This window comes from Candidatus Sphingomonas phytovorans, assembly GCA_029202385.1.
GTDB lineage: Bacteria > Pseudomonadota > Alphaproteobacteria > Sphingomonadales > Sphingomonadaceae > Sphingomonas > Sphingomonas phytovorans.
In genome coordinates this window covers 2174717-2405402 of the sequence record CP119314.1, presented here as the reverse complement: position 1 = coordinate 2405402, position 230686 = coordinate 2174717, and the positions used below count along the sequence as shown (strand labels likewise).

General features: G+C 64.2%; 198 protein-coding genes, 2 tRNA genes and 2 pseudogenes (2 of these 202 cut by a window edge). 84 read left to right on the top strand and 118 right to left on the bottom strand.

Annotated elements, in window-relative coordinates; genetic code table 11:
• Positions 1-503: the 5' portion of a LuxR family transcriptional regulator gene (locus P0Y59_11040; GenBank protein ID WEK02182.1), read on the bottom strand. 235 nt of this gene lie to the left of the window's left edge; 503 of the gene's 738 nt are visible here — the first part of the coding sequence; the start codon lies at positions 501-503; its stop codon lies off the left edge, out of view.
• Positions 504-876: 373 nt separating this feature from the next.
• Between P0Y59_11040 and P0Y59_11035 the strand changes: the two genes are divergently transcribed.
• Positions 877-1512, top strand: coding sequence for a DUF2285 domain-containing protein (locus tag P0Y59_11035; protein ID WEK02181.1), 636 nt, complete (start codon positions 877-879; stop codon positions 1510-1512).
• Positions 1513-1572: 60 nt separating this feature from the next.
• On the opposite strand, the gene P0Y59_11030 is transcribed toward P0Y59_11035, so the two are convergent.
• Positions 1573-2073 carry a MucR family transcriptional regulator gene (locus tag P0Y59_11030; GenBank protein ID WEK02180.1) on the bottom strand — a complete coding sequence of 167 codons (501 nt, stop codon included), beginning with the start codon at positions 2071-2073 and terminating at the stop codon, positions 1573-1575.
• Between the two features lie 336 nt (positions 2074-2409).
• Here P0Y59_11030 and P0Y59_11025 point away from each other — a divergent pair, with 336 nt between their 5' ends.
• Both P0Y59_11025 and P0Y59_11020 read left to right on the top strand, forming a co-directional pair.
• Complete coding sequence (locus P0Y59_11025) at positions 2410-2685, top strand: HU family DNA-binding protein (GenBank protein ID WEK02179.1); 276 nt, start codon at positions 2410-2412, stop codon at positions 2683-2685.
• A complete protein-coding gene (locus tag P0Y59_11020) occupies positions 2685-3176 on the top strand; it encodes a YbaK/EbsC family protein (GenBank protein WEK02178.1) in 492 nt (163 codons plus the stop codon). Before P0Y59_11025 ends, P0Y59_11020 begins: the two co-directional genes overlap by 1 nt.
• Before the next feature lie 34 nt (positions 3177-3210).
• Here P0Y59_11020 and P0Y59_11015 read toward each other — a convergent pair whose 3' ends face one another.
• The 3 genes from P0Y59_11015 to P0Y59_11005 form a co-directional block, all read right to left on the bottom strand.
• Positions 3211-3498, bottom strand: coding sequence for an I78 family peptidase inhibitor (locus tag P0Y59_11015; GenBank protein ID WEK02177.1), 288 nt, complete (start codon positions 3496-3498; stop codon positions 3211-3213).
• Positions 3499-4256: 758 nt separating this feature from the next.
• Positions 4257-4661, bottom strand: coding sequence for a helix-turn-helix domain-containing protein (locus P0Y59_11010; protein WEK02176.1), 405 nt, complete (start codon positions 4659-4661; stop codon positions 4257-4259).
• A 13-nt stretch (positions 4662-4674) separates the two neighbouring features.
• Positions 4675-6636 (bottom strand): TonB-dependent receptor, encoded by a 1962-nt coding sequence (locus P0Y59_11005; GenBank protein WEK02175.1) that lies wholly within the window; start codon positions 6634-6636, stop codon positions 4675-4677.
• A gap of 638 nt (positions 6637-7274) precedes the next feature.
• Here P0Y59_11005 and P0Y59_11000 point away from each other — a divergent pair.
• The 4 genes from P0Y59_11000 to P0Y59_10985 all read left to right on the top strand — a co-directional run bounded on the left by P0Y59_11000 (position 7275) and on the right by P0Y59_10985 (position 11470).
• On the top strand, positions 7275-8246 hold the full coding sequence (locus tag P0Y59_11000) for a zincin-like metallopeptidase domain-containing protein (GenBank protein WEK02174.1): 972 nt from the start codon (positions 7275-7277) through the stop codon (positions 8244-8246).
• A gap of 2 nt (positions 8247-8248) precedes the next feature.
• On the top strand, positions 8249-8728 hold the full coding sequence (locus P0Y59_10995) for a DUF2958 domain-containing protein (protein WEK02173.1): 480 nt from the start codon (positions 8249-8251) through the stop codon (positions 8726-8728).
• 86 nt (positions 8729-8814) lie between these two features.
• Entirely contained in the window at positions 8815-10632 is a 1818-nt protein-coding gene (locus tag P0Y59_10990) for a ParB N-terminal domain-containing protein (protein WEK02172.1), read from the top strand.
• Between the two features lie 250 nt (positions 10633-10882).
• Positions 10883-11470, top strand: a complete 588-nt coding sequence (locus P0Y59_10985; GenBank protein WEK02171.1) for a histidine phosphatase family protein — start codon at positions 10883-10885, stop codon at positions 11468-11470.
• 75 nt (positions 11471-11545) lie between these two features.
• Here P0Y59_10985 and P0Y59_10980 read toward each other — a convergent pair whose 3' ends face one another.
• From P0Y59_10980 to P0Y59_10935, 10 genes are all read right to left on the bottom strand, one after another.
• A complete protein-coding gene (locus P0Y59_10980; protein WEK02170.1) occupies positions 11546-11914 on the bottom strand; it encodes a copper-binding protein in 369 nt (122 codons plus the stop codon).
• Positions 11911-15057, bottom strand: coding sequence for an efflux RND transporter permease subunit (locus P0Y59_10975; protein WEK02169.1), 3147 nt, complete (start codon positions 15055-15057; stop codon positions 11911-11913). Before P0Y59_10975 ends, P0Y59_10980 begins: the two co-directional genes overlap by 4 nt.
• Positions 15054-16292, bottom strand: coding sequence for an efflux RND transporter periplasmic adaptor subunit (locus tag P0Y59_10970; GenBank protein WEK02168.1), 1239 nt, complete (start codon positions 16290-16292; stop codon positions 15054-15056). Before P0Y59_10970 ends, P0Y59_10975 begins: the two co-directional genes overlap by 4 nt.
• Positions 16289-17473, bottom strand: coding sequence for a TolC family protein (locus P0Y59_10965; GenBank protein ID WEK02550.1), 1185 nt, complete (start codon positions 17471-17473; stop codon positions 16289-16291). Before P0Y59_10965 ends, P0Y59_10970 begins: the two co-directional genes overlap by 4 nt.
• 133 nt (positions 17474-17606) lie before the next feature.
• Complete coding sequence (locus tag P0Y59_10960) at positions 17607-17855, bottom strand: hypothetical protein (protein ID WEK02167.1); 249 nt, start codon at positions 17853-17855, stop codon at positions 17607-17609.
• 101 nt (positions 17856-17956) lie between these two features.
• A complete protein-coding gene (locus P0Y59_10955) occupies positions 17957-18334 on the bottom strand; it encodes a hypothetical protein (protein ID WEK02166.1) in 378 nt (125 codons plus the stop codon).
• A 275-nt stretch (positions 18335-18609) separates the two neighbouring features.
• The gene (arsH, locus tag P0Y59_10950) at positions 18610-19353 is read right to left on the bottom strand and encodes an arsenical resistance protein ArsH (GenBank protein WEK02165.1); all 744 of its coding nucleotides are present in this window, start codon (positions 19351-19353) and stop codon (positions 18610-18612) included.
• Positions 19350-20381, bottom strand: a complete 1032-nt coding sequence (gene arsB, locus P0Y59_10945) for an ACR3 family arsenite efflux transporter (GenBank protein WEK02164.1) — start codon at positions 20379-20381, stop codon at positions 19350-19352. The genes arsH and arsB overlap by 4 nt, the downstream gene beginning before the upstream one ends.
• Complete coding sequence (arsC, locus tag P0Y59_10940; GenBank protein ID WEK02163.1) at positions 20381-20806, bottom strand: arsenate reductase (glutaredoxin); 426 nt, start codon at positions 20804-20806, stop codon at positions 20381-20383. The genes arsB and arsC overlap by 1 nt, the downstream gene beginning before the upstream one ends.
• A 10-nt stretch (positions 20807-20816) precedes the next feature.
• Complete coding sequence (locus P0Y59_10935) at positions 20817-21146, bottom strand: metalloregulator ArsR/SmtB family transcription factor (protein ID WEK02162.1); 330 nt, start codon at positions 21144-21146, stop codon at positions 20817-20819.
• Between the two features lie 643 nt (positions 21147-21789).
• Here P0Y59_10935 and P0Y59_10930 point away from each other — a divergent pair.
• Positions 21790-22110, top strand: coding sequence for a DUF736 domain-containing protein (locus P0Y59_10930; protein WEK02161.1), 321 nt, complete (start codon positions 21790-21792; stop codon positions 22108-22110).
• Positions 22111-22195: 85 nt separating this feature from the next.
• Positions 22196-23095 (top strand): HEPN domain-containing protein, encoded by a 900-nt coding sequence (locus P0Y59_10925; GenBank protein ID WEK02160.1) that lies wholly within the window; start codon positions 22196-22198, stop codon positions 23093-23095.
• Between the two features lie 97 nt (positions 23096-23192).
• On the opposite strand, the gene P0Y59_10920 is transcribed toward P0Y59_10925, so the two are convergent.
• From P0Y59_10920 to P0Y59_10900, 5 genes are all read right to left on the bottom strand, one after another.
• The gene (locus P0Y59_10920; protein WEK02159.1) at positions 23193-23504 is read right to left on the bottom strand and encodes a hypothetical protein; all 312 of its coding nucleotides are present in this window, start codon (positions 23502-23504) and stop codon (positions 23193-23195) included.
• A 22-nt stretch (positions 23505-23526) separates the two neighbouring features.
• Positions 23527-24669 (bottom strand): ATP-binding protein, encoded by a 1143-nt coding sequence (locus P0Y59_10915; GenBank protein ID WEK02158.1) that lies wholly within the window; start codon positions 24667-24669, stop codon positions 23527-23529.
• 24 nt (positions 24670-24693) lie between these two features.
• The gene (locus P0Y59_10910) at positions 24694-25581 is read right to left on the bottom strand and encodes a hypothetical protein (GenBank protein ID WEK02157.1); all 888 of its coding nucleotides are present in this window, start codon (positions 25579-25581) and stop codon (positions 24694-24696) included.
• Positions 25582-25762: 181 nt separating this feature from the next.
• Positions 25763-26341 (bottom strand): hypothetical protein, encoded by a 579-nt coding sequence (locus P0Y59_10905; GenBank protein WEK02156.1) that lies wholly within the window; start codon positions 26339-26341, stop codon positions 25763-25765.
• Between the two features lie 464 nt (positions 26342-26805).
• Positions 26806-27009, bottom strand: coding sequence for a hypothetical protein (locus P0Y59_10900; GenBank protein ID WEK02155.1), 204 nt, complete (start codon positions 27007-27009; stop codon positions 26806-26808).
• A gap of 197 nt (positions 27010-27206) precedes the next feature.
• On the opposite strand from P0Y59_10900, the gene P0Y59_10895 reads away from it, so the two are divergent.
• The 3 genes from P0Y59_10895 to P0Y59_10885 are packed head-to-tail and all read left to right on the top strand — an operon-like array spanning position 27207 to position 28586.
• Positions 27207-27446, top strand: coding sequence for a helix-turn-helix domain-containing protein (locus P0Y59_10895; protein WEK02154.1), 240 nt, complete (start codon positions 27207-27209; stop codon positions 27444-27446).
• The gene (locus P0Y59_10890) at positions 27439-27999 is read left to right on the top strand and encodes a S26 family signal peptidase (protein ID WEK02153.1); all 561 of its coding nucleotides are present in this window, start codon (positions 27439-27441) and stop codon (positions 27997-27999) included. Before P0Y59_10895 ends, P0Y59_10890 begins: the two co-directional genes overlap by 8 nt.
• Positions 27987-28586 carry a lytic transglycosylase domain-containing protein gene (locus P0Y59_10885; GenBank protein ID WEK02152.1) on the top strand — a complete coding sequence of 200 codons (600 nt, stop codon included), beginning with the start codon at positions 27987-27989 and terminating at the stop codon, positions 28584-28586. Before P0Y59_10890 ends, P0Y59_10885 begins: the two co-directional genes overlap by 13 nt.
• Before the next feature lie 12 nt (positions 28587-28598).
• Here the strand turns inward: P0Y59_10885 and P0Y59_10880 are convergent, their stop codons facing one another.
• Positions 28599-28733: a hypothetical protein gene (locus tag P0Y59_10880; protein ID WEK02151.1), complete on the bottom strand. Its 135-nt coding sequence runs from the start codon at positions 28731-28733 to the stop codon at positions 28599-28601.
• Between the two features lie 163 nt (positions 28734-28896).
• Here P0Y59_10880 and P0Y59_10875 point away from each other — a divergent pair, with 163 nt between their 5' ends.
• The 17 genes and pseudogenes from P0Y59_10875 to P0Y59_10795 all read left to right on the top strand — a co-directional run bounded on the left by P0Y59_10875 (position 28897) and on the right by P0Y59_10795 (position 54714).
• Positions 28897-29598, top strand: coding sequence for an STN domain-containing protein (locus P0Y59_10875; protein ID WEK02150.1), 702 nt, complete (start codon positions 28897-28899; stop codon positions 29596-29598).
• A 201-nt stretch (positions 29599-29799) separates the two neighbouring features.
• Positions 29800-30420 carry a TonB family protein gene (locus P0Y59_10870; protein ID WEK02149.1) on the top strand — a complete coding sequence of 207 codons (621 nt, stop codon included), beginning with the start codon at positions 29800-29802 and terminating at the stop codon, positions 30418-30420.
• Complete coding sequence (locus P0Y59_10865; GenBank protein WEK02148.1) at positions 30420-30977, top strand: sigma-70 family RNA polymerase sigma factor; 558 nt, start codon at positions 30420-30422, stop codon at positions 30975-30977. The genes P0Y59_10870 and P0Y59_10865 overlap by 1 nt, the downstream gene beginning before the upstream one ends.
• Complete coding sequence (locus P0Y59_10860) at positions 30961-32004, top strand: FecR domain-containing protein (GenBank protein ID WEK02147.1); 1044 nt, start codon at positions 30961-30963, stop codon at positions 32002-32004. The genes P0Y59_10865 and P0Y59_10860 overlap by 17 nt, the downstream gene beginning before the upstream one ends.
• 809 nt (positions 32005-32813) lie before the next feature.
• Positions 32814-34502, top strand: a complete 1689-nt coding sequence (locus P0Y59_10855; GenBank protein ID WEK02146.1) for a ShlB/FhaC/HecB family hemolysin secretion/activation protein — start codon at positions 32814-32816, stop codon at positions 34500-34502.
• Between the two features lie 72 nt (positions 34503-34574).
• Positions 34575-36332, top strand: a complete 1758-nt coding sequence (locus P0Y59_10850; protein WEK02145.1) for a DUF2341 domain-containing protein — start codon at positions 34575-34577, stop codon at positions 36330-36332.
• Between the two features lie 13 nt (positions 36333-36345).
• Positions 36346-36747 carry a biopolymer transporter ExbD gene (locus P0Y59_10845; protein ID WEK02144.1) on the top strand — a complete coding sequence of 134 codons (402 nt, stop codon included), beginning with the start codon at positions 36346-36348 and terminating at the stop codon, positions 36745-36747.
• 4 nt (positions 36748-36751) lie between these two features.
• Positions 36752-37444, top strand: coding sequence for a hypothetical protein (locus P0Y59_10840; protein ID WEK02143.1), 693 nt, complete (start codon positions 36752-36754; stop codon positions 37442-37444).
• An 86-nt stretch (positions 37445-37530) separates the two neighbouring features.
• The gene (locus P0Y59_10835) at positions 37531-39339 is read left to right on the top strand and encodes a putative porin (GenBank protein ID WEK02142.1); all 1809 of its coding nucleotides are present in this window, start codon (positions 37531-37533) and stop codon (positions 39337-39339) included.
• A 20-nt stretch (positions 39340-39359) separates the two neighbouring features.
• Complete coding sequence (locus tag P0Y59_10830) at positions 39360-39974, top strand: hypothetical protein (GenBank protein WEK02141.1); 615 nt, start codon at positions 39360-39362, stop codon at positions 39972-39974.
• A 57-nt stretch (positions 39975-40031) separates the two neighbouring features.
• Positions 40032-51962 carry a filamentous hemagglutinin family protein gene (locus P0Y59_10825; protein ID WEK02140.1) on the top strand — a complete coding sequence of 3977 codons (11931 nt, stop codon included), beginning with the start codon at positions 40032-40034 and terminating at the stop codon, positions 51960-51962.
• 44 nt (positions 51963-52006) lie between these two features.
• Positions 52007-52786: a SapC family protein gene (locus P0Y59_10820; protein WEK02139.1), complete on the top strand. Its 780-nt coding sequence runs from the start codon at positions 52007-52009 to the stop codon at positions 52784-52786.
• Between the two features lie 19 nt (positions 52787-52805).
• Complete coding sequence (locus P0Y59_10815; protein ID WEK02138.1) at positions 52806-53414, top strand: OmpH family outer membrane protein; 609 nt, start codon at positions 52806-52808, stop codon at positions 53412-53414.
• A gap of 21 nt (positions 53415-53435) precedes the next feature.
• Complete coding sequence (locus P0Y59_10810) at positions 53436-53630, top strand: hypothetical protein (GenBank protein ID WEK02137.1); 195 nt, start codon at positions 53436-53438, stop codon at positions 53628-53630.
• A 76-nt stretch (positions 53631-53706) separates the two neighbouring features.
• A complete protein-coding gene (locus tag P0Y59_10805; GenBank protein WEK02136.1) occupies positions 53707-54228 on the top strand; it encodes a hypothetical protein in 522 nt (173 codons plus the stop codon).
• Between the two features lie 18 nt (positions 54229-54246).
• Positions 54247-54405, top strand: a pseudogene (locus P0Y59_10800) (HU family DNA-binding protein).
• Positions 54406-54570: 165 nt separating this feature from the next.
• On the top strand, positions 54571-54714 hold the full coding sequence (locus P0Y59_10795) for a hypothetical protein (protein WEK02135.1): 144 nt from the start codon (positions 54571-54573) through the stop codon (positions 54712-54714).
• Here the strand turns inward: P0Y59_10795 and P0Y59_10790 are convergent.
• The 4 genes from P0Y59_10790 to P0Y59_10775 form a co-directional block, all read right to left on the bottom strand.
• The gene (locus tag P0Y59_10790) at positions 54711-55043 is read right to left on the bottom strand and encodes a hypothetical protein (GenBank protein ID WEK02134.1); all 333 of its coding nucleotides are present in this window, start codon (positions 55041-55043) and stop codon (positions 54711-54713) included. The two genes, P0Y59_10795 and P0Y59_10790, sit on opposite strands and share 4 nt — an antisense overlap.
• On the bottom strand, positions 55040-56149 hold the full coding sequence (locus P0Y59_10785; GenBank protein WEK02133.1) for an IS5 family transposase: 1110 nt from the start codon (positions 56147-56149) through the stop codon (positions 55040-55042). The genes P0Y59_10790 and P0Y59_10785 overlap by 4 nt, the downstream gene beginning before the upstream one ends.
• Before the next feature lie 86 nt (positions 56150-56235).
• The gene (locus tag P0Y59_10780) at positions 56236-57195 is read right to left on the bottom strand and encodes a PAS domain-containing protein (protein ID WEK02132.1); all 960 of its coding nucleotides are present in this window, start codon (positions 57193-57195) and stop codon (positions 56236-56238) included.
• A 69-nt stretch (positions 57196-57264) separates the two neighbouring features.
• The gene (locus P0Y59_10775) at positions 57265-57513 is read right to left on the bottom strand and encodes a hypothetical protein (GenBank protein ID WEK02131.1); all 249 of its coding nucleotides are present in this window, start codon (positions 57511-57513) and stop codon (positions 57265-57267) included.
• Positions 57514-57601: 88 nt separating this feature from the next.
• On the opposite strand from P0Y59_10775, the gene P0Y59_10770 reads away from it, so the two are divergent.
• Together P0Y59_10770 and P0Y59_10765 are read left to right on the top strand one after the other, a co-directional pair.
• Positions 57602-59878 carry an AAA family ATPase gene (locus P0Y59_10770; GenBank protein ID WEK02130.1) on the top strand — a complete coding sequence of 759 codons (2277 nt, stop codon included), beginning with the start codon at positions 57602-57604 and terminating at the stop codon, positions 59876-59878.
• Positions 59878-60864: a hypothetical protein gene (locus tag P0Y59_10765; GenBank protein WEK02129.1), complete on the top strand. Its 987-nt coding sequence runs from the start codon at positions 59878-59880 to the stop codon at positions 60862-60864. Before P0Y59_10770 ends, P0Y59_10765 begins: the two co-directional genes overlap by 1 nt.
• A gap of 44 nt (positions 60865-60908) precedes the next feature.
• Here the strand turns inward: P0Y59_10765 and P0Y59_10760 are convergent, their stop codons facing one another.
• From P0Y59_10760 to P0Y59_10695, 14 genes are all read right to left on the bottom strand, one after another.
• Positions 60909-62045, bottom strand: a complete 1137-nt coding sequence (locus P0Y59_10760; GenBank protein WEK02128.1) for a DNA methyltransferase — start codon at positions 62043-62045, stop codon at positions 60909-60911.
• Positions 62046-63371 (bottom strand): DNA double-strand break repair nuclease NurA, encoded by a 1326-nt coding sequence (locus P0Y59_10755; protein WEK02127.1) that lies wholly within the window; start codon positions 63369-63371, stop codon positions 62046-62048.
• Positions 63371-65335, bottom strand: coding sequence for a DUF87 domain-containing protein (locus P0Y59_10750; protein ID WEK02126.1), 1965 nt, complete (start codon positions 65333-65335; stop codon positions 63371-63373). Before P0Y59_10750 ends, P0Y59_10755 begins: the two co-directional genes overlap by 1 nt.
• A 479-nt stretch (positions 65336-65814) precedes the next feature.
• Positions 65815-67668 carry an endonuclease NucS gene (locus P0Y59_10745; protein ID WEK02125.1) on the bottom strand — a complete coding sequence of 618 codons (1854 nt, stop codon included), beginning with the start codon at positions 67666-67668 and terminating at the stop codon, positions 65815-65817.
• Positions 67665-69068, bottom strand: a complete 1404-nt coding sequence (locus P0Y59_10740; GenBank protein ID WEK02124.1) for an RES family NAD+ phosphorylase — start codon at positions 69066-69068, stop codon at positions 67665-67667. The genes P0Y59_10745 and P0Y59_10740 overlap by 4 nt, the downstream gene beginning before the upstream one ends.
• A complete protein-coding gene (locus P0Y59_10735; protein ID WEK02123.1) occupies positions 69065-69724 on the bottom strand; it encodes a hypothetical protein in 660 nt (219 codons plus the stop codon). Before P0Y59_10735 ends, P0Y59_10740 begins: the two co-directional genes overlap by 4 nt.
• Positions 69724-70017, bottom strand: a complete 294-nt coding sequence (locus tag P0Y59_10730) for a hypothetical protein (GenBank protein WEK02122.1) — start codon at positions 70015-70017, stop codon at positions 69724-69726. Before P0Y59_10730 ends, P0Y59_10735 begins: the two co-directional genes overlap by 1 nt.
• Before the next feature lie 682 nt (positions 70018-70699).
• A complete protein-coding gene (locus P0Y59_10725) occupies positions 70700-71659 on the bottom strand; it encodes an alpha/beta hydrolase (protein WEK02121.1) in 960 nt (319 codons plus the stop codon).
• Positions 71660-71951: 292 nt separating this feature from the next.
• A tRNA-Glu gene (locus P0Y59_10720) sits at positions 71952-72026 on the bottom strand.
• A 72-nt stretch (positions 72027-72098) separates the two neighbouring features.
• Complete coding sequence (locus tag P0Y59_10715; protein ID WEK02120.1) at positions 72099-73241, bottom strand: L-lactate dehydrogenase; 1143 nt, start codon at positions 73239-73241, stop codon at positions 72099-72101.
• Between the two features lie 70 nt (positions 73242-73311).
• On the bottom strand, positions 73312-74475 hold the full coding sequence (locus tag P0Y59_10710) for a hypothetical protein (GenBank protein ID WEK02119.1): 1164 nt from the start codon (positions 74473-74475) through the stop codon (positions 73312-73314).
• A 74-nt stretch (positions 74476-74549) separates the two neighbouring features.
• Positions 74550-75569, bottom strand: coding sequence for a hypothetical protein (locus P0Y59_10705; GenBank protein ID WEK02118.1), 1020 nt, complete (start codon positions 75567-75569; stop codon positions 74550-74552).
• Between the two features lie 199 nt (positions 75570-75768).
• Positions 75769-77142, bottom strand: a complete 1374-nt coding sequence (locus tag P0Y59_10700) for a 3-deoxy-7-phosphoheptulonate synthase class II (protein ID WEK02549.1) — start codon at positions 77140-77142, stop codon at positions 75769-75771.
• 113 nt (positions 77143-77255) lie between these two features.
• On the bottom strand, positions 77256-78689 hold the full coding sequence (locus tag P0Y59_10695) for a carotenoid oxygenase family protein (protein ID WEK02117.1): 1434 nt from the start codon (positions 78687-78689) through the stop codon (positions 77256-77258).
• 55 nt (positions 78690-78744) lie between these two features.
• On the opposite strand from P0Y59_10695, the gene P0Y59_10690 reads away from it, so the two are divergent.
• The gene (locus P0Y59_10690; protein ID WEK02116.1) at positions 78745-79341 is read left to right on the top strand and encodes a TetR/AcrR family transcriptional regulator; all 597 of its coding nucleotides are present in this window, start codon (positions 78745-78747) and stop codon (positions 79339-79341) included.
• Between the two features lie 395 nt (positions 79342-79736).
• Here P0Y59_10690 and P0Y59_10685 read toward each other — a convergent pair whose 3' ends face one another.
• The gene (locus P0Y59_10685) at positions 79737-80033 is read right to left on the bottom strand and encodes a TonB family protein (GenBank protein WEK02548.1); all 297 of its coding nucleotides are present in this window, start codon (positions 80031-80033) and stop codon (positions 79737-79739) included.
• Between the two features lie 247 nt (positions 80034-80280).
• Entirely contained in the window at positions 80281-80559 is a 279-nt protein-coding gene (locus P0Y59_10680) for a metal/formaldehyde-sensitive transcriptional repressor (protein WEK02115.1), read from the bottom strand.
• 293 nt (positions 80560-80852) lie between these two features.
• Here P0Y59_10680 and P0Y59_10675 point away from each other — a divergent pair, with 293 nt between their 5' ends.
• The 5 genes from P0Y59_10675 to P0Y59_10655 all read left to right on the top strand — a co-directional run bounded on the left by P0Y59_10675 (position 80853) and on the right by P0Y59_10655 (position 85331).
• Positions 80853-81053 carry a hypothetical protein gene (locus P0Y59_10675; GenBank protein ID WEK02114.1) on the top strand — a complete coding sequence of 67 codons (201 nt, stop codon included), beginning with the start codon at positions 80853-80855 and terminating at the stop codon, positions 81051-81053.
• Positions 81053-82684, top strand: coding sequence for a divalent metal cation transporter (locus tag P0Y59_10670; GenBank protein ID WEK02113.1), 1632 nt, complete (start codon positions 81053-81055; stop codon positions 82682-82684). Before P0Y59_10675 ends, P0Y59_10670 begins: the two co-directional genes overlap by 1 nt.
• Before the next feature lie 296 nt (positions 82685-82980).
• Positions 82981-84378 carry a carbohydrate porin gene (locus P0Y59_10665; protein ID WEK02112.1) on the top strand — a complete coding sequence of 466 codons (1398 nt, stop codon included), beginning with the start codon at positions 82981-82983 and terminating at the stop codon, positions 84376-84378.
• A gap of 24 nt (positions 84379-84402) precedes the next feature.
• On the top strand, positions 84403-84618 hold the full coding sequence (locus P0Y59_10660) for a hypothetical protein (GenBank protein ID WEK02111.1): 216 nt from the start codon (positions 84403-84405) through the stop codon (positions 84616-84618).
• A complete protein-coding gene (locus P0Y59_10655) occupies positions 84618-85331 on the top strand; it encodes an MgtC/SapB family protein (protein WEK02110.1) in 714 nt (237 codons plus the stop codon). The genes P0Y59_10660 and P0Y59_10655 overlap by 1 nt, the downstream gene beginning before the upstream one ends.
• A gap of 96 nt (positions 85332-85427) precedes the next feature.
• Here P0Y59_10655 and P0Y59_10650 read toward each other — a convergent pair whose 3' ends face one another.
• The 3 genes from P0Y59_10650 to P0Y59_10640 all read right to left on the bottom strand — a co-directional run bounded on the left by P0Y59_10650 (position 85428) and on the right by P0Y59_10640 (position 90253).
• Positions 85428-87818: a TonB-dependent receptor gene (locus P0Y59_10650; GenBank protein WEK02109.1), complete on the bottom strand. Its 2391-nt coding sequence runs from the start codon at positions 87816-87818 to the stop codon at positions 85428-85430.
• A gap of 274 nt (positions 87819-88092) precedes the next feature.
• Positions 88093-89544, bottom strand: coding sequence for an ATP-binding protein (locus P0Y59_10645; protein WEK02108.1), 1452 nt, complete (start codon positions 89542-89544; stop codon positions 88093-88095).
• Entirely contained in the window at positions 89513-90253 is a 741-nt protein-coding gene (locus P0Y59_10640; GenBank protein ID WEK02107.1) for a response regulator, read from the bottom strand. Before P0Y59_10640 ends, P0Y59_10645 begins: the two co-directional genes overlap by 32 nt.
• Positions 90254-90389: 136 nt before the next feature.
• Between P0Y59_10640 and P0Y59_10635 the strand changes: the two genes are divergently transcribed.
• Positions 90390-91268 carry a MipA/OmpV family protein gene (locus tag P0Y59_10635; protein ID WEK02106.1) on the top strand — a complete coding sequence of 293 codons (879 nt, stop codon included), beginning with the start codon at positions 90390-90392 and terminating at the stop codon, positions 91266-91268.
• Between the two features lie 267 nt (positions 91269-91535).
• Here the strand turns inward: P0Y59_10635 and P0Y59_10630 are convergent, their stop codons facing one another.
• On the bottom strand, positions 91536-93131 hold the full coding sequence (locus P0Y59_10630) for a hypothetical protein (GenBank protein ID WEK02105.1): 1596 nt from the start codon (positions 93129-93131) through the stop codon (positions 91536-91538).
• 639 nt (positions 93132-93770) lie between these two features.
• Here P0Y59_10630 and P0Y59_10625 point away from each other — a divergent pair.
• Positions 93771-96749: a TonB-dependent receptor gene (locus P0Y59_10625; GenBank protein ID WEK02104.1), complete on the top strand. Its 2979-nt coding sequence runs from the start codon at positions 93771-93773 to the stop codon at positions 96747-96749.
• A gap of 166 nt (positions 96750-96915) precedes the next feature.
• Here P0Y59_10625 and P0Y59_10620 read toward each other — a convergent pair whose 3' ends face one another.
• The 4 genes from P0Y59_10620 to cysS form a co-directional block, all read right to left on the bottom strand.
• Positions 96916-98742, bottom strand: a complete 1827-nt coding sequence (locus P0Y59_10620; protein ID WEK02103.1) for a DUF885 family protein — start codon at positions 98740-98742, stop codon at positions 96916-96918.
• 227 nt (positions 98743-98969) lie between these two features.
• A complete protein-coding gene (locus P0Y59_10615) occupies positions 98970-99593 on the bottom strand; it encodes a hypothetical protein (protein WEK02102.1) in 624 nt (207 codons plus the stop codon).
• A gap of 53 nt (positions 99594-99646) precedes the next feature.
• Positions 99647-100582, bottom strand: a complete 936-nt coding sequence (locus P0Y59_10610; protein WEK02101.1) for an NAD(P)-dependent oxidoreductase — start codon at positions 100580-100582, stop codon at positions 99647-99649.
• A gap of 392 nt (positions 100583-100974) precedes the next feature.
• Positions 100975-102408, bottom strand: a complete 1434-nt coding sequence (gene cysS / locus P0Y59_10605; GenBank protein WEK02100.1) for a cysteine--tRNA ligase — start codon at positions 102406-102408, stop codon at positions 100975-100977.
• A gap of 158 nt (positions 102409-102566) precedes the next feature.
• On the opposite strand from cysS, the gene rpsU reads away from it, so the two are divergent.
• From rpsU to P0Y59_10565, 8 genes are all read left to right on the top strand, one after another.
• A complete protein-coding gene (gene rpsU / locus P0Y59_10600; protein WEK02099.1) occupies positions 102567-102773 on the top strand; it encodes a 30S ribosomal protein S21 in 207 nt (68 codons plus the stop codon).
• 87 nt (positions 102774-102860) lie between these two features.
• Positions 102861-103457, top strand: a complete 597-nt coding sequence (locus P0Y59_10595; GenBank protein ID WEK02098.1) for an FKBP-type peptidyl-prolyl cis-trans isomerase — start codon at positions 102861-102863, stop codon at positions 103455-103457.
• Between the two features lie 64 nt (positions 103458-103521).
• Positions 103522-104145, top strand: a complete 624-nt coding sequence (locus P0Y59_10590; GenBank protein WEK02097.1) for an FKBP-type peptidyl-prolyl cis-trans isomerase — start codon at positions 103522-103524, stop codon at positions 104143-104145.
• Between the two features lie 119 nt (positions 104146-104264).
• A complete protein-coding gene (locus P0Y59_10585; protein ID WEK02096.1) occupies positions 104265-105674 on the top strand; it encodes a cytochrome ubiquinol oxidase subunit I in 1410 nt (469 codons plus the stop codon).
• Positions 105671-106678 carry a cytochrome d ubiquinol oxidase subunit II gene (cydB, locus tag P0Y59_10580; protein ID WEK02095.1) on the top strand — a complete coding sequence of 336 codons (1008 nt, stop codon included), beginning with the start codon at positions 105671-105673 and terminating at the stop codon, positions 106676-106678. Before P0Y59_10585 ends, cydB begins: the two co-directional genes overlap by 4 nt.
• Positions 106678-106797, top strand: a complete 120-nt coding sequence (locus P0Y59_10575) for a DUF2474 domain-containing protein (protein WEK02094.1) — start codon at positions 106678-106680, stop codon at positions 106795-106797. Before cydB ends, P0Y59_10575 begins: the two co-directional genes overlap by 1 nt.
• 43 nt (positions 106798-106840) lie before the next feature.
• Positions 106841-107926, top strand: coding sequence for an acyltransferase (locus P0Y59_10570; GenBank protein ID WEK02093.1), 1086 nt, complete (start codon positions 106841-106843; stop codon positions 107924-107926).
• Positions 107927-108044: 118 nt separating this feature from the next.
• Positions 108045-108914: a UTP--glucose-1-phosphate uridylyltransferase gene (locus tag P0Y59_10565; GenBank protein ID WEK02092.1), complete on the top strand. Its 870-nt coding sequence runs from the start codon at positions 108045-108047 to the stop codon at positions 108912-108914.
• Between the two features lie 19 nt (positions 108915-108933).
• Here P0Y59_10565 and P0Y59_10560 read toward each other — a convergent pair whose 3' ends face one another.
• Positions 108934-109932 carry a GDP-mannose 4,6-dehydratase gene (locus tag P0Y59_10560; protein WEK02091.1) on the bottom strand — a complete coding sequence of 333 codons (999 nt, stop codon included), beginning with the start codon at positions 109930-109932 and terminating at the stop codon, positions 108934-108936.
• Positions 109933-110062: 130 nt separating this feature from the next.
• Here P0Y59_10560 and rfbA point away from each other — a divergent pair, with 130 nt between their 5' ends.
• Together rfbA and rfbB are read left to right on the top strand one after the other, a co-directional pair.
• On the top strand, positions 110063-110941 hold the full coding sequence (gene rfbA, locus P0Y59_10555) for a glucose-1-phosphate thymidylyltransferase RfbA (protein WEK02090.1): 879 nt from the start codon (positions 110063-110065) through the stop codon (positions 110939-110941).
• Entirely contained in the window at positions 110938-112020 is a 1083-nt protein-coding gene (gene rfbB / locus P0Y59_10550; protein ID WEK02089.1) for a dTDP-glucose 4,6-dehydratase, read from the top strand. The genes rfbA and rfbB overlap by 4 nt, the downstream gene beginning before the upstream one ends.
• A gap of 250 nt (positions 112021-112270) precedes the next feature.
• On the opposite strand, the gene P0Y59_10545 is transcribed toward rfbB, so the two are convergent.
• Positions 112271-112708, bottom strand: coding sequence for a hypothetical protein (locus P0Y59_10545; protein ID WEK02088.1), 438 nt, complete (start codon positions 112706-112708; stop codon positions 112271-112273).
• Positions 112709-113309: 601 nt separating this feature from the next.
• Between P0Y59_10545 and P0Y59_10540 the strand changes: the two genes are divergently transcribed.
• The 7 genes from P0Y59_10540 (at position 113310) to P0Y59_10510 (ending at position 121406) form a co-directional block, all read left to right on the top strand.
• Positions 113310-114602: a sugar transferase gene (locus tag P0Y59_10540; protein WEK02087.1), complete on the top strand. Its 1293-nt coding sequence runs from the start codon at positions 113310-113312 to the stop codon at positions 114600-114602.
• A gap of 88 nt (positions 114603-114690) precedes the next feature.
• Positions 114691-115899 carry a glycosyltransferase family 4 protein gene (locus P0Y59_10535; protein ID WEK02086.1) on the top strand — a complete coding sequence of 403 codons (1209 nt, stop codon included), beginning with the start codon at positions 114691-114693 and terminating at the stop codon, positions 115897-115899.
• A 31-nt stretch (positions 115900-115930) separates the two neighbouring features.
• Complete coding sequence (locus P0Y59_10530; GenBank protein ID WEK02085.1) at positions 115931-116707, top strand: metallophosphoesterase family protein; 777 nt, start codon at positions 115931-115933, stop codon at positions 116705-116707.
• 202 nt (positions 116708-116909) lie between these two features.
• Complete coding sequence (locus tag P0Y59_10525; protein ID WEK02084.1) at positions 116910-117836, top strand: SDR family oxidoreductase; 927 nt, start codon at positions 116910-116912, stop codon at positions 117834-117836.
• Positions 117837-117855: 19 nt separating this feature from the next.
• Entirely contained in the window at positions 117856-119337 is a 1482-nt protein-coding gene (locus P0Y59_10520; GenBank protein ID WEK02083.1) for an oligosaccharide flippase family protein, read from the top strand.
• A complete protein-coding gene (locus tag P0Y59_10515; protein ID WEK02082.1) occupies positions 119330-120409 on the top strand; it encodes a glycosyltransferase family 4 protein in 1080 nt (359 codons plus the stop codon). Before P0Y59_10520 ends, P0Y59_10515 begins: the two co-directional genes overlap by 8 nt.
• An 82-nt stretch (positions 120410-120491) precedes the next feature.
• Entirely contained in the window at positions 120492-121406 is a 915-nt protein-coding gene (locus P0Y59_10510) for an SDR family oxidoreductase (GenBank protein WEK02081.1), read from the top strand.
• A 3-nt stretch (positions 121407-121409) separates the two neighbouring features.
• Here P0Y59_10510 and P0Y59_10505 read toward each other — a convergent pair whose 3' ends face one another.
• From P0Y59_10505 to P0Y59_10370, 28 genes and pseudogenes are all read right to left on the bottom strand, one after another.
• Entirely contained in the window at positions 121410-122249 is an 840-nt protein-coding gene (locus P0Y59_10505; GenBank protein WEK02080.1) for a glycosyltransferase family 2 protein, read from the bottom strand.
• Positions 122246-122827, bottom strand: a complete 582-nt coding sequence (locus P0Y59_10500) for a putative colanic acid biosynthesis acetyltransferase (protein ID WEK02547.1) — start codon at positions 122825-122827, stop codon at positions 122246-122248. The genes P0Y59_10505 and P0Y59_10500 overlap by 4 nt, the downstream gene beginning before the upstream one ends.
• Positions 122828-122829: 2 nt before the next feature.
• Positions 122830-124002 carry a glycosyltransferase gene (locus P0Y59_10495; protein ID WEK02079.1) on the bottom strand — a complete coding sequence of 391 codons (1173 nt, stop codon included), beginning with the start codon at positions 124000-124002 and terminating at the stop codon, positions 122830-122832.
• On the bottom strand, positions 124002-124940 hold the full coding sequence (locus tag P0Y59_10490; GenBank protein ID WEK02078.1) for a glycosyltransferase: 939 nt from the start codon (positions 124938-124940) through the stop codon (positions 124002-124004). The genes P0Y59_10495 and P0Y59_10490 overlap by 1 nt, the downstream gene beginning before the upstream one ends.
• A 356-nt stretch (positions 124941-125296) precedes the next feature.
• Positions 125297-126424, bottom strand: coding sequence for a glycosyltransferase family 1 protein (locus P0Y59_10485; protein ID WEK02077.1), 1128 nt, complete (start codon positions 126422-126424; stop codon positions 125297-125299).
• Positions 126421-127194: an FkbM family methyltransferase gene (locus P0Y59_10480; protein ID WEK02076.1), complete on the bottom strand. Its 774-nt coding sequence runs from the start codon at positions 127192-127194 to the stop codon at positions 126421-126423. Before P0Y59_10480 ends, P0Y59_10485 begins: the two co-directional genes overlap by 4 nt.
• Before the next feature lie 212 nt (positions 127195-127406).
• Complete coding sequence (locus tag P0Y59_10475; protein ID WEK02075.1) at positions 127407-128579, bottom strand: glycosyltransferase family 4 protein; 1173 nt, start codon at positions 128577-128579, stop codon at positions 127407-127409.
• A gap of 59 nt (positions 128580-128638) precedes the next feature.
• Complete coding sequence (locus tag P0Y59_10470; protein ID WEK02074.1) at positions 128639-129946, bottom strand: hypothetical protein; 1308 nt, start codon at positions 129944-129946, stop codon at positions 128639-128641.
• Between the two features lie 27 nt (positions 129947-129973).
• Positions 129974-130792: an FkbM family methyltransferase gene (locus P0Y59_10465; GenBank protein ID WEK02073.1), complete on the bottom strand. Its 819-nt coding sequence runs from the start codon at positions 130790-130792 to the stop codon at positions 129974-129976.
• A gap of 10 nt (positions 130793-130802) precedes the next feature.
• Positions 130803-131849 carry a glycosyltransferase gene (locus tag P0Y59_10460; protein WEK02072.1) on the bottom strand — a complete coding sequence of 349 codons (1047 nt, stop codon included), beginning with the start codon at positions 131847-131849 and terminating at the stop codon, positions 130803-130805.
• A 79-nt stretch (positions 131850-131928) separates the two neighbouring features.
• Positions 131929-133257: an O-antigen ligase family protein gene (locus tag P0Y59_10455; protein WEK02071.1), complete on the bottom strand. Its 1329-nt coding sequence runs from the start codon at positions 133255-133257 to the stop codon at positions 131929-131931.
• A 76-nt stretch (positions 133258-133333) separates the two neighbouring features.
• Positions 133334-134479: a hypothetical protein gene (locus P0Y59_10450; protein WEK02070.1), complete on the bottom strand. Its 1146-nt coding sequence runs from the start codon at positions 134477-134479 to the stop codon at positions 133334-133336.
• Between the two features lie 71 nt (positions 134480-134550).
• Positions 134551-136695, bottom strand: coding sequence for a polysaccharide biosynthesis tyrosine autokinase (locus tag P0Y59_10445; GenBank protein ID WEK02069.1), 2145 nt, complete (start codon positions 136693-136695; stop codon positions 134551-134553).
• Positions 136696-136819: 124 nt separating this feature from the next.
• Positions 136820-137521: a polysaccharide export protein gene (locus tag P0Y59_10440; GenBank protein WEK02068.1), complete on the bottom strand. Its 702-nt coding sequence runs from the start codon at positions 137519-137521 to the stop codon at positions 136820-136822.
• Positions 137522-137684: 163 nt separating this feature from the next.
• Entirely contained in the window at positions 137685-138794 is a 1110-nt protein-coding gene (locus tag P0Y59_10435; protein ID WEK02067.1) for a GDP-L-fucose synthase, read from the bottom strand.
• Complete coding sequence (locus tag P0Y59_10430) at positions 138695-139657, bottom strand: glycosyltransferase (protein WEK02066.1); 963 nt, start codon at positions 139655-139657, stop codon at positions 138695-138697. The genes P0Y59_10435 and P0Y59_10430 overlap by 100 nt, the downstream gene beginning before the upstream one ends.
• A gap of 130 nt (positions 139658-139787) precedes the next feature.
• Positions 139788-140426, bottom strand: a complete 639-nt coding sequence (locus P0Y59_10425) for a class I SAM-dependent methyltransferase (GenBank protein WEK02065.1) — start codon at positions 140424-140426, stop codon at positions 139788-139790.
• 59 nt (positions 140427-140485) lie between these two features.
• Positions 140486-141586 carry a GDP-mannose 4,6-dehydratase gene (gmd, locus tag P0Y59_10420; protein WEK02064.1) on the bottom strand — a complete coding sequence of 367 codons (1101 nt, stop codon included), beginning with the start codon at positions 141584-141586 and terminating at the stop codon, positions 140486-140488.
• Between the two features lie 42 nt (positions 141587-141628).
• Positions 141629-142753, bottom strand: coding sequence for an acyltransferase (locus P0Y59_10415; protein WEK02063.1), 1125 nt, complete (start codon positions 142751-142753; stop codon positions 141629-141631).
• A gap of 79 nt (positions 142754-142832) precedes the next feature.
• Positions 142833-144131 (bottom strand): UDP-N-acetyl-D-mannosamine dehydrogenase, encoded by a 1299-nt coding sequence (wecC, locus tag P0Y59_10410; GenBank protein WEK02062.1) that lies wholly within the window; start codon positions 144129-144131, stop codon positions 142833-142835.
• A gap of 497 nt (positions 144132-144628) precedes the next feature.
• Positions 144629-145777 (bottom strand): UDP-N-acetylglucosamine 2-epimerase (non-hydrolyzing), encoded by a 1149-nt coding sequence (wecB, locus tag P0Y59_10405; protein WEK02061.1) that lies wholly within the window; start codon positions 145775-145777, stop codon positions 144629-144631.
• Between the two features lie 34 nt (positions 145778-145811).
• Positions 145812-146561 carry a molybdopterin-synthase adenylyltransferase MoeB gene (gene moeB, locus P0Y59_10400; protein ID WEK02060.1) on the bottom strand — a complete coding sequence of 250 codons (750 nt, stop codon included), beginning with the start codon at positions 146559-146561 and terminating at the stop codon, positions 145812-145814.
• On the bottom strand, positions 146558-146935 hold the full coding sequence (locus P0Y59_10395; GenBank protein ID WEK02059.1) for a hypothetical protein: 378 nt from the start codon (positions 146933-146935) through the stop codon (positions 146558-146560). Before P0Y59_10395 ends, moeB begins: the two co-directional genes overlap by 4 nt.
• Positions 146935-147381, bottom strand: coding sequence for a dUTP diphosphatase (gene dut, locus P0Y59_10390; protein ID WEK02058.1), 447 nt, complete (start codon positions 147379-147381; stop codon positions 146935-146937). The genes P0Y59_10395 and dut overlap by 1 nt, the downstream gene beginning before the upstream one ends.
• Before the next feature lie 83 nt (positions 147382-147464).
• Positions 147465-148649 (bottom strand): annotated as a pseudogene (gene coaBC, locus P0Y59_10385) (bifunctional phosphopantothenoylcysteine decarboxylase/phosphopantothenate--cysteine ligase CoaBC).
• Positions 148650-148660: 11 nt separating this feature from the next.
• Complete coding sequence (locus P0Y59_10380) at positions 148661-149779, bottom strand: hypothetical protein (protein WEK02057.1); 1119 nt, start codon at positions 149777-149779, stop codon at positions 148661-148663.
• A gap of 382 nt (positions 149780-150161) precedes the next feature.
• Positions 150162-151694: a 2-polyprenylphenol 6-hydroxylase gene (ubiB, locus tag P0Y59_10375; protein WEK02056.1), complete on the bottom strand. Its 1533-nt coding sequence runs from the start codon at positions 151692-151694 to the stop codon at positions 150162-150164.
• Positions 151695-151815: 121 nt separating this feature from the next.
• Positions 151816-152547: a class I SAM-dependent methyltransferase gene (locus tag P0Y59_10370; protein ID WEK02055.1), complete on the bottom strand. Its 732-nt coding sequence runs from the start codon at positions 152545-152547 to the stop codon at positions 151816-151818.
• A 59-nt stretch (positions 152548-152606) separates the two neighbouring features.
• Here P0Y59_10370 and mutM point away from each other — a divergent pair, with 59 nt between their 5' ends.
• From mutM to dnaA, 3 genes are all read left to right on the top strand, one after another.
• The gene (gene mutM, locus P0Y59_10365) at positions 152607-153416 is read left to right on the top strand and encodes a bifunctional DNA-formamidopyrimidine glycosylase/DNA-(apurinic or apyrimidinic site) lyase (GenBank protein ID WEK02054.1); all 810 of its coding nucleotides are present in this window, start codon (positions 152607-152609) and stop codon (positions 153414-153416) included.
• Between the two features lie 270 nt (positions 153417-153686).
• The gene (gene rpsT, locus P0Y59_10360) at positions 153687-153950 is read left to right on the top strand and encodes a 30S ribosomal protein S20 (protein ID WEK02053.1); all 264 of its coding nucleotides are present in this window, start codon (positions 153687-153689) and stop codon (positions 153948-153950) included.
• A gap of 494 nt (positions 153951-154444) precedes the next feature.
• Entirely contained in the window at positions 154445-155809 is a 1365-nt protein-coding gene (gene dnaA / locus P0Y59_10355; GenBank protein WEK02052.1) for a chromosomal replication initiator protein DnaA, read from the top strand.
• Positions 155810-156385: 576 nt separating this feature from the next.
• Here the strand turns inward: dnaA and P0Y59_10350 are convergent.
• The 4 genes from P0Y59_10350 to secB all read right to left on the bottom strand — a co-directional run bounded on the left by P0Y59_10350 (position 156386) and on the right by secB (position 160313).
• Entirely contained in the window at positions 156386-157030 is a 645-nt protein-coding gene (locus P0Y59_10350; protein WEK02051.1) for a DUF4136 domain-containing protein, read from the bottom strand.
• A gap of 162 nt (positions 157031-157192) precedes the next feature.
• The gene (gene trpS / locus P0Y59_10345; GenBank protein WEK02050.1) at positions 157193-158197 is read right to left on the bottom strand and encodes a tryptophan--tRNA ligase; all 1005 of its coding nucleotides are present in this window, start codon (positions 158195-158197) and stop codon (positions 157193-157195) included.
• 14 nt (positions 158198-158211) lie between these two features.
• Positions 158212-159780, bottom strand: coding sequence for a murein biosynthesis integral membrane protein MurJ (murJ, locus tag P0Y59_10340; GenBank protein WEK02049.1), 1569 nt, complete (start codon positions 159778-159780; stop codon positions 158212-158214).
• Between the two features lie 26 nt (positions 159781-159806).
• Positions 159807-160313 (bottom strand): protein-export chaperone SecB, encoded by a 507-nt coding sequence (gene secB, locus P0Y59_10335; GenBank protein ID WEK02048.1) that lies wholly within the window; start codon positions 160311-160313, stop codon positions 159807-159809.
• 177 nt (positions 160314-160490) lie between these two features.
• On the opposite strand from secB, the gene P0Y59_10330 reads away from it, so the two are divergent.
• The 4 genes from P0Y59_10330 (at position 160491) to P0Y59_10315 (ending at position 164723) form a co-directional block, all read left to right on the top strand.
• Positions 160491-161135, top strand: coding sequence for a Tim44/TimA family putative adaptor protein (locus P0Y59_10330; protein WEK02047.1), 645 nt, complete (start codon positions 160491-160493; stop codon positions 161133-161135).
• A gap of 38 nt (positions 161136-161173) precedes the next feature.
• Positions 161174-162397, top strand: a complete 1224-nt coding sequence (locus P0Y59_10325; protein ID WEK02546.1) for a murein transglycosylase A — start codon at positions 161174-161176, stop codon at positions 162395-162397.
• Positions 162397-162972 carry a Smr/MutS family protein gene (locus P0Y59_10320; GenBank protein WEK02046.1) on the top strand — a complete coding sequence of 192 codons (576 nt, stop codon included), beginning with the start codon at positions 162397-162399 and terminating at the stop codon, positions 162970-162972. The genes P0Y59_10325 and P0Y59_10320 overlap by 1 nt, the downstream gene beginning before the upstream one ends.
• A 74-nt stretch (positions 162973-163046) precedes the next feature.
• Positions 163047-164723, top strand: coding sequence for an EAL domain-containing protein (locus tag P0Y59_10315; protein WEK02045.1), 1677 nt, complete (start codon positions 163047-163049; stop codon positions 164721-164723).
• 92 nt (positions 164724-164815) lie between these two features.
• On the opposite strand, the gene P0Y59_10310 is transcribed toward P0Y59_10315, so the two are convergent.
• From P0Y59_10310 to P0Y59_10285, 6 genes are all read right to left on the bottom strand, one after another.
• Positions 164816-165247 (bottom strand): hypothetical protein, encoded by a 432-nt coding sequence (locus P0Y59_10310; GenBank protein ID WEK02044.1) that lies wholly within the window; start codon positions 165245-165247, stop codon positions 164816-164818.
• A 98-nt stretch (positions 165248-165345) separates the two neighbouring features.
• Complete coding sequence (locus tag P0Y59_10305; protein ID WEK02043.1) at positions 165346-168780, bottom strand: autotransporter domain-containing protein; 3435 nt, start codon at positions 168778-168780, stop codon at positions 165346-165348.
• Positions 168781-169365: 585 nt separating this feature from the next.
• Positions 169366-169442 (bottom strand) — tRNA-Pro (locus P0Y59_10300).
• Positions 169443-169547: 105 nt separating this feature from the next.
• Positions 169548-170843, bottom strand: a complete 1296-nt coding sequence (locus P0Y59_10295; GenBank protein ID WEK02042.1) for an FAD-dependent oxidoreductase — start codon at positions 170841-170843, stop codon at positions 169548-169550.
• 171 nt (positions 170844-171014) lie between these two features.
• Positions 171015-171551, bottom strand: coding sequence for a peroxiredoxin (locus tag P0Y59_10290; protein WEK02041.1), 537 nt, complete (start codon positions 171549-171551; stop codon positions 171015-171017).
• Between the two features lie 114 nt (positions 171552-171665).
• Positions 171666-172670 carry a CsgG/HfaB family protein gene (locus tag P0Y59_10285; protein ID WEK02040.1) on the bottom strand — a complete coding sequence of 335 codons (1005 nt, stop codon included), beginning with the start codon at positions 172668-172670 and terminating at the stop codon, positions 171666-171668.
• 314 nt (positions 172671-172984) lie between these two features.
• Between P0Y59_10285 and lepA the strand changes: the two genes are divergently transcribed.
• The 4 genes from lepA (at position 172985) to P0Y59_10265 (ending at position 180185) form a co-directional block, all read left to right on the top strand.
• The gene (gene lepA, locus P0Y59_10280; protein WEK02039.1) at positions 172985-174796 is read left to right on the top strand and encodes a translation elongation factor 4; all 1812 of its coding nucleotides are present in this window, start codon (positions 172985-172987) and stop codon (positions 174794-174796) included.
• Between the two features lie 539 nt (positions 174797-175335).
• Positions 175336-176766, top strand: a complete 1431-nt coding sequence (cls, locus tag P0Y59_10275; GenBank protein ID WEK02038.1) for a cardiolipin synthase — start codon at positions 175336-175338, stop codon at positions 176764-176766.
• A 373-nt stretch (positions 176767-177139) separates the two neighbouring features.
• Positions 177140-178015 carry a hypothetical protein gene (locus tag P0Y59_10270; protein ID WEK02037.1) on the top strand — a complete coding sequence of 292 codons (876 nt, stop codon included), beginning with the start codon at positions 177140-177142 and terminating at the stop codon, positions 178013-178015.
• A gap of 352 nt (positions 178016-178367) precedes the next feature.
• Entirely contained in the window at positions 178368-180185 is a 1818-nt protein-coding gene (locus P0Y59_10265; protein WEK02036.1) for a DUF885 domain-containing protein, read from the top strand.
• A 41-nt stretch (positions 180186-180226) separates the two neighbouring features.
• On the opposite strand, the gene P0Y59_10260 is transcribed toward P0Y59_10265, so the two are convergent.
• The 6 genes from P0Y59_10260 to P0Y59_10235 form a co-directional block, all read right to left on the bottom strand.
• Complete coding sequence (locus P0Y59_10260; GenBank protein ID WEK02035.1) at positions 180227-180679, bottom strand: DUF411 domain-containing protein; 453 nt, start codon at positions 180677-180679, stop codon at positions 180227-180229.
• Between the two features lie 39 nt (positions 180680-180718).
• Positions 180719-181978, bottom strand: a complete 1260-nt coding sequence (locus tag P0Y59_10255; GenBank protein ID WEK02034.1) for a copper resistance protein B — start codon at positions 181976-181978, stop codon at positions 180719-180721.
• Positions 181975-183840, bottom strand: a complete 1866-nt coding sequence (locus P0Y59_10250) for a copper resistance system multicopper oxidase (protein WEK02033.1) — start codon at positions 183838-183840, stop codon at positions 181975-181977. The genes P0Y59_10255 and P0Y59_10250 overlap by 4 nt, the downstream gene beginning before the upstream one ends.
• Positions 183841-183926: 86 nt before the next feature.
• A complete protein-coding gene (locus tag P0Y59_10245) occupies positions 183927-184496 on the bottom strand; it encodes an RNA polymerase sigma factor (protein WEK02032.1) in 570 nt (189 codons plus the stop codon).
• Positions 184493-184930 carry a periplasmic heavy metal sensor gene (locus P0Y59_10240; protein WEK02031.1) on the bottom strand — a complete coding sequence of 146 codons (438 nt, stop codon included), beginning with the start codon at positions 184928-184930 and terminating at the stop codon, positions 184493-184495. The genes P0Y59_10245 and P0Y59_10240 overlap by 4 nt, the downstream gene beginning before the upstream one ends.
• The gene (locus tag P0Y59_10235; GenBank protein WEK02030.1) at positions 184927-185205 is read right to left on the bottom strand and encodes a hypothetical protein; all 279 of its coding nucleotides are present in this window, start codon (positions 185203-185205) and stop codon (positions 184927-184929) included. Before P0Y59_10235 ends, P0Y59_10240 begins: the two co-directional genes overlap by 4 nt.
• A 114-nt stretch (positions 185206-185319) precedes the next feature.
• On the opposite strand from P0Y59_10235, the gene copC reads away from it, so the two are divergent.
• The 3 genes from copC (at position 185320) to P0Y59_10220 (ending at position 187437) form a co-directional block, all read left to right on the top strand.
• The gene (gene copC, locus P0Y59_10230; GenBank protein WEK02029.1) at positions 185320-185706 is read left to right on the top strand and encodes a copper homeostasis periplasmic binding protein CopC; all 387 of its coding nucleotides are present in this window, start codon (positions 185320-185322) and stop codon (positions 185704-185706) included.
• A 3-nt stretch (positions 185707-185709) separates the two neighbouring features.
• Positions 185710-186615 carry a copper homeostasis membrane protein CopD gene (gene copD / locus P0Y59_10225; protein WEK02028.1) on the top strand — a complete coding sequence of 302 codons (906 nt, stop codon included), beginning with the start codon at positions 185710-185712 and terminating at the stop codon, positions 186613-186615.
• A gap of 207 nt (positions 186616-186822) precedes the next feature.
• Positions 186823-187437 carry a porin family protein gene (locus P0Y59_10220; GenBank protein ID WEK02027.1) on the top strand — a complete coding sequence of 205 codons (615 nt, stop codon included), beginning with the start codon at positions 186823-186825 and terminating at the stop codon, positions 187435-187437.
• 151 nt (positions 187438-187588) lie between these two features.
• Here the strand turns inward: P0Y59_10220 and P0Y59_10215 are convergent, their stop codons facing one another.
• A complete protein-coding gene (locus tag P0Y59_10215; GenBank protein ID WEK02026.1) occupies positions 187589-188098 on the bottom strand; it encodes a helix-turn-helix domain-containing protein in 510 nt (169 codons plus the stop codon).
• 10 nt (positions 188099-188108) lie between these two features.
• Entirely contained in the window at positions 188109-188555 is a 447-nt protein-coding gene (locus P0Y59_10210; GenBank protein WEK02025.1) for a DJ-1/PfpI family protein, read from the bottom strand.
• Between the two features lie 280 nt (positions 188556-188835).
• Between P0Y59_10210 and P0Y59_10205 the strand changes: the two genes are divergently transcribed.
• From P0Y59_10205 to P0Y59_10195, 3 genes are all read left to right on the top strand, one after another.
• Positions 188836-190296 carry a catalase gene (locus P0Y59_10205; GenBank protein WEK02024.1) on the top strand — a complete coding sequence of 487 codons (1461 nt, stop codon included), beginning with the start codon at positions 188836-188838 and terminating at the stop codon, positions 190294-190296.
• Between the two features lie 25 nt (positions 190297-190321).
• Positions 190322-190960, top strand: a complete 639-nt coding sequence (locus P0Y59_10200) for an HD domain-containing protein (protein ID WEK02023.1) — start codon at positions 190322-190324, stop codon at positions 190958-190960.
• 198 nt (positions 190961-191158) lie between these two features.
• Positions 191159-192124: a phosphatase PAP2 family protein gene (locus P0Y59_10195; protein WEK02022.1), complete on the top strand. Its 966-nt coding sequence runs from the start codon at positions 191159-191161 to the stop codon at positions 192122-192124.
• Here P0Y59_10195 and P0Y59_10190 read toward each other — a convergent pair.
• From P0Y59_10190 to P0Y59_10175, 4 genes are all read right to left on the bottom strand, one after another.
• On the bottom strand, positions 192121-193248 hold the full coding sequence (locus P0Y59_10190; GenBank protein WEK02021.1) for an alpha/beta fold hydrolase: 1128 nt from the start codon (positions 193246-193248) through the stop codon (positions 192121-192123). The two genes, P0Y59_10195 and P0Y59_10190, sit on opposite strands and share 4 nt — an antisense overlap.
• Positions 193249-193354: 106 nt before the next feature.
• Positions 193355-195163, bottom strand: a complete 1809-nt coding sequence (locus tag P0Y59_10185) for a DUF885 family protein (protein ID WEK02020.1) — start codon at positions 195161-195163, stop codon at positions 193355-193357.
• 68 nt (positions 195164-195231) lie between these two features.
• Entirely contained in the window at positions 195232-196899 is a 1668-nt protein-coding gene (locus P0Y59_10180; GenBank protein ID WEK02019.1) for a M28 family metallopeptidase, read from the bottom strand.
• Between the two features lie 95 nt (positions 196900-196994).
• Positions 196995-197585 carry a TetR/AcrR family transcriptional regulator gene (locus P0Y59_10175; protein ID WEK02018.1) on the bottom strand — a complete coding sequence of 197 codons (591 nt, stop codon included), beginning with the start codon at positions 197583-197585 and terminating at the stop codon, positions 196995-196997.
• A gap of 127 nt (positions 197586-197712) precedes the next feature.
• On the opposite strand from P0Y59_10175, the gene P0Y59_10170 reads away from it, so the two are divergent.
• On the top strand, positions 197713-198903 hold the full coding sequence (locus P0Y59_10170) for an MFS transporter (protein WEK02017.1): 1191 nt from the start codon (positions 197713-197715) through the stop codon (positions 198901-198903).
• Positions 198904-198983: 80 nt separating this feature from the next.
• Positions 198984-201605 (top strand): glycoside hydrolase family 3 C-terminal domain-containing protein, encoded by a 2622-nt coding sequence (locus tag P0Y59_10165; protein ID WEK02016.1) that lies wholly within the window; start codon positions 198984-198986, stop codon positions 201603-201605.
• 42 nt (positions 201606-201647) lie between these two features.
• On the opposite strand, the gene P0Y59_10160 is transcribed toward P0Y59_10165, so the two are convergent.
• The 8 genes from P0Y59_10160 to P0Y59_10125 all read right to left on the bottom strand — a co-directional run bounded on the left by P0Y59_10160 (position 201648) and on the right by P0Y59_10125 (position 210896).
• On the bottom strand, positions 201648-202625 hold the full coding sequence (locus P0Y59_10160; GenBank protein WEK02545.1) for an MBL fold metallo-hydrolase: 978 nt from the start codon (positions 202623-202625) through the stop codon (positions 201648-201650).
• Between the two features lie 70 nt (positions 202626-202695).
• The gene (locus tag P0Y59_10155) at positions 202696-203403 is read right to left on the bottom strand and encodes an NTP transferase domain-containing protein (GenBank protein ID WEK02015.1); all 708 of its coding nucleotides are present in this window, start codon (positions 203401-203403) and stop codon (positions 202696-202698) included.
• Complete coding sequence (locus tag P0Y59_10150) at positions 203400-204488, bottom strand: inositol-3-phosphate synthase (GenBank protein WEK02014.1); 1089 nt, start codon at positions 204486-204488, stop codon at positions 203400-203402. The genes P0Y59_10155 and P0Y59_10150 overlap by 4 nt, the downstream gene beginning before the upstream one ends.
• Entirely contained in the window at positions 204485-205369 is an 885-nt protein-coding gene (locus tag P0Y59_10145) for a CDP-alcohol phosphatidyltransferase family protein (GenBank protein WEK02013.1), read from the bottom strand. Before P0Y59_10145 ends, P0Y59_10150 begins: the two co-directional genes overlap by 4 nt.
• 414 nt (positions 205370-205783) lie before the next feature.
• A complete protein-coding gene (locus tag P0Y59_10140) occupies positions 205784-206431 on the bottom strand; it encodes a DsbA family oxidoreductase (GenBank protein ID WEK02012.1) in 648 nt (215 codons plus the stop codon).
• 88 nt (positions 206432-206519) lie between these two features.
• The gene (locus tag P0Y59_10135; GenBank protein ID WEK02011.1) at positions 206520-208295 is read right to left on the bottom strand and encodes a hypothetical protein; all 1776 of its coding nucleotides are present in this window, start codon (positions 208293-208295) and stop codon (positions 206520-206522) included.
• On the bottom strand, positions 208292-209998 hold the full coding sequence (locus tag P0Y59_10130; GenBank protein ID WEK02010.1) for a molecular chaperone HscC: 1707 nt from the start codon (positions 209996-209998) through the stop codon (positions 208292-208294). The genes P0Y59_10135 and P0Y59_10130 overlap by 4 nt, the downstream gene beginning before the upstream one ends.
• A gap of 79 nt (positions 209999-210077) precedes the next feature.
• A complete protein-coding gene (locus P0Y59_10125; GenBank protein WEK02009.1) occupies positions 210078-210896 on the bottom strand; it encodes a hypothetical protein in 819 nt (272 codons plus the stop codon).
• 360 nt (positions 210897-211256) lie between these two features.
• Between P0Y59_10125 and P0Y59_10120 the strand changes: the two genes are divergently transcribed.
• The gene (locus tag P0Y59_10120) at positions 211257-211928 is read left to right on the top strand and encodes a response regulator transcription factor (GenBank protein WEK02008.1); all 672 of its coding nucleotides are present in this window, start codon (positions 211257-211259) and stop codon (positions 211926-211928) included.
• Positions 211929-211936: 8 nt separating this feature from the next.
• Entirely contained in the window at positions 211937-213286 is a 1350-nt protein-coding gene (locus P0Y59_10115) for a HAMP domain-containing sensor histidine kinase (protein WEK02007.1), read from the top strand.
• A gap of 84 nt (positions 213287-213370) precedes the next feature.
• On the opposite strand, the gene P0Y59_10110 is transcribed toward P0Y59_10115, so the two are convergent.
• The 7 genes from P0Y59_10110 to P0Y59_10080 all read right to left on the bottom strand — a co-directional run bounded on the left by P0Y59_10110 (position 213371) and on the right by P0Y59_10080 (position 220734).
• Complete coding sequence (locus P0Y59_10110) at positions 213371-214042, bottom strand: hypothetical protein (protein ID WEK02006.1); 672 nt, start codon at positions 214040-214042, stop codon at positions 213371-213373.
• Between the two features lie 57 nt (positions 214043-214099).
• Positions 214100-214678 carry a hypothetical protein gene (locus tag P0Y59_10105; GenBank protein ID WEK02005.1) on the bottom strand — a complete coding sequence of 193 codons (579 nt, stop codon included), beginning with the start codon at positions 214676-214678 and terminating at the stop codon, positions 214100-214102.
• Positions 214679-215013: 335 nt separating this feature from the next.
• Entirely contained in the window at positions 215014-216111 is a 1098-nt protein-coding gene (locus P0Y59_10100) for a sensor histidine kinase (GenBank protein ID WEK02004.1), read from the bottom strand.
• 24 nt (positions 216112-216135) lie between these two features.
• Positions 216136-216441 carry a helix-turn-helix transcriptional regulator gene (locus P0Y59_10095; GenBank protein WEK02003.1) on the bottom strand — a complete coding sequence of 102 codons (306 nt, stop codon included), beginning with the start codon at positions 216439-216441 and terminating at the stop codon, positions 216136-216138.
• Positions 216442-216705: 264 nt separating this feature from the next.
• The gene (locus P0Y59_10090) at positions 216706-218046 is read right to left on the bottom strand and encodes a c-type cytochrome (protein ID WEK02002.1); all 1341 of its coding nucleotides are present in this window, start codon (positions 218044-218046) and stop codon (positions 216706-216708) included.
• Complete coding sequence (locus P0Y59_10085; protein ID WEK02001.1) at positions 218043-220229, bottom strand: molybdopterin-dependent oxidoreductase; 2187 nt, start codon at positions 220227-220229, stop codon at positions 218043-218045. The genes P0Y59_10090 and P0Y59_10085 overlap by 4 nt, the downstream gene beginning before the upstream one ends.
• Positions 220230-220278: 49 nt before the next feature.
• Entirely contained in the window at positions 220279-220734 is a 456-nt protein-coding gene (locus tag P0Y59_10080) for a (2Fe-2S)-binding protein (GenBank protein ID WEK02000.1), read from the bottom strand.
• Positions 220735-221005: 271 nt separating this feature from the next.
• Between P0Y59_10080 and P0Y59_10075 the strand changes: the two genes are divergently transcribed.
• A complete protein-coding gene (locus tag P0Y59_10075) occupies positions 221006-224353 on the top strand; it encodes a glycosyltransferase (GenBank protein ID WEK01999.1) in 3348 nt (1115 codons plus the stop codon).
• Positions 224354-224383: 30 nt separating this feature from the next.
• On the opposite strand, the gene P0Y59_10070 is transcribed toward P0Y59_10075, so the two are convergent.
• Complete coding sequence (locus tag P0Y59_10070) at positions 224384-225709, bottom strand: alginate export family protein (GenBank protein ID WEK01998.1); 1326 nt, start codon at positions 225707-225709, stop codon at positions 224384-224386.
• Positions 225710-225785: 76 nt separating this feature from the next.
• On the opposite strand from P0Y59_10070, the gene modA reads away from it, so the two are divergent.
• The 6 genes from modA to P0Y59_10040 all read left to right on the top strand — a co-directional run bounded on the left by modA (position 225786) and on the right by P0Y59_10040 (position 229772).
• A complete protein-coding gene (gene modA / locus P0Y59_10065) occupies positions 225786-226556 on the top strand; it encodes a molybdate ABC transporter substrate-binding protein (protein ID WEK01997.1) in 771 nt (256 codons plus the stop codon).
• Between the two features lie 46 nt (positions 226557-226602).
• Positions 226603-227292 (top strand): molybdate ABC transporter permease subunit, encoded by a 690-nt coding sequence (modB, locus tag P0Y59_10060; protein ID WEK01996.1) that lies wholly within the window; start codon positions 226603-226605, stop codon positions 227290-227292.
• A complete protein-coding gene (locus P0Y59_10055; protein WEK01995.1) occupies positions 227282-227884 on the top strand; it encodes an ATP-binding cassette domain-containing protein in 603 nt (200 codons plus the stop codon). Before modB ends, P0Y59_10055 begins: the two co-directional genes overlap by 11 nt.
• Positions 227885-227991: 107 nt before the next feature.
• Positions 227992-228693, top strand: coding sequence for a hypothetical protein (locus P0Y59_10050; GenBank protein ID WEK01994.1), 702 nt, complete (start codon positions 227992-227994; stop codon positions 228691-228693).
• 11 nt (positions 228694-228704) lie between these two features.
• Positions 228705-229163, top strand: a complete 459-nt coding sequence (locus tag P0Y59_10045) for a DUF2846 domain-containing protein (protein ID WEK01993.1) — start codon at positions 228705-228707, stop codon at positions 229161-229163.
• 336 nt (positions 229164-229499) lie between these two features.
• Entirely contained in the window at positions 229500-229772 is a 273-nt protein-coding gene (locus tag P0Y59_10040) for a hypothetical protein (GenBank protein ID WEK01992.1), read from the top strand.
• Positions 229773-229978: 206 nt separating this feature from the next.
• Here the strand turns inward: P0Y59_10040 and rpoC are convergent, their stop codons facing one another.
• Positions 229979-230686 carry the end of a DNA-directed RNA polymerase subunit beta' gene (gene rpoC, locus P0Y59_10035; GenBank protein WEK01991.1) on the bottom strand. The gene runs 3561 nt beyond the window's last position, so the window shows 708 of its 4269 coding nt (coding positions 3562-4269); its start codon lies beyond the right edge, outside the window — the gene reads right to left on this strand; the stop codon is at positions 229979-229981.

Genomic DNA, 230686 nt, shown 5'->3' with positions numbered 1-230686 from the left:
GTCCGCCTAGCCTGGATGCGGCGGGCGCCTTCGAACGCGACGATACCGACGAGTTGGGCGAGCGGCAGCACGTCATGGGCGATCGTCCGGCCGCGGCCGACGGCGAAGCTGCACGAGCCATGCGCCTCGCCGATAATGGTGAAGGGAACGGTGAAGCCGTCGGCCAGATCGTGGCGCCGGGCGAGCGCGAAGACCTGCTCGTCCGCGGCCGTCAGGTCGATGAACTCGGAAATCCGGTTCCAGCGAAAGCCCGCGCCGGTGCGATAGCTCGCCCGGTGGATCGGGTCCGACAGGCCGAACCGATGGCGGTCGAAATAGGCGATCCAGTCGTCGGGATAGGTGGACAGGCGGATCGCCGGCGCCTGATTATGATGCGTCAGGGCGAACCGGGTAAAGCCCATCCGCCGTGTCATCTCCTGGAGCAGGCCGGAAAGGTCCTGGTGGTCGTTGGCGGCAGCGACGGACCGGGTGAAGTCCTCGATAGCGATACGCGTACGCAACATGCGTCGTACCGATCGAAGGTGGCGCCTCAAGCCGCCCGATCCCCCTCGATCGTCCTTTCCTGTTCATCCAGGCCCCGTGTCGGATCCTCGTGTCCGTCGCAGCCGGATAGCAAAAGGGATGCGCTCCATAGCAGATTGGCGGCATTGGACAAATCGGCGATGGGTCAACGTCGCGTTCATCGTCCCGCACGTCCCGGTGCGGCATAATTGGCAGGGCCGCCCCCTTTTCACGACTGGCGCGATCCGGCGCCCTATGTCGGCCTGAAGGGCATCGATCGCGCCGGCCTGATGTGGGAATGGCTGCGCCGCGACCCCGACTATATCGCCTGGTATATCTCGGCGAGCCGCTCGACCCGCGGGGGTGCCGACGACCATGACCCGCTCTCCTGGGGGCTTCATTTTCGCCGAGGATCCACAGCGCGCCGCGCCCGACGCCTGCCTGATCTGGCAGGCCGCGCTCGATCCGGGCACGTTACAGATGGTCGCGTCGCCGGTCGATAGCGACCATGCCGATCGTTTCGATCCCGCGCGTTTCCGCTGCTGGTTCGCCATCGTCACCGATCCGGCTGGCCGCGAGCATGCCGTGCTGTCCGACGGCTATCATCACATCCGGATCGATATCGAGGAGGGGAGCCTGGCGGCGGGCCGTCCCGTCCTTCTTCGCTACGCGCTCCAGGGCGTAGTCGGGGCGGGCGCCGAGGCGCGGCTGGCCCCGCTGCGCCGCCTGGTCGGGCTCTATCGGACCGGCCGCTTCCTGCCCGCATTGTTCCCGCCGGATCGCCGGGTCGAACGCGCGCTCGCCGCGCTTCGTGTCCATGATGCCTTGAGCGCCGGCGCCTCGCAGCGCGACATCGCGATGGTGCTGTTTGGGACCGAGCGAATCCCCGCCGACTGGCGGACGGCGTCGGACTCGCTGCGATCCCGTGTCAGGCGTCTCGTTGCGGAAGCCCGGCGAATGGCGGGCGGTGGATATCGGTGGCTGCTGCGCCGCGACGGGGAGGGGGCGTAGCGCTCCGTGGCAACGCGCTTGCGCCACGCTACGTCGTCGCGGCGCAAGCTGCTCTCTTTGTCAGGCGCTTTTCGCTTTGCGCGGTGCCCGCTTGGCCGGCGCGCGCGCAGCGGCGGGCACCACCGCGCGGGCGGCACGGCCCTTCTGGCCGAGACCAATCTTGTGCGCCATCGCGCGTCGCGTCTCGGAATAGGCCTCCGACACCATCGGATAATCGGCCTTGAGATTATAGCGCTCGCGATACTGTTCCGGCGTCAGGCCGTGGCCTGACAGATGGCGCTTCAATGTCTTGTAGGGCTTGCCGTCGATCAGCGAGATGATGTGATTCTTCGACGCCAGCGACTTGCGCACGGTCACCGCCGGCACAAAGTCTTCTGGCGCCTCCTCGACACTGGCGGGTACTTCCGGCGCGACGGTTGAAAGCTCGGTTAGTGTTGCGTGCATCGTGCGCAGGAAGGCCGGCACGTCGTCGGCGGCAATCCGGTTGTTCTGGTTGCCGAGCCAGGCGATGGTGAGTTCGGTCGCAAGTTCTACGGGATTGAGTGTTGTGTCGTCCGTCATGTCGGTGTCCTGATCGTTGTTCAATGCTGGGGAGGATGTTGCAGCATTCCTGCTGTGAAATGCGCCTGTGGCAAGTGGCGTACGAAAGTATTGCCTGCAACCGATTACATGGTCCTTACACTTGAGGATCTGTGCCAGGATCGCACCACAAGACAAGGCGGCGCTCACAATCGCTGCCACCTGATATCGCGACGGCATCATTCAATATCATCTTCGGGTGCAGCAGAGCTGCCGCTTCCGACAAAGCCATTGCCTGCGGCAAAATGCCGGCATCGACCCGCTGGACGCGGTCCATCGCCGCTCATAAAGCGCCGCCTCTCTACAAGGAGTATGCGGATGAACACGACCGGCCTGGCTGACCACATCGCGGACGCGCACGGCGTTTCGAAAGCCGACGCGCGCAAGATCGTCGACGGCGTGATCGCGGCGATTTCCGACGCAGCCGCGAAGGGCGATGAGGTGGCGCTGAACGGGTTCGGCAAGTTCAAGGTCAAGGACACGCCGGGGCGCCAGGGGCGCAACCCGGCGACGGGCGCGGCCATCACGATCGCGGCGGCCAGGAAGCTGACCTTCACGCCCGCCAAGGCGCTCAAGGACAAGCTGAACGGCTGATGGGGATCGATGCGGTCCGGGCCTTTTTGAAGGCCCGGGCGCCCGACATCGCCGTGATCGACCAGGCATCGAGCACCGCGACAGTGCTCGAAGCGGCGGCTGCGCTCGGCGTGGCACCCGGCCAGATCGCCAAGACACTATCGCTGCGGGTCGGCGATCGCGTGGTGCTGGTCGTGGCCGCGGGCGATGCGCGGCTCGACAATCGCAAGGTCAAGGCCGCGCTCGGCGCCCGGCCGCGCATGCTCGCGGCGGACGAGGTCGAGCAACTGACCGGGCATCCGGTCGGCGGGGTTTGCCCGTTCGGTCTGGCGGCGCCGCTCCCGATCTATTGTGACCTGTCGCTCCGGCATTTCGAGCAGGTCTATCCCGCCGCAGGCTCGCGCACCGCGTCGGTGCGGTTGAGCCCCGACCGTCTCGCCGGGCTGGTCGATGCGCAATGGGCCGACCTCTGCACGTCGCCCACCCCTGATTTGAACCCGGACCCCGGCTGATCCTTGCGCCCATGAGCTGGACGTTAGCCTGAGCTTAGTAGCAGCCTACACCTTTGATCGTGCCGCTTTCGTCCAACAATACGTTGATTCTTCCGGTGTTGAGGTCTGCTAATATATCCTCTCCAGGCACAATCCATCGAAGCTGCCGCGCGTTCGTCACATGCTGTTCTATGGTATCACGTGTAGCTTGGTCGGCTTTGCGGCCAACGAAATAGCGCAACTGCTTTGCGCCGCATGTATCGTTGCGCGCAGCCTGCGCTATCAGGCGCTCGCCAGTGCTTTGACAACCGGCAAGCAGGGAGGCAGCACCGAGCAGCGCCATCGGGCGCTTAGCGATCGCATACATTGTGAATCCGCTCATACATTGAGGGTAACCTAAGACGGGTAAACGACGGCTTGCCACGAAATTTAGACCGCGTGTCAGATTGGGCTTGACCAAGACCGCTGTTAACGAACGATCGCTGGTGCTCTGGCCAGCCGGGGCTGGCCTTTGATGGAGCGGGGCTCGGACGCACACTGCCGGCGCAGGCTTCGGCAGGGTGCGGCGCCTGATCGCGGCCCCGCGGGCGCTCGCGTTACACGGCCGGGCGGCGCGCCCGGTTTCGCTGGCCGGCGACAGGCCCCGCCGGCTGGCGCGAAGCCCGGTTCGACGCCGCTGATCCGGCCGCTCCACGCGGGAGCCCGTTCCTCGTAAGGGCCGGCGGTGCCCGCCGACGGTTCGGATCGTCGCCGCGTGCGCGGCGGCGTGTTTGTGGCCTTTCCCGGAGGCGCGGGAGCGGGCGGCGCTCCCTGCTAGGCCCGTCCGCGTCCCCGGCAAGCCTTGCTGCGCTGCGGCTCCTCCACTCCCGTTCCGGCCCTGCGCCACCCCGCCGCCCTGGCGGCGGGGACCCCGGACTTGGGTGCCGTGTCCGCTTCAGCCGGGCCTTTCCGGTCGCTGCTGCCGCCCACCCCCGCCTCACATGGGAGAGGTGTGGGTCAAGGCCCATTATGTCGCCATCGCGAGATGTCTCCGGAACAGCGTGGGGCTGTCTTGCCGGTTCGCCGGCCCCCTCAATCTCAGGCCGGCATGGCGAATAGCATTCAATGCGGCGCGACTGGACCAAGCGCATCGATAATCCGGCATTCGCCAATCGTGCCGCCCTCGCAGGCGTCGAGCAGGGACTTCAACTCGCGTCGCAACGCGGACAGGTCGGCCAGCTTCCGATCAACCTCGCGCAGATGTTCGGTCGCGATCCGATCCACATCCGCACAATGCTGGCTACGATCATCCGAGAGGGCAAGCAGCGCTCGAATCTGATCGAGCGAAAAGCCCAGATCTCGCGAGCGACGAACAAACGAGAGCCGGCTCAGTTCGGCGTGACCATAAGCGCGATAGTTGCCAGCGGTGCGCGACGGCTTGGGTAAGAGGCCGATCCGCTCATAGTAGCGGATCGTCTCGACCTTGGTGGCGGTCGCCTTGCCCAGTTCGCCAATCGTCAGCGCCATGACATTCTCGATCTCATCTCGATCCGCCGAAATGGAGGCGGACGCCTCCGTTCACAACACGTCCTTCAAGCGGCGCCCAGGCATCCGCCGTCCACGCGCCGCTTGGCAATCGCTGTGGCAGGAGCAGCGGATCATATCTGGTCTGTCGGATGTCGAGCAGGTCTTCGGCGTTGATGAACAGGCTGACCTTGCCGAGGATGATCTCGGCCATCGCACCGAGCTGGAAATAGGGTTTGCCTTTGCTCCGATAGGGGTTGTCCTCCAGCTCCTGTCGGCCGGTATAATAGGCTTCCAGCCCGATTTTGCCCTTGCCTTCCTTCTCCCAGCTCCCGACCAGCCCGCCCGAGTGGCGCGGTGTAAGCGGGACGGCCCGCCTGCCCAGACCACCAGGGTTCGGTTCGCTCGCGTCGACATAGACGTAGCTGCCGGTGACATTGAAGTCGCCCAGCCGGTAGCGCAGCAGCAACTCGGCACCGCGCGTGCGGGTAAGGCCATCGGCGTTGATCAGCCTGACATGATCGGGGCCGTCATCGGCGAGTTGAACCGCGTGGCTGATATTCGAGCCGAACAAGGTCAGGCCGGCCTGCAAAGGTCCGGCCCGATAGCCGATGTCCACCGATGCCGTATCAGCCGTCTCTGCCTTCAGTCGGCCCAACGGCTCAAGCCGCGACAGGCCCGGCTCCTCCAGTTCCTCGACGAACGGCGTCGGCGCGTAGAAGCCGCGCCCAACCGACGCGCGTATCGTCCATCGGCCGGGACGGTAGAGCAGCGATAGGCGCGGGCTGATCCTCGAACCATATTCGCTGTGGGCATCCCATCGGGCACTGCCGGCGAGTGTGACCCGGTCCGCCACTACTTGTTCCACCTGCCCGAATAATGCCGGGACGGTGTAGGTATATTCCAGATCGCGAAGTTGGAGAGAACGGAACAGGTCGGCCTGGAAGGCAGTGCCCACCAGCCAGGAGGTGCCACCAGATTTGGCGGTGAAGGATGCCTCGCCGAAGAAGCTGCGGCGGCGATCATCCTCAATGGTGTCGCCATAGCGGTGGTCATCCCTCTGCGTCATGCCGGAGGCGCGGAGGTGAAGCTCGCCCGGCGCTAGCGGAAGGTCGGCGACGATGCCGGCGTCGAGGCGCTTGCTGTCGAGGGTCTGGCGAAAAGGCAAACCGTCGGGCGCGACCTGGCCCGGCAATGTGCCGCCGTCGCGTTGCTCGGTCATGCCGCCAACGGTGATCAACAGCTTGGCGCCGCTCGATCCCCTCCAGAAAAGACGCGGTCGGAGCGTCCAGCGATTATAGCCCGGTACGTCCGCCCAGCCATCGCGGTTCAGGTCCTGAACGCTCTGGCGATCATAGCCGCCGGTGACGGAGGCGCTCCAGCCGCCCGCCAGGGGCGTTGATGCATAAGCGGTCGCATCCTGCCCGCCGAGGCTGGTCGTGTTGAGCAGGATGTCGGCCTCGGGCTCGGGCGCGGGACGGCGCGAGACGAGATTGATGACGCCGCCCAAGGCCGAAGGGCCATAGAATGCGGAGGCCGCCCCCTTGATGATCTCGACCTGTCCCAGGTCGGTCGGCGGGATTTGCAGCAAGCCGATGGCGGGAAGCTGTCCGCCGTAGAGCGGCAGGCCGTCCGAGAGGAGCTGGGTGTAGCGACCCTTCAGCCCCTGGATGCGGATGTTGGCTGCGCCAAGGGAGGGTGAGGTGATCTGTGTCCTGATGCCGGGCGTTTCACTGACGAGCATGGCAATGTTGCCAGGCGTCATCATCAGTTTCTCGTCGATCTCGTCGCGATCGAGCACCTCGACGCGGATCGGCTCCTTGTCCGCGCTGCGCCCGGAGCGCGTCGCTTGAACGACGATATCCTCACCGTCGCTTTCAGTGATGGCCGGCTTTTGATCCTGGGCCAGCAGCGGGGCACCGAACGAAGCGGCGATGATGAAAGCAGCGACTGATGCTGATCTACGAACGCGAACCATATATGGTGACAGCCCCTGCATCTCGCGACGCCGCAATGCCACGGCCGCGTTGAGGCAGGTCCATAAAGGCTGTAGCTACTACAGGGTCAATAGCTCGTTGCACGGTTGAATCCAGACCCCGTCGAGCCCGGCCTCCTGGGTCGACACGAACGGGAACACCCGTCCAGTTTTCGCCTCCGCTTTCGATCTGATCGCATCGAGAAGAAGGTCGCTGAGATCGTCGTCTGAATTGGCGCGTCGCTCACTGCATCGATCATGTCCATGTCGGCCTCGAATATAGTCGCCGATGTCCGAGACGGACGTCGGCTCGATATCATCATGGTCAAGCATCTGCGGTCATCGCGTGCCGCGATGGCGTTGTTTGAGTCCTGGCCTTTGGTCGGGGGTGGGCGGTGCTTCCTGCTAGGCCCGCTTCGGCGTGCCGCAACATTCGCTTCGCTCATGTCCTCCACTCCGTTTCGGCCCTTCGGGTGCGGCCCGCCGCGCGCAGCGGGCCTTTTCGGTAGCACCTGCCGCCCACCCCCGACCGGGGCCAGGAACGCGCGATGTGGTGTCGTGTGTGGCCCGGTCTGGACCCCTCCCATGGGGTCTTCCGGGGAAGGCCATGGGGTTTTTGCGGGCGGCGTTGGAGGCTTGCGATGGCACACGGCAACAAGCGCGGCGCGCGCGGCAAGCGGGGGAGCCAGACGGCACCCGCTCCCGCGACCAGCCATGCCAATATCTATGACGAGGTGACGCAGCGGATCATCGCCGAACTGGAGGTGTGCCGCTTTCCTTGGGTCCAGCCTTGGGGCCGCGCCGGGGGCAGCGGTCCCGACCTGCCGCGCAACGCGCTCACCGCCCGCAATTATTCAGGGGTGAATGTCCTGATCCTGTGGGGCGCGGTCATCGAACAGGGCTGGCCCTCGCAAAGCTGGCTGACCTTCCGACAGACCCTTGAGGCTGGCGGATGCGTCCGCAAGGGCGAGCATGGCGTGACCGTGGTCTATGCCGACCGCTTCACCCCCGAGGCCGAGAAGGAACGGGCGCGGGAGAGCGGCGAGGACGCGCGGAGCGTGCCCTTCCTCAAACGCTTCACGGTGTTCAACATCGCGCAGTGCGAAGGGTTGCGCCCCGGCCTCGCCGCCGACCCGGCACCGTTGCCCGAACGCGAGATCGTGCCCGTCGCGGAGCAAGTTATCGCGGCATCGGGCGTCGATTTCTTCATTCGCGGCGACCGGGCTTTCTACGCCCCCGCGCTGGACGCGATTGTCGTCCCGCCACAGCCCGCTTTCTTCGACCAGATCAACTATTATCGGACCGCGTTGCATGAACTGACCCATGCGACCGGCCATCCCTCGCGGCTGAACCGCGAGCTGACCGCCAGCTTCGGCAGCAAGGACTATGCCCGCGAGGAACTGGTCGCCGAAATGGGCTCGGCCTTTCTGTGCGCCGCGCTCGGCATCGTGCCGACCGTGCGCCATGCCGATTATCTCGGCAGCTGGCTCGCCGTGCTGCGCGAGGACAGCCGCGCGATCTTCCGCGCCGCGTCCGCCGCGAGCAAGGCCGCCGACTGGCTGCTCGCGCGCCACCGCGAAGGCGCGGCCCCCCTGCTCGCTGGGGAGTGCTGACCATGGAACTGCTCACCCCGGAACTGCGCGCCGCGCTCCGCGCCAATGCGGACGCGCAGCTTGAGGCGCAACGCACCGACCGCCGCGAACCGGACCCCGTGCCGGTCGTCAAATTCTTCTCGCCCCTGAGCGCGGCGACATGGCTCGCGACCGAACTCGATGCCGATGGCGACACCTTGTTCGGCCTCGCCGATCTGGGGTTCGGCTGTCCCGAACTCGGCTCTTTCAGCCTGTCCGAGATCGCGGCGGTACGCCTGCCGTTCGGCCTCGGGATCGAGCGTGATCGCGGTTTTGCCAGTGCCGTGCCGCTCTCCGTCTGGGCCGACACCGCGCGCCACGCGGGCTCGATCCTGTCGGCGGCGCAGTTGCTCGGCCCGGTCGAGGCGCACCACCGCGCACAGGCCTCGGCACCCCCGATGCTGGACGACGCGCCCGCGTCGCTTCCCGACCCGCTTCCGCCCCCGGACCCCGAGGACGGCTGACGCGCGGGCGCGTCTCGCCCGCTTCAAGCCGATCCCGTCTCGCAACCCCTGTTCGACGGGACCGGCACTCGCGAAGGAGCAATATCATGAAACTCGACTTCATCGATCTTGGCAAGCTGTCGGTCAGCAAGGCCAATATGCGCTATGCCAGAAAGGCACCCGACGTGACCGACATCCTGCCGACCGTGCGCAAGCGCGGCGTCGTCGTGCCGGTGCTGGTCTGCGCCCATCCCGTCGCGGACCCGGTCGAGGGGGAGCGTCCCGACACGTTCGAAATCGTCGCTGGCGCGCGACGCTATCATGCCGCGCTGATCGTCGCAGACGAACGCCGCGCGGCGGGGAGCGACGTCGAGCCGATGCCCTGCGCGATCCTCGACGCGGGCGACGACGCCGACGCCATCGAGGCGTCGCTGATCGAGAATATCGCCCGGCTCGATCCCGATGAGGTGACTCAGTGGGAAAGCTTCACCCGGCTGGTGAAAGAGGGCCGCAGCACCGACGAGATCGCCGCGACCTTCGGCCTGCCCGACCTCGCCGTGAAGCGCGTGCTGGCGCTCGGCAACCTCCTGCCGCGCATCCGCGATCTTTATCGCCGGGAGGAGATCGACACGACGACTGTCCGGCACCTGACCCTCGCCAGCAAAAGCCAGCAGAAATCCTGGCTGGCGCTGGCCGGTGACCCGAAAGCCTATTGCCCGGTCGGACGCCAGCTGAAGGCATGGCTGTTCGGCGGTCAGTCGATCGCCGTCAGGCACGCCTTGTTCGACGTGGCGGCGAGCGGCCTTGCGACCGTCACCGACCTGTTCGGCGACGATGCCTATTTCGCCGATGGCGACGCCTTCTGGGCAGCGCAGAACGCGGCGGTCGAGGAGCGCGCCGAGGCGGTGCGCGCGGCGGGCTGGGCCGATGCGGTGATCGTGCCGGTGACCGGGCAATTCGCGGCATGGGACTATGAGAAAGCGGCCAAGCGCAAGGGCGGGCGGGTCTATTTCGACGTGCGCGGTTCGGGCGAGGTCGTCATCCATGAAGGCTATGTCTCGCGCAAGGAAGCGCGGCGCCTCGCCGAAGGCGGCGAGAAGGAGACCGCGACCGCCAAGGCCGTCAGGCCCGAGGTGACCGCCGCGATGCAGGACTATATCGCGCTCCACCGTCACGCTGCCGTCCGCGCGGCGCTGATCGGGCATAATGGGATCGCGCTGCGCGTCATGGTCGCTCAGGCTGTCGCCGGGTCGCCACTCTGGACGGTCAGGGTCGAACCGCAAGCGTCGCGCAACGACGCGGTGCGCGAAAGCATCGAGAATGTCCCCGCCGAAACCCGGTTCGACGAGCAGCGCCGTGCCGTGCTGGCCCTGCTTGGCTTCGATCCCGACACCCCGACCGTCACGCACGGCGATGTCGGGATGTACGGCGCGACCGGGGTATTCCTGCGGCTTCTGGAGTTGCCGGACATCGCGGTGATGGATGCCCTCGCCATTGTCGTCGGCGAGACCCTCGACGCGCGCAGCCCGCTGGTCGACGCGCTCGGCACCGAACTCAAGGTCGACATGGCGCCGGTGTGGCAGGCGGACGACGTGTTTTTTGAGCTGGTCCGCGACAAGGAGGTGCTGCGCGCGATGATGGCCGAGGTGGCGGGCGCCACCATCGCCGGGGCCAATGCCAATGAGAAGGGCAAGACGATGACGCGCATCATCCGCGCGCATCTCGACGGCAGCGAGGGCCGCGCCAGGGTCGAGAATTGGGTGCCGCGCTGGCTGGCCTTTCCGCCCGCTCACTACACGCCGCGTGGCGGGGTCGCGTCGGTCGCGGCGCACGCGGAGGCCGAGGACGCACGTAACGACAACCAGCCCGAGCCGCCCGACACGCCGGCCCCGGCGGCGGTCGAGCCGCTGCCGCTTGCGGCGTGATTCTCGCCGGGCGGGCGGTTCCTGCCGCCCGCCCGGGCCTTTTTAGGGGGAGGGGGCTGACATCCGGCCGCGCGCCCTCGCGCCTTGCAGGTGCTCGGGCGCGCGGGATTTTTTTGTCAGATCGCGGATCGGTCGGTGGGGGTGACCGCGTCCGCCCCATTTGTGGTCATTGAACCAGCTTGTAGGGTGGCCCCGCAACGGTCGTCCGTTGTCTGTCGTAGAATGTTAGAACCGACATCGGAGATGTTACTTGGCAGTTTCACGGCAAACCGAAATCTATCTTGTCCGTCACGGCGAAACTGAATGGAACGCTGCTGGCCGCTTCCAGGGCAAGCTCGACTCTCGGCTGACCGACAAGGGTGTAGCGCAGGCAGGGGCGTGCGGCAGGCGGCTCTCGGCGATGGGCACTGAATTTGAGACCCTGTTCGCCAGCCCGCTGGGACGGGCGCGTGAAACCGCCGCAATCATAAAGAGCTTCGGCATTTCTCCGGAAGTGCAGTGCGATGATCGCATCGCGGAGGTTTCAATAGGATCGTGGGATGGCCTGACGCATGTTGACATCGACGCTCAATGGCCGGGCTTATTGGACGACACCACGCCGTTCGACTGGTTCTTTCGATCGCCGGACGGAGAAAGCTACGATGCCGCCAACGCCCGCGTCACTCAATGGCTGAATGATTTGCAGGGTGTGACCCTTGCCGTATCCCATGGACTGATAGGGCGCCTCATTCGAGGCACGTACCTCGGCATGACCAGGGACGATGCTCTTGGTTTGCCGGTCCCGCAGGACGTGATCTGGCAATTGTCGAAGGGGCGGATTGAGTCCATCCCTACCTGACGAGCGTCGTGGAATAATGCGCCGGGCAGGGCGCACGCCTCTATCGCGCTTGCACCCTGACGATATGATCCTGCGCTATTGTTTATGAACGGCCGTCACTTCGCCGACATTGTCCTTGATCGTGACGTCGAACGCGATCTTGTCGCCAACCGCAACGCCGTTGAGGATTTCGAGCTTGGTGCCGAACGTCATCGTCATCGGCGGCCAGTTCACCTCCGGGATTGCCGCATGGGCAAGCGTGATCTTGCCTGCTGCCGTGTCGATCGCTGTGACCGTACCGGTGCTCCTGGCCATCTTCGCGTCGGCGGGCATCGCCATATCGCGCATCGCGGCGGTGTCATTGGTCGCCGTCGATTGTCCGGTGGTCGTTGTCTCGGTTGTCGGGCCACAAGCAGGCAGCAGCATGGCGGTGGCAATCACGGCAATCAAATAGACGGGTTTCATGGGACTTTTCCTTCCGGGCTGGGAACGGGTGCGGGCCGCCGCCGCATGAGCAGGTAAGCGGCAGGGATGACGAACATCGAGAGCAGTGGCGCGGTCAGCATGCCGCCGACCATCGGGGCGGCGATTCGACTCATCACTTCGGAACCCGTGCCAGAGCCGAGCAGGATCGGCAGCAGGCCGACAAGGATCACCGCCACCGTCATTGCCTTGGGACGGACACGTAGCAGCGCACCCTCGCGCACCGCGCTCTCGACCTGCACGGTATCGGGCGCATCACCGCCCTCGGCGAGCGCGTGCTTCAGATAGATCAGCATCACCACGCCGAACTCGGCGGCAACGCCTGCCAGCGCGATGAACCCGACGCCGGTTGCGACCGACTGGTTGTAACCCATCAGCCAGAGCAGCCAGACGCCGCCGGTAAGCGCGAAGGGCAGCGTTGCCATGATCAGTGCGGCCTCGTCGAGCCGACGGAAGGTCAGGTAGAGCAACAGGAAGATGATCGCGAGCGTGGCTGGCACCACGATCTTCAACCGCTCCATCGCGCGCTCAAGGAACTCGAACTGGCCGGTATAGGTGACGCTGATGCCGGGCGGCAGCGGCACCTTCGCCGTGATGCTGCGCTGCAGGTCGCCAACAATATCGGTCAGTGCTCGCCCGCGTGCGTCGACATAGATCCAGGTCGCCGGCCGGCCATTCTCGCTGCGCAGCATCGGTGGACCGCTGGCAACCCGAACGTCCGCGAGCGTGCCCAGGGTGATCTGCTGCCTTGATGGCGTCAGGATCGGGAGGTTGACGAGTTTTTCGGGGCTGTCGCGCACCTCACGCGGGTAGCGGACGCTGATCGGATAGCGTGCCAACCCCTCGACGGCCTCGCCGATCGTGGCACCGCCGATTGCGCCCGACACCACATCCTGCACGTCGGCGACGTTCATGCCGTAGCGTGCTGCGGCAGCGCGATTGATCCGCACGTCGATATAGCGGCCGCCGCTCGGTCGTTCAGCCAGCGCGGAACTCACACCCGGCACAGTCCTGGCGACCGCCTGTATTCTTTGTGCGACCCGATCGATCTGGTCGAGATCGCCGCCCGACACCTTGATCCCGATCGGGCTCTTGATGCCCGTAGCCAGCATGTCGATCCGGTTGCGGATCGGCGGGATCCAGAAATTGGCGAGGCCGGGCACCTTCACGCGTGCATCGAGCTCGTCGATCAGTTTTGCCTGGGTCATGCCCGGCCGCCACTGTTCCTTCGGCTTGAACCGGATCGTCGTCTCGAACATCTCCAGCGGCGCCGGATCGGTCGCGGTCTCGGCGCGGCCCGCCTTGCCGAACACGCTATCCACTTCGGGCACGGTCTTGATCAGCCGGTCGGTCTGCTGGAGCAATTGCGCCGCCTTGGCGGTTGAAATGCCGGGTAGCGCCGAGGGCATGTAGAGCAGATCGCCTTCGTTCATCGCCGGCATGAACTCGCCGCCAGTCTGGCTGATCGGGATGACGCTCGACGCGAACACCAAGCCCGCAATCAACAGTGTCGCTTTCGGCCGGCGGAGTATCCAGTCAAGCGCCGGACGATAGGCCCGCCCCAGCCAGCGATTGATCGGGTTGGTTTCCTCACCTGGAATCCGCCCTCGGATCAGCCATCCCATCAGCACCGGCACCAGGGTCACCGACAGGATCGCGGCCGCTGCCATCGCATAGGTCTTGGTAAATGCGAGTGGGGCGAACAGCCGGCCCTCCTGCCCCTGCAGCGAAAAGATCGGAATGAACGAGAAGGTGATGATGAGGAGGCTCAGGAACAGTGCCGGCCCGACCTCGGCAGCGGCCCCGGTGATCACCCGCCAGCGTTCGTCACCCCGTATTTCTTCACCCGGATGATCATGCGACCAGCGTTCGAGATGCTTATGGGCATTCTCGATCATCACGACGGCGGCATCGACCATCGCGCCGATCGCGATCGCGATTCCGCTCAGCGACATGATGTTCGCGTTGACACCCTGGACGCGCATTACGACGAACGCGGCGAGAATGCCGAGCGGTAGGGTCAGGATCGCGACCAGCGCCGAGCGGACGTGCCACAGGAACAGCGCACAGACCAGGGCGACGACAAGGAACTCCTCGAGCAGCTTGCCGGTGAGGTTGTCGACGGCACGATCGATCAGCCCCGAGCGATCATAGGTGGTGACCAATTCGACGCCGGGCGGCAGGCTCGCGCGCAACTCGACGAGCTTGGCCTTGACCCCGTCGATTACCTCGCGCGCATTCTTGCCCTGGCGCATGACGATGACACCGCCGGCGACTTCGCCTTCGCCGTTCAGCTCGGCGATACCGCGCCGCATTTCGGGGCCGACTTGCACCGTCGCGACATCGCCGAGCGTCACCGGCACCCCGCCTGTGGTCGTGCGGATCGGCACGCTCCGGAAATCGTCCAGCGAGGCGAGATAGCCGGTCGCGCGCACGACATATTCGGCCTCGGCCATTTCGACGACCGAGCCGCCGGTTTCCGAGTTGGCGCGTTTGAGTGCCGCGGTTAGCTCCGCCTGAGTGACGCCATAGGAAATCAGTTTCTGCGGATCGACCAGCACCTGATATTGTTTGACCATGCCGCCGATGCTGGCGACCTCGGCGACGCCGGGGACCGCCTTGAGTTCGTAGCGCAGGAACCAGTCCTGCAAGCTTCGCAATTGTTGGAGATCGAGGCGACCGGTCCTGTCGACCAGCGCATATTCGTAGATCCAGCCCACCCCGGTTGCGTCGGGGCCGAGCGCCGCGGTCGCGCCCGGCGGCAGGCGGCCCTGTACCTGGCTCAGATATTCGAGCACGCGGCTGCGTGCCCAATAGAGGTCGGTCCCGTCGTCGAACAGCACATAGACGAAGCTGTCGCCAACGAACGAATAACCGCGGACCACGCGCGCGCCAGGCACCGAGAGCATTGTCGTCGCGAGCGGATATGTGACCTGATTCTCGACGATCTGCGGCGCCTGGCCCGGATAGGACGTGCGGATAATGACCTGCACGTCCGAAAGATCGGGCAACGCATCAACAGGGGTGGTCCGGACCGCAAAGATGCCGATCACGACCAGCACCAGCGCGGCCAGCACAACGAAGCCGCGCGCCTTGACCGAGGCGCGGATGATCCGTTCGATCATGGCCTGCCTCCGATCGGCCGCACCGCGATGCCGGTCAAACTCGCCTCGGAATCGAGCAGGAACTGGCCCGAGGCGACCACCTTCTCGCCCTCGGCAAGCCCGGCGATGATCTCAGTCTGTCCGCCCGCGTCGCGGCCGATCCGGACTTCGGCCGGATGATAGCGGCCATCGCCGGTCGCCAGCATCACCAGCGCGCGTGCGCCGGTCCTGATCACGGCTTCGCTTGGTACCAGCAGCGCCGGTTTGGCGTCGCCGCCGACAGCCACGGTCGCGAACATGCCGGGTCGTAAACGCCCGCCGCGGTTCGACAGCTCGATGCGGACGGTCAGCGTGCGGCTGTCGGCCTGTGCGGTCGGCAGGATCGCGATCACGCGGCCGCCAAAGGTTTCGCCGGGGAAGCTGGTCAGCGTCGCGAAGGCATCCTGGCCGATGCGGACGTCGCCAGCGCGCGCTTCGGGCACAGCGGCGTTCAGCCAGATCGTGCCGAGACCATTCACCTGCGCCAGCGTCTGGCCCATGGCGAGTGTCATCCCGGCGCGCGCGCCGAGCGTCTGGATCACACCCGCGATCGGTGTGCTGATGGTGACGATCCCGTTGGGCCGACCGGTTCGCTCGACGCTGGTGATCAGTCCGTCGGACATGCCCAGCAGCCGGAGCCGCTGACGTGCCGCCGCGATGAGATCAGGCTTGCCGAGCCTCCTGACGCTCAGATATTCGGTCTGCGCGCCGCCCCAGTCCGGCAGTTGCAGATCGGCGATCGGCGCGCCCGCGCGGACAATATCGCCAGGTGCACGGGCATAGACCCGGCTGACGAATCCGCCGGAGCGCGCCTGGATGATCGCGACGTCACGCTGGTTGAAGTCGATCGCACCGGTAACGTCGAGCGTCGCGGCCAGCGAGCCCGTCTTCGCCGTGACCACGCGGATTCCGAGGCTCTGTCGTGTCGCCGGATCGACCGTCACGCCCGCCGCGCCGCCCGCGCCGCCGCCGTCCGCATATTTGGGGACAAGCTGCATATCCATGAAGGGCGATTTGCCCGGCTTGTCGAACTTCTGGTTCGGGAACATCGGGTCGTAATAATAGAGCGGCTGTTTGCCATCGGTCGCGCTGGTGGCAGCGGTTGGTGCGGGTCCGTCGTTTCGATGCCCCAGCCAATAACCGGCACCGCCGGCGACGAGGGCCATCGCGAGCAGTGATCCACCCCGGCGGAATGCCTGATTCCTGTCGAGCGTCATGGCCGCTCCTCCCCATAAGTGATGGTGATACGCACGGCGTCGCGCGCGACGTCGGCCTCGCGGTTGAGTTTTTCGACCTCGGCTTCGGCGAGCGCCAAGGTCGACAGCAACGCGGTGCCGAGATCCAGCTTGCCTGCCGCATAGCTGTCGCGGTCGAGCTCGGCGCGGCGCTTCGCCAGCGGTACCAACGTGTCGCTGGCGTTGCGCCACCGTTCGTGATGCATGACATGGTCGGCGAGATCGGCGTCGAGTGCCGCTACCAGCTCGCGCCGCAGCGCCTCGCGGTCGAGCCGGCTCCTGCGCGCCATGCTCGCGCTCGCATCGATCTTCGGATTCTGGCGCTTGCCGGCAAACAGCGGCAGATCGATCGACACGCCAATCGACGCCATGTCACCGAACCGTGGATCGCGCCGGCCATAGGATGCGCCGACCCGCCAGTCCGGCCGTTTGTCGGCATGGGCGAGCCGTACATCGGCATCGGCGGCGGCAATCCGCGCATCCTGCGTGCGCAACGCCGGGAGCGCGTCGATCCCGGCGCGGAGCCGGATCGGGTCGAGGTCGAGCATCGGTGGATCGCCCGCAATCTCGGGGTTCGGGTCGCCGGTGTAGCGCGCCAGCCGGGCGCGTGCCTGGGCGATCACCGCGATCATCTCGGCGCGGCGATCAGCGACCGCGGCGCGAAGCTGTTCGGGTTCGAGCGCCTGGCTCGGCCGCGCGCTTCCCGAGGCGAGCCGCGCCGTAACCGTCTTCTGGAGATCTTCAAGGCTTGCGGTCAGCAGATCGAGTTGTTTGAGCCGCCGCTCACCATAATAGAGGTCGACCCAGGCGAGCGCGGTCTCGAGCCGCACGATGCGTCCCTCGACCAGCTCGCCGCCCTCGGCGATCCCGATCTCGGCGCGCGCCCGTTCGGCGCGCGCGTGGCGCTTGGCGAGATTGGGAAATTGCTGGCTGAACCCGATCGTCGCGGTGGTGAAATCATCGCGCGTAAAGCTGCCGGCGTTGGGGCCGGTCACCGGAAAACCCGAGACGCCGAGATCGAGCGTCGGATCGGGCAGCCGGTCCGCCGCGATCGCCGACGATCGCGCGGCGTCGGTCGATGCGGCGCGCGCCTTGAGGCTGGGTGCCTCGGCGGCCGAACGCGCCAGCGCATCGGCATAGGTCAGGGGGGCGGCCAACGCCATTGACGGCAGCGCGATCACCGCGCTCCCGAGCAGGGCCGAATACAGGGAGAGTCTCATGCTGGCCTCCTCGCGGACGGATTCGGATCGACCGCCCGCAGCCAGCGCCGAGACGCGGGCTGCGGGCGGAAGACCGTCAGCCCTTGTTGGAGGGAGCGGCGGGCATCATCCGCCCGTCGCTGCATCCGGGCATCGCCATGCACGCCACCGTGTGCCGCTTGGCGTGCCGCTGGGTGCGTGCCGCCCACCAGGCCTGCTGCGCCTGACGCTCCCGCGCCGAGATCGTCGGGATGCCCTTGCCTGAGAGAATGGCGGACTGGGCATGGGCGGCCGGTGCGGCCAGCATCGTCGCTGCCAGCACGGCAGCCATGATCGTCTTGGTCATTGAGATTATCCTTGGGTAAATCGCCGTCGATGCACGCGGGAACCGATCGCGGCGGCCGTCCGAAGACGGGCACAGCCGATCAGCCGCGCGAGCGCGAAGGTTCAGCCAAGGAGTGTGGGTGGTTCCGGTTCAGGCGCGACGTTGCGCCCGGCCAGCGTCGACGCCGCCGGCCAGAAGGCAAGCGCGGTTGCCTGGTGCCCGACCGCAGCCGTCGAAGCCGGCTCCTTCATCGCCAGCATCGCAGCGCAAGCCGTCATTGCCATGCAGCCAGGCGCCTTGCCCGCGCCGGACTTGTGACTGGCATCGCCTTTCGCCCCGCAGTCCGCGCAGGGCTGCGTCATCTGGCAATCAGGCATGTCCGGCATCGCTGCCGTCGGCTGCCCTTGCGCCATCAGGATGCACGGCGCCGCCACGGCCACGCCGTTCCCGGCAAGGCCGAAAAGCAGCCCGAGGCACAGCAAATGGCGCAGCAGCTTCAACACTATCTCTTGATGCGTTGCGGGATCATGTGAGTCAATTCGTCACCGGACCAACCAAGGTTACAGGATGTTGCGATAAATGGAGTGTCGGAACCGGTTTGGGCGTGCTCCCTCCTCGGCCGAGTGATCGGCTTGTCAGAATGGCGGGCGAACGGATCATCTCTTTCCACGCGCCTCGCCTGGTTCGGTGACGTGATCCGATTGCCGCCGCGAGCTGAGTTGGGAAAGCGCGGGGACCATTCGCATTCTCCTGACGGTCGCCCATGCACGAGCGATCAACTACGACCGATCGCCACGGCGGAGTGGTCCTCCGCGATCATACGCACGCCAGCGGCTTTGCGCTCCGAATATCGATCGACCAATTGTGTGGCGTGCGGGCGCATCAGTACCGTGATGCGTAGCAGCTCTTCCATCACGTCGACGATGCGGTCGTAATAGCTTGATGGCTTCATCCGGCCCGCCGCGTCGAACTCCTTGTACGCCGTGGCGACGCTGGACTGGTTGGGGATCGTGAACATCCGCATCCAGCGTCCGAGGAGGCGGAGCGCGTTGACGGCGTTGAACGACTGCGAGCCTCCCGAGACCTGCATGACGGCGAGCGTACGGCCCTGGGTCGGGCGCATGCCTTTCATTTCCAGTGGCAGGTGGTCGATCTGGGCCTTCATGACGCTGCTGATCTGGCCGTGCCGCTCGGGGCTGCACCAGACCTGACCCTCCGACCATATGGACAGATCGCGCAGCTGGTGGACGGCGGGATGGTCGTCACCCGCCAGCTGGTCCGGAAGCGGCAGGTCCGAGGGATCGAAAATGCGCGTCTCGGCGCCGAAGAACTGGAGCAGGCGCGCAGCCTCCTCGACGGCGAGCCGTGAAAAGGAGCGTTCGCGCAGCGAGCCATAGAGCAGCAAGATGCGTGGCGGCGGCTGATCATCGCCGATGTCGAGTGCGGGTCGGGCGATCGCGAAGGTGCGATCGAGCGCGGGCAGATGGTCGGGGTCGGGGAGGGGGCGAACACGGGTCACGAAGCAGGTTTCCTTTGGTACCAGTCACGACTGCGCTTCACGATCGCGACGACGGAAAGCATCACCGGCACCTCGACCAGGACGCCGATGACGGTGGCGAGCGCAGCCCCGGATTTGAGGCCGAAGAGCGAGATCGCCGCGGCGACGGCGAGCTCGAAGAAGTTGGAGGCGCCGATCAGCGCGGCCGGCCCCGCGACGCACCAGGCGATACCGAGACGCCGTGACAGCCAATAGGCGATGCCGGCGTTGAGATAGACCTGAACGAGGATCGGCACCGCGATCAGGGCGATGACCAGCGGCTGCGCGACGATCTGCCCGCCCTGGAAGCCGAACAGCAGCACCAATGTCGCCAGCAGCGCCGCGAGCGAGACCGGACCCAGCGCGGCGAGCAGCCGGTTCAGTGCCGTCGGGTCGCCCGACCTGAGCAGTGATCGACGGATGACCTGCGCCGATATCACCGGGACGACGATGTAGAGACCCACCGCCAACAGCAACGTGTCCCAGGGAACGGTCACCGAGGCGACGCCGAGGAGCAGCGCGACCAGCGGCGCGAACAGGAAAACCATCAGCAGGTCGTTCAGCGCGACCTGGCTGAGCGTGAAGGTCGGCTCGCCGTCACACAGATTAGACCAGACGAACACCATGGCGGTGCACGGTGCCGCCGCGAGCAGGATCAAACCGGCAATGTACGACGGGATTTCCCGGGCTGGCAGCAGTGGCGCGAACAGCCAGCCGAGGAGGATGGCTCCAAGCGCGGCCATCGAGAATGGCTTCACCGCCCAGTTCACGAACAGCGTGACGCCGACGCCCTTCCAATGCTGGCGGACTGACCCGAGCGCGCCGAAATCGATCTTCAGCAGCATGGGCACGATCATCAGCCAGATAAGAGCGGCAACCACCAGGTTCACCCGCGCGACCTCGGCGGATGCGATCGCGGCGAAGAGGCCGGGTAGGGCCTGCCCAAGCGCGATCCCGGTGACGATGCACAGCGCCACCCAGAGCGTGAGGTAGCGCTCGAACCTCCCCATCAGCGCACCCGCTGTCCGGCGCCGTCGACAACCTGCTCGCCATCCTCCTTGGTAAAGGCGCCCAGCTGAGCCTCGGGCAGGATGTCCAGCACCGCCTCGGACGGGCGGCACAGCCGCACGCCGAGCGGCGTCACCACCAACGGGCGATTGATCAGGATCGGCTGTTCCATCATTGCATCGACAAGTGCGTCGTCATCCAGCCGCTCGTCGCCGAGACCCATGGCGGCATGGGGCGTGCCCTTCTCGCGCAGGAGCTGGCGCGGCGTCATGCCTGCTCGCGCGATCAGCAGGAGCAGCATGGCGCGCGATGGCGGCGTCTTGAGATAGTCGATGACGTGCGGCTCGATGCCGGCGTTGCGGATCATCGCCAGGGTGTTGCGGGACGTCCCGCAGGCAGGATTATGGTAGATGATGATGTCGGTCACGGATGCCCCTTCAGCAGCAAGTGAGTTCGGCGAGCAGCGGCTCGCACAGGTCGGCGCGGCCCTCGCAACAGTCCTTGGCCAGGAAGGTCATCAGCGCGACCAGCGCGGAAACGCTGGCGCGCTGGATCTGCTGACGACCCCGCTTCTCGGTCATGACGAGCCCCGCCTTCGCCATGACCGCGAGATGGGTCGAGAAAGTGCTCTGGCTGAGTCCGCTCGCCTCGACGAGCGCGCCCGTCGACAACCCGTCAGGCTCATGGCGGATCAGCTGCCGGAAGGCTTCAAGCCTCGTCGGATGCGCGAGTGCCGCCAGCGCGGCGAGGGCCGAGTCAGTATCCATTCATCGGAAAATACCGATGTTTTAAGGCGAGTCAATTCCCATCGGATATTCCCGATACGATAGCTATGCTTCGTGTTGCCGCAGCTGTTCCGTTATAAGCTGGCGCAGCGTCAAACCTAAGTCGGTGCCGTTTTGCGGGAGGCGGAGGTTGCTTCTCCGTGTCGCCGAACGAGCGCGCCTGGCCGAGCTGGGTGGCCATCCTGCCCGACGGCCGCTGGGACAATTGCCAACCCCGCCTGTCACCGCGCCGGACTCCTCCCTGACCAAGGAGAGCTGCTGTCCCATGCACGCTGTCGGATGTATCCCGGCGGTGCGGGCAGGGGGCGCAGCCAGCCTTGGTGATGACGTCTGCGGGATGGAAATCCGAGCGCCTAGTGCATCATCTATGCATCTGCCCGGAGCGTTGCGGCTCATCGGCGCTTGACCTGGACCGGCATCCGGTCGCGCGAAACCATCGCGGCAAAGCTATTTCCCCGCCCGTGTACCACGCAGGCTCCTCGCGGCCGCTGCGCTGCAAATAGCCTCGCCGCTCCGGTCCTCCGCTTCGCTCAAGGCCCTGACGGGTTCGCGCGCCCGGCTTCTGCCGGCCTTTTGGTCACGCCTGTCGCCCGAACGGTTCGGGCGCGTTTCAAGGAGACGAACAATGCCCGCAATCGGTTATGTCACCCGCAACGGCGAAGGCTTCAAGGGCCAGATCCGCACCCTCTCGATCCGCACCGACGTCGAGATCGTGCCCAACAGCCGCAAGGCCAGCGACGCCCATCCCGACTATCGGGTGCTGGCGAGCGGCGCGGAGATCGGGGCAGGGTGGCTCCGCCGCAGCGAGATGTCCGGCAACGACTATGTGTCGCTCAGCCTCGCCGCCCCGGAGTTCGGCCCGCGCCGACTCTACGCCAATCTCGGCCGCGCCGCCGGCCAGGACGATGACGATGCCTTCGCCATCATCTGGAACCCGGCCGACTGAGCCGCCGGTCCCGTACCCGCTCCGGCGGGTGCGGGATCACGCTTTTCATTGTCACCGCGCACCAATCGGCTAGGATTCCCGTCAGATGAAAACCGACCTCGACCATCTTCCGTCGCTGAAGCAACGCGACCTCAAGCGCATCGTCGAAATCATCTTCGCCGAGTTCGAGGAGGCGACCAAGCTGTCCACCCAGAAATGGAAAAAGCAGGGCCGCATCCTCAAGGTCATCCTCTACGGATCGCATGCGCGCGGCGACTGGGTGGCTGACAACGCCAGCGGTTATTATTCCGATTTCGACATTCTCGTCGTGGTCAATGACGAGCGGCTGCTCGAGCCGGGCGAAATCTGGAGCCATGTCGATGATCGCCTGATGCGCGACTATGCGATCCTCAAACGCCTCTCCGCCGAGACCAGCGTGATCGTCCACACCATGCAGGACGTGAACTTCCAGCTCTCGCGCGGCCGGCCGTTCTTTATCGACATCGTCCGCGACGGCATCGCGCTCTACGAGATGGACGACCGTGCGTTCGACAAGCCGCAGCCGCTGTCACCTGAGGTTGCGCGCGAGGAAGCGCGGACGCATTTCGATCAGTGGTTCAAGAGCGCGACCGAAGCTCTCACCCTTGCGAAGGGTGCGATAGCACAAGGCACAAATAACTGGGCGGCTTTTCTCCTGCATCAGGCCGCCGAGCATTTCTATCACACCACGCTGCTGGTGCTGACGCTCTACTCGCCCAAGTCGCACAACCTCAAATTCCTGCGCGAACAGGCCGAAAACGTCGCCCGCGACCTCATTCCGATCTGGCCGCGCAGCACCAGGTTCGGCAATCGCTGTTGGGAGCTATTGCGCCAAGCCTATGTCAAGGCGCGCTACTCGCCGCACTACAAGATCACCGGCCCCGAACTCGAATGGCTGGTCGAGCGGGTCGATCTGCTCCAGGCCGAGGTCAAGGCGATTGCCGAGGCTAGGCTGACGGCGGACTAAGCGTCGAGCAGGGGCACGGGCAAATGGTCCTGTTCTAGCCGGTGGTTTGGAACAACACAGCCGGCCCCCGTGGCGCACGCAACGTTCTGAACCGGAGCTACCGCGGGTCGCTGCGGGCGATCCATTCGACTTGGGTTCGCGCCTGCGCGATCTCGATGCCCGTTCGTGTAGCTTTGATTACACGGTGCTGGTCGACCTGTTCGGTCTCGATAAACCCTTCCGCTTCTAACTGGTCGAGCAGGTCGGACAGATCGCGATGCGAAGGACCGAGGCCAATCCTGCCGAGCCAGTGATAGAAAATCTCGTCATTTCCAACACCGTGCCGCTCCAGCGCGACAAGCATCTCGCGGGCCTGCAGTGATCGGCGAAGGGCAGCAAAGGCGTCGAGTGCGTTCTTTTGCTTGGTCATCGTCGTGCCTATGTCCTTTGGGCTATCGCTCGGCGCCCAGCGCTCGGCCGTTCAAGCGATGAACGCCGAACAGTAGCCAGAAGGCTTCGGCGATCGGCATCAATACGGCATCGTCGATCCGTTCGACTATATGTTGGCCGAGCAGTATCGTGTCGCGAAACGCTACATTGGTCGGATAGCCGTCGCCTAGGATCATGCGGAAGCCTTTCACACCATAGACGCTGGTCAGGATCACCCAAGGTCCTTCGATGCCGTGTTGGCGAAGCTGCATCTGGGTCGCCCCCGCCATCGCCTGCAGGCCTTGCTCGAAGATAGCTGGCCAGACCGTGCGATGCTCTGCCCCCTCATACCGCCGCACGCCCCCGATGACGAAAGCAGAGTCGGTGCGACCGGTACGGTGGGTCAGCGCATAGGACCCAACGCGTCCCGTATCGCTGATCGGCGGGTGAACCAGTACGCCCTCGATCGTGTCGAGCGCGGAAAAGGCGCCAACTCGCACCGGTACGACCGCATTGTCGCGCGAGACCGGGATCCGACGATCTTCGCGAAACAGACCGAGCGGAGCCACCGACACTACCGCCGTCGGCACCGCCTCGATCGCAAACGGCATGTCAGCGCCTTGTGCCGCGGCGACCGCCTCCGCGTGCAGATGGCGAAACTGCTGTGGAAGCTGGGCCGACTGAGTGAATGCGTGGCGTAAATCATGGACGTCGAGCTCATATTTCCCGCGACTGTTGCGGCCCCAGAAGCGCGCTCCACCTCTGTAGGTCACACGATGCGGTGCACTCAGGCTGCCAGGAATGCGCAAGATCAGCGCGCCTCGGCCATTGCCGAGCGGCACCCAGCGAGTGCGTACTCCGATCACGCGCGGCTCGACGCCTGTCTGCAGCTTGGTTTCCAGCCGCAAAATGGCGGTATCCGGGTCATCGACCGCCACGCCAGGCAGGTTGGCCGCTACGCCATTCACCTCGCCCATGCCGAATAGGATGTGGCCGCCCTGTGCGTTGGCGAAGGCGGTCACATCCGCCAGGAACTCGCGGGTCTCCTCGTCCTTCCCGCCTGGCAGGTCCCGTTTGAAATCGAGATCGCGGCCTTCGGAGACTTGGTTCTCGATCAGGCGCATCAGCGCGGCTTCGTCGATTGTCTCAATGGGCTGTTCGAACATTGGGCTTCTTATCCTGCTCTTGGCTCAGATATGGACCGGCAGTGCGCCGCCGGGGAGCGGTGTCTGCACCCATTTCGGCCCGCCGGTTATGGTGTCGAATGTCAGTCGATAGCGCGCGGCGGTGGCGACATGCTCGCGATCTATCCGCAGCGGTTGCAAAAGCTCCATCAGGTCGGTGAGGTACACGACGAGCATCCGCATCCGTATCAGCCGGAAGTCCTTCTCCCGCTTCAGGCATTCGTAGAATTGCGCGGCCTGGACGAACCAGCGCGTCGTAGCCTTGCCATCAGGGTTGCCTTCCAGTGCCGAGGTGAATGTGCCGAAGTCGAGGACGCACAGGCCATCCCCGGGCACTGCCATCGCATGGCCGATGGCGCGTTGTTCCTCGCGAAAGACCAGGCAGTCGCGCCAGTCGCGCCAATCCTGGTGCTGGTTGATCCAGCCATCGGCGAGCACGCTCTGGATGTTGTGCAGGCAGGCATCGAGCGCGCGATTGCGGTCGAGGGCCTCGACATTAAGCGTACCGATGTCGCGCCGGTAAAGCTCGACCCAGCCCAGAAAGCTGCACAGCCGGTAGACGTTGCTGACGAACCGATAGCGAATATAGTGATCGCTTGCCGTGGCATTCGGCTCCCGGCGGACGGGCCCCTGCAACACTGCGAGCCCGACATCGCGCTCGTCGCGATCATTGCCCTCACGTGACAGGCCGTAGAGGCGACCGGAGAGCTCTTCGGCAGCCAAGAAGATCGGCAATTGGTAACGACGATAGATGCCTAGCAAGGTTTGCTCGGCTTTCCAGCGCTCCAGCCATCGCGTGGCTACGAACTCCTTGATATACATCGCCAGCAAACTGCCCGCGGTTGTAACGACCGATCCAAGGGCGGCTAGACCCAATATTTCCTTCCAAGCCATGATGATTCTCCCCGCTCACCCTTCGCCGTAATCGAAAGCCTTCCTTGGCGGCTCGTCGCTTTAGTGCTTGCGCACAGATGCAGACGCATAGTCTAAACAGTAACCACCCGTTAGAAGACGCATTCGGATTTTGGGAAGCGCGGGACAATTTTACACCGGCTCATTCGCAATCGCTGTCGAATCAAACCAACAAGCCTCCCCATGGCTTTACATGAAACCACCATTCCCGCGGTGTGAGTATCCGAAGGGGCAACTTTGGAAGTAAGTCACGCTTCCGCACGATTGTGCGATGGTCGCGGGTGCAAAAGACATCGCAACCAAATGCGATCGCATTGCCCAGCAATTCTCGATCGTTCCTATCGGGCAGCGCCGCGATCAGGGGGCTATCGGCGACGCGGCGACCCAGATCGGCCGCATAGGCCGTATCTTCTGGGTCGCTGTGCACGACTTCAAAGGCATAATCGAGGAGATCCTCACGAACGACGTCATCAACCGTCTGTGAAATCTCCTCAATGGTTTTAGCAGACACCACCATGGCCCAGCCTCCACGGAACGCCATGCTCGTGATATGCATAAGCGCCTCGGTGTCGATCGCAGCCTCCCGCTCCAGAGTGTCGGGGATCGGCTCCTGCTCGAAAACACTGGCGCGCTGCTTGACCATCAGGTTCACAACATTTGTGTCGAGGAAGATCCGCTGCGGCACCGCTTCGATCGGATACTTCGCGCAGTCGGCGCTATGTTCTTCCCGCGTGCGGTACATAATCCATTTGCGTCTGAGTGGATCCCATTGTTCCAAGAGCATTTGATGCCTTCAATTCCATTGAAAAATAATGTTTCTTAGTGGATTAAATTACAAATAATGAAAACCATCTACGGAATAATGCGAATTCTGAAGGGGAATGCTATCATAATTTATCAGCTCGCACTCAGGTGTAAGATATCCAGATTTTCGCTCTTGTTGGCTGTAAGACCTCTTGCGACAAAACTTGCTCATTCTTAGGTGTGGTGGCAACAGTATGAACGTCTGATTTTTCCCAAAAAATCTTCGTTCAACAAATAGATGGGAAATCGCACCAAAAGCTCAGGCTGAGCTGTGGAGCATGCCAAGGTGGCGACATTGATGGATGGTCGCCAACCCTGCCGCGACCAAATAGAAACATGATCCATCATCGCGACATTGGAAATCACGTGCCTGACTTGCCATGAGGTGTGGGGTGCCCCCCGCTAACGCATCACCGCAAACAGTTCTGGCTGAAGCGGCGCCGCGAATGCTGCTCGCGCTTCGAGCGCGGCGCTGACTGCCTGCCGGTAATGGATCGTGCCGTGGCGCTCGGCTTCGTCAAAGTTGACCGGCGCCCAATCCTCGTCCGGATAGCAGCTATCATAGATCGCGCGCGCGGCGGCGCGCAGCCGCACATCGTGCTGCAATGTTCGTCTCCATCGATGTCGAATCGCCGTCATGGCCGGCGAACGATGGAAATTAGAACATAAAGAGAACATTGATGCAAGCGGGCGGGGGTCGATTTCGCCATACGGCAAATCCGACCCTGCCCGACGTGGCCGCTCGGGGCCATCGATCGCGCACCACGCGGCGCATGGAGGCGCCGCACAGCAAGGTGCCGCTCATGACCGATCCGACCGACGAGGCCGCCATCGCCCGCGCCGCCCGCGCGCGCAACGGCACGCCCTTCGTCAGCCCTGAACAGGCCGCCTTTTATCTCGGCATGTCAGTCCGCACGCTGCAAGAGTATCGCAGCGCCGGGACCGGACCACGTTATCGCCGCCACAGCCGGCATGTTCGCTACCATATCGACGATCTGGACGCCTGGTCGCAGCGGCAGGGAGAGGCGGGCGACCATGAATGATATTGCCCTCCGGGGCGTCGGCGATGCGTTGCGCGCCGATCGCACCCGCCGCCGCAAACGGCTTCGCCTTGCCGGCGCTACAATGATCCTGGCCGCGGCGCTCGGCGTCACCATCGGCTTGTCGCCGTCGCCGCGCCTCTTGTGGAACGCGAGCGCCAGCGCGCCGATCGGCCTGTGGCGCGTCGCCCCCAACGTGCCCGTCGAGCGCGGCGATATGGTGGTCGCCCGTCTTGTTGAACCGTGGCGGAGCCTCGCCGCGCGGCGGCGCTACCTCCCGGCCAATGTGCCGCTGATCAAGCGCATCGCGGCCGAACCGGGCGACCGAGTCTGCGCGATCGGCCTTGTCGTCACCGTCAACGGCGCGCCTGTGGCGTCGCGCCTGCGGCACGACAGCGCCGGCCGGCCGATGCCGCAATGGCAGGGTTGTCGGCTGCTGCGCGACGGCGCGATGCTGCTGCTCATGGACGATCCGGGGTCGTTCGACGGGCGCTATTTCGGGCCGACCGCGCGCCGTGACATCATCGGCAAGGCCTATCCATTATGGCTCCCTTGACGCGGGCCATCGCCGCGGTCGCGCTCATCGCGAGCGGGCCGGCCCATGCCGATCCGCTGGCGCGCTGGCGGTCCTATGTCGCCGAGGCATCGGTCCGGTTCGGGGTGCCCGCCGTCTGGATCGAACGCGTCATGAGCGCCGAAAGCGCCGGACAGACGATGTTTCATGGGCGCCCGATCACCAGCCGGGCAGGGGCGATGGGTTTGATGCAGCTCATGCCGGCGACCTGGACGGCGATGCGGGCGCAACTCGGCCTCGGCGCCGACCCTTATAATCCGCGCGACAATATCCTGGCCGGCGCCTTCTATCTTCGGCTGATGTACGACCGGTTCGGCTATCCTGGCTTGTTCGCCGCCTACAACGCCGGACCCGGCCGTTATGGCGATTACCTTGCGACCGGGCGCCCACTTCCCGGGGAAACGCGCGCCTATCTCGCCACCGTGACGGCGGTACGCTTCGGCCCGGCGGAAGGCGGAAATACCGGCCTGTTCGTGATCCCGCCGATGCCTGTACCGGCTCTCACCGAAGCCGGTGGAAGGATGCCTGCGGCAACGTCGCCGCTGTTTGTGATCCTGAAACGGCCCTGAGCGGGGTGCCTGTCAGCCGAGGATCGGCAGCGAGAGGCGGGCGATGAACACACCGCCATCCTGTTCCCGGGCAAAGGTCCCGCCCGACATGCGCACCAGCGGTCGATGAACGGCAATGCCGGAAGGCGCCCGTATCGCAGCTGACAAAAGCGGATGATACTCGCGCGATACGTAAAGGGCCTGTACCGCGCCCGATGAGATATGAGCGGCGGCAATGAGCCGTGTTTGGCGATGTTCGAAAGAGGAAATGGCTCAACGAGGTTCTTTTGGAGGGGCATCCTCGGTTCCGAACCGGTATGGGCACCAAGCCGTGCTTGCCCGTCGCGCCTTTCTCGCCCTTTTCGTCAGCACCGTAATGGTGCGCGCGACTCTGGCAGGCGCGTCGGAAGGGCAAGGCGCCGGCGCACCGAAGGTCTATCTCTTCAACATTCCCGCACAACCCTTGCAGTCAGCTCTGATCGCCTTTGCGGCCGTCGCTGGGCTGCAGATCATGTACGATGCCGGCCTCGCAAGGAATCTGCGGTCTCGTGCCGTGATTGGCCTCTTCTCCGCCGACAGCGCATTGCGCATGCTGATCGCCGGCACCGATCTCACGGTGGTTCCGACCGGAAAGGATGTCGCCTTGGTGCCGGTCACCGCGCTTCTTGCCGGTCGCATGCCGGGAAAAGCTTCCAGCAATGGCGAGATGACGCTCGTACTCGACACGCTGTACGTGAGTGTGCCGCCCGGCAGCGAGGAACATCCGGATTTCAACAGCTATGGTCAACTTGTGCGCGCCAAAATCCGCAAGACGCTGACCGAGGATTCCCGAACGGCCAGGCGGGTCTATAGAATGGATCTCGATATCTGGGTCGATTCCAAGGGCGCCGTGAACGAGACACGCGTAACCCAGTCCTCCGGCACGACCGCGCTGGATGCCGTGCTGCGCAGGGTCATCGGAGGCGTCGCCATCGGCCAATCTCCGCCCGCAGGTATGCGACAGCCGATCCATGTCACGGTGATCGGCATCTAGCCTTCGCGAAGCCCGCCATCGTCACGCTGCGGTCACATAGCTATCCCAAAAAGAACTACTTGATGCTCCCATAATTCATTTCTGTATCGGTCGGTCGTGTTCGGTGAAAATTTGAACGAGCGCGATCCGGCGAGGTTGACATGCCCGGCGAGCGCAAGCTTCTGGCTGCGCGGCGTGCTTGTGTCGGTCGCGCTTCATGTCGTGATCGCCGTGCTGTTGATCGGCATCGTTCGACAGGGTGATCCACTCGTCCGTCACCGATCGTTAGAAGACTCACCGTTTGCAGCGCAAATCCATTTGCTGAAGAACGTGCCCGAACCTACCGCCCAGCGCCCGCAATCCACGGCGCCGCGACAACTGGCCACACCCTTGCCGGCAACAGCATCGGCGCTCGCCGAGGCAACCGCGCCACCGCGGCCGTCAGGCACGTCCGGCTTGGCTCCAGCCACGGCAACGATACCAAATGTTGCGACGATGCCGGCCGTATTGAACGCTGCGCCAGCGGCGGATCTGGCGGCGCTCGGCAGCGACTACCGGCGGCGCCTGTTTGACCATATCGCGGCTCATCGCAGGACGCCGCCAGTAAGCGCGCCGTCGGGCACGGTTTACGTCACCTTCTCACTGGCGCGCGACGGCAAGGTACAGTCGGTGGCGATCGCGGTCAGTTCGGGAAACGCCGTGCTCGACCGCGTCGCGATCGAAGCTGTCCAGAGCGCCGATCCCATGCCGATGATTCCACCGGCTTTCCCCGACCGGCTCTCCGTGACCTTGCCCATCGCCTTCGGGCAGGGGGATGACAGGAAAGCGAGCTTCCGGCCATGATGTCGGAGGCAACCTGGGCCTTGTTACGGCGCGTGTTCCTGTCGGACTATGCGCGCTTCGCCAAACAGATCGAGATACTGACCGGCTCCGCGGATCTCGCCGACGATGCCATGCAGGAGACCTACTTGCGGCTCGCCCAGGGAGGCGACATCGACCAGGTCGCCAGTCCGCGGGGCTATTTGCGGCAGATGGTGTTTAACGCCGCGCGCAAGATCATGCGTTCGAACCGCGTTCGCAGCCGTTTCATCGACGTCGTCGAAACACTTGATCTGGAGATAGCCGATGAAACGCCGGGGGCCGAACGGCAGATCGATGGCCGCTCGGATATCGCCGCCTTGCGCGACATGCTCCGCAGTCTCCCGACGCGTCGCCGTAATATTTTCATTCTCGCGATGATCGACGATGTTCCGCTGGCCGAGATCGCAGAGCGCCATCGGCTTGGCGTGCGCATGGTCCAGATCGAGCTGAAAAGGGCACGCGACGATATCACCGCCCGCTTCCGTGAAATCAACGTGATGGATTTCGCGAAAGCCCGCGCAGATGCATCAAAGGAGTGAATTTGAGAATGGGGTATTCGGTGCCGTGAGTGATAGCGGCGAAAACAGGAACGGATATTCGGTCGACGACGACGCTCGCGAATGGGTGGAGCGCGTGCTCGGGCATGGTGCGGGCGCCGAGGAAGAAGCCGCGATGCTCGAATGGAGCAACCGCAGTCCGGAGCATGCACGCGCTCTGGCCGATGCCGTCTATTTACGTGGGCGCCTTACCAAAGCCTATGAGGGCATGCGGACCGACCCGGAGGCTGCGGCGATGCTTGCGGAGGCACGGGCTCCCGTCGAGCAACCTCGCTCCGCGCCCTGGATTGGCCGTCGGGCGTTTTTGACCGGCGCTGTCGCCGCTTCCGCCGCTGGCGTCATGGTAGTGCGTCCACCGCTGGGATTGTGGCCTTCGCTGAGCGAGCTCAGCGCCGACTACCGCACCGGCACTGGCGAGCGCCGTACCGTCAAGGTTGCGAGCGATCTCGCCCTCGAATTGAATACGCGAACCGCCTTGTCCAGGGATCACGATGATCGCGCTTATCGGTTTCATCTGATCTCAGGTGAGGTTGCGGTGGATGCCGGTCGATTGGCTCGTCCCGCCGTTATCCAGACTGCCTTTGGCGATGCGACAATCAGCAACGGGCAATTCAGCGCGCGCCTTGACGATAATAGCGTGTGCGTCACCTGCTTTGCGGGCGATGTCGCGGTGCGGGGCCGGCACGGTTTCTTTGCAACCCTGGGCAATGGACAACAGACGAACATCGGTACGGAAGTGAACTCCAGGGTCGTCGCGGTCGATGCCGATGTGGCCAGTGGCTGGCGCCGTGGAGTGCTGATATTCAACGACCGTCCGCTTTCCGAGGTTGTGCGAGAGGTCAACCGGTATCGCGCCGGCAGGCTGATCCTCACTAATTCGAGGCTTGCCTCGCATACGGTCAACGCGATTTTTCGGCTCGACCGACTTGAGGTGGCGCCTGAGCAGATGAAGATCGTAGCTGGTGCGGAGGTCACCAGCCTGCCGGGGGGAATCGTTCTTTTGAGCTGATGCTGTCCCGATTCTTCAATCGCCGAGAATATTTTTACTACTGTAAATTCAGTATGTTAATTCTCGATATCGTACCCTGTCGCCGTATATTCGATTCGGGGTTTTCGTCGGGACGGATCACAGCTTTGAGGAGCTACGATCCATGCCTGATGCTCAGTCCGTTTCAGTCCTGAAAAGGTCCGCAACCATTGTCCCTGGGCTGGGTGCTCGTGCGGTGCTGAGCGAAGCTGCGCGAACGAAGGTTTCACCTTTCGTTAGGCAGGAAGCGCGGTGTGCCGTTGCGCATGTCAGGCGACCGCTTGAGTCTGCGGAGATCATCGCCGCGACGGGCGTCAGCGCCAGCAGCGTACGCCGGGCGATCATGGCGAAGACCTGGCAGCAGTTCACACCGTTCGTTTTGAGCATCCGGTTGGATTTGGATCGTGCCTGGCTTTCGATCAATCGGAAGCCACGCAGCGTCACGCAGATCGCCACCGCGCTTGGCTGTCGGACGCCTGTTATGTTGAGCCACAGCTATGGACGAAGATTTGGTGAGTCCGTGAGCGAGACGCGGCGGCGTGCGACAATAGAATCGTAGGGCCGCTCCGAATGCGAGCTCTGGTAATTTTATGATCATAAAAATCGAGTCGAGAAAGTATTTTATAAAAAGGAGCCTCTTAATTTCCCCGCTTAAACAATAGTGTCACAAAGACTCGATAACGACTCGCTCAAGCGGGACTTGTCGAATCTTCAAAAAATCAAATTATATTGCGCTGAATACGTTCTGTATTCGGAACAATGTCTATTGTCTTGATCGGGGTCTATTTCGGATGGCTTTTTCTTATGCGACCTCGCTGCGTATGCGGCGCGGCGCTCTTCTGTTCGGCACGGCGCTCGGGATGGTGACGACGACGGCCCATGCGCAGGATACCGCGGCACCAGCGGCGGCCACGCCCGGAGGCGGGCAGGCCGGCGACACGAGCGCCGTCAGCCGGTCGTCAGCCAGCGCCGCGTCGGCGCGCCACGTCGACATCAACGAGTATTTCGTCGAGGGCAACACGGCCCTCGGCGATCCGGAGATCGAGGAGGCGGTGTATCCGTATCTCGGTCCGGACAAGACGCTGGACGATGTCGAGAAGGCGCGGGTCGCGCTGCAAAAGGCCTATGCCGACAAGGGCCTGAAAACCGCGTTCGTCGAGATCCCGCAGCAGAATGTGGTGGGCGGGCGTGTGCGGCTGGTGGTGACCGAGGCGAAGATCGGCCAGGTTGCGGTGACGGGCGAGAAGCACACGTCCGAGCGGCGGGTGCTGGCGGCGTTGCCGGAGGTGCAGTCGGGCAAGGTGCCCGACCTCAATGCACTGACCGACCAGATCACCGCGCTCAATAGCCGCTCGGCTGACCGCCAGATCACGCCTGAACTCAAGCCCGGCACGGTGCCGGGTACGATCGACGTTGCACTGAAGGTCGACGACAAGCTCCCGCTACACGGTGGAGTCGAGCTTTCGAACCGCTACAGCCGCGATACGACCCCACTCAGGCTGCAGGCGAACCTGCGCTATGACGATCTGTGGGGACTGGGTCACTCCATCTCGGGCTTCTATTCGGTGGCGCCGCAGCGGCGCAGCGACGCGGAAGTGTTCGTCGGCTCCTATGGCGCGCCACTCACCGACAGCCTGCGGCTGGATGTGACGGGCCTGCGTTCGAACAGCGATGTGGCGACCGTGGGAAGCACCAATGTTCTCGGTAACGGCTGGTCGGTGAGCGCGGCGCTGACGAAGACGCTGAAGGGCGGCCCCGGTTTTTATCACCGGTTGAGCGTGACGCTCGCTTACAAGGACTTCAAGGAGGATACGTCCTTCACCGATGACAAGGGTGCGGTCGGCATCAGCAAGGCGCCGATCCGCTATGTGCCGATCAGCCTGAGCTATGCCGGTTCATGGGTAATTGGGCAGGGGACGCTCGGCTTCGGGCTGGCCGGCACCTTCGGGCTGCGGGCGCTGGGCTCGGATGAGACCGCGTTCGACAACAAGCGCTACCGGGCGGGCGGCGGCTTTGCCTATCTCCACGGCAATGTCGATTATCTCTACACGCTGCCGCACGACTTCCAGCTTTACACCAATATCGAAGGGCAACTGGCCAGCCAGCCGCTGATCTCCAACGAGGAGATGTCGCTGGGCGGCGTCGGCACGGTGCGCGGCTATCTCCAGTCCGAAGCGATCGGCGATGAGGGCCTGCTCTCCTCGATCGAGTTGCGCTCGCCCTCGCTGGGCAAGTTTTCCGGCGGCCTGATCGACGAGCTGCGGCTGGTCGCCTTTGCCGATGCGGGCCGTGTCTGGGTGATCGATCCGCTGCCCGACCAGGATAGCAGCATCGGGTTGTTCAGTGTCGGCGGCGGGCTTCGCGCGAAGCTCTTGAAGAGGCTGTCGGGCGACCTCGATGTCGGCGTGCCGCTCAAGAGCAACGGCGCGACCAGGAGCGGCGATGTCCGCGTCCAGTTCCGGGTTTCTAGCGACTTTTGATCCACCGCGGCTCCGCTCGACCCACGAGCGCTGCCCTGCACGAAAAATTTTGGGGGTGTTGGGACAATGACGATGAAGAAGACAATTCTGGGCGCGGCCCTCGCGGTGACGGCGTCGATCGCGATGACCTCGCCGGCTTATGCCTGGTTCGACAAGGGCTGGTCGTACAGGAAGGCGGTGACCGTTGATGCCGGTGTCGCCGGGATCGCAGGGGCCGAAAAGCGCTTCCCGCTGCTGGTGCGGCTCGACAGTTCCAATTTCCGCTTCGAGGACGCCAAGGCGGACGGCTCGGACCTGCGGTTCCTCGCCAGCGACGACAAGACGCCGCTCGCTTTCCATATCGAAAGCTTCGACCCGAAGATCGGCCTCGCCATGATCTGGGTCGATCTGCCGGATCTGCCCGCGAGCGGCCAGGCCAGGCTGTTCCTCTATTTCGGCAACAAGGAAGCGCCGGCCGTTGCCTCGGCGGCCAAAACGTTCGACGCGAGCTACCGCGCGGTGTTCCATTTTGCCGGCAACCTGTCGGATGCGACCGCCAACGCGACGTCGTTTGCCGGCCATGGCGGCTTTGCCGCCGGCGCGGTCGGCCAGGCACTGCAACTCGCCGGCACGCCGGCCACCATCGCCGCGTCGCCCGCAACCGCGATCAACCCGGCCGAAGGTTTCACCTTCGAGGCATGGGTCAAGCCGGATGCGACGGCGGCGGCAGCGGCAAAGGGTGGCGCGGCGGTGGTCGCCGCCGATGCGACGCTGTACAAGTCGAGCGGCCTCATCATCGGTCTCGCCGGTGGGGTGCCCTTTGTCGAAATCGGTGGCCGGCGTGCCGCCGCCGGCAGCGCCATCACGGACTGGTCGCAGATTACCGTCTCGGCCAATGACCGGGGCGCGACGCTCTATGTGAACGGGGCACAGGCCGCGACCCTGGCGGTGCCGCTATCGGCGCTCACCGGCGCGGCCACGATCGGTGAGGGCTTCTCGGGCCTTATGGACGAGTTGCGGCTGTCGGCCACAGCGCGCGATGCCGCCTGGGCCAAGGCGGACGCGGTGTCGCAGGGGCGCGGCGCCAGGCTGGTCTCGTTCGGCGCCGACGAGCAGCCGTCCGGCGAAGGGTTCGGTTATTTCGGGGTCATCTTCAAAAGCGTCACGCTCGACGCCTGGTTCGTGATCGGCGTGCTCGCGATCATGTCGTTGATCTCCTGGATCGTGATGATCGCCAAGGGCGGCTATGTCGGCCGCGTTGCCCGCGCCGACAAGGTGTTCCAGGCCATGTTCGCCCAGCGTCGCGGTGACGTCCTGTCGGGCGGCTGGATCGACAGCCTCGATCCGAAGGAGCGCACGCTGCTGGCGGACTCGCCGCTCGCCCGCATCTATCTTGCCGGCGTCACCGAGTTCACCGCGGCGATCGACGAAGCCGGTGGCGATCACATCGCCGAGGAGACGGTTGAGGCGATCCGGGCCAGCCTCGATGCGCAACAGGTCGAGGAAACGCAGAAGCTCAACCGCTGGATGGTGCTCCTGACGATCGCCATCTCGGGCGGACCGTTCATCGGGTTGCTCGGCACCGTGCTCGGCGTGATGATCACCTTTGCGGCGATCGCGCTGGCGGGCGACGTCAATGTCAATGCGATCGCCCCGGGCGTGTCGGCGGCACTGCTCGCCACCGTGGTCGGCCTGGTCGTCGCGATCCCGGCGCTGTTCGGCTACAACTACATCTCCAGCCGCAACGCCGACGTCTCCGCATCGATGCAGGTGTTCGTCGACAGGCTGATCACCCGCTTTGCCGACCTCCACCGCCGGGCGCTGCGCCAGCAGCTCCGCGCGGCCGAATAAGGGAGCCGGCGCCATGAAGGTCAACACCACCGCCAAGCCCTATGATGACATCAACATCACGCCGATGGTCGACCTGACCTTCGTGCTGCTGGTCATCTTCATCATCATGTGCACCGCCAGCGTGCAGGGCATCAAGGTCAACCTGCCCAAGGCCTCCAGCGCGGCGACGCTGGAGTCCAACACCAAGGCGATCACGATCGATGACACCGGCCAGGTTTATTACGAGGCCTTCCCGGTCTCGATGACCGAGCTCGAGGACCGGCTGCGGCTCCAGAACGCGCAGACCCCCGACTTCCCCGTGGTGGTGAAGGGTGACGGCGCGGTCCAGTACGCCAAGGTGGTCGCGGTGCTCGATCTCCTGCGCCGGCTCGACATCACCAAGTTCGGTCTCGTCACCGGCAAGGCGGGGAAGTAGCGCGATGGCCGCCGCCAGCCTTCCCCCTCCATTCAGCGCGCGACGGCCTATCGCTCCCCGCCTGCTCGGTGGCGCCGCCGTGGTGGCGCTCATCGCCGGCATCTGGTGGGCGTCGACCCAGCAGGCGACGGTGACCCGCAAGGCGGCCGAGGATAGCGTGCTGATCCCGGTCGTGCCGCCGCCACCACCGCCCCCGCCGCCGCCCGAGCAAGTCAAGCCCGAGAAGCCGGAGGAAGTGCCGCCGCAGCCGGTCAACCAGCCGCAGCCCACGCCGCAGCAACCGAGCCCACAGCCGCAAGCCGCGGCGCCATCGGTGGGCCAGGCGGTCTCGATCGACGGCCCCGCGCAGGCCGGCGGCGATGCGTTCAACATCGGCTCGGGACCCGGCGGCGGCATGACCGGCGGCGGACGCATCGGCACCGGCATCGGTGGGTTCAATCGCGCCGCCTACGCAACCTATCTCGAAGGCGAGATCCGCCGCGCCATGTCCAGTGAACCATCGCTGCGGACAGCGGTGCTCCGCGCCAAGGCGAGACTGTGGATCTCGTCAGCCGGTAAGATCACCCGGGTCGAGGTCGCCGACAGCGACAAGGCCGATGCGATCCGCGCCGCGCTGATCGGGCACTCGGTCCGCGCACCCGATCCAAGCCTCGCCATGCCTGTCGCGCTCAGTGTCGAATTCCGGAGGGGCGGATGAGCCGCTCCCACCATGACCAACGGCTCCGCGCGGTGCCGATCCAATCCAACGACCAATTCGGCGATCGCGCCAGAGGGGGAATTTCCATGTTGTCCAATGCCACCGATGGCCGCTCGCGAGCGTTCGGCCGAACCGTCCTTGCAGGGTTGCTCGGCGCGACCGCGCTCGTCTCCAGCACGACCGCTTTCGCCCAAACGGCGCCAGTCTCGCAGAATGCGACCGTCAACCTCATCAACAAGCTGGTCGAGAAGAAGATTCTGACCCGCGCCGAAGCTGACACGATGATCGCGCAGGCGGACGCCGAAGCGAGCCAGGCGCGGGCTACCGCCGAAGCTGCGCAGACCGCGCAGCAAAGCGCGCAGAGCGCGGTGGCGGCGGCCTCGCCGGCCTCGGCGCAACCGGGTACTAGCGTGCGCTATGTACCGCAGTTCGTGCGCGATCAGATCAGGGAAGAGGTCACCAGGGAAGTCCTGGCCGATGCGAAGACACAGGGCCTGGTCGCCCCCGACGCGATGCCCGACTGGGTCCGCGGCATCAAGATCACCGGCGACCTGCGGTTGCGCGAGGAAAATCATTTCTTCGACAAGGGCAACGCGCTCGACTTCATCAACATCAACGCGATCAACGGCGGGCCGCCCTATAATACCGATCCCACCACCAATCCGGTCAATTTCCCGATCCTCAACACCCGCAAGGATCGCAACTATTTCCGCATCCGCGCACGTATCGGGCTCGAAGCGAACATCGATCCCAAGCTGACGCTCGGTTTCCGCCTCGCAACGGGTGATCAGAACTCGCCCGTGTCGACCAACGCGAACCTGGGCGGCTATTTCAACAACAAGTCGATCTGGCTGGATCGCGCTTATGTCGATTATCACCCGGTCGATGGATTGAACCTGACCGCGGGTCGCATCCGCAATCCCTTCCGCCTGAACGAACTGGTCTGGGATGAAGACGTCAACCTCGACGGCATCGCCGTCAGCCTTGAACGGTCACTCGGTAACAGCTTGAAATTGTTCGCGCTCGGCGGCGCCTTCCCGCTCGATTTCGTGGGCGATGCAGCCCCCAACACCGCGCTCTCCAACCTCAAGGACAGCGCCAAGCATGACAAGTGGCTGTTCGCCGGACAGATCGGCGGCCAATGGCAGGCAAGCGAGCAACTCAACACCAGCCTCTATGCGGCCTATTATCACTACAAGAATATCGAAGGCGATCTTTCGCCGGCTTGCGACAACCAGGCCGACTTCTGCCTGACTGACTATTCGCGTCCGGGCTTCGGCCAGCGCGGCAACACGCTGTTTGCGATCCGTGACAACACGACGACGAATCCAGCGAATACCGCCAACCCGCAATATTACGGTCTGGCGTCCGCCTTCCACATTCTCGACGTCTCGGGTGATGTCGACTGGGCATTCGACAACACCGTCCATCTTAACCTGACCGGCCATTTCGCCAAGAACCTCGGCTACAATCGCGCAGATGTCCTGGCGCGCGGCTTCAACGCGCTGCGTGGAATCTCGCAGATCGCCAACAACAACGAGACCTGCACCGTCGCGCCGGTCGGTGGCATCTGTCCGGCCGGCAAGTCGCTATACCAGTCGGGATCGACCGCCTGGCTCGTCCGCGCGACATTGGGCACGGCCGTCGCCGACCAGCCGGGCCTGTGGAACATCACCGCGTCCTACCGCCGCATGGCGCCGGACGCGCTGCTCGACGCCTTCACCGACAGCGATTTCCACCTCGGCGGCACCAACGCCAAGGGTTGGACGATCGGCGGCCAGTACGGTCTGCTGCGCAACACCTCGATCGGTGCGCGCTGGCTCTCCGCCCAGGAGGTGTCCGGCCCGCCGTTCAAGGTCGATGTCCTGCAGATCGATCTCAACACCCGGTTCTGATCAGGCAAGGCGGCACGGTCATGACGCTCTTCAACCCCTTCGGCGATCATGACGCCGCTACGCGCCGCCTGCCTGATGGCGGGGCGGTGCAGCGTTCACCCTTTTTCGCTGCTCCGTCCCGCCGCATCGCTCCCTTCGGGCCGCGCACCAAGGATTGCCACGCGGCGGTCTGCGCCCGCGCAACGTCGGTATTTGGGCAGCCGATGTCCGGAATCACGAGTGGCCGATCCCTCATCCTGACATTTTTCACCAGCGGCGCCCTGATAGTCACATCTGTGCCAGCCTATGCGCAACGTGCGACTGACCATGCAGCGGATGCCGCACAGGCCCTGGAGAAGCGCGAGATCCTCGTCACCGGCCATCGGCCCGACGCCTGCGATCCCGCAGCGGCCAGGGCCGCCATCGACTATGCCTGTCTCAACGGAGCGCTGAAGACCGCCGCTACCACCGCGCAGCCCACGCCGCCGACCGTCGACGCCACCATCGCCCAGGCGACCACGCCGAGCAAGGTCGGCACGTTCAGCCATGCCGCGACCGCCCAGCGCATGGGCCAGAATTTCGGGCATTCGGCGCAGCCCTACCGGCCGCCGTCAGCCCAATACGCCAATCCTGTCCGGGGAACGGGCCCGCGATGAGCGCGGCGCTCTCCATTCGTCACAAAAGATTAGCCAAACGGGGGCTTTGAATTCGTCATGTCCAATCTTCGCAACGCTCTTCTTTCCGGCACCAGCCTCGTTACGATGCTCGTGGCCCAGCCGGCCCTTGCACAGACCGCGTCCAGCATTCGCGGCACGGCAGCGACCGGCGCCGCTTCCGGCGGCAGCGGTAGCGCGGGCAATAGTGGCGCGACCGTCACCACGCTCCCGCCCACCGCCCAGGCCGCGCTCACCCGCCAGAACGCATTGAAGGCGCGCGTCGCAACCGCCATGGACCTCGCCAACCAGGCCCAGGCGGCCGCGCGCTCTGCCGCGCTCGCCAAACCCTCCACCGTCCCCAACGGCCTTGTCATCGGCGGCCTCGTCCCCGCCGGCGCGATCACCTCCAATCCCGCGCTCTGGCAGAACGCCAAGGCTCCGACACAGATCGTGGGCGCCGACGGCAAGATCACCGTCGAGATCGGCCAGACCGCGTCCAAGGCGATCCTCACCTGGGACAGCTTCAACGTCGGCAAGGACACGACGGTCTATTTCAACCAGTCCGCCGGCAAGCAGTCCGACGGCTCCAACGAATGGATCGCGCTCAACCGCATCAACGATCCATCCCTCTCGCCCTCTCAGATCCAGGGCCAGATCAAGGCCGAAGGCTCGGTCTATCTCATCAACCGCAACGGTATTCTCTTCTCCGGAACCAGCCAGGTTAATACACATTCGCTCATCGCTAGTTCGCTGTCGTTCTTTGGCGAGGATTCCAGTGATCCCGCCTCGGTCGCGCTGAGCAACAAAGCGTTTCTCGACAAGGGGCTGTCGGGCGTTCTGTTCACGTTTCACGGTGCCAACGGCGCCGGCATCGTCCTTGGCAGCAATAACCAGGACGCGCCGATGTCCGCCGGCGCCATCACCATCGAAGCTGGCGCCCAGATCGAGACGGGCGCAAACGGCTTTTCGATCATCGCCGCGCCCAAGCTCACCAACGCAGGATCGGTCGTCGCCAATGGCGGCGGCGGTCAGGCGATCCTCGCGGCGACACAAGGCTTGCTGCTGGGAAGTTCGACCACCCAGCTCAGCGTCACCGCCACCGGTGGCTATACGACGCCAGCCGACAAACCGACGCTGATCAACACCGGCATCGTCGCCGGTATCCGCGGCGCGGTGACTCTACTCGGCAACGATGTGACCCAGAACGGCGTCGTCACGGCGACGACCAGCATTCAGCAGACGGGCAGCATCACCATCACCGCGCAGCGGACCGCGAGCACCTATGCCAACGCCTTGGTGGATCGGCAGACGGTGCTCACCTTCGGGTCGAACGCGTTGACCGCGATCCTGCCCGACGCCAACGGTGGTTCGACAACGTCGAGCCCCGCGGCGGACATCGCATTCAAGCCCGGGACCGCGAACTTCAACGCAGGATCGATCTGGTTTCAGCAGAATTCGGTACTGTACATGCCCGGTGCGACGGTGACCGCGGTGACGCCGAACTTCGACACCAACTACCCTGACAATCACGGCGACGGTGCATTCGGCCGCATCTGGATCGACAAGGGCGCGACGCTGAGCGTGGCAGGTCTCGCCGATGTGCAGCGTCCCATGTCGGACAACATCGTCACCGTGCCGCGCGTCGGGCAGAATGAGCTCGCCGATTCGCCGCTGCAGCGCAACGGTATCCTCTACAAGAGCCCGTTCACCGTCGACAGCCGCGACAGCGGCACGCGGAGCGGTGGCTTGTCCTGGGTTGGATCGCCGACCGTCGGCGCAAACGGCTATGTGCAGGGGCAGACGCGCGGCATCGAGCAGATGCTGGTCAATGGCGGCACGATCAACCTTGCCGCATCAGGTGACCTGATTGTCGCCAAGAACTCCTCGATCGACGTGAGCGGCGGGTTCCTCCACTATCTGGGCGGGTCGATCCAGACCAGCAGGCTGATCGGCGATGACGGACGCATCTATGATGCGGCGACCGCCGACCCGATGATCAAATATGTGGGCTTCGCTGGCCAGACCAGCATCGCCCACAGCCGTTGGGGCGTTACCGACAACTTCACCAACCGGCTGATGACTGGAGGCTATGAAAGCGACTATGTTGCGGGCGGCAATGGCGGTACGCTGGCGACGTTCAGCGGCGGCACCACGTTCCTCAGCGGCGCGCTGCTTGGCGAGACCGTGATCGGTCGGCACCAGATCGCGGATGGCAAGCTGCCACGAGGTGCGACGCTGGACCTTGGTAATTCGGCCCTGTTGCGCCTTGCTTTCGCCGGTCAGGCTTCAGCCGGGGCGATCGGTTCGTTCGGCGGCGGTTTCCTGCTCACCAGAAGCGGTGTCGGGATCGAGGATTTCATCCCGGACTACGGGTTCGACACGTCGATCCGGACATCCGACATGCTGGCCAAGCCATCGTCCGACACTGGCAACCTGCTCTACACCAGCAACATCTCGACCGACCTCATCAACGCGGGTGGCTTCACCAATGTGCTGATCACCGGCAGTCGTGCGCCGATCACGCTGGCTCAGGGTGCCGCGATCACCGTCCAGCCGAGGGGAACGATCACGCTATCGGGCGGCGCGCTCGATATCGAGGGCGCCCTGACCGCCCGGTCAGGGCAGATCAATCTCATCGTCGGAACCAGGCTCGATGGCGCGAACACCGGGCAGTTGAACCCGCTATTTTCCAATATCGACATCAACCTTCCGATCGGCACCGTGGTGGACCGGGCAGCTGGCGACCTGGTGCTCGGCGACAAGGCCCGGCTCGACGTCTCGGGCCTGTGGATCAACGACACCGGCATGGTCGATGGCCAGGGCAGCAACTTCACCAACGGCGGCAGCGTCTCGATGCAGACGATGGCGGTGCTCGGTAGCAAGGTGATGATCAATTACCTGCAAGGCGTGAAGACCAAGACGGACTACCCGTCATATGTTCTCGATAAGACCGGCGCGATCCTGCTGAAGCCCGGTAGCGTCATCGACGCATCCAGCGGTGGGTATGTCGACACGCTCGGGCGGGTGCTGATGGATGGCGCAGTCCCGGCCGGCAAGGGCGGCGACATTTCGATGAACACCTATGTCGTCCCCTCTGGAACCGGCAACAGTGTAACCTATGACATTTCGGCGTTGGGCACGAACAAGCCGGTGCACAGCATCATAGAACTCGGTTCGACGCTACTGAGCTATGGTTTTGCCGGCGGCGGCACCTTGACGCTGGGTGCGCTCGATATCCAGATCGGCGGCGCACAGGCGGGGCTACCCGATTATACCCTGTACCTTCCGGCCGATTTTTTCACGCAGGGCGGCTTCGGCGCGTACAAGCTTTCGGCCGCCTATGGGGCGAAGATCGCCGATGGTACCGCCATACGACTCAGCCAGCGCAACTATGTGGCCGATCCGACCGCCTTGTCCCGGCTCGCCACCGGCGGCGACGTGTCTTCGGTCGCCAGCATCGGTACGGTGGAAGCCTATTACCGGCAGCCGACCAACTTCTCGCTTTCTGCCGGGAGCTATCTGCTGTGGTCCGTGTCGGGGCAGGCGGGAGGGCGGCTTGTACCCGATTATGCCGGCGTCACGGGTGCAACCTTCTTCGGCGCTGGCGCATCGATCGTCGGCGATCCGGGCGCCAGCATCAGCCTTTCCTCCTTCTCGAACCTGACGGCACTCGGCTCGATCACCGCACACGGCGGCTCGATCGCGCTGACCAACGATTTCTCGCGGATTTCGGCGACTAACCCCTATGCTCTCGATCACGGCGTCTGGCTTGGCGCTGATGCCACGCTCGATGCTTCGGGGGTCGCACTGACTGATCCGATCGGACAAGCGGTGCGCGGCCCGAACGGCGAAGCGTTCGTGCATGGCGGGCGCGTGCTCGACGGCGGCTCGGTGTCACTCACGGCCTATAACGGTTATGTCGCGGCCGAAGCGGGCGCTCGCATCGATGTCTCCGGTTCGTCCGGGTCGTTCGACCTGCGCGGCGAGAACGGAAAATATGCGCCGACCGCTGTATGGAGCGATGCAGGAAGCGTCACGCTGGGCGGTACCAATGGCTTGTATTTCGACGCCACGCTTGTCGCCCATGGCGGCGCGCCGGCTGCGCGCGGCGGCACGCTGACGCTGGCGCAGATCAACAAGCGCAGTGTCTTCGGCAATATCAATTATTCACCCGATGCGCTGCTTCTCCAGCAGAGCGGCACGTTCCTGAGCACCAATGCGCAGGCGGGCGACGCGCTGGGCATCGACCACACCATGCATTTCGCGCTCGATCGTCTCGCTGGCAGTGGGATCGATACGCTGGTCCTCGGCGCCGATACGATGAGCGAGAACAGTTTCTCTACCCGTCCGTCGATGACCATCGGCTTCGTCGGCAATCTCGACATCGCGCTGGACCGCGCCGTGATCGCCAATGCCAACAATTTCGTCCTGCTGCCCGCCGGGACAAACGGCTTGCCGTCCAATGGGGTGGCGCTGCCGGCAACTGATACGCATGTTTCGATCAGCGCGGGCTATGTCGGGCTGGGGGGTAATTACTCTCCGCTCTTCGCCACCTTCACTCCCATCGTCGCGGGGGGCGGGGCAACGTTCGATGTCCATGCCGGGGCGATCGACCTGATGGGCCAGTTCAACATCCAGAACGCGGCCGGCAGCCGTTTCGTCGCGGACGGCGATATCCGCCTGTTCACGCCTTCAGCCTACAGCTATTTACCGAATAACAGCACGACGATCCCCGGCACATTGGTAACCGGCGGTGATCTGACCTTCCAGGCAGCACAGATTTATCCAGCGACGGGCAACGTGTTCGTCCTGTCCGCGCCAACGGTCGGATCGACGATCACCTTTCTCGGCAACGGTAAGTCCTCGCCGCTGCCGCTCTCGGTGGGCGGGGCGCTGCTGGTAGATGCCGCGAACATCGTGCAGAACGGGGTGTTGCGCGCACCGTCGGGCACGATCCAGCTCGGTGTCGGCGATCCGACCGATGCGGACACGAAGAAAGCGTTTGGCAATGTACCGCTCGTCCGTACGCAGAGCGTGACCCTTGGCGCGGGCAGTCTCACCTCGGTGTCGCTCGACGGCCGGTCGCTGCCCTATGGCACCACCACCGACGGCACTGACTGGCGGCTGGTGATCGACGGGTTCACCTCGCCCGACCTGACCCAGGCGCCGCAGAAGTTCATCGGCATCGCGGGCAACGACGTCACGCTGGCGAAGAATGCGACCGTGGATCTCTCGGGCGGCGGCGGCGTCTACGCGCAGGAGTTCGTGCCCGGGACCGGCGGTTCGCGCGATCTTCTGAAGGCGGTCAATACGGTTTATTCGACCGGCGCGACGCCGCAGCAGGTCCCGCTCTACGCCGATGGCCGGCCGGTCTATGCCGTGATCCCCGGCTATAGCGGCCCGGTCGCGGCCTATGATCCGAGCTTCGGCGGGACCGGGTCCGACATCGGCAAATCGGTCTACCTATCGGGCGTGCCGGGCCTGCCGGACGGCGTGTACACGCTGTTGCCGGGGCAATACGCTACGGTGAAAGGCGCGTTCCGCGTCGTCCAGCAGACCCAGATCACCGACAGCATCGCGCGCGATGATTTCACTCAATATGACGGCAGCCGCATCGTGTCGGGCCGCTTCGTCGACGGGATTACCGGCAAGCAGGATGCGCGCACCACGAGCTTCCTCGTCCAGTCCGCCAATGTGTGGAAACAGTACAGCGAATATACCATCACCGACGCCGACAAGTACTTCCCGGCGCTGGCCGCCCATTCCGGCAAGAATGCGGGGCGCACGGCGGTCGATGCCGGCCAACTCGTCCTGGCCGCGGTCAACGCGCTGACCCTCGACGGCAAGCTGAACTCGACACCCGGCACGGGTGGCCGCGGCGCGGCGGTGGATATCGCCGCACAGGACATCCAGATCATCGGCGGCAGCGGTGCGGCGCGCGCAGGCTATCTGCAGGTCAATGCCGTATCGCTCACCGGTCTTGGCGCGGAAAGCCTGCTGATCGGCGGTACCCGGACCGATACGGCGGACGGGACGGTCGTCAAGGCCGTCTCCAACAGCGTCATCCTGTCGAACGATACAGGTTCCGCGCTGACCGGTCCGGAAATCCTTTTCGTCTCCGCCACCGATGCATCGGGCAGCGATCCGAATGCGGCCAACGGCCTTCTGATCGAAAGCGGAAGCGTACTGGCGGCCAAGGGAACGATTGCAGCGGGAAGTACCATTCCCCTTCTGATCGGCGCGACGGGTGGTGCGAGCGGGGACGGTGCACTGCTGCGCGTCTCCAATGGTGCGGCCGTGCCGGTGATCCGGGCGAACGTGCCGGGCCTGGGCGGTGTCGCCGGGACCACGAAAGGCCTGCTCGATATCCGTGCCGGTGCCTCGATCGACGGCGGCAATTCGGTGATCCTCGATTCGACGGGGGACTTCCTGCTCGCCCCTGGCGCGACCTTCGCGGGCAAGGCGGTCGATATCAACGCCAACAGCGTCGCCTTCGTCGGCAGCGGCTCCCAGGCGACGCCTGCCGGGCTGGTGGTCGACAGCGCGCTGATCGCGCGCTTCGCCAATATCACGACGCTGGGCTTCCACAGTCGCTCGACCATGGACTTCTACGGCAATGTCGATCTCGACTCCGCGCAGAACCTGTCGCTGGGCGCCGCGGCGTTCAGTAGCGACGGGGGCACTGTGAGTATCAATGCGCCGACGCTGTCGCTGGTCAACGACCTTGGCGGCCAGGCGGTGTTCGCAGGCGGGACCGGCACGCTGAAGCTCAGCGCCGGTGAACTCGATCTCGGCGTGGGTGCCAAGACGCTACGTGGGTTCGGCACCGTGACGGCGACCGCCACCAAGGGCATCGTCGGCCAGGGCAATGGCAGCCTCGATCTGGGCAGCCTCGACGTGACGATGACCGCGCCTGTATTCACAACTGACACCGGTGCGGACAGCCGGGTCGTGACCACCGGCACGCTGACACTGGCGACGGGCGCGGGCACGGCGATCCAGCGTGAGACGCTGGGCGGGGCGTGGACCTTCTCGGGCGGCGCGCTGGTCGACGCGGCGCTGATCCTGGCACCGGCAGGCAATGTCTCGCTGCATGCGACCTCGGGCGACCTGACGATCGGAGAAGGCGCGAAGGTCATGACGGCGGGCGTGGCCAAGCCATTCCGCGATGTGACCGCCTATGCCCCGGCCGGCGCGATCGCGCTGACCGCCGACAAGGGTAAAATCTTGTTGGCTCAGGGTGCCACGCTCGACTTCTCCGGCACGGCCAAGGGCGGTGACGCCGGCAGCCTGACGGTGTCTGCGCCAACGCAGAATGTCAATCTCCTTGGCACGCTGCGCGGCAATGCCGCGACCGGCTATGTCGGCGGCTCGCTCAGCCTTGATGTGGGCGGATCGGTCGATCTCGACAGCCTTGCGACGCGGCTGGCGGACAGCGGCGTGACGCAGGCGGTGGCGGTGCGCAGCCGGGCCGGCAACCTTATCCTGTCGAACGGCAAAACGCTCACCGCTCGCACCGTAACGCTGACGGCCGATGGCGCCACCGGGATGCCCGGCGGAGCGGACGGCAATGTCCTGATCGCCGGGACGATCAACGCGGCGGGACCGGCGGGCGGCAGCATCACGCTGGCCGGACGCAGCGGGGTGACCATGACCGGCAGCTTGATCGCCACCGGCTCCGATCCGGCCCAGCGTGGCGGCAGCGTGCGGCTGATGACCGGCGGTGTCGCCAACGGTTCCCTCGATCCGACCTATGGGTATGAGCTGATCGATGCGGCCGGCTCCGGCACGATCCGGGTTGGTGCGGGCGCGGTGATCGACGTCTCCGGCGGTACCGCCGGCGGCCTGTCGGGTGGCACGGTGGCGATCCGCGCGCCGCTGCTCGCCAATGGCGACGTCAACGTCACGATCGATCCCGGCGCGACGATCAAGGGCGCGCGCGATGTCGGTCTCGAAGCCTATGCGGTGTGGAGCACCGCCGACACCCAGCAGACCGACAAGAGCAAATATTTTGACGGGATCATCGACCCGGCCGGCTGGTATGGCGCGGACGGCAAGCTGGTCGCGGGTACCTGGACCGACATGGCGGGCAACGCACTGCCGGATCCGACTGACGATGCCGAGCTGAAGGCGTATCTGGCGACCAATCTGTTCACGCCAACGACGCCCAACGCCGATCACCAGACTTTCTACGGCTATCTGAACGGCGACGAAGATGCAGCCGTCGCTGGCACGCTGATGGGGTTCATCCGCAATCCCGGCTTCACCTTCGAGAACCGGTTCGCAAGCATCGCCAACTTCCATGCCCGTCCGGGTGTCGAACTGCGCAACCCCGATCCCACGATCAATGGCGGCGCCATCTCCATCCTCACCGCGTGGAACCTTGGCGCCGGCACCAGTCCCAACGCACTCGCGTTCCGCTACAACGATCAGGCACCCATCCTGTCGCTGCGCGCCCAAGGCAATATCGATGCGCGTGCCAGCCTTACGGACGGTTTCTGGCAATATGCCACGGCAACCGGCGCGGGCGGGAAGATCATCGAGTCGGATTTCGCGACGATCGATCCGGCGTGGCAGACCCTTAAGGATTCGGTGTTCAATGGGATTAGCGACACCAGCCTGTTATATGCGCCAGCCGATAATTTGGTCGGAGACTCGACCGCAATTGGCCAGTATTATGGACTTTACCAGAAGTATCTGGATTTCCTCAACCTGCCTGGCGCCTTCTCGTCGATCAACAACGGCATTGATCTTGAATATACGATGTTCTTCGCCGGTGGCTCGATCGATCCGACCAATCCTCCTCCGACGCCGCCTGCAACGGCGAACGATTATACAAATTACCTCAAGGCTTACACGCCATACTTCAACAAGGTGATCATGGGTCTGGTCAACGGCGAATCGACGCCGTCCGATTTCCAGCCGCTGCTGCCACCCCCTACGACGCTGGACATCGTGATCGCCAAGCCGCCGGTGGCCAACGGCCCCGCGCCGATCAACATCAAGGACAATCCTTTGCCATTGTCGAGCGCGGTGCTCGCGGGAGGCGTGAGCAGCTCTTATCGGTTGATCGCGGGCGCGGACTTTGCGAGCAGCGATCCGATCACGGTACAGGCCATTTCGGCGGCCGCCCTCACGATCGACGGACACATCAGTTGGGCGACCGATGGCGGCACGATCAACGTCGGCACGATGATCCGCACCGGCACGGGCGGTATCGACATCATCTCGGCCGGCGACATCGCCTTGCTCGACAAGACGGCGCCCGGCACGATCTACGCAGCCGGCCGACCGGCTGCGGGCACGATCCAGGACACGCTCCATCAATCAGTACTCGGCACCAACGCCATCGGCGTGCCCACGCTGATCACGGGCGAAGTGCACCCCGAGGCGGGCGGCGACGTAACGATACGCGCTGGCGGCAGCATCAGCGGTAACGAACAGATCTATGCGGACACCGGGCGTTATGCCGCTCAGTTCTGGTGGCCGTGGATGGCGACCGGCAATGCCATGGGGGCCAACGACAGCACCGGTGCGTCCGAAGTCAAGGCGTCCTCGATCAACTTCGGCGCCTTCGGCCAAGGCGCGATGAGCATCGGTGGCAACGTATCGGTGTCGGCGGCCGGTGATATCCGCGAGTTCTCCGTCTCGCTGCCGACGACCTGGTACCAGGCGACCGATGCGAGCGGCGCTGCGTCGGTGACTTATGTCGGTGGCGGCAATCTCTCCGTCCAGGCTGGCGGTGACATCCTTGGCGGCAGCTATTTCGTCTCGAAGGGACAGGGACGGATCGATACCAATGGTTCGATCGGCTCGGCGTTCACGCTGACGGCGCAGGGCTATTCAAGCCCCGTATCGACGCTGCTGGCGCTGCAGGATGCGGTGCTCACCGTGTCGGCGCGCGGTACGGCGGATATCGGCGGCATCTACAATCCGTCCTGGCTGAAGATACCGGACGGCGCGGACGGCAGCCGGATGTTCTCTGACGGCCAATCCTATTCGCCGCGGTCCGCGATCAACCTGTCCTCCACCTCGGGCGACGTGCGCCTGGATACCTTGCGCCTGCCGCGCAGTCTGTTCGGCTATGGCAATAAAATCTACGAAAATACGGAGGATACGAGCAACAGCTACGGGCGCATGTTGCCGGCGTCGCTCGCCGTGATGGCGTTCGACGGTAGCCTGTATGTCGGCGGCGCGGGCGAGTTGTATCCTTCGACCACGGGCAACCTGCAATTGCTGGCCAGCGGATCGATCCAGTTCACCAACGATATCGTCGGTCAATTGAACAGCGCCGCTGAATTCGGCATGTCGGATGCGCCAACCTCCTATTTGCCGTCACCGCTCAACCCGATCGGCAATCTCTCGTTCTGGAATACGCTGTTTAATGGCGGCGATCGTTTCCTGGCGCATCAGGCGGGACTGCACGCGGCCGACACCCAGCCGGTACGCATCTACAGCCTGACCGGGGACATCGTGGATGGTGCCGTGGCGGCCGACGGCAGTTTCTATGCCGGGTTCGTGACCAACGGCATGCGGATCGTCGCGCCCAAAGTCACGCAGATCTATGCCGGCGGAGATGTTGCCAACCTCTACTTCCTCGGAACGAACCTTTACGCCAGCGACGTGACCAATATCGTTGCCGGGCGCGACATCTACGACACGCCGTTGCCTACCAGCTTCTTGCAGCTCAATGTGCCCGTCAGCGCGATCGAGATCGCCGGGCCGGGCAGCCTGGATATCACTGCGGGTCGCGATCTGGGGCCGCTGGCCGGTAACAAGCCCGTGACCGGGCTTCGCGCGGTGGGCGATCTTTATAACGCGCGCATCGGGCGCGGTAGCGCGGACATTTCGGTGCTGTTTGGGACCGCGCCGGGCGTCGCGTGGGACGATTTCGCGAGCGCCTATCTGGCCCCGGGAGCAAAGCTGGACGGTATCCCCGGCTTTGACAACGACCTGATCGGCACCGTCGCGCAATATCAGGCCGATCAAGACAAGCGGGCCGGCGGAACAGGGGCAAAACCAACTCTGACGGCCGATCAAGCGTGGGCAATCTTCAAGACCCTTCCCGATGCTCAGCGTCAGGCACTGATCGAGAAGGCGTTCTTCCGCGTGCTGCAGACGACGGGCGCCGACTATAACGATCCCGCCAGCCGCTATTACGGCAAATATGCGCGCGGCTATCAGGCCATCGAAGCCCTGTTCCCCGCTAAGCTGGGTTACACAAAGAACAACCTCGAAGGGGGCGCCAACGGTGCCGCCACCCAGGTTACGACCGGCAATCTCGATATGCGCGGCTCCACCATCCAGACCGAGCAGGGCGGCAACATCAACATCCTGGGGCCGGGCGGGCGCATCCTGGTCGGTTCGACCGGCTCCCCGCCCTATCTGGTCGACGGCCAGACTGGCGCAGTGCTGGTCGGCCCGCAAGCGATGGGCATCCTCGCCTGGGAAACGGGCAATGTGAACATCTTCTCCGATCAGTCACTGCTGCTCGCGCAGAGCCGCATCTTCACGGAGCGGGGCGGCGACATGACGATCTGGTCGTCCAACGGTGACATCAACGCCGGAAAGGGCGCCAAGACATCGACCGAACAGCCGCCGCTTCGATATGTCTGCACGCCCGATTATTTCTGCCGTATCGATTCCGGTGCCGCAGTCTCGGGGGCAGGCATCGCTGCCTTCTCGGCGGGCGAGAATGACCTCCCGCTGGTTACGCTTGTGGCACCGCGCGGCACGGTAGACTTCGGCGACGCCGGTGTCCGCGCCGGCAACCTGATCGTAGCGGCGCAGGCGGTGGCCAACGCCGACAACGTGCAGGTCAAAGGCACGACGATCGGTGTACCGACCAACCAGGCCAACGTGTCGGCCAACCTCGCGGCATCGAGCACGGCGGCCAACGCCGCGCAGGAAGCCGCGACCGCGATGCAGAAAGCCCGGCAGAACGACCAGCCGTCAGTTGTCATCGTGACGATCAACGGGTTCGGCTGAACGTGCCTGAATTGAGCACCAAACCGATTTTCAGGAGTATTTTCGTGACATCTCTTTCCGATCGCCCGCTTCCTCTATTCTACCAAAAACCCCAGCCGCTGATCCAAGTGATCCATGATGAGGTGCGGTTGAAGAATGGTGATTTCACCTTCGCGGCCGATGCGAACGCGCTGCCTGTGACGATCGTCGAGTTCGCGCAGGCGATGCGCTTTTACCCGATCGCCTTCGCTGAGGGCGGCAACTTCCCGGTGGCGGTGCTGGGCCTGAGTGCGGGCAACCGCTTCGTGACCGAAGGCCGCTGGGCCGAGCGCCATTATGTCCCGGCCTATGCGCGGCGCTATCCGTTCGTGTTCCAGGATGCCGGCGAGCAGGGCTTCGCGCTCGCGCTCGACATGGCGTCCGAACGGGTTGTGCGTAGCGGCGAGGCGGGAACACCGATGTTCATCGACGGAAAGCCCTCACCGCTGACCGAAAGCGCGCTCGCCTTCTGCCGGGAGTTCCACCAGGCGCACCTCCAGACCCAGGCGTTCGTCGCGGCGCTCGCCGAGCGCGATCTGCTGATCGAGCAGCAAGCCGATGCGAAGCTCGCGTCCGGCGAACCCCGTCGGCTCGCCGGCTTCCACATCGTCGATCGCGAGAAGTTCGGCGCGCTTCCCGATGATGTTATCCTTGATTGGCATCGCAAGGGCTGGCTCGCTCTGGTCCTGTTCCACCTGTCGTCGCTCGACCGCTTTGCCGACCTGCTGGCGCTGGAAGGAGTCGCCGCGCCGGCGCACATCGAGCCAGCCGCGTCAGATGCCGCCATGGTCGATCCAGTTGCCTGATCCATTTGAAGGAAGTGTCATGAAGTCGGTTGTTCTTTCCCTCGCCATCGCCAGCAGCCTCGTCGGCACCCCAACCTTTGCGCAGCAGGCGGCACCGTCTGCGCCCGCCGCGCAGCCGCTTGGCGGCGCCACGATCCCCGGCCTGTGTCTGCTTTCGCGTGAGGCGATCTTCGCCAATGCGGCAGTTGGCAAGGTCGCGACCACGCGGCTCCAGCAGCTCGCCCAGGACGCGCAGGCCGAGGTCGATGCAGAGCGCAAGCCGCTCGACACCGAGATCCAGGCGTTCCAGGCCGAGGCGGCCAAGCTGACGCCGGCGCAGCGCACCCAGCGCGAACAGGCGCTCCAGCCGCGCCTCCAGGCGGTGCAGGCCAAGACCCAGCAACGCAGCCGCGAGATCGAGGCGACGCGCGAAAAGGCCATGGCGACGATCGCCAGCGATGCGCAGCCGGTGATCGCGCAGGTCTACACCCAGCACAAATGCGGCCTGCTGGTCGATCGCAATACAGTGCTGGGAGGAAACATGACGAACGACATCACCCCCGACGTGGTCAAGGGGCTCGACGCCAAGGTCACCACCATCACCTTCAACCGCGAGGCGCTGCCCGCCCAACCGGCCCCGAAACCCTAGTTGCCGGAGGAGGAAACCGACATGCTGCCCGTGATCGCGCTCCTGGGGATTGGCTTCGTGAGCGGTGTGCTGCTCACCGCCATGGTCGCCCTCTACGTCTTCGGTCTGCTGCGTGCCTATACCACCGAGATCATCGACCAGCATGTCGGGGTGTGGCTGTACAATCACCCCGTAAAACAGCCCGTCCCGGTCCGGAGCGGGCGAAAAGCCGCATGATCATCACAGCGAACCGACCGACCTGTCCCATCCGTCCTACCCCGTCCACGCATGGCCAAGGAGCTACCCGCGCATCATGACCGACCATGACTCCCCGCGTTCGTTCCGCCGCCTTGCCTCCGGCCTCACCGCCGCGCTTTGCCTCCTGTCCGGCGCCGCGCACGCCGGCCAGCCGCGGACGATCGCGCCGGGAGCCGCGCCTCAAGCGTGGCTCGCTTATGCGCAGACGGTCTCGGATGCCGTCCATACGCGGCTGACCGGCGACGACCCCGCCGCCGTGCGCCTGCGCGACTATATGAACCAGTTGCCCGGCGGGGCCGACGCCGAGGGCGCGGCGCTGCGCATCGCCTTCTGGATCGATGGCAAGGGCCGGATCACCCGCATCGATCATGCCCTGTTCGCGCAAACCCAGCCCAACGACGATCTGCAGACACTACTGGTCGGGATCGAACTTCCAGCACCGCCGCCCAAGGGAATGCTCCTGCCGCTTCGTCTTGGAGTCCAGATCAAGCTGAAGCCACGCCCCGAGCCGATGTCGGCCTTCACCACCATCAGCCTGCGCTATCGAAACATGCCACCATCGCCGCGATGGTCATGATCGTTGCGGCATCCACACGCCACCGCCAGCGCCGCCGCTGACGGTCATGAAATCGCCCTTGCCGGGTTCGGCAGGTTCAAGGTCAAGCAACGACCGGCGCGCGCCGGCCGGAACCCGGCGACCGGGGAACGGCTAGCCGTCCCCGCCTCGAACAAGTTGACCTTCCGTCTGGCATAGGCCGTGAATGATCGTCTCAATGCCTGAGGCGTCGCGAAGGATGTGAACCTTGGCGGACTACCCGGATTGTGCGCGGCCTATAGCGCCGCACCCGGGCGTTATCAGTGGCATGTACGGACGGGCGGCCCGCTTCCTGGCGAGACGCGCGGCTATCTCGATCCCGTGATGGCGGTACGCCTCGGCCCGGCGGTCGGTGGAAATACCGGCCAGTTCGCGATCCCGCCGACACCTGCACCGGCTTTCAGCGAAGCCGGTGGAAGGATGCCTGCGGCAACGTCGCCGCTGTTTGTGATCCTGAAACACCCCTAACAGGCTGTTGAAGAAGTCCATTTTTGAGCGATGAAGGACCATTCGTCGCCGTTGTGGTAGCAGATTTCGCCGTGGAGGGAGCCATCGGGCTGGAGTTCGGCGGAGCCGTCCCCGCAGACCTCGGTCATTTCGTCGCTTCCATTCCAGGAGAAGTCGATGCTTGTCGCCTCGGTGCCGCTCGCTGCCCATATATGTCCGGTGCAGCATCCGAAGGCAAACTCTCCCCCGCCATTGCCTTCGAACAGGATATAGGCCGGCTCGACCATGTCGGGATAGTCGGCCTCGAAGTCGGGCATCTCGACGATGCGCCATTTGCCCTTGAGGCTCATGCCGGCGCACCGAGGAGCTTGGGCAGGCGGACCAGATTGTAGGCGGCCAAGGTGAGGGTGAAAACCGCATCGACCTTGGCCTGTCCTCGTAGCTTGACCTTGGCGAGGCCAGCGGCGCTCTTGGCCCAGCCGAACACCTCTTCGATGCGCTTGCGGCAGCATTGGCTGATGGCATAGCCGGGATGCCGGGTGGTGCGCCGATCCATGGCGGTCGCGCGCGGCTTTCCGGTCTTCGAAAGATGTCCGTCGATCGCGATGTGCGGGGTGACCGAGCGCTCGCGCAAATCCTCCACGAACTGCCGCACGTCATAGGCCTTGTCGGCGCCGAGCGTGATGCGGCGGCGGCGCGGCCGGCGATCCAGCATCGCAAGCGCGGCTTCCCGTTCAGCAGTACCGCTTGCCTGGGTGATACCGCCGTCCACCGCTAGACCGTTGCGGTTCTCCATCAGAGCATGACCGATATAGCAAAGCCTGGCAGGCTGGCCGGCGCCCTTCTTGTAGAGCCGCGCCTCGGGATCGGTCGTGCTCTGGTGGGTCTCGTTGGAGCGCTTCTCCTTGTGGAAGTCGCGCTCGGCATTGCGGCCCGGTGGACCCGGCCGGTCATCGTCACTCCCGTCCTTGCGGCGAAAGCTCTTGATCGATGCCCATGCCTCGATCAGCGTACCGTCCACCGAGAAATGATCGCTCGAGACCAGCCGCTTCACCCTGGGCTGTGCGAGGATCGCGCGCAGGAATTTGGCGGCGATCTCGCCACTGAGCAGCCGGTCCCGGTTGGTGCTGAAGCTCGAATGATCCCACACTGCCTCGTCGACACCCAAGCCGACGAACCAGCAGAACAACAGGTCGAACTCGATCCGCTCCATCAACTGGCGTTCCGAGCGTATCCCGTAAAATACCTGCAGCAGCATCGCTCGCAGCAACCACTCAGGCGGAATCGAGGGCCGACCAAAACGGTGCGCGTAAAGTGCCCCGAAATCCTCGTCCAGCGCCGCCAGTGCCGCGTTGGCTACCTCCCGAATCCGCCGGAGCGGATGATCCTTGCGTATCCGGGACTCCACATCGACATAGGAAAACAAGCTTCCGCTGCTATCGTCAGAACCGCGCATCGATCCCTCCCGCTCAAAGAGAGTGAATCACGATCACGGCCCAATCGCCAGCTACTTCTTCAACGGCCTGCTAAGCGGGGTGACTATCAGCCGAGGATCGGCAGCGAGAGGCGGGCGATGAACACAGCGCCCTCCTGTTCTCGGGCAAAGGTGCCGCCCGATGCGTGCACCAGCCGGTCGATCAGGCCGAGGCCCTGACCGCCCTCGCGGGGCGGCCCTAATTCGGTCTGCTCGCGCCAGATGAGATGGAGCATGCCGTCATCGACCGTCCCCTCGACCGAGATCGTTCGGCCCTGCTGCAGGGCGCCATATTTGAGGCTGTTGGTCGCCAGTTCGCCGAACGTGAGCGCCAGCGCCTGCATCGCCGCATCGCTGAGCTGGACGTCGGGCAACGCGCCGAACTTGAGCAGCGATCCGTCGCCATAGGCCGATGTCAGGAGCGGGATGATATCGGCGAAGCGCCTGGCCGAGGACGGGTTTAGAATGAGATCCTGCACCGTGGCGAGCTGCGCGAACCGGGCGGTGATTTCTTCAGCGAAGGCACGCGCTTCCGGTCGTGACCGGGCGGACATCATCGTCAGGCCCGATGCCACGGTCAGGGCGTTTTTGAGCCGGTGGCGCATCTCCGCGCTGATCGCGGCGACACGCTGGCGCTCGGTCACCTCGGCGGTCGTGTCGCGCGCGATGGTGAGGAAACGTGTAATCTCGTCATTGTCGCCGCGGATCGGTGTGACCGTGACATCCCACCAGCGAAGCGATCGATCGGGCCCCGGACGCGCCGCTTTCACCCGGGCGACCTCGCCCGCGCTTGCGGCGGCCAGCGCGGCCTCGACTTGCGGCCGCACATCGGCCGGCCAGCGCTCGACCCAGGACTGGCCGATCAGATCGGTCGGGGAGGTCAGCTCCATCGCGCTGGCGCCTTCGCGATTGACGAACAGGATGCGCCCGTCGCTGTCGAGCAGCTTGATGCATTCATGGGTCTGATCGAGCAACGTGGCAAGCAGGACATCGTGTTTGTCGATCAACGCATCGACCGGTTCGGCCATGGCTAGGTTTCCGTCCGATGATATGATCCGGCACCGTAACAGGCTTCACTCTAGCCGTCACAACCTTGATCAAGATCGGTTCGAAATACCCGGCTGGTCGCGCGGAGGAGGGGGCTTGTCCTCGACCACGATGAGCTTTCGCTCTTCGTCGAGCAGCACGTCGATCGTAATCGGGGAAGCCCTTCCCGATCGCGTCCAGACATCGAACCCGTTGTCGACCAGTTCGCAGATCGACCGGCTGAGGTCATAATCAGCAATGATCGACAAGAACATCCGCTTCGACGGCGTGGCTTCAAGAATTGCGACCTGCCTCTTCATGCGCATCTCCCCGCTTGATGCTAGCACTCAATCCTGCAACCCGATCGATAAGACATAGCTTACCGCATCCGAAGGAATATCGCGCGACATGCAATATATCGACCGGCACCGCGTCCCCCCTCCACCCGCGTTTCAGGGAACAAGCGCAAAGGAGGAGCGCGATGCGCTTCTCGAGTTCATGAAGCAGGACCCGGAGCGCCGAGCACAAAGTTCGACGCAGGCCAGCAGGTTCGAGCCCGATAGCAGTGTGCTTTCGGCCCTTCACGAGCTCTTTAATTCGAAATGCGCGTTTTGCGAGGCGCGCGTTCCGCTCAACGTCCATCTCTTCCGGCCAAAGGAAGAAGCGACGCCGCAAGCAGGGAAACTGGCTCACCTCTACTACATCTGGCTAAGGACAGACTGGGGCAATTTCTATTCAATTTGCGGTCCATGCTCTGCACGCACCTACCGGAATTTTCCGGTCAAAAATGGCCAACGCGGGGCGCTTCCCGGCATGGCGGAGCTGGAGGCGTTTGTAAAAGAAGGCTATGGCCTGTGGCGGTCTGCACACCGGGATCGTCCCTTGCTCATCGATCCTTGTCGGGTCAGGGACTACACACAGCATTTCAGCGTCAGCCTCGACGGCCGGCTTCAGCCGATTTCGGAGGCCGCGGTCGCGACAATCGAAGTTTTCGGTCTGGATCGCGATCCGCTCGTCCGAGCCCGCGCACAAGCCTATGATCAGTATCTCGACCTTTTCTTCTCGGAGCTCGCGCGCGGCGTCTCTCTGTCGATGTTCGACTTCGATACGATGGAGTTCGGCGGGAGCTGGTATCTGTTACTGCGCCGTCTAGGAAAGGAAGCAGGACGCAGGCTTGGACGGCCATTCCAGCCCAACAAAGCTAAATTTGTGGAACAATTTCGGGCGATCTGGGGCACCGACTTGGGCCAAAAGGCACTTCGCGAAGCGGCCGAGGGCATTCTGCTAGCCGAGCCGCGCAAGGCACCCGTCTCCCGGACGGCGCGCCGGGGACCGGCCAGCAGGCTTACCACGATCGAAGTCGAAAATTTCAAGGCGATCTCGGGCGTCGAGATAGTTGTTCCGGAGCCCATTGCTGCCAACCCCCAACTGGACCGGAAAGCCGAAGCTGCTGCGCTCCTCATTTTAGGAGAGAATGCGGCGGGCAAGAGCTCGCTGCTTGAAGCCGTTGCGCTCGCGCTCTGCAGCGAGCGCACTCGTACCAATCTTGACAAGGCGCCCAGTGCCTTCATCCTCGACCCCTCGATGCTCGGCGTCGATCCAGACGTCACGGCGCCGTCCCAAACCATCGTTTCTCTTGGCTTCGACGATGGCGGGCATGTCACTATGACAATCCGGACCGACTACACGTTCGATCAAGTGGTTTCGAATTTGCCTCTGGTTTTCGCTTATGGTGCCTTCAGGCAATATGACGTTACCAGCCGGCGGTCGGTGCGTTTCGGCCACGTCGGTTCGCTTTTTCAGCCGCGGTTCCTCCTTCCCAATCCTGAAAAGTGGCTACTTGGCCTCAACGAGACCCGTTTTGCGATGGTAGCGAGAGCGCTTCGCGATATCTTCTCGATCGAAGGCGAATTCGAGGTGATCGAGCAGGATCGAGCCAACGCGCGCTGCCTGCTCGTCACACGTATCGATGACGGGAATACGACGAGGCTCCTCAAGACCCCGCTCGCGGTCGCATCCTCTGGATATCGCTCGATCCTAGCGATGGTTTGCGACATTCTGGAAGGCCTGATGGGCACGAGCGACGCCAATCTCCAGCCGCTCGACGAGGCAAGACCGGTGATTCTCATCGACGAGATCGAGGCCCACCTCCATCCTCGGTGGAAGATGCAGATCATGACGGCCCTCCGGCAGGTGCTCCCGCGAGCGGTCATTGTCGCGACAAGTCACGATCCCTTGTGCATCCGCGGGATGCACGACGGCGAAGTCGCCGTATTCAGGCGAGGCGCCAATGGTGGCGGGCCGGACGGGTTGATGGCCGTAGAGGTTCGCACGGACCTGCCCGACGTTGAAAACCTAACCGTCGAGCAGCTCCTGACATCGGATCTCTTCGAGATGTTTTCGACCGACTCTCCGCAAATCGAACGCAATATTGCAGATATTTCCGTCCTTCTCGCGCGCCGGGAAAGTGGCGTCCGGTTACGCGCGGACGAATTGGCGGCGCTTGAGGATCTCGAGCAGCAGATCGGCGAGGCCTTACCGCTTGGTACCTCGCAGGCTCAGCGCCTCGTTTTGTCGGCAGTCGAGGAGTTTCTACGCTTGAGACGCGGAACGACCGCGGCGCGGATGAAGAGCCTGGAGGCGGCAGCGAGGCAGCGGATTGTCAGCGCGCTGGAGAGCATCTGATGCGTGCCGTATTGCGCGGTAACAAGGCGCCACCTTCGGGGCTGAGTAAGCGGGGCCAAGACAAGCTCACGGAGCTGGAGCGGGTTCGCAACCATATGCGGGCGCCACTCCCCGCCGGCGAAACGCGGAGTGCATTCGGATTTCGTGCCTATAAATCGGGAGAGGTCAAGCGCCGGCTCGAAGATCTCTTTCACGGGAAATGCGCATATTGCGAAACCTATTATGCGGCGCAGGCGCCCGTGGACGTCGAACATTATCGGCCGAAAGGAGCCGTGGAAGATGCCCCCGACCATCCAGGATATTGGTGGTTGGCAATGGATTGGCAGAATCTCCTGCCGAGCTGCATCGACTGCAACCGGCGGCGGAAGCAGAAGACGCCTGAGCTGACGAGCGATCTTTCCGTTCTTCACAAGACGATGCTGACCGGGAAAAAGGATTGCTTTCCGGTGAGTGGTGACCGGGCAGCGGGTGAAGAGGCCGATGTGGACCTCGAAGATCCGCTGCTTCTCGATCCGACCCGTGACGATCCAAGCGCGCATCTGCATTACTGGCTAGGTGATGGTCCTTCCGCCGGGCTTGTTTTGCCTCGCGCTGCCGATGATGCGGTTCCTGCTCTTCCGGTGGTCGGCGGCGATGTGGGGGAAATCATAGCTCATGCGGTTGACGCAGGGCTGAGCGTTCGCGGCGCCGTATCTATCCAGGTCTACGGCCTTAATCGGCTCCATCTCTTACAGGAGCGCGCGCAACTTCTTCAGCGGCTTCGCTTCCTAGAATATATAGTCATAAACATCGGAGAGGCTGTTCAAACCCTCTCTCGCCCGCACCTGACTGTGCATGAGGAAGTCCTCGAAGCGACACGGAATCTGATCCAGCTTCAGGATCGTGTGATTGCAGAGATGACGGCAATGGCATCACCGAAGGCGCCTTATTCGGTCATGGCTGCTGCATTTATCGCAAATTTCAAACGGCGACTTCTGGCCGGTTGACGCTATGGCTCGATCGCTCGGAGCGATGACCAATCATCTCGTCCTCATCTCGGCGTAAGGATGATATCCATTTCGCCGGGCTTGGTGCTTCGGTCGCCGAAGAGTGACGTTTGCGTCGCCCGGCTGTAGGGAGCGGCAACCAAGCGATGATCCTTCTCGGGGAAGAGGTTCTCTAGAACCCTCGTCGTCACGTCGAGCGTTGCCGGACGCGCATCCGTCCGCACATAAATCGTGGCATCAGGTGTGAGCAATCGCCGGCTTGACGAGAAACATTGATGTAGCAGGCGAGTATAAGCTGTCGCATCGTCATATTTGGATTTCCATTTCTGGCCATCCAGAATGGGCCGCTCGGTTTCCCCAAGCAGCCAATATCGCAACCATTGATCGTAATAATAGGATGTAACGCCGCGGTACGGTGGAGACGTTAGCAAGAGCCTGTATTGCCCCGCGTCGGCTGGCTTCCTACGCTGCAAAATCTGTCGGCAATCTCCGAGGCGAAGACAATGCTCGTCCCAGTCGGGCGCGCCGTGCCTGTATCGCCATCCGACACGGGAGCTCAGAAAGTCGACGGGGTCGATGTCCGGGGGGACGGTGAGATCATGCTCCCTCCACCAGTTTACCGAATATTCCGGAGCCATGGCCTTTGTTTGCCGCATCTGGTTCGACAAAGCACAGGGGCGACCACCGTCGATCTTGCCGTGAAGATAGGTCAGCAGAAATGCGATGGTCGTGCGATCGATGCGGTGGGTTTTCCAGCGCAGGTCCGAGCGGGCAGCGAGCAAAAACGCTAGTACGCGAGGAGCGAAGCAGTATTGGAAAAACTCTGGCAGCCGTTCAGCTGCCTCCTCGAATGCCGGGGCAATAACCGATAGCTGTTCGATCCTTCTCAGAACACTAGCCTCCGATGCTGGGAATAGCTTTGTTCTTCCATAAATCCAGCCGAGCGGGCTGATTTCAATGCCGAGCGCTCGCCTCCCCTTTTCGCGCGCGCAGAATAAGCTTGTGCCCCGGCCTGCGAAAGGATCGAGAACACCGTCGCCGATATGAGTATATTGGTCGATCACACTTCGCGCGAACACGACGGGGAACATCGCATAATAAGGTCCGAGGCTCGCCCAACGCGACGTGGGGCCCTCCTTCGCGCGTTGTTTGACCGGGATCCAATCGGGATGGGCGTCCATTCAAGCCTCCCCGAAAAGGCCCATGATGATGTCTGTGCCCCGCTTCAGCGGGATCGCCGCATGCGCGTGCGCGCGCACAAGCGGCATGAAACCATCTTGGTAGAGGTAGGTCGACAGGTGGTCGAGGACATTGAGGGCGTCGCCAAGACGAGGGAATGCGACACCGCTGCAGTCATAGAAGTCCGTCCCCTCGACATTGACCATCGCCATGTTCAGAACTGCGTGAGCTTCGTTTCGCGTCTTGTAGAAGACCTTGCGGCCAAAATAGGTGTCTGCCCCGCTCGGCTTTGCGTCTTCCGGGCGGAACACGATGTTGCGATTTACGTATTGCGCATCGGGAATGAGAACCGAGCCAGCCGCGAACTTTGAACGAGGGCCGGCCTTGTCTGTCCAGTCGAGATCCGCGAAGTGCGTTACATACTGTCCGGTCTTCTCAAGGCCGATCACGAGAAGGTCCCCGCCCGTAGCCTTGCGGACGGCAGCGCTGATCCGGATGATTTCGGCACGTATCCAAGGCGCGAGCCAGGCAGGCTGGCCAAATACTGCCAGCGGGCCATCGAGCACGAAGGCGCAATCCTTTAGGAAATGAATTCGTTTCGGGTCTTCAAAGAACCGCAGAACATTGACCAGCGCAAGCACTTCGAGGACGTGGCGAACCTCGCCATGCACCTCACCATTTGAACCAAGTTCATTGAAACGCTCATGAAACCTGAGCGCATCAGTTTCGAAAAGCGTTTCTCTCTTGTCGCAAGCGCAAGTGTAAACCCCTTGGTTCTCGCTATACCGATGTTCGCAACCCTCGATCGGGCATCCGATATTGGACGTGCGCGACGTGACGATCGCGCGCATCGTCTCGAGCAATGTTTCGTGGCTTTTGTCGAGTTTCCCGTGAAGTGCTTCGTAGACGGAGGCCCTGAAGAAGGTCCTGGAAGTTTCCTCGACATACTGTCGGACAACGTTGGAACCAGGTAAAACCGCATCGAGAGTATGCGCACTGTCCATCTCGTTGAAAATTCGAGGAGACGGTATTTGCCCATTCCCAATCGCCGCGAGTTTTGAAATGTCAATAAATACGACCGACAGCATGATGAGACTGCATTCGGCACCGGGGAAACCGTTGCGAACCTTATGGGTGATGCTCGATCCATCGATAGCGATGACGCGGGAGGGAAGCCAGTCGCTGCGCGCAACTTCTACCAGCGGCGCGGGATCGCGCTCGGCATTAGACGGCCGCACCGCGACCGAACCTTCAAACTCCTTCAGGGCCAAACTTTTTTCAAGCGCCAACAGGCTTTCACCTGTCGCCACTTCGTTTTCGAAGGGCATCAGATGTCGACCTTGAAGCGTTGTACTTGGATCGGGACGATATAGGGGTTGCTGAGCGTACGCATCCGAATAAAGCCCGGATCGGGCACTTGCAATATAGACTGTGCGAAATCGTCGAAATCATAGTATTTTCGCAGTTCTCGCATCTCGTCCGAATTGTTGAGATGCGCGACAAACCAGTTGTCCGTATTCTTCATGATGTTCGACTGAATCGAAGAAGGCTCCTGTGTGGCATAGACGATGCCGACGCGATATTTCGAACCCTCCTTAGCTACGCGGGACCAGATATTCGTCACGTCGGCGGCCGACCCCGCAGGCAGGAGATTATGGGCCTCCTCGGCGTACACGATGACGTCTGGAGGCAGAGCGAAGCCCCCGCGCCCATCTGATTCGGGAGCGATGAATGCGGCCTTTTGTCGATTGAACAGCGATCTCATGACACGTTCCGCAGCGGCCCGATTCATATCGGGATCCCCGGTCGACTGGTCGAAAATAACCAGTTTACCGGCAATGAGATCATCGACAATGCTTACCGCATAATCGTCGGTGCTCTTTGGGTCGTGCTGCGGGAGCAGCGCTCGCAGCGCGCGGGGGCCATTGGGATATTGATAGATGCTCAAAATGCCGTTGAGCGTCTCATCGTCCCAGTTTCTTTCATCGTCGCCTTTACGATATTCATTTGTGAATGATGCAAATCCCGAGTTTTGCGCGTCGGTGATAAATCGCCTTAGCGCTTGGCAGGCATCGACGAAACTCGCCCAGTTCGGCCGTTCCTCGCCAAAGGTCTTAGCGGCGGCGGCATAGTCGGTCGCATGACTCGATGTCGAGTTTGACATCGCCTTCAATATTTCTTTGCTAAAAAGGCCCTTGATGTAAGGGCCGGTTTCCTTCGAGGCAAAGCCGGCGGCACTCAGCACGGATCGATACACGACAATGGCACGCCTAAAACGTGTCGCAGCGCTCCCGTCGAGAACTTCGGGTACTTCGAGCGGGGTATTGCGGAAATTCTGAACATATTTGGCCGTGTCACCGACAAGGATCTCGTCGGCCATTCTCTTGCCGACGAGCAGTTGCTCCAGGCTATTTCTTACCTGATCCGACTTGTGCCACGACGATGGCTCGCCGCCGTAAAAGTTGATTTTGGCGACAATCCGATTGGGGTCGGCGGGGTGGGTAGTCAGGCCATAGGTCGCGACGTCATCGGATTTGGCATTCTGAGTGTGCGCGCCCACATTCTTCAGGCAGGATGGATTCTCGGCATCGCCATCCTGCATATTTTCGTTCGCATATTCGCCGTTCACGTCGAATATGAGTTGGCCGATCCGACCTTTGCCGCTTTCGCGCTCTCTGAGGCGAAACACACTGCTCGCAATCACCTTGGTGGTGTTTGACTTGCCGGTGCGGGACATGCCGAACAGGGCGGTTCGGCGCGCGACGAGATCTGTAGGGTCGAGATTGACTGGGACAGCTTCACCTTTCGGGTCGATCCGGCGTTCGGACGAGGCGTAGCGTACGCGTCCAACCGCCACCCGCCCGCCCGCGAGCGGATGCTGGTCGTCCGTTCCCGCCTTCGCAAAATTCACGATTGTCGACAGCGCATCTCCGACGGGTTTGTAGACCTTCATTCCGCGGCCGGAGTAGAAGTTCGAAATATCGGCTCCGAAAATCAGGCTCCATTGTCCTGCCTTGGCTTCGGCTACCCTGAATGTCCCAAGGACACGGCAGCGGACACCGGAATAGCGGAGTTGGTGTAGCGTGAACTGGTCCGTTCGGCCCTCTGCGTCCCAGACATCCTCAAGTGTCGCCACGCGCTGTCCGGCGAGGAAGCGGTTTACATCGGTTTCCGCGGCATTTGGCAGGCGTGACTGTCCAGTCACGCGCAACAAGATCAATGCGGAATCTTCATCTACCGGATCGCATTCTTGCCCGGGCTGGAGTCGGGTCGCGATGAGGAAACTGCCCAAGGGCAATCCTCCTACTTGTTGCCGACTGAAATCATGGACAAGGATTTCGCAAGAATCATAATCGATCTTCAAGAGATCGCCAACGAGATCGCTTTGCCGAAGCATCCGAGTAAGACGTAGACTAGCAGACTTAGTCGTGCTCTCTTGAAAGCTATCGAATTCGTCGCTCAATCCCCGAATCTTAGAACCAGACATCGTTCGCTTGTACCCCCTGTCGCTGGGAGCTTAGCTAGAAAAATTACGCGTTTGAAGAGTGAGGATGCTTTTTGAACACATCTCCTGATGAGCAAGATGCCACGAGTGAGCGCGGCGAAGGCGCTCAACCCCGATCGGGCCATTGGAACGCCCATATCATTGAGCGCACGTGCGGCCGGCAGATCGTCCTGCCAGTTGGGCAATGCATCGAACGGAACGTAAAGACCGCTCAAGCTGCGCCATTTGTCATGTGCTTCATCGGCCTTCGGCGCACCCGCGCAGCATCATCCTGCGACACAGAGCCAGCCTTTGGGCGTGCTTTCATACACCTGGCCATAGCCGGTGCCGAGGCCGACGCCGTGCTGGTTGAAGCAGCGGGCGCAGATATTAGCCCAGCAAGGACCGATGTCGCCATCGACCATGAAGCGGAGCAGCGCGAACGGGTGCTCACAGACATCGCAGGTGTCGAGATCGCCCATCCAGTAGGACACCTCCTCCTGCGCGGGCGCATCAGCGATCAGCTCGGCCAAGCGCCTCTCGGCCAGGGGCATGTCGTTATTGAGGAACGCCTGGATCGTCTGTGCAAACCCCTGATCGATGCGCATGAAGGACGCGATGATCTGGTGGACCTCCTCGACATGCGCATCGATAAGATGGTTGATTGAACGAATCTCGCCCTTGACCGGCACGATGATCGAGCCCTGTACGCGGATGCGCTCGGGGCCTGCCTTCGTCTCGCGGAACACCGAATAGCGCAGGCCGAGATCGGTCATTATGTCGCGATTCATCGTCCGGTTCTCGCCGAAATGGCAGGCGAGGAAATAGGAGAAGTCGTCGCCGTCGAAATGCTGCGCGATCACCTTGGGGAAATCGGGCTTGGTGCCGTCCCATTCGGGAAGGCCGATGAACCGTTCGGTCTCGCCGTCATGGATGATTTCGAGGCGGAAGGTCGGCACATAGCCGGGAAAGCCGAACGCCGAGCTGGCGATCGTGCGTAAGATATCCTCGGGGCTATAGGCGATCAGCTCAATCGTCGCTGGTCCCGACTTTCGCTCGGCATAGCGGATCAGCTGCAACACCGTGCCCTGCCATGCCTCGTTGTAGAAAAAGATATTCTCGACCCGGCTGGTCAGCGCGCGCATCAGCGGCGCGGAATTGGTCCGGGCGGTGATGCGCAGCCGGAAATCGGACTCGCCGCCATCCCCCCTGATCTCGGCGAGAATGGTCTCGTCGCTGACCATCGGATCATTGAGACGGCCGAAGCGGTGCACGCGGATATCGTCCTGCGCGCCGTCCGCGAACACTCGCGCGCCCTTCTCCGGATTGGCGATCTCAGCGGTATCCGACCCGATCTGATGCCGCCCGGGCGCGCCCTGCGGCATCAGCCAGACCATGTCGGCCGCTTCGGCGACCCGGTCCTCGAGCTCGGAATAACTCGCATTCTCGGCGAGGAATTCGGCATAGGCCTCCTCATCGAGATGAGCCTCGATCAGCGGGAGATACTCGTCGAGCCGCAGCTCGCGCTGCGCGAAATAGAGGAAGGATCGCCCTTCGAGGCTGGGGCTCGTCGGTCGCGACTGGACGAGCACGAAGTCGGTGAGGCCTGTGCGCTGAATATGTGCGGCAAGACGAGGCACCGCGGCGCTGGCGCTGGCATCATCGACAAAGCCCCAGAGGAAGTGCCGGACCGCAAGCTTGCGGTGCGCGGCGAGCGCGATCGGTTCGACACGCTTGATCTCGACCGGCAGGCCGTCGGGACCGCGCAAGATCTCGCCGGACCAGATTTCGTACGGCGCCGAGGGCGCGAATTCGGAATAGGGCACCAGCAGTTCGTGCCATTCGACCGACAGCAGTATCAGCCGATATTCGGTCTCCTTGAGCAGATACTTCTCGCGCAGCAGCGCGGCATATTTGTAGAGTTCCTGGATCGCCTCACGTGCCGCTGAATTGGTGCGCTTGATCTCGATGATGACGAGCTGCCCATCAGCGGCGCGAGCGAAGATATCGAGAAACCCTGACGCGCCGTTCGGATTGGCGAGATGATATTCAGTTTTGACCAGGGTCAGGCCCGGCTCGATCATGTCGAGATGCTCGGCGAGAAAATCGCGGAGTGCCGCCTCGTTGGGCACTCTCTTCATGCGCAGGTTCTGTCATCGTCATCTGGCCATGCCGTGACGCTGACCCGGCGTTCGGGCCGGTCGTAATCGACCGCGCGGATGAAATGCACTGCGATGGTTTCGGGCGCGAGGCGAAGGGTCAAGGGCCGGTCATCGTCGAGATCGGGCTGCGCGAAAGTCTCGGGCACGTCCTCGGGCACGGGTGGCGGCGTGCCGCCCAGCGCCGCGCGCGGATCGGGGGGTGCAACCGTGCCGATCTCCTTGACCGATAGACTTATGCTGTCGTCGAAGTCCTCGGAATCGACGTCGATCTCTCGAATATAGGCGTCGATATAATGGCTGCGGTGCGGGAAGGGCGCGACCCGCGCCGAGCGGTTGAACAGCACGACGTTGCCGAGTGCGGCTCCGCGCTGGGTCGATTTGTAGAGAATGCCGTCGATCGCGGGCACGATCCGCTCGGCCAGATATTCGGCGACGACCTGGGTCGCGACATAGCCTTGGACCTCGTCGCCAGGCAGCACTGGCCGGGCGATCTGGTCGCTGAACGTGCACAGGAAATGCGCCGCATCGCGCCTTGCGACGAAGTCCGGATCGAATGGGCTGGCCTGGACCGCCAATCTGTCGAGCGCTTCGCAGTCGAGCAGCCGCAATGGCCGAAGCACATCGAACCGCGCGACTACGACGTGCGCGCCGACCGGCGGACGGATTTCGGCGATGCAGGTGGTAACATTAACCGCGCCGTAGAAGACCGAAATGCCCGGCGCATTGAGCCGGCCGCCATTGCCTTGGCCGGGCGGGAGCGGCCCGATCTGCTTCACCGGCTCCATCAGGATCCGGCGCAGTTCGCTCTCGTTGGCGGCGATGCGTCCACGGTAGAATTGACCGCCGGGCGTGCCCGGTTCGACCGTCTTGATCACTGGTTTGGCGTCATAAGTCAGGTGGCCGCCGAGATCGGCGAACACTGTGTCGAGCCAGGCCAGAGCTTCGCCGTTGATGTGGCGCGCTTTCTTCCTGAGCGAATCGCAGAAACGCTGCCAGCGCCGGTCCTGCCAGAACATCGGCGTCCGCCTCGGCGCGAAGCCGGTCGAATAGTCGTAGAAATTCTGGCTGTCGTGGAATGACGCGAACTTCTCATAGACCTCGCTCAGATGCTCCTCGATCCGCTGCGCGAGATCGTCTTCGATACCCGCGATGCGCGTGAAAATCTCCGCGGCGCTGGGGCTCTGGTCATAGGGCGCCAGCTCGAAATGCGGCTCGAATGCTTCGTGTATCCGCTCTGCCAGCGCGGCCAGTTTGATCGATGGTCGGGTCTCGCCGCATTCCTCGCAGACGGCCGTGACCGCGTCGGCCGCGAGCCGCGCACGCAAATGCACATTACCAATGCATTCGAGACAGACCGGATTTTCCATGATCTCGCTCATGCCAGTGGATCACGCGCGCGTCGCGGTCCGCCGCTGTCCGCGATCAAGGGCAGCCTTTCGGCCCGCCGTTTTGCCGCGGTGCGCAGCGCCGACAGCGGCGCGGTGAACGCCGCGCACGGATTGCCGCCGATGTTGAGCGGCAGTGGCAAACCGCTAGCGAGCAGGAGGCGCTCGGGCTCCCATGGCGTCGGGTGCGTCGCCCAGGCGAAGCGCGCATGCATATGCAGCCAGCGATCGAGCAATTGCTCGCCCGGATTGGTGAAGGTCAGACGGCCGGTGGTGCCGACCCGCCGCAGCGTCGTACCGAGCTCGGTCTCGAGCAGGCAGCCGAGCGTCAGCCGCAACGTCGATCCAGCGGCATTGCCGCCGAAATGGGTGCGTAGCCTTTGCTGGATGTGCGAGCGGCTCGGCGGGCGGCCATTGGCCGACGGCTTCTTGGGTGAAATGCCGCAACAGAGCAGGGTCCAGTGGTTGTGCCGGTGGCACTGGCTGGCATCGACAGCGGGTGGGACCGCATCGAAATACCAAGCATATATGCCCGGCTGGCGCGGCGCACCAATACCGCGCGCGCGGGCCTCGGCGGCGGTGTAGAGCCGCGCTGGCGTCAGCAGCGCAGCGAGCGCCGGATCATCCGCAAAGCGGCCTCGCCAGTCCATCAGCGGCGCCAGTCGGGCTTGGGTCGGCCGCGCGGCCACGGCTTCGCCGCGCACGCCGCGATCAGGCTTGCCGCCGCGCGCTTGCCGAGCACGATCTCGCGCCCGCATTTCGTCTGGCCGGGCTGGGTTTCAGGGGCGTCGATTCCCAATATGTGGACGCGTTCGCCGCTCGTCAGACGAAAGGTATCGCCGTCGGTCACATGGCGCACCATGCTAGTCTCTGGCGCAACCGGGCCGCCCGCTGCGAGCGCGATGGCGAAATCGCCGACAAGGAGTGGGAATGAGATACGCATTCGCTCCATCCTAACGCAACTGCGTAGGGCGTGGGAGACTCCGCGATTGGCCGGTCTTATCACTATAAGCCGGCTTGAAGCGCGACAATATGCGCACATAAAGAGAACAAACCTGTTGCAGTTGAGCCTGGGAAATGGCATCAAATGCGTATTTGGCTCTTGCCCCATTTCGAACAGTCGACAGATGTGAGGTGATGAATGAATGGGCGAAAGGCAGCGCGAAACGCGGAAATAGAGAGACTTCATAGTGAAGGTGCGACCTATGCGGCACTGGCGCGTCAATTCGAGATAAACCCTGCTCGGGTGACGGTGATCGTCGCCACCGTTCGGCGCATGCGCAAAAGGATTCAAATGCGACTAGATGAGCCCCTTCGGTGCACGACGTAAGCTCAAACGACGACTGGCGCAGACCCGGGTTGATGCTAACTCCAAACTGGGGAATATTACCGCCCCTCAATTGCGCTGCTGAACGAGTGTCGGCTTTCAGGGCGGCAAAATGATGGCTCAAACGGCAGCTTTGTCGGCGTAGCCGACTAAGACGTCGGCGCATCCGAATGTCCGCTTTCCCAATCCCTTTAACTGAAACCGGTCAGGCAGGAGGCGGCCCGCCTGCGGCCGGACAGCTAGTGGTGCAATCTGCCGGTCCATAATTAGTCGTGTTCCATCAATAGCTCGGGCAGCCTTATAAATTTGCGGGGCGTTTGCGCAGCGCCAGTTTTTCTCCGAGAAACTTTGCGCCATCTGCCAGCGCGGCATCGCCATCGGGGCTCCGGTCCTTAAGTTGATAGAACTGGATAAAGGCATGGCCAGAGTTGGGATAAATGATCGTCTGGGCCTCGACGCCCGCCTCGTTCAATGCTTTGGAATATTCTTGGCCGTCGTCGCGGAGCGGATCGAGCCTCCCGACCAGGACGAGTGCGGGCGGTAGGTCGCGGTGGTCTGCCGATAGTGGCGAGATCAGGGGGCTAAACGGATCGACACCTGCCGGAACATACATTTTGAGCACCCGTGCAGCGAAGTCCACCGTCGGAGTATGCGTTTGTCCGAACTCCTTGAACGACGGCGTATCCATCTTGTTGCCGAGCCCAGGGTACATAAGGAGTTGGGCCGACAGCTTCGGCCCGCGCCGGTCTCGGGTCAGTATCGCTGCTGCTGCCGCCAGGTTTCCGCCGGCGCTGTCCCCGCTGATGGCGATGCGCTGCGGATCGATACCGATCGAGGCGCCGTTCGTCGCCACCCAACTCAATGCGGCGTAGACATCCTCGAGCCCTGCCGGATACGGATGCTCGGGGATCAGCCGGTAGTCCACCGATAAAATCGCCGCGCCCGCACGGTTCGTCAGGCTTGTCAGCGCAACGTCGAACATGTCCAGATTGCCGGCCATGAAACCGCCGCCATGCGCGAAAACGACGACTGGAAGATCTTTCGGCTCAATCCCTTCGGGCAGGTAGAGTCGAACGGGGATTTCGCGATCGGGATTTTGCCCAGCCACTTTGAAATCGCGAATGTCGCCAACTTTTTCGGGGTGCCCCAAGCTTGTGGTCGCCGACAGATACCTCTCACGCAATTGCTGTGCGAAAGCCAGGTCCTCCGTGGTCGCAGATTGTGCGGCACCATTTGCTCCGGGCATCAAAACCTCCACGCCTTCAATGCGATCGGATTACGCCGGGTCGTCATCTGATTGTCGATGACGACCTTTGCCCCTTTTAGGCGTGCGGCACCGCGTTGAGAGCCTGGCGTTTGGCTATCTCGATTGGGTCACGCTGGGACGGGCATCCGCGGCACCTGCCAATGCAAGGCGGATTCGAGCAAGTCGCCGTTCGTCGCAAATTTAAAACGCTTCGGCGTTCGAAATGACACCGGCATATTTGGGCGCTTTTTACACGCTTATTGCACGAAAGTGTCCCGCGTCAGCACTAAGTCATTGAAAACGCTGGTGACCCCTACGAGAATCGAACTCGTGTTTTCGCCGTGAGAGGGCGACGTCCTAACCGCTAGACGAAGGGGCCGTACTTGCGGAGCGGCGCATCTACGGTGAGGAGGCCTCATCGTCAAGATGGCGCGCGCCGCGAATATGCAGATCAGGGCAGCAGCATGTCCGGCGAGAGGTTCTTCACGTCGGTCTGGCCGGTCAGCGCCATCGCCACCGCCATCTCGTGGCGCAGCAGCTCGAGCATCTGCGCGACGCCCGCGCCGCCCCGGGCGGCCAGTGCATAGGCCCAGGCGCGGCCGAGCAGTACGCCCTTCGCCCCGAGGCCCAGCGCGCGCAGCACGTCGACGCCTGATCTTATGCCACCATCCATCAGCACGTCCGCCCGTCCCGCGACAGCTTCGACCACGCCCGGCAGGGCCGCGATGGAGGAGGGCGCGCCGTCGAGCTGGCGGCCGCCATGGTTGGAAACGACGATCGCCTCGGCGCCGGCATCGCACGCGGCGACCGCATCGGCCGGGTCCATCACACCCTTGATCACGATCCGCCCGTCCCAGTGCTGGCGGATCCAGTCGATATCCTTCCAGGTGATCGACGGATCGAAATTACGCGCGACCCAGGCGGTGAACTGGTCCAGTCCCGCGCCCTCCGGCATCACCGGCGCGAAATTGCCGAGCGTATGCGGGCGGCCGAACAGGCCGACATCGAACGCCCAGCGCGGATGCGTCGCGATCTGGAAGAGCCGTTTCAGCCGCGCCTCGATTCCCTGCTTGCCGGTCAGGCTCGACCGCACGTCGCGGTAGCGCGCGCTGTGGACGATCAGGTCGACCGTCAGCACCAGCGTCTCGACGCCGATTGCTTTGGCCCGCGCCAGCATGTCCTTCATGAAGTCGCGGTCGCGGATCATGTAGAGCTGGAAGGCGAAGAGCCGGGTCACGCCGGCCGCGACCTCCTCCATCCCGCAACAGGCGGAGGCGGAGAGGATGAACGGCACGCCCGCCGCCTCGGCCGCCCGCGCCGCCTGCACCTCGCCGCGACGCGCATACATGCCCGCCAGCCCGACCGGGGCGAGCGCGACCGGCAGGGAGGAGGCGCGCCCCAGCAAAGTGGTAGAAAGATCGATCCGCGACACGTCGGTCATGACCTTCTGGCGCAGCTTCAGCCGCTGCAGGTCGTCGACATTGCCGCGCATGGTCGATTCCGAATAGGAACCGCCGTCGATATAATCGAACAGGAACAGGGGCAGGCGCGCTTTCGCGAGCAGCCGGTAATCGTCGATGCAGGCCGGTGTCACGAGACAGGTCTAGGTACCGCGCCCGACCCCGGCAATGTCATTGTTGCGCGGGGGCCGGGCAGGGCATTCGTCATCGGCTGTTCGCGGTCGCGATCGCGCCCGGGCGCGCGTCGAACTGAAGTGTTGCCGCTTCGTCCCGGGTGAGGGCCTTGCCGTTGAACCGGTACACTTCGATGTTCTTGTGGAGCGCGCATTGCAGCAACAGCCTCCGTGCATCGTCGCTGAAGGTCGCGCCCTGGCACCAGGCACCAGTCTTCGCCTCGGTGATCGGGGTCAGCGTCGTGCCCTTCACGCCATAGATCTTCAGCGCGCCGTTCGGCCAATAGCCCGGCGAACCCGGCGTTCCACCCGATCCGTTGTGGACGACGACCGCCAGATAGCGTCCGTCGCGCGACAGGGTCAGGTGCTCCGGCGTGAAGCCTACTTCGACTGAGTCGACATGGCCGGTCGCCAGGTCAGTCGCGGTGACGGTGCCCACGCGCGGCCCGCGGGGTGTCGTCGTGCCGGCGGGCGGCGCATTGCCCTGCAGGTTGGTGTTATAGACGTAGCGGCTGTCGGGGCTCACCGTGACGCCATAGGGTTGCACGCCCGTGGAGATCGGCTCGCCCGTGATTCTCACGCTATCGCCCGATACCGAAAGCCGCACCAGCTGCCCGGCGCTCTGAGCGACAGCGAGCGCGCCCCTGCCGTTGGGCAGGAAAACCACGTCGGTCGGCCTTGCCTTGGCGGCCAGTTGCACCTTGCCGGCTGGCGTCAGGCGCTTGCCCCTGATCGTGAAGATCGAGACCGTGTCGTCGCCCGTGCTCGCGACCAGCGCCAGCGTGCCCGCGCGGTTGATCGTGACTCCGCTCGCGCCTGGGCCGGCCTGCACCGTCTGCGACACCGCGGGCGCGGTTGCGTTCGCGAGGTCGATCACCGAGACTTGGTCGTTCAGCTCGAGCGTGCCGTCGGTCTTCAGGCGTTGCGCCGCGGAAACCAGCGCGAAGCCGCCGTTGCGTGCTACCGCCACGGCGGCCGGCGCGCCGATCATGCTTGCCGGTGCCGCGACCGTGCCGATCGTCTTCGGCGGATAGCTGCGCAGGTCGATCACGGAAACGCTGTCGGCGGTCCGCCCTGCGTCGCCAGGGCGAAGCTGCTTGCCGTCATTGGCGGAGACGGCGATCTGCGCCGAAAGTCCGGCGGGCATCGCCAGCGCGATGGCGATGGCGGCAAGGCTGATCCTGGTCTTGATCATGGGCGTCCCTCTTTCATTGGAAGGACAGGCCGCGCCTCCCGACGCGGCCTGCCGATGGTGACAATGCGGCGGGGTCAGGAAGGGTCAGTGCGCTTGGTATAGGCCCGGCCCTTGTCAGCGGCCGGTGAATCGCCGCCGGTACAGATCATCACGCCATCCTTGATCTGGTCGATCACATCGCGCTCTCCGCAGGAATTCAGGAAGCGCAGGCCGTTCGCCTTGGTCGCCGCCAGCACGCGCGCGCGCACTGCCAGCATCGACGGTGGATATCCCTCGAACGCGGCGCCCGGCGCACGCGGCTTGGGCGCGCCCATCAGGAAAAAGCCATGGTCGCCGGGTCCCCACTCGGCAAAGGCCAGTCCCGGCGTGCGCACAGTGGATTCGACATTGGCATCGGCGCGGGGATTCTCGATCTTCACGCCGAAGATCAGCTCGCCATCGGGATTGAGCGGCCAGGGCTCGGCCAGGCGCAGATACTCGTTCTGCGAGACGCCCCAGACTTCCGAAGCCCATGCCTGGCTGCCATTGCCGCGGAAGCCCTGAGCAAGACCCTGCACTACGGGCGCGAAGGGATAGCGCGCCGCCTCGATCATGATCTTGGCCGCCTCGGGCGATTCAGCATTGCACAGCAGGATGCCGTGCACGCCGGCGGCGAGCGCCTGCTGGATCATCCAGGTGTTGGCGCGCACGGCATCGGGCGTGCCCTGGATCGGCAGCGTGACGATCACGGCTGGGGTGCGGTGGCCGGTGCGGGTCGGTCCGGCATCGACCAGGCCGCGCATGAAGTCGTGCAGTTCTTTGAAATCGAGCGGCCCATGCTCCATTTCATAGGTGATATAGTCGGCCTTGGTCGCCGCCTGCTTCTTGCCCTCTTCGTATCCGCCGCCGGAGATCTGGGTGTAATAGACCGGCTGACCCTTCATCCACATGTCGATGATGCGGTTGACGTGCTTGCCGGTGCGCGTGGTCTTGGCCGGCATCGCCGGCTGCGCATCGACCGCGAACGCCTGGCCGGGTGCCTGTTGGGTATGGGCCGGCATCGACAGCAGCGCGAGCGGCGCAGCGGCGGCGGCAAGCAGGAACAATCTCTTCATGACATGCTCTCCCCTGATTCTCGTTCTTTTACGAACCTATAGGATATAGAATGTCATGCGAGTGAGCCTGGTGCAATGGAAGAATTGCATCCAAGATTTATGATTTGTGTACTTTATTTTTCGAGGGCGCACGAAAAAACTGCACCCGGGCGTGTTACCCGGATGCAGTCAATTGATTCCAATGATTATTATGCGGCGATCAGGCCGCAGCGCGACGCCGCTCCGCCATCTCGACGTTCAGCATCTCCGCCAGCAGGAACGCCAGTTCCAGGCTCTGGCCGGCGTTGAGTCGCGGGTCGCAATGCGTGTGATACCTGTCTGCCAGCGACTGCTCGGTCACATCGACCGCGCCGCCGGTGCATTCGGTGACATTCTGCCCGGTCATCTCGGCATGGATGCCGCCCGCGATGCTGCCCTCGGCGCGGTGTACCGCGAAGAAGCCGCGCACTTCGGCCAGGATCCGGTCGAACGGCCGCGTCTTGTAGCCGTTCGCCGCCTTGATCACGTTGCCGTGCATCGGGTCGCAACTCCACACCACCGGATGGCCCTCGCGCAGCACCGCGCGGACCAGCTTGGGCAGGCCGGCCTCGATCTTGTCATGGCCATAGCGCGTGATCAGCGTCATCCGGCCAGGAATGCGTGCCGGGTTGAGCGTGTCGAGCATGCGCAGCAGCGCGTCAGGCTCAAGGCTCGGGCCGCACTTCATGCCGATCGGGTTGCCGATCCCGCGCAGATATTCGACATGCGCCGATCCCTCGAAGCGGGTGCGGTCGCCGATCCACAGGAAATGCGCGCTGGTGTCGTACCAGTCGCCGGTCAGCGAATCCTGCCGGGTCAGCGCCTGCTCGTACTTGAGCAGCAGCGCCTCGTGGCTGGTGTAGAAATGAGTCTCGGCAAGCTGTGGCACCGTCTCCGGGTTGATCCCGCAGGCGGCCATGAACTCGAGCGCCTCGCCGATCCGGTCGGCGGTCTCGGAGAATTTCTTCGCCCAGGGGCTGCGGCCCATGAAGTCATGGGTCCAGCGATGCACCTGCGCCAGATTGGCATAGCCGCCGCCGGCAAAGGCGCGCAGCAGGTTCAGCGTCGCCGCCGACTGGCTATAGGCGCGGATCATGCGCTGCGGGTCGGGTGCGCGGCCATCGGCGGTGAAGGCGATATCGTTGACGATGTCGCCGCGATAGGCGGGCAGCTCGACGCCGTCCTGCACCTCGGTATCGGCCGACCGCGGCTTGGCGAACTGGCCGGCCATGCGGCCTAGCTTTACCACCGGCAGCTTCGACGCGAAGGTCAGGACGACCGCCATCTGCAGGATCACGCGGAACGTGTCGCGGATGTTGTTCGCGCTATGCTCCGCGAAGGATTCGGCGCAGTCGCCGCCCTGCAGCAGGAATGCCTTGCCCTCGACGACTCGCGCCAGGTCGGCGGTCAGGTTGCGCGCCTCGCCGGCGAAGACGAGCGGGGGAAAGCTGGCCAGGGTCTCGGTCGCCGCATCGAGCGCGGCGGTGTCGGGATAGGTCGGAAGCTGACGTGCTTCGGCCTTGGTCCAGCTGTCGGGGGCCCATTTTGCGGCCATGGTCTTCGTCCAGTGATTGCGGAATTGGAGCGCTCCCATGCGGGAAAATGGCTTTTCCCGCAATCAAGGAAAACTTTGAGGGCATTCCTCCCCGGTTCCCCGGGGAGGTGGAGCTAGGCTGCGGCCACCCAGTTTCCATGGAACCCGGGTGGGACTCGGTGCGGGATACGGATGCTCGCAACCGGTGCGTCGGCAAAGGCCTGTGCGTCGATGATGACGAGATCCGTCGTCTCGTTCGGCAGGTCGACGACCAGCCCGATCAGCCACCCATCGCCTTCGGCCGCTTCGGGGGAGGAGGGTACGAACACGAATTCGCCCGGATAGCGGCCTTCGCCGAACTCATGCACTTCGCGCGCGCCCGTCTCCAGATCGTGCTTGAGGATGAAGGTCTCGCCGATGAATGCCTGGTCCTTGTTCGGCAGTCCCATCGTCCAGGCATAACGATAGGACTGGCCGAAGCGCCGCTCGTCCGGGCGCGGGAATTCCTGCGGCGTCGAATCGATCGTGCGGCGCTCGACGGTCTTCGTCACCGGGTCGATCGTCCAGCGTTCAAGCCCGCGCGACGTTGCGTCCGGCCCGACGGCGCTGTCCGCGAACATCGTGTCATAAACCACCGCGTCGAGGATCACCTTGCCGGCCGCGGTGTCGAACGCATTGGCGACATGGAAGATGTAGCAGGGGTCGACATCCACCCAGATCGTCTCGTCGCCGCTGGCGGTCCTCGGCAGCAGCCCGATCCGCGCCTGATGCTCCGGGTTCCACCGATAGGGGAATGTGTGGCCGCCGATCAGCGCCTTCATCGAAAAGGTCACTGGCAGGTCGAGCACCAGCGCATAGCGTGCCGTGATCGCGCAGTCGTGGATCGACGGTCCGTGCTTCACGGCGATCGGCTCCTCGCGGATCACCTTGCCCTCGGGCGAGATGACCACATGGCGCACGACTTCCGGACTGGTCGCGTCATAGGCGATCGCGTGCTGCTCCCCGGTCAGCGGGTCGAGATGCGGATGCGCGGTAAAGCTGCCCGCCAGCGTGTCGTCGAACGGGTTGAAGGTCTGCTCCTCGAGCGTGTCCGACAGCTCGACCGGATAGCTGCCCGCCTCGACCAGCGCGAAGGTGCGCCCGGCAATGCCCAGCACATTGGTGTTCACATTGTCCGACACGCCGTGGCGCGGCCCCGGCGCGGCGGGCACGCCCATGGCGGCGGCGGCCTTTTTCGACCGGATCCAGCGGTTGCGATACCACAGCGCCTTGCCGTCCTTGACCGCGATGCCGTGGACCATGCCGTCGCCGGTGAACCAGTGATGGCCGGCGGGATCCGGATTGATCGGGTTCGGGCCGATCCGAAGATAGCGGCCGTCGAGCGCGGCGGGGATCGTGCCGGTGACGGGCAGGTCCTCAAGCGTCAGTTCCTCGCGCATCGGCTCGTGGATGCCGGTCAGGAAGGGATGGTCGGTCGCCACGTCCATCCGCTTGCGGTTGAACTCGGCGACCACGCCGATGCCCTTGGTCACCGTGCTGCGGATTGCGGTTTCGATGATGCTTGCCATTATGGCCTCCACGCCTCAAAGTTTACGGTGTTCACATTATGGCTCGAAGGTAACAGTGTCAACATCCAAATCCGACCTGCCGAAAAAGGCCTATCATCACGGCGACCTGCGCTCGGCGCTGGTCGAGGCCGGGCTCAGATTATTGGAGGCGCGCACCGCCGACGATCTGTCGCTGCGCGAGGTTGCGCGCGCCGTCGGGGTGAGCGCGACAGCGGTCTATCGTCATTTCCCGGACAAGGGGGCGCTGATGGCGGCGCTGGCAGGGGAGGGGCTTGCCCGGCTGGCTGAGGCGCAGCACGCCGTCTTCGACGCGGCAGGCGGCGGCGTCGCGGGATTCAACGCCTCGGGTGCCGCCTATGTCCGCTTCGCGCTCGCCAATCCCGGGCTGTTCCGCCTGATCTTCGCCAATCCCGAGTCGTCCCCGCATTCGCTGCACGAAGACGAGAAACGGGACGAGGACGATGCGATGGCCTTCCTGCGCGCCAATGCGGCGATGGTGGCCGAGGGGAAGGGCGGCGACGCGCAGGTCATCGCGCTTCAGGCCTGGGCGCTCGTCCATGGGCTGTCGATGCTGATGCTCGACGGCCAGATTCCGGTCGACGATTCGCTGATCGACCGGGTGATCGACGTGCGGACACTTCACCCCAAATAGGTCGGGTCGACCTTCACGTTATTGGTGCGGTTGCGGCGAAGAGGCGGGTTCGCGCAGAGGGTGCAGGCAACGCGGAGGTCATTTCGCACCTCGATCATCCTGCGCTGGTAAGCCTCCCGCGTGTGGACATATTTGTCGTCGCGAACCACCCGTGCCGCTGGCCGCACTTTCTCAGCGTCCTCCACGTCTCTGCGCGAATCCTGCTCTCGTGCCGCGGGCCGGCCGGTTCTGGTGGTGATCCAAAACCTCGTGCTTGGTGCCAAATAGGGTCTGGTCGGGAACGGCAATGAATGGGTGGATTTGCGATGGTCGACTTTCGGCCGAGACCTCGTCTATAGTCGCCACGCCGGTTCAACAATGGCCTACAGATCTATCGCGCTGGGTGTGAGGTTGTCCTACGGAGTTGGGCGCGGAATGGTCCAATGCAATTTGCTCTCGTAAGTTGATTTGATCGGCTGACCTGTTGCATCCACACCCGGTTTAAACACTCCGGTTTCTCGAAGCTGAATGCAAGTCTGTTTGTCGAGATTGGCGTTTCCACTCGTTTGCGTTATCCTGCATCTGATCACTTTGCCGTTCTTTGCGAGATCGACTTCGAAGCCTGTGACACCTTGAATACCAGCTTTGAGTTCAGCAGGCGGATAGCTTATCTCTACAGATACGAGTTGAGCCATGGCTGGCGCGGCGACCATGAACGGCACTACCCAGAATATCCTTGGTCGATACATTATCCGTCTCCGGGTCGCTCAGATGACCGGTTCTAGGGACAGGAATCTTCGGCGGCAACCTCCGCCATTGAGCCGCTAGCGGCTATATCTGCTCAAGTGCCAAGTGTCAGATTTTCACCTCTGGGGCGCCGAACGACGCGGCTATCTCGGACCCAGGCAAGCGGTTGATCGTGCCTCATGCCCCATGCCTGATCTCGGCGCGAAAGCCGGATCAGGTGATATAGGCATGGACGATCTCTATGAGTTCCTCGGCTGCTTGTGTCCGCGGGTCGCCCTGCGGTGCGGCGGGGTCGAGCATGTGCTCCCGGATATGATCCTCGATCACCTCGCCGATGAATCCGTCGAGCGCGCCGCGGCAGGCCGTCGCTTGTTGAAGCACGCGCGCGCACTCGCGATCCTCCTCGATCGCGCGCTCGATCGCCTCGATCTGGCCCTTCAGCCGTTTGAGGCGGTTGAGCAGCTTCTTCTTTTCCTTTTCGACATGGCTCACGGCCAGAATTCTCCTCTTGATACTATACCCCCGGTAGGTATAGGGCGTGTCCATCGAGTCGCCAAGCGCGGCTCGGTCTGCATGGCAACCGCTTTGCAGAAGCTAAGACAGGACGATGATGAAGACCCGATCTAGCCCCTTGTCCAGCGAGAGCGACAGTCGCGTAGCGGCTTTGTCGACGATCGGTGGATTGCGCGGGTCCGGATGGCTTCGTCGGGAGCAGCGATACCGCTGATCCGGCGCGACCTCTTCCGGGCTCGATCTTGATGAACCCGGAAGGAAAGGAGGTCGCCATGACCCACCTGCTACTGCGCCTCGTGCGCCTCAACAATCATGATAGTCGGGCGGTGGCGCCCATTGCCCGCAAGCGGCCGATCGCGCGCTGGGTCCGCGCGGCGGACGGATCGCTGCGCTGCCTCTGGGACGATCGCCGCCGCGCCGCCGGCGTGTCGTCGCCCGAGCGCCGGTCGATGCTGGTGCGGGAGTCGGTGTGATGAATCTCCAAGCACGTATCGCGTCGTCACCGCGCGCGCAGCTCGACGACGCGCATGTCGGCGATATCCTGGGCGCCTTCGGCACGATCGCGGCCAGCGGTGCCGTCGCCGGGGCGCCTTGGCGGCGGCGTCTGATGACGCTGCTCGCCATCGTCGGCCCCGGGCTCATCGTCATGGTGGGGGACAATGATGCCGGTGCGTTCGGCACCTATACGCAGGCCGGCCAGAATTACGGCACCGGCCTGTTGTGGACATTGCTGCTGCTGGTGCCGGTGCTGTTCGTCAACCAGGAGATGGTGCTCCGCCTGGGCGCGGTCACTGGCGTCGGCCATGCCCGGCTGATCTTCGAGCGTTTCGGGCGCTTCTGGGGCGCCTTCAGCGTCATCGATCTCTTCCTCCTCAATGCGCTCACCATCGTCACCGAATTCATCGGCGTGGCGCTTGGGCTCGACTATCTCGGCCTGCCCAGGGTCTGGGGCGTGATCGCCGCAGCCGTCATGGTGATCGCTGCTGCAAGCACGGGCAGTTTCCGCAGGTTCGAACGCTTCATGATGGTGCTGGTGCTCGGCAGTCTGCTGCTCGTGCCGATTGCGCTTCAGGTGCATCCGCCAGCCGGCCAGATCGCGCGCGATTTCTTCATTCCGGGCATGCCGAAGGGCGGCAATCTCGCGGATGTGATGTTGCTGATCATCGCCATTGTCGGCACGACGGTCGCGCCTTGGCAGCTGTTCTTCCAGCAGAGCTATGTCGTCGACAAGCGGATCGGCCCGCGTTTCATCACCTATGAAAAGGTCGATCTATGGATCGGTATCGTCCTCGTCATCATTGGTGGCGTTGCGATGATGGCCTTCTCCGCCGCGGCCTTCCAGGGCACTGCCCAGGCTGGCAACTTCACGGATGCCGCCGCCGTCGCCCACGGCCTTGAAGCGCATGCCGGTCCGCTGATGGGCAAGCTCTTTGCCATCGCGCTGATCGATGCCTCGATCATCGGCGCCGCGGCTGTCTCGCTCAGCACCGCCTATGCGATCGGCGATGTCTTCGAGATCAACCATTCGCTGCATCGCAGCCCGGCCCAGGCGATCGGTTTCTATCTTGTCTTCGCGGGGCTGATCGCGATTGCGGCAGTCCTCGTGCTGGTCCCGGGCACGCCGCTGGGGCTTCTCACCAATGCGGTCCAGACGCTGGCGGGCGTGCTGCTGCCCAGCGCGACGGTCTTCCTGCTGCTGCTCTGCAATGACGAGGCGGTGCTTGGTCCCTGGCGCAACGGGCCGTGGCTCAACCTCTTCACCGGGGCTGTCATTGCGGTGCTGGTGATGCTGTCGGTGATCCTGACCGTCTCGGTCCTGTTCCCTGCCATGGGGGCGTCAGTCATCCTCACCATCCTGGGTGGAGGCTCGGCAGTGTCGCTCGCGATCTGGCTCGCGCTGACGATGATGAAGCGCGGGCGGCGTCAGGTGATCGACCGGACCGGCCGGGCGGACTGGCGGATGCCGGCGCTTTCTCTCCTGGCGCCACCCCGGCTTGGTACGCGCGAGCGGCTGTGGATGGGCGTGTTGCGGCTCTACCTGGTCGTCGCTGGCGGCCTCGTGCTGTTCCGCATCGTCCATCTTGCCCTCTCTCGGCATCAGTGATGCGACCGGGGCGGGGAAATTATGGCTATGTCATCGAGGCGCGATCTCGACATGCGTCGCCGCGGCCGGCGGCAAGCCGTCCGGAATAATCGGCCGTCAAGCCGCCGGTGCCGGCGCCGCCGGGCCTATCGTCTCAACATCCTGTTCGGATTGGGTCTCGCTTTGTTGATCATGGCGCTGATCCTGACGGCGCACTGGCTGAGGTGAAGTCCCGCGCCAGGCGTTTCCGCAACATTCGTCTCCACCAGATCAGGTGCCGTCATCGGCACGTAACGAATAGCCTTCTGGAGTCAGTCATGACCAAATTCTTCATTCGGCCGGATGTCGGCATCAGGATCGACGCCGCTGTGCCGCGCTGCGTTCGAGCCCTGACGCACGGGCGGGTCGCCATCACGCTCCTTGCCGGCCTCGCCGCGTCACCCGCGATCGCGCAGGCGACCGATCCTTCGCGCGACGCGACGCAAGATGTCGCGATCCACGGCCAGGCGACTTTCACGCTGCAGGGAACGCCCGGTTTCGCCTCGCCCTATTCGGGCACCAACAGCCTCACGCCGAACCAGGCGCGGGAAACGATCGACGTCACACTCTTCGTCGGCGTGCGGCCGTGGAAGGGGGCTGAGATCTGGGTGAACCCGGAGATCGACCAGGGCTTCGGCCTGTCGGATACGCTCGGCGTCGCGGGGTTCCCCAGCGCCGAAGCCTATAAGGTCGGCCGCAAGGCACCCTATTTCCGGCTCCAGCGCGCCTTTTTCCGCCAGACGGTCGATCTCGGCGGTTCGGTCGAGACGGTCGAGGCAACGCAGAACCAGCTCGGCGGAACGCGGACGGCCAACCGGCTGGTGATCACCGCCGGAAAATTCGGCGTCGGCGATATCTTCGACACCAACCGCTACGCGCATGATCCGCGCGGCGATTTCCTCAACTGGTCGCTCGTCGATACCGGCACCTTCGATTATGCCGCCGACGCCTGGGGCTATTCAACCGGCATCGCGGCCGAATGGTATCAGGGTGCGTGGACGTTGCGGCTCGGCGCCTTCAACCTCTCCAAGATCCCCAATGGCGAAACGCTTGAGACCGGGTTCGGCCAGTATCAGATCGATGCCGAGGTGGAGCATCGCCACCGGATCGCCGGTCGCGATGGTGCGGTGCGGGTCACTCTCTTCCGCAATCGCGGGCAGTTCGGCCGGTTCGACGATGCCCTGGCGCTGGCCGCGGCGACCGGTACGATCCCGGATACCGCGCTGGTGCGCGGCCGGCGCACGCGCCTGGGCGCCAGCGTGAATGTCGAACAGGCAGTCACCGACAGCATCGGCCTGTTCGCGCGCGCCGGCGTGGCCGATGGCGGGGTGGAACCCTATGATTTCACCGATATCGACCGGACTGCGTCGGCCGGTGCCGCGATCGACGGCAAGGGCTGGGGCCGGACCGGAGACACGATCGGGATCGCGGCGGTCGTCAACGGCATCTCGGCTGTCCACCAGCGCTATCTTGATGCCGGCGGCATCGGCGTGCTGGTCGGGGACGGCCGCTTGCCGCACCCAGGCGCCGAAGCGATCGGCGAGCTTTATTATAGCTGGAAACCGCTCAAGCCGGTGACGGTGACGCTGGACTATCAGCTCGTCGGCAATCCCGGCTATAACCGGGATCGGGGGCCGATCCATGTCCTCGGGCTACGCGTGCACGGGCAATTCTAGGTGTGGGGTCTAGGTGTCGGGTCGATGTTGCGGCCGCGTCGTCACGCAGCGGCGTGGTGGGAGCCGATGTTGCCCGCCGGTGTCTGGCTGTTCGTCGCCGGCCTCGTTCTTGGGGCGGCCCGGTTGTTGCTCCGCTTCGGCGGCAAACGGCATCGCCCGATGATCCTGGCGATGCGCCTGTCGGGGAGGCTGTCGCGCGCCGGATTCAATTCGTGGCGCTATTGGGAGGGAAGATGGTGATGAGCGAACTCACGACGACGGGCCATGATTTTCTGATCATCCTCGCCAAACTTGCCGCCGCTTTCCTGTTCGGTGGCCTGATCGGCTTCGAACGGCAGATCAGGCAGCGCAATGCCGGTCTGCGCACGATGGTGCTGGTCGCCGTCGGTGCGGCCGCGTTCGTCCATCTCGGGGGGCGGTTGTTCGGGGGAGAGGGGGAGACGCGGATCATCGCCTATGTCGTTTCCGGGATCGGTTTCCTCGGCGCCGGCGTGATCATGAAAGAAGGCGCTCAGGTACGGGGGCTCAACACGGCGGCGACCCTGTGGTCGTCGGCTGCGGTCGGCGCATTCTGCGGCTCGGGCCTGATCGCTGAAGCCGCGGCCGTGACGATCGTCGTGCTGGCGGGAAACACCATGCTGCGGCCCCTGGTCAACTTCATCAACCGCCAGCCGATCAACGCGGCGACTACCGAGGCCTTTTACCGGGTGCATGTCGTATGCGCTGCCGACAAGGTGACTGACGCGCGCGATCTCCTCGCCGACAAGCTCGAGCATCTCCACTACCCGATCCAGTCGATCGACGTGCTGACCGACAATGAAGACAGTGTCGAGCTTGCCGCCACGCTGATCCCGACCACGGCCGACAGCGACGTGCTGGACAGGGTTTGTGCTGAACTGGCGGCGTCGCCGGGGATCGAGGCAGCGACCTGGACGGTCAGCCCTACCTTGTGATCGCGATTGTCGCGGGGCGATTGAAGGCGTCCTGCGCCGTCGCCATGGCGGCTGGAAGGAGCGAGCGATACTGCGCCGCTCCTTCCATGCCTGTGCTTACAGCTTCACCCGGGCGGTAAGGCCGAAGGTGCGGGGGTTGCCCGGATAGCCCTGGATGATGCCGGTCGACTTCGTGTAGCCGAGCAGGTTGATGTAATACGCCTTGTCGAACAGGTTCTCGACCCAGACCTGCAGATCGAGCCGGTCGTTCATCAGCAATGTGCCGACACGAACGCTGGCCAGGGCATAGCCCTTGATCTCGGCCGCCGGATCCAGCGTGATCGTGGTGTTCTGCTTCGAGCGCCAGTTGACGTCGACCAGGCCATAGAGCTTCACGTCGTCGGTGACGCGCTGGGTATAGTCCGCCGTGAGGTCGGCGGTCCATTCGGGTGCCCATGCCACCTGGCGGCCGGTCAGGTCGCAGGTCAGCGCGGTCGACTGGCCCGGGCAGACCGAATTGTGGAAGGACGAATAGGTCGCCTTGTCATAGGCGATGAAACCCTTGGTATGGAAACCGGGGAACAGCCAGGTCTGGGCTTCGATCTCGACTCCCTTCGACGTCAGCGAGCCGACATTCGCCAGGAACTTGAGCGCCGTATTGCCAACGCCCACTGCCTGGTTCGCCTGATAGTCGCGCACCTTGGTGTGGAAGGCCGTGACGTTCAGCAGGACCTTGCGGTCGAAGAACTCGCTCTTGAAACCGATCTCGAAATTGTCCGCGGTTTCGCCTTTCACGGTCTGCGCCGCGCCAAGCGCGATGGCCGAGGCGACGCCCGAATCCGGGTTGGTCGAGTTGTACGGCAGCAGGTTGAAGCCCGCGGATTTGTTGCCGCGCGCATATTTGCCGTAGACGAAGAAGTCGGACGTGACCTTGTAGTTGATGCCGACTTCGCCTGACAGCGAGCTGTCCTTCAGGCTGGTGTCGACATGGCCGAGCTGGGCGTTCGCGCCGCTCGGCGACAGGGCGTTGAGCTGCGCGGTGGTCAGGCCGCCGGGGTTCGAGGCGACGACGCCGTCATACAGCTGCGAGCGGCGCTCCCAGGTCTGGCGAAGGCCGATATCGATGGCGAGGCGGCGCGCCGCGTCGGGATGCCAGGTGACGTTGCCGAACAGCGCATCGGTGTCGGTATGGAACACCGCCTGGCTACGGAAGCCGGCACCGGTCAGCTTCGAGGCATAGGCACCCTGCGCCCAGGTCTTGCCGCCGATCGTCGGGAACTGCGTGGCGGAGGGGTTGGCCGCCCAGATGTGATATTGCGTGCCGAAGCGGACGCGCGAATCCACCTGAAGCCGCTGGCGGCTGAGGAAGCCGCCGACCGTTACCTCGATCGGCTGGTCCTTCGGGCTCGCCCAGCGCAGTTCCTGCGAGAACTGATGCTCCTTGTTGCACGATCCGTAATCGGCCAGCGCGTCGAGCTGGGTATAGTCGTTGTCGTTGTTGGTGAAGCAGGACCATGCCTCATAGGCGGTGATCGAGGTCAGGTCGCCCAGCTTGCCCAGGCCCAGGTCGATCTGGCCGCTGGCTGAATCGAGCTTGGTCTGCGCGTTGAGCGGACTGTCGATGTTGATCAGCCGGTCCTTGGCGTTGCTGGTGAGCAGTGTGTAGCCGGCCGCCGCCATGCGCGCCTGCAGCGCGGCGGGGTTATAGACCGACAGGATCACCGGGGAGATGGTCGGGAAGCTCTGCCGTCCATGCGTGCCGATCAGGCGGATGGTGAGGTTGTCGGTCGGCGTCGCGAGCAACTGTCCGCGAATGCCCCAGCCCTGGCGGGCATTCTGGTCCTTGCCGTTGAAGATGTTGTGATAGGTGCCGTCGCGGTCGCTGTAGAAGCCGGAGAGGCGAATCGCGAGCTTGTCGGCGATCAGCGGGCCGGTGACGCTCGCCTTGAATTCATGGAAACCGAAATTGCCGACGCTTGCCTCGGCCGTGGCGCCGAGGTCGAAGCTCGGCTTCAGCGTGTTGATGATCACGGCGCCCGCCGTGGTGTTCTTGCCGAACAGCGTGCCCTGCGGTCCGCGCAGCAGCTCGACATCGGCAATATCGTTGAAGTCGCTCGACACCATGCCCTGGCGGCCGGTGTACACGCCGTCGACGAAGATGCCGACCGATCCGTCGATGCCGTCGGTGTTGAAGCCGTTGTTGCCGATGCCGCGGATGCCGAGGTTGAGCTGCTTCGGGTTGGTCAGATAGACCGAGAAGGACGGAAACTTGACCTGGAAATTGGTGAAGTTGACCAGGTTCTGCCGGGTCAGTTCGGCCGCGCCGATCACGGTGATGGGGATCGGCACCTGCTGCGCATTTTCGGATTTCTTGCGCGCGACAACGGTGATGTCCTGCGGCGCCTCGGCGTCCTCCGCCGTGCTCGCAACGGGGGTATCGGCATCGGCGCGGGCCGGCGTTTCCGCCTGTGCCACCGATGCAAGAGCCAGAAGGCTGGCAGACAGCATCAAGTATCCGCCGTTCTTGACGAACGAACGGCCAGTGAATGTGGAGCGCATGAAGTAGATTCCCCCGATTGAAAATGGCGCGCAGGCACAACCCCTCACTCCCGCAAGGACGGGACGAGCGATTTTTCAGGTGCACGGTTGGTATTATGTTTATGACACGCTTGCGCTGCAGCGCCGGTAGGATGGTTTCATGTACCTATTGTGACAAAACGTTGCTCGTCGGAATATGATCTGGGGGCGTAAGGATCGGGCTGGCGGGAAATGGTCCCGCTGTTCAATCGGGGCGCGGCAACGACACCCACACGGTGAAGCCATTGTCCGGCCAGTCGAAACCGATCTCGCCGCTATGGCTGCGCACGATGTCGCGGCTGATCGCGAGGCCCAGGCCCGATCCGCCGGTCTCGCGGCTTCGGGATGTCTCGATCCGTTCGAACGGCTCGAACGCACGCGCCGCCTGGTCGCGCGGGATGCCGGCGCCGTCGTCATGGATGTCGACCCTGATCGAGTCCGGCGTGACTCGCAGGGAGACCTCGACCGCGCCGCCATATTTGCACCCGTTGGCGATCAGGTTGGAGAAGGCGCGCTTCAGCGCGACCGGGCGGCAGGGCAGGTCGGCATGGTCGGGCCCGCAATAGGTCACCCGTTCGCCGGCATCGCCATAATCGTCGGTCAGGCTGATCAGCAGCGCGGCAACATCGACCGTCTCGATCGGCTCCCGCCGCGCTTCGGCGCCCATGAAGGCGAGCGCGTCGACCACCATCGTCTCCATCTCGGCCACGTTGAGCAGCAATTGCTCGCGCTGCGCTGAATCGCCGACATATTCGGCCATCAGCCGCAACCGGGTCAGCGGCGTGCGCAGGTCGTGCGAGATCGCGGCCAGCATCGCCATGCGCTCGTCGATGAAGCGCTTCAGGCGCAACTGCATCGTGTTGAACGTCTCCGAGATCGCGACATATTCGGGCAGCCGCATGCCGGTGATCAGCGTCGGCTCGCGGTTGCGTCCAAGCTGCTCCGCCGCCGCGGCGAGCCGGCTGAGCGGCGCGACGATGCTGCGCGCCATCCACACCGAGAAGACGATGATGATCAGCAGGTATCCGGCGATGCCGAACAGATAGCGGGCATAATGCCACCCGGGACCGGAGAGGTTGCGCGGCGTGACGGTCAGCCAGCCACCCTTGTCCAGCCGCACCGATATCTCGAAATCGCCGAGCACGCTGCTCTTGTTGCTGGCCAGCGTCTCGGCGGTCAGTAGCGCCGGCAGTTCCGGGATGATGACCACGGCCGTCCGGACCGTGCGTTCCAGATTATTCTGGTCATAGGGTTCCATCGCGACCTTCACCCGGTCGGCTGGATAGTGAAGCGCCTCCGCGATGGACCGGCGCAGGACATCGCCGATCAGCGCGCCGTCGTCCGTGTCGGGTCCCGGGGCCTCCCGCCCGATCGTGAACTCCAAATAGCGTGACGCCGGAAGTTGCAACGACCTGTCCCCGCCCGTCGCGTCGGACAGTGCCGGGGCCCGGCGCGCGGCATCCGCCACAGCGTCGATCAGCCAGCTCCGCTGCACCACCAGAAAGGGCGGCGGCGGGATCATCGCGCGCAGCGCCTGGTTGAGCAGATAGGCGGCGGAGATGGTCAGCAGGATCGCCAGCCCGATCCGCGGGGCTAGCCTGAGCCGGTTGAGCGACCAGTGCCGGTCAGCCGCCATGGGAATGCCCGTGGCCGACATCGGCGGTGAACAGATAGCCGCCGTTGCGCACCGTCCTGATGAGCATGGGCTCCTGCGGGTCGTCCTCGATCTTGCGGCGCAGCCGGCTGATCTGGACGTCGATGCTCCGGTCGATGTTGAGGCTGCTGCGCCCATGGACCAGGTCGAGCAGCTGGTCCCGGCTCAGCACCTGCTGGGGGTGCTGCACCAGCGCCGCGAGCAGGTCGAACTCCCCGGTCGTCAGGTCGAGCCGCGTGCCCCTGGGCGAGACGAGCGTCCGCTTGGTCACGTCGAGCGTCCAGCCGGCGAAGCGATACAGGCTGGGCAGCGACGTCGCTGCCTTCTCGCTCGCCATCGCCGATCGCCGGATGGTCGCGCGCACCCGGGCGAGCAGCTCGCGCGGGTTGAATGGCTTGGCGACATAATCGTCGGCGCCAAGCTCGAGGCCGACCACCCGGTCGGTCTCGGTGTCGCGCGCGGTGAGCAGGATGATCGGCACGGTGCTGCGCGCGCGCAGCCGCTGGCAGAGCGTGAAGCCGTCGTCGCCGGGCATCATCACGTCGAGGATGATGACATCGAAGCGATGGCCGTCGTGAAGCGCCATCACGTGCCGGCCGTCCTCGGCCATCGTGACCCTCAGGCCATGGTCGCCAAGGTAGCGCGCCAGCATGGTGCGGATCTGCCGGTCGTCATCGACCACGAGAATATGCGGGATCCGTGCGGTTGACATGATCCGGATGTAGCCACGCCGCCAGGGCGAGTCTGCACCCGACACATATTGAAACAAACCGACACCGCCCGGTTATCGAAAACGCCCAGACCCACCCTAGACCCGGCACCGCAACGGGGAAGCGCTGGGAGCCATCATGAAACACCATTTCGTATCCACCCGGAAGGCCAGGCCTTCGGGCCAGTCCGACCTGAAGCGGTTCTTCTTCATCGTCGCATCGAGCGCGCTCGCCACCGGCGCGCTCATCCTGCTGACGTCGAACGCGAATGCCCAGGAACCGCCGCGCGGCGACCGGGACCAGGACGACCGGGACTGGAACATCACGGTCGGCGCGGGCGCGATCTACACGCCCGACTATGAAGGGTCGGACGATTATCAGGTACTGCCCTTTCCGTTCCTGTCGGTCAGCTACAAGGACATCGTCTATATCCGCGGGCCGGAGATCGGCGTGAACGTCCTCCGCCTCGCGCCGACCGAGGACATGCGGATCAAGCTCGGCCCGATCGCGCGCTATCGCCGCGACCGCTCGGAGGACCGCAACATCGCGCTGAAGGGGCTCGGCAATGTCGGTGCAGCGGTGGAGCTTGGCGGTGCCGCCCGGTTCGAGCTCGGTCGGGGCTGGCTCCAGCTCTCCGTGGCGAAGGACGTCGCCGGCGCGCATGACGGTGTCGTCGTGCAGGGCGAGGCGGGTGTGGATGTCGACCTCGCCGACCGGCTGAGCCTGTCCGCGCGGGGCACGACGAGCTGGGTCGATCGCCACTACATGCAAACTTATTTCAGCGTCACGCCGGCCCAGTCGGCGCGAAGCGGCCTCCCGGTCTTCGACGCGGGCAAGGGAATCAAGGATGCGGGCGCCTCGCTCGGCCTGTCCTATCGCCTGAACGATCACTGGCTGCTCGCCGCGACCGCCGGCTACACCCGCCTGCTCAACGACGCGAAGCTTGCCCCGGTGGTCAGCCGGCGCGGTTCCCCCGACCAGTGGCTGGGCGGCGCGTTCCTGGCTTATCGTTTCTAGCGGATCGACATTCGGATCGGCCCGGCTAGCGTTCGTTATGGTGGGTCGGCGCAATGCAACGCGACTGCGCGCTATCCCACGCGCCGCCTGCATCCAGGCATTTGTCGGCTGTCAGATAGTCGGAAACGGCAAGCCGGCTAAGGACTGCCAAGGCGACCAGGATGACGACTATGACAGCTGCCCCGGCATATCTCATGCATCCACCTCTCCCGCATCTCTTCGGACGGCTGCCCGGGCTGGCGATACAGGCCAGCCCGGGCGAGCATCCTATCGCTTGGTCTCGGCCAGGAAGATGAAGGAATAGTCGGAGGCATAGGGCGCCAGCCCCTCCGGCCCGGTCGTTTTCGTCACCTTGCGCAGCGCGCCGGGAGCGGTCGCCTGCAACAGGCTCGGCGACGCGATCGATGCGAAGACATGGCAGTCCATGCAGCTGTTTGCCTTTTGCTGGAAGGATTCGGCCGTCGTGTTGGCGACGATCTGCCCCGGCCCGCCGGCGGCGCCCTTCGGCGTCGGATTGCCCATCGTCAGCGGCACCCGCAATCGTGGTCCCGGCGGCGTGCCGATATTCGCCTGGGGCCATTGGACATTGACCAGCCGGTAATAGTTGAACACCGATTTCGCCGGCAACAGGCTCCAGACATAGGCGGTCACGCTGTTCGCGGGTTCGCCGACCGGGTTGATCCGGGTGATCTGCATCGGCGCCTTGTACGGCATGCAGACGCCGCCCTTGCCGCACGGGATCGGCGGGACATTGTGGCGGCACTGATAGACCGGGTCCTTCTGCGGCGTGCACTTGGCATTGAAGAAGGTGAAGCCCGGCGACGGCCGCTGGTTCGGATTGGCCGGCAGGGCAGGGGGCGAGAAGCCGCCGCCCGCTGCCTCGTCGGGGGTGTTGTCGATATGCTCGAAGGTCGCCCATACCCAGGGCAGGCGCGGGAAGCGTTTGCGCGCGATGTGCAGTCCGGCCAGCCCGACCGTCACCTGGCGCATCTTGCCGCTCGCCGGATCGCGGATTTCGGCGATCGCGGTCTTGTAGCGATAGTCGAGCGAATGATCGGCCGGCAGCGGCGTCCACGACGCCTTGATCTCCATCGCCCCGACCTGCTGGCCATAGGAGGCCTTGTTGCCGATGCAATCGGTGTCGTCCCAGCCATTGGAGAAGCCAGCCGGGAAGTTCAGACCGCCGCGCAGCGGCCCCTTGGGCGGTGGCGGTGGCCCGTCCGAGATCACCTTGCCCGGCTGGCTCGCGCATTTGAGCTGCCCTGCGGCGGTCGTCAGGTCGAAACCGCTCTGGCTGGTGATGAACTCGAACTCGTCCTGGTTCATCATCACTTCGTAATAGGTCACGTCGCCGCGCTGGTTGGTCAGCCAATGGTCGCCGCCGCCCGCCTGGACGATGTCGGAAAGGTCGAGATCGCCGAGCTTCGATGTGCGGCTCAGCACCTTGACCGCCGGACGCTTCGCCTGCCACGTCCCCTTCAGCGGCGCGTTGCTGCCGAACACCGCCGCCGCCTCGTAATAGCTTTCCCATACCGTCGGGCTGGTGTCGCCCGGCGTGCCGAAGCTGGCCCACGCCGCGCCCGGATCGGGGAAGCCGTTCTTCTTCGGATCGGCCTTCCAGTTGAGCGCGATGAATGCCTGCCAGGCGGAGCAGTCGACCTCGGTCTGGTTCTGGCCCGGGTTCATCGGCAGCGTCGATGTCTTGTTCGGTGCCAGCGCGCCGCAGGGATTGGCGACGGTCGCCTGCGGCCCGGGCGTGGACGTACCGTGACAACCGGCGAGCCCCGCGCCGGCCAATGCCAGCGGGACGGCAAGCAGGGCGATCGGAAGGCGGCGGTCGTCGCGATGCGGGTGTGAAGTCATGGTCCGTCTCCTGTCGCGCCATGCGCGGCGCTCATTGCGGTATTCGCGGTGGAGGCGAAGGCAGGCACCGGCCTGCAACGCAGCGATCCCCCGGAGGACGGACGGAGAAGTCCGCTGAACAGCCTCCCGCACCGGCGGAGCGTCGATTCGGGAACGACCAGGAACTCCGCCTGACAGCGGGCAGCATCGCGCGAAAGTCGCCCGAGGGGAACCGGCTTGGGGCGATCTATCGCCATAACTGCGGCAATTCCACCGGCCTTGGCGAGGCGATCGACTGTGCAGCTTCCTTTCAAACGCGGCCAGGGTTAAGGGGATTTTCGCGCCAGCGCGGCCAAGCCGGGCGCCGCGCTGCCGGAAAGCTGGACGGTCCCCGGCCTGAAAGGCATCGCTGCATCGGCAGCCTGCATGGCGACCGCCATATCGCTTCCGATCTGATTTCCAGGGCGATGCGTGCAACGGTTTAGGACCGATGCGGCCAGGTGTTGCCCTTTTGTAACGTTCGCGAAATTTCCTGTGTCTGGAATGTTAACGATGTTGCCGCGCGGCGAAGCCCGTGTAGGAAAAGTGTCATTGCCGAATAATCTTTCGGCACTCGATACGCGCGCCGGGGGTGGTTGCGCGTCATAAACGGGGGCACACATGAAAGTCTCAATACGGTACCATCTGCTTGCCACGACCTTGTTCGCAACACTGGTCGCGTCGCCGGCCGTCGCACAAGTGGCCGCTCCGGCCCAAGAAGCACAGGCTGATACGGCCCGTGCCGATGACGAAATTATCGTCACAGGGTCGCGCATCGTTCGGTCCGACCTGGAATTCGCCAGCCCGGTGAGCGTGATCGGGGCGCAGGAAATCCAGTTTCGCCAGCCCGGCACCGCCGATGATCTGCTCCGCAACCTTCCGGCGGTCCGTCCGTCGCTCGGTTCGGGCGTCAACAACGGGTCGGACGGTTCCTCGACGATCAACCTGCGCGGCATTGGCGAACAGCGCACGCTCGTACTTCTCGATGGCCGCCGGCTGGTACCCTATGGCCTCGACGGCCTGACCGACACCAACAATATCCCGGTTGCCCTGCTGCAGCGCGTCGAAGTGCTGACGGGTGGCGCGTCGTCGACCTATGGTGCTGATGCGGTCGCGGGCGTCGTCAATTTCATCACCAAGCGTAATTTCTCTGGGATCGATGCGACCGCAACCTATCGCGTGACGGAACGTGGCGATGCGGCGCGGTTCAAGGCCGACATCGTGCTCGGCGCGAATCTCGCCGATGGTCGCGGCAACGTGGTGTTCAGCGCTGGCTATACGAAGGCCGATCCGCTGCTTCACACCGCCCGCTCGATCAGCGCTTTCCCGGTCAGCTCTACCACTGGTCTGTTCTCCGGCGCGGCCGCGGCGCAGGTGACCATCTTCGGGTCGCCGAAAAACGACAAGCTTGGCTTGCCCCCCAGCGACTTCGGCGCGGTCGTCAATCCCGCCACCGGCCGGCTTCAGGCTGCAACCGCTTCCGACACCTACAACACGAACATCGGCACCTATTTCCAGACTCCGCTCGACCGTATCAACGTCTACGCGGCGGGGCATTACGAGATCACTGACGGGGTGGAATTCTACTCAAGCGCGATGTTCACCCGCAACAGGGTGGCGACTCAGCTCGCCTCGTCGGGCACGTTCGGCAACACCTATCAACTTGCCCTGAACAACCCGTATCTGCCCACCGGGATCCTGAACCAGCTCTGCACCGCGCTTACGATTACCGCGACGAACTGCGCGACGGCGGCGGCGGTCCAGGGCGGGCCGGGTACCCCCGGCTATATCGAGATTCCGGTGGTCGCGCAGCGGCGCATCACTGAGATGGGGGCACGCGGCAACGTCTTCGAAGCGCAGATGTTCCAGGTCCAGGGCGGGTTCCGCGGTAACATCACCACGGGTCTGAAATACGATGTCTCGGCGCAATATGGCGAGACGACGCAGAACCAGACTCGTAAAAACTGGGGTTCGTTCAGCAAGGTGCAGCAGGCGCTCCGGGCTTATCGTACGCCAGGCGGGCAAATCCGCTGCGTCGATACGAGCAACAATTGCGTTCCGCTCAATCTTTTCGGGCCCAATGGCTCCATCACCGCGGAGCAGGTGGGATTCATCAATCTCGACGCGATCATCAACCGCAAGGTGCGACAGACCGTTATCACCGGCAGCGTGTCGGGAGACCTGTTCTCGTCGCCTCTCGCCGAGAGCAAGATCGCGTTCGCGGTCGGTGGTGAGTATCGCAAGATCTCGGCGGCGAGCCAGCCCGACGGCCCCTCGCAGATCCAGGGCGAGGTGCTTGGCACCGGTGCGCGCACGCCGCCTGATGTCGGCCGGTATAGCGTCAAGGAAGTGTTCGGCGAAATCAACATCCCGCTGATCGAGGACAAGCCGTTCTTCTATCGTCTGACGGCTGAAGGCGGCATACGTTATTCCGACTATACCACGACCGGCGGCAGCACGACCTGGAAGGCAGGCGGCACGTGGGAGCCGTATCGCGGTTTCAAGCTCCGTGGCACTTACCAGGTTGCCGTGCGTTCGCCGAACATTCAGGAACTGTACCAGTCGCCCGTCCAGGCACTGGGCAATCTGACGGTCGATCCCTGCTCGGGCGCGGTGACCGGCGGACTCGCTGCGCTGTGCGTCGCGACTGGCGCGCCGGCCAGCAGCATCGGCTCGATCTCGGCACCGACGTCGGGGCAGATCAACAACACCACTTCGGGCAATCGCAATCTCAACGTCGAGCGTGCGAAGACCTATACCCTGGGCGGTGTGGTCGCGCCGACCTTCCTGCCCGGCTTTGCGTTGACGGTGGATTATTTCAATATCCGGATCCGTAACGCGATCACCCAGCCAGCGCAGGCTGACATCCTCAATGGCTGCTATTCGTCGTCGCTCAACCCGGGTTTCACGTTCAACGCCTTCTGCGCGCTGATCGGCCGCAATCCGCTCACTGGCAGCCTCAACGGGGCGGGCGAAACCCCCGGCGTGATCCTGACCTATTCGAACCTTGGTGTCATCGAGACCGCCGGTATCGATTTCGGCGTGACTCAGAGCATCAAGCTGCAGGATGTCGGGATCAACAACAGCGGCACCGTGTCGCTCGGTTTCAACGGAACGCTGCTCAACTACTACCACTTCCAGGCAACGCCGAATTCGATCAATCGCGATTGCACCGGCTATTACAGCGCGGGCGGCTGCACCAACCCGCGCGCCAAGTGGCGTTCGAACGGTCGCATCACCTATGCTCAGGAGCTGTTCGACGTCTCGCTGCTATGGACTCACATCAGCGGCGTTAAGCTTGAGCCTTACCTCGCCACCCGACTTCCGGGTGATGTAGCGCAGCCTGGGGGGCCGAACCCTACGACGATCCTGGAGGCGTTCCGCAGCATCCCGGCTTATGATTATTTCGACCTCGCCTTCCGGGTGATGCCGGCCAAGCAGCTGGAACTCAGCCTGACCCTCAACAATCTGTTCGACAAGAAGCCACCACTTGTCGGGTCGGGTGTTGGCGGCACGTCTTACAATAGCGGCAATACCTTCCCGACGATCTATGATCCGCTCGGGCGGTCGTTCACTATCGGTGCGCGCCTGAAGTTCTGACGATCATCTGTCCCGGCATAGGCCGGGATTGGAAAAGGGGCGGGGGCCATGCGGCCACCGCCCCTTTTTTGTGCCCCGCCACTTCGGGGATTTGCTCCCTTCAGTGATCGTCTGCGGCAGCCCTTATATTATCTGTTGGCCAGATGATCGGGTATCGCCGGCTCGTTCACGCGCCGCCGGTGCCACGCTTCATCATCGCGATCCGTTCGTCCACCCGACGCTCGAGGATCACGAGCGGCATCGCGCCTTCCTTCAATATCTCGTGGAATTGCTTGATGTCGAACTGGGCACCGAGCGCTGCCTGCGCCTTTGCGCGCGCACGCGTCCATGCCATGTGCCCGACCTTGTAGCTGCAGGCCTGCCCGGCCTGGGTGCAGTAGCGCTCCACTTCGCGCTGGGTGCGCGGGCGCGCGAAGCCGGTCGTGGCGACCATATAGCTGGTCGCCTTTTCCCGATCCCAGCGTTTCGCATGGATACCCGTATCGACGACCAGGCGGGTCGCGCGGAACAGGAAGGACTGGAGATATCCGGCATGCTCCAATGGCGTGCGATAGGCCTTCAGTTCGTCCGCAAGCTGCTCGGCATAGAGAGCCCAGCCTTCCGAATAGGCGGAGAAGAAGCCGATCTTCCGCAGCGTCGGGATGTCCTTCGATTCCTGCGCGAGGCTGATCTGCAGATGATGGCCGGGTACGCCCTCATGATAGGTAAGCGACGGCAGGGTATATTTCGGCCAGTCCCCGACATCCTTGAGGTTGACGAAATAGATCGCTGGCCGTGTGCCATCGAGCGAGGCGCGGTTGTAATAGCCGTTGGAGGCGCCGTCCTGGATCTCGACCGGCACGGCGCGAATCTCCAGGGGCTGGGTCGGCACGGTCAGGAAGGCTTCCGGCAGCTTGGCGTACATCGCCTTCACGCCGTCGTTCAGCCCGGCGATCAGTGTGGCGCGGCCCGCCGCCGTGTCGGGATAAAGCTGGTCCGGCGCCACGTTGAGCTTGGCCAGCCGTTCGCCCACTGTGCCGCTCGTGTAACCCTGCGATTTCAGGATCGTGTCGAGCTCCGCCGTGATCTCCGCCACCTGGGCAAGGCCGATGCGGTGCACCTCGTCGGGGCTCATCGTCGTGGTGGTCGCCTGATTGAGCGCCATGGCATAGATCGCTTTGCCGTCCGGCACGCGCCAGATGCCGTCGCCCGGCCTGGTGGTTGGCTTAAGGCGCTCGATCAGCGCGATCTGGCGGTCGAGCGCCGGATAGATCCTGCTTTCGACGATGCGCGCTGCCTGCGCGTCCCAATCCCCCTCTATGCCCTTGGCTTTGGCCCGTCCGGCCAGCGACTGGACGATGCTTGATGTCGCCGCCGGTTGCCCGCGTAGTTTCCGCATCTGGCCGAGCGTGAGATCGAGCGACCAGGAAGGGGCGAGCAGGCCCTTGCGCGCCTCGGCCTCCTGAAGGCCGCTTTCCTGATCGAGCACGGTCGCGAACTGGTCGAGCCGCGAGAGATAGGCGTCGGCATCTGCCTTCACCGAAATCGTGTGCGCTGTGTTCAGGAAGTCAGGTACCGAGAAATAGGCGCCGCCCTGCTGGAAGATGCGATAGGGCCGGATCGCGCTGTCGATGCCGAACTTGTCGGGGGCGGCGATCTGCGTGTTCAGCGAATAGAGCACCACCTCGAGGTTGAGCTTCCCGGCGGGCGACAAGGCGCTCCGGTCATGTCCTGCGAGACGCGCGATCGATGCCTTGGTCTCCTGCACGTCCTTGGCGCGTCGTTCGGCAGTGCGCGGCGTCAGCCGCCCTTTCGCCGCAGCCATCGCGCCCTTGTCCAGTCCCAGGGATGTTGCGAGCTCGGGTGACCGCCCGACCACCTGCTGGAAGACCCGCTCGAACTCGGCGTTCAGCGCAGCGTCACCGGCATCAGTCTCGGCAAGCAGCTTTGCCGGGGCCAGCGCGGTGGCAAGCGCCACGGCGCCTCCGGACGAGAGAAATTGGCGACGGTCCATGTTTGCGTGCTCCCCGGAAATACAACAGATCGAAAATTGTAGGTCGATAGAGGGGGGTGTTGCCAGCGTTCTTTGTCGAGCGGATCACGCTTCGGTGAAGCCGCCTCGGCGCAGCGCGGGGCTTGGGGGCCCAGCACCTGCTTCTTCTTTGCGGGCGAGCCTTGTGATGGACTGTTTGGTTGCTGGCTTGGCGGTTGTTTGACTGTTTCGTCGGCGGATGTGGTTCGCTAGCCGGCGGATTTACCGGGTTTTGTTTTGCGTGGTTTTCGCGATTTGGGAGGTTTTGCAGGGGTGGCGAGCTCGGTCTTGACGCTTCTGAGAAGCGAACTGCCCCACAGATAGTGATCTTTCTCTCGCAAGGTAGAAGAGGCGGGACCGGCGGAACGGACTGCGGCGAGAAATTTTAGGTAGCGGGTCCAGGTCTCGTCGGTATGTGGCCAGTCCAATCGGGCATGATCCTCCTCCGGGCGGTCAGCCTTCAGGGTTTCGCAGGCCCGGACGTCGTAGACGCTAAATCGATCGGGATAGAGAACGGTCAAGATGGCGCTGGCGGTTGGCAGGCGAAATTTCCATCGTTCGCTCATAAGCGCTTTTAGGCGTGCCTCGTCATTATCCGCGGTAGCGATCTCTTCGGCGATCTCCTTGACCGCATTGTTCCAACTGAGACCAGTATCGTTTTCGATACGCCAGCGTGCCATGCCTTTCGCCCGGTTGGCCTTCCAGATAAGGATTATCCAGAAATCCTCCGGTGATATCTCACCAGTTTTTCGAAAATGCGGGCCGACTATATCGAAAAGAAACTCTTCTATTCGAGCAAGTGCTGCTGGGCTGCTGGTGGCGAGGCTGGTCACGGCGATGCGTTGCAGGAAAAACTGAGTTCATTCAAGTATTGGGCAAGAAAGTATCAATACCCCGATTCGAGGTTTACCACGTTCCGCATCTCCCGCTTGGCGAGAAACGCCTCCAGATTATCCAGGAACAGCGTCGCCGCGCGCTGGAACATCTTGGTCTGGCTCCGTCCCGACAGGTGCATCGTGTGGATCGTGTTCGGCGCATCCCACAAGGGATGTTCCGGTGGCAGCGGCTCTGGGTTCACCGTGTCGAGAAAGGCGCCTGCGATCCGCCTTCTGGTCAGGGCCTCGATCAGCGCGTCCTGATCGACCATGTCGCCGCGCGCGATGTTGATCAGCCAGGCGCTCGGCTTCATCGCCGCCAGCTCTTCCGCGCCGATCAGCGCCTGGGTCTGGTCGGTGGAGGGCGCCGCCAGGATCACCCAGTCATGGTCGCCGAGCGTCGCCCGCCAGCCATCGGGCGTCAGCGTGCCGTCGCGACCTGACCGCGTCACGCCGGTCACGTCGACGCCGAACGCTTTCAGGCGCTCGCCGATCATCGCGCCGATCGTGCCATATCCCACGATCAGCGCTTTGGTCTCGAACAGTTCGATCTGCCCCGGCGCATTCAGCGTCCATTCGTGGCGGTCGGCGATGCGGACTACCTCGTCGAACCGCTTGGCTGCGGCGAGCACGCCCATCACCGCATATTCGGCGACGGCCAGCGCGTTGATGCCGGTGCCGTTGGTCACGATCGTGCCTTGTCGGCGTAGCATCGGCAGGTCGAGGAAATCGATCCCCGCCAGGATCGTGAACAGCCATTTGAGGTGCTTCGCGCGAAGCACCGCCTCGCCGATCGCCCCCACGCGCTGCATGTCGACCCAGGCGATATCTGCGTCGAGGATCATCTCCATCGCGTCCTCGCGGCTGGCGAACCAGGCGACGTCAAGCCCGGCGGGCAAGCGCGGTTCGATCAGCGGGCGGGCTAGCGCAGGGAGGACGGCTTTCATCGATCGGGCACCTCTCGTCGCCCCGGATGGTTCCGGGGGCGCCACCGGTTCATGCCGCGCGGCCCCCGCTGCGACAAGCCCGCCGCCCGACGCTGGCCGATCGATTCAATGCCCCGATGGGGTGGCGCAGGATAGGGCCGGGCGGAGTCCTGCCCGATGGCGTCCGCGCTCTTTGACATGAACGGTGAATATTGGACGATTTGTCGTACGGTTTTCCTGCACGGCAGGGGAATATTTCCCGGTTTCGCGGCGATTTTACCGCTGTTTCGCAGTAACAGGGAAAGCGCATTGTAAGTCGTTGAGCGACAAGTGGAAATTTCCCTGAAAATCCAACATAACAGCGGAAGAAAAAATCATCCGCTGTTGCCGAGTCGTGTTGGAAGGCGTCGAACCTATAGCGTCGGCTTCCAGTCCCAGCCAAGCGGATCGCCGTCCATCACCTCGACGCCGGCTGTGGTAAGCTCGTCCCGGATCGCGTCGGACCGTGCAAAATCCTTTGCTACCCGCGCTTCCTTGCGCTCGGCCAGCCTGGCGTCGATCGCCTCGGGTGAGATCGCCGTGCCCGCCGGCTTCACCCGCAGCGTTTCCCGAGTCAGCGCGGCGAGCTTCAGGCCCAGCACGTCGTCGAAAACCGCCAGCGTCTTCAGCCGCGTCGCGGGCGACAGCTTCTTGTCGGCGAGCATTTCGTCGAGCACTGGCAGGGCGCGGGGTGTGTTGAGGTCGTCCGATACCGCCGCGTCGAGCGCGTCGAGGTAGCGCGAGGCGTCGCCGGTCTCCGCGCCGTCATCGCGCGCGCGGAGTGCCTGGGCCGCCATCACCAGCCGCTTCAGCCGGGTCGCGGCGGCGGCGAGGTTGTCCGGGCTGAACTCGAGCTCGCTCCGGTAATGCGCGCTAAGGCACATCAGGCGGTAGGCGAGCGGGTGGATGCCGGCGTCGATCAGTGTCTGCAGCCGGGTGAAGTCGCCCGACGACTTGCTCATCTTGCCCTTTTCGCGCTCGACCAGGAAGTTGTTGTGCATCCAGATCGTGGCGCCGGTGTCGGCGCAGTCGCAATGCGCCTGGTTCTGCGCGATCTCATTGGGGTGATGGATCTCGCGGTGGTCGATGCCCCCGGTATGAATGTCGAAGCTTGGCCCAAGGAAATGCTGGCTCATCACGGAGCATTCGAGATGCCAGCCCGGCGCGCCGCGGCCCCAGGGCGACTCCCACTCCATCTGCCGGTTCTCGCCCGGCGGGGATTTGCGCCAGATCGCGAAATCCTGCGGGTTGCGCTTGCCGGCGACCGGGTCGATCCGACCCTCGCGCTCGTCATCGGCGACGCGGGCGAGGCGTCCGTAATCGGGCACGGTCGACACGTCGAAATACAGTCCGCTCTCAAGCTCGTAGCAATGCTCGGGCGCGATCTTCCCGGCAAAGGCAATCATGCCCTGGATGTGGTCGGTCGCGAGCGGGAAGTGAGTCGGCGTGCGGATGTTGAGGTCCGCGATGTTCTCCTTGAATGCGGCGGTATAATGCGCGGCGATATCCCAGATGCTCTGCGCGCTGGCTTTTGCCGCCGCCTCCATCTTGTCGTCGCCGGCATCCGCGTCGGACGTCAGGTGGCCGACATCGGTGATGTTGATGACATGGGTGAGGGGGTAGCCCTTCCAGGTCAGTACCCGGCTCAGCGTGTCGGTGAAGACATAGGCGCGCAGATTGCCGACATGGACATAATTATAGACGGTCGGCCCGCACGAATAGACTCGCACATTGGTGGGGTCGATCGGCCTGAACGGCTCGAGCGAGCGGGTCAGGCTGTTGTACAGGGTGAGGGGCGTGCCGGTCATGCGGTGGCCATAGCCGCGAGGGCGAGCGCCCGCAAACCCGGCGGGGCAGGTGCCAATTCGCTTGAAAATGCGGATGGCGGCTGATAGGGGCCCTTCCCACACGGCGCAAACCCATGTTTGCGACGACCAATTTCTATTGACCGGAGACCTGCGGGTTTATGCAAATCATCGTTCGCGACAACAACGTCGACCAGGCGCTGCGCGCCCTGAAGAAGAAGCTGCAGCGCGAGGGCGTCTATCGCGAGATGAAGCTGCGCCGTCATTACGAGAAGCCCAGCGAGAAGCGCGCCCGTGAGCGTGCTGCTGCCGTCCGCCGCGCCCGCAAGCTGGAGCGCAAGCGGCTGGAGCGTGACGGGGCGCGGTAACACCGCCGGCGCGGGGGGCTGACCTCCGCGCTTCCTGTCTTCTCAATCCCGGCTGCCCTTTCAGGCGCCGGTTAAGGGTGCCCGACGATGTCCACGATCACCGCAGTGCCGCTGCAGCCCACGAAGCGGAGCATTCTGGTGTATCTGTGGATCGGCATCCTTGCGGTGGTGCTTGCCGCCGGCTGGCTGGCGACTCGCGGCACGGCGGAGGTCGTCGCGCTCAAGGGATCCAACGCCCAGTTCCTCGCCTGGAACAAGGGTCGCCCCGGCGTGGTCGAAACCGCGTCGGGTCTGCAATACAAGGTGTTGAAGGCCGGCGAGGGCGCGCTGCCGAACAAGAGCGATATCGCCGGTGTCATGTATGTCGGCCGGCTGCGCGACGGCACGGTGTTCGATGCCTCGCAGCAGCCCGTTCCCTTCCCGCTCTCGGGTGGCGCGGTTCCAGGTTTCCTCGAAGCACTGAAGCTGATGCCGAAGGATGGGAAATACCGGTTCTGGCTCAAGCCGGAGCTGGCCTATGGCGAGCATTCGCCCGATCCCGCCAAGATCCCGAACGGCTCGATCCTGGTCTTCGACGTCGACATGCTCGGCTTCATTCCCGAAGCGGTCTATCGCCAGCAGATGATGCAGCAGCAGATGATGCAGCAGCAAATGCCCCAGGGCGGTCCGCCGCCGTCGCGCTGATCCGCCGATCCCCTTTCCAGCTGCCGCGCGGCCTGCCGCGCCGCGGCGCTTAGGAACATTTCCGATGGCCACCATTCCGCCGACCGCCAAGAAGCCTTTCGACACGAAGCCGATCCTTTATGTCGTGCTCGGCATCGTCCTGGGCGTGTTGGCTACCCTCGGTGCGATCCAGGGGATGGCCTGGTGGAAGGTGCAGAATGATCCGGTGGTGGTCTTCCTCAAGAAGAACCGCAGCGACAAGGCCGTGGTCGAGACGCCTTCGGGCCTGCAGTACAAGATCGTCACGCCCGGCAAGGGCGGTCCGAAGCCGACTGACGCTGACGTCGCCCTGGTCAACTACGAGGGCAAGCTGACCGACGGCACCACCTTCGACAAGTCGCAGCAGCCGACGCCGATGAAGGTGAACGAGGTCGTTCCAGGCTTCTCCGAGGCGCTGAAGCAGATGCCCAAGGGCTCGAAGTACCGCTTCTGGATCAAGCCGAGCCTTGGCTATGGCGACAAGGCGACCGGTCCCATCCCGGCCAATTCGGTGCTGGTGTTCGACGTTGAGCTGCTCGATTTCCTGCCCGAGGCGGTGATCCGCCAGATGCAGATGCGGCAGCAGATGCAGGGCGCGATGCCTCCGGGCGCTGGCGCCCCGCCGGCGGGAACTGCACAGAAGCCGGCAGAGGCTGCACCGAAGAAGTGACGGTGGCGCACCCCGCAAGGGGTGCGGCGGCGTGTCCGGCGTGACCGGCTAGCTGCATCGGTTACACTTGCGCCCCGGCGCGGGCAGGCGCAAGCTGCGCGAACGAGGGGGAAGCACCCATGTTCGACGCTGTCGATCCGATCGTCCTGGCCCGCGCTCAGTTCGCCTTCACCGTCAGTTTCCATTTCATCTTCCCGGCCTTCACGATCGGGCTGGCGAGCTATCTCGCGGTGCTCGAGGGGCTGTGGCTGCGGACCGGCAAGCAACTCTATCTCGACATCTTCCGCTTCTGGCTGAAGATCTTCGCCGTCACCTTCGCGATGGGCGTCGTCTCGGGCATCGTCATGTCCTATCAGTTCGGCACGAACTGGGCGGTGTTCTCCGACAAGACCGGACCGGTGATCGGGCCGCTGATGGCCTATGAGGTACTGACGGCCTTCTTCCTCGAGGCGGGCTTTCTCGGGGTAATGCTGTTCGGCATGGAAAAGGTCGGCCGCAAGCTGCACTTCGCCGCCACCTGCCTCGTCGCGGTCGGCACCGCCATCTCGGCCTTTTGGATTCTTTCGGCGAACAGCTGGATGCAGACGCCCGCCGGCTATGCGACGAACGCCCAGGGCCAGTTCGTCATGGCTGGCTCCTGGGCGGCGGTGATCTTCAATCCCAGTTTCCCCTATCGTCTCGTCCACACCGTGATCGCCGCCTATCTGACGACATCGCTCGTCGTTGGTGCCACCGGGGCCTGGCACCTGCTGAAGGACAGCAGCGATCCGCATGCGCGGAAGATCTTCTCGATGGCGATGTGGATGGCCGCGCTCGTCGCCCCGCTTCAAATCGCGGCGGGGGACGCGCATGGTCTGAACACGCTTGAGCACCAGCCGGCCAAGGTTATGGCGATGGAAGGACATTATGACAGTCATCCGAACGGCGCGCCGCTGATCCTGTTCGGCATCCCGAATTCGAAGGAGAAACGGGTCGACTATGCGGTTGAGATTCCAAAGGCGTCGTCGCTGATCCTGAAGCACGATCTGAACGCGCCGCTGGCCGGGCTCGATACCATCCCCGAGGACCGGCAGCCGCCAGTCGGTATCGTGTTCTGGTCGTTCCGGATCATGGTGGGCCTGGGCTTCGCGATCTTCGGGCTCGGACTGTGGAGCCTCGTCGCGCGCTGGCGGGGCAAGCTCTATGACTGGCGCTGGCTGCACCGTGCCGGGGTTCTCATGGGGCCGGCCGGCTTCGTCGCCGTGATCGCCGGCTGGGTCACCACCGAGGTCGGACGGCAGCCCTGGACCGTCTATGGCCTGCTCCGCACGGCGCATAGTGCCTCGCCACTGGCGGCGCCGGCAGTGGGCGCGTCGCTGATTGCCTTTGTGCTGGTCTATTTCGCGGTGTTCGGGATCGGTGCCTGGTACATCCTGAAGCTGATCGACAAGGGCGTGGAACCGGGCGAGCCCGAACTTGGCAATGCCCCGATCCGCACCGCCGGCATTGCCCCGGCGCCGGCGCAAGATGTGACGGGGAGGGCGTCATGACCTATAATTACGATCTCGCGATGATCTGGGCCTTCCTGATTGCTTTCGCCGTGTTCGCCTATGTCGTCCTCGACGGCTTCGACCTCGGCATCGGCATCATCTTCCCGGCGTTCAGCGTCGGGGAGGAACGCGACGTGGCGATGAACGCGATCGCGCCGGTGTGGGACGGCAATGAGACCTGGCTGGTGCTTGGCGGGGGAGGGTTGATGGCTGCCTTTCCACTTGCCTTCGCGGTGCTGATGCCGGCTTTCTATCCGCCGATCATCGCCATGCTGCTCGGGCTGGTGTTCCGTGGTGTCGCATTCGAATTCCGCTGGCGTGATCCGCGGCATCGGGCGTTCTGGGATTTCGGCTTCACTACAGGGTCGATCGTCGCGGCGCTGGCGCAGGGCATCATTCTCGGCGCGCTGCTGCAGGGCGTGAAGATAACAGGGCGCGGCTATGGTGGTGCCTGGCTCGACTGGCTGACGCCGTTCAGCCTGTTGACCGGCGCGAGCGTGCTCGCGGCCTATGCTCTGTTGGGAAGCTGCTGGCTCATCGCTAAGACCGAAGGGCAGGCGCAGAAGCAGGCCTATCGACTCGCGCGGCGCTACGGGGTGATCACGCTGATCGCCATCGCCGCGGTGAGCGCCGCGACGCCATTCCTGGCCCATGACTATTACACGCGCTGGCTGACCATGCCGGGTATCCTGTTGACGGCGCCGGTGCCGGTTCTGGTTGCGCTCCTCGGCTTGATGTTCTGGCGCGCGCTGGGCCGTGGAGCTCAGTCAGCGCCGTTCCTTCTGGTGCTTGCGCTGTTCGCGCTGTGCTTCGTCGGGCTGGGCATCAGCATGTATCCCTATATCGTGCCTGCTCAGCTAACGATCTGGGACGCGGCGGCACCCGAATCGTCGCAGGTCTTCATGCTGATCGGGGCGGGTGTGATGCTGCCGCTGATCCTCGGTTATACCGGCTGGGCCTATTGGGTGTTCCGCGGCAAAGTTGGTGCGCACGGCTATCATTGATGCAGGCAGACACCGCCCCTCTGTGGAAACGGCTCGCGTGGATGGCAGGGATCTGGGCCGCCAGCGTCGTTGCGCTCGGCATCGTGGCGATACTGCTGAGATGGTGGCTCAAGGGCTGAGGCGCGTCTTCCTCCCTTACCGACGGCATGCTAGGGCTTGGTTATGGGGGAACGATCAAGCGGCACTGTTGGGGACGGGCATCTCGCCAGGCTGGATGTCCTGCGCTTCCCGCTGATCGTCCTGATCGTCTATCTTCACGCCTCCGGTTTTACCGCCAATTTCGCTGACGGTGCTCGTGCCCTGACCGATGTCCGAATCGTGGCGAACGTCCAGACCATCACCGGGTCGATCGCGCGGATAGCCGTACCGCTTTTCTTCCTGATGTCGGGCTTCCTGTTCTTCCGGGGCGTTCGATTCTCCCTCGCCGCCTACCGCACCAAGCTGCGGGCGCGGATACGCAGCCTGCTGATTCCCTTTCTTTTCTGGAACCTCGCGCTGTTCGCACTGGTTGCGGTAGCTCAATCGGCTCCTGCTCTGGCACCCTTCTTCAACAGCCAGAATCTGGCTTTCCGCGACATGTCTGCCTTTCAGATGGTCGACGCGGTGGTCGGTCTGACGCGTTATCCCATCGCCTACCAATTCTGGTTCATCCGGGATCTGATGCTGCTCGTCCTGGTATCGCCGCTGATCTGGGCAGCCGTACGTTATCTGGCATGGCCGACGCTGGCTTTGCTGGCCGTTCTCTGGCTGGGTTATGTCTGGCCCTTCCTCATGCCTGAGGGCGAGCCTGTCCTGTTCTTCTATGTAGGTGCCATGGTCGCGATTCGTGGTGGCTCTCTGTTTGCCGTGGATCGGGTGAGCTGGTGGATTACACCATTGTTCCTGCTCTTGCTCGGCGCTTTCGCGACGAGGCATGGTGGGGAGTGGACGAATTACCTGCTCCGGCCTGCCGTCGCGATCGGCGTGGTGCTGGCGTTGAAGGCAAGCCGGTGGATGGCCGAGTCCGAACGTCGGCGCGATGTGCTTGTCCGGCTCGGCGCAACGTCGTTCTTCGTGTTCGCCGTTCACGAGCCGCTGGTCACGGTCGGCAAGAAGCTGGCGTTCCGGACGCTGCCCTTGACCGCTCAGTCCGTGCTGACCGTGTATGCGCTGCTGCCCATCCTGGTGATCGGAATGGCTCTTTCGGCTTATTGGCTGCTGTTGAAGACGGTACCTGGCTTCCTTCGATTCATCACCGGCGGCAGGTGAGTCGGCGCTTTGATGAGAATGTCGACACTTCCCTTTGGCATGGGCGCCGACTAGGGGCGGACGGGCACTGAATCCTTCAGTGCGACGCCGTTGTTTCCAGCTTCAGAAGAGAGACAGGATGCCGATCAAGCCGCTACGCAAGGCCGTATTCCCCGTGGGTGGCCTGGGTACGCGTTTCCTGCCCGCGACCAAGGCGCTGCCCAAGGAGATGCTGCCGGTCGTCGATCGTCCTCTGATCCAATATGCGGTCGACGAGGCGCTTGAGGCGGGCATCGAACAGATGATCTTCGTCACCGGTCGCGGCAAGTCGGCGATCGAGGACCATTTCGACATCGCCTATGAACTCGAAACGACGATGGCGCATCGCGGCAAGTCGATGGAGCTGCTGCACCAGACCCGCCTGAAGCCGGGCGCTGTCGCCTATGTGCGCCAGCAGGAACCGATGGGCCTTGGCCACGCCGTATGGTGCGCGCGCGACATCGTCGGTGATGAGCCGTTCGCGGTGCTGCTCGCCGATGATTTCATGGTCGGAAAGCCCGGCTGCCTGAAGCAGATGGTCGATGCCTATATGCAGGTCGGCGGCAACATGATCTGCGCTCAGGAAGTGCCGGAAGACCAGACCCATATGTACGGCGTGATCACGCCGGGTGCGCGGGACGGGGCGCTCACCCAGGTCAGGGGGCTGGTCGAGAAACCCAAGCCAGGTACCGCGCCGTCCAACCTGTCAGTGATCGGCCGCTATATCCTCCAGCCAGAAGTGATGCGCGTGCTCGAAACCCAGGAGAAGGGTGCAGGGGGCGAGATCCAGCTCACCGACGCGATGGCGCGGATGATCGGCGATCAGGCATTTCATGGCCTGACCTTCGATGGTCGCCGCTACGATTGCGGTGACAAGGCGGGCTATATCCAGGCCAACCTGGCGCTTGCCATCGGCCGTGAGGATATCGGGCCGTCGGTACGCGCCTTCGCGATCGACCTGTTGCGCTGAGACCGGCGGTCAGCGGCCGTCAAACGCCGTGATAGTCGCGATACCACTCCACGAACAACGGCACGCCGACGTCGAGCGCCGTTGATGGCTCGAAGCCGATATCGCGCTGGATCGCGCTGATATCGGCATAGGTGGCATGGACGTCGCCGGGCTGCATCGGTTCCATGATCTTGATCGCTTCGCGACCGCACGCCGCCTCGATCAGGGAGATCAAGCGACCGAGCTCCTCGGCGCGGTGGTTGCCGATATTGTAGATCGCGTGCGGCGCCACGCTGCCGCCGGCCTTGCTCGAGCCATCATCGACAGGTGGTTTGCGCACGCAGGCCACCACGCCCGCCACGACGTCGTCGATAAAGGTGAAGTCGCGCCGCATATCGCCACCGTTGAACACACGAATCGGCTCCCCGGCGAGGATCGCCTTGGTGAACAGCCACATCGCCATGTCAGGCCGGCCCCACGGGCCGTAGACGGTGAAGAAGCGAAGTCCCGTCAGCGGCAGTCGATAGAGATGTGCGTAGGTTTCGCTCATCAGTTCGTCCGCCTTCTTCGTGGCGGCGTAGAAGGAGAGTGGATGGTCGACGCGGTCTTCGACCCGAAAGGGGAGAGTCGTATTGGCACCATAGACCGATGAAGACGATGCATAGACGAGATGCTCGGTCCGACGGTCCCGGGCGAGTTCCAGGATGTTGAGATGCCCGGCGATATTCGAGGAGGCGTAGGCGCGAGGATTCTCGATGGAATAGCGCACGCCAGCCTGCGCACCGAGATGGACGATTCGATCGAATCGGGCATCGGACAAGGCGTTTTCCAGGCTCTTCTGGTCGGAGAAATCTACCCGGACGAACTGGAAACGGTCGCGACCCCGGTCAGCCAGGTCAGCAAGGCGTGCTTCCTTCAGCGCAACGCTGTAATAGTCGTTGAGGTTGTCGATACCGATGACGGTGTCGCCGCCCGCGATCAGGCGCCTGGCCACATGATAGCCGATGAAGCCAGCCACGCCGCTCACAAGAATACGCATCAGGTCGTTTGCTCCCCGGCACCGGGCCTAGGAAGAGGCGGCCCGATTGGCAAGCCGCTGTCGATCGATGGATGGCCTTAACCATTTGTGGCTATCCCCATCCCGTGATCGAATGACCTGAGGAAGTAATATGAAAGGGATCGTCCTGGCGGGGGGCTCCGGTACCAGATTGTACCCGGCGACACTGGCATTGTCGAAACAGCTCCTGCCTGTGTTTGACAAGCCGATGATCTATTATCCCCTGTCGGTCCTGATGCTCGCTGGGATTCGCGACGTCCTGATCATCTCTACACCGCGCGATCTGCCAATGTTCCGTCTCCTCCTCGGCGACGGATCCTTCTTCGGGATCACGATATCCTATGCTGAACAACCCGAGCCACAGGGATTGCCTCAAGCTTTTCTGATCGCTGCAGAGTTTCTGGGCGGCGCGCCTTGTGCGTTGATTCTTGGTGACAATATCTTTCACGGCGACGGGCTCGGCGCAAAGTGCCGCGCAGCCAGTGCGGCGGCTGAGGCGGGGCGCTCGACCGTATTCGCCTATCAGGTCATGGATCCCGAACGTTATGGTGTCGTCACCTTCGATCCGACTTGCGGTTCGGCGGTGGCGATCGAGGAGAAACCCGCTGCGCCGACATCGAATTGGGCGTTGACTGGCTTGTATTTCTGCGAGTCGGGTGTGGTCGATGTGGCACGGGGCCTCGCGCCATCACCGCGGGGAGAGCTCGAAATCGTCGACGTGCTCAATGCGTATCTTGCCCAAGGTACGCTGGATATCGGACGGCTGGGCCGCGGTTATGCGTGGCTGGACACTGGCACGCATGACAGCTTGCACGATGCTTCCTCGTTCGTTCGGACGATTGAGCGGCGTCAGGGCATTAAGGTTGCTTGCCTGGAAGAGATCGCGCACGATCTCGGCTATCTTGACGGAAACGCGCTCATGGCTCGGGCGGATCTGTTGGGTAAGACGGAATATGCCCGATACCTTCGTCAGCGAGCCCAAGCCGCATGAACGGGAGCAACGTGGAGATCGCCGACATCGAATGCGAGCGTACGGTTCTGATTACGGGTGGCGCGGGCTTCATCGGCTCGGCCCTGTGCCGGCATCTGGTCCGTGGTGGCCGCACCCGTGTCATCAACTTGGACAAGCTCACCTATGCCGGCTCGCTCACTGCGCTGACCGACGTAGAGCAATCGCCCCGATATCGATTTGTGCAGGGCGATATCGCCGATCGCGCCCTTGTGGCGGGGCTTTTAAAAAGTGAATCCGTCGATGCGGTGATGCACCTCGCTGCCGAAAGCCATGTCGATCGTTCTATCGACGGCCCTGCGATCTTCATCGAGACTAATATCACAGGAACCTTCCACCTGCTCGAAGCCGCGCTCGATCATTGGCGGTCGCTTGAGGGTGAAGCAAGGGCGCATTTCCGCTTCCACCATGTTTCCACCGACGAGGTTTTCGGGGATCTGCCTTTTGATGACAGTCGTTTTAATGAAGAATCTTCCTATCGACCCTCCTCCCCATATTCCGCCTCGAAGGCCGCGGCGGACCATCTCGTCCGGGCATGGCATCATACTTATGGGCTGCCGGTTGTGCTCTCGAACTGCAGTAACAACTACGGACCATATCAGAATCCCGAAAAACTCATTCCGTTGACGATAACGCGAGCGATGCAGGGGCAGACGCTGCCAGTTTATGGGACGGGACTGAATGTTCGGGACTGGCTTCATGTCGATGATCACGCTCGAGCGCTGGAAGCGATCATGCGGAACGGTGCCGCTGGCTCGAGCTACGCAGTGGGCGCGCGCGAGGAGCATAGCAATGTCGCGGTCGTAACCACGATTTGCGACATGCTCGACGAGCGGTACCCCCTGGCCGGGGTTCGGTCGCGCCGCGCCTTGATCCGATTTGTCACGGACCGGCCGGGTCATGATCGCCGTTATGCGATTGATCCGTCGAAGCTCGAACGAGATCTCGGCTGGCGGGCGAACATCGGCTTCGCCTCGGGTCTGGCTGCGACGGTCGATTGGTACCTACGCGCCGCGGTTTCACCTGCCTTGCGAGATGTTGCTACGTCGCAGCGAGCTTAGAGTTCTCACTCGAGTCGCTTCAGTCGGATGGAGATACCTTCTTCCGTTCGTAATCGAGTTGTTCGGGTTGAAGTGAAGACGGATGGTCTGTGCCCGTGGCCCAGATTTTCCAACTTTATCCGAAACGAACGGTGGAGGATCAGGGCAGCCGATAAGAACTGGCCCGACAAGAATCGGCCCAAGGTGGCGCATACGAAAAAGGGCCGGACTATTCGTCCGACCCTTGATCATCTGATCGTAGCTGCAGCGCTTACGGGCTGGCAGGCTTCGAGCTGTCGTTCTTGAACGCGAAGTAAGCGCCGAGGCCCGCGGCCACAATGCCCAGGCCGAGAACCACGCCGCCGCCGCCATGGCCGCCCGCGCCGGCATCATCGGTGCCGCTGTCCTGTGCGAATGACTTCGGAGCGGTCGCGCAGCTCGACGAGCTGACCGAAAGCACCGAGGTCGGCGCCATCGTGTAGCTGCAACCCGGGAAAGCAACCTTGGCCTTGGCCTGGCCCCGCGTGACGACGCGATCGCCGGCATAGAGCGACTGGCCGGCGGAGGCCGGGATCAGCTTGCCCTCGCGCGAAACGAACGTGCCTTCGCTGGCGGCCGTCAGCTTGCCGACCGACTGCTCGGCACCGGCAAACAGCGGTGAAGAAAGGCTCGCCATTAGGATGGCGGCGGTTACCCGCGAAAATCTCATTATCAGTCTCCTCCTGAACCGCTTGGAAGTAGGCTCACGACTTGGGATTAGCGTTAAGCCCGGATTTTGTCCACCCAAAACGTTCGCATTTGCACAAGTATCTCGAACTGATGCGGTAACACCACACCGCGCAAAAGGTTTCTCGCAATAGCGCGCGGCCACCTATGACGATTCTATCCGAAACAAAAGGTTAAGTAGGCTGGAACACGGTGATAAGGGCGCCGCTCCCGTCATCGTCCACTCGTTTCAAAGAATGCCGTTTCACGGCGAATCGCGGCTTCCCGCGGCAGCTTTGCTCCGGTGGACCCTGCCAGGCTGAAACCGTTACAGGCTCGAATCGGTAGGATCGGTCTCCCGGTCCGCTGCCTTGGTACCTGTGCGATATACCGGCGTGGGATGACGCTGGCCGCTCCCGCCTGTCCGGGTCCTTTTTACAGGCAATATCTTCGCACTTGCGGGAGATGGCTGGATTTGACCGTAGTTTTGGATCAAGGACGGACGCGATAGCGGAGCGTATGACGAGTGCGTTGCGTTCGTTGACATTCACGGCTGGAGCTTCACGATGGCATCTGTTTCGGGGCGACGGGATCGAACCTGAATCATGCTGATGCAACGCAACCTTTCCAGTCTGGTCGGCAACATGCGATGGATTTCATCGTTGCGGGTGCAATTGTGCGTCGAGATATTGCTGGGCGTGCTTCTGCCGCTCGCTGCGCGATATGGACTTCATTCGAATTATGACCACCACCCATCGGCGCCGGCGAGCTTCGTCCTTTCGATCTTCAGCGTGGTCAGCGCCACGCTGCTCTCGCGACGAATAGGCGGCTTTCCGGGGACGCGTACGTTCATTTACGTGTTGCCGACGTTCTCCATGTCTTTTGGTCTTGCGATACTGGCTGCGGTCGTACTGCGCCTCGACTATAATCGTACTGTCCTGATCGCCAGCTTCACCTTGAGCATCGCCGCGGCCTATGCCCTTGCCTATCTCAGCGCGCGCCGGGCTGTTCGCCGTTTCCATGTCGTGCCGGGCGGCAGGACGGGTTTTCTGGAGGATATCGAGGGAGCGGAATGGCTGCCGCTCGCAAGGCCCGTCGTTCCGGCCGGCCGCGATATCATGATCGTCGCCGATCTCCATCACGATCTGGATTCTCCCTGGGAGCGGATGCTCGCCCAGGCGGCGATCAACGGCGTTCCGGTCTACCATGTGAAGCAGGTTCGGGAACTGCTTACGGGGCGCGTGCAGATCGACCATCTGTCGGAAAACAGCTTCGGCTCGCTCTTGCCGAACCTGGCCTATCGCAAGCTCAAGCGCCTGATTGATCTCGCGGCATGTCTTGTCGTGTTGCCGGCCCTGGCGATCGCGATGGTGTTGATCGCTGTCGCAATCCGCTTTGATTCCCCCGGCTCCGTCTTTTTCCGTCAGCGACGCATGGGATATCGCGGCCGTTCGTTCACGATGATCAAGTTCCGTACCATGAGACCTCGCGACGACGACGGCGATCAGGATGCGCGACGGAAAAGTGCGATCACGAGAGCTGACGACGATCGCATCACCCGTATCGGCCGTTTCCTGCGGCGCACCCGGCTCGACGAATTGCCGCAGATTCTGAATATCCTGGCGGGCGACATGAGCTGGATCGGCCCCCGCCCGGAGGCAATCGACCTGTCTACCTGGTATGAGGCGGAAATCCCGTTCTACTCGTACCGTCATATCGTCCGGCCCGGCATCACCGGCTGGGCGCAAGTGAATCAGGGCCACGTTGCCGATCTCGCCGAAATCAACATGAAGCTGCAATATGACTTCTTCTACGTGAAGAACTTCTCTGCATGGCTGGACATATTGATTACGATGCGAACCGTGGTGGTGATGCTCAATGGTTTTGGCTCGAAATAGCCTGGCCATGGTTTCAGCTTCTGTCGGGGTTTCAGATTTTCCGAAGGGTGGTTCGGCACGTGTAATGGCGGCTCGTCGGATCGTTTTCGTGAACCGCTTCTATGCGCCCGACCATTCGGCGACCGCGCAGATACTGACCGACCTTGCCGAATATCTCGCCGGGCGGGGCTGGGATGTGGAGATCGTCACCAGCCGGTTGATCTACGGTACCGCAGGCACCAGCCTGCCGCCTCGAGAGCGGATCAACGACGTCACCGTTACCCGCGTTGCGACGGTGAACGGCGCGACCCTGGGGCTGGTCGGGCGGTTGCTCGCCTATCTGACATTCTACTTCAGTGCAGGCTGGGCGCTGGCGCGGTGCCTGCGTCCCGGCACGATCGTGGTCGCCAAGACTGATCCACCCCTGATTGCCCTTGTCGCCCTGGTGGTGTGCCGATTGCGAGGCGCGAAGCTCGTCAACTGGGTACAGGACCTCTATCCTGAGATCGCCATCGAGATGGGGATGAGCGCCTTGCGCGGGCCGGTCGGTGGAGCGTTGAGTGCCTTGCGCGACGTTGCCCTGCGACGGTCTGCGCTCACGGTTGCGATCGGGCAGCGCATGGCGGACCGGATCGCTCGCCACGGCGTGTCTGCTGACCGGATCGTCACCATCGCGAACTGGAGCGATGATGAGGCGATATCGCCGTCCGCGACGAACAGCCCGGCGCTGCGCGAGGATTGGGGCCTGCCGGCGGATGCTTTCGTCCTGGCCTATTCCGGCAATCTTGGCCGGGCGCACGAGGCGGAGACCTTATTGGGCGCGGCAGGCCTGCTTGCGCGTCGATCCGATATCTGGTTCCTGTTCGTCGGCGGCGGGCACGCACAGACCGAATTGCGCCGCAACGCGGTGGCTGCGGGGCATGAGCGTTTCGTTTTTCAGCCCTATCAGCCTCGGGCTCGCCTGTCCGAAAGCCTGGCGGTGGGGGATGCCCATTGGCTGTCGCTCAGGCCCGAATTCGAGGGGCTGATCGTTCCCAGCAAGGTGTTCGGGATCGCCGCCGCGGCGCGGCCGATCGTCGCGGTGTGCGATCCCGCTGGCGAGGTGCCGGCGATGATCGCGGAGACGAGGGCAGGGGTGTCGGTGGCGCCCGGCAACGTCGCCGGACTCGCTGCAGCGATCGTTGCGCTCGCGGATGACAGGGTGGCGTGCCGCGCGATGGGCGACCGTGCGCGCGCCATGCTGCAGCGGCGATACCGGCGCCGTACTGCACTGGATCAATGGGCGCTTGCGCTTGAGACTCTCGCCGAGCGGGACTAGCTGCGGCTATAGGGTGCAAAAGGTTCGAACGATGTTCTCGCGTTTCAGGCAATCGCGCGCCAGGCGCACCGGCCCCAGGGAATGGCGGGGACTCTCGGGCGCGCGCGCTTATGCCATCGGCGACGTTCATGGCCGGCTCGATCTGCTCGAGCGAATGGTCGCAACGATTGAACGAGACCGGCGGGAAAGCCCCCGCGCTCGCGACTATCTGATTCTCCTGGGCGACCTGATCGATCGTGGCCCGGATTCGCGTGGTGTCATCGACTTCCTGATGCGGTTGCCGTCGGACGGGCTCCGGCCGGTGTTCCTGATGGGCAATCATGAGGAAATGATGCTCCGTGTCCTTGGCGACGAGCCGGAATCGTTGAGCCAGTGGCTGACCTATGGCGGTTATGAATTCGCGCAGAGCTATGGCGTGGAGGTCGGCAGGCTCGCGGTTCTGGCGCCGGCCGACGCTGCCGACATGATTCGCGCGGCCATTCCGCCGTCTCATTTCGCCTTCATCGAAGGATTTGCCGACAGCTTCACCTTCGGCGACTATCTGTTCGTCCATGCCGGGCTCCGTCCCGGCAAACGCCTCGACGATCAGGATACGCACGATCTTCGCTGGATCCGCGACGAGTTCCTTAATGACGAGAGCGATCACGGATGCATGGTGGTCCACGGCCACACCATCTCGGTTGAGCCCGAGGAGAGGGAAAACCGAATCGGGATCGATACTGGGGCCTACCAGACGGGCGTCCTGACTGCGGTGCGGATCGAGGGGGCGAGGCGGCGCATGATCAGGATCGAGGAGTGCGATCCATGATCCAGGTTAGTGAGTGCTGTGCGGGCGCAGCATTTTTGTACCTCTGCGGTCTGGTGCGACGCGGTGTCAGCCTGTAGCAGCGGGATAATTGGGCCCGGATCAGGGTAAGCGACGCTTCGCGGTGTCGTCGGAATATAGGCCTGTTTCACAAGGCGGGGGCATCACTGACGTGGCAAGACTGTATAACAGCCGTAGGCGTATCATGGTCACCGGGGGCGCGGGTTTCGTCGGCTCCCACCTGATCGATCGACTGCTCGAACGGGGCGACGAGGTGCTGTGCGTGGACAATCTGTTCACTGGCACAAAGCGCAACATCGATCATCTCGCCGGGCATCCGCGCTTCGAATTCATGCGCCATGACGTGTGCTTCCCGCTCTACGTCGAGGTCGACGAGATCTACAATCTCGCCTGTCCGGCGTCGCCGGTTCACTACCAGCACGATCCGGTCCAGACGACCAAGACATCGGTGCACGGTGCCATCAACATGCTGGGCCTGGCCAAACGGCTGCGCTGCAAGATCTTCCAGGCATCGACGAGCGAGGTTTATGGCGACCCCAGCGTCCATCCGCAGACCGAGGCCTATTGGGGCAATGTGAACCCGATCGGCATCCGTTCCTGCTACGACGAGGGCAAGCGTTGCGCCGAGACCCTGTTCTTCGATTATCACCGGCAGCACGGGCTGGAGATCAAGGTCGCCCGCATCTTCAATACCTATGGGCCGCGCATGCACCCGGCGGACGGGCGTGTGGTTTCCAATTTCGTCATGCAGGCACTGAACGGTGAGCCGATCACTCTATACGGCGACGGCCAGCAGACGCGTTCCTTCTGCTATGTCGACGATCTGGTGGCTGGGTTCATGGCGTTCATGGATACGGCGCCCGAGGTGTCGGGACCGATCAACCTCGGCAATCCCGTGGAATTCACCATCCGAGAACTCGCGGAGCTGGTGGTCGAGATGACCGGCTCGAAGTCGGAGCTGGTGTTCCGTCCCCTGCCACAGGACGACCCGATGCAGCGCAAGCCGGACATCGCGCGGGCCCGTGAAACCCTGGGCTGGGAGCCTTCGATTCCGCTGCGCCAGGGGCTGGTCAAGACGATCGACTATTTCTCCCAGTTGCAGAAGGGCTGAGGGCTCAGCCGCCGCCAGCATGGCAATCCGCCGCAACAGTTTTGTCAACCTGACCGGTAGCCTGGTCGGCCTGGTGCTGTTCGCGGCGCTGACGCCGCTCTATTTCCACGTCATCGGCAGCGAACGCTACGGCATCCTGGCGATCATCTGGGCGTTCCTGTCCTTCTTCGCCGCCTTCGATTTCGGCATGGGTTCCGCCCTGACGTTCAAGGTGGCAAGCGAGGTGCGGGACGACGTGCCGCGCCAGGCGGAATATTTCTGGACGGCGATGTCGATCAGCCTGCCGGTCGGGCTGGCGATGGGATCGATCCTGTTCGGGCTGGTCGGTGGCGGGTTGGGCAGCCTGTTCCATCTGTCCGAGGCGGTGCAGGCGGAGCTGATCCATTCGGCGCCGGCGCTGCTCGGCATCGGCGCCTGCACCATCCTGCTGTCGACCGCCGGCGGGTTGCTGCGGGGGCGCGAATATTTCGTGACCAATGCGGTGCTGACGGCGATGGCGCTTGCGCTGTCGATCCTGCTGCCGGTACTTGCCGCAGTATTCATCGCGCCAGCGCTCGACATATTAATCCTGGCGATGCTGACCAGCCGGATCATCGTTGTCGCCTCCGCCATCCTTTTCGGGCAGTTCGTGGTGCTGGGCGGACGCCGCCCGAAGGTTTCGGCGAGCGCTGCGCGCGCGCTGGTCGGATATGGTGCCTGGTCGTCGTTGAACGGGGTGATCGAGCTGACCATCTCCTCGGCGGACCGCTTCATCATGGGGGCGGTCGCCGGTCCCGCCGCGGTCGGCTATTATTCCGTGCCATCGAGCGTGATCGCCCGGGTGATGATCTTCCCGACCAGCATCGGCAGCGCCGCGCTGCCCCAACTCGCCGCCCGATCGCCCGAGGAAGAGGCGATCCTCGCGCGCAAGATCGTACGGATGGTCGCGATGATGACGCCGTGCTTCGTCGCCGGCATCTTCCTGGCCGAGCCCTTCCTGCGCCTTTGGATGGGGGCGCCGTTTGCGAAGGTGGCGACCCTGCCGATGCAGATACTGCTCCCAGCCTTCTGGCTGGAGGGGATTTCCGCGATCCTGTTTTACCGCCTGCTCGCCCAGGGGCGGCCCCGGACAAGTGCGATGGTCGTTGCGATCATCCTGCTGCCCTATTGCGCACTGATCTACTATCTCGCCGGGATCTGGGGCGTGGCCGGCGGTGCCGCCGGCTATCTCGGCCGCAACATGATGTTCGTCGGTGGGCGGGGTACCGCAACCCGGGCCTGGCGCATGCTGATGGAAACTGTCGGGACGGATTTCGTTCTGCTGATCGTCGCGCTTGCAGCGTGTGTCCTGGCGCTGCCGGCTCAGTCGCCGCTTGCGGTCGGCGTGATCATCACCGGCGCATCGATCGCGCTCACCCTGAAACGACGGCCGCCCGAGTTCGATCGGATGGTCCATGACTTCGCCCGCCGTATCGGTATCGAACGGCCGATACCCGCCGCGGGAGGCGGCACAGATGTCTGATTCCCTTTCCGTATTGCTGGTCGGCTATGCGCATGGTGAGGGCGGGGTGACCACTCACACGCACTGGCTTGCCCATGGGCTGACCCAGCGCGGCCACAAGGTCCGGGTGCTGTCGCCCGTGCCACCGCGCGATCTGCCCGAGAGCCCCTGGCCCGATCGCGGGTATGCCGTGGATCATTATGGCGATGCCAAGGATGCACTGCGCGGCTTCAAGGCGCTGGGCAAGGACCGGTTCGACGTCGCGGTAGTGGCCGGCACTGGCTGGAAGGCGATGGGCGGCGTCCTCGCCAATCGACGGATCAAGCGACGCATCTTCTTCGAGGTGATGAGCGGCGACGCGATGGGCAAGATCGACCCCCGGCGCCTGGTCCATGCCGGCTTCGACGCGATCGTCAGCCTGGCGACTGCGGTCGAGGAAAAGGTTTGCAGCGAATTCCACTGGCGCGGCAAGCGCACCATCATCCAGGCACTACCCGAGCCGCTGGAGCAACGAGCGACGATAGCGGATCGCGGCGTGGTCGCGCCCGCTATAGGTAAGATCCGCGCAGTCTATTTCGGCCGGATCGTGCCGCATAAGGGCGTTGGCTTCCTGGTCGAGCAATGGGCTGCGCTCGCACCCTATCTCCAGTCGATCGACGTCTATGGCACAGGCGAGGAACGTGCCGTGCTCGAGCCGCGCGTCGCGGAACTGGGTCTTTCCGATTCGATCCGCTTCCATGGCCGCTATCCGGACGGCCAGTCCTATGTCGACCTGCTGCAGCAATACGACCTGTTGTTGCTGCCGACGGTCGGGCAGGAGGGTGGACCTCTGGTATTGCTGGAGGCGATGGCGTGCGGCACGCCGTTCGTCGCGAACGGGATGGGCGGCGTGCCCGATTTCGACAACCGCGATTGCCGCGTGAGCAAGGACATTTCCGGTTTCGTTGCCAAGGTGGCGGACATTGCCGGTGCGATGGCGGCGGGCGATATCGACGGGTCGCGGTTGCAACGGCATTATCGCGACAATTTTTCGTTCGATGTGCTGGTCGGCAAATGGGAAAGCTATTTCCAGTATCTGGTGAAGGCCAAATAGCGGCGCCGGAGATTATTTGCTCGCAATCCGGGGATCGTTGGCGGAAACGCAGCGGGTTCGTGCAGCCAAGGGATGATCGGTAGTGAAGCAGGCGGCAGTTCTTGGAGCGGCGGGATTTGTCGGCCGCCACACCGCCCGGGCGCTGGCCGGGGCCGGCTATGACGTCGTCGGCATCGGCCATGGCAGCTGGCTTCGCGACGAATGGCGCGAATGGGGCCTGCGCGAATGGCATGTCGCCGATATCGGCATGGAAGCACTGATGACCTATGCCGGCGATCCCGAGATCCTGGTGCAGTGCGCCGGGAGCGGCTCGGTCGCCTTTTCGATGACTCATCCGGCACAGGATTTCCGCCGCAGTGTCGATTCCACACTGGCCGCGCTGGATTTCGTGCGGCTGCAAGCGCCTGAATGCCGTTTCGTCCTGCCATCCAGCGCTGCGGTCTATGGCACGGTGGACCGCATGCCGATCGCGGTGGACGATCCGTTGCGGCCGGAATCGCCTTATGGCGTGCACAAGACCATCGCCGAGGACCTGTGTCGCTCCTATGCGCGCACCTTCGGCGTTCGGGCGGCGATCGTCAGGCTCTTTTCCGTCTACGGCGTCGGGCTGCGCAAGCAGTTGCTATGGGACAGCTGCACCAAGCTGACTCAGGGCGAGGCGCGCTTTGCGGGGACGGGCGAGGAGCTTCGCGACTGGCTCGACGTCGAAGATGCGGCGGCGCTGTTGCTGCGGGCGTCGGAGCGGGCGAGCGCCGATTGCCCCGTCGTCAATGGCGGTACCGGGCAGGCGGCGAATGTCCGCACTATCGTTGAAGGGCTGGCGCGCGAGCTGGGCGTCGACACGTTACCGGTCTTTTCGGGTCAGCGCCGGAGCGGCGACCCGATCGGCTACGAAGCGGACATCGCCGGTGCGCTCGGGTGGGGCTGGCGCCCGGAACGATCGCTTGCCAACGGGCTCTCCAGCTATGCCGCGTGGTTCCGCGACGAAGCGCGTTGACCTTCAGGCATCGCCGCGCGCGCCCAGGATCTTCAGCCGAATCTCGTAGAAATAGAGCATCTTCAAGAACGCGTGGTGGAACCCCGCCGCGCCGTCGAGGAAACCGAGCCTCAGGAAGTATGTCCCGGCGAAATAGGCTGGCGCGAACCACCAGCGCGATAGATTGCGATATTTGGTGCGCTGGCGCGGGGTGAGAGCAGCCCAGGCCGCGTCGCCACGCATCATCAGGTCCGAATGCCGCTTGGCCTCCCAGCTGGCATAGGCATTGTGGCGGGCGATATAGTGATCGATCCCGCGAAAATCGAGATGGTCGATCGGCGCCGATATTTCGCCGATCTGGCCTTCGAGCACCGGATGCTCGTGCACCTCCATGTCGAGGTTGCTCCAGCGCCGGTCATCGATCCGCTCATAATGGCCGGCACCTACGCGAAACAGGGCGAGCTTGCGCTGCGGTACGCCGTGCCGGAGGATTCGGCCCATGAAATGATTGCTGTAGTTCAGCCAGAAGCCGACCGCCGGTGTTTCCGCCGTGTCCGCCAGAACTCGACGTAGCTCGGCGATGAATTGCTCGGTGACTCGCTCATCGGCGTCCAGGAATAATACCCAGGGTGTGGAGGGCGAATGATTCGCGAGCACCCAGTTGCGCTTCTTCGGGAAATCGCCCGACCAGTCGAAATCGAGCCAGCGAGCCCCGTGGCGTTCCGCGATCACGCGTGTGCCATCGGTGCTGCGCGAATCAACCACCCAGGTTTCGGCAAAGGCACCCAGGCGCGAGAGGCAGGCGTCGAGATTCTTCTCCTCGTTGCGCGTCGGCACCACCACGGTAATCGGCAGCGGGATCATCGTTCGCCGATCTGCCGGGCGGGATTCCCTGCGATGATCGCCCCCGCGGGCACGTCGCGCATCGCGACGGCACGTGCCGCCACCACTGCGCGGGCGCCGACCGTCACGTCCGGCCCGATGAAGCAGTCGGCGCAGAGCCAGGCTTCATCGCCGACAGTGATCGTCGATCGCACGAGCGGCATCCTCGCGTCGCGAAAATCATGCGTGCCTGCACACAGATGCGCGCCTTGCGAGATCGTCACACGCTTGCCGATGCTCATGCCGGCGAGATTGTAGAGGATGGCACCATCGCCGACCGACGACCAGTCGCCAATGGTAAGCTGGGACGGCATGAAGATCCGAACCGTGGGGTAGATGTGGCAATTACTGCCGATCCGCGCGCCGAACAACCGCAGCCATCGGGCTCGCGCGCCGAAAAAGGGGCGAGGAATCGCGCGGAAGACCAACTTGCCCAGGGCCCAGGCGATCCGGGCGCGTCGCTCGCTCCGCGAATAATTGGAGATACGGCGATTGGCCTCGATATCGAGGCCGGGAGATGTGTCGGATGCCGGCCCGGCAGAGTCGATCTCGTCGGGCATCGTCAATCGGCGACATGGTGGGGGCGGGGGCCGCGGCCCGAAAGCCAGGTGAACAGGCCGATATGCTGGTCGACGATCCGCTCCCAGGTGAAGCGCTCCTCGACCAGCCGGCGCCCCCTCTCGCCGGTTTCGGCGAGAGCGGAGGGCTGATCGAGATGATAGGCAAGGGCGAGGGCGAGCGTTTGCGGCGACGTTTCGATCCGGTATGCGCCGCCCGCGACGAAGCCCTCCGGGATGTTGCATGCATGCGTCATCAGGACTGGCTTGCGGTGCGCCCATGCTTCCAGCACGGTCATCGGCATCCCTTCGCTATAGGAGGGGAGGATGAAGGCATCGCAATTGGCATACGCATCCTGCTTTGCCGATCCGAACAGGGGGCCGCTGAATTCGACATTGTCGAGTTCGCGTTCCCGGGCCAGACGGACCAGATGCTGCAGATGGTCGCCATCATCCCATCCAGCAATCTGCAGGACCCAGTCGTTGCGGATGGTCGGTGATTTGGCAGCGGCGATCGCCCATGCCTCGATCAGTTCGGCGATCCCCTTCTTGGGATGGATGCGGCCGAGGAACAGAAGGCGTTTGCGTGTCACGTCGACAGGCTCGGTCGGGACATAGTCTGCTGCCGGCAGCGAGATACCGTTGGGGATGACCGCGATCGGCACGCCCAGGCCGAGGGCCTCGATCGCGTCGGCTTCCGCCCAGCACAACGCGCGGAGAACTCCGGCGGACCGGAGATTGGCGTTTTCGAACGCCCATTTCGCGACGCGTTTCTTGATCTGGCTGTTCCGCTGGGCCCAGGGATCTAGCATGCCGTGCGGGGAGATGACGAGCGCCCCACTATTCTTGCGGTTCCAACTGCGTGCTGCGATGGACGTGTGATTCCACAGGCCGTGCAGGTGAAGGGCATCATACGGGTTGGTGTTGAGTTCCCGGCTCAGGCCTGGAGCGAACCCGAAACGCTTCGGCCCGATCGACGGAAAGGCTCGGAAATGACTGACCTCCCAAGCGTCGCGCGCCATGGTCAGGGCCGGGTCGGTGACGCCGTAGACAGAGACGCTATGGCCGCGTTCCCGCATGAGGTTGGCCGGGAACCTGACCGATTCAAAAAGGCCGCCAGCTTCCGAACTGAGTGACGTGGTAAGGATACCGAGATTCAACGGTGCGATACTGGTCATTACGCTGGCATCCTGCGCATGGCGAAGTCGGCCACGGCGCGAGCGAGAAGCGATGGTTTTGCGCGGGGTGCCGCGACCGCAAAACGCGCGGCGCCGGCCATGCCCTGGCCGAATCGTTCCGGCGCGCATTCGGCCACCAGTCGAACACTTGCCTCCCGCATCGCGCTATCGTCTTCCACGGCCGCGATGTCCTTCATGGCGCTGGCCAGGGCTTCCACGTCGTGCGGCGGAAAGGTGAAACCATTCACGCCATTCCGCACGAGAACGTGCGCGCACCCGCACCGATCGGATACGATCACCGGCAACGCCGCCGCCATCGCTTCGTTCACTACGAGGCCCCATTGCTCGACCGTGCTGGCATGTACGAAACAACCTGCCGTTCCATAATAGGCTGGTAGCTCATCATACTGCCGGAAGCCGGGCATATGCACATGCTGTTTCAGCCCCAGCGCCTGCCGTTGTCGTTCGAGTGACTCACGCAGTTCGCCGTCGCCCAACAAGATCAATGGCCAGTCGGCAGGATCATCACCGCGCCCGTTGCGGAACCGGGCATAGGCTTCGAGCATCAAGGCGAGGTTCTTCTTTGGAATGAAGCGATTCGACGCGAGAAAATATCGGCCGCGCGCACTTTCGGGAAGTGGAACGCCATCATCGCCGGCCGGCATCGACGCAGTCTTGGCAAGAGCCGCTTTCGTGCTGAAATACTCATTGTCGACGACATTGTATCCACGGAAAATCGCGTCGCGCGGTAGACCCAGCGTGCGAAGATATTCAGCCTGGCCGTCATTGGTGCAGAGGCCGGCGGCGAAATATTCAAAGATGCAACGCTTCAAATATTCGGTGCCCCATTTACGCTCGAAATCCCATGGATTGGTTTCCGACATGGCGATGACGGGAATGCCGCGCGCGACTGACCAGCTTGCAAGCGCGAGCGCCATATTCGAAGACCATCCGGGAACCGCGACCGCGTCGGGCCGGAAAGGCGCCACCTTTGCCTCGATCGCGGCAAATATGTCGGCCGGCCGGGCGGCATTCTTGTCGGTGCTCAGGACGACCCGTGCGAGACCGGCGGGCACCTCGGGAGAATCCCACGCGTAGAGCGCGCTGGTCGAGGCGCGTTCGATGGCCAGCACCTCGACCTCACGCGCGGCCGCGTTGAGACGGGCGATGTGGTAGGGGCCGAAATTGTCGAAGGCTATCGCTACGCGAATAGTACCGCTCCCTTGCGCATATGGGGCTGGTATCGCGGTTTTGTTGCAACCGCGAGGGAAACTTCACTGGGCATTGATCGTGATCAGGCCAGTTCCGTCAGGTGACCGCGGAGCGTGGCAGCGGCGGCGGCCCAGGTGAAACGCTGCCCCCGCGCCAACCCTCGCGTAACCAGTTCAATCCGCGTCGAATCATTGGTCAATAGTTCGTCCAGGGCTTCGACATGCTGTTCCGCCCGTACCGGATCGACCAGCAATGCCGCGTCGCCCGCGACTTCCGGTATCGAGGAGGCGGCACTGGCAACCACAGCGGTACCGCAAATCATCGCTTCGATTACCGGAATGCCGAAACCCTCGTACAGCGAAGGAAACCAGACGAGCCGGGCGGCATGATAGAGTGAGCAAAGCGTATCGTCGTCGACATAGCCCGCGAGGATGATGGAGGCCCCGATTGCCCTTGCCTGCTCGATATATTCCGGCTCGCAATGTCCCGGCACCACCAGCGTCAGGTCGGGATGCATCGACCGCAGGCGAGGCCACGCCGCCAGCGCGACCTCGGCGTTTTTGCGGTAGGACAGGCCGCCCGACAACAGGATGAAGGGTTTGTCGTTTACACCGAGGCGCGCCAGTCTGGCTTGACCCGCCGCGTTGGGAGGCTGGAAGAACCTTTCGGTTACACCGTTGTGAACCACACGCAGGCGATCACGCATCGCCGGATAGAAGTGTGCGATACGCTGCGCGGAGAAATGCGAGACGGTGTGGAACATGTCCGCATTGCGTTCCAGCTTGCGGTACAGAACCTGCCATTTTGCTTTCTGGCGAGCGAAGCCGGCGTTTCGGGGCAGGGCGCTTGGCTCGAAATAGGACGCGTCGTGAAGGGTGATGATGCTTTTCGCGCGCCGCGTCGGCACATAGGATTCGCTTGTGCAATAGACGATGTCGGCTTCCGGCCACCAATGTTCAGCGCGGGGGCGATCCGTCGCGATCCACATCGCCTGCTGCCAGGACGTATCGAGCCGGAAATCCAGGTAGCGATAGTCGCTCCATGGTTTTCCGACCTTTGGAATCACATCCTGACGATCCGCTCTGTCGACGAGGAGGCGAATGTCGTCCCGGCCCAGCAGGTGGAGTTGCTCGATGATATTGCGCACCACCCGGCCGGCGCCGGTCGCATTATGGATCCGGCGTAAATGCACATAGGCGAGCAGCTTCATCGCGGCGTGGCTAGCCAATTCTCCAGCCTGATGCCTGCTATCTCATCGAGCGTCGCTGGCGTCAGGGAGCCGCTGTCGGTCAGGCGACGAAGATCATAGCCTGCCTCGATCAGCATGCGTGCCGGGTCGGCGGCGCTGAATCCCGCGCGCTCAGTCAGGGCCGGGCAAACCTCGAAATAGATCGCTGCCGGGCGAATTCCGTTCAGGACATGATGGGCGCCGCGTAGGACCAGCGTCTCATAGCCCTCGACATCGATCTTGAGCAGGCCGACTGCGGTGATCCCCTGTTTCGCGACGAAGCTGTCCAAGGTGGTCGCCGGTACCTCCGCTGTATTGCCGCCGGTATCCTTGCTGATGCTGGCCGTGCCGCGCGCGACCGGATCATTGTCGAACATCACCGTCCCGTCCGCATCGGACACGGCATAACGATGGCAGGAGACCTTGTTCGCGGTATTGCGGGCGATATTGGCTTCAAGCGTCTCGAATGTGGTGGGATTGGGTTCGAACGCATGGATTGCCCGGTCCGGGAATCGGCGAGCGAGCAACAAGCTGACCAATCCAATGTTGGCGCCCACGTCGATGATTGGTCCAGCGCCGAACGGGCTCTGTTCAAAAAAACGCCGTTCCGCCAGATTGATGAATTCCGGAATGGAATGATATTCGGAAAAATTTGCGAAATTGCCTACCTCGATACCATCGAGCAGGCGCCGGGAAGGATTTCCACCGGTGCGGACCGAACTGGCGATCCATGCCAGGTATTCGGCGACCATAGAGGGATCGCGAGCGAGGCTGGCCGCGTTGCGGGCCATTTTGGAGCCGAGGCCTGCCATTTCAGGCGAAACCTTCGGACCGGATGTTGTGGGCATGGTCCATTGTAAGATCCTCCTGTGACCGCGCCTATATTGACCGGAGTACGATCTGTCCCGTCTCAATTTCCACGACGGCGACCGTCGGGATCAGGGCCACCGATACGACATTGTTTTCAACCATCGCGTGAAAATTCACGCAAGGCGGCGACGAAGGTCTTTCCCCATCTCTCCTCATCATATGCGTTGAACTCGGCGCGCGCCGACCGGGCCATCGCCTCCCGTCGAGGCCGATCGCCAACGATTTCCAGGATCGCGTCGGCAAGCGCGTCGACATCGGTCGGCGGCACGATGATGCCGCTTTCACCGTCCCTGAAATCGACCCCGGCTTCGTGCGTGGCCACGATCGGGAGGCCGGCCGACATCGCCTCCAGCACTACACCCGCCGATCCCTCCGCCAGCGAGGGAAAGGCGAGGATATCGGCGCGCAGGAACTCTTCCCGCATCCGATCGCGCGAGACATGGCCAAGCACTTCGATATTCGGTGCCTGAAGCTGTGACGCCGCCGCCGCAGTCACACCACCGGCGAAGACGAAACGGACCGATGGATCCAGGCGCGCGATCCGGGCTGCCGCAAGTGCGAGATACTGTGGTCCCTTACGAAGCTGAATCGAGCCTGCGAAAAGCACACGTTTCGGAATCGGCTCGTTGGCCTGGGAGAAAGTGAGGCTGGAGCCATAGCGGACGAGCCGGCACTTGGCGCGGGCCGCCGGATCATAGGCGGCCACATCGTCGATCACGCTTTGAGACGGGCAGAAAAGGCCATCCGACCGTTCGATCATCACTTTGCTGACTGAATCGAGGATCGCGGCTGCATCGGGTGAATAGGGCGTTTCGTGCCATTCGGGAAACTTTGCCGATTCCCGGTTCACCACACGATGTGCCGATGGCATGATGAATACGTCGGAGACGAACCGCGCGCCATGAGCCACGAGCTCCTCGATCTGGTCGCCACCCGCAAAATACTGGGAATAGACGACGTCAGCCTCACGCAGATCGCGTGCACGGAAATTCCAGCGCTCGCGTTGATTCGGCGCCTGCCTCTTGGCGATCAGCGCGGCGAGGCTGAGTCGTTGCAGCATCGATCCGGGCAGATCGGGAACGACACGGCGCAGGAGAGAGCGTGCTTTCGGATTCAGGCCTGCCGCTGCGGCGAGAAGCCGGTGTTCGAACGAGCCGTCAGGTATCGCGAAGTCGGTATAGAGTCGCTGCAGCGCGTCGGCCTTGTGGAGAAAACGCGCAAGAGCATAGCCGTGCCGGGCACCTGGCTGTATCAGTAGCGTTCGCACTGTAAGTCAGTTCCCGGCGCGGCCGCTGCTGGTTCCGTCCCGGGCGAGGTCGCCGGACTTCACGAACTGCTCTGAAGCTGCAGGGCGAGTTGCAGGCGCCTGTTTTCCTCCGGCGTGATCCGGGCATAGCGGAACGGCAGCCAGACCACGAGGAACAGGAAGGGGAGCGCAGCTACGAATTCAGCGAAGGAATGGGTGATGGCATGCAAACCGGTGCTGAGCATCGAAACATATAGATACTGACCGCGCAGACCGCCGGCCAATGCCAAATTCAGTGTCCACCCGTAAAAGAACCCGAGTATGATGAAGCAAAAGACACCGAAATACCAGAAGGCGAGGAATGTATCCGAAAAACCCGTGCGCGTGGCACCGTTGGCAAAATACCGGTTGCGCATTGGATTGTCGTCGGCGGTCATCATCATCAGCGAATTTTTAGAGTCGCGTCCGAAAATGAAGGCGGGGAAGTAACGTCCTACCATGCCGTTGGAGATCGCGGCGAAGGGGTAATATTCTCCGAGCTCGGTTGCAATCGCGATGTCGGTGACCGCGCCATTTACCTCGGGTGCCTTTTCAGTGTTCTTGCTGTTCTCGCCTGTAGACTGTGCGATCAGTTCGGATGAAGTGAGGGCGCCGACCAACGATGAATCGTTGTTTTTTACATAGCCGCGAATCTCGCCTGCGTTGTTCACGATGAACGCGCCTATCAAACAGCCAGCGAGCAGGAGGATGCGAGGCGGGACGATCTTGCGTACCAGGAACAGGCTCCCAAAGATGATGATCATGAACTCGAAGATGAACTCGCGCTTCACCGCGATGAAGAGAACAGGAGCGAAAACGGCGGTGGCGATACAGAACAGGATGAGGGCGAACCTGTTCTTCGTGCGCAGATAGATCAGGAATGTCAGCGCGGCGCCGAAGACGAGACATTGTGCCAGCGTGGCGTAAACGATGATGATGCCGGTCCAACCTGCTTCATAGGTGGTCGTTTCAGCCATCCGTGACATCATGACATAGGCGACGGCACCGACTGCGATCAGGACGATGCAGGCCTGCGCCATCCGCTTCTCGCTGTACATGGTCGCGATTTCGGCGGTCTTCGACTTGATGGCTTGGACACCCATGCCCCTTCCCGCGATATAGCCACCGACAAGGAAGATGATGCACAGGATCACGTAGTTCCAGGTCAGCGTTGGATCGAATCCGCCGGCCAACCCGAGGCGTTCAACCGCCCAGGCCTGGGGGAGGAACCATACGGCGAGGAACATGCCCACCACATAGGGATATTCGAAAACGCTGCGTGGCCGGATAAAGGGCACGACACCGAGGGCGAAGATGAGCCCCGACAGGATGATGAGGGAGATGCTCACAGGGCCCTCGACACCGTTGCCACGGGTCTATCGCCTTGAGAGGAAGGCGAGTTCGCCTTCGGCAAGATCGGCTCGGACCGCAATGAAGTTCGCCTGAATGAAATTGTCCAGAGCCGGGGCATACGCAAAATACTCGATTCTGTCACGTAGCAGACGGCCGATCCGCATCTGCGGCGTCAACGCGATGAAGAAATCCCGAAGGAAGGTTCGCGAGTAGATCGACATATAATTATATTCGAATTGAATCACGTCGATGCCGCCGGACGCGAGCAGGCTCTGAAAGCCTTCGATCACCTTCAGGTCATGGCCTTCGGTGTCGACCTTGAGGAATCGGATATGGGGAATGCCGAGTTCCGTGCAGATATCAGCGCCAGTGCGGCGTTGCACCTCGACCACCTGACCCGCCATCTCCAGATCCTTGCCGATCGTTTCGATCGACGAGAAATGCGAATTGCCTGGGGTATAGTTGATCTCGACCGTTCCAGCCTCGTTGGAGAGGGCATAGGGGAGGATCTCCGCACCCTTGCCCGCTATATTGGCGGTCAGTTGTTCGCGGACCGGCGGTACGGGTTCGAAGGCGACCAGCCTTGCGCCGGGCGCGTGGTCTAGAACGAGCCGGCTCCAGTCGCCGACATTCGCGCCAACATCAAGGAACACCGAGTCCTTCTTCGGCGCGCGTTTCGCGAGCGTCTCGACCAGCCAACGCTCGCCGTTAATATCGATATCGGTCTCGGCGTTGCTCCACGCCATCACATAGCGTCGGCAGAAGGTGTAGAGTGGACGGCTCAGCGGTGCCCGGGTTGCCGCATGCCAGGACATCAGCTGGCGGATCTGTTTGGCGATCACGCAGTATTTCCTAACCGATCCAAGGCGCTATCGACGCAACGCGGTCGTCCCAGCTTTCGAGGTGCGGGTCTCTTCCCCCCTCGGCGGCCGTCTTAGCAGAGCGGATCGATCGATCAAGCGCATCACCCGGCGCCACGACAAAAACGCCGGCCTGTCGTGCGATCTGGTCGCAGGCGTCGGTCGCGATGATCGGTTGGCCGATCGCGAGATGGTCCCATAGCCGCATCGGCGAGCAGAAATGGTTGAATCGCGTCGGAGCATAAGGGATCACCGCAATGTCGATCCCCGCCATCCACGCGTGGATTTCGTCGTGTGGCCGGGCGCCAAACCAGTGCACCTTCGGATTGGCGCGCAACCGCCGGATATATCCGTCCGGGTCAGGACAATCCTGCAGGGGGCCGACCAGTGCCAGCGATCCGACCTCTTCGGAACCGGCGAGGCGATCCAGGAAATGGAAGTCGATCCGGTCGTTGAAGACGCCGACGGTGCCGAAAACCGGCCCGGGCAATGCGGCAAGCTCAGATGGTTTGGGGGAGCCGTCGGCAAATCGCGGTTCGGAAGCGTTGGGCGCAACGATGCAGGCGGCTGGATCAAGACCATATTCTTCGATCGCCCGATCACGCAGCGCAGCGCTTACGAATATCGAAAGCGTGGCGATTCGGCAGAGGTCCGCCTCCTGCGCGATCGCGGCTGCGCCACCCCAGCCCGCATAGCCGCGATAATCGTCGGAACAATAGTAGAGAATCCGGGCGCGGCTACGCAGCCGTCTGGCGAGCGGCAGATAGTGGAACGAGGTAAAGATCGCCGTGTCGATCGAGCTCCCACGCGACTTGGCCAGTTCCTTCGCCCGGCGACCGAGCATGGGCATTGCAAGCATTGACGCTCGAGTGGCCCAGCCTGGTGGCAGCGCCACGGGAATCAGTCCTTCCTCGTCAGCCAGCGCGCCGCGCGTACCGAAGGGGCGGGGCGCGAACAATAGTGTGTCCGGGTGGCGCCGACGGAGCGCCTGGCCGAATTTCCGGCGCCAGATCGTATTGACATCGAACTGGGCGATCATGACCAGGCCTCGAATCGAGACTTGGCGGCACGGGCCCCGGGAGGCTGGATGGCCAAGCGTATTGCTGAATATACGCGGGTCATTCGGCTTTCAGATGGCGTCCGCCGGACGATGCCTCCTCGATCTTAATCTCGGGTCTCGACGCCATCAGTGCGAATCCTGCGGCGAGGATGGCGGCGATCGTGCTGGTACGTGCCGGATAATCCACGAGGCTATGCCCGAGAATGGCGGCCGTCGCGACGACCGCAGCGCGATCCAGCCTGTTGGGCGCGCGCGCGAACCAGATCGTTGTGGCGCGACTGAGCCACCACAACAGCATGCTGGCAATCAGCAGCAGCCCGACCAAGCCACCTTCAAGGACGAGTTCGATATAGTCCGAATGGGAATGGTTGACGAAGACGTTGGTGACCTGTCCGGGTTCTTCGAACAGTTTGAAGGCGGGCACGAAACTTCCCGGGCCGCTTCCCAGAGGAAAGAAGTGGAGTGCTGCGTTCGCCGCGACCTTGTACATCGCTGGTCTGGACAATTGATTCTGCGCGAACATCGGATCTACGACTGTCGTGGGGCCGAAGATGACGACGGTTGCAAGCGCCGCGAGCGACACCACCAGGATTGCGGTACCGATATAGCGCGCCGGCCCCAGCGAGCGGGGACGGGCGATCGCCCAGCTCGCCACGGTGACGGGCAATGCCAGGACATAGGCGGCGTAGGATTGGCAGATGGCGATGCCCATCAGGAACATCGCCGCCATCGCCGCGAAGAGCAATTCCCGGCCTTGCCCCTTCGATCCGGCCGACTTCTCTGAACTGGCCAACGAAGCCACGAACGGAATGGCACACAGCATCAGAGTCGCCTGATGGTTCGCATTCGCCATAAGGCCGATCGGCAGGTCCTGATTGCTGGTGGCATAGAAATAGAGCGAGGAGTTGTTGCTGCTGATCAACTGTGCCACGCCGAGCAGCAACGATGCCAAGGCCACAAGCGGAATGAGCCACCGCAAACCATTGGAGTCGGCAGCCGGCCGCGACAAAATTGCGGTCCCGATGGCCAATGGCGGTAGCAGCGACGCGAGATGCGCGATCGTGCCTGCCGGATTCAGCGACAATGGCAGCCAGGGAAACGCGCTGCCTCCCGCGCTCAGCCTTTGCTGAAGGAGATCGCGACCCGGCGCCAATGTCCAGATCGATGGGGGCAAGGGCAATAACTGCAGGGCAGCCCAGCCTATCCAGCAGAGCATTATCGTGATGAGGACTTTGGCCGAGCGCGACAGTGGTGTGTTCGCCAGGCGGGACACGCTATATCCGAGCACGAGGGTAGCCACGAGTTGCAACGCCGCGTTGGCAAGCGAACCCCCGCTGCTTGAGCCGCCCAGCAGCATGCAGAGTGCCATGAAACCGGGAATCAGCAATTGCCCGGTTATCGTGGCCGGTGTCTTCGGCGTCGAACGGGTCGAGCGGCGAGGGGAGGATCTTGGTTTCATGTCGTCATTTCACCAGTTCGATCGCAACCGAATCGAACAGAGCGCTGGCGGTGCGCGGGAATTCGGTGGGCGAACCGGTAAGTGCCAGCCGCTGGGCGCCGCAATTGGCAGCAGGAATCTGGAACTGCATCGCGTAGCGCTGCCTGTCGCCCTTCAGGCCGGTGATCTTCAGGCTCTGCAACGGTTCGTTGCTACTCGGACAGGTCACCGTCCAGGCAAGCTGGTTGTTGTCGTCCGAGCCTGATGCGATCGTCGACAAGCGATACTGGCCGGGGGACAGTAACAGCGTTTGTTCAGCGAGGATTGCTGCGTTGCCGCCAAGATAGGAGACGTTCAGCCCACGCGGCGCGCGGATCTCGCTCGATCCCTCGGTGCCATCGGTCAATTGCCAGTTGAAGGGCAACGGCCCCGGCATCTTCTCGAAGCGCGGATCGTACACGGGACCCAATTGCTTGAGCGACGATTCCGGCAGGAAATTGATCCACGCCAGATAGGCGCGCTCATATTCCTTGCTCTTCAATAGGGACTGCAACAACGCCGACTGCTCGAACAACACTTGTGACTTAGCGGAATCCTGAGGGGTCAGCTGATAGATGACGTCAGGCGATACGCCCTGCTGATTGAGCGCATAGAGAAAGGCGGCACGCCAGGGCGGGTTGGATGCAAGCTTGCGGGCTAGGGGGACGTGGCTCGCCGGATCACGCACGATGCCTGCCATGGCGTTGATCAAGCCGCTGGTGCCAGGCGGACCAATTCTCACCAGTCGATCGAAATGCTCGATCGCGCTGCCGAAATTACGGTTGCGTAGATCCTGGTCCATGATCCAGAGCCTCGCCCGCAGTGCGCGTCCGTCACTGCGGATCGCCAACGTCATCAAGGCACGTGCGCGGACAGTGTCTCCCTTCTTGTCAGCGGCAAGCCCGAGATAGGTCAATGCCACCGGATCGAGCGGCGCTGCCGCGAGCAGCCGCTCGGCTCGGCCGGTATCCTTGATGGCGATATTCGTCCCGTTCGCTGGCGCCAGCTCCGCCGTCAGATCGCGGCGTAACGCCGTCGTGCTTCCCTTGGCGAGCCCGGCAATGCCGTTAGGGCGTGCGTCGCTCACCGAGAGGCTGACGATATTGGGCACGACCACCGTTAGACCGGCCACTACGCCTGCCGCGCCAAGAAGCGCGAACGTAATCGATCTGGCTGTGCTTCCCCCTCTTGCCGCCATCGCGTTTACGACATCAGCTCGATGCGCCGCTGCCGATCCTTCTCGTTCTCGCCCTTGTCGGCGCCGTAGCCGTAGCTGTAGCCATAGCCGTAGCCATAACCATAGCCATAACCCTCGAATTTCGGGTTGAACTTGGTCAGCACCACACCCATCACCCGCGCACCGGCAGCGCGCAGATGCTTGATCGAGTTCATCGCCGCCGGCCGACGGATCGCCCCGGATTCGATGATCACGACAGTCCCGTCACATGCGGCGCCGAGCAGCGGTGCGTCCGCTAGGCCGAGGATCGGCGGTCCGTCGACCACGATCAGGTCGAAGCGCTCGCGCACGATTGCGAGCAGGCGGGGCAGGTTGGCGCTGGCCAGCAATTCCGCCGGATTTGGGGGGATCGGGCCGCTTGGGAGCAGGTGGAGGTTCGTGACGTTGGTCGACAGGATCTTGGGCTCGGACAAATTCCCGCCTGCGAGAAGCGCGGACAACCCGGTCGTATCGCCTTCCTTGGCGGTGAAGGAGGGCTTGCGCATGTCGGCGTCGATCAGGAGTACCTTCAGTCCGACCTTGGCGAAGCTCTGCGCTAGGCCAAGCGCGGAGCTCGACTTTCCTTCCGACGGCTTGGTGCTGGTCACCAGCAGGACGCGGGGCGTACCTTCCGGCGACGAGAACTGTAGTGATGTCCGGGCGGTGAAGTAGGCCTCGGATATCTTCGACCGTGAGATCGACAGTTCTTCGATAAGGGTCGTGTCGCGTGTCAGCTTGGGGATCACGCCCAGCACGCTGACCTTCAGCTTCGACTCCACATCCTCCGGCACCTTGATGGTATCGTCGACATATTCGATCGCAAGGATAACGGCGATGCCGAGCAGGGTGCCAATCAACAGCCCCACTATGAGATTGGCAGCAAGCCTTGGGCTGAACGGCCCGCCCGGCGGAATCGCGTGATCGACCACCGAAGCCTGGCTCTCGCCAATGCCGCCGGCGACGCCGATCTGCTTGTACCGTTGGAGCAACGCGTCATAGAGCGAGCGGTTGGTGTCGACCTCGCGCTGCAGGATATTGTACTGGATGCTGCGGTCGCGCAGGTCCAGCACGGAGCCCTTCAGTTCGTTCACCCGGCTCTTGAGCGCGTTCTCGCGGGAAAGCGCAGCCTCATATTCCGAGCGCAAGGCGGTCGAGACCGCGCCCCGTTCGCGGGCGAGCTGGCTGTCGAGCACAGCGATCCGTGCCTGCATGTCCTTCATCTGGGGAAAGTCGGGTTTATAGATACCCAGCTTTTCCTGATATTCTGCCGACAGGCGAGTCTTCTCGCCCTGCAGAGCTGTGATCGTCGGGTTCTGGACCGTCTCGGTCGTGGTGCCGTTCGAGCGGGATTCCTTGTATCGACCCTCTGCCGCCATCCGCGCATCCTGCGCGGCTGACAGTGATCCGTTCAGCGCAGTGAGTGAGGATGCATCAAGCGACGTTCCAGCGCTCGCGCGGCCGTCCGGTCCAGGCGCGCCTTCGATATTCACGATGCCCTGCTGGCGTGCATACGCCACGAGCTGGCGTTCGGACTGATCGAGCGCCAGCTTCACGGCGGTGATACGCTGCTGGAGGAAATTGCGGGCATAGGCGGTCGCGTCGTAGCGCCGCTCCAGGCCGCTCGAGATGAAGCTGTCGGCGAACGCATTCGAGATGCGGGCAGCCTCGTTGCGATCGGGACTGACGAAATTAACGCTCATCAGCCGGCTGGTGCCGACCGGCGCCACGCTCAGGCCACCACGCAGCCGCGAGACGGCAATATTCTCCCGCGCCTCACGCGGCAGCGACTGCGGCGCATAGGCTGGATTGGACGCGAGGTTCAGGCGCTGCGCCACACGCACCGCAAGGTCGCGGCTCTGCATCAGTCCGAACTGAGTTGCCATCGAGGCCGGATCGTTGAGAACGACCGGCTCGATCGACGACTCCTTCATGATCTGCGTTTCCTGCCGCTTGATCTCGATCGTTGCCGTCGCCCGGTACAGCGGCGTCGCAAGGAGAGTCAGCGCCGTCGCACCGGCCAGGCCCGCCACGACGAAGGCGACGAACAGCCAGCGCCACTTCAGCAGGATACGCATGACCGACCGAAGGTTCAGTTCGAACTCGGGCGTATCGGTGGGGGGAGGGAGGGCCACCGACGTCGAAAGCGCTCCGCCGGTCTGCGTGGATGGAAGCGAGGTCGGACCACTTCCACGAAAGGCTTGGATCGTATCGGTCATGAGGGGAAGCAATCCATCTTGTCGGTTTCAGCTCGCCGTCTCAGAAAGGCCGGAACAAGGCGAGCAATGGAATTGTCTGCATAACGTTCTTGAACGCGCTCTTCGAGGCAGACCCGTCGACCACGACAATGTCGTCACCGAAGACGGGGGCATCAGCCATCTCGCCACGGCGGATCGACTTCAGGTCGAACGCCGCGGCCTGGCGCTGCCCGTTGATCTGGCGGAAGATGACCACGCGGCGGGGATTGGCATCGTCGGTCGTGCCCTTCGCCATCGCGACGGCCTGCAGCAGAGTCGTCGGGCCGGCGATCGGATAGATGCCCGGCGCCCCGACCGAACCGTCGACAGTGATCCTCGCGCTGGAGGCTGATTTGACGACGACCTGGACCTCGGGGTTGTTGATATATTTCTCGCCAAGCTTCCGCTTGATCTCAGCGGCGAGCTCTGCGGAAGTCTTTCCAACCGCACTGATCTCACCGATCAGCGGCATCGTGATTTTCCCGGTCGCATCCACTGGCAGCTCACCTGAGAGATCGGGGACACGGTAAACGATGATCGATAGCTGATCGAGCGCGCCAATCCTGTATTCCACATCCGGTGCCGCCGCCACGGGCGCGTCCGGCCGGCCGAAGTTCTTGACCTCATAGGGAATGGAGCCGCCACGTCCCGTCGAGCAACCTGCGAGGATAACGGGGACGAGCAGAGCCACGACCATCGTGCGCAGACGATGCAAGATTGTCATTTCGAATATCCTACGCGTGGCGAATCGCGACGAATAATCGCCGCCGGTCTATGTGGTTACAGGCTCCGGGACCTTTAACCGCGCGGTCTCGTGCGTCAACCCTGCTGCGGGGCAATGTGGCTGCGGAAAGGTCTTGTTCGGAGGGGTTCCTGCATGACTGAAATCAGGCTGTAGCCGGGCCCGTCCGCAACGTGTCGCTATTATCCAAAAACCAGCGATAGGTGTCGGCAATTCCCTCCCGCAAGGGACGATGCGCGTTCCAGCCCAGGCTGTTCAGCTTGCCAGTATCGACCAGCTTGCGCATCGTGCCGTCCGGTTTGGATGTGTCGAACACCGTATCGCCGCGGAAGCCGACGATGTCTCCGACCATCCGGGCAAGATCGCCGATGCTGATCTCTTCACCCGACCCAACATTCACGATCTCCTCACCCGAATAGTGCTTGGCGAGAAAGACCAGAGCGTCAGCGAGATCGTCGACATGCAGGAATTCACGAAGCGGCGCACCGCTGCCCCAGACCGGGAGTGTCGTCGCATTCGCAAGCCTGGCCTCGTGCGCCTTGCGGATCAGCGCAGGCAGCACATGACTTCCCTGCAGGTCGAAATTGTCGAACGGACCGTAGAGGTTGGTCGGCTGGGCAGAGATATAGTCGCAGCCATATTGCCGGCGATAGGATTGAGCGAGCATGATTCCCGCGATCTTGGCGATCGCATACCATTGGTTGGTCGGTTCCAGCACCCCCGTCAGCAACGCGCCTTCGCGCATCGGCTGCTCAGCGTGCTTGGGATAGATGCACGACGATCCGAGAAACAGGAGCTTCGCGGCGCCGGTACGACGCGCGCCCTCGATCACGTTCGCCTCGATCATCATGTTGTCGTAGAGGAACTCCGCCGGCAGCCTGTCGTTCGCCGATATTCCACCTACCTTGGCGGCGGCGAGGAAGATCAGGTCGGCCGGGTTCGCCGCCATCCATGCGAAGGTTGCCGCCTGATCGCGCAGGTCGACCCGTGCCGCCGCGGTCACGATCTCGCACTGTTCGGATGTCAGTCGGCGGACGATCGCGCGACCGACCATGCCGCGCTCGCCCGCCACCCAGATGCGTCGGCCGGCCAGGGAAAACAATTCGCTCATCGTGGTGCCGTCGATTCCTGTTCGCGTTGAAGGCGATGCGCGCCTTACAGTAATTTCTCGTATTCGCCGATAATTTGCGCGCGCGGATAGCCGCCCGCATAGGCGCTCGCAATCTCGCGAGCGCGCCAGTCGCCGGCGCGCCATTCAGCGAGAAAGTCCCGGACGATCTCCGCGGCAGTCGACGCGTCGTCGAGCGGGATGATCCTGCCCAGCCGGCCCTTGCCGAGAATTTCGGGGATCGCGCCGACACCGGTTGCGATGAAGGGCCGTCCGCGGCTCAACACCTCCAGGGCGACGAGGCACTGGCCCTCCGATATCGAGGGGTTGATGAAGGCGTCGCAACTGTCGATCGCGGCGGCAACCCCTTCGCGCGGGGCTACGCCGTGGAAGGTGACGGCAAGGTTCCTGTTATTCGCCATGCTCCGCAGCCCGGCTTCGTCGCTGCCTCCGCCGAACATATGGAGTTCGACAGCGCTTGCCTGCAATTTCTCTACAATATCGAGCAGATAGAACAGGTTCTTCTGCGCGACGAACCGGCCCAGGAAGCCGAGGCGAAACGGGCGCTCGCGTGATGGTTCGGCCGGTTCGACGGCGGCTGGCGGCGGAATATAAGGGACGAGGTGGATCGGCCCGGTAAAGTTCATCTCGCGCAGATCGTCCGCGAATTCCTGGCTCTGGACGAGAATCCTGTCTAGTCCCCGACATATCCAGGCTGGCATACCCTCCGGCCACATCTCACGCGGGCGGTAGGGGGTGACGTAGATCGTTTCGGTCGGGTTTGGGCGCCTGGCCCGAGCTCTGTCGACGATGCGTCTGAAAAGTGGTTCGGGCGGGATCTTCGCAAAGACGATCCGGTCCGCCTTCGCCAGGTGCCGGCCGTGTTGCGCGTACAGCAAGATGTCGGGGAGGCCGAAGCGGCACCCAGCACGCAGACTGGCCCTTAATACCTTGGTTCCGGTCCGTTCGATGTCGCGGAACTCAGGGAGATCAAGCGCCCAAACCAGCATCGATCGTTCGTCGCGACCGGCGGGCAGATTGGTCAGCAGGTCGAACAGGAACGCTTCGATCCCGCCAACGGCCTCGAAGCCGCCAACATAGAAAACGACGCGTTCCGGTTGCCTTGCGCTGTCGGTACTGTCAGCCATTGGCCGGAGCAGCGTCCCGTTTGCGAAAGACCGATATCATCGATTTCGCGAGGACAGGTACACGCCCGACCCGATAGAAACCGATCTCGTCGAACCCGGCGGTGTCGAACAGTGTGGCGATCGTGCCGCGGCTCCAGAACTTGATATGTCCCCCCTCCCACAAAGCGGTGAAATGGGATTCCATCTTGCCGCTCGCCGCGAGCGCGAGGTTCTTCAGATAGCTATGATAGGGGGTGCTGATGATCGCGATCCCGCCCGGTTCAAGCAACTGGCCAATGACCTTGGCATAGCGCCGCGGCGAATAGACATGTTCGGCGACTTCGAGGCTCAACAGTGTATCGAAGGTGCCAAATCGCGCGCGCAGATCTTCTTCGGATGAGCCGAGTTCCAGCCGGCACTCAGGATATTGGCGCTGGGCGATCTCCATCCCGCTGATCGAGGGATCGACACCCGCAACCTTGTAACCGCGCTTCGCCAGCATCGCCGCTGTCGTACCGTTGCCGCATCCCAGCTCGAAAATCGGTCCGACGGGCCGTTCCGCGAGAATCTTCAATAGCGTCGGGAACAGGTAGGAATGCGTATGGGCGGATTCGCTGTCCTCATATGCATAATTCTGCAGTGGCGTTGACATGTTTATTCCATTCGCCGCGCGTTGCACATCATGATGGGCTGTACCGACAAACGAAACGATCAGCCCTTGATCGCGTAGAGCGAGCTTGGCCGCTCTTCGTCGGGGCGCCGGCTTTCGGCCTCGCGCGCAACGGACTTCAGATCCTCGCGCACCATTTCGGAGACAAGCTCGGCGAGCGTGGTCGTGGCTTCCCAGCCGAGCACCCTCTTGGCCTTGGCGGGATCCCCGATCAGCAGGTCGACCTCGGTCGGACGGAAATAACGAGGATCCACCTTGACCAGCGTCTTGCCTGTCCTAGTGCAACGGCCGACTTCATCGATACCCGTGCCGCTCCAGTCGACGCTGATCCCGACTTCGGCGAAGCTCAGTTCCACGAAGGAGCGGACGGTTTGCGTCTGACCGGTCGCCAGCACGAAATCGTCGCCCTTGTCCTGCTGGACGATGCGCCACATGCCTTCGACATAGTCGCGTGCATGACCCCAGTCGCGCTTGGCATCGATATTGCCCAGCCACAGCATGTCCTGCAGCCCGAGATGGATGGCGGCGACGGCGCGAGTGATCTTCCGGGTGACGAAGGTCTCTCCGCGCAACGGGCTCTCGTGGTTGAACAGGATGCCATTCGAGGCGTGCATGCCATAGGCCTCGCGATAGTTCACCGTGATCCAATAGGCGTAGAGCTTCGCTGCGGCATAGGGAGAGCGCGGATAGAAGGGCGTCGTCTCGGACTGCGGCACTTCCTGGACGAGGCCGTACAGTTCGGAGGTCGATGCCTGATAGAAGCGCGTGGTCTCGTGCAGGCCGAGCAGGCGGAGCGCCTCGAGCAGGCGGAGCGTGCCGATCGCATCGGCATTAGCAGTGTACTCAGCGGTGTCGAAGCTGACTTGGACATGGCTCTGGGCCGCGAGATTGTAGATTTCGTCCGGCTTCACTTCCTGCACGATCCGGATCAGGTTCGTCGAATCCGTCATATCACCATAATGCAGGTGGAGACGCGCGCCCTTTTCGTGCGGATCCTTATAGATATGGTCGATACGCCCGGTGTTGAACGAGGAGGAGCGACGCTTGACGCCGTGCACGTCATAGCCCTTGGACAGCAGCAGCTCGGCCAGATACGCGCCGTCTTGTCCGGTGACGCCGGTGATCAGGGCGGTCTTGGTCATGTGATAAAGCTCCAGGGTTGGTGCGAATGCAATCGCGCGACTTCAGTCCGCCTTACCAACTTGGGGGATCGGGTCCAGTTCTAGTGTTCGATGAGTCCCTTTTTCCGACCCGACCCCGGATGATAGCGGCTTCCTGAACCTCACGCGCTTCGACCAGGCCAGAGCGGGCCCTTCGACAAAGCGGTAGATGAAGGTTGCCGCTGCGGTGGAGACGGCGGCACCGATCACGAACATCACGATCCAGGGCGGGTCCAATTGGTGGAGCACTGGCAGAACCGTGACGATCACCAACAAATGGACGAGGTAGAGCGAGTAGGAAATCTTGCCGAAGAAATCGAGCACGGGATTGTAGAAGTTCGCATACATCACGATCAGGATCGTGATCAGCGCAACGATCGAGATGTCCAGGGGCGCCTTGAAGAAGAGGGCGACGACCGAAATTGCGATCACGGCGGCAAATGTCGGTAATTTAACCAGTTTTTCCCAGTAAAGGAACGTCGCCATGCCGACCATGAACGACGGCAGATAGGCGAAGATGATCTCGCGCTGGCCAAGCGGCAGCCGCTCGGCCGGGAAATAGCCCGGGATGTAGAGCCACATGCACAGCGCACAGGCAAGGGCGATGGGTAGCGGATATTTCTGCAGGACCGGAAATATCAGGCCAATCGTGATGTAGAACTGGAATTCGGTGCACAGCGTCCAGAACACGCTCAACAGCCATTCTTTGTGCAGCAACGGCGCGATATAGGCGAAGTGCCCAAGGACTTGTATTATATCAATGTGATATGGAGTATTTTTAAGGAGACCGAGCAGGACGTTGAGCGCCAGCGTCAGGCCGACCACGACGAAGAATGGTGGATCCACCCGCACGAAACGCCGGGCGATGAACACCGGGAAGTCCTGGATCCGGTATTTCGATTTCTGCAGCGAATAGGGCAGCACGAAGCCAGAGATGAAGAAGAAGATCGTGACGCCGTAATTGCCGAGGATCCCGAACGCGGCAACGGTGGCTGGCGCGCCGACATAGGGCGTTGCCACGAGGTGATCGAACAGCACGGTAAGCGAGGCAATGCCACGAAGATTGTGGATCGATTCGATGCGATTGCGGGGGCGTTGCGGCTTCACGGCAGCGCTCGCTCCGATAGCCGGAGTGGTCGGTTCACTCATCAAATCCCCCCACGCCGTACCGCCAGAATCCTGGCGCGGCGGCGTCTCGGCTAAGGGATCACGATAAGCGAGTCCAGTCTCAGCCGGCGAGGCGCAATGGCTCGGGGCGGAACTGGCCGCGGGGCTGGTCGGGCCAGATGCCGCGCGTATCGTAGACGATCTTGTCTGCGCGCTCGTCGAGTGGGACGGATTTGAACATGTCGTGATCGACCAGCACGATCATGATCGGGCAGATTTCGATTGCGGTATCGAGGTCTGTCAGGTGTGCACCGGTGTCGTCGAAGGCGGCTGGCAAGGTCGCTGCATAGGGTTCCACGACATGCAGCCGGTCGCCGAAGCGAGCAGCAAGGGCGGCAGCCACCTTCAGCGCAGGGCTCTCGCGGAAATCGTCGATATTCGCCTTGAAGGCGAGGCCGAGGCACGCGACCGGCAGGCCGGGATGTTCGGCGACCATCGCCTCCGCGCGCGCGATCACATAGTCGACCTTGGCATCGTTCACTTCGCGCGCGGTGCGGATCAGCGGCGTGTTGGCGCGATCGGCATGCACCAGAAACCAGGGGTCGACCGCAATGCAATGCCCGCCGACGCCAGGTCCGGGCGACAGGATATTGACGCGCGGATGGCGGTTGGCGAGGCGGATCACCTCCCAGACATCGACGTCCATCGTATCGGCGACTCGGCTCAGTTCGTTGGCGAAGGCGATGTTGACGTCGCGGAAGGCATTCTCGGTGAGCTTGGTCATTTCCGCCGCGCGCGATGTGGTGGTGACGCAGGCGCCGCGGACGAAGCGGCGATAAAAGGCCAGTGCCTTGCGCGCGCACCGCGGCGTGATACCGCCGATGACACGGTCATTGTCGATCAACTCGACCAGGATCCGGCCGGGCAGCACGCGTTCCGGGCAATAGGCGATAGCGATGTCAGCGCTCTCGCCAGTCTTGCCCGGTACTTTGAGGTCGGGGCGAAGCTGGGCGAGAAGGTCGCGGACCTTTTCGGTCGTGCCGACGGGGGAGGTGGATTCGAGGATGACCGCGTCACCGGGCTTCAGCACTGAAGCCACGGTCGTCGCGGCCTTGAGGACATAGCCGATATTGGGTGCATGGTCCTCGGCAAAAGGCGTCGGCACGGCGATGACGAAGATATCGGCCGGCTCGATCGTGGTGGACGCGCGCAGATTGCCGCGGGCGACGACGCCGGAGACGAGGCCGTCGAGATCGACTTCCTCGATATGCACCTTGCCCGAGTTGACCGTGTCGACGACCGATTGAGTCACGTCGACGCCAAGCACTTTCGCGCCGGTCCGGGCGATCACCGCTGCCGTCGGCAGGCCGATATAGCCGAGGCCAAGCACGACGACCTTGAGTTCATTGTCCGAAACCATCGACGCTACGTCCCTGCCAACCCTTTGCGAGAATCCACCGCTTGCGGGTGAAGCATCGCTGACTGGTGTTCCTTGTCGCCGAGGCAGATGAAGATTTCGGAAATGGCGGCAAAGACGAGCTTGAAAAAGCTATCGCTGTGAATTGCGTACCCGTCGCTCCGGCGCGCCGTCCTCGCCGAAGAGTGTCAATTTGCGGGGGCGGTGATCTTCCGGTCTGGATGGGCGCCATACGCCATTCTTGGGGTCCCGGAACAATTCGCGCGAGCAGGTCTTGCATCGAGCGAAGACGTTGCCTTCGAAGACGCGCTTGGACCCGGATGCCGTTCGATGACCGAACACTAGGCACCATAAGCCGAATACCCACATGCGACCCTGTTCCTCCCGCTATCAACAAGACCTGATTCGACCGGGTTCTACCCCGCATCGAACCGCATCGTCTTGAAGGAAAAACGATCTCCCGTCCACGAAGTTACAGGGGTTTCCATTCCCCGCCGCGACTACCCTTGGCTGACCAAACCCAGGCTCTTCCCGACGATGTCGGCCATCCGGGCGCTGCTGTGGCCGTCACCGAACGGGTTGTGCGCGCGCGCCATCGCCGAATAGGCGGACGGTTCGTCAAGCAGCGTCGATACTTCGGCGACGATTCGATCAGCATCGGTGCCGATCAGCTTCGCGGTGCCGGCAACGACACCTTCGGGCCGCTCGGTCGTCTCGCGCATGACGAGTACTGGCTTGCCCAGCGCCGGGGCTTCCTCCTGCACGCCGCCCGAATCGGTCAGCGCGATCTCGCACATGCCGAGCGCACGGACGAAGTGTGGATAGTCGAGCGGATCGATGCGGGCGATGTTGGGTCGGTCGCCCAGCATCTCGTCCATCACCGACACGACATTGGGATTGGGATGGACGGGGAAGAGGATCGCGGTATCCGGCCGATCGGCGATGCGGCTGAGGGCCCGCGCGATATTGGCCATGCCGCCGCCGAAATTCTCGCGGCGATGAGTGGTGACGAGCACGATGCGCTTGCCCGCGAAGCGTCCGGCGACGTCGTCAAGGCCAGCGGCGAGCGACGGATCCTCCTCCAGGCGCGCGCGCGTCGCGTGGAGTGCGTCGATCACGGTGTTGCCTGTCACATGGATCGTCGCCGGGTCGATGTTCTCGCGCCTCAGGGCCTCGGCGGCGGTTTCGGTGGGGGCGAAATGCTGGTCGGCGATCGGCGCGACGATCCGGCGGTTCACCTCCTCGGGCCAGGGCTGCCAGATATCGCCCGAGCGCAGGCCCGCCTCGACATGCGAGACCGGGGTCTTGCGATAGTAAGCGGTGAGCGCGCCGACCATCGCGGTGGCGGTGTCGCCCTGCACGATGACCCGGTCGGGCTTCTCGGCGTCCATCACCTCGCCAAGGCCGGTGAGCAGGCGCGCGGTGAGGCGGTCGAGCGACTGGCCCGGTTCCATCAGGTCGAGATCGATATCGGGGGAAAGCCCGGCGATGCTCAACACCTGATCGAGCAGACCGCGATGCTGGGCGGTGACGCAGGTGCGGACGGTCAGACCCGGCACCTGCTTCAGTGCGGCGACGACCGGGAACAGCTTGATCGCTTCGGGACGGGTGCCGAAGACGACGAGGACCTTGGGGGAGGGAGCGGACATGCGCTCGCCGTAGCCGGATTGGCTTAAGACCAGGCTAACCGCAAGCGGCACAGCCGGGGTCCTTGGGCAGGGCGATCGTGCGAAAGCGGAAGGCCAGCGCGTCGACCAGCAGAAGCCTGCCGGCACTGTCCTCGCCGAAGCCGACCACGCACCGCATCGCCTCGAGCGCGGCCAGGCTACCCAGCACCCCGGTCATCGCGCCCATCACGCCCGCCTCGGCGCAACTGACCTCGGGCCGGTCGGGATCGGCGCCGACGAAGCAGCGATAACAGGGCTTGTCGGTCTCCCAGCCGCGAAACACGCCGAGCTGGCCCTCGAACTGGCCGACGGCGGCGGAGACGAGCGGGATGCATAAGGCAAGCGCCGCATCGGCGACTGCGAGCCGGGTGGCGAAATTGTCGGTTCCGTCGAGGACGACGTCAGCACCGGTGATCAGGTTGCGGGCATTGCCGGCATCGATTCGCGCCCGCCGCGCCTCGATCGCCACGCCGGGATTGAGCCGGGCGACCGCCTGACGCGCCGCATCGACCTTGGCCGTGCCGATATCGTCGCCGCCGAACAAGGTCTGGCGCTGGAGGTTGGAGAGCTCGACGTCGTCGTCGTCGATCACGATCAGCCGCCCGATCCCCGCCGCGGCGAGATACTGGATGGCGGGCGATCCGATGCCGCCGGCGCCGATGATCGCAACCGTTGCAGCGCGAAGCCTGTGCTGGCCGGTGCCGCCGACCTCCTTCAGGACGATGTGGCGCGCATAGCGCTCCAGCTCGGCGTCGGTCAGGCTCATTCGTGCCAGTCGTAGACGATCGTCACGCGGTACCAGAGGTCGGCCGCGCCAGCATGTGGCTGCAGGTTCCCGCGGGCGAAGCTGACGACCAGCCCGGCGCTGTACTGCTCGACCGTAGGGCAATCGATTGCGCGCGGCACGGTTCGCCGGATCGCCCCGTCGGCACCGACCAGGGCGGCCACATCGACCTTGACGACATAATGGCCGTCGGCCGGCTTGGGCGGCGTGCAGCGTCCGGCCGTGATCTCGTCAGCCACGAAACGGGTGAGCGGCGCCGTCATCTGGGGCGACGCGACATAGGGCAGTGGCGCCAGGGTCGACCAGTCGGTCGGTACCGCCGGCGCGGCGGCTTGCAGGAGCAGGAAAAGCAGCATCAGCGCCCAGTCGAGCCGAATCCGCCGGCTCCCCTCACGGTATCGTCCAACGTGTCGACTTCGTCCAGCACGGCGCGTTGGACCGGGGCCGGAACGAGTTGAGCAATCCGGTCACCGCGCGCGATGACGAAATCCTCGCTGCCCAGATTGGCGAGGATCACCTTCACTTCGCCGCGATAGTCGCTGTCGATCGTGCCCGGCGTGTTGAGGCAGGTGACGCCGTGCTTGAGCGCGAGGCCAGACCGTGGCCGGACCTGCACCTCATAGCCGGCCGGAATCGCCATCGCGAAGCCGGTCGCGATCGCGGCGCGGGCCCCGGGGGCGAGCGTGGCCTCCTCAGCCGACACGACGTCCATGCCGGCAGCCCCCGCCGACGCATAGGCGGGCGGCGGGAGACCTTCGCCGTGCGGGAGGCGCTTCAGGGCGATGGAGATCGGGTCGGTCATAATCCCTCAATAGCGTTCGCCCCGAACTTGTCTAAGGGCCTCTTGTCTCGGCGGCCGCGGAAAAGAGCAGCGCCTTCACGAACTCAGCCTGAACGGGTGGCAAGCGCGTCGGCGATCCTTGCCGCCAATCGTCCAGCGACCTCTTCCTTCGGCAGCCGTTCCCAGCTTTCCACGCCATAGGCCGTCACGATATGCACGGCATTGGCGGCCCCGCCCATCACATCGCCCGACACGTCGTTCGCGACGATCCAGTCGACGCCTTTGCGCTCGCGCTTGGCGGTGGCGTGTTCGATCACCTTCTCGGTTTCGGCGGCGAAGCCGATCAGCAGCCCCGGGCGGTGCGGGCTCTTCGCGAGGAGAGCGAGGATGTCGGGATTATCGACGAGATGCAGGACGGGCGGAGCCGCGCCTTTCTTGATCTTCTGTCCGGCAGTGTCGACCCGCCAGTCGGCAACGGCGGCGACCATCACCGCGGCATCGGCCGGCAGCGCCCGCGCGACCGCATTGGCCATGTCCATCGCGGTCTCCACGTCGACGCGGTCGACGCCCGGCGGCGTGGCGAGCGTTACCGGCCCGGCCACGAGCGTCACCCGCGCGCCGAGCGCCGCCAGGGCGCCGGCGATCGCGAAGCCCTGCCGCCCCGACGAACGATTGGCGAGATAGCGCACCGGATCGATCGGCTCATGAGTTGGCCCGGCGGTGACCAGGATATGCGTGCCCGACAGCGTCATGGGTCAGACCGGCAGAGCGCGCTGGATCGCGGCGAGGATCGCCTCGGGCTCGGGCAGCCGGCCGGGGCCGTACTCGCCGCACGCCATCGGGCCCTCGTCGGGCTCAAGCACGGTGATGCCGTCTCCCCGCAGCGTGGCGACGTTGCGGCGGGTAGCGGCATGCCCCCACATCCGCACGTTCATCGCCGGTGCGGCGAGCACTGGCTTGTCGGTCGCGAGCAGCAGGGTCGTCGCCAGATCGTCAGCGATGCCGGCCGCCATCTTGGCCATGAGATCGGCGGTGGCGGGTGCGATCACGACGAGATCGGCCTCGCGGCTGAGCTGGATATGACCCATCTCGGCTTCGTCCTTGAGGTCCCAGAGCGTCGTATAGACCTGGTTCTCCGACAGGGCGGCGAGGGTCATGGGCGTGACGAAATGCTGGCCTCCGGCGGTGAGCACGCACTTCACCTCGATACCGGCCTTGCGGCACAGCCGGGTCAGTTCGCAGGCCTTGTAGGCGGCAATGCCGCCGCCGACGATCAGGAGGATCTTCATCGCGCCATTTCCTATCTGACCATTCGAGTCACGATGATCCGCCGCCGGTCGATCGCCGCAGTGGCCAGGTCGCGCAGGGCATCTGGAACAAAGGCGAGGCCGACCAGGATCGTGGGCGCGATCATCAATCCCCAATAGAAGGTGTCGGGGCGCCCGAACAGGCTCAGCAGCACGGCATAGGTGGCGAAGGTCGCCAGCGCCCTGAGCGCGAGTTCGTCATTCCACCCGGCCCAGCCGAACAGCGCCAGGGCGACCAGCAGGGCCGCCAGCCACATGGGGGCGAGGTTCAGCGCGGTCGACAGCGACATCGTCTTCACGAAGAAGCCGAAGCCAAGCATGCCCGCCCAGCCAGGCGAAGCGGGGTCGATCGAGCGGACGACGAGGCTGACGGCATGAGCGTGGAAAAGGACGACCACCGCCAGGGCCAGGATCGCGAGACCCCAGCCGATCGCCTCGCGACGGCGACCCTCGACAAGGGCGAGGACGGCCATGATTCCGACAAAGAGCGCGGCTGTCTCGCGGACCAGCATGGCAATCAGGCCGAATGCCACCGCCTCGACCCAGCGCTCGCGGCGGCGCAGGGCGAGCGACAGGGCGATCAGCAATCCAGCCCATACCTCATGGAAACTCGCCAGCGCTGGCTGGACAAACGCCATCATCCCTCCGGCAAGCAGCACCATCGCGATCGCCAGTGGCGGGGCGCGCGCAAAGGCCGGGCGCAGCCGGATGAACCATGCGAGCATCACGGCGGCGGCCAGCACATAAAGCAGCAGGATCGTGGCGCCCGGCGGCATCGCCGCCTGGACGGTCGCCAGCGTCGGCAGCCGGAAGGTCACGAACGGCCTCAGCGGATAATTGCCGGTGCGCAATGCCTGCGCCGTCACCGCATAATAGTCGCCGCCGCCGCGCACACCGGCGACGATGGTTTCGTACAGCACGACATCAGCTTCGTCGTCGGCACGCTGCGCAGGATCGTGGCTGACGGGGGGCGGCCCGGGGCTCACCAGCGCCGACAGGCTCGCGACGAGAAGAATGGCGAAGAGCGCAAGCACGATCCGCGCGGTGGGGCGTTTCAGCGCCGCGAAACGAGTCGGGGCAGTGAGCCAGAGCGGTGGTTGCGGGCGCGCCAAGGTCTATGCCTGAGCCGCGGCGTATTGGGAGGGCCAGGGCCGATTCGATCCGGACGCCGCAGCCGATTTTCCGCTGTTATCCGTTGTTGGCGACGGTGTTTTTTTTCTTCCGCTGTTATGTTGGATTCTGGTCTCGTTTTTTCGAAGCCAGATCAATGCCTTGCCGGGCGTTACCGCTGTTATGCGGAACAGCGGAAAAACAGCGGAAAAACCGGCATTATTTTCACGATATCGAGGGGAGCAGAGGCGGGGCATCGTCCAACATCCACGGCGAAGGGAAAGGGAAACTCGGAACCGGCGGGGCATCCCGCTGGCGCCACGCTGCGACAATATCGCCCGTCGTTGAATCACGGGCATCGGCAGCGTGGCGGACAGGCTCACCCTAGCGCACCAGCAGCGTTGCCGCGACGGCCGCAAGGGCGCTTGCCACCGCGACCGCGACATAGCGCCAGCCGCCGCCGATGCGGACGACCTCGATCTCCTTGAGTGGCGGCGCGGGAGGAGCACCGCCCGGGGACGGATAGCTCAGTTCGATGTTGCGGATCAGGTCGGGCAGGCGCGCGAGCGTCCGCAGATCGGTGATGATGCGGTCGGCCACCGCCGCTTCGGGGCCGAGTTCGGTCCTGATCCATTCGCGCACGAAGGGAGCCGCCGAATCCCACAGGTTGATATCGGGATCGAGGCTTGTCGCCACGCCCTCGACCATCACCATCGTCTTCTGGAGCAGCAGCAGGTGCGGCTGAGTCTGCATGTCGAAATCGCGGGTGATGTTGAACAGCCCGTCGAGCATCATGCCGATCGACATGTCCTTGACCGCCAGCCCGCGCATCGGCTCGCCCACCGCGCGCAGCGCGGTCGCGAACTCGGCGACATTGTGGTGCGGCGGGACATAGCCGGCCTCGAAATGGATTTCGGCGACGCGTTTGTAGTTGCCGGTGATCAGGCCGTAGAGAATTTCCGCCAGCCACACCCGGGCACGGCGATCGATCCGGCCCATGATGCCGAAATCGATCGCGGCGATCCGGCCGTCGGGCAGTGCGAACAGATTGCCCTGATGCATGTCGGCGTGGAAGAACCCTTCCGCGATCGCCTGGCGCAGGAAGGCATGGACCAGCGTGTCGGCCAGTCGGGGCAGATCATATCCCGCCTCGACCAGTGCCGCGCGGTTCGAAATCTTGATGCCGTCGACCCAGGCGATGGTCAGCGCCTTGGTGGTCGTTCGCTGCCAGTCGATTGCCGGCACGACGAAATCGGGCTGCGCTTCCATCGCCTCGGCAAGCTCGGACGCGGATGCGGCCTCACGGCGCAGGTCGAGCTCGCGCGCGGTCCAGCGCTTGAAGGTTTCGATCACCAGGCGCGGGCGCAGGCGCGACAGCTCGCCGCCCAATCCCTCGATCTGCGCTGCGGCCCATTGATAGGTATCGATCGCCCGGGCGAACTCCTCCTCGACGCCGGGGCGAAGCACCTTGACCGCGACGTGCCGGCCGTCGGTGGTGATGGCGCTGTGCACCTGCGCGATCGACGCGGCGCCGATCGGCACAGGGTCGATCGAGGAGAACAGCTCCTCGGGAGGCCGTCCGAACGCGCGGGTCATCGCGGCGTGGATTGTTTCGTAGGGCAGGGGGGGCAGCGAATCCTGCAGGCGCAGCAAATCCTTTGCCGCTGCTTCGCCGACGATGTCGGGGCGGGTCGCCAGCGTCTGGCCGAGCTTGATCGCGGCGGGGCCGATCGCCTGCAATGCGTCGGCATAGGCCGGCGTCTCGGGCACGCGCGCGCCGATGCGGGCGACGCGGACGAGGCGGCGGATCCGGGTGGGCGTGTTCGGATCGCGCTCGATCCCGCGCAGCGCGCCGTGGCGCGCGAGGATTCGACCCCATTTCAGGAGCCGCCAGAGATGCACGGCGGGGGCGGTCATTTCCTGCTTTCCCGGCGAGGGCCGGAGGCCGGTTGGGATGGCCGGGGTAACGACGCGCGGCACTCAGGCAAGGTTCGCTGCAGTACCGGGCCCCGGCCTTTGCCGGGGAAGAGGGAGGGCATCAAATCTTCCAGCCGCTATGGATCGCGACCAGGCCGCCGAGCATCGGCTCGACATTGGTCCGGACGAACCCGGCCTCGCCGATCATCCGCTCGAAGGTCGGCATGTCGGGAAAGCGGCGGATCGATTCGATGAGGTAGCGATAGCTCTCGCCATCCTGCGCGAGCAACTGGCCGACCCTGGGGACGATCTTGTGCGAATAGCTGTCGTAGATGTCGGCGAAGCCCGGCCAGAGCGTGGTCGAGAATTCCAGGCAGAAGAAGCGCCCGCCGCGCCTGAGCACGCGGTGCGCCTCGCGCAGGGCTTTGGGGATGTCGGTCACGTTCCGGATGCCGAAGGCAATGGTATAGGCATCGAAGAAACGGTCGGGAAAGGCGAGCGTCTCGGCATTGGCCTCAGTCCAGACCAGTCCGTCGATGCCGCGCTTCTGGGCGCGTTCCATGCCGACTTCGAGCATCTGGGGGTTGATGTCGGCGACCGTCACCGACGCCCCCGATTTCGCCAGCCGGAAGGCGATGTCGCCGGTGCCGCCCGCCATGTCGAGGACCTGTTCGCCGTCGCGCGGCTTCACCCGGCGGACGAAACGATCCTTCCACAGCCGATGCATGCCGCCGGACATCGCGTCGTTCATGATGTCGTAGCGCGACGCCACGCTCGAGAAGACGCCGCCGACCCGGCGCGTCTTCTCCTCGGGGGCCACGTCTTCATAGCCGAAGGATACGGTGTCGTTCATGGCGTGGCTCTAGCTAACGCTTGTGGGCGGGGCAAACGCAACCTAGCGCTATGTCTGTCATGCCAGAGCTTCCCGAAGTCGAAACCACCGTCAACGGCCTTCGCCCGGTGCTGCAGGACCAGCGGATCACGCTCGTCCAGGCGCGCCGGCCGGACCTGCGCCGGCCTTTCCCCGCCGATCTCGGCCAGCGACTCACCGGCGCCGTGGTGACGGGGCTTGGGCGGCGCGCCAAATACGGGCTGATCGACACCGATCGCGGCGACACGGTGATCTTCCATCTCGGCATGTCGGGCCGCTGGCGAGTCGATCCGAGCGAGGTGCTGCCGCACGATCATCTGATCGTGGAAACCGCGGCGCATCGTCTCGCGCTCAACGATCCGAGGCGTTTCGGCTCGCTTGACCTCGTCCCGACCGAGTCGCTCGCAAGCTATCCGCCCTTTCTGGCCATGGGGCCGGAGCCGCTCGGGCCGGATTTCACTCCGCGCCATCTGCTCAAGGCGCTCGACGGCCGGATCGCGTCGATCAAGCTGATGCTGCTCGACCAGCGAATCGTCGCCGGGCTGGGCAATATCTATGTGTGCGAGGCGCTGCATCTCGCGCGCATCGCGCCGATGCGCGCGGCAGGCCAGATATCGCTTGCCCGCCTCGAGCGATTGGTCGGCGCTATCCATACGGTCCTGGAAGCCGCGATCGAGGCGGGCGGTTCGTCGCTGCGCGACTATGCGCGCCCCGACGGCGAGCTCGGCTATTTTTCCAAGCAATGGCGCGTCTATGGCCGCGAGGGCGAGCCGTGCGAGTGTGGCGGCAAGGTCGAGCGCTATACCGAAGGCGGGCGTTCCACCTTCTGGTGCCCGAAATGCCAGCGCTGACGGAGAAGCTGGGGTCTCGACAACCACATCCTTCGGACATGTAAGCTTCCTCGGTCTTTCGCGGGGGGAGAAAGTGCATGCCCCGAGGGGATGGTCGCCAAACGAGCTCAGGGTAACGAGGGAGTTGGCTCATTCGGGTGAATCCGGAATCGTCACACAGGCGTCATTCCGCTGGTTGACCGACTCACTCTTGATGGGTAAGAGGCGCGCTTTCCGGGGCTGCGGGCTTTGCCGTCCGCGCCCTTTCTTTATTTCAGATCAGAGGGCTTCATGGCGAACACGCCACAGGCGAAAAAGCGAATTCGGCGCAACGCACGTCGTGCGGAAGTCAATGGCAACCGCGTTGGTCGTATCCGGACCTTCGTGAAGAAGGCCGAGGCCGCGCTGGCGTCGGGCGACAAGGATGCCGCGAGCGCCGCGGTTGCAGCGATGCAGCCGGAGCTGGCCAAGGGCGTTGCGAAGGGTGTGCTCCACAAGAACACCGCCTCGCGCAAGTTCTCGCGCCTGACCAAGCGTCTCACCGCGCTCGCCTGATCCGTTCGGATCGGTCGGAACAACAGCCCGTCGGGAATATCCCGGCGGGTTTTTTGTCGTGTGCGGTTGGCCGTGCACGATCCGTTAGACTTTTTATCACCGTTTCGGGTGGGTCCCGTACCCGAATCGTGAAAAGTCAGGATTCACCACGATTCGCAGCCGCAACAACACTGCCGTGCTGAGCTAATGATGGTTTTTCAGTAGCTTGTAAGATTTTCGACGGGAATCCTTGAGGTATTCCGAGTCAATCCCGTTTATTTCGGATTTGTTACGCGCAGAGCTATTGCCCGACTCGGTTCGATCTTCATAATCGACCTTTGCCGCGCAGACGTTCCGTCTCGCGACCTTATTAGAGACCTTCGAAGTCAGGCGGACATGATTCCGGCTGGGGGGAGGTTTGTCTGTAGCGAATCAAGCCGCCCGGGACCTCGTGTCCCGGCTCCGGGAAAAGGGATTGGGTGTTGGCGGGGACTGTTACCGGAGAGGCGGCTCGGTTGAGCGATGCAGCAAAGGCCTGGAGCACGGTGCGCGGGCACCTGCGCGAGTCGGCCGGCGTGCGTCTGTTCGACCAGTGGCTGAAGCCGATCGAGTTGATCGACGGTACGGATTCCGAGACGATTCGTCTGGCGTTGCCGTCGGCCTTCATGACGAACTGGGTCCGCAACCATTATGCCGACCGGCTGTTCCAGGAATTTCGCGCGATCCTGCCCGAGGTGCGCAGCGTCTCGATCGAGACGCGGTCCGCCAGCAAGGCCGCGCCCGCGGTATTGACCGTGGAGGCGCCTGCGGTCGCGGCGGCTCCCGCCGTTCCGACTCCCGGGGCAGCGGTTCCGGTGCGCCCGGCGCTCGACCCGCGCTTCACCTTCGACCGGTTCGTGGTCGACCAGTCCAATCGGGTCGCCTTCAACGCGGCCAGCGCGCTTGCCGAGGCTGGCAAGCCGCGGTTCAGCCCGTTGTTCCTCCACAGCGGCACGGGGCAGGGCAAGACCCATCTGATGCACGCGATCGGCGCTGCCTATCTCGAGGCATGCCCTGGCGCGAACGTGATCCTGATGTCGGCCGAGCGCTTCATGTTCGATTTCGTGCATGCGCTCCGCGCCCGGGACACCCACAGCTTCAAGGCGCGATTGCGCGCCGCCGATCTGCTGATGATCGACGATCTCCAGTTCATCGCCGGCAAGGACGCCACGCAGGAAGAATTCTTCCACACCGTCAACGAGGTGATGGCGACCGGCAAGCGGCTGGTGATCAGCGCCGATCGCTGCCCGCAGGGGCTCGACGGGGTCGAGGCAAGGATCACGTCGCGGCTCTCGGTCGGGCTGGTCGCGGATATCAAGGCACCCGATCTGGCGCTCCGCCGCGCGGTGCTTGAGCGGAAGCTCGTCGATATGCCCGATGCCAGGGTACCGGCCGAGGTGCTCGACCTGCTGGCGACTCGCATCACCGCAAACATCCGCGACCTGGAAGGCTCGCTCAACCGGCTGGTCGCCTATGCGCAGCTCACCGGCGAGTCGATCGACATGGATTTCGCGGTGGCGACGCTGGGCGACGTGCTGCGCGGCGCCGAGCGCCGGGTGACGATCGACGAGATTCAGCGCGCGGTTTCGGCGCATTTCGAGCTGAAGCCGATCGACCTCGTTTCGGCCCGGCGCGCCGTGGTGGTGGCCCGTCCGCGCCAGATCGCGATGTATCTCGCCAAGCGCCTGACCACGCGCTCGCTGCCGGAGATCGGCCGCAAGTTCGGCGGTCGCGACCATTCGACGGTGATCCATGCGGTGCGCCGTATCGAGGAACTGCGCGACAAGGATCGCGAGATCGACGGCGCGGTGCGAACCTTGCTGCGCGAGCTTGAAGGCTGATTTGTTCCTTCCTTCCCGCTCCGGGGAGGGGGGAGTGAACTTACGTGTCTGGGCATTCGCTGTGTTGGCCGTGCTGGCATTGATTGGCGGTTGCACGTGTCCCACTCATAATCAGTCGACACTCAGGACGATCCGGACCGAATCTCAACTCCTGAAGGCAACGCATCCGATCGATGCGTCCAAGGGCTGGGCTGAAGTACCGAAAAGCCAGTGGCCGCCTGTTATCGCAAGCCTCCAGCCCCATTCTGTGACCGTCTACGGTTGGGGCGTCGATATCCTGATCAAACCCTATTTCGATGGCGGCTGGGGGTATGGGATCGCCCGAAGCAAGCAGGATCTCCCGATGGCCTCGACATGCTATTCGGAGCTAGGGCAGGGTGTCTTCTGGCATGGTCCCTGTTGATCCGGCCCGCCAACTGGATAGGAGTCCTGAAGGGGCCGACCCCGCCGGTGACAAAAGAAAAAGGCGGGCTGGGTGCCCGCCTTTTTCTTTTGTCACCGGCGTTGCAGAGTCTTTTGAGCGCGCAGACGCGCGCGCCCACCCCGACCCCTCCCCTAAAGGGGAGGGGCTTGATGCTACTTCTTCTCGGGTGCGATCGTGATCTTCACCGTTTCGCCCGAATTGCCGGGGAAGCCGGTGAACATCGCCTCGACCAGGCGCGGGACCAGATAGGGCAGGTCGTCGTTGCGCGACTGGGCCTTGGCGGTGCCTTCGAACACGCTCTTGCCGTTGTCGGCGCGGTCGATGCGCAGGTCCAGCTCGCTGGTGTAGACAGTGAAGCTCGACACGTCGTTGTCGAACAGGAAGGGATCGTAGAAGCCGAACGCGAAGCGGCTGCGACCATAATAGCCATAGGGGCCGCCAAAGCCCCGATAGGGGCCGAAGCCGCCATAACCGAAGCCACCATAGCCGCCGAAGCCCGGAGTGGTCACGACCTTCTCACGGCCCTTGTCGACCCCGTAGCCGATCTTCACCACCAGATCGGCGCGCGCCGGATCATTGGCGGGCTGATAGCCGTGATTCCCGAGCTTGGCCGAGACGAGTTGCGCATATTGGCCAAACTCGATCCCGCCATCGAGACGCGGGTCCATCGCCCTGACCACGAAGGTCTGGCCTTGCGCCTGCGGCAGTTGCTGAAAGCGGGAGACCTTGGCGTTGAACGGCGTGGCGCAGCCACCCAGCGCGAGCAGGGCGACGGCGGCGATGGGGAACATCTTCATGGGCTTGCGACCTTGGTGACGAGGGGATTCGGATGAGTATCGAAGAAAAGCGAGGCAAGTTCAGTCGGTTGCAATTGTCCTGCAGGCGTTATGAATAGCGCTTGAACGAGGTGATGCAAATCCCCCGAAAAAATCCGTCTCCAGCCAAGATGGGAGCGGAAATCAGACGTGCAAGCCCACGGCTCGCTGCGCCGCCGCGAGTGTCGGCGCGGCGAGCGCGCTCGCCCTGGCTGCGCCCCTCGCCAGCACAGCGCTGACCGCTGCGCGATCGTCGAGCAGCGCGGTCAGCCGGTCGCGGATCGGCCCGAGACCGGCCACCGCCAGATCGGCCAGGGCGGGCTTGAATGTGCCGAAACCCTTGCCGCCGAATTCGGCCATCACCGCGTCGGTCGATGTTCCGGCGAGGGCCGAATAGATGGTGACGAGGTTCCTGGCCTCGGGGCGATCGGCCAGTTCGGCGAAGGTCGCGGGCAGCGGCTCCGGATCGGTCTTCGCCTTTTTCAGCTTCTGCACGATCAGATCGTCGCTATCGACCAGGTTGATACGCGATGCGTCCGACGGATCCGACTTGGACATCTTCGCGCTGCCGTCGCGCAGCGACATGATGCGCGGTGCCGCCTTCGAAATGAACGGCTCGGGCAGGGTGAAGAGCTCGACCCCGAAATCATTGTTGAACTTGGTCGCGATGTCGCGCGCGAGTTCGAGATGCTGCTTCTGGTCCTCGCCGACCGGCACGTGAGTCGCCTGATAGAGCAGTACGTCGGCTGCCTGGAGCACCGGGTAGGTGAACAGGTCGACGCTCTGGCTCTCGCCGCTCTTGCCGGCCTTGTCTTTCCACTGGGTCATGCGGTTGAGCCAGCCCATCCGCGCGGTGCCCCCCAATATCCAGGCAAGCTCGCTATGCGCCGGCACGCGCGCCTGGTTGAACAGGATCGCTCGGTCGGGATCGATGCCGCAGGCAAGCAGGGTCGCCGCCATCTCGATCGAGTTCGCGGTCAGCTCGGCCGCGACGACCGGCTGGGACAAGGCGTGGAGGTCGGCGAGGAAGAACAGGCAATCCTCGCCCGGGCCCATGGTGTCCTGCATCGCGACCCATTGTTTGATCGCGCCGAGATAGTTGCCGAGGTGGAGATTGCCGGTGGGCTGGATGCCGGAAACGACGCGCATTGATGGTCTCGTGTTCAGCGGGCGCGCTTGCGCCTCAGGAATGCCAGATCGTCGCGGGTGAAGGCACCCAGGGCGAACGTGGCGACCGCATAGACGAAGCTGCCCGCGCCGACCAGCGCCAGCATCGCGCCCGTCCGGACCATCCAGCTACCATGGAGATAGGGCGTGAGCAGCCCCTGCATCAGCCACAGGATAACCCCCATCACCAGGGCGGCCGCGGCAAGCCGCCAGGCCCGGCGGCGCAGCCGGGCATCCGGTTCGAAATGCCCGCGGAGCCGCAGCGTGCGGTAGAGCAGGATGACGTTGACGGTCGAGGCGAGGGCGGTCGCCAGCGGCGGCCCCATATGCTGCAGCGGGACGATCAGCGCGAGGTTGAGCAGGAGGTTCACGCCCATGCTGATCGTTGCGTAGCGGACCGGCGTCTTCGTGTCGGCGCGGGCATAATAGCCCGGCGTGAGGACCTTCACGAGGATATAGCTCGGCAGGCCGATCGAGAAGGCCGAGAGCGCCTGCGCCGTATAATAGGTGTTCAGCGCGGTGAACTTGCCATGTTCGAACAGGGCGGCGACGATCGGGCCGCCGCACAGGACCAGCGCCATGGTGGCGGGCAGGGTCAGCAGCAGCGCGAGTTCCATGCCCCGGTTCTGCGATTCCATCGCCGCCTTTTCCTCGCCGGCGCCAAGCTGGCGGGAGATGAGCGGGAGGAGGACGGTGCCGAGCCCGATGCCGATCAGGCCGAGCGGCAACTGGTTCACCCGGTCAGCGGTGTAGATATAGGTGACCGATCCGGCGGGGAGCAGCGACGCGGCCAGCGCGGTCGAGACGACGAGATTGATCTGCACCGCGCCGGCGCCCGCGGCGGCGGGCCAGATCAGCGCCATCAGCTTCTTCACATCGGGGCTGAAGCGGGGGAGCTTGAGCCGCAGCCGCACGCCGCTCGTCCAGCAGGCGTGGATCAGCCAGAGCAGTTGCAACAGGCCCGCCACGCTGACGGCGATCGCCTGGTTGCGCGCGGTCAGGTACGGATCGTGATCGTGGAAGAACAGCAGGGCGGCGATCAGCGTCACGTTCAGCAGGATCGGCGCCGCAGCATTGACCCAGAATTTGTGCAGCGAATTGAGGATGCCGCCGAGCAGCGACACCAGGCTGATGAACAGCAGATAGGGGAAGGTGAAGCGCGACAGCCCGACCGCGAAGGCAAATTGGTCGTTGGTGACCCCGTTGAACTTGCCGGACAGCGCCAGCGTCACCGGCCAGGCGAAGATCTCGACGAGGATCGTCATCACGATCAGGACTGGCAGCAGCACCGACAGCGCGTCCTCCGCAAAGGCCACGCCCGCGGGGAGCCCGGGGCCGTCCTTGTCGGTGATCTTGCGGTTGAACATCGGGATGAACGCCGCCGAGAACGCCCCTTCGGCGAACAGCGCGCGGAACAGGTTGGGCAGGCGGAAGGCGACGAGGAAGGCGTCCGACGCGAAGCTGGCGCCGACGAAGCGGACGAACAGCGAATCGCGCACGAGCCCCAGCACGCGGCTGGCCAGGGTGAGGCCACCCACCGATCCCAGCGCGCGCGTGAGGTTCATTGTCTTGGGTCCCGAAGGCCCGAGGATCAGGCCGTGCCGATTTCCCCGGTCGTGGCCTGCTGGGCCTCGGTCTGCTGCATGTAGATCGCGGCGAAGTCGATCGGCTCGAGCAGCAGGGGCTGGAAGCCGCCGTCACGGACCGCATCGGCGAGCACGCGGCGCGCGAACGGGAAGAGCAGGCGCGGGGCCTCGGCGAGGAGGAAGGGCTGGACATGCTCGGCGGGGATGTTGCGCAGGCCGAACAGCCCGGCATAGGTCAGCTCGACGATGAAGGCGACCTGGCCTTCGGTCTCGGCGCGTACCTCGACGCGGAGCACCACCTCGTGGACCTCCTCGCCGACCTGGGCGGTGCCGATGTTGAACTGGACGTCGATCTGCGGCGCGACCTGGACCTGGAAGATGCCCGGCGCGTTGGGATTCTCGAACGACAGGTCCTTCACATATTGCGAGATCAGCCCTGCCGCAGGCGTGGTGTCGGCGCCATTGGGAAGGGGCTCGGTGCCCGTGATGATGCCATCGTCCTGCTCGCTCATCGAAAGTCCATTCCTTGAAGATCGAAATATCGGCCGCCCCCTGTGGCGTACCTGCGACCGCGCGCCTAGCAGGGGGCGACGGGCAGTTCAACGGCTGCCGGCGGTGTGATGTCTTGAGCCATTTGAAACGTTGGCGCGTTACGCCTATGTAGGTGGTTAGCCGATAGTGGAGGCAAGGTGCTCTTTGTAGTTCTTCTCGCGATGGTCGCCGGATTTCTGGCGTTGCGTCTGTACATGGTGCTCGGCAAGCGGACGGGGCATGAGCAGGTCCTGCCCAAGCCCGCTGAGGAGCGGGCGCCGGTCACGTCGCTGCCACGACCGATCGAGGTGTCGCAGGAGCCGCGCGAGATCGCGAATCGCAATATCGATCCGCGTGCCGAGGCTGGCCTCCGTTCGATCGTCTCGGCCGAATCGACCTTCGATGTCGGCCAGTTCATCGAAGGCGCGCAATCAGCCTATCGCATGATCCTCGAGGCTTATTGGAAGGGCGATGAGGAATCGCTCGCCTGGCTGGTGAACGATGACGTGCGCGGCGCCTTTGCCGAGGCGATCGCCGAGCGCGCAGTGGCCGGCCATGTGCTCGACAATCGCCTCGTCTCGATCGAGCGCGCGATGATTTCCGACGCCTCGGTCGATGGCAAGCTGGCGCGCATCACCGTGCGCTTCGACGCCGATATCGCCGCGGTGACGCGCGATGCCGATGGCAATCTCGTCGCCGGATCGATGAGCGACGCGGTCGAGACACATGACGTCTGGACCTTCGCGCGCACGCTGAAGAGCAGCGATCCGAACTGGAAGCTCGCCGACACCGACGAAGCGTGACGGCCGTGCACCGCGGGGGGATTGTCGCGCTCGCCCTGATGCTGAGCGCCTGTGGTGGCGGGGTCGTGCCGCGGCCGGGTGTTCCCTCCTCTCCGGGTGTTCCTTCCTCCCATGCCGGACCGCCGGTTCGACGGCCGGTGGCCGCGACGCCGATCGCACCCGCTCCGGCGGTTGCCGTGCCCGGCTCGGCGACTGCCGCCAAGGCTGGGCTCGTCGCGGGTCCGCCGCTTTATTCGCTGCCGATCAACGAAGCCCAGGCGGGAAGGGCGCTCGCCGCGTTCCGCATCTCCTGCGCGACGTTGCAGCGCCGCACCGATGCCTCGGGCCTGACGCGCGGGACTGACTGGCAGCCTGCCTGCGCTGCCGCCAGCACGGCAGGATCGGGCGATGCGCGCGCCTTCTTCGCCCAATGGTTCGAAACCGTTCAGGTCGGCGACGGCAAGGCCTTCGCAACCGGCTATTACGAGCCCGAGATCGTCGGCTCGCGTGATCGGCGTCGCGGCTATGACGTGCCCATCTATGGCCGCCCGTCCGACCTGGTCGATGTCGATCTCGGCCAGTTCAGCGCCGACCTGAAAGGCAAGAAGATTCGCGGGCGCGTGGATGGCAGCAATTTCGTGCCCTATTTCGACCGCACCGCGATCGAACAGGGCATGCTGGCGCAGCGCGCGCCGATCATTGCTTGGGCGGCCGATCCGGTCGAGCTGTTCTTCCTCCAGATCCAGGGCTCGGGGCGGCTCCGCCTGCCCGACGGATCAGTGATGCGGATCGGCTATGACAGCCAGAACGGCCGCGATTATACCGGGATCGGCGCGTTGATGCGCGAGCGCGGGCTGCTCGCCCCGGGACAGACCTCGATGCAGGGCATCGTCGCCTGGCTCCATGCCCATCCCGAGGAAGGCCGCGCGATCATGCGCGAGAACAAGAGCTATGTGTTCTTTCGCGAGCAGCAGGGCGCTCCGCTCGGTGCGCTCGGCCTGCCGGTCTCGGGTGGCGTGAGCGCGGCGGCCGATCCGAAGTTCGTGCCGCTCGGTGCCCCTGTCTTCCTGTCGATGGACCGTACCGATGCGACAGGGCTGTGGATCGCGCAGGATACTGGCGGTGCGATCCGGGGCAGCAATCGGTTCGACACCTTCTGGGGCGCGGGCGATGATGCCCGCGCGATTGCCGGGGGCATGTCGGCGCGGGGCACCGCCTTCCTGCTTTTGCCGGTCGGCACGCTGGCGCGGCTGACGGGGGGCGGGGGCGCCCAGCTTCCCTAGTGGCCGACCGCCCGCTGACCCCGGATGAAGCCGCGCTGTGGGCGCGGGTGATGGCGAGCGTGCGGCCGATCCGGCCGCGCGTGGCGGTCAAGGTGCCGCCTGTGGCGGCTCCCGCTCCCGCGCCGGCAAAGGCCCCATCAGCAAAGGCACAGCGCGTGGCGGCGACCAGGCCGCCGGTGCAGAAGCCGCCAGCGCCGTCGAAACAGGATCGCGCGCCCGGCAATACGCTTGACGGAAGCTGGGATCGCCAGCTGTCGCGCGGGCTGGTGTCGCCTGATTGCGCGATCGACCTGCACGGCCATACGCTGAATTCGGCCTATGCGCTGCTCGACAGCGCGCTCGACCAGGCGATCCGGAGCGGCGACCGCCTGGTCCTGCTCGTGACTGGCAAACCGCCGCGGGCCGAGAGCGAGCGGCCGCACGCGCGTGGTGCGATCCGGGCCGCGGTGGGCGACTGGCTGGCCGGATCTCGTCATGCGACGTCGATCGCCGCAGTGCGCGGCGCGCACCCGCGTCATGGCGGGGCAGGGGCGCTTTACATCATCCTGCGCAGACCGCGCCCATCGAAATCTTAACCTCTGGCGGCGATGATCGCCGTTCGACCGGACGATTCTTGTCCGCCACCCCCGGGGGAGTCTCTAGGATCGCGATGGAAGGAGTGTCGCTCAAGAGTCGTGCAATCGTGTTCGCGATGTGCGCGGGGGCGGTCGCTTTCATCCTGGCGCTGGTGGCGACGTCCAACGGCCAGATCGGCATCGACAATATCTCGCGCGCGCTCATCCCGGCGGTGGTGTGCGCGGTGATGTGCTGGGCCTCCGCCGAACGCTCGATCGCCTCGACCGCGGCTGCCATCGACGCAGCGATCGCGCGTCTCACCCGTGCCGCGCACGGCGATCTCGACGGGGAGATTCCCGCCGAGATCGAGGAGAATGTGCCGGAACTGGCGCGTGCGATGAACGGGTTGTTCCAGCAACTCGGCGCGAACCTGGAGAGCGTCCACCGGCTGGCCATGTTCGATCCAGTCACCTCGCTGCCCAACCGGACCAATTTCCGCCGCACCTGCGAGCGGGCGCTGACAGACATGGCGCCGGGGATGAGCGCGGCGTTGTTCTTCATCGATCTCGATCGCTTCAAGGGCGTCAACGATACGATGGGCCATGCGATGGGGGACATGCTGCTCGGCATGGTCGCCAATCGGATCCGCGCCGTGGCCGATCGGGTGACGGTCGAGACGGGTGTGCCGCAACCGCTGATCGGTCGCCTCGCTGGCGATGAGTTCACCATGTTCTTCTCCGGCGTCGCCGATCCGGCCGAGGCGGCGAGGATCGGGCGCGGTGTGCTGTTCGCGCTCAGCGAGCCGTTCGACCTGGTCGGCAACGACGTCGAGATCGGCGCGTCGATCGGGATCGCACTCCGCCCGCAACATGGCGAGAACCTGACCGACCTGATGCGCGCGGCCGATGCCGCCATGTATCATGCGAAGGCGAACGGACGCGGCCGGGCCGAGCATTTCACCGATGAGCTTGCCGGCCAGATCGCCGATCGCGCCCAGCTTGAGCGTGACCTGCGCGAGGCGATCGAGCAGGACCAGTTCACCCTTGTCTTCCAGCCACAGGTAGCGGTGTTGAGCGGCGAGATCGTCGCGGCCGAGGCGCTGATCCGCTGGCGGCATCCGCGCGACGGCGTCAGGCTGCCGGGCAGCTTCATCCAGCGTGCCGAAGAGACTGGCATGATCGTCGAGATCGGCGAATGGGTGATCGACACCGTGGCGGAGACGATTGCCCGCTGGGGCCGGATCGGCATCGAGCAGCGACTCGCGATCAATATCAGCCCGCGCCAGCTTGATCATGCCGGCTTCTTCCGCAGGCTGCGCGAAGCGATGCGCGAGGCCAATGCGCCGGCACGCCTGCTTGAGCTCGAGATCACCGAGACGCTGGCGATGCATTGCAGCGAGGAGGTGATCGAGGCGATCGCGCTGCTGCGCGCCGACGGGGCCACGATCGCGATCGACGATTTCGGGACCGGCTATTCGAACCTCGCGCGACTGCGCGACCTGCCGGTCGATCGGGTCAAGCTGGACCGCAGCCTGATCGAGCATATCGCCGACAATGCGGAGGCGCGCACGATCGCGCACGCCGTGGTCGGCCTGATCCATGGTGTCGGTTGCGAAGCCGTGGCGGAGGGGATCGAGACCCAGGCGCAGGCGGACGTGATGCGCGTGATCGGCTGCGACGTAATCCAGGGCTATGCGATCGCCGCGCCGATGGACGAAGAGGCGTTCATCGCCTGGTCGCGGGGAGACGATCGGCAGAAGGCGAGCGGCTAAGACTGCTGCTTCGTGCACGCTCCTCGCGCGATTTGAGGAGGCCACAGGCTGGCCATTCCCCAGATATCGAACGAGCGAGCGGTTCTCGCCGCCTACAGGCTGGCGACCACACCCGGACGTTCATTGTCCCAGATCATGCTGATGACTCGCCAGCCATTTTCATCCTTGTAGAGCTGGATTGAGTTTATACCGCGCCGATCCAGCTCGTCCGCGTCAGGCGCGCGTCGTGCCTCGTAGATGCTCCACACATGGGCGATGTTGCCGAAGATGTTGATCTTCCGCGCGGTTTCGATCTCGTAGAAATCGTTCTCGGCGAAGAAGGGTGCCGTATCGGCGGCATATCCGTCGCGGGTCATGATCCTGATCGCCGGCTTGCCGTCGGTGTCGATCCAGGTGCGCATCTGCCGACTGTCCTCGTGGAACGTTGTCGCTTGTCGCGACCAGTCGCGCGGACCCGCCGGTCCGGAAACGGTGCCATAAAGCTCTTCGAGCACCTTGCCGATTTCGATCTCGTCAGCCGTCATCTACCTACTCCTCCAATTTACCGACTGGGTCTTTCCGTAGATCCGGCACAAAGAAAAGGGGCCGCTTCCGAATGGAAGCGGCCCCAAGTACGACCCGATCAGAAGTTGATCCTGATCGTCCCGTGATAGCTCTGGTTGGTCACGTCCTTGCGGCCGACCGTGGTGTTCGCGCCCACCGACAGTTCGATCCTCTTGCTGGCCGAAAAGGTTACGCCGCCGCTGACCTCGGCCCAGTCATTGTCGGCCCCCGCCACCGCGAAGAGCGCGTTTGGCCCGACGCCGCCGACAAAGTTCGCGCCGATAAAGCCCGGCTGCTTGGCGAAATCATGGACCCAATAGGCCGAGACGTATGGCTTGACCGTCGCGCTGTTGCCGTGGGCGTTGAAGCCGGCGCGAGCCTGGAGGCTGTCCAGATTGCCTGGCTTGTAGGCCATGGCAGGGCCGCCGCCCGTCTCGTCGATCGTGTCGAACATGATCCGGGTGCCGCGCAGCGAGACGCGTGGATCGAGGGCGATCGAACTGCCGAGCGCGACGGTGGTGCCGGCGCCGATTTCACCCGAGACCAGGAGCGATCGATCCTTGCCGACCAGCCGATAGCTGGTTCCGGCCAGATTGACGTTGCGCACGGTGCGGGAGTTGAACGCGCCGGCGCTGAACGTGGCGTCGATGAAGGCGCCGCTCGCCGTCTTGATCTTGCCGTACAGCGTGCCCTGGTACAGCGTGCTGCTCGCTTGGTGGCTGGCCAGCGACGGCGCGCCGTCAAGGTCGGTATAGGCAAGGGAGAAGCCCAGCAGACCGCGGGAACCGACTTCGGTTTCGAGACCCGTCGCCACGAAGAAGCCGTGGAACTGGTCACGGCCTGTCACCGGGACCGCCGTTGGCATCGAGCTGCTGTTGCCGTCGATATAGCCACCGGCCACGAACGCGCTCATCGTTTCGGGCAGTCTGCCTTCCTGTGCGACCATGCCTTCCCCGGCGTCGCTGCGAACCTCAGGCGTACCGGGCATGCCGGACGAGGCAAGCGCAGCGATCTGGAACGGTTTCCCGATCATGGCGACGGTGCCACCGAGGCTGCCGGGATCGAGCGACGCGAGACGGTCGCGGTAGAAGCGGCCCATATTGTCGACCGAGGCAGTGCCCAGCGCCCGACGAGTCGTCTCGGCGCGCGGGGCAAGGCCCTCGAGGGTCGAGCGGATCGTCGCGGCATTCTGCATGTCCAGGATGCCGTAGAGATCGGTGAGCCGGTTATAGACGATACGATCCTGGTCGAGCAGCCTTGCATAGGCCTGCTGCACCGGCGTGTTGCCCACCACATTGGCGTAGAGACCGGCATCGATGGTGACCGACACCGAGGTTGCCTGATAGGTGAGGCGCGGTGTCAGGATCGCGCTGAGCGGTGCCGGATCGATGAATTTGGTGGTGCCGTCGATCGGTGCCGTGGTCGTCAGGACCGTATAGGTATCGCCGGCGCGGATGGTGTAGCCGGTAGCCGGCGCGAACCCGATGAACCCGCCGAGGCTGGCGGTGCCCGTGCTGGAACCGTTCGGGACCACCACGATCTTGTCCGACACGCCGTTCGGGCCGAGATCGACCAGATAATGGTTGCCGGACGCGAGGATCAGGTTGCCGCCGATGGTGATGGTGCCGGTGGTGCCGATCGTCCCCGGCGCGATCGTGCCCGACACGCTGGTGAAGAACGGCGTGTTGAAACGGCCCGAGCCGGTGATACCGCCACTGAGCAGCAGGTAATCGCCGATCGTGGTGATCGTGCCGTTGTTGGTGACCAAGCCGTCGAAATGATTGATGTTGATCAGGCTGGTCAGCGAGCCGCCGGATGCGACGGTCAGCTTGGCGGCGGGGCCGTTCATGGTGAAGCGATCCACCGTGACGGCGGAGCTTAGCGTGGTCGTACCGGCGGCGGACAATGTCACGTCGAAATAGCGGGCGTTGGTGTGGCTGGCCGCGTTCGGATCAATATTGTTCGGCACGAAATTGGTCGCGCCGGGCAGGCCATTGGCGAGGGTGGCGGCGGGGAGGGCGGCCGCAGCCTGCACGGCCCCGGTTGCCTGACTGCCATTCTGGGCTTCCTCTATCGAGGACTTCGTGGCCCGCGCGCCGTCATTGGTCGTATCGGCAACCCTGGTCGCATCCGCCGTCTGCGTGCCGGTCGGGGTTGACTCGCTACCTCCCTGCGGAACGCTATGGTCGTAGTAAACGCCGGTCTTCACGTCATAACATACGTCATACTGGAAGGCGGGTTCCTGATCGCAGATCTGGCCGAACTTGCCGGAGGTGCCGGCGATGCCGTCGCCGGGGGCTGTCGGCACCCCGTTCACCAGCTTACCGTTGACGAGGACATTGTAGGCGGGGTCGACCGTGGTGACCCAGTGAGTCGGATCGGTCCAGGCGCCATCACCGGCCACCGCGCTGACATAGCGATAGGGGTTGGCGGCGGCGATGTAGTCCCAGAACAGATAGAGCGGTTGATAGAAGGCGCTCGTGCCGTAGCTGCCCGAAGGCTGCTGGGCGAAGTAGCGCGTGCCGCCAGACAGCACCGCGATCACCAGTTGCTTGGCATAGGCCTGGTCGAGGATCAGCGGCCCGCCCGAATCGCCGGGACCGGTAATCCCTTCCTTCGGCAGGGCGTTGTCCTTGAAGATATTGAAATCGAACTGGTTGGAATGGCCGGCACTGTCGAAATCGATCTGATACAGATTCTGCGGGCGGCCGCGCGGCGTGATGCCGAACAGGCCGATATCGATGTCATCGAGCGAACCGAGCAGGCCCAGATAATTCTCGGCCACACGGCGGCGATAGTCGACGCCGACATTGCTGCCCGACGTCGCGGTACCGGTATTGCCATAGCCGTTGATCACGACGTGATAGCCGGTGCCGGTGGTATCGTTGATGGAGGCCGGCGCGGGAAGTGCAGAGAAAAGCAGCGCCCAGGTCGGCACGTTCGCAGCGGGCGTATCGAGCGACGCCACCGCGACGTCGCCCTGGATGAAATTGTTGGCGAGCCCGAGGTCGAGCGAGTGCGGGTTATACTGCACCTGGTTGACGTTATACATGTATTCGGAAATCGACGTCAGATACTTCGCGCCGCCGGCGGTGCCGTTGAGCCAGTGGCCGAAGGCCGAATTGCCCGCGACATTGTTGTTGGTCTGGAATCCGAAACCGATCGGCAACTGGCCGGTGCCGGTGCCGTATCCCCAGGGGTCCTGCGCTGCGCCGGCCGGGCTCTCGTTCACGCAGTGCGCCGCGAAGATGACGGTACGCGGATTGATCAGCGTGCCCGTGCACAGGCCGATAAAGCCGTTCTTCTGGTCGATGACCATCTGGCCGACGCCGGTGACGTTCACCGGGTCGCGATCGGTGACCGAGGTGCCCGGCGGGGCGATGACGATGTTAGGGTCGATGATGGACGCTGAAACCCTGTTGTCCTGCGCTTCCAGGATCATGTCGGTAGGGTGTTCCTGCGCCCGTGCGCTGTTGCCGATGACGATCGACATTGTCGCGGCGGTGGCGAGCAAGAATGCGCGCTTTCGCGCGCGCGAGACGCAAGAATCCATCCTGTAAACCCCCATTTGTATAAGAAATATAAGCGTTTTATCTAGATGAACCGAGGCTATCTCTGCATGTGCGGAGGTCAAGTACCGATAGGGCCGTTTTGGGATTGTATCGGTTTCAGCAGTATTATCGCTTGCTACTGTTGCTGACAGGCAACAATGTGGGCAATCGCGATCCGGCGTAGATCAGCTGTTCATGGTTACCATCCCCGTGCCTGTAAGCCGATGTTCTCCGGTCATGTCCGACCTTTCCACAAGGCCGTGGAAAGCGCGCCTGGGTATCCTTGTTCTATGGACATCGTAGCCGTTACGTTTGCGGAACAATAAATCCAGAAGTCGAGCCTTCGATGGAATGGTGGGCGCTGCTGACGATCTTGCCGTGGGCAGCGCGAACTATTCCGAAGCAGGTTCGGCTTTGCATGGCCTCAAGCGGCGCGCGTTGATCGCAAGTAGTTTTCTGACCAACAATTCAGCCGATGAGGTTCATATCGAGCTTGCGGGCGCTGCCCCGTCGAAGAACATGACATGGCGGAAATCCGCGTGTCCCATTGGTCGGGGAAAGAGGATTCGAACCTCCGGCCCCTGCCTCCCGAAGGCAGTGCTCTACCAGGCTGAGCTATTCCCCGACCAGGGATCGAGCCGCGCTGTCTCGCGCGGCAAGGCGACGGCCCTTAGCCGAGCGTTTCGCGGGCATCAACCCCACATTCGTCGCGCGGCAAAAGAAGCCGGCCTCAGCCACGTGCGCCGAGCATCTCCTCGATGCTGGTGAACTTCTCCCGCGGGGCGCCGTTGCGAGCACGGGCGATCTCGGCTGCCTCGATCTTCTGCCAGTCGCGGAAGGTGACGACATCGACGTTCCGGCTCGCGAGCAGCGAATCGAGGCCGGGCCGCCCGGCCTTACCGCTGTCGCCAGCCTGGTCGGCGGCGATATGCTCGGCGATCAGGAAGCCGTCGGGCCGGTTGGTGCCGATCGTCCCGGTCGGCCCGCGTCGCGCCCAGCCGACTGCATAGAGCCCGGGCGAGATGCGCCCGTCCTGATTGGCGAAACGGCCGAGCTTCTGGTCATAGGGCACGCCATCGATCGGCGGCGTGCGATAGCCGATGCAACTGATGACGAGGCTGGCAGGCACCGAATAGGTCTCGCCCGTGGCGGATGCGCGGCCTTCGGCGTCGATCGCGGTGCGTTCGACGATCATCCGTTCGGCCTTGCCGTCGCCCTCGACCCGGACCGGCATCGCATAGAAATCGAAATCAACATCGATCTGCTTCCGGTCAGTCCGAGTCGCGAAGTCGCGCAGGTGGGCGACCGACTTGCGCTGGCCCGGATCCAGCGCCGCATCCTCCTCGACCGGGGGCAGATCGGCCGGGTCGACATGCGGCACGGCGCGGTCGAGATGGCCAAGCTCGCCCAGTTCCTTCGGCGTCATCGCGATCTGATGCGGCCCGCGTCGTGCCAGGATGGTGATCCGGTCGTGGGTGGCGGTGCCGAGATGGTCGAGCGCATGGCCGACAATGTCCGATCCGGCGAACTCGCTCTCCGCCTTGGCGAGAATCCGCGCGACGTCGAGCGCGACATTGCCGGCACCCACCACCACGGCGCCGGGCCCGTGGAGCGGCGGGTTGAGGCCGGCGAAGTCGGGATGGCCGTTATACCAGCCGACGAACGCCGCCGATCCGACCACGCCGGGCAGATCGTCTCCCGGCACGCCAAGCGGCTTGTCGGCCGGGGCGCCGGTCGCCAGCACCACCGCATCGTACAGCGAACCCAGTTCTGCGATCGTCACGTCGCGACCGACGCTGACATTGCCGACAAAGCGGACATTGTCGGTCAGCGCCACCGCTTCATAGCGGCGCGAGACGCCCTTGATCGACTGATGGTCGGGCGCGACGCCGGTGCGGATCAGGCCATAGGGGACGGGGAGGCGATCGATGATGTCGACGCGGACCTCCTCGCCGAAGGTCTTCTGGCATGCCTCGGCGGTGTAATAGCCCGCCGGTCCGGAACCGATGATCGCGATATGACGCAAGACCCGCTCTCCTGTCTTTCGCCCGATGCTAGCGGACGTGCGCGGCGGGGCAAGCCGCCACGCGATGTCCCGGCCAGGACGATCGGGAAAAACCGGCCGGGCGTTCAGGCGGTTCCCGTCATCCCAATGCGGGACGAGCGGGCGCAGTTGAATCGAAGCAGGGCAGGCGGCTTACCCGCGGCGCTTGGCGCGCCAGGCCTTGACCGCGTCCATGGTGCCGGTGACGTGGCCGGCGGGGCTCATCTCCGAATGGACGAAGATGATCTTGCCGTCGGGCGCGATGACATAGGAGGTGCGGTTGGTCATCGTCTTGCCCTTGGCGATGTGCACGTCATAGCCGGCGACGGTCGCCGGCTGGGCGACGCCGACCGGGAAGGCGTCGCGGCATTCGACCTTGGAGAAATCCGCGAGCTTGTCGATCGGATCGGCGGAGAGGCCGATCAGGGTCGCGCCGTTCTTCTCGAACTCGGATGCTGCCAGCGCGAACTCGTGCGCCTCGATGGTGCAGCCCTTGGTGAAGGCGGCTGGGAAGAAATAGAGGACCACGGGGCCTTTGCGCAGGGCCGCTTTGAGCGCGAAGTTGAACTGCTTGCCGCCAAGCGCGGCGCGGGTGGTGAAGTCGGGAGCCTTCGCGCCGACCGGAAGCGCCGCAGTGGCGGGCGCCGTGGCGAGTATCGTAGCGGCAAGGGCGAAAGCGACGGATTTCATCGGGCGTCTCCAGAAGCGAATTGCCGCCATCGTAGCGGCAGCGCGCGATGCTGGACAGGCCCCTTCGCGCCGCGTCGGGCGCGAAGGGGCCAGCCGGTTATTCACGCTTGCCCGTTATTCGCACTTGTAGGTGACGCTCTGGCCGCAAGGCTGGCCGGTGGGGGCGAGCTTGGTGTTCAGCACCCACCCGACATTGTCGTTCTCGTCGGCGACTTCCCACCACAAGCCGTTCTTGTTGCCGGTGGGATAGATCACCGCGCCGGCCGGCAGGGTGCGGAGCACCTTGCCGTTCGCGGCGGCCGTGCTGCGCAGGGCAACGGGCGCCTGCGCGGTATAGGTCTTGGCCGGCGCTGCCTGGGCGGTGCCCGCGCCGCCCGGGGTCACCAGGCCAAGCTCGGTGACCATCTTCGCATAGGCCTGGATGAACGCGAGCGTCACGATCCGTCCGATATCGGTGTTGTCATAGCCGCCGCCGACGACACCGCCGCCGATGCCACCGCCGAAACCGCCGCCACCGCCGCCGAAGGACAGGCTGTTCTTGGCTGCATAGCCGTCAGTCGTCGAGATCGTTTCGGTCGTGCGGACGTTGGTGAGCGAGAGAACGGTGTTCGCCTCCATCTTGCGCGAGCTGATGCCGCCGACGATGCCGCCCAGGCCGCCGCCCAGCAGACCGCCGATTCCGGCGCCGATCCCGCTGCCGCTCGAATTCCTGTTGGCGGCCTGGACCTCCGCGACCAGCACGTAATCCGCCGCCTTGATCTGGCCCTGGCCGACGTTCGACTGGCGCTGCAGGCCGAGGCCGCCGCCAATGTCACGCTCGCGCTGGGCGGCGCTCAGGCCGGACCCGCGATCGACCAGGTTGAAGCAGCCCGAGCGCTGCACCAGCACCTTCAGCAGTTTCTGCGGAGCGGCCAGCTGGAACTGAGTCCAGCCCGAGGGATCGTCACCGTCCATCACCGAGACGGTCCCGAGCTTGCGCGTGCAGCGCGGCACGTCAGTCATCATCTGTTCCTGGGTACGCTGCGTCTTCGACGCCCGCGCCTGACCGCCACCGGCGAATGCTGGCGCTCCCGTTGCCACCAGCGCAACAGTCGCGACACCGATCATCAGAATACGCATTGAACTTTCTCCCCAAACACCATTCTTCATGCCTTCAAAAGGCGTGAATTCAACCCCGCCCCGGATAGGCCCGGACGACGGCGATCCTCCATGAAAATGCCTGGCCAGGACCCCCGCCGGCATCGTTTGTGCGCGGCTTCTACCAAAGCCCTCTCCGATGCGGTAGGCGATTTTGCGACATGGCGAAGACATGTGCGACGGAAAGTCGACGCTGAGTCGATCGCAGCGACGAAATCGCGGCAGGGCGTTCGGGCGACGCATGAAGCGAGACCCCCTTCGCATCCGGCGTCGCGGCTGCTAACGCGCGTCCGATCATGTCAACCGACCTTTCCCGAATCCGCAATTTTTCGATCATCGCCCATATCGATCATGGCAAGTCGACGCTTGCCGATCGCCTGATCCAGGCGACGGGCGGCCTCAGCGACCGCGAGATGTCCGAGCAGGTACTCGACAACATGGATATCGAGCGCGAGCGCGGCATCACGATCAAGGCCCAGACGGTACGCCTCGCCTACAAGGCGAAGGACGGGATCGAGTATGAGCTCAACCTGATGGACACGCCGGGGCATGTCGACTTCGCCTATGAGGTGAGCCGCAGCCTTGCCGCGTGCGAGGGCGCGCTCCTGATCGTCGACGCGGCGCAGGGCGTCGAGGCACAGACGCTGGCGAACGTCTATCAGTCGATCGAGCATGACCATGAGATCGTGCCGGTCATCAACAAGATCGACCTGCCCGCCGCCGACCCCGACAAGGTGAAGGCCGAGATCGAGGAGGTGATCGGCCTCGACGCGTCCAATGCGGTGCTTACCTCGGCCAAGTCGGGCATCGGCATCCAGGACGTGCTCGAGGCGGTGGTCACCCGAATCCCGCCGCCGAAGGGCGATGCCGACGCGCCGCTGAAGGCGATGCTGATCGACAGCTGGTACGACCCCTATCTTGGCGTCGTTATCCTGATCCGCGTGATGGCCGGCGTGCTGAAGAAGGGCCAGCAGATCAAGTTCATGCAGACGGGCACGCTGCATCTGGTCGACCGGGTCGGCTGCTTCCGCCCCAAGATCGAGCAGCTGACCGAGCTTGGCGTGGGCGAGATCGGCTTCATCACGGCTCAGATCAAGGAAGTGGCGCAGACCCGGGTCGGCGACACCATCACCGATGCCAAGCGCCCCGCCGCCGAGCCGCTGCCCGGATTCAAGGAAGTGCAGCCGGTGGTGTTCTGCGGGCTGTTCCCGGTCGACGCCAACGATTTCGAGAAACTGCGCGAGAGCATTTCCAAGCTGCGGCTGAACGACGCCAGCTTCAGTTTCGAGATGGAGACCAGCGCCGCGCTCGGCTTCGGTTTCCGCTGCGGGTTCCTCGGGCTGCTGCATCTGGAGATCATCCAGGAGCGGCTGACCCGCGAATATGATCTCGACCTGATCACGACCGCGCCATCGGTGGTCTATCAAATCGAGCTGACTCATGGCGGCGGGCATATCGAGCTGCACAACCCCGCGGACATGCCCGATCCCAACAAGATCGAGAGCATCGCCGAGCCGTGGATCGAGGCGGTGATCTATGTGCCCGACGAATATCTCGGATCGATCCTGAAGCTGTGCCAGGACCGGCGCGGCATCCAGAAGAACCTGACCTATGTCGGCGGTCGAGCGCAGGCGACCTATGAACTGCCGCTCAACGAAGTGGTGTTCGATTTCTACGACCGGCTGAAGAGCATCAGCCGCGGCTATGCCAGCTTCGACTATCACCAGATCGGCTATCGCGAGGGCGACCTCGTCAAGATGGGCATCCTGGTGAACAACGAGCCGGTCGACGCGCTGAGCATGATCGTCCATCGCGGCACCGCCGAGGCGCGCGGTCGCGGCATGTGCGAGCGGCTGAAGGACCTGATCCCCCGCCATTTGTTCAAGATCCCGATCCAGGCCGCGATCGGCGGCAAGGTGATTGCGCGCGAGACGATCGCGGCGATGCGCAAGGACGTGACCGCGAAATGCTATGGCGGCGACGCCAGCCGCAAGCGCAAGCTGCTCGACAAGCAGAAAGAGGGCAAGAAGCGGATGCGCGAGTACGGTTCGGTGAGTATTCCGCAGGAAGCGTTCATTGCCGCGCTGAGGATGGGCGACGACGCCTGAGCGCCCGAGGCCGGGGAGGGGATTGCGCAAGCAATCGCCGAACTGGACGCGCACGGTGTCGTCGCCGGCCGGCGACCGGTCGAGCTTGTCCTCGACCGAGTCGTTCGACGACGCGGCTTTGCCGCGGCGCCACCCATCCTCCGTCCCGATTTTCCCGCTTTCGTTTTTTCTTCCGCTGTTATGTTGGATTTTCGCCCGGTTATTTCCGCGCGATTTCAACGGCCTGACATATGCTTTCCCTGTTACGCGATAACAGCGGAAAATCGCGCTGTTATTCGGCAAACTTTTCCCCTGAGCGCGGCGAATCTTCGCGGGAATCTCCCCTGTTCGATTCAATGTTGCACCGGGATCGGGTCTTGAGGGAGCCGGGTCATCCATGGCGGCTGCGTGACATGGCGGAGCGGAAGTGTGAATCGAGAGCCGATAATGCGGGTGACCTTCCGAGGGCGGTATCTGTCGCGTAGCGGAATGACGTGTGTGTTCGGGTGCGTATCGCTACGCTGGTTACCTTGGCTGGCGCCAATAACCCAGGATGACGCATGAGCGGCCTCAACACGACGATATGGCTGATGCTGGCTGCCGTCCACCTCGGCGTTATCTTCCGCGCGATCCTGCTGGACGGACGCGACGCCTATGCGCGAGCGGCGTGGCTTCTTCTCCTTCTCGCGCTCCCAGGCATCGGTACGGTCCTGTATCTGCTGTTCGGTGAGCCGTGGATTTCCGCCGCGTTTCACCGGCGCGCGCGCGACGCTTATGAAGCATTGTTGCCCTACGCTCCGCAGACGGTGAGCAACACGCTATCTCCCACGACCGAGAGTGCCTTTCGCACCTGTGAAGCGGCGAGCCAATGGTCCGTGTCGATCGGCAATATGGCGGAGGTCGCATCCGGGGCCGATGCGGCGATCACCGCAATCGTGGCGGATATCGACGCCGCCACGCACACTGTCCACCTGTCCTTCTATATCTGGCTGGGCGATCACAGCGGCACGAAGGTCGTTGACGCGGTCTGCCGCGCGGCCAGGCGCGGAATCATATGCCGCATCGTCGCCGACGCCATCGGCTCGCGCGCGTTGATCCGGTCGCATCAGTGGAAAAAGATGCGCGAGGCGGGGGCTCGCCTGTATGCGTCGCTACCGGCCCCGCTCGGTCTGGGCTTCCTCGCTGGCCACCGCATTGACTTGCGCAACCATCGCAAAATTATCGTGATCGATGGCCGGATAACCTGGTGCGGCAGTCAGAACTGCGCTGATCCGGCGTTTCTCCCGAAGCGCAAATTTGCACCGTGGGTCGACATCATGGTTCGGTACCGAGGACCCATCGCCCGGCAGGCCGAGCTGATCTTCGCCTCGGCCTGGATGGCTGAGACCGGTGAGGACATGCGGGCGGCGCTGGCCATGGATCTCCCGGAAGCCCTGCCGAACGGATTTCCAGCGATCGCGGTCGGGACCGGGCCATTGTCGCCTCACGCAACGATGACAAACATCTTCGTCGCCGTCCTGGCCGCCGCGCGCGAGCAAGCGGTGATCACCACCCCTTACTTCGCGCCCGACCCACCGCTGCTCAACGCGATCATCGCGGCCGCGCGACGCGGCGTGCGGCTCACCATCATCTTCCCCCAGCGGAACGACAGTCGCATCGTCGGCGCCATCAGCCGCGCTTACTATCCCGTTCTGGCCCGGGCAGGCGCCCATATCCACGAGTTTCGCGACGGCCTGTTGCATGCGAAGACACTGGTCGTCGACGATGTGCTGGCGCTCGTGGGCTCGGCAAATATGGATCGCCGCAGTCTCGACCTCAACTTCGAGAATAATGTGCTGTTCGAATCCGCCACCCTCGCGACTGAAGTAAGCGAGCATCAGCAGCGCTGGCTGGCCGAATCAATTGAGATCGATCGCGACTGCTTGGCGGAGCGGTCGCTGCCACGCCGCTTCGTCGACAACCTCCTGACGATGGCGGCACCGCTGTTCTGACATAAGCTGCCCAGTGTTTCGCTGTTGAAGGGCTCGTAGAGCGACGTTCACGCCTCTCCCGGCTCACCCAACTTCTGCCATTTGTCGAGCTTCCGTTTTTGGCACGGAATAGCCGGCAGCTGCCTATCCGCTTTTGGAAGCCGAGTTCTCAATAGCTGCCGTTCTCGCGAAAGCTCGAATACACGCCCGTAAACCCCTTCCGCGTCAGTCAAGCGTTTGGCAAAATCAGTCCGCTTCGTGCATGAAGAACGCAAGTGGCATCAGTCGACATCGTTGATCCAAAGTTGTTTTGGCGAACCAGTGAATTGACGACCGACGCAGCTGTCAAACCAGAAGGGGTGGTGCCTTGAACTGGGCTCTAGGGGGTAAAAAGATGCACAACGTCATTCTTGCTATAGTCGCGAGCGCGTCCGCACTGGCGACACAGGCAACTGCCGCGCAAGAGCAGACCGGCGGAGCCCCCACGGAAGCGGCGCCGATGACAATCGTCTATCCGGACAAAGGACCCTCCGGTATGTCCGATCTTCCAATGGGGGCCCATCGCATCCCCGACAGCAATGTCATCATTTCGGGACATCAGAAAGGCGGCGCGTTAGGCTCCGTTTTCGGCATCTTCGGCATTCTGGTGCAGAGTGCGGCCAACGCCGATGCCGGCAAGGGGGCTGTACGGAATGTGCAGGATGAGCTCCGCTTCGACGTGGCGGCAAAGGCGGCCGATATGACCCAGACCATCATGGCGGGCGAGAAGTACAGGCAGAAATTCACGCTGTCGCCCAACGCGGGTGGCGGTACGCTCTCGGTGGTGCCTTATGTCGTGATCACCTTTGTGAACGAGACCGATGCTCGCCCTTATGTCGTGCTGAAGACGACGCTCAGTTCCGGATCGCCGGGTGGATCCCGAATGATAAAATATTTCTGCTGTGAAGGTAAGGCGCTGCCGCTTGCTGGAGAAAATGGCCTGTCTGCCAATAACGGGGAACGCCTGAAGGAGGTTCTGATGTCGGAACTTGAGACAGCCATCCAGGTGATGCTTTTGGATCGTTCGCAGCCCTATTCCAGAGATAATCGGACGAAGATTGCAGCCAAAGGGTACTTTCCCTTCGTAGGTAAACCGATCAAGCTCAAAGGATATGATATAGGGCGATATAACGACCATTTGCTATTTGAAATTCCTGGAGGGAGTGTGTTTGGCGGTGTTAATATTGCGGAGCAATCTTCGCTGGAGATCGAGGCCGGGAATGCAAAATGAATGGTTGATGCTATGATGGTCTAGGATCCGTCCGAGAAGTCGCGTTTCCTGACCAATCCGCAAATCGGTCATTTGCCGCCATCGTCTCCACCTGAACGAATGTCGGCTTTTGGGCACCGGCTGCGGGCGCTGAGTGACCGCTGTTCGGCACGTTGACATCCATCCATATCCAAGATGTCCGTGCGGCGAAGTCAGCGTAGTATAAGTCCAAAGGACACGGGCGGGACACAGTGCTCGAAAAGCCGCGATGGCGGGCCTCCCAGTCAAATAGCCTCAACAGCCGACAGCGATGAGCGGCCATTGCATCGGGCGAGGCATCGGGCGACAAGCGCGCGTTCATCGGGAGACCTAAATGCGCACCGTTCTCGCCTTGTTGCTGCTTTCGACCACGCCGCTCGTCCACGCCGCCGCCCCCGCACCGGCACCGGCCGCGAAAGCCGGGGTCAGGGATGCGGCGCTGCTCGAGTTCCTCGATCATGCGTTCGACGAGCAGGTGGCGCTCAGCCCGGAACGGCAGACCCAGCTCGGCTTCAAGACCGATTACGGCCGGCTCGACAATTATACCGACGCAGCGGCGGTGCGGCAGCTGGCGCTGACCGAGCGGCAGCTGAAGGAAATGCATGCCCGTTTCCGCCCCGAACAGCTCAGCGAGAGCGCGCGCGTCAGCTACCGCCTGTTCGAATATGAAGCGGCGCGCGGCGCCGAGGAATTCCAGTTCCGCAACCTCCGCTTTCCGGTCTCGACCAATGGCAGCCCGGCGGGCGAGATTCCGGTCCTGCTGATCAACAACCACAAGATCGACAGCGTCGCTGACGCCGAGGCCTATATCGCGCGGCTGCGCGATACCGATCGGGTGATGGGCGAGGTCGTGGCGACCATGCGCGAGCAGGCGGCCGCCGGCATCGTGCCGAACAAGGTGAATTTCGCGCCGGCGCGAAATGACGCCCGCAAGATCATCACCGGCGCGCCGTTCGACACGGGCCCGGATTCGACGCTGATGGCCGACTTTTCCAAGAAGGTCGCTGCCCTGAATGCGCCGGCCGACGTCAAGGCGAGGCTGCTCGCCGATGCCCGCGCCGCGCTGACGGGGCCGTTCCGCCATGGCTATGACGCGCTGATCGCGGCGCTCGACGAGATCGAGCCGCAGTCGAAGGGCAATTTCGGCGCGTGGAGCCTGCCGAACGGCGCGGCCTATTATGCCGACCGGCTCAAGGCCTCGACCAGCACCAGCCTGACCGCCGACCAGATCCACGAGATCGGCCTGCGCCAGGTAGCGGCGATCAGGCAGGAGATGGAGGCGATCAAGCGGCAGGTCGGCTTCGACGGTACGCTCGAGCAGTTCTTCGACCATATCCGCACCGACCCGCAGTTCAAATATCCGAACACCGATGCAGGCCGCGAACAGTATCTGAGCGACGCCCGTGCGGTGATCGCGTCAGTGATGGTGGTGGCACCGCGCTTCTTCCGCACCCTGCCCAAAGCGCCGCTCGAGGTGCGCGCGGTGGAGAAATGGCGCGAGGCGACCGCGCCGACCGCCTTCTACAACCAGCCCTCCGCCGACGGATCGCGGCCCGGCATCTATTACGTCAACCTGGTCGACATGAACCAGACGCAGAAGGTGCAGGTCGCGGCGATCGCGAGCCATGAGGGCGCGCCCGGACATCATTTCCAGATCGCGCGCCAGCAGGAACTGGCCGGCATCCCGAAGTTCCGCAAGTTCGGCGGCTACGGCGCCTATATGGAAGGCTGGGGCCTTTATTCGGAGCGGCTGGCGGACGAGATGGGCGTCTACAAGGACCCCTATTCCCGGTTCGGCATGCTGTCCCTGCAGGGCTGGCGGGCGATCCGGCTGGTGCTCGACACCGGCATCCATTCCAAGCGCTGGACGCGCGAGCAGGCGATCGCCTATTTCCACGCGAACAGTTCCGTCTCCGACACCGACATCGCCCGAGAGGTCGACCGGTATTTCAACTGGCCGGGACAGGCGACGAGCTACATGGTCGGCCAGCTCAGGATCGCCGAACTGCGCAAGCGCGCCGAGACGGCGCTTGGCTCACGCTTCGACATCCGCGATTTCCACGAGGCGGTGCTGAGCCAGGGCGCGCTGCCGCTCGACGTTCTCGAGGAGCAGGTCGACCGGTACATCGCCGAGCGGCGACGCGAGAAATAAGGGGCGCCCGCCGGCACGCCGGCGGGCGCAGCGAGACCGGGTTATCTTGCGCCGGTGCGCCGGGAATAGACTTTCTGGCCCGCCGGCCCGAACGCCATGACGCTATAGGCCTGTGGCGCCGTGCCCGGCACTTCCATCCCGGCCGAGCCGATCGGCATGCCGGCGACCGCAAGCCCGGCGACGCCGCGCGGGCGCTGGGCCAGGACTCGCTTCATCTCGGCGATCGGGACATGCCCCTCGAACGCCATGCCGTCGACGATTGCTGTATGGCATGACACGAACTGCGCGGGGATGCCGTACCGCGCCGACAGCGTCGCGCGGTTGGCGTCGTCGACCATGCGCATCTGGCGCTTGAACTCGGCCCTGACCTGCGCGGCCCATTTCTCGCAGCAGCCGCAGCCCGGGTCGCGGTGGACGACGATCGGGCCTGCGGCCATCGCCGTCGCAGGGACCGCGAGGGCAAGGGCGGTCGCCAGCATTCGGATCGACTTCATTGCATGTCTCCTTTCAAGGGATGCTTCCACCCGGTGCCGTCAGAACCAGGCGCGCACGCCGGCCACGAAGCTGGTCGAGGATGGGCGTTCCCCGGCGGCGCGGGCGAAATCGGCGGTACGGCCGAGACTGCGATCCCAGGAGATGCCGACATAGGGGGCGAATTCGCGCGCGAGTTCGTAACGGAGCCTGAGGCCAAGCTCGATGTCCGACACGCCGGCGCCGATGCCGTTTTCCGGCACGTCCTGCGCCGCCAGGTTGATCTCTGCGCGGGGCTGAAGGATCAGGCGCTGGGTGATGCGCTGATCATAATAGCCCTCGACCCGCCCGAGCAGGTCGCCCTTGTTCGAGAGGAACAGCGCGCCCTCGACCTCGGACCAATAGGGGGCGAGCCCCTCGACGCCGATGGTCGCATAGGTGCGCGACGGATCGGGCCGGATGTCGTGGCGGATACCGGCCTGGAGGTTGAAATAGGGGCCGACCGCGCGGCTGTAGAGCGCCTGGACCTCGGCATGCCCGACGCCTTCGCCGAAGCTGCCCGATCCTTCGGACTTGACGACGAGCCGGTCGATGTCGCCGCCGAACCAGCCCTCGGCATCCCAGCGGAAGCCGTTGCGGCCCTTGTTGGCCTGATATTCCGCGAGGTTGAACATGATCTGCGAAAAGGTGGCGCCGCCATGTTCGCGGCGCACCGTGTCGCGCGCGCCGCGCATCGCTTCGCTGCCCCAGATGCGATCGGCATAGTCAGCAGCGGGCGCGGCCGGCGCCGGCGCATTGCCCGGGGGGAGGGCGGTCCCGCCCGCACCAAGGTCCGGGGCTGCCTGCTCCATGCCCGGCATCGACGCCATGTCCTGACTGGCAGGAGAGAGCGCCGCAGGGGCAGGGCTGGCCGGCGTGCAATGGCCCATTGCCGCATGTTCGGGCGGGCATTCGGGGTCGGTGGCGACCGGCGTCGCCGGCGCGGCGGGCCGGCTCATGCCGGGCATCGAGGACATGTCGTGGCCGGCATGGGGATCGGTCGGCGTTGGTGCTGGCGGGGTCGATCCGGCGGGGGTGCAATGCCCCATCGCCGCGTGCTCGGGCGGACAATCCGGCGTGGCGATGGGCACGATGGGTTTACGGGCCGCTTTGCTGACGGGTTTTGCCTTTGGTTTCCCGGACCGCGTCGCCGGTTTCGCCTTCGGCTTAACCTTGGCCGGCATGGCCATGCCCGGCATGCTGGAATGATCCATGGTCTGCGCTGCCGCGGGAGGGGCGAGGGCGATCGCCGAGGCGGTCGCGAGGAGCAGGAGCGGGCTCATGCCTGCTCTCCCCCGCGCGGCCGAACGGTCACGACCTGCATCATGCCGGCATGCATATGGTAGAGCAGGTGGCAGTGAAACGCCCAGTCGCCGACGGCATCGGTAGTGACATCGAACGTCACGGTGCCGCCGGGCTGAACCTGCACGGTGTGCTTGCGCGGAGCGTATTCGCCGTGCCCGGTCACGAGTTCGAAGAAATGCCCGTGGAGATGGATCGGGTGGCCCATCATCGTATCGTTGACCAAGGTGACCCGGACCCGCTCGTCCTTCAGGAACGGGATCGGGTGCTTCACCTCGTTCAGCTTCTGGCCGTCGAACGCCCACATATAACGTTCCATGTTGCCGGTGAGGTGGATCTGCATCGCGCGATCGGGCGCGCGGACATCCGGGTTGCGATCCACCGCGATCAGGTCGCGATAGACCAGCACCTTGTGGCCGACATTGCCCAGGCCCTGGCCCGGCTCTCCGGTGCGGTCGACTGGCATCGGCGAGATGGTCTGGACGGTCGGCGTCTTGCTGACGCCGGGCGCGTTGGAGAAATCGCGCATCGAATGCTTCATGCCGCCTGATCCGGCCGCGCCGTGGCCCATGGCGGCATGGTCGACCACAGGTGCTCCCGCGGGAGGGGTGGGGGTGCAATGGCCCATCGCGGCATGTTCGGGCGCGCAGGCTGACGCCGGGGCGGGGGACGCGCCGTGATCCATGCCGGGCATCGCCGCCATGTCGCCCCCAGCCATATCCCCACCCATATCCATGCCCATGTCCTTCATGGTGGCGATGGGGCGCTTGCGCAGGGGCGGCACCTCGGCCGCCATTCCCGCGCGCGGGGCCAGCGTGGCGCGGGCCATGCCCGAGCGGTCGACGGTCTCGCCGACCAGGGTATAGGCACGGTCGTCGACGGGCTCGACGATGACGTCATAGGTCTCGGCGACGGCGACCTGGATCTCGTCGACGGTCACCGGGCGGACGTTGAGGCCGTCGGCCTGCACCACGGTCAGCCTGAGGCCGGGAATACGGACGTTGAAGGTCGTCATCGCCGAGGCGTTGATGATGCGCAGCCGCACACGCTCGCCCGGCGTGAACAGGGCCGTCCAATTGTCCTGTGGGCCGTGACCGTTGACCAGATAGGAATAGGTCGATCCCGTCACGTCGGAGACGTCGGTCGAATCCATACGCATGCCGCCCCAGGCCAGGCGGTCCTTGAGCGGCTGGTCCTTGCCGGCGAGGAGGCCGGCGAGCGTCTGTTTCTGGTAGTTGAAATAGCCGCCCTGAAGCTTGAGCTTCTTGAAGATCATATGGGGGTGGAGCTGGCTATGGTCGGACAGCAGGACGACATGCTCGCGGTCCGACCTGATCGGGTCCTCGCTCGCCGGATCGATGACGATCGGGCCGTAATGGCCGAGCTGCTCCTGCAGGCCCGAATGGCTGTGATACCAATAGGTGCCGACCTGCCTGACCGGGAATTCATAGGTGAAGGTCGAGCGGGGCCTGATGCCGGGAAAGCTGACGCCGGGAACGCCGTCCATCTGGAACGGCAGGATGAGTCCGTGCCAGTGGATCGAACTGTCCTCGTCGAGCGCGTTCTCGACATGCAGGCGGACGGTCTGCCCTTCGCGCAGGCGGATGAGCGGAGCCGGCACGGTGCCGTTGACGCCGATGGCGTGGCTTGTCCGGCCGTCGATGGCCAACATCTGGTGGGCGATGCGCAAATGGATGTCGTCGCCGGACACGGTCGGCAGGGGCCGCACGATGCCGGCTGATACCGGCTGAGCCCAGGCCGGGAACCAGGGGGCGAGAGCTGCCGTCCCGCCCAGGGCGGCACCGCCGCGCAAAAGGGTCCGGCGGTCGATCAATGCGGTCATTTCAGGTCCTGCGGGTGGATGAGTCATGGAAGATACGCGGGCCCTCCGGCCAGCCCTCGAAAAAACCGGGCAGATAGTCCGGAGGGTCAGGCCGTGTCGCCAAGCCGATCCGCCAGCTTCTGCCGTGCGCGGTAGAGACGCGTCTCGACCGCCTTTTCGCTGATCGCGAGGATGCCGGCGGTCTCGGCCTGGGTCAGGCCCTCGATCGTGCGCAGCACCAGCACTTCGCGCAGATTGCCCGGCAGGGTCGCGAGCGCCGCCGCGACTCGATCGAGTTCCTGCCGGTCAGCGGCCTGCGTCTCGATTGACGGGACATCGTCCGCGGCGTCCAGGGCATGGTCGAGCGGCAGCACCACGGAGATCAGGCGGCGGACGATCCGCCGCCGCCGCCAGTCGCGCGCCTTGTTGATCGCGATGCGTGCCAGCCAGGCGCGCATCGGCCGTGCCGGATCATAACGGCGCAGCGCGTCGTGGGCGGAGACAAACGCTTCCTGGACGACATCGAGCGCTTCCTCCTCGTCGCCGATGAGCCGTGCGACCAGACGGTGGAGCGGCGCCTTGTGCCGGCGCACGATCTCCGCAAAGGCGCGGCGCTGGCCCGCCAGGCACAGGGCGGCGAGCTCGCCGTCCGACCTGTCGGCAATCCCGTTGCTCACCGCGCGTCTTCGGTCAGCGCCCTGGTGACTGCGGCGTCGAACGTCGCCGTCTGATCGGGCCGGAGCAGGCCCCGCATCGCGAAGATATGCGCCAGCGTTTCCTTCTGCAGCTCGCCCATGGTGCGGTGCGAGGCGTCGACCGCGGCCGAGACGCCGGGACCATTGCCATGTTCGGCGGCGATCGCCCGGGCGAGGCGGGCATTCTCGGCGCGCATTTCCCCTTCGAGTGCGCGGCGGCGCACCGCGAAACCGTCCTCCAGCACGTGCAGCCGACGTTCCTGATCAGCGTCGAGCGTCAGCTGGTCGTGCAGCACGGCGTGGAGATCCACCCCGGACTGCACCGGTGCGGCAACGAAATGCCGACCGACCAGCACGCCCGTGACGGCGGCGGCAAAGGCGAGGATCGCGACGAGGGCGAGGCGGAACGGAGTCATTGCGTGCCGCCCAGCAAGGCCGACGGCGCGAGTGGGCTTGGCGCGCCAAGCGGCGACAGAGCGGGCGCGGCCCGCGCGGCGGACGATGGAATGGCGTTGCTGACCAGTCCCAGGACAAGCGCCAGGCCAGTGGCGGCCAGGGTCGCGCCCGTGCCGAGGCCTGACGCCGGCTGGCTCGAGATCGCGCCCAGCACGCGGTCTTCCAGCCCGGCAAGGCCTTCATGCGGCGTGGCCGAGGAAAGGCGCGCCAGCGCGTCGTCGATATTGTTGCCCATGATCTGCCTTTCTGTCCCGCCCGATACGCACCGCAGGATAAAATCCCTCGGATTCGGGTGAGGGGTGTGTGCCGCTGTCGCGTATCGTCCGAGTATATTCCACAGGAGTTCGACATGAAGTTCAATCCGGCCGTTGCGATCATTGCTGCCCTCGTCTCCGCGATGGCGCCCGGCGCAGCCCTGGCGCACCCAAGGCTGGTCGCCGCGGTCCCCGCCGCCGACGCGACGGTCGCGCGGACGAGCACCGTCAAGTTGACCTTCAGCGAGCGGCTGATGCCGGCGTTGTCGAGCGCGACGCTGACCATGACGGGCATGCCGGGCATGGCCAATCACGGGCCGATGAAGATGACCGGCGTGACGAGCGCCATCGGGGCCGACGGCAAGTCGATCGTGCTGACCATGGCGAAGCCGCTTCCGGCCGGCACCTATCGCGCCGACTGGATCGTGGTCAGCGCTGACACGCACCGGATCACGGGCGCGCACAGCTTTTCGGTAAAATAGGGTGTGAGCGGCTGGGTGCAGATCGGACTCAGGTTCGGCGTCTATGCCGACCTGATGCTGTTGTTCGGGCTGGCGGTCTATCCGCTCCACGGGCCCCGCAGGCACCCGCGCATCCGGCCGCGAGGGATTTTAACGACGCTGGCGGGGCTCGGGCTGGTCCTGAGCGCCGCCGCTTTCGTTGCGATGACAGCTGAGATGGCAGGCGTGCCGATCGCCGGCCTCGACCGTGAAACGATGCGCTTCGTGCTGGTGGATACGGCGCCAGGCGGCGCGTTCCTTCTGCGGATGGCGGCGCTGGCCATCGGGCTCGTGCTTGCCCTGACGATACGGAGCGAAGTGGCGCGCTGGCCCGTCGCCATGATGGCGGCGTTCGCGCTCGCCACGCTCGCCTGGACCGGGCACGCCGCAGTCGTCGAGGGGGTGTGGGGCGCGATCCATCGTCTGTCGGACGCCGTGCACCTGATGGCGGCGGGGGCCTGGGTCGGGGCGTTTGCCATGCTGCTCGGCATGCTCGCGTCACCCTTTGACAGCGAGGCGGCGGTGGCCGATGCCCGGCTGGCCCTTGACCGCTTCGCGGTCGCCGGTTCGGTGCTGGTCGCGCTGATCGTCGCGACCGGCGTGATCAACATCGGGATGATCGTCGGCCCGGCAGCGCTGCACCTCCTGCCGGACACGGCATATGGCCGGCTGCTGATCGCGAAGCTGCTGCTGTTCGCTGCGATGCTCGCCTTCGCGGGCGCCAATCGCTGGCGTCTCGTGCCGAAATTTGCTGCAGCGCAAACGCCCCGGGATATCGGGGAAGTCGCGAGGGCCCTGCGCACCAGCATCCTGCTCGAAACCGGCGCGGCGACGATCATCCTCGCCCTTGTCGCGTGGTTGGGGACGCTTGCACCGCCTTCGGTGGCGTAGCGCTGGACAGGGGCGCCGGACAGGGGCGCCGAACAGAAGTGGTGAAACCGGAATTCCGGTGTTGCAGTCGGGCAACACACTTTCGGAAAAGACCCGGGTCGCGGACCATATTGTTGCATTTTTGTTGCATTGCATCACGGAACAAATAGGGGTCGCCCCGCCGTCAACGAGCGGCCAATTCGATAAACAACTCCACCGGGGGAATATATGAACACCAAGTTTCTTTTCGCGTCCGTCGCGGCACTCGTCATCGCCACGCCCGCCATGGCGCAGGACGAAGCGCCTGAATTCAAGGGCGGCGCACGCGTCGAGGCGCGTATCGGCGTCGACGATGTGGTGCTGAAGGCCGGCGGCGAAAGCGCTTCGAAGGTCGGTTTCGCGTTCGGCGGCGAGGTCGGGTACGACTATGCCACCAACTCGGGCTTCGTCATCGGCGCCTATGCCGGTATCGAAGGCGCGACCACCAAGAAGTGCGCCCGCGTAACCACCAATAACGAGGTCTGCCTGAAGGCCGGCCGCAACATCACCGCGGGCGTGCGCGCCGGTGGCGTCGTGCGCAGCGGCCTGCTGTACGTGAAGGGCGGCTACACCAATGGCCGTGCGACCGGAACGTATCGCAGCATCACGCCGGCAGCCAGCAGCTCCGCGAGCGGCAACCTGGACGGCTGGCACGCAGGTGCCGGTTACGAGCTGCCGGTCTCGGCGAACACCTATGCCAAGATCGAGTATCTCTACACCCACTACAGCACCGGCAACGACTTCGGTGCGGATATCGGCCTGCAGCGTCACCAGGGCCTGATCGGCTTCGGTTACCGCTTCTGATCGACCGGTCTACGGACAAGGGAGGGGCGGCAGCGATGCCGCCCCTTTTTTTGTGGGCGGCGATCGGGGAATGAGTGCGGATGTCAGATGCCGCCCCGCCATGGACGAGCAGCTCGCCGCCCTGCCACTGACTTGATTTCGCGGGAGCAGGTCACGCGAGGCGGAAGCTCTCCCGATACCGAAGCGGGCTGAGTCCAAGCCGGCGCTGGAAGACGCTTCGCATCTGATCGGGTGTCGCGAATCCGCAATCGAAGGCGACAGCCTTGAGCGCGAGATCGGTCGCTTCGAGCAGGTTGCGCGCTTGATCTAGGCGGACGCCCTCGACGAAATCATGGGGCGTCACCCCGAGTTCGTTGACGAAGAGTCGCGCGATGTTGCGCACGCTCGTGCCGGCGATCTGGGCGAGCCGCTCGACGGGAAAGGGCTCCGTCAGATGCTTCATGACATAGCCGCGCGCTTTGCCGACCGGGGTCGTCGGGTCGCTTGGCGGCAACAGCAACGGGCTGAACTGGGATTGACCACCCTGCCGCTGCGCCACCACGACGAGGCGCTTGGCGCAGGCGAGCGAGACTGCGGCGCCGTAATCCTCGCTCACGAGCGCCAGCGCGAGGTCGATTCCCGCCGTTACCCCGGCGGAAGTCACAAGGGCCCCGTCACGCATATAGATACGGTCATGCTCGACCCGGGCAGCGGGGAAAACGCGCCGCGAGCCGCGCGGCATTCTGCCAATGGGTGGTCACGGTCCGGCTGTCGAGCAGCCCGGCATGGCCGAGCGCGAAGGTGCCGGTGCAGATCGAGCCGTAACGCCGTGCCCGCGCGCCATGACTGCGCAGCCAACGCGACATCGTCTCGTCAGCCGGGGCGTCGGGTAGGGCAGGGCCGCCAGCGACCAGCATTGTGTCAAACGGACGCGTCGCCTCGGCGAAGCTCAGATGCGCGGCGAGCATCATGCCGTTCGAAGCGGCGATTGGCGCGGTCCGTTCCGCGACCAGGAGGCAGCGATAGCCGACATCGGGCGGGAGAAAGCCGTTCGCTTCCGCGAAGACATCCAGCGGGCCGGCGACATCAAGCGCCTGCACGCCTTCGTGGATGACGATCGCGATTTCCTTCTTCGGCATTGACCTTCCTGCCTTTCATCGCCCGAGCGCGAGAATGGTCGATCACTGTGATCGACCCGTTCCCAGAACGGGCAGCTTATCGCGCAATGTTGGCCGGATTTCGATGATCCGTATCATTGCTGCCAACGCCATCGGCTGGAATATTCAGGCGGCCGGGCAGGGGTTCCCAATTCCCCATCCCCAACTCCCGCCCGGCACCACGGTATCGATCGGCGGGCCCGGGTCATGCGTGCGTTTATGCGCGGGTGATGCCGTGCGGCCATTAGGGAAAGGATCTACGATGGTCGAGAACAGGCGTTTCACCACGGCGGCCGGCGTGCCGGTGGCCGACAACACGAATATCATGACGGCTGGCCCGCGTGGCCCGGCGCTGTTGCAGGACGTGTGGCTGATCGAGAAGCTCGCGCATTTCGATCGCGAGGTGATCCCGGAGCGCCGGATGCACGCGAAGGGCTGGGGCGCCTATGGCAGTTTCACCGTCACGCACGACATCAGCCGCTTCACCCGCGCGCGGCTGTTCGCCGATATCGGCAAGAAGACCGATGTGTTCATGCGTTTCTCGTCAGTGGCCGGCGAGCGTGGCGCGGCCGATGCGGAGCGCGATATTCGCGGTTTCGCGATCAAATTCTACACCGAGGAGGGCAATTGGGATCTTGTCGGCAACAACACCCCGGTCTTCTTCTTCCGCGATCCGCTGCGTTTCCCGGACCTCAACCACGCGATCAAGCGCGATCCGCGCACGGGGCTTCGCTCGGCCGACAATAATTGGGATTTCTGGACGCTGCTGCCGGAGGCGCTGCATCAGGTGACGATCGTGATGTCGGAGCGCGGCATTCCGCAAAGCTTCCGCCATATGCACGGGTTCGGCAGCCACACCTTTTCGATGATCAACGCCGCCAATGAGCGGGTGTGGGTCAAGTTCCACTTCCGCTCGCGGCAGGGCATCGCCAACCTCGCCGATGCCGAGGCGGCGGCGATCGTCGCCGATGATCGGGAAAGCCACGGTCGCGACCTGTTCACCGCGATCGAGACGGGCGACTATCCCAGATGGACCTTGTTCATCCAGGTGATGAGCGAGGCGCAGGCGAGGGCGCACAAGCACAATCCGTTCGATCTCACCAAGGTGTGGCCGAAGGCGGATTATCCGCTGATCGAGGTCGGCGAACTGGAGCTCAATCGCAACCAGGAGAATTATTTCGCCGAGGTCGAGCAATCGGCCTTCTCGCCCGCCAATGTCGTGCCGGGGATAGGCTTCTCGCCCGACAAGATGCTGCAGGCGCGGCTCTTCTCCTATGCCGATGCGCAGCGCTATCGGCTTGGCGTCAACTTCAACCATATCCCGGTGAACGCGCCGAAATGCCCGTTTCATTCCTATCATCGCGATGGGGCGATGCGGACCGACGGCAATCTTGGCGGCACCACGAGCTATCATCCGAACAGCGCCGGGCTATGGGCGAACCAGCCTGATTTCAGCGAGCCGCCGATGCCGCTCGACGGGGACGCCGCGCACTGGGATCATCGCGTCGACGAGGATCATTACGAGCAGCCCGGCGATCTGTTCCGGCTGATGACGCCAGCGCAGCGACAGGCGCTGTTCGACAATACCGCGCGGGCGATGGGCGATGCCGCGCTCCACATCAAATGGCGCCACGTCGCGAACTGCACGCTGGCCGACAAGGCCTACGGCACCGGCGTGGCCGTAGCGCTCGGCCTCGAGCCCGCGACCCAGGCCGCGCAATGAACCCCTGACCGGAAGGACAAGCATCATGACCACTATCGACGGTATCACGATTCCCGACAGCCGCCTCGCTCGCGCGATCACCGAGTTCATCCGCGACACCGAGAGCGACCTGCTCTTCAACCATTCCAGCCGGGTCTATTTCTTCGGCGCGATCGCGGGGCGGCAGCGCGGTCTGACGTTCGACCACGAGCTGCTCTACGCTGCGACGATGTTCCACGACATCGGGCTGATGCCGTCGCACAGCAGCGCCGACCGCCGCTTCGAGGTGGATGGCGCCAATGCCGCGCGGGACTTCCTGACGAGCTACGATGTCGATCCGTCCGACGTCGAAAAAGTGTGGACCGGTATTGCGCTCCATACCACGCCCGGCGTCCCGGAGTTCATGCATCCGGTGATCGCGCTCACCACCGCCGGCGTCGAGATGGACGTGCTGGGGCTGACCTACGACCGATATCCCGATGAAATCCGCGAGGCGGTGGTTTCGGCCTTCCCGCGTACGTCGCGGTTCAAGGAGGATATCATCCAGGCCTTTTATGACGGCATCAAGCACAAGCCCGATACGACGTTCGGCAACGTCAAGGCGGATGTGATCGCCGACAAGGAAGCTCATTTCCATCGCGGCAATTTCTGTGCCGTCATCCGTGGATCGCACTGGCAGGCGTAAAATCGGCGGGCCCGGCTGACGACCGGGCTCTCCTGAACCTGGGTCCTGGTCCCGGTGTCGGGCGGGCGGGATGGGTGCGGGTCGATGGCGATGGCGATGGCGATGGAATGACGAGACCGCTCTGATTGCATTTCCGATTTGCGTGGCAATGTCCGCGATTTAGCGGGGTGTTAACCATATCGTCCGTAGCAGGACGGCATGAGAAATACCGATCACGCCAATGCCGCCGCGTTGAGCTGGACAATGCTGGCGTTGTTCGGGATCGTCACCCTCGCGTCTCTCTCGGCGCTTGGCGTGAGGCCGGTGCTATCCAATGTCATGCTGCTGCCGATCCTTATCGCCCTGGCGCTGGTGGCCTATCACCGGCTGGTGCGCCCGATCCCGATGATCGCAGGGGGGATGCAATCCTTCCTGCAATTCCTGCTGATCATGATATTCGGAATGTTCCTGAGCTTCGCGGCTGCCGCGAGCGGTTTTCCGTATCGGGACGACCTGTTGCTGGGCGCCGACCGCGCGATCGGTTTCGACTGGTTCGCCTATGCCCGCTGGGTCGATTCCCATCCGAGACTCGTCGCGGCGTATCGTTTTGCCTATGGGAGCTTCCTGGTCCAGCCGCTGGTGCTGATGGTCCTGCTGGTGGCGCATGGGGAGATGCGGCGGCTGCATCTGTTCACCTTCGCCTTCGCGCTCAGCCTGTTCGTCGCCTGCATGGTCTTCGTGTTCGTGCCGGCCGTGTCGGTCTATGCCGGGTTGCAGGTGTCGCTGGACCAGTTCGACAATCTGAGGCCGGTCAGCACTTTCGAGCATATCAGGTTCATCGAGGCGATGCGCCAGGGGACGCTGTCCACGCTCGACCCGGCCGAAGGCGCTGGGCTCATCACCTTTCCCAGTTTCCACTCCTGCGGCGCCGTGCTGCTGATCTGGGGTTTCTGGGGCGTCCGTTTCGCGCGCATTCCCGCGTTGCTGCTCAACCTCACCATGCTAGCCTCGACGCCGATCGACGGCGCCCATTATCTGGTTGATGTGATCGGCGGGGTTTCGCTGGCGGCGGCGGTGCTTGGCCTGACATTCGCGCTGGAGCGGCACGAGGCAGGGGCACGGTTGCTGGCATGGCTAGCGCCAAGGCGCGGGGGGCGTACGCAACCGCTTGCCGATCCGGGCTAGAGCCGCGCGCAGTCGCTGCCCGCCGGCCGCCCGGCGAAGCGCGCGTCGATCCAGTCGAGCGTGATGCCGGCGGTGTCCGACCCACTGGTTTCATGCCCCTTGCCGTTGATCGTCACATAGTGAACCGTGCTGCCCGCGCGGCAGAGCCTGCGGGCGAAATCTTTCGTCACGGTGGCGCCGACGATCGCGTCATTGGGGTTCTGCGCGATCAGGAAGGGAACGCCATAGGGGCGGGCCGCCGGACTGTTCTCGCGCGCGATCCGCGCCCAGGGCTGGAGGCGCCCCAGATCGACATTCTTCAGATCGCGGTGCAACACCAGGATACCGAGCATCGTGCCGAGCTTGGGCTTCTTGCCCAGTTCGACGCAGTTGTTCCGCGCCAGCCGCGTGATGACGCCCTGGGTGTTCTTGCCGCCCAGGGTCGAGAGCGGCGCCCCGAAATGGCGCGACCAGCTATAAGCCGCGAACGCGGTGAGGAATGCCCGCACCGAGGGGTCGGTCCCCGCCGTCAGATTCTGCACGAGATCGGTCGTCGGCGCGGCGGCGGCGACGCCGACCAGCCGTAGATCGGGCGCATAGGCGCGGGCGAGCTGCCCGGTCCACAGGGCGGCGTGGCCCCCCTGGGATTCTCCCCAGACGGCGAAGGAACTGCCCGCCGCTGCCGCCGGGATGCCGCGCGCGGCGCGCACCGCGTCAAGCACCGACCGGCCCGTGGCGACACCGGCCAGAAAACCGTGCGGCATCGCGGTGCCGAGACCGGGATAATCGGGGGCGACGACCGTATAGCCGCGCCGGATCGCCTCGCCCAGGCCGGCGGTCGCGGTGAAGAAATGGGGACTGAGCGACGGCGCGCATTTTTCGACGACGCCCCAGGCGCCGTGAGTCCAGGCGAGCACGGGGCGCGGGCGGGCAGGGCTTGCCGCGCGCGGCGCGACCACCATGCCGGTCACCTCGATCGGCGCACCGCGATCGCTGGTCGTCCAATAGCGCACCCGCCACGCCTGGGAGCCGGACGGGGACCCGGCGACCGGATCGAACCCGCTGAGCGTGCCCGGCGGCGCGGCGCTTGCCGGGGTGGGGACGACCACTGCCGCTGACAGCAGGATAGAGACGAGGATACGCATCGCGATCTCCCTGATTGCGGAAGAGGGTAGCGCGGATCGGCGTCGAGGTGAACGGATTTGAGGAGATGCACGCCTGCCGCTGTCAATCCCGCCTACTGATCGCGGCTCAGGCGATCCCCCATTGCTCCCGCACGACGCGCTCAAGCACCGCGAGCGGCATGGCGCCCTTCAGCAGCACCGAATGGAATTGCTTCAGGTCGAAGCCGGGCCGCTTCTGCGCCTCGGTGCGCAACCGGACCCAGGCGGTATGGCCGATCTTGTAGCTGCAGGCTTGCCCCGGCCAGACCGTGTAGCGATCGATTTCGCCCTGGCTTCGACCGCGGGCGATACCCGTCGTTCCGATCAGATAGTCGGTCGCCTGTTCGCGGCTCCAGCGCTTTGCGTGCATGCCGCTGTCGACGACCAGCCGGGTCGCCCTGAAGAGCAGGGACTGGAGATAGCCGACCTGCCCGAGCGGGTCGCCTTCGTACATGCCCATCTCGTCCGCGAGCTGTTCCGAATAGAGCGCCCATCCTTCCGAATAGCCGCTGAAGAAGCCGCGGCGGCGGATCAGGGGGATTCCCGCGCTTTCGAGCGCCAGGCTGACCTGGAGATGATGGCCCGGCACCGCTTCGTGATGAGTCAAGGTCGCCAGACCGAATTTCGGGCGGTCGAAGGTGTCGCGCAGGTTGATATAGTAGATCGCCGGTCGCGACCCATCGAGCGAGGCGTTCTCATAATAGCCGCCGGGTGCACCGGCCTGGATCGTCGGCGGCACGCGGCGGACCTCGACCGGCGCCTTCGGCAGGGTGGCGAAAGCCTCGGGCAGGCGGGCGTGCATCGCCACGATCTGCCGGTTGAGCTGGGCGAGCAGCGCATCGCGGCCGGCATCGGTATTCGGATAGAGCTGATCAGGCCGCTCGTTCAGCGCGACCAGACGCTCGCCGACGGTGCCGCTGGCCATCCCCTGAGTCTTGAGGATCGAGTCGATCCGCGCGCCGATCTCGGCGACCTGGGCCAGGCCGAGGCGGTGGATCTCGTCGCCGCTCATCGCCACGGTCGTCGCCGCTTCGGCCGCTGCGGCATAATAGGCGTCACCATCCGGCAGCCGCCAGCAACCGGCGTCGTGGACCGCCTTGGCGCGCAATTCAGTCACCAGCGCGCGCTGACGCTGGAGCGCCGGGAAAACCTTCTGCTCCACGATCGAGGCCGCGCGGGCCGCGGCATCGGCCGGCAGGTTCGCCGCCTTCAGCTTGGTCGCGAAGGTCGATACCATGACGGTCTGGTCGGGGGCCCGCTCAAGCGCGCTGGCCAACTGCCTGAGCGTCGTATCGAGGATGTAATCGGGTGCGAACACGCCGCGCGCCGCGTCGGTGCGCTGGCGGTCGGTGCTGTCGTCGATGCTTTTGGGAAACGCCTCGAGCCTGGCCAGATAAGCGTCCGACTCGGCGGCGTCGCGGACCCGCGCCTGCGATTCCAGGAAATCGGGCACGTCGCGATACGGCCCGGTAAGCTGGCTCAGCACATAAGGGGTAAATCGGCCGAGGCTGCTGCCATAGGTAAACCGTTCAGCCCCGGCGATGGCGCGGGTCAGCTGGTACGTCACCACCTCATGATCGAGCTTCGCTTCCGGGGACAGGCCGCTTGTGTCGAAGCGGCTCAATTCGGCGAACTCCGCCTTCGCGCGGGCAAGGTCGCGCGCCTGGCCCTTCGCTGATTCGTCGCTGAGCCTTGCCTTCAGCCCGGCACGGGGGCCGTTATCCAGGCCGAGGCGAGTCGCCAGTTCAGGCGATCCGTCGAGGCGGCCATAGAAGAAGCGGTCGAGCATCGCGCGCAACGCCGCGTCCCCTTTTGCGGCGCGGGTCGCCGCGCGGACGGGAAACCCTGCTGCGACCGTGACGGCGGCCGCACCAGCGATGAAATGACGACGATGCATGTGTTCTTCTTCCCCTATGATCTGTCGGGTCCGGCTTGCTATCCGACCCTTGTGGCGGTCGCTGTCGCTCAGCGCCGTTCCGCGGCCGTCTTCGCCCTGACTGCTTCGAACTCGGAACCCTTGCTCCAGGCAGGCCAGTTGCCGCCCCTGGCGAGCGCGGTGCCCATCGCCTGGAACAGGGCGACATCAGCCGCCGCGCCGCGCAGGTCCCAGCCGGCCGACCAGGAATCGCAGGTCTTGTGGTAGCAGGTCATATAGTCATCGAGCCATTTCTGCCCGGCCGAACGGCCGCCCGTGGCGAGATCGGACGCGCCGCCGAGCGCCATCAGCAGCAGCGATGGCACGCCCTTGCGCACCACCGAGAAATGGTCGGCGCGGTAGAAGAGGCCGCGTTCGGAGAAGGTCTCGGGCGTGATCGTCCGGCCCTGCGCCGTGGCGGCGACGGCGAGATCCGCGTCGAGGGTCGAATTGCCCGCGCCGACAAGGATGACGTCGCGCGCAGGGCCGGCTGTCTGCAGGATATCGAGCGTCAGGTTCGCGGCGGTCGTGGCGAGCGGCTTGACCGGGTGAGTCGCATAATATTCTGACCCGAGCAGGCCGCGTTCCTCCGCCGTCCACAGCGCGAAGACCAGCGAGCGGTCAGTGCGCGGGGCTGCCTTGAACAGCCGGGCAAGCTCAAGCACGCCGGCGACGCCGAGCGCGTCGTCATTGGCGCCCGGGCGGATCGTCCTGCCCTGGGCATCGACCGGACCAGCGCCATAGGCATCCCAATGTGCGGCGAACATCACGCTTTCGTCGGGCCGGGTCCTGCCGGGCAGGGTCGCGAGCACATTGGCGCTCTCGATGTGTTCGACGGTGACGGGCAGGGCGGCGCTGAAGCTCAGGCCGTTCATCTCGACCGGGCGGAAGGCGGTGGAGCGCGCCTGTTTGCGCAGCGCGGCGAGATCGAGCCCGGCCGAGGCGAAGATGCGGGTCGCGAGATCATGCTCGATCCAGCCCTGCAACGGCACGCGCTGGTCGGTTGCGCCGCGCACGATGTCGAAATTCTCGCCGTTCGATGCCGCCACCGTGCTCCAGCCATAGCCTGCCCCGGCCGTGTCGTGAACGATCAGCGCGGCGATCGCCCCGCGCCGTGCCGCTTCCTCGAACTTGTAGGTCCAGCGTCCATAATAGGTCATGCGGCGACCGCCGAAGCGGCCGGCCGAGTCCTCGCCGGGGACTGCCTCGAAATCGGGGTCGTTGATCAGGAAGACGGCAACCTTGCCCTTCAGGTCGATGCCCTTGAAATCGTCCCAACCGGCCTCCGGCGCATGGACGCCATAGCCGACGAACACCATCGGCGCCGAGGCGATGTCGATGCGCGGCGCATCGCGCACGGTAGTGAGGTTGATGTCGGTGCCCTGCGCCAATGGCGTGCGGTCGCCGGTCGCGGTGACGAGCGATACCGAGCCGCCCGTGCCGATACGCGTGTGGATCAGTGGCACCGCCTGGGTCCAGCTACCCTTGTCGCCACCGGGCTGAAGCCCCATCGCCTTGAACTGGGCGACCAGGAAATCGATCGTCTTGCGCTCGCCGGGCGTACCTGGGGCGCGACCCTCGAACGCATCGGACGCGAGTGTCCTGACCGTGGCCGACAGCCGGGCTGGATCGACCGTGGGGCGCTTGCCCGCTTCATCCTTTGCGAGCGCCGGTGCGGCGAGCAGCAGAGCTGTGGTGGCGATGATGAGTCCGCGCATGATTTTCTCTTGTTCCCCGCGATGTGACGACCGCGCCGATTATGACGAGAATTTTAGGATTGGCGACCTTCGGTTTTGTGCGGCGCGAACCTGCCTCAGGCGAGGAAGCCCTCAAGCATCGTCCTGAACGCCGCCACGGCCTTTTCCAAGGTCGCTTCGGGATCGTCCGAATTCGCGATCCATTGCGCCGCCTGGGTCGAGGCACCGGTGATCAGGCGGGCGGCCGCCTCCGCATCCATATCGGCGATGATCACGCCTTCAGCCTGGAGCGCGCTGATGCTGGAGGAGATGGATGCAACGCAGCCCTGGGAGGTGGGCCAGTTCGACGGGTCGCCGAGCACGGCCGGGCCGTCGCGCAGCACGATGCGCTGAATTTCCGGTTCAAGCGCCATTTTCAGATAGCCGAGATTCTCGTCGACAAAGCCCTGCCAGCGGCTCGGCGCCCGTGCCGCCACCTGATCGAGCCGCTGAGTCATCTCAGCATCGATCTGCTCGACGACGGCCGCCATCAGGCCCTTCTTGTCGCCGAAATGATGATAGAGCGCGCCGCGCGTGAGGCCGCACGCGGCGGTGAAATCATCCATCGACGAATCCGTATAGCCGATCGTGCCGAACGCCTCGCGGCCCGCCGCGATCAGCTTGGCTCGCGTTTCAGCGATCATCTCCTTGCGCGGGCGATGCGCCATGCCTCACTCCAATAATATACGTTGCGTATGTCAATTGACAGGCGCCCAGCGCGATCCTACCTCGAATAACATACGCCGGGTATGTAATTTACGGAAGTGGCGGCCGTGAGAAATCGAAGGACCGACCATGGCCAATCCGTACAGCAGGATATTCCAGGCGCCGGGAACGAGAGGATTTGCGGCGGCTGGATTCTTCGCGCGCCTGCCGATCGCGATGGCGCCGATCGGGCTCGTCACCATGCTGTCCCAGACCTATGGCGAATATTGGCTGGCGGGGGCCGTGGCGGCGACGTTCGCGCTCACCAATGCACTGCTTGCCCCGCAAATCTCGCGCCTGGTCGACCGCCTCGGGCAGACTCGCGTGGTGGTTCCGGCGACCCTCGTCTCGGTGACGGCGTTCGCGGTGCTGATCACTGCAGCGAACCGGGACTGGCCGGTCTGGACATTGTTCGCCTCGGCGCTCTTCGCGGCCGCGATGCCGAGCATCCCGGCGATGGTGCGTGCCCGCTGGACCGAGATTTTCCGCGACAGCCCGGAACTCACCACTGCCTTCGCGTTCGAATCGGCTGCCGACGAACTGGTCTATATCGCGGGCGCCTCGCTGTCGGTCGGCCTGAGCGTCGCCCTGTTTCCCGAAGCCGGGATGCTCGTCAGCACTGCCTTCCTTGCCCTCGGATCGACGGCGCTGGTCCTGCAGCGCTCGACCGAGCCGAAGGTACGGCCGGTCTCCCGCGAGCATAGCGGTTCAGCGATCCTGTTGCGGCCGGTGCAGATCATCACCTTCGCGCTGATCTTCATCGGCGCAACCTTCGCCACGGCCGAGGTCAGCGTGGTGGCGATCACCAAGGAACTCGGCCAGCCGAGCGCCGCGAGCCTGGTCATCGGCGTCTATGCGATGGGCTCCTTCGTGGTGGGGATCATCATCGGGGCGCTGAGCCTCAAGCTGCCGTTGCAGCGCCAGCTTGCGATCGCCGTCGCCGTCACCGCGCTGACGACCCTGCCGCTGTTGCTCGCCAATACGGTGGTGTGGCTTGCGCTGGCGGTGTTCCTCAGCGGGATCGCGATCTCCCCGACCTTCATCACCGCGTTCGGCTTGATCGAACGGCATGTGCCCGAAGCGATGCTGACGGAAGGCGTGACCTGGGTGATGACCGGGATCGGCATCGGCATGGCGCTCGGCTCCTTCGCCGCAGGACTGACGATCGATGCGTTCGGCGCCCGGAACGGCTTCTGGGTTTCGGTGGCCGCTGGCACGATCGCGCTGTCGACCGTGCTGCTTGGCCAGCGGGCGCTGGGACGAACAGTCTATCGCACTTAGGCCAGGTTGAGGGTCAGGTCGGGGCTGGTACCGCTACCATATTTTGGTTAGACCTCTCAAAAAAGCGGGAGAGGTATCAGATGAAGTTCAAGCTATTGGCGGCGGCCGCGACGGTGTCGTTCCTCGTTTCGGGCGCGGCTTTCGCGCAGGACGTGCCGGCGACCCGGGATGCCGGGGGCTCGGTCGAGCAGCGCGCGGCGGCGCTGGTCGCGAAGATGACGCTCGAGGAGAAGGCGGCGCAGCTCGGCCATACCGCGCCCGCCATCCCCCGGCTGGGCGTGCCGCGTTATAATTGGTGGAACGAGGGGCTGCACGGCGTGGCGCGAGCCGGGATCGCGACCGTGTTTCCGCAGGCGATCGGCATGGCCGCGACCTGGGACACCAGCCTCATGGGCATTGTGGCCGACGCGATCGGCACCGAGTTCCGCGCGAAATATGTCGAGCGCGTTCACCCTGACGGCAGCACGGATTTCTATCGCGGGCTGACTGTGTGGTCGCCGAACATCAACATCTTCCGCGATCCGCGCTGGGGCCGGGGGCAGGAGACCTATGGCGAGGACCCGTTCCTGACCGGACGGATCGGGATCGCCTTCATCAACGGCCTGCAGGGCGACGACCCGCACTATTACAAGACGATCGCCACCTCGAAGCATTTCGCGGTGCATAGCGGGCCGGAATCGAACCGGCACCGCGAGGACGCGCACCCGAGCGCGCACGACCTGGAGGACACTTATCTCCCCGCGTTCCGCGCGACGGTGACCGAGGCCAAGGTGCAGTCGATCATGTGCGTGTACAATGCGATCGACGGCGTGCCGGGCTGCGCCAATGATTTCCTGATGAACCAGCGGCTGCGCAAGGACTGGGGTTTCACCGGCTATGTCGTGTCGGATTGCGGCGCGGCGGCGAACATCTATCGCCCGGACAGCCTGCATTACCGCAAGACCCCGGCCGAGGGCGTGGCCGCCGGGTTCGAGGCTGGCATGGACCTGATCTGCGGCGATTACCGCAACCATATGACGACCGATGCGGATTCGATCGTCGAAGCGGTCAACAAGGGGCTGTTGCCGATCGCAACGGTCGACCGCTCGCTGGTGCGGCTGTTCTCGGCGCGGATCAGGTTGGGGCTGATCGATACGCCGGTGAGGCCGTTCGCCAGCATCACCGCGGCCGACAACGACACCGAGGCGCACCGCGCGCTGTCGCGCAAGATGGCCGAGGCATCGATGGTGCTGCTGAAGAACCAGGGCAATCTGTTGCCGCTGACGGGCGCGCCGAAGACCATTGCGGTGATCGGGCCGAATGCGGACAGCATGGATACGCTGGTCGGCAATTATTACGGGACGCCGTCGCGGCCGGTGACGGTGCTCGACGGCATCCGCGCGCGTTTTCCGCAATCGAAAATCATCTTCGCCGAAGGGACCGGGCTGGTCGGCCCCGCCGAGCCGGTCGTGCCCGACAGCGTGTTCTGCGTCGACGCCGAGTGCAGGACGCCGGGGCTGAAGGCGGAATATTTCGCGGGCACGAACCTGGAGGGGGTGCCGGTCGAGACACGCACCGCGCCCAATGCCGGCATCGAGTGGAATGGCGACAAGGCGGCATCGGCGCGCTGGACCGGCACGATCATCGCGCCGGAGACGGGCGAGTACCGGTTCCGTTTCTCCAGCGAGAATGGCTATCGCGTGTTCGTGGGCGACACGCTCGTCGTGGACGAATGGGGTGTGGGCGACGCGCCCTCGATCCTGTCGGGCGCGATCTCGCTAGAAGCGAGGAAGAAATATCCGATCCGGGTCGAGGGCTTCCAGCGCGGCGCGCGGGGCAAGCAGCGGCTGGTGTGGAGCCCGCCGAGCCAGAATGGCGACGATGCCGTCGCGGCGGCCAAGGCGGCCGATCTGGTGGTGTTCGTCGGCGGTCTTTCCGCACGGATCGAGGGCGAGGAGATGAAGATCAAGGCGCCGGGCTTTGCCGGCGGGGATCGCACCAGCCTCGACCTGCCGGCGCCGCAGGAAGCGCTGCTGAAGCGTGTCCATGCGACGGGCAAGCCAACCGTGCTGGTGCTTATGAACGGCAGCGCGCTGAGCACCAACTGGGCCGACGCCAATGTGCCGGCGATCGTCGAGGCATGGTATCCGGGCGAGGAGGGCGGCAACGCCGTCGCCGGGCTGCTGGCGGGCGACTACAGTCCCGCGGGGCGGCTTCCGGTGACCTTCTACAAGAGCGCCGACCAGCTTCCGCCGTTCGAGGACTATGCCATGGCGGGGCGGACTTATCGCTACTTCAAGGGCGAGGCGCTGTACCCGTTCGGGCACGGGCTGAGCTACACGCGCTTCGGCTATGCCAATCCGCGCGTGGTGGTGAAGGGCGAGGTCACGGTCTCGGTCGATGTCACCAACAGCGGCGCGAAGGATGGCGACGAGGTGGTGCAGCTTTACGTGTCGCACCCGGGCGTGGCCGGCGCGCCGGTCCGCGCGCTGGAGGGGTTCAAGCGAATCCATCTGGCGAGGGGCGAGAAGCGCACCGTCTCGTTCACGCTGAACGACCGCGCGCTGAGCGTGGTCGACGCGAAGGGCGAGCGGAAGGTCGTGCCGGGGACGGTGGATGTCTGGGTCGGCGGCGGACAGCCAGTGTCGCGGCCGGGCATGGCGCAGGTGGCCGGCGTGAAGACCAGCTTCAGGGTGAGCAGGGCGGCGGTGCTGCCGAAATAAGGGGCCTGTCGCGGCGGATGCGATCCGCTGCGGCGCCTTCTCTCAGAACCGGTACACCCCGCCCGTCTGCGCCGCGACGAAACGCTCCGCCGGCACCTGCGCGGCGTTCAGCGCTGCCGCCAGCGCCTCCACCGGCGCGTCGCGGGGCTCGTCGGTCAGCTGGAAAGTTCCCCAATGGATGCCGAGAGCTCGGCGCGCACCGACATCCTGCAGGATCGCCATGGCCTCGGCCGGGTTGACGTGCTGGTCGGCCATGAACCAGCGCGGCTCATAGGCGCCGATCGGGATCAGCGCGACGTCGGGCGTGCCGTAGCGGGCGCGGATGTCGCGGAAGATCGCGCCGTCGCCATAGCCGGTGTCGCCGGCGAACCAGACCGAGCCCGCGGGGGTCTCAAGCCAATGGCCTGCCCATAAAGCCATGCGCCGGTCGCCAAGGCCCCGCGCCGACCAGTGGTTCGCGCGGGTCAGCGTCGTGGCGAGGCCGTGCGGCAGGTCGACCCGATCATGCCAGTCGCCGACCGCGATGCGGGCCTGCGGTATCGCGCGCCGGACGATCGCATCGTTGCCGAGCGGCATCACCATCAGCGGTGCGTGTGCGGCATGCAGTCGTCGCAGCGTGGCGAGATCGAGATGGTCGTAGTGATTGTGGCTGAGCAACACGGCATGGATCGGCGGAAGATGGTCGAATGCGATGCCGGGTGCGGTGACTCGCTTCGGACCGGCGAAAGATAGTGGGCTTGCGCGGTCGGACCAGACCGGGTCGGTCAGGATGTTCACGCCGGCGGCCTGGATCAGGAGCGTCGCGTGGCCGACCATGGTGACGGTCAGCCGCTCCGGTGCCGGGTTGGGGCGGGCCTGTTCCACCGGCACCGTTGCCGGCCAGCGCGCGGGGCGCTCGCCGAATTTCCAGCGCAGGATGTCCGACAGCGATCGGTCCGTGGCAGGCTGGCCGGGGTTGAAGAAACGGGTGCCGTCGAAATGGTCGCCCGGCGGTGCGGTATGGTAGCGGTTCTTGGGCATTGGCATTGTTCTGACGCATCACCGGTCGCGGCGCCAGTGCGAGCCTGATGTGCTTTCGGCGCGGAAGCGCTCAGGCGGCCAGGGCGCCGGCCCAGCGTTCCGCAAGGACATGCGCCTTGGGATCGTCGACATCGATCCAGGTAATCCCGGTGCAGTCAGCGACATGCGCGAGGCCCTGGCCGGCGAGATAGCCGACGCCAGCGCTGAGCGAGGGAGCGTCGAAACGCTTCAGTGCCTCGAACAGGGCAGGGCCGATCGCGAAGACGCCGGTGTCGAAGCAATCGAAGATATCGATGCCCTTGCCGATCGCGACGATGGAGTCGCCGCTGGTCTCGACCCGCGTGACGTCCTCCATGTCGACCGCTTCCTGTTCGAGCAGCCGGTCGATGCCGAGGGTGAGACCCCCCTGGACGCCGACCGTGGCGAGGCGACGGTACAGGGCCGGATCGACCAGATGATCGCACATCGCGAGCAGTGCCTGGCCGCCCTGTGTCGCCGCCTCCGCGGCGAGAACCGACACGCCGTTGGGCTTGCGGTAATCGGCCGACATGACCGTCTCGACCGCCACCGGCCAGTCGCGCGCTTCTAGGCTGGCGGCGATGGCGTCGGCGCCATAGCCGAGCACGACGATCACGCGGCGGATGCCCGCCGCAGCAAAGCCGGTGATGGCGTGTTCGAGCAAGGTCTTGCCAGCCACCACGCAGAGCGGCTTGTAGGGGGCCAGCGCCCGCAACCGGCTGCCTTCGCCGGCTGCGAGCAGGATCGCGGTGTCGATCACGCCGCGATGAATTCCTCGACCGCGAGTTGGGCGAGGTCGTCAGTCATCTGCTTGCGCGGATGCTTGCAGAAATAGGCCGAGGCACCGTCGATCGGACCACCCAGGCCGCGGTCGAGCGCGAGCTTGGCGCAGCGGATCATGTCGATCGCGACACCGGCCGAGTTCGGGCTGTCCTCGACCGAGAGGCGCAGTTCGAGGTTCATCGGCACGCCACCGAACAACTGGCCTTCCATGCGCAGGAAGCAGATCTTGTTGTCGTTCTGCCACGCGACATAATCGGACGGGCCTACATGGATGTTCTCGTCTTCAAGCCGCTCCGCCGCGACCGACTGGACGGCTTCGGTCTTCGAGACCTTTTTCGAGGCGAGCCGCTTGCGGTTCGACATGTTGAGGAAGTCGGTGTTGCCGCCGGTGTTGAGCTGATAGGTACGATCGAGCTTCACGCCGCGCTTGGCGAAGAGATCCGTCAGCACGCGGTGGACGATCGTCGCGCCGAGCTGCGCTTTGATGTCGTCGCCGATAATCGGCACGTTCGCGTCGGTGAAGCGCTGCGCCCATTCCGGGTTGCTGGCGATGAACACCGGGATGTTGTTGACGAAGGCAACGCCTGCCTCGAGCGCGCATTCGGCGTAGAATTCACTCGCCTGCTGCGAGCCGACGGGGAGATAATTCATCAGCACGTCGGTGCCCGAAGCCTTCAGTTCGGCGACAACCTCGTCCTTGGTCGGCTCGGCCATATCCGCGAGGATGAAGGTGCGGTCGTCGGGATAGTCGGCCATATGCTCGGCGAAGCCGTCGAGGATCTTGCCCATCTTCACCTTGGTGCCGGTCGGCTTGACCACCGGCGAGAAGATCGCAGTGCAATTGGGCTTGGCAAAGATCGCCTCGGCCACGTCGCGGCCGACCTTGCGCCTGTCGACGTCCCAGGCGGCAACCACCTGGATATCGCTCGGACGGTAACCGCCGAGTTCCCAGTGCATCAGGCCGACATTGTCGTTGGCGCCGTCCCGATAATGCTCCAGGCCCTGCACCAGCGAGCTTGCGCAGTTGCCTACCCCCACCAGGGCGATCCGAATGCTGTTCATGGTCGATTGCTATCCTTGGAGTGAAAAGAAAATGAAGGAACTGCCGTCACGGGGGTGGCGGCCGAGAATTGACGCAACAAAGAGGACTCGACCTGGCGATGCCAGGCGATGCCGATGATGGTGACGATAGACAAAGGTACGAGTTCGAACCACCAGAACCAGCGCGGATCACCGGCAAGGCACGCGAGGAAAATCGCATAGACCCGGACATTGGCCGTCAGCAGGATCATCAGCCGCATCGGCGCGGCAGCACGGGCGGCATAGGCGGCGGCGAGCCGCGGGGCGATGGCGCGGTCGTCGAACAGGCTGTCGAAGCGGGTGGAGACCCGGTCGATCCAGGTGGCGAGCCAGTCATAGCCGTGCACCACCGGGTTGCCCGAAGCGGGCGAGGCAGGCCCGCGCGGGAGCCCGCGCGCGCGCCGGTGGAAGCGGGCGCGCTCGCCCTCGTACAGGCTCGACTGGATGGCATGGGCTGCCCCGGCGCCCAGGGCCCAGGCCCAGCCCTCGCCGGTCCCGATCGAGGTGGCGATGACGACATAGATCAGAATGAACACGCCGTGATCGCACACGCCGTCGAGGACGCGTCCGACCGCGCTGGCGGTATTGGTCGCGCGGGCGACCATGCCGTCGAGTCCGTCAGCGATCAGCCAGCCGATTGAAAGGGCAAGGCCGACCACCGCTAAGCGCCAGTCATGCCATTGGGCATAGGCCGAAGCAGCGAGGATACCGAGGCCAAGCCCGACCACCGAAACCAGATTGGCGGAGACACGATGCTCCACCGCCCAGGGCAGAAGGGCGCGACCGGCAGGGTGGATGATCCAGAGGTTGGTAGGATCCTCTATCCGGCGATCCCGCGACCCGTCCGGTGGAGGCGTTGTCATGTCGACGTCATATATTCTTCACCACGCCGAAGTCCAAAGAATGTTAATCTGGGGCAGGAGATTCGCGACAGAACGTTGCCGCTGGCTGTGCCGGATCGGGAGCAGTCCGAAACGTTCCGCGGCCGTGCTGCGCGATTTTTATTAGAAGTCATGAATATTCAATAGCTTGGGCGTGGTTCCGTGTCGGTCGGACGAGAATTGATCTCGGATCGGCCCTATGCCCGTTTTCCCGCCTGCTCACCCCCGGTTCATTTTCCTCGAGCGACTCGGGGCCGGCCGGCCTGTCGTTTCCGGTCGCCATGCCCAGTGATCCTGAAGTCCCGCAAAGACCCGTCGCGCGTCTGTCGGCGAGCAGATGGCACAGATGCCGCCCGGATGGCGTCTTGCCTGTCACCGGACCGGTGAGATGGCCTGTCACGCCTCGGCCGCGATCCGGCGCAGCGCCTGCTCGAACGCCTCGGGTGGCTGGCCGCCCGAGATGAGATAGCGATCGTCGATGACGATGGCTGGCACTGCGGTGATGCCGCGCGACTGCCAGAGCTGCTCGGCCTGGCGCACCTCTTCAGCATAGCGCCCGGAGGCGAGGACCTCGCGCGCGGCTTCGGGGGCGAGGCCTGCCTTTTCCGCCGCGGCGACCAGCACCTCCTGGTTGGACGGGTCCTGCTGGTCAGTGAAATAGGCGTCGAACAAAGCGCGCTTCAGCGCTGGCTGATGCCCTTCCATCTCCGCCCAGTGGAGCAGGCGGTGGGCGTCGAACGTGTTGTAGATGCGGCTCTGGTCGGTGCCGCGCATGGTGAAGCCGAGCTCGGCGGCGCGGGTGCGGATCATCTCGCGGTTCGCGGCCGACTGTTCCGGCGTCGAGCCGTATTTCTGCGCGACATGCTCGACGATGTTCTGGCCCTCGGGTGGCATGGCCGGATTGAGTTCGAAGGGCTGGAAGGTGATGTGTGCATCGACCAGGTCGGCGGTCCGCGCCAGTGCTTCCTCGAGCCCGCGAAGTCCGATGATGCACCACGGGCAGGAGACGTCTGACACGAAATCGATCTTCATCGGGCGGGGCATGGGGAATCCTTCTCGATCAGCGCTTGCCCATATGAGGAGCGCGGTGCGGGATTTCCATTGGCTGCAGTTCGTCCGGGAGCTGAGAGTCTCACATGTCCCGCAGCAGCTTCAGCCCGGGACTGCGCGGCAGGGCGAGGGCTGCCTCGATCAGGCCGATGCGCGCTTTGCACCGTTCCTCCGCTGATCCCTTGCCCTGCACCGCCTGCCGGAAACGTTGCCCGCTCAGGCCCGACCGTTTGATCGCGTCAGTTATGACGGTACCCGGAATGACGAAGCTGCCGCGTATGTCTTTCTCGGGGGGCTCGGCGTCCATCTCGATCAACCCGCGCGCCATCATCTTTGACAGGCGCTGCTGATAGAGTGGCGATCGCGACCCGGGCAGGGAGCCCTTGGTGAAATAATCGTCGCAGGCATAGATACTGCGCGAGCCTGCCAGCCGAGCCTCATCGCGCTGGAAAGACCTGTAATCCGATATCAGCGGATAACTCGCCTTGACCAGCCCGTTTTGGAAACGGTCGCGTAGTCCGGCGCTGGTTCTTTCGATGAAGGTGGATCTGGGCTCCTTGTCCGATCGGGCGCGGTCCCAATCTGCCACCAGAAGCCTGGCCAGGTCGGGATTGTTCTCCTTGATCGTGCGGAGGCTCAACTCGCCAGTGGTGGCCATCGCCACCGCCGCCTCGATATCGTCATCACTACTGTGAAGGTCATGAAGGAGACCTACGGTCGGGAACGCGGTGTCACTTGCTTCGCTGATGATGGGTGGCCGTGGGGCTTCCGCGTTACACCGGCCTAGTGCGCTCAATAGTACAAAGGCGGGCCAGAGCCATCCAAGCCACGACAGGTTTCCGGATCCGCCTCGGGACACAGTCGGATGCGTTTCCCACAGCGAGACGCGATACCAATCGAATGACTGCTCAAGATCCGGAAAATCGCGGCGGACCAATTCCAGCAATTTTGCGATTTGCTTACCGCTGACATGTCCGCGGCGACTGAGTTCATCAGCGGGTGTTATCAGTTCCCGCCAGGCGCGATGTAAGGGATGCCCCTCTTTCTGCACGGCAGCATGGAAAGCGAGCATATCATATCGTGCGACCACCGCTGCGATCTCAGGTCGCTGATCGAACCGGCCACGATCGGCAAGCCACCCGAAATGATCAAGGGCGAGATGCGCGATAGGATCGGATCGCGGTGCGGCGGCCGCGATAACCTGGGCGAACCATCGTTCCGCCTCGGTATAAAAGGCGATCTCCGACATGCGCGGATTGTTGAGCAGCGCCTCGGCATGGGCGATCAATTCGCGCCGGACCGTCTCATCGCTTAGTGGCTGCTGCCGACCGTCTTCGCCGAACAAGATGCCAAGTACCGCCCGGTAATGGGCCTCATCGACGGGGGCGCCATTCAGCGTCAGGCTTTCGATAGTCGACGATGTGGTTGCGCCGCCGAGCACGGGCGGCGTCAGAGATCCGTTGGCATGAGCCGTCGGTAGCAGTTGCCCTACGCCATCGATTGGTGCTGGCCGGGCAAACGACAGAAAATCGCCTTCGACCGATGGAACGATAGCGCTGAGATTGCCAGGCATGGTGCCGTTCGGAAGGTCCGGGGCAGCGATTGGATCCGGGGACCAGGGCGTCAGCGGAATCTCGATGTGAGAATGGAGCGTTTCCGGCGCCACCGCTAGCCGATCGTCGCTGTTGCGGGCATATGCCAGCGCTTGTTCGCGGGCCTGACGCAAGGCCTGGAACGTTGTTGGATCGGTATCTGGATCAATGCTCTTCAGCGCTGCCGCATAGGCGGAGCGGATGGCGGAGCTATCCTTTGTCGGCGCGATGCCGAGTTGCCGCCATGCGGCACGCAGCGCGCTCATAGGTAACGCTCGCCCTCCAGCTCGTTCAGCGCGGCGGTTAGTTCTTCGCGTGCGCGCGTGATCCCATGGGGTTCCTGGCGGTCAAGCGCACCCTCGAACGTGATGATCCAGTGACCGATCTGGTCGCGTTGATCGCCGATAAAGCTCTCGTAGCAGCGAGCCGCGCGAGCCAGCGCCGCCATATTTGCGCTGTCCTCGCGCGGATGGCGTTTCAATTCGGCCAGCACCGCCCGGCGTTCCGCGATCTGCCGTTGATCGGGCGAGTCGTCCTCCTCGAACAGGACGAGATTCCGGTCCAGTCCTGACTGGGGGACGTGCACATCCACCTCGAGCAAGCCACTGGTATCGTAGCTGAACCGGCATTCGACCTGCACATGCCCGGCGGGCAGCGGTGGCACCGGCACATGGAGCGACCCCAGTTTCACATTGCCGCGGACCTCGAGCGCTTCGCCCTGATAGACTCCGAACTCGACAACCTTCTGATAATCGGAAACGGTCGTGTAATATTTGACCCGGCTTGCCGGGATCGGCGTGTTGCGCTCGATGATCGGGGAGAAGATGCCCTCGCGTCGCGAGCCACGCGCGTCAATCACGCTATGATCGACACCGAGCGTGAGGGGGCACACATCGGTCAGCCTGATCTCGTCCAGCGCGGCGTCTCGGGCCTTCAGCCCGGCCTGAACTGCTGCCCCCAGCGCCACGGCGTGATCGGGATGGACGGTCGTGTCGGGGAAACGGCTGAACATCCGCGTGATCGTGCGGCGGACAATCGGCATGCGCGTGCCACCGCCGACCAGCACCACAGAACTGAGCGATTCTACGCGGATGTCACTGTCGCGCAGCGATCGCAGTACTGGATCACGGAGGCGCGAGAGCAGCGGTGCGGCTTGGGTCTCGAACTCGTTTGCGGTGATCACCGTCTCGAACCGCTGTTCGTTCCAGGTGATGGTGAAGGGGGCGGACTCCGCGTCACTCAGTGTGCGGCGGCACCGCTCGGCTGCGGCGCGCAGCAGTTCGCGCAGACTTAGCGGATCGGCTTTTGCCAGCCGATCCTCCAAGTCGATGCGAGGCCGGGCGATCTCCACGATCGTCTCGTTGAAATCCTCACCGCCCAGCCGATTGTCGCCGGCCGAGGCGCGGACCTCAATCACTCCATCGAACATCTCGACGACGGAGACGTCGAAGGTCCCGCCACCCAGATCGAAGACGAGAAAAGGCTCGCGCTCCTCCCGTGTCTGAATGCCATAAGCTAGGGCGGCGGCGGTGGGTTCGTTGACCAATCGCTCGACTGTAAGGCCTGCCAACTCGCCTGCTCGCCGTGTCGCCTTACGCTGCCGGTCGTTGAAGTAGGCCGGGACGGTGATGATGGCGGTTGTGACTGCCTCCCCCAGAAACGCTTCGGCATCCGCCTTCAGACTGGCGAGGACCAAGGCGGACAGATCCTCCGCGGTGAAGGTGCGTTTGCCCAGGGTGATCGTCTGCTTCGTGCCCATCCAGCGCTTGAAAGCGCTGGCGGTCAGCTTGGGATGAGTCGATTGCCGGTCGCGTGCCGCGAGGCCGACGATCAGATCGCCATTGTCGCCGATGCTGACTGCGGAAGGGGTGAGCAGATCGCCGAGCGCGTTGGGAATCAACTCGGCCTTGCCGTCACGCCAGATGCCGACAGCACTGTTGGTCGTTCCCAGATCAATCCCGACAATCATGCTTGGCCCCCGCCCTGATTTTCGTGGGGATAGTGAGTTTGATTGCAGGACGCTAGGCGGGGAGGCCCAGATTGCGGCGCTACCGAATCTTCCCGGCGCCGTTCTCCAGCACCACATTCGAAACCACCGCCGTGTCGGCCGTGGTGGGCAGATGCGAGCAGAAGCCGATGCCGACATAGAAGGGGCCGTCGAACGCAAGCCTGATCGGGGGACCGAACTGGTGCATCGGTTCGCCTTCCAGGCTGACGAACAGGGCGATGCTGTCGCCACGCTTCTCGATGCCGATGCGCCTTGCGTTGACGACGACCAGGTCGTCGGGCGTCTTGCCGCCGGGGCGGCTGCCGCGGCCGCCGATGCGGTATTCGAGATCGTTGATCCGGGCGCCTTTGGCCGGACGCTGGGCGAGGTGGATCATGCCGTCGCCGTGCAGCGCGACCAGTGCTTCCTTCGCATTGTCGTCGAGATCCTGGCGGATGACGAACACCGCCTTGCGATCGAAGAAACCCTTTGGATCGGGATAGGCGATGTCGGCGGCGAGGCTGATGTCGCCGTCCATCTTCTTCCACAGGAAGCGGAACTCGTCGCGGGTGTACCAGACGTTATAGCCGGCGGACGTGATGGTGTAGCTGCCGGCCGTCGCGTCGTAGCTGGCGCTGCCGGGCACGAGGGCGCTGCCCACGTCTGACTGGCCCTCGAAAATACCGATCCTGCCGGGGAAGGTCCTGGTCGGGCGGCTGAATCCCTCGGGCGGGCCAACCTGCTGGTGAGTCTCCGATCCCGGCTGGGCCCAGGAAGGGGCGGCCGGCGCGGGAACCTGCTGGGCGGCAAGGGGTGCCGTGCCAATCATGAAGGCGAGCAGGATGGGGCCGGGCGCGCGCAGCATTCTCAGGGGAGGCATCAGGCATTTCTCCGTGGTCGACGCTTTCGCAGCGCCTGCCCGGAGCTGTGTGCAATAATATCATATATGATACTAGGAATAGATTCTGGCGTGGTGTGAGTACCTGACGACCGATTTCCATGGGCGCCTTTCAATCGCCGCGGTCGCGACGGTCCCCTTTTGGAAATCAGGGCTGCATTTTAAAAGGTTATCGTTGGCTCCGTAGAATGGTATGAAGGAATTACGGACCGGTTCTTTCGGTTGCGAAGTTTCCACGGGCGATCTCCGGCCGTGAAACAGCAATGCGGTGGGATCGGTCTCACGAGCTGAAAGATATAGGCCGGACCGGCTCGGCAAGGTGGTGGCGAAGGAGAGCTTCCCGTGCGGTTGCTGATCGTCGAGGACGACAGGGAACTGGCCGATGCCTTGGTTGCGGCCTTCGCCAAGCGGGACATTCGCTGCGACGTGGCCGGCATCGCGGGTGACGCGCAATTGCTGATCGAGACGGGCAGTTACGCGGCGGTGATCCTCGATCTCGGCCTGCCGGACGAGGACGGGTTGAGTCTCCTGCGGCGCCTGCGTGCGCAACGATATACCGAGCCGGTTCTTGTGCTCACCGCGCGCGGCGAAGGCGAGAAGCGCGTGCAGGGGCTTGAGAGCGGTGCCGACGATTATATCGTGAAGCCGTTCCTGTTCCCCGAACTCCATGCCCGGCTTTGCGCCGTGCTCAGGCGGCAGGGCGGTTATGTCGACCATTTGCTGACGGCCGGCAATCTCACGCTCGATACGCGGACGCGCGAGGTCCATGTCGATGGCGGCGCGGTCGACCTGTCGATCCGCGAGGTCGAACTGCTTGAATTGCTGATGCGCCGGTCGGGCCATGTCCTGTCCAAGCGCATGATCGAGGACCAGCTGTTCGGATCCGGCTATGCGCTCGGGTCGAATGCGGTCGAGGTCTATGTCCACCGTATCAGGCGGAAGCTGGAGGATGTCGACGCGGCGACCACGCTGCAGACGGTGCGCGGGATCGGCTATATTCTGTCCGCGCCTTGAAGCCCGGGGTGCCCCGATCCCTGTTCGGGCAATTGATGCTGTCGCAGGTCATCCTGATGGTCGCGACAGCCACGATATTGCCGATCCTGCTGGTCTATTTCCTCAGTTCGACCGCTGACCGGCTGATCTCGGCAGAGCTTGCCCGCGATGCGCGCGCGATCGCGGCCGGCAACCCGCCAGGACCAGAGGAACTCGGCGAGGCCCCCGACGACACGACTTTTCTCCACGGTGGCACTGGACGGTCGGGCCGGCGTTTCGTGGTCTATGATGCCAGTGGCACCATTGTGCGGCGGGGGGGCGATGCGATGCCGATCCCGCTTTCGGGTGTGCCGCGTGGCCCGGTTCCGATTTTCTTGCGGCATGGTCGATATGATGTGCTCAGCCTGCCGCTTGCCCGCGCCGGGACGGCGCCGCAGTGGATCGTGATGGTTCAGGACAGGACCGTCCCCGAGGAAATCGTCGACGATGTCGTGACCTCGTTTCTCTCGCGCTTCGTCTGGATCGTTCCGGCATCGCTGCTCGCGTCGCTGCTGGTCGGGCTTTTCGTCGTGCGGCAGGTCACGGACAAGTTTCGCCGAACCGCGGCGCAGGTGGACGCGATCAGCACGCATCGCATCGACGTTCGTCTTCCGCCCGACGATCTTCCGACCGAAGCTGCCCCGCTTGCCAGCGCGATCAACCGGGTGCTCGACCGCTTGCAGGCGGGCTATCGATATCAAGGCGAGTTCGTGGGCAATGTCGCCCATGAGCTGCGAACGCCGCTGGCGCTGATCTCGCTGCGGACGGAGGCGCTCGATCCGTCACCCGAACGCGACCTGATCCTGCGTGCGGTGGAGCGCGCCAACCATGTGGTCAGGCAATTGATGGAACTTGCGGCGATCGATCGCCACTATCCCGAAATCGAGTCGATCGACGCCTGCGTGCTGGTGCGCGATATCGTCGGCCTGATGGCGCCGCTGGTCTTCCGGGCCGACCATGTCATTGCCTTTGTCGAGCCTGCATCGGGCGCGCCTTTCGTGCAGGGCGTTCCGGGCCTCCTTCAAATCGCGCTCACCAACCTGATCGACAACGCCGTGCGGCATACGCCGGCCGGCTGCGCGATCACCGTGAGGGTGGAACCGGATGGCGGCATCGTGGTGGAGGATGATGGGCCGGGACTGGCGGTGGATACGGACCAGGGTGACAGCCGGCGCTATCGACGGGAAGGCACCAATCGCAGCGACAGTGCCGGACTTGGCCTCTCGATCGTCGAACGTATCGTGACGGTATGTGGCGGTCTTATCGAGATCGGCAATCGCCCATTGGGCGGCGCCAGGTTCGCGATTCGCCTGCTGGTGACACCTGAAGCGAAAAACTGAGGAAGGATGACGCCCCGACGGTTCGGGGTGGAGGAGCCCGGAATCCTGGCCTGCGATTCCGGTCCTCGTCATTGCCCGAGCGTCTCAGCGCCGGAGCGGGGTTCCCGAGCGCGGGTCGACCGGCGTGGTCGTGGCGGGATATCCGGGCACGGCGCCGGCTGCCAGCATCCGCATCGCCTCCTGGTGGATGGCTGCCTGAACGGCGGGATTGGAGAAATCGACCGGACCCGAATAGGGATTGGCGGCGATGGCCCTGCTGTTGGACACCAGGCTGGCCACGGGAGCGGTGCTGCCATCCGCCATGTGGTAGCGGCTGCGATCAGCGCCGGGGCAGATGCTTCCCGTCGCCGCGAAGAAGGCGTCGGCGCTCTTGATGTCCTGGCACATCCGGGAGACCGCGACATTGTCGAATCCCATCGCATGCCATGCGGCGGCGTCAGAGCGGCGATTGCAGCCTTCGTCGTTCCTGCCGAGATTGAGGCTGAAGGCGACGGGGCCGCCGGCGGCGCCGCCACCCGTGCCGATCAGGCAGGGATTGGCGCCCCCGAAATAGCTCCCCTGAGCGCTGGGAGTGGTCCATTCGTGGCCGCTATAGGTGACATGCTCGTTGGCGGGGGCTTCGGACACAGGGCCGGTGATCGCTTCGACCGTGACGGCACTATTGGACTGGGCCGCATCGGTCAGGGCCTGTTGTGCGGCGACGGGCGCGGCGCACCAGGCGGCGCACACGGCGGAGGCAATCAATACTGCTTTCATCGGAGTTCTCCTGGGTCCAAAAAAAAGCGGGGTGGACAAGCCACCCCGCAGTCAACGTCACTGGGCACTCCAGCCAAGCGTGCCGAAGCCGAACAGCGCCTCTCCGGCTGCTCCCGCGACGTTCCAGTCGGCGGAATTGGCGTCGAAGTTCAGCGTATTGTTCTGGGCGAAGTTCACGTTGAACTTGTAGTCGGCTGAGCTCTGCCCGAAATTCAGGACCTGGAAGTTGAGCGCGGCGTTGCCGCCGGTCAGTCCGCCATAGATTCCCGAATTGAAGCTGTAGCTGCTGATGTCGCCGACGGCGTTCGGGCCGACCGAGGTGTTGATCACGGTGCCGGCCTGGCCAAGGCCGCCGACGACGGCATAGCTGGTTCCGCCGGGAAGGCTGCTGATGTCCATCGTTCCTGCGAAGCCGCTACCGGAGGATCCCGACAGCTCGTTGTTTATCGAGCCGTTGAGAGAATTCGCCGACGTTCCGCTGACGGATGCCGTGTTGACGGAGCCGTCCGAAAAGCCGCCAAGGCCTACACCGATCGCTCCACCGATATTGGCCGAGCCCGATGATTGGGCGAGCGCCGGGGATGCCGTCACGAGCGCGGAGAGCAGCGCCAGTGCGGTTGCAGTGGTATTCCTCATGATCAATCTCCTCGTCCCGGTATGATTCCCGGGACGCCAAGAAAGACCTCGATTCCTTTTCAAGTAAATTTGCCAAATATCACCGATCATATCATGGTGACATTTCGTCGTTCGTGTAATTGCCCCCGTAAAATTCGTTGGGGTGAAATTGGATTTACCTTGAAGTTTGAGCGGTTAAACTTCTTGCTGGCGAGTGCGTCGCTGGATTCTCTTTCGAGCGCGGGCGTCGCCGATCTTGCGTGCGAAGGAGCACTCGACGAGGGGGCGCGTGCCATCCGTGCACGGGGCCGGACGTCGGGAGGGCGGCGGGAGAGAGCAATCCCGCGCTGACGGCGTCAGGTGGTTGAGGCCTGGACCCTATGGAGGCTGGGTGGGACGCCGAGTTCCCCGTCATGCGCCGGGCGATCGGCATGGATCGGGTCGTCGGGAACCTTGTCATCGGGGCCGGGTGACGCACCGTGCATCGGGAAATCGAGTCTGGCCATCGTCAGGCCGTTCATCCGGGCATAGGACAGGTCGCCCCGGATCTGGGCTGCGAGGGACGCCAGCAACCGCTTGCCCAATTGGGCTTGATCGCGGCTATGCTGGACGAAGCCCACACCATTGTCCGTCACGAGCAGTTCGAGCATGCCGGGCCTGAACTTGTGCCGTCGCAGCGCGACGCATATCTCGCCATGCCGGTCATCGGGAAAGGCGTGCTTGTACACGTTCGTCATCAGTTCGTTCACGATCAGCCCGACGATGACCATCTGGCCGAGCGGCAACGTGATCGGATCGATTTCGAGTCGAAGGGCTATCGGTCTCAGGCCGAGAGTGGCCTGCTGCAATTCAGCGCAAAGTTCCTCGAGAAACCCCCGCGCATTCATTTCCTGCCTGTCCACGGCGCGCACGCGCAGGCGGCGATACACCCGCCCGAGCACGATCATCCGGCTCGACAGGTCGCCAAGGGCAGCGCGCGTTTCAGGTTCGATCGCCTCCCGCGACCGTATCGAGGCAAGTGAAACCAGCATTGCCAGGTCGTTCGCCACCCGGTGCGAAATCTCGTCGAAGAAGGCGGAGATCCTGTCGCGGTCAGTCCTGGCCTGCCTGGATTCCCGGTCAAGCTCGGTGATCCAGCTGTCGGCCCGGCCCGTCTGCCAGGCGATGGTCAGGCCGGCACCTATCGTCCCGATGACGCCGAGCGCGTCTTCCGGGCGGGAGATCGCAAAGCCCTCGCCGGGCAGGAGCAAGGCGAGCTCGAGCGCGCCGACCGCCACCCCGACCAGCACCGCGCCGCGCCCGCCAAGAACCGCCAGCACGGCGAAGGCGAAGCACAGGAACGCCAGGGCAGGAGCAGGGCTCGTCGGTGCGGCCAGCGCGCTGCAGACGCACACCAGCGAGACGATCAACGTCGCAAAGGCAGCGCGCGCGCCCCATCTGATGACCTGCTTCATGACATGATTTTCCGTCCGCGAATGCTACGCCACCCGCAATGGCTGCGATGAAGGATGCTGTTTCATGGTCGCAGCGGCGGTGGCTTCGAAGGTCATGGTTGCGAACGCGCCGGGCTCCACCAGTCCCGCGGCAAGGGCCAGGCCGACCATGTGGCTGCGGTTCCTCGCGCGGAGCTTGAGCTTGATGCTTTCGATATGTTTGTCGACGGTGCGCCACCCGATGCCCAGACGGCCGGCGATTTCTTTCGCCGAGAGCCCCAGGATCACAAGTCGAAGCGCATCCAGTTCCCGTGGAGTGAGGTGATCGAACGGACAAGGTTGGCGTGACATCGTTGGTTCCTTCCGGGCGGTTGCTTGCAACCGATGCGAATTGCTTCACATCGACACGACCAAGGCAGAAAGTATCACAGCTTTGGATGTATCTTCCTGCGACCCTTGACTTACTCGAACCTTACAAGTCGGCAGTTATCTGCCATTCTCTTGAAGCGGATGCCCCGTTCTGGGGCAGTAGGAAAAGCGCGTACGTAATAATATGTCGCTCCGTTCTGAATCCGTCGGCCAGCGGAGCAGGGGATGGTGTGCGGAAAGGACATCTCAGCTTGCCTTGCGCAGCGCCGCGACCTGCTTCGGGGTCACGCTCGACGGCTTGGCCCCGAAGCGGGCGGTGACATAGTTGGCGACCGCGGCAATCTCCGCGTCGCTATAGGCGTGGCCGAACGCTGGCATGACCGCTTCACCCTGGGCCGTTGCGCGCCGGGCGCCGAGGATCACGACCTGCGCCACGTTGATCGCGGTCGGATCGTTGACCGCGCTCGAGCCGTTGAGGGTTGCGAGGCCGTTCAGCGCGCCGTTGCCGTTCCACGCATGGCAGCCGATACAGGCGCCCTCGAAGATCTTCTTGCCGAGCGGCGCGGCCTGGTCGGCGGCTGCCATGCGATGTCCGGCGGGAGCCGGGCCGGGCGCGGGGTGCGGCTGGCCCGGCGTCGAGACGGCCGGGATGCTGCGGAGATAGGTGACCATCGCCGCGATGTCCGACGGCGTTAGGTGGCGCAGGCTGAGATCGACCGCCTCGCCCATCGGGCCGGTGGCGGTGCCGCGCCCGGGCGCGTGACCCTGGGAGAGATATTGGACGAGATCCGCGTCGCTCCAGTCGCCGACGCCGGTCGTCTTGTCGGCGGTGATGTTGAACGCGCGCCAGCCGGCGGCGACCGCGCCGGCATATTTGCGGCGATTGTCGAGCGCCTGCACCAGGTTGCGTGGCGTATGGCATTCGCCGCAATGCGCCATCGCCTCGGACAGATAGGCACCGCGGTTCCACGCCGGGCTGCGATCGGTGTTGAGTTCGAACCGGCGGTTCGGGTTGAACAGCGCCCCCCAGATCGACATCAGCCAGCGCTGGTTGAAGGGGAAGGAAAGGGCGGTCGCCGGAGCCTGCCGGCCGACCGGCGCGAGCGTGGCGAGATAGGCGCGGATCGCCAAGGCGTCGGCATCGGTCATCCAGCTATAGGACGCATAGGGCATTGCCGGGTAGAGGCGCCCCTTCGGCCCCTTGCCCTCGCGTAGCGCGGCGAGGAACTGGGCGTCGCTCCAGCCGCCGATTCCGGTCGCCTTGTCGGGTGTGATGTTGGGCGACCAGATCGTGCCGAAGGGCAGCTTGAAGGCGAGGCCACCAGCGAAGGGCACGCCGCCCCTGGCGGTGTGGCACGCCTGGCAATCGGCGGCGAGCGTCAGATACTTGCCGCGCGCGACCGGATCGGTCGAGGCGAAGTCGGCGGGCACACCGGTCGGCGGCGGGCCCTTATAGTCGGCGAGTGCAACCCGATGTCCGCCGGCGAAATCCATCGCGCCCGGGCCGAACGCGATCCAGCCGAATATGCCGGCGCCGACCGCCACAATGGCCGCGACGACGATCAGCACGATGCGACGGCGGCTCATGCCTCCTTCCTTCCGGCAAGCACGTCGCGATCGATCGGCAGGCGGCGCAGGCGCTTGCCGGTGGCGGCGAAGATCGCATTGGCGAGCGGGGCCATCGCCGCGACGGTACCGGCCTCGCCGATGCCGCCCGGCGCTTCACCGCTGCGCATGATATGGACCTCGATCGGCGGGGTCTCGTTCATGCGGAGCATGCGATAGTCGTGGAAATTGCTCTGCTGGACCCGGCCCTTGTCGATGGTGATCTCGCCGTAGAGCGCGGCGGTGAGCCCGAAGACGAGGCCGCCCTGGAGCTGGGCGATGATCGTGTCGGGGTTCACGGCGATACCGGTATCGACGACGCAGACCATTCGGCGCAGCGTGACCTCGCCATCCTCCGATACTCCGGCCTCGGCGACGGTGGCGATCCAGCTCGCAAAGGCGGGCTGGACCGCGACGCCCCGGCCGACGCGCGGGGGCAGGGGCGTGCCCCAGCCGGATTTCTGCGCGACGACGCGAAGCGCTGCCTGGAGCCGGGGCGCCTTGCCGAGCATGTTCATGCGGAACTGGATCGGATCGATACCGGCCTTGTGCGCCAGTTCGTCGATGAAGCTTTCGATGACGAAGACATTGTGCGCCGGACCGACGCCGCGCCAGAAGCCGGTCGGCACGGCGGGCGGTTCCTCGCGGACGAAATCGACCCGGAAGTCGGGGATGTCGTACGGCATGTCGGCCGCGCAATCGACCGCGTCGAAATCCTGCCCGTTGACGAAGGCGGGCGGCAGCCAGCGCGCGAGCACCGACGAACCGGTGATGATGTGATGCCAGGCGGCGATCCTGCCGTCCTCAAGCCTCGCGCTCAGCCGGTCGTGCCAGGCGGGGCGATAGACGTCATGCTGGATATCCTCCTCGCGGCTCCACACCACTTTTACCGGTGAGTCGACCTGCTGCGCGATGCGCACCGCCTTCTCGACCTGGTCGACCTCGAGCCGACGACCGAAGCCGCCGCCGAGCAAGTGGTTGTGCACGACCACCTTGTCGAGCGGCAGCCCGGTGACCCTGGCGGCGGCGGCCTGGGCGCGGCTCATCACCTGGATGCCAGTCCAGATCTCGCAGCCGCCGGGCTTCACGTGGACGGTGCAGTTCATCGGTTCCATCGGCGCATGGGCGAGGAACGGCACGTCGTAGGTGACCTCGACCGGGTCCTTGCCGAGTGCCTTGGCCACGTCCCCGACCTTCTTGGCGTTGACGCCGGGACGCTGGCTGGCCCTGATCAGGTTGGCGCGAATCTGGGCGGTGTCGACGCCGGCGTTGCTCCCCTCGCTCCAGGTGATGTTCAGCGCGGCGAGGCCCTGAATCGCGGCCCACATATGATCGCCGACGACCGCGACCAGATCGTCGAGCACCACCACCTTGCGGAAGCCGGGCACCAGCTTCGCGGCGCTGTCGTCGACATGGCCGACCTTGCCGCCGAATACCGGCGAATGCGCGAAGGTGGCGAACTTCACCCCCGGGGGCATCGCGTCGATGCCGTATCTGGCCTGGCCGTTGACCTTTTCCGGCGTGTCGAGCCGGCGGAGCGGCTTGCCGATCAGCCGGAACGCCTTGGGGTCCTTCAGCACAGGATCGGCGGGCGGCTTCAACCCGGCGGCTCGGCCGGTCAGCGCGCCATAGCCGATCCGGCGGCCGGTCGAATCGTGGATCACCTCGCTCGCCTCGGTGCGGCAACTCGCCGGATCGACTTTCCAGGCGGCCGCGGCCGCCTGGACCAGGATCGCGCGCGTGCCCGCCCCGGCCTTGCGCAGCGGCAGCCAGAAGGCGCGGATCGAATTGGAGTTGCCGGTCGCCTGAAGACCGAACACCGGGTTGCCGTAGAGCGCGTCGCTGGGCGGGGCATGCTCGTAGCTGACCTGGCGCCAGTCGGCGTCAAGCTCCTCCGCGAGGATCATGGAGATCGAGGTATAGACTCCCTGGCCCATCTCCACCTGCGGCATCACCAGGGTGACACTGCCCGTGCGGTCGATGCGGATGAAGGCGTTGGGCGCGAAGCCGGCGGGCGCCGAGCCTGTCGCGGCCGCTTCCGCCGCCATGCCCCCCGGGGCGATAAAGCCGACGACCAGCCCGCCGCCGACCGCCGCCCCGACCTGGAGCAGGGTACGGCGGGAGAGGATCGGGCCGGCTGGCGAAGGGGCGGTGGCAACTGACATTGGCGAAGGACCTTGTGGAAGCGGGCAGGAGCGCGAAGGTCGAAGCACGTCAGGGTGTGGCGGCGGCTTTCTTGATCGCCTCGCGGATACGCACATAGGTGCCGCAGCGGCAGATATTGCCTGACATGGCGGCGGCGATATCGGCATCGTCGGGCGCCGGCGTGCCGGCGAGCAGGGCCGCGGCGGCCATGATCTGGCCCGACTGGCAATAGCCGCACTGGATCACCTCGTGATCGAGCCAGGCGCGCTGGACCCTTGCCCCGGCGGGGGTCTCGCCGATCGCCTCGATGGTGGTGACAGCGCGGGTGCCGAGCGTGCCGACGGGCAACTGGCAGGATCGCAGCGGGGCGCCGTCGACATGGACAGTGCAGGCGCCGCACTGGGCGATGCCGCAGCCGAACTTCGTGCCGGTCAGGCCAAGGAGATCGCGCAGCACCCACAACAGCGGCATGTCCGCCGGGGCCTCTACGTCATGCGCAACGCCATTCACCGTCAGGTTGAGCATGTCGCTCCTTCCGCCACCCGCAGGCAGCCGTCTGGTACCATGCTGACGCGATGCCGGTTTGCGCCGGCATCCCGGGCAGGCAAAGCGCAGGTCGTCACGCCTGCGTTTCAGCCTGACGGTACGTCCGGATATTGACCAACGTCAATATCGCGAGGGAATCGGTGGCGAAGCAATGAGAAGCGTGACAGATTTGTCATGAGACGGAACTAGGTACGCCATGCCTAAGATGAAATAGCCGCCATCCGATACTGACGATCGCACCGGGAACCCCATGAATCTGACTCCGATCTTCTACGATGCTTCCGGTCGACGGCGCCGGCGGTTCGCGTTCGCGGTCGGCGCATTCGTGGCGCTGTTGTTGCTCTCCTGCGCGGCGCTGGCCCTGTCGATCGGGGCGGTGCCGCGCGCGCCGCTGTTGCCGATCGAAGCCGAGCATCCCGCGCTCACCCGCCTGCCACCGCCGCATGAGCCGCTGCTGAAGCGCGCGCGGCACAGCCTGAACCATTATGCCCGACTGCTCACCGGCCGTCCGGCGCGCGGGGTGCGCGAGAATGCGCCGCTGGCGATCGGTTTCCATGTGCCGTGGGACGAATCCAGCGCCGCCTCGCTGCGCCGGCACATCGACGATCTCGACTGGCTGATCCCCGGCTGGGTCTCGGTGACGGGCGCCGACCACCGCATCACCGTGTTTCGCGATCAGGCGGGACGGGCGATCCTCAACCGCGCGCCGCGTCGTCCGCTGCTGCTGCCGATGATCCAGAACGCGATCCAGGGGAACTGGGACGGCAAGGGCATGGCGGCCCTGCTCGACAGCCCGGCGCAGCGGCGCGCGTTGCTCGACAAGCTCGAGCCCTGGCTCGCGGCGAACCAGGCCGGCGGCGCCTTCTTCGATTTCGAGGAACTGCCGCCCAGCGCGCAGCCCGACTATCGGGCTTTCCTGCGCGAGGCGAAGGCGCGTTTCGGGCGGCATGGCTGGATCGTCGCGATCGCGGTGCCGGTGGGTGAGGATTCGGGCTGGGACGTGGCCGCTTATGCCGCGATCGTCGACCGGGTCTTCCTGATGGCCTATGACGAGCATGAACTGAGCGGCGTGCCCGGCCCGATCGCGTCCCAGGCCTGGTTCGAGCAGGCGGTGGAGCGCGCCTCGCGCGGCGTGCCGCCGGCCAAGCTGGTCGTGGCGATCGGCAACTACGGCTATGACTGGCACGGCAAGGGCGGCGATTCACTGGCGATCGACGAAGGCTGGCAGGCGGCGCGGGAATCCAGCGCGATGCCGACATTCGATCGGTCGAGCGGCAATAGCGGTTTCGCTTATGACGACGGCACCGAGCGGCATGTGGTGTGGATGCTCGACGCAGCCTCCGCCTATAACCAGATGCGCTTCCTGTCGCGCGCCGGGATCGGCGCGGTGGCGGTGTGGCGGCTCGGTTCGGAGGATCCCGGCCTGTGGTCGATCTTCGGGCGAACCCATCGCACCCTGCCGCCGCCTTCGACGATCAATGCGATTCCGGCGGGCACCGATGTCGATATCGAGGGCAGCGGCGAGATCCTCAAGATTTCGGGGGTTCCGGTCGAGGGCATCAGGCGGACGATCGCAGCGAAGGATGGATCGATCGCGGCGGTCGATTTCACCCGATTGCCTTCGCCCTATGTCGTGTCACGGACGGGCTATCGGCCGGGCGAGGTCGCGCTGACCTTCGACGATGGCCCCGACCCGGTGTGGACGCCGCGAATCCTCGATATCCTGAAGCGCGAGCATGTACCGGCGACCTTCTTCATCATCGGCGAGAATGCCCTGACCGAGCGCCCGCTGCTCGAACGCATGGTGGCCGAGGGGCATGAGGTGGGCAACCACACCTATACCCATCCGAACCTGGCCGGCGCGACCGACAACGAGACGGCGTTCCAGCTCAACACGACCCAGCGGCTGTTCCAGGCCTTTACCGGGCGCTCGCTCCGCCTGTTTCGCGCGCCTTATTTCGGTGACGCCGAGCCGACCACGGCCGACGAAATCGACCCGGCGCTCCAGGCGCAGGACCGCGGCTATATCTCGGTCGGCCTGCATGTCGATCCGGGCGACTGGAAACGGCCCGGCGTCCAGACGATCATCGACCAGACGATCGCCGGCGTTGAGGCGTCGAACGTCGAGCGCAGCGGCAATGTGGTCCTGCTGCACGATGCCGGCGGCAATCGCGCGGAGACGGTCGCGGCGCTGCCGGTGATCATCGACCAGCTCCGCGCCAAGGGATATAAATTCGTTTCCGTATCGAGCCTGGCGGGGATCCCGCGCGACGTGGCCATGCCGGTGATCTCGGAGAGCGACCGCGTCGCCGCCGAGACCAACTTGTTCATCTTCGGCGCGATCGGCGCGACGATCACGGCGCTTGGCTGGATATTCCTGTTCGCGATCACCATCGGCATCGCTCGGGCGATCACCTTGTCGGCGCTCGCGCTGATCCAGGCGCGGCGCGAGGGCAAGACGATCTTCCCGTCGATCGACCCGAACCGCTTCGTCACGGTGATGATCCCCGCGTTCAACGAGGAGAAGGTGATCGTCCGGGCAGTGCAGGGCGTTCTGGCCAGCGTCGACGTACGGATCGAGGTAATCGTGATCGACGACGGGTCGAGCGACGGCACCAGCGCCGTGGTGACCGAAGCCTTTGCAGACGAGCCGCGCGTGCGGCTGCTGACCCTGCAGAACGGGGGCAAGGCACGGGCGCTCAACGAAGGGCTCAAGCTCGCGACCGGCGAGATCGTCATCGCGCTTGACGCCGATACCCAGTTCGAGCCGCGGACCATCTCCCGGCTGGCGCGCTGGTTCGTCGATCCGGCGCTTGGCGCGGTGGCGGGCAACGCCAAGGTCGGCAACCGGGTGAACCTCGTCACCAAATGGCAGGCGCTCGAATATATCACCGCCCAGAATCTCGAGCGGCGCGCGCTCGCCCGGCTGAATGCGATGACCGTGGTGCCGGGCGCGGTCGGCGCCTGGCGGCTGTCGGCGATCCAGAGCGTCGGCGGCTATCCCGACGATACGCTGGCCGAGGACCAGGACCTGACCATCGCGATCCAGCGCGCCGGCTGGAAGGTGACGTACGATCAATATGCCGTCGCCTGGACGGAAAGCCCGGAGAGCTTTGCAGGGCTTGCCAAGCAGCGTTTCCGCTGGGCCTATGGCACCCTGCAATGCCTGTGGAAGCACCGCGCGGTGATGCTCCATGGCCGTCCCCCGGGGCTCGCACGGGTCGGGTTGCCGCAGGCGATCGTGTTCCAGATCCTGCTCGCGTCGATTTCGCCGATCATCGACCTGGCGCTGATCGTCAGTTTCGTGACGACCTGGATCGCGGTCCAGGCCCATGGATGGGCGCAGACCCAGCATGATGTCGAGAGGATGCTCGTCTATTGGCTGGTCTTCACCGCGATCGACCTGCTCGCCGCGGTCATTGCCTTCGCGCTCGAGCGCCGCGAGAAATGGCGGCTGTTGTGGCTGCTGATCCCGCAGCGCATCGGCTATCGCCAGGTGATGTACTATGTCGTGCTGAAGGCGATCGCCCAGGCGCTGCGCGGTCCGCATGTCGGCTGGGGCAAGCTGCAAAGGACGGGACGGGTGACGGCGAATTAGGGGGCAGCGTTCTGGCGCACCGGCGGAGCGTCAGAAGCTGACGGTGAGGTCAGTGAACCCGTAATGCGTGTCGCCGGTGGCCGGGGCGTTGGGAGCGTCGCGCAGGAAGCGGCCCTTGACCAGCACCGCGAACCCCATACCGAGTTGCAGCCGCCCGGGCGCGAGCCAGTAGCGGACCCTGCCGTCGATCTGCGTGCCGACATGGTCGCCCGCGGCGCCCGAGGGATCGCGCACGCCCGAATTGGCGAAGGCATCGGTCGTGCTCGCCAGCCAGACGCCGCGCAGGGTGAGATGGGCATCGAGGCGCGTCGAGGGATTGAACTCGGCCCGTACCGCTGCGCTGGCCAGATTGGTGCGGGAAACGGCGGCAAACAGGCCGGAAGGGCTGAATTCGAACGCCGAATCCCCGATCAGCGTATCGAACCTGCCGAAGGTGGCGTCAGGACCATCGCCGGACGCATAGTCTCCAAGCACCGCGAGGCGTGGCATCCAGCCACCACCCGTAAAGCTCCGGCCGACAGCGCCGTGCAGCAGCCATGCGGAAACCCTGCGATCGGCGATGTCGGCGGCGCTTGTGCTCAATCGCGTGGTGCCGGTTTGCCAGGCGCCTTCGACATCATAGTCGAGCGTGCCGGACTTTGGTGCGCGGAACAGGCGAATGCCGGGGGTCCACAGTCTCCGGTCGCGGGTGGCGAAATGCGGCGCGTCGGATTCGACGAAGCGATAGAGATAGAGTTCGAGGGTGCCATTCAACGTGCCGGCCCTGGTGCCGGTGATGCCGAAGAGCTGGCGGTGCGTGGTCTCACGGTCGAGCTCGAAACGGTTGCCGTAGATGCCGTCCTGATCCTCCGGAAGCCTGATCTGCGGCAGAGTCCAGAACAGGGTCAGCCTGTCGCCGTCCTTCGCCTTCCAGTCGGCACGCAGCCCGGTGAAGCTGTTGAAGCTGTTGCGGTTGATCGGCCGCGCGGCAAGGCGCCGCGAGCCGAGGTCCATGGTGAAGCGACCTGCCTGGATCGAGGTGCCGGGCGCGACATCGGCCGAGACATAAGCCTGGATCGGCTCGATCGCGTCGACGTCGTTGACGCCGACCGATCCGTGCCGACGGTGGAAATGCGCGCGTGAATCGAGGATCTCGGCGCCGAGGCGGAACGGGCCGCTGTTATATTCGCCGAACAGGTCGAGCCGGGTGAACAGGGCGGTATCGTCCGCGGGAAGGCCGGCGCGATATTGTCCGTCGATCACCTCGCCGCGGGCGCGGAAATTTCCCTCAAGCCTGAGGTTCCCGTTATCGGCTCGTGCCTGGGCGGCAAGGCACAACGCGACCATTGCCGCGGAACGGCGTATTCCCCTCTTCACTCAGCCCTCCCCCGGCCAATGGCGCGGGACCGGGGCTAGGCTATAGAGAGACGGATCGCCAGAGGGACGCCCAACAATGACGCTACGGATCGCCCGGACCTTCACCCTGTGGTTGCTGCTGGCGGTGGCGGCTGGCCCGGCATGGGCTGCCCCCGCCCGCGCGCCGTTGGTGCTGGCGGCCGCGTCGCTGCAGGAATCGATGACCGCCGCAGCCGATGCGTGGGCGCGCAAGGGGCATCCAAGGCCGGTGATTTCTTTCGCCGCATCCTCAGCGCTCGCCCGGCAGGTGGAGGCGGGGGGCGCGGCCGACCTGTTCGTTTCGGCCGACGAGGAATGGATGGACGCGCTGGCGGCGAAGGGGCTGATCGTTCCCGCGACGCGGAGCGATTTTCTCGGCAACCGGCTGGTGATCGTGGCGCCGGTGGCGAGCAGCGTGACGATTCCGCTGGCACGCGGGCCGCTGGCCCGTGTGCTGGGGGCGGGGCCTTTGGCGATGGCCGATACGGAAAGCGTACCGGCCGGGAAATATGGGAAGGCGGCGCTGACCCGGCTGGGCGTGTGGGAGACGGTCAGCCCGAAGGTGGTACGCGCCGAGAATGTACGAGCGGCGCTGGCCCTGGTCGAACGCGGTGCCGCGCCGCTGGGCATCGTTTACGCCACCGATGCGAAGGCATCGGCGAAGGTGCGGATCGCCGGGGTATTCCCGGCGTCCTCGCACCCGCCGATCACCTATCCGATCGCGCGGTTGACGGCGTCGGCCAATCCGGAAGGAGAGGCGTTCCGGCACTTCCTCGTGTCGCGCGAGGGCAAGGCGATCTTCGTTCGATATGGTTTCTCCGCCCGGTGACGACCGGGGTGAAGATCTGGCGCGCCGGAGAAGGGGCGATAGCTCCATGCTGAGCCCTGACGAATGGACCATCATCCTGCTGTCGCTGAAGATAGGGGCCGTCGCGATGGGGGTGACCCTGCCGATCGCATTCGTGCTGGCCTGGGTGCTCGCGCGCTGGCGTTTCCCAGGTAAGATATTGCTCGACGCGCTGGTCCACCTGCCGCTGGTGGTGCCGCCGGTGGTGACTGGCTGGCTGCTGCTGATCGCCTTCGCGCCGGGCGGGCCGATCGGCGGCTGGCTGTTTCACTGGTTCGGCGTCTCGGTGTTGTTCCGCTGGACCGGGGCGGCCATCGCCGCTGGGGTGATGGCGCTGCCACTGATGGTGCGCGCGATGCGCCTGTCGATCGAGGCGGTCGACCGGCGACTTGAAGGCGCGGCGCGGACGCTCGGCGCAGGGCCGGGCAAGGTGTTCCGGACGATCACGCTGCCGCTGAGCATTCCGGGCATCCTGGCCGGCGCGGTGCTCGGCTTCGCGCGGTCGATCGGCGAGTTCGGGGCGACCATCACCTTCGTCTCCAATGTTCCGGGGCAGACCCAGACCCTGCCGCTCGCCATCTATTCGGCACTCCAGCAACCGGGCGGCGAAGCGATCGTGTGGCGGCTGTCGGCAATTTCGGTCGGCTTGTCGCTGGCGGCACTGATCGCATCCGAACTGCTGGCGCGGCGGGCGGGGAGGGGCATGTATGTCCTTTGACCTCGCCCTGTCGAAGCAGCTCGGCGACACCGGGATCGCTGTCGAGTTCGTGGCCGGGGAGGGGGCGACCGTGCTGTTCGGTCCCTCGGGCATCGGCAAGACCAGCGTGCTCAACATGGTCGCCGGCCTGCTGGCGCCCGATGGCGGCCATGTCCGCGTCGGCGGTGAAACGCTGTTCGACGCCGGCGACGGTATCGACCTGCCGCCCGAGCGGCGCCACGCGGGCTATGTGTTCCAGGAACCCAGGCTGTTCCTGCATCTGAAGGTGCGTGCTAACCTGCTGTACGGCGCCCCCGCCGGGTCCGTGATCGGCGAACCGCTCGATTTCCTGGGGATCGGCAATCTGCTCGATCGCTGGCCCCGCACGCTGTCGGGCGGGGAGGCGCGGCGGGTGGCGATCGGACGGGCGTTGCTAAGCGCGCCACGCTTCCTGCTGCTCGACGAGCCGCTGTCCTCGCTCGACCGCCCGCGCCGCGAGGAAACGATGCGCGCTATCGAACATATCCGCGACGATCTGGGGCTGCCGATCCTGATGGTGACGCACGACCCCGAAGAGGCTGAGCGGATCGGTACCCGGATCGTGCGGATGTAAACTTCTGCCAGAGTAGTGGGCGGATCGGAATGCCCAGGACCCGGCGAAGGACTATCTTGCGCCCGGCAGCCGGGTGCGGCACAAGAGTGCCAATACCGGGGGGTATCATGAAAAATCTGGCGCGGGCATCGTCCGCTTTCCTGCTGTGCTTTGCCGGCCTTTCCACGATTGAAGCCGCGCAATCGATCGTGCCCCCGCCTGACGCACAGGCAGCATCGGCTGCGACGACAGATGCGCCACCGCCCGCCGAGGGCTTTGTGCGCCTTCCCGCCAATACCCCGGTCGAGCTCGAAATTGCTGCCGCGCTGAGTTCCAAGACCAGCAAGATCGACGAGACATTCCCGATCCGCCTCCACTCCGCCATCGTCATCGGTGGCAGGACTATCGTGCCGGCTGGGACGATGGGGCTGGGGCAGGTCGTCCATGCCGCGAAGGCTCGCGCGATGGGCAAGGCGGGTGAATTGATCCTCGCGGCGCGCTATATCGAGTGCGGCGATACGCGCGTCAGGCTGCGCGGCTTCAAGCTCGGCCTCGGCAGCACGGGCGAGGACAAGATCGACAAGGTCGCTGCACTGACCATTGTCGTGGCGACGCCCTTCATGTTCATGAGCGGTGGCGATCTGATCGTACCGCCGGGCAGTCTCGCCCAGGCTCGGCTGATGAGCGCGGCGGACCTCCGGGTCGACTCCGCGTCCGCCTGCGCGTCAACCGCCGCAGCCACCAATAATATCATCGTGCCGGCCGTCGCACCGGCGCCCGCCCTGCCGGAGAGCGCAACAGCGACGCCGGTTCCCGTTCAAACAAAGTGAGGATGTCCTTCATGAAAGTTCGTATTGCTTCTTTCCTTTTCGTGGGGGGGCTTTCGCTTGCCGCCACGTCCCTGCCGGCACAGGAAGCGCAGCAGGCGCCCCTGGTCACCAAGGCGGGGCCGATCCCGGCGCCGCAGCCCGGCAAGGGTCAGATCATCTTCTACCGGCCGGGGTCGATGATGGGCATGGCGCTGGGCTGCACCGTGCATGAAGGCGATGCCGAAATCGCGCGCCTCGGCTCAGGCAAATACTGGGTGCACAATGCCGAACCCGGCAAGCACACCTACAACACCGAAGCCGAGAACAAGGACACGCTCAATCTCGAGATCGAGCCCGACGAGACCTATTATGTGAAGTGCAAGATCGGCATGGGCATCGTCGCCGGTCGTCCCAATATCTCGCCGTCCGATCGCGCTGAATTCGCGAAGAAGGCGAAGGGCCTGAATCTCTGGAAGCCGAAGGGCGACTGAACCGGCAGCGCCCGCGCCCTGGCCGGAATTGCGAAGCCGCCGCCCTTTACCCGGGGCGGCGGCTTTTTCATGTTTTTCTGGGCGGGCGATGGCGGTCATCAGGTAGGCAGTATCCCATTTCCAGCGCCCTGATGTTTCCTGTCAGCACGCTAAATGGGGTTTCTCGCCGATTTTTGGCTGTTTATACCCATTTTTCGTAGTATTTGGTCATTATAGGACTATTTTCTCATTGTAAGTCATTGATTCTACGTAACGACGTGGTTGGCATGGGTAATGCAATGGGAAGCGGGCGGGTAGCAAATCCCGCTTGTGATGTTGCTCATGGAGGACCCTGGAATGACTCGCCCGACTATGTCTCGCCCCGTTTCCGTTGCCGCCGGCTTCGCTCTGGTCATTGCCTTTGCCGCACCGGCGATGGCGGGTACGCGTTCCGTGATCTCGTCCACAGGCGGCGCCCGGGCTGCTGGGCCTGCGCAGACCCCTCGCAGAGTCTGCCTGTTCCCGACCGTTACGGGCGATCCCGTGGTGACTGGATCGATGCTTGGCAAGCGCGTCTGCCGTACCAAGGCTGAGTGGGAAACGCGGGGCGTGATCTTCCAGACGAAATAAATGTTCTGCCCCCGCGTGCGAACCAAGAGCCGCTGCCCGGTCGGACCAGGCGGCGGCTCTTTCGTAATGGGGCAGGAGCCGGTTTCCGCCGCGACCGGAGAGGGGCGGCGAGGATGCCTGTAGTCTCTCCGTAGCAATCGCAACGAAAAACCGCCGCCCGGGCATCCCCGGACGGCGGCTTTTCAGTTCAACGCCGAACGGCTGGATCAGCTGTTCAGATACTCGCCGGCATCCTCGTCGGTGCCGTGACCCGAGGGCGTGACCGACGCCAGGGCATCGCTGCCCGTGTCGTCGCGCACGTCACGCGCCAGTTCAGCCGCATGCTCTTCCGCCGCCGAATTCGGGGCCACGAGCACTTCCTGCAGGCGACGCTGCTGGACGCGCAGTGCGGCATCGCGGCTGGAGGCCGCAACACGCAGGCGGTTCATGCCAGCGCCGGTGCCCGCCGGGATGAGGCGGCCGACGATGACGTTCTCCTTGAGGCCGATCAGCGTGTCCTGCTTGCCCTGGACCGCAGCCTCGGTGAGGACGCGGGTGGTCTCCTGGAACGACGCCGCCGAGATGAAGCTGCGGGTCTGCAGCGACGCCTTGGTGATGCCGAGCAGAACCGGCTTGCCCTGTGCAGGGGTCTGGTTCTTGGCGATCTTCGAGTTGATGTCGTCCATCTCGTCGCGATCGACCTGCTCGCCGGCGAGCAGCGTGGTGTCGCCGCCGTCGGTGATCTCGACCTTCTGCAGCATCTGGCGAACGATCACCTCGATGTGCTTGTCGTTGATCTTCACGCCCTGGAGACGATAGACCTCCTGGATTTCCGACACGAGATATTCAGCGAGCGGCTCGATGCCGAGCACCTCGAGAATGTCGTGCGGATCGGGCGAGCCGCCGATCAGGTTGTCGCCACGCTTGACGTAGTC

Excerpts from the sequence above, each read along its gene's own strand:
- P0Y59_10595 (WEK02098.1), top strand. The coding sequence starts at position 102,861 with ATGTCCACGATCACCGCAGTGCCGCTGCAGCCCACGAAGCGGAGCATT.
- P0Y59_10260 (WEK02035.1), bottom strand. The coding sequence starts at position 180,679 with ATGAAGTCGATCCGAATGCTGGCGACCGCCCTTGCCCTCGCGGTCCCT.
- P0Y59_11025 (WEK02179.1), top strand. The coding sequence starts at position 2,410 with ATGAACACGACCGGCCTGGCTGACCACATCGCGGACGCGCACGGCGTT.
- cysS (WEK02100.1), bottom strand. The coding sequence starts at position 102,408 with ATGACCGGCACGCCCCTCACCCTGTACAACAGCCTGACCCGCTCGCTC.
- P0Y59_11005 (WEK02175.1), bottom strand. The coding sequence starts at position 6,636 with ATGGTTCGCGTTCGTAGATCAGCATCAGTCGCTGCTTTCATCATCGCC.
- P0Y59_10140 (WEK02012.1), bottom strand. The coding sequence starts at position 206,431 with ATGCCCCGCCCGATGAAGATCGATTTCGTGTCAGACGTCTCCTGCCCG.
- P0Y59_10675 (WEK02114.1), top strand. The coding sequence starts at position 80,853 with ATGACCCACCTGCTACTGCGCCTCGTGCGCCTCAACAATCATGATAGT.
- P0Y59_10710 (WEK02119.1), bottom strand. The coding sequence starts at position 74,475 with ATGATCAAGACCAGGATCAGCCTTGCCGCCATCGCCATCGCGCTGGCG.
- P0Y59_10520 (WEK02083.1), top strand. The coding sequence starts at position 117,856 with ATGGCAATCCGCCGCAACAGTTTTGTCAACCTGACCGGTAGCCTGGTC.
- P0Y59_10610 (WEK02101.1), bottom strand. The coding sequence starts at position 100,582 with ATGAAAGCCGTCCTCCCTGCGCTAGCCCGCCCGCTGATCGAACCGCGC.
- P0Y59_10540 (WEK02087.1), top strand. The coding sequence starts at position 113,310 with ATGCTGATGCAACGCAACCTTTCCAGTCTGGTCGGCAACATGCGATGG.
- P0Y59_10980 (WEK02170.1), bottom strand. The coding sequence starts at position 11,914 with ATGAAACCCGTCTATTTGATTGCCGTGATTGCCACCGCCATGCTGCTG.
- P0Y59_10585 (WEK02096.1), top strand. The coding sequence starts at position 104,265 with ATGTTCGACGCTGTCGATCCGATCGTCCTGGCCCGCGCTCAGTTCGCC.
- P0Y59_10265 (WEK02036.1), top strand. The coding sequence starts at position 178,368 with ATGCGCACCGTTCTCGCCTTGTTGCTGCTTTCGACCACGCCGCTCGTC.
- P0Y59_10185 (WEK02020.1), bottom strand. The coding sequence starts at position 195,163 with ATGCATCGTCGTCATTTCATCGCTGGTGCGGCCGCCGTCACGGTCGCA.
- P0Y59_10100 (WEK02004.1), bottom strand. The coding sequence starts at position 216,111 with ATGAAGCAGGTCATCAGATGGGGCGCGCGCGCTGCCTTTGCGACGTTG.
- rfbA (WEK02090.1), top strand. The coding sequence starts at position 110,063 with ATGAAAGGGATCGTCCTGGCGGGGGGCTCCGGTACCAGATTGTACCCG.
- rpsT (WEK02053.1), top strand. The coding sequence starts at position 153,687 with ATGGCGAACACGCCACAGGCGAAAAAGCGAATTCGGCGCAACGCACGT.
- P0Y59_10850 (WEK02145.1), top strand. The coding sequence starts at position 34,575 with ATGAAGAAGACAATTCTGGGCGCGGCCCTCGCGGTGACGGCGTCGATC.
- P0Y59_10885 (WEK02152.1), top strand. The coding sequence starts at position 27,987 with ATGGCTCCCTTGACGCGGGCCATCGCCGCGGTCGCGCTCATCGCGAGC.
- murJ (WEK02049.1), bottom strand. The coding sequence starts at position 159,780 with ATGAACCTCACGCGCGCGCTGGGATCGGTGGGTGGCCTCACCCTGGCC.
- lepA (WEK02039.1), top strand. The coding sequence starts at position 172,985 with ATGTCAACCGACCTTTCCCGAATCCGCAATTTTTCGATCATCGCCCAT.
- P0Y59_10440 (WEK02068.1), bottom strand. The coding sequence starts at position 137,521 with ATGACAATCTTGCATCGTCTGCGCACGATGGTCGTGGCTCTGCTCGTC.
- P0Y59_10175 (WEK02018.1), bottom strand. The coding sequence starts at position 197,585 with ATGGCGCATCGCCCGCGCAAGGAGATGATCGCTGAAACGCGAGCCAAG.
- P0Y59_10775 (WEK02131.1), bottom strand. The coding sequence starts at position 57,513 with ATGAAGAGGCAGGTCGCAATTCTTGAAGCCACGCCGTCGAAGCGGATG.
- P0Y59_10660 (WEK02111.1), top strand. The coding sequence starts at position 84,403 with ATGTTGCGGCCGCGTCGTCACGCAGCGGCGTGGTGGGAGCCGATGTTG.
- P0Y59_10315 (WEK02045.1), top strand. The coding sequence starts at position 163,047 with ATGGAAGGAGTGTCGCTCAAGAGTCGTGCAATCGTGTTCGCGATGTGC.
- trpS (WEK02050.1), bottom strand. The coding sequence starts at position 158,197 with ATGCGCGTCGTTTCCGGCATCCAGCCCACCGGCAATCTCCACCTCGGC.
- ubiB (WEK02056.1), bottom strand. The coding sequence starts at position 151,694 with ATGACCGCCCCCGCCGTGCATCTCTGGCGGCTCCTGAAATGGGGTCGA.
- P0Y59_10570 (WEK02093.1), top strand. The coding sequence starts at position 106,841 with ATGGGGGAACGATCAAGCGGCACTGTTGGGGACGGGCATCTCGCCAGG.
- P0Y59_10655 (WEK02110.1), top strand. The coding sequence starts at position 84,618 with ATGAGCGAACTCACGACGACGGGCCATGATTTTCTGATCATCCTCGCC.
- P0Y59_10965 (WEK02550.1), bottom strand. The coding sequence starts at position 17,473 with ATGGCGTTGGCCGCCCCCCTGACCTATGCCGATGCGCTGGCGCGTTCG.
- P0Y59_10240 (WEK02031.1), bottom strand. The coding sequence starts at position 184,930 with ATGACTCCGTTCCGCCTCGCCCTCGTCGCGATCCTCGCCTTTGCCGCC.
- P0Y59_10855 (WEK02146.1), top strand. The coding sequence starts at position 32,814 with ATGGCTTTTTCTTATGCGACCTCGCTGCGTATGCGGCGCGGCGCTCTT.
- P0Y59_11030 (WEK02180.1), bottom strand. The coding sequence starts at position 2,073 with ATGACGGACGACACAACACTCAATCCCGTAGAACTTGCGACCGAACTC.
- P0Y59_10665 (WEK02112.1), top strand. The coding sequence starts at position 82,981 with ATGACCAAATTCTTCATTCGGCCGGATGTCGGCATCAGGATCGACGCC.
- P0Y59_10235 (WEK02030.1), bottom strand. The coding sequence starts at position 185,205 with ATGGGCAACAATATCGACGACGCGCTGGCGCGCCTTTCCTCGGCCACG.
- modB (WEK01996.1), top strand. The coding sequence starts at position 226,603 with ATGCTGAGCCCTGACGAATGGACCATCATCCTGCTGTCGCTGAAGATA.
- P0Y59_10135 (WEK02011.1), bottom strand. The coding sequence starts at position 208,295 with ATGAGCGCGCTGCGTGCCGCATGGCGGCAACTCGGCATCGCGCCGACA.
- P0Y59_10220 (WEK02027.1), top strand. The coding sequence starts at position 186,823 with ATGAACACCAAGTTTCTTTTCGCGTCCGTCGCGGCACTCGTCATCGCC.
- P0Y59_10765 (WEK02129.1), top strand. The coding sequence starts at position 59,878 with ATGCGTGCCGTATTGCGCGGTAACAAGGCGCCACCTTCGGGGCTGAGT.
- P0Y59_10630 (WEK02105.1), bottom strand. The coding sequence starts at position 93,131 with ATGACTTCACACCCGCATCGCGACGACCGCCGCCTTCCGATCGCCCTG.
- P0Y59_10905 (WEK02156.1), bottom strand. The coding sequence starts at position 26,341 with ATGTACCGCACGCGGGAAGAACATAGCGCCGACTGCGCGAAGTATCCG.
- P0Y59_10735 (WEK02123.1), bottom strand. The coding sequence starts at position 69,724 with ATGGACTGGCGAGGCCGCTTTGCGGATGATCCGGCGCTCGCTGCGCTG.
- P0Y59_10145 (WEK02013.1), bottom strand. The coding sequence starts at position 205,369 with ATGACAACGCCTCCACCGGACGGGTCGCGGGATCGCCGGATAGAGGAT.
- P0Y59_10960 (WEK02167.1), bottom strand. The coding sequence starts at position 17,855 with ATGACCAAGACGATCATGGCTGCCGTGCTGGCAGCGACGATGCTGGCC.
- P0Y59_10045 (WEK01993.1), top strand. The coding sequence starts at position 228,705 with ATGAAAGTTCGTATTGCTTCTTTCCTTTTCGTGGGGGGGCTTTCGCTT.
- P0Y59_10505 (WEK02080.1), bottom strand. The coding sequence starts at position 122,249 with ATGATCCCGCTGCCGATTACCGTGGTGGTGCCGACGCGCAACGAGGAG.
- wecB (WEK02061.1), bottom strand. The coding sequence starts at position 145,777 with ATGTCCGCTCCCTCCCCCAAGGTCCTCGTCGTCTTCGGCACCCGTCCC.
- P0Y59_10480 (WEK02076.1), bottom strand. The coding sequence starts at position 127,194 with ATGGTCGCCGAATACCTGGCATGGATCGCCAGTTCGGTCCGCACCGGT.
- P0Y59_10925 (WEK02160.1), top strand. The coding sequence starts at position 22,196 with ATGAAAACCGACCTCGACCATCTTCCGTCGCTGAAGCAACGCGACCTC.
- P0Y59_10270 (WEK02037.1), top strand. The coding sequence starts at position 177,140 with ATGCACAACGTCATTCTTGCTATAGTCGCGAGCGCGTCCGCACTGGCG.
- P0Y59_10395 (WEK02059.1), bottom strand. The coding sequence starts at position 146,935 with ATGCTGCTTTTCCTGCTCCTGCAAGCCGCCGCGCCGGCGGTACCGACC.
- P0Y59_10815 (WEK02138.1), top strand. The coding sequence starts at position 52,806 with ATGAAGTCGGTTGTTCTTTCCCTCGCCATCGCCAGCAGCCTCGTCGGC.
- P0Y59_10640 (WEK02107.1), bottom strand. The coding sequence starts at position 90,253 with ATGTCAACCGCACGGATCCCGCATATTCTCGTGGTCGATGACGACCGG.
- P0Y59_10745 (WEK02125.1), bottom strand. The coding sequence starts at position 67,668 with ATGAAGAGAGTGCCCAACGAGGCGGCACTCCGCGATTTTCTCGCCGAG.
- secB (WEK02048.1), bottom strand. The coding sequence starts at position 160,313 with ATGAGCGAGCAGGACGATGGCATCATCACGGGCACCGAGCCCCTTCCC.
- P0Y59_10840 (WEK02143.1), top strand. The coding sequence starts at position 36,752 with ATGGCCGCCGCCAGCCTTCCCCCTCCATTCAGCGCGCGACGGCCTATC.
- P0Y59_10915 (WEK02158.1), bottom strand. The coding sequence starts at position 24,669 with ATGTTCGAACAGCCCATTGAGACAATCGACGAAGCCGCGCTGATGCGC.
- P0Y59_10790 (WEK02134.1), bottom strand. The coding sequence starts at position 55,043 with ATGAGCCTCAAGGGCAAATGGCGCATCGTCGAGATGCCCGACTTCGAG.
- P0Y59_11000 (WEK02174.1), top strand. The coding sequence starts at position 7,275 with ATGGCACACGGCAACAAGCGCGGCGCGCGCGGCAAGCGGGGGAGCCAG.
- P0Y59_10670 (WEK02113.1), top strand. The coding sequence starts at position 81,053 with ATGAATCTCCAAGCACGTATCGCGTCGTCACCGCGCGCGCAGCTCGAC.
- P0Y59_10110 (WEK02006.1), bottom strand. The coding sequence starts at position 214,042 with ATGAAAGCAGTATTGATTGCCTCCGCCGTGTGCGCCGCCTGGTGCGCC.
- P0Y59_10825 (WEK02140.1), top strand. The coding sequence starts at position 40,032 with ATGTCCAATCTTCGCAACGCTCTTCTTTCCGGCACCAGCCTCGTTACG.
- P0Y59_10180 (WEK02019.1), bottom strand. The coding sequence starts at position 196,899 with ATGCGCGGACTCATCATCGCCACCACAGCTCTGCTGCTCGCCGCACCG.
- P0Y59_10910 (WEK02157.1), bottom strand. The coding sequence starts at position 25,581 with ATGGCTTGGAAGGAAATATTGGGTCTAGCCGCCCTTGGATCGGTCGTT.
- P0Y59_10165 (WEK02016.1), top strand. The coding sequence starts at position 198,984 with ATGAAGTTCAAGCTATTGGCGGCGGCCGCGACGGTGTCGTTCCTCGTT.
- P0Y59_10625 (WEK02104.1), top strand. The coding sequence starts at position 93,771 with ATGAAAGTCTCAATACGGTACCATCTGCTTGCCACGACCTTGTTCGCA.
- P0Y59_10760 (WEK02128.1), bottom strand. The coding sequence starts at position 62,045 with ATGGACGCCCATCCCGATTGGATCCCGGTCAAACAACGCGCGAAGGAG.
- P0Y59_10370 (WEK02055.1), bottom strand. The coding sequence starts at position 152,547 with ATGAACGACACCGTATCCTTCGGCTATGAAGACGTGGCCCCCGAGGAG.
- P0Y59_11020 (WEK02178.1), top strand. The coding sequence starts at position 2,685 with ATGGGGATCGATGCGGTCCGGGCCTTTTTGAAGGCCCGGGCGCCCGAC.
- P0Y59_10730 (WEK02122.1), bottom strand. The coding sequence starts at position 70,017 with ATGCGTATCTCATTCCCACTCCTTGTCGGCGATTTCGCCATCGCGCTC.
- P0Y59_10770 (WEK02130.1), top strand. The coding sequence starts at position 57,602 with ATGCAATATATCGACCGGCACCGCGTCCCCCCTCCACCCGCGTTTCAG.
- P0Y59_10525 (WEK02084.1), top strand. The coding sequence starts at position 116,910 with ATGGTCACCGGGGGCGCGGGTTTCGTCGGCTCCCACCTGATCGATCGA.
- modA (WEK01997.1), top strand. The coding sequence starts at position 225,786 with ATGACGCTACGGATCGCCCGGACCTTCACCCTGTGGTTGCTGCTGGCG.
- P0Y59_10515 (WEK02082.1), top strand. The coding sequence starts at position 119,330 with ATGTCTGATTCCCTTTCCGTATTGCTGGTCGGCTATGCGCATGGTGAG.
- P0Y59_11015 (WEK02177.1), bottom strand. The coding sequence starts at position 3,498 with ATGGCGCTGCTCGGTGCTGCCTCCCTGCTTGCCGGTTGTCAAAGCACT.
- P0Y59_10805 (WEK02136.1), top strand. The coding sequence starts at position 53,707 with ATGACCGACCATGACTCCCCGCGTTCGTTCCGCCGCCTTGCCTCCGGC.
- P0Y59_10845 (WEK02144.1), top strand. The coding sequence starts at position 36,346 with ATGAAGGTCAACACCACCGCCAAGCCCTATGATGACATCAACATCACG.
- wecC (WEK02062.1), bottom strand. The coding sequence starts at position 144,131 with ATGGTTTCGGACAATGAACTCAAGGTCGTCGTGCTTGGCCTCGGCTAT.
- P0Y59_10890 (WEK02153.1), top strand. The coding sequence starts at position 27,439 with ATGAATGATATTGCCCTCCGGGGCGTCGGCGATGCGTTGCGCGCCGAT.
- P0Y59_10460 (WEK02072.1), bottom strand. The coding sequence starts at position 131,849 with ATGATCGCCCAGTTCGATGTCAATACGATCTGGCGCCGGAAATTCGGC.
- P0Y59_10195 (WEK02022.1), top strand. The coding sequence starts at position 191,159 with ATGAGAAATACCGATCACGCCAATGCCGCCGCGTTGAGCTGGACAATG.
- P0Y59_10700 (WEK02549.1), bottom strand. The coding sequence starts at position 77,142 with ATGGCCGCAAAATGGGCCCCCGACAGCTGGACCAAGGCCGAAGCACGT.
- arsB (WEK02164.1), bottom strand. The coding sequence starts at position 20,381 with ATGGGGAGGTTCGAGCGCTACCTCACGCTCTGGGTGGCGCTGTGCATC.
- P0Y59_10565 (WEK02092.1), top strand. The coding sequence starts at position 108,045 with ATGCCGATCAAGCCGCTACGCAAGGCCGTATTCCCCGTGGGTGGCCTG.
- P0Y59_10200 (WEK02023.1), top strand. The coding sequence starts at position 190,322 with ATGACCACTATCGACGGTATCACGATTCCCGACAGCCGCCTCGCTCGC.
- P0Y59_10560 (WEK02091.1), bottom strand. The coding sequence starts at position 109,932 with ATGCGTATTCTTGTGAGCGGCGTGGCTGGCTTCATCGGCTATCATGTG.
- dut (WEK02058.1), bottom strand. The coding sequence starts at position 147,381 with ATGACCGACCCGATCTCCATCGCCCTGAAGCGCCTCCCGCACGGCGAA.
- P0Y59_10740 (WEK02124.1), bottom strand. The coding sequence starts at position 69,068 with ATGAGCGAGATCATGGAAAATCCGGTCTGTCTCGAATGCATTGGTAAT.
- P0Y59_10255 (WEK02034.1), bottom strand. The coding sequence starts at position 181,978 with ATGAGCCCGCTCCTGCTCCTCGCGACCGCCTCGGCGATCGCCCTCGCC.
- P0Y59_11035 (WEK02181.1), top strand. The coding sequence starts at position 877 with ATGACCCGCTCTCCTGGGGGCTTCATTTTCGCCGAGGATCCACAGCGC.
- cydB (WEK02095.1), top strand. The coding sequence starts at position 105,671 with ATGACCTATAATTACGATCTCGCGATGATCTGGGCCTTCCTGATTGCT.
- P0Y59_10125 (WEK02009.1), bottom strand. The coding sequence starts at position 210,896 with ATGCCTCCCCTGAGAATGCTGCGCGCGCCCGGCCCCATCCTGCTCGCC.
- P0Y59_10425 (WEK02065.1), bottom strand. The coding sequence starts at position 140,426 with ATGTCAACGCCACTGCAGAATTATGCATATGAGGACAGCGAATCCGCC.
- P0Y59_10545 (WEK02088.1), bottom strand. The coding sequence starts at position 112,708 with ATGAGATTTTCGCGGGTAACCGCCGCCATCCTAATGGCGAGCCTTTCT.
- P0Y59_10920 (WEK02159.1), bottom strand. The coding sequence starts at position 23,504 with ATGACCAAGCAAAAGAACGCACTCGACGCCTTTGCTGCCCTTCGCCGA.
- P0Y59_10350 (WEK02051.1), bottom strand. The coding sequence starts at position 157,030 with ATGAAGATGTTCCCCATCGCCGCCGTCGCCCTGCTCGCGCTGGGTGGC.
- P0Y59_10705 (WEK02118.1), bottom strand. The coding sequence starts at position 75,569 with ATGAAGAGATTGTTCCTGCTTGCCGCCGCCGCTGCGCCGCTCGCGCTG.
- mutM (WEK02054.1), top strand. The coding sequence starts at position 152,607 with ATGCCAGAGCTTCCCGAAGTCGAAACCACCGTCAACGGCCTTCGCCCG.
- P0Y59_10210 (WEK02025.1), bottom strand. The coding sequence starts at position 188,555 with ATGCCGAAGAAGGAAATCGCGATCGTCATCCACGAAGGCGTGCAGGCG.
- P0Y59_10755 (WEK02127.1), bottom strand. The coding sequence starts at position 63,371 with ATGCCCTTCGAAAACGAAGTGGCGACAGGTGAAAGCCTGTTGGCGCTT.
- copC (WEK02029.1), top strand. The coding sequence starts at position 185,320 with ATGAAGTTCAATCCGGCCGTTGCGATCATTGCTGCCCTCGTCTCCGCG.
- moeB (WEK02060.1), bottom strand. The coding sequence starts at position 146,561 with ATGAGCCTGACCGACGCCGAGCTGGAGCGCTATGCGCGCCACATCGTC.
- P0Y59_10150 (WEK02014.1), bottom strand. The coding sequence starts at position 204,488 with ATGAACAGCATTCGGATCGCCCTGGTGGGGGTAGGCAACTGCGCAAGC.
- P0Y59_10810 (WEK02137.1), top strand. The coding sequence starts at position 53,436 with ATGCTGCCCGTGATCGCGCTCCTGGGGATTGGCTTCGTGAGCGGTGTG.
- P0Y59_10645 (WEK02108.1), bottom strand. The coding sequence starts at position 89,544 with ATGTCGGCCACGGGCATTCCCATGGCGGCTGACCGGCACTGGTCGCTC.
- P0Y59_10160 (WEK02545.1), bottom strand. The coding sequence starts at position 202,625 with ATGCCCAAGAACCGCTACCATACCGCACCGCCGGGCGACCATTTCGAC.
- P0Y59_10325 (WEK02546.1), top strand. The coding sequence starts at position 161,174 with ATGCTGAGCGCCTGTGGTGGCGGGGTCGTGCCGCGGCCGGGTGTTCCC.
- P0Y59_10620 (WEK02103.1), bottom strand. The coding sequence starts at position 98,742 with ATGGACCGTCGCCAATTTCTCTCGTCCGGAGGCGCCGTGGCGCTTGCC.
- P0Y59_10205 (WEK02024.1), top strand. The coding sequence starts at position 188,836 with ATGGTCGAGAACAGGCGTTTCACCACGGCGGCCGGCGTGCCGGTGGCC.
- P0Y59_10895 (WEK02154.1), top strand. The coding sequence starts at position 27,207 with ATGACCGATCCGACCGACGAGGCCGCCATCGCCCGCGCCGCCCGCGCG.
- P0Y59_10500 (WEK02547.1), bottom strand. The coding sequence starts at position 122,827 with ATGCCCGACGAGATCGACTCTGCCGGGCCGGCATCCGACACATCTCCC.
- P0Y59_10685 (WEK02548.1), bottom strand. The coding sequence starts at position 80,033 with ATGGTCGCCGCGCCAGCCATGGCTCAACTCGTATCTGTAGAGATAAGC.
- P0Y59_10590 (WEK02097.1), top strand. The coding sequence starts at position 103,522 with ATGGCCACCATTCCGCCGACCGCCAAGAAGCCTTTCGACACGAAGCCG.
- P0Y59_10285 (WEK02040.1), bottom strand. The coding sequence starts at position 172,670 with ATGCGTATTCTGATGATCGGTGTCGCGACTGTTGCGCTGGTGGCAACG.
- P0Y59_10865 (WEK02148.1), top strand. The coding sequence starts at position 30,420 with ATGTCGGAGGCAACCTGGGCCTTGTTACGGCGCGTGTTCCTGTCGGAC.
- gmd (WEK02064.1), bottom strand. The coding sequence starts at position 141,586 with ATGACCAAGACCGCCCTGATCACCGGCGTCACCGGACAAGACGGCGCG.
- P0Y59_10250 (WEK02033.1), bottom strand. The coding sequence starts at position 183,840 with ATGACCGCATTGATCGACCGCCGGACCCTTTTGCGCGGCGGTGCCGCC.
- cls (WEK02038.1), top strand. The coding sequence starts at position 175,336 with ATGAGCGGCCTCAACACGACGATATGGCTGATGCTGGCTGCCGTCCAC.
- P0Y59_10190 (WEK02021.1), bottom strand. The coding sequence starts at position 193,248 with ATGCGTATCCTCGTCTCTATCCTGCTGTCAGCGGCAGTGGTCGTCCCC.
- P0Y59_10975 (WEK02169.1), bottom strand. The coding sequence starts at position 15,057 with ATGATCGAACGGATCATCCGCGCCTCGGTCAAGGCGCGCGGCTTCGTT.
- P0Y59_10215 (WEK02026.1), bottom strand. The coding sequence starts at position 188,098 with ATGCGTGACGGGGCCCTTGTGACTTCCGCCGGGGTAACGGCGGGAATC.
- rpsU (WEK02099.1), top strand. The coding sequence starts at position 102,567 with ATGCAAATCATCGTTCGCGACAACAACGTCGACCAGGCGCTGCGCGCC.
- P0Y59_10090 (WEK02002.1), bottom strand. The coding sequence starts at position 218,046 with ATGAGCCGCCGTCGCATCGTGCTGATCGTCGTCGCGGCCATTGTGGCG.
- P0Y59_10795 (WEK02135.1), top strand. The coding sequence starts at position 54,571 with ATGGCGGTACGCCTCGGCCCGGCGGTCGGTGGAAATACCGGCCAGTTC.
- P0Y59_10635 (WEK02106.1), top strand. The coding sequence starts at position 90,390 with ATGAAACACCATTTCGTATCCACCCGGAAGGCCAGGCCTTCGGGCCAG.
- P0Y59_10930 (WEK02161.1), top strand. The coding sequence starts at position 21,790 with ATGCCCGCAATCGGTTATGTCACCCGCAACGGCGAAGGCTTCAAGGGC.
- P0Y59_10650 (WEK02109.1), bottom strand. The coding sequence starts at position 87,818 with ATGCTGTCTGCCAGCCTTCTGGCTCTTGCATCGGTGGCACAGGCGGAA.
- P0Y59_10050 (WEK01994.1), top strand. The coding sequence starts at position 227,992 with ATGAAAAATCTGGCGCGGGCATCGTCCGCTTTCCTGCTGTGCTTTGCC.
- P0Y59_10085 (WEK02001.1), bottom strand. The coding sequence starts at position 220,229 with ATGTCAGTTGCCACCGCCCCTTCGCCAGCCGGCCCGATCCTCTCCCGC.
- P0Y59_10785 (WEK02133.1), bottom strand. The coding sequence starts at position 56,149 with ATGCGCGGTTCTGACGATAGCAGCGGAAGCTTGTTTTCCTATGTCGAT.
- P0Y59_10310 (WEK02044.1), bottom strand. The coding sequence starts at position 165,247 with ATGACGGCTGACGAGATCGAAATCGGCAAGGTGCTCGAAGAGCTTTAT.
- P0Y59_10995 (WEK02173.1), top strand. The coding sequence starts at position 8,249 with ATGGAACTGCTCACCCCGGAACTGCGCGCCGCGCTCCGCGCCAATGCG.
- P0Y59_10970 (WEK02168.1), bottom strand. The coding sequence starts at position 16,292 with ATGACGCTCGACAGGAATCAGGCATTCCGCCGGGGTGGATCACTGCTC.
- P0Y59_10530 (WEK02085.1), top strand. The coding sequence starts at position 115,931 with ATGTTCTCGCGTTTCAGGCAATCGCGCGCCAGGCGCACCGGCCCCAGG.
- P0Y59_10935 (WEK02162.1), bottom strand. The coding sequence starts at position 21,146 with ATGGATACTGACTCGGCCCTCGCCGCGCTGGCGGCACTCGCGCATCCG.
- P0Y59_10860 (WEK02147.1), top strand. The coding sequence starts at position 30,961 with ATGCATCAAAGGAGTGAATTTGAGAATGGGGTATTCGGTGCCGTGAGT.
- P0Y59_10830 (WEK02141.1), top strand. The coding sequence starts at position 39,360 with ATGACGCTCTTCAACCCCTTCGGCGATCATGACGCCGCTACGCGCCGC.
- P0Y59_10055 (WEK01995.1), top strand. The coding sequence starts at position 227,282 with ATGTCCTTTGACCTCGCCCTGTCGAAGCAGCTCGGCGACACCGGGATC.
- rfbB (WEK02089.1), top strand. The coding sequence starts at position 110,938 with ATGAACGGGAGCAACGTGGAGATCGCCGACATCGAATGCGAGCGTACG.
- P0Y59_10130 (WEK02010.1), bottom strand. The coding sequence starts at position 209,998 with ATGATTGTCGGGATTGATCTGGGAACGACCAACAGTGCTGTCGGCATC.
- P0Y59_10430 (WEK02066.1), bottom strand. The coding sequence starts at position 139,657 with ATGCTGGTTTGGGCGCTTGATCTCCCTGAGTTCCGCGACATCGAACGG.
- P0Y59_10040 (WEK01992.1), top strand. The coding sequence starts at position 229,500 with ATGACTCGCCCGACTATGTCTCGCCCCGTTTCCGTTGCCGCCGGCTTC.
- P0Y59_10105 (WEK02005.1), bottom strand. The coding sequence starts at position 214,678 with ATGAGGAATACCACTGCAACCGCACTGGCGCTGCTCTCCGCGCTCGTG.
- P0Y59_10485 (WEK02077.1), bottom strand. The coding sequence starts at position 126,424 with ATGAAGCTGCTCGCCTATGTGCATTTACGCCGGATCCATAATGCGACC.
- P0Y59_10490 (WEK02078.1), bottom strand. The coding sequence starts at position 124,940 with ATGGCGCTCGCGCTTGCAAGCTGGTCAGTCGCGCGCGGCATTCCCGTC.
- P0Y59_10435 (WEK02067.1), bottom strand. The coding sequence starts at position 138,794 with ATGGCGCGCCGGCGACTGGCGCGCTCGCGAGATTGCGAGCGCCTATGC.
- P0Y59_10080 (WEK02000.1), bottom strand. The coding sequence starts at position 220,734 with ATGCTCAACCTGACGGTGAATGGCGTTGCGCATGACGTAGAGGCCCCG.
- P0Y59_10835 (WEK02142.1), top strand. The coding sequence starts at position 37,531 with ATGTTGTCCAATGCCACCGATGGCCGCTCGCGAGCGTTCGGCCGAACC.
- P0Y59_10075 (WEK01999.1), top strand. The coding sequence starts at position 221,006 with ATGAATCTGACTCCGATCTTCTACGATGCTTCCGGTCGACGGCGCCGG.
- P0Y59_10780 (WEK02132.1), bottom strand. The coding sequence starts at position 57,195 with ATGGCCGAACCGGTCGATGCGTTGATCGACAAACACGATGTCCTGCTT.
- P0Y59_10990 (WEK02172.1), top strand. The coding sequence starts at position 8,815 with ATGAAACTCGACTTCATCGATCTTGGCAAGCTGTCGGTCAGCAAGGCC.
- P0Y59_11010 (WEK02176.1), bottom strand. The coding sequence starts at position 4,661 with ATGGCGCTGACGATTGGCGAACTGGGCAAGGCGACCGCCACCAAGGTC.
- P0Y59_10290 (WEK02041.1), bottom strand. The coding sequence starts at position 171,551 with ATGAAATCCGTCGCTTTCGCCCTTGCCGCTACGATACTCGCCACGGCG.
- P0Y59_10495 (WEK02079.1), bottom strand. The coding sequence starts at position 124,002 with ATGACCAGTATCGCACCGTTGAATCTCGGTATCCTTACCACGTCACTC.
- P0Y59_10415 (WEK02063.1), bottom strand. The coding sequence starts at position 142,753 with ATGAGTGAACCGACCACTCCGGCTATCGGAGCGAGCGCTGCCGTGAAG.
- P0Y59_10170 (WEK02017.1), top strand. The coding sequence starts at position 197,713 with ATGGCCAATCCGTACAGCAGGATATTCCAGGCGCCGGGAACGAGAGGA.
- P0Y59_10575 (WEK02094.1), top strand. The coding sequence starts at position 106,678 with ATGCAGGCAGACACCGCCCCTCTGTGGAAACGGCTCGCGTGGATGGCA.
- P0Y59_10695 (WEK02117.1), bottom strand. The coding sequence starts at position 78,689 with ATGGCAAGCATCATCGAAACCGCAATCCGCAGCACGGTGACCAAGGGC.
- P0Y59_10095 (WEK02003.1), bottom strand. The coding sequence starts at position 216,441 with ATGTCACGCCAACCTTGTCCGTTCGATCACCTCACTCCACGGGAACTG.